Genomic DNA, 230,686 nt, shown 5'->3' with positions numbered 1-230,686 from the left:
GGGGCAGATTGCCAAAACCCTGTCGCTGAAAGTGAAAGATCGCGTGGTGCTGATTGTGACGCGTGGCGATGCGCGGCTGGATAACCGCAAGCTGAAGCAGGCGCTGGGAGCGAAAGCCCGCATGTTAAACGGTGAAGAAGTGGTGAGCTGGACCGGCCACCCTGTCGGCGGCGTCTGCCCGTTTGGCCTGGAACATCCACTCAGCGTTTACTGCGACGTTTCACTCCGCGACTACCAGGAAGTGCTGCCCGCGGCAGGCGCAATCCACAGCGCGGTGCGCATCGCGCCTGAATATATGGCCAGCCTGACCGACGCCGAATGGGTTGACGTCTGCCAGCAGCCTGAGTGATAAACCGACGACGGCCCCGAGCCGTCGTCCCTGTTAGCGGCTTTCCGCAGCGGGCCCTGCCGTATCTTCACTGCCAGAAATTTTGACGCCCTGTGTTTCCCGACCGAAGGCGACAATCAGGCAGATCAGTATCGCCACCGTCCCGGCTACGATTGCCATCGCCAACCCGTAATTATTACCGTGCGCTTCCGCAATTTTCGACTGCAGCGTCGCGTTCACCGACGCAATCAGATTCCCCAACTGATAGACAAATCCCGGCAGCACCGCACGGGCATTGGCCGGCACCAGTTCGGTCAGATAAGTCGGCACCACGCCCCACGCGCCCTGCACCATAAACTGCATCAGAAACGCGCCGCAGCCAATCATCCACGAGCCGCTGGAAAATGCCCACAGCGGCAGTACCGGCAGCGCAAGGAAAGCGGCAATCATCATCGCCTTCTTACGGCCAATTTTCTCCGACAGTGAACCGAAGAAGATGCCGCCCAGCATCGCCGCAATATTGTAAGAGATGGCAATGATGCTGACGGTTTGCGGATTGAAGCCGTGCTGCACCTTCAGGAAAGTGGGATAGAGATCCTGAGTCCCGTGGCTGAAGAAGTTAAAGCAGGCCATCAGCAGCACCAGATAGATACACAGCTTCCAGTGGCTGCGCAGCACCGGCATCAGCGCCGCGCTCTCCTTACGTTCGCGGGCCGCCAGCCACACCGGCGACTCCGGCACTTTAAAATAGATAAACGGCAGCAGCAGGATCGGCACTACGCCAATCAGGAACATCCCGCGCCAGCCCACCAGGCTGTAACACAGACCGAAGATAATAGACGCCAGCAGGTAGCCACAGGGATAGCCCGCCTGAAACACCCCGGACATCAGCCCGCGTGAACGATCGGGGATAGTTTCCATCGCCAGCGAGGAGGCCACGCCCCACACGCCACCCATCGCAATGCCGTAAATCACGCGGAAGATCAGGAACCACTCCAGCGTCGGTGACCAGGCGGAAAGCAGCTCAAACAGCGAAAAGATAATGATATTGGTCATCAGGATCGGGCGTCGTCCGTACTTTTCCGCCAGGCGGCCAAACAGCAGTGCACCGATCGGCCGGACCGCCAGCGTCAGCATAATCGCCAGCGAGACATCGGAAATTTCGGTGTGGAAATTGGCGGCGATATCGCTCAGCACAAAGACCAGAATAAAGAAGTCGAACGCATCCAGCGTCCAGCTGGCAAAGCTGGCGAACGCCACATTGCGCTGGGTTGAAGTCCAGTTAAGCATGGGGATGTCCTGTCCTGTAGGGGGAGGCTAATTGTTATTTATTTGTTTATAGCATGTGAAATCACACCCCGACCGGACGCTTTTGTCAGGCTTATCATCAGGGTGTAAGCAGAGGTTTCAGTTTGTTGCGTGCGTAATTATTAGGCAGGTAATTTTCGGGTGAGATCCAAAAGCAGGCGAGATCGGGTGGTGATCGGCCTGCCAGCCTCGTTATTAAGTAAGATTTGTGGGGGCAGCCGCCAGATACTGCTCCAGCATCGCCAGCAGCAGATCGTTATCCACGGACTGCAGCACGTGGATCAGTCCACCTTCCGGCTGGCCAATTCCGACATCCAGCCGCAGCGGCGGGCGATAACGCCAGGATTTGCCGCGCGTCATGCCCGGGCGCAGTTCAACGTCAACGTAGTAATCCGCCGCGCGGGCAACGTCCTGATTGATCAGCCACGCCACGACCAGCGCATCGTGGATCCAGCAGCCCGGCAGGCGGCGGGTCTGCATGGAGTAATCAATCCAGGGCCGTAGCGTTTCGCTGACGAATTCCGCCAGCGGCCCCGGCAGCTGCGCAATGCGGTCCAGATCGGCGTGGGTCATCATCGTTTTGCTGGTGACGTCCATCGGCACCAGCGTGATATTCGCCCCGCTGGTCAGTACCTGATGCGCCGCCTCCGGATCGATTCCGAAATTGGTGTCCTTAATAAAATCATCCAGCGCGAACACCCCGCCCATAATGGCAATCTCCTGCACCGCCTGTGCCATCTGCGGGTAGCGCTGTAGCGCGAGCGCAACGTTGGTCAGTGGGCCGATCGCCACCAGGGTAATCTCACCCGGGTTGTCGCAGATCAGCTGGCCGATTGCATCCCCCGCCGCCTGCTGCGTCGGTTCGAAGCTGGCGGGCTGGCGAACCCCCTGCCACAGATGCCCGAGCTGATTAGCGTTTACCCGCCGGTCCAGCAGCTCACGCCACGGCGCGGCCGGTTCATTCAGCGCCCTGTCGGCGCCCTTTACCACCGGCACCGACCTGCCGGTGCGCTGCATCAAATCCTTCGCCACGCTGTATCCCACCTCGCTGGGGGTATTTCCCGCGACGGTGGTGATCAGCTCCAGCGAGAGCGAGGGGGCCGCCAGCGCCAGCGCGATTGCCAGCCCGTCGTCTACGTTAGCTCCGGCAATCCCGTTGCCGGGATCGCAGTCAATAATTAATCTTTTCATAACTCGCTATCGGAATGACGGGCTGCCTTGCAGCCACAGGATTCACCAATCTCCAGCCGGTGGGAAAACTCGCGCAGCATCGCTTCACCGTTCCATTCGGCCAGCATGACGATCGCCGCTTTCGCGATCTCGGCCACCGGCTGACGCACGGTGGTCAGTGCAGGCACGTGATAGGCCGACTGTTCCGTGCCGTTGAAACAGACCAGCGCCACGTCCTCCGGTACCTTCAGCTCCTGCTCGCTCAGCGCGCGGATACAGCCAATCGCCTGCGCTTCATTGGTGGCAAACAGCGCACGCGGCACCGTTGCCCCCTGTAACATCTGTTTTGCCGCCAGATAGCCGCCTTCACGGGTGTAGGGCGTGCTGAAAATCCACTGCGGGTTTTCCTGCACGCCGTACTCCGCCAGCGCTTCCCGCCAGCCGAGCAGACGTTCCTGAGTGTTCAGCCTCTCCAGCGGACCACAGATAATGCCCGCCTCGCCGTAGCCGTGGCTTAACAAATGCGCGGTCACCTGCCGTGAGGCCTCGCGTTCATCCACTCGCAGCACGCTGACCTGCAACGCCGGATCGACGCGGTCCAGCATCACAAACGGCGTGCCGCTGGCCTGCAGTAAATCGGTATAGGGATGACGATCCACGCTGATATAAAACAGCCCGCTGACCTGCTGGCTGAGCATATTGTTAATCAGCTGCAGCTCACGCCTGCGGCTATCGCCCGAATCGCCCAACAGCATCACCATATCGTTTGCCAACGCCTCCTGCTGGAGCGCATGGGCCAGCGAAGCGATAAAGGCGTTATCGATATTCGGCACGATCAGCCCGTAAGTTTTGGTGGTGCCGGAGGCCAGCGCCCGCGCCACATTATTAGGCCGATAGCCGGTTTTCTTTATCGCCTTCAGCACGCGTTCGCGCGTAGTAGCCGCCACCGGACGCGGGCCGTTATTCACCACGTAGCTGACCACCGCCACCGAGGTTCCGGCTTCGCGGGCGACATCGGCACGCGTGGCGCGATGCGGGTTTGGCTTTGCGGCCGCCGACTTCGTCAGATTATTCACTGCCATTCAGCCACTATCCTTATGTATTCATTAAATTGCGTCGTCGGGATCGTTAAGATCGCGCCCGCGCGTTTCCGGTGCAATAAACGTAGTTGCCAGCCCAATCGCCGCCATCGCCACGAAGTAGGTGGCAATCGGCCACCAGTGTCCGGTCCAGGAAAGCAGCGCCGCGGCCACCAGCGGCGCAGTACCGCCGGAGAGTATCGATCCCAGCTCTTTCGCCGTGGCCATTTTCGTGTAGCGATGCGTCACGCCGAACAGCTCCACGCCCCACGCCGCCTGCACGCCAAAAATTCCCAGCGACGCCAGCCCCATACCGGTGACGATGGTCGCAATGACCACGGCCGGCTCGCGGGAGTCCAGCAGCATAAAGGCCGGGAAGGCATAGATAATCAGCAGCAGGCAGAAACAGCGATAGGTTATCCGGCGGCCAAAGCGGTCGGACAGCCAGCCCGCCAGTGGAATAATCAGGAAGCCCAGCAGCGAGGCAATAAACACCGCCGTGGTCGCCACGGATTTATCCACCGCCAGCACTTTCACCACGTAGCCGATGATAAACCCCTGAGCCAGATACGAGGGACCGTTTTCGCCAATCCGCAGGCCAACCATCACCCTGAAGGCACGGCTGCGCTGCCAGAACCCACGGCGATCGGTCGCTGCCGGCGCGCGTTGTGCCTGAGTGCGCTGCTGCTGTAGCGCCGCTTTCTGCCGTTCAAACACCGGGGTTTCGCGCAGATGGCGACGGATCCACAGCGCCACCAGCGCGATCAGCGAACTGCACAGGAACGGAATGCGCCAGCCCCACTCCTGCAGCGACTGCTGATCCATCTGCACCACGGCCAGCCACACCAGCGACGCCACCAGCGTGCCGCTGTTGGAACCCAGCGCAATGACCGAGGAAACCAGCCCGCGTCGCTGCGCCGGGGCATATTCACCGAGCATCACCGTGCCGCCGGAGAGTTCCGCCCCGGCGCCAAAACCCTGGGTAAAGCGCAGAATCACCAGGCAGGCGGGCGCCCACAGTCCGATGGAAGCATAAGAGGGGATCAGGCCGATCAGGGTGGTGGAAACGCCCATCAGAATAATGGTGGAGACCATGACGATTTTTCGGCCGCGGCGATCGCCCAGCCAGCCGAAGAACAGCGCGCCAATCGGGCGGGCAATAAAACCGACCGACCAGGTTGCGAAGCTGGAGAGCAGCGCCATTGAGGGGCTGGCTTCGGGGAAAAAGACATCGCCGAAAATAATCCCGGCGGCCAGCCCGTATAACGCGAAGTCAGCGTACTCCATCGCGGTACCCAGCCAGCATGACAGGGTCGCACGCCAGAAATCCCTGCGCCCTTCTTGAGTAGTTAACCGTTCATCGGCCGCCGCAGTGGACGGCTCGGAATGGGGTTCGGCAACGCTATGAGGTTGAGACATAGACAAATCCTGTTTTGAAAATCCATTTAAGGCCCCTGCCGTGTGCTTCCTGCATGGGGAAAAAACACGGTCGGGGGAGAGGAACAAAAAGCCCTGTAGTCAAGATCGGTAACGGGTTCCCTGGTGTTGGAACATGTTTTTCGCCTCGCGATCGCTGATTCAAAAGTGACCAGTCATATAAGTAACGCGATACAAAATTGATCTTCACGTGGCCGCCGGATTTCCCACGCCGTGAATTTTCTCTCAACACGCATTCTATCTACGCGTGTAGATAAATCAAGGCAGCAGGAGCTAACTCATTAGTTAATCTTGATATTTATCACTAAAAACCAATGGAATAACAAACAAAATCAAGGGGATAAAACGGGTTAAAAATTAAACTTTTTTCTGTCGCGATTAAACCCGACCGATGCTCAGCTTCCTTCGCCTGGCCGAATCACGCAGCCCGATTTTTAACGGGAAAATATTGCAGAAAAATGAACGTTGGGAAGATTAGTGGAAGCGCATTGCGGAAGTGATGCTGAGCAGATTATCCTGACACTCTTCTCAACTGTCTGTAATTTAACCCGTTACGGGACTTCGTAGTTTGCCTGGAAAATAGACATACAAATGGTAAACGCTGGATCGCCGCGCGCAGTTACATTATAATCTCGCGCCTCAGGCCCCATAGCTCAGTTGGTTAGAGCACGCGACTCATAATCGCTTGGTCGCTGGTTCAAGTCCAGCTGGGGCCACCAAATTTTAGCTTTAGAATCATATGATTAAGCCACCTTTTGACAGGTGGCTTTTTTGTTGTCTGAAGTTAAGTGGCGACAAAATGGCGACAGAGAATTTGCACTTTTTCTCAGCGGCTTCAACGTTGTAATCCATGAACCCTCCCGCCTAGCTTACTGCCTTACTGCCTTACTGCCTTACTGCCTTACCGCCTTATCGCCTTATCGCCTTATCGCCTTACCGCCTTATCGAATTTACCCCATGCCTTCACCCGCAACCTGATACCATCCCCACACCCAATTTTTTTCCGACCAAAAAACGCCCACACTCCCCTTCCAGATGAGGGATCGGTTAAAATTTGACTGATATGCTAGTCATTTATTTATCTATTCATAAAGCGATTCAATATTATGCCTGCTCGCACTGACACATTACGCCAGTTGCTCAACCAGGGGCCAATGACATCTCGGCAACTTATTGAAATAATGGAAATCATCCAGCCAACAATGTCCCGTGCATTAAGGGATATGAGGGATATGGGGATGACATTGTGCGGATTGGGGCAGGCCCATCTATTCAATATGCACTCCGCGATGGCTGGCGCGGATTCAGATCTGCGCCCATTTACCGCATCACGGATGAAGGGCGGGTCATGCCTCCTGGCCTGTTCTGGTGAATAGCCTTGTTACGCAGGGGCATGTCGATCCAGAATCGGCAGTCAGCACCGCACGGCTTTGGGCATTCGGCATGCTGATTGGCAATACCGACATGCACCACGGTAATCTGTCGTTCATCAGCGATCGTGGCCGTCCCTATCATCTCGCTCCGGCCTACGACATTCTGCCGATGGGGCTGGCACCCCGAACCGGCGGCGCAATCGTGAACGAGCTGCGAGCGGCGTCCTTGCCGGATGTGATTAGTCGGGATATCTGGCAGGAAGCGCTGGAGCTGGCTGAAAGCTTCTTTGCTGCAGTCAGCAGCTGCAATCGTTTCTCCGCCCATTTCGCCCCGTGCCTGGAGGCATTACGCCGTCATCTTGACGAGGCCAGCTTGCGTATCGCCCGCCAGGGATAAAAGGCGAGTTCAGCTCTACGGCTTAATGCTATGATTCGGTTAATGAGGGAACTGAAAAATCCGTAACGGGGACAATGAAAAACTATTCCTATCTTTACCTGTTCACTATTAGCATTGCGGTTCTGCTGGTGATATTCGGCTTTATCGTCTGGAACAGCGGGATTTATGCCGAAACCTTTCTTAATGATGCCACCAGGAAAAACTTTATCCTGATAACGCTGGGGTTATCGTTCTGCCTCTCTCTTTATGCTGTGCATCGCGGCCTGATTAAGAGCGAAAAACGCATTGATTACCTTAAGTTTTTCCTGGGATCGTTTATTATTCTCACGGTGATTGCCATTATTCCATTAATGACGGTCGCTTATTATCTTCCCGGTAAAACCTCAGCCTACGCCGCCAGCTACACCTATTCTCCACGCGGCCATAAATCCTGTGCAGGGGCCAATGTTGACGACCCCGATCTGGGGCGGAATATTAAAATATGCCACCCGGAAGGTAACTATCAGTTTGATAAAGACATTTTCGTTTCCAAAAAAACCAATGCGCTGGGTGCCGTTATTCTCTTTGCGCTAACAACGCCATGATCAACGTTATTAAACTGCGAGCCTGATATGCCACCGATTCACGCCATCGACAGATTAAACGAGCTGCTGTGCCTGATTGAATTGAGGAAAACCGCGCGTCATCTCGCCAATGGAAATTATGCGAGAGCTATCGTGGAGTGGGCCGAGGAAGCCGTTATTGCCGGCAATAATTCTGAACCGCTGCTGATCCTCGCTTCATTAGGGCTGGATGCCACGCCGAATGAGGATGAAATCCGCGACTACCTCGGCCGGTTTATGGCGGAAGCAGGCCTGGTCTATCCGGGGCCTAACGTTAGCGCGCTGGTATGGTTACGGACGGAACTCACGCAGCTGCTAAAACACAAAACCGTTGAGCACACGGAAGCACACCTGGCCTTTTTCTCAATAAACTCGATGGATTACGGCCCGCCATTTTTCACCAAAATCTGCCGCCATCTGAACTGGCTGTATTACTACCTTTTTGACGATTACGGTGGCGGTTATCCCTCAACGGTTTCTACGCTGATAGAGGCAGAGCTACTGACTATCGTACAAAAGGAAGTCACCCCCTATGCGCTGGTACTATCGAAAGATCAGTGGCTCAGCTGGCTTGCCGACGAGCCGCTGCCAAATCGGTAACGGTAGCAAAAGTCACAAAGCAGGCTGGCTGATGCCCCGAGCGGGCCATCCGCAGCGCTGAACGCAGAGAGAAAGCCAGGATTCATCCGCATGGACGCGGATGAAAAGTTCAGTCGGGCCACGGAGGGCCCGTCTGAACTGGTCCGACAGGCTGACGAACGGAGTGAGGGTACCGCGAAGCGGCGCGAGGACCGGCCCAACCGGGGCATCAGCCAGCCAGCGCAGACACCGTTATTCCAGAGGGCAAAACTACATTTTCAAACCAAGAAAGGTAAACGGCTTCGCCTCTTTATAGCTGTCGTTAGCCATGCCTGAATAGATATTGGTCTGATTTGGCCCCAGATCGAGCTTCATCACCCTGCCGGTTTTTTCCGAGAAATCGATCTTTTTCAGATCGGTCCAGAACACGTTCGGCGTCAGCGCCGATTCGAAGAAGTAAAGCCCGCGCTTCTGATCGGAAACGGTCCGCCAGCGCGTGGAGGAGATATTCGGCTGGCCGGGGGTTGAGATACCGTAAGGCACGGACACATTGCGGATCACGCTAAAGGTACTGGCGATAGCTTCAACCGCGTTTTCAGATTTAGGAATCGCATTGACGTAGAAACTGGCGCGGGCAAAGCGGTCCGGCGCGCTGTTGGTGCCCGGCAGCATCACCGTGCCCCCAATCTGCTTCCAGTACTCTTCCATTGCCAGCTGCTTCTCAAAAATCGGTGAGTTGGTCATCACCTGATAGCTGCGGCTGTGGTGAATCACCTGCTTACCATCGATATATTCGATAATCGCGCTGTCGCCGGTCGCGTCAGACAGCGAGAGATGCAGCGTGGCCAGCCGATTTTCTCCCGGCACTTTATCGGTGACGATGCTGAACGGTTCTTTGCTCAGCACATCAACCGCTTCCTGAACGGTGGCGAAATTATCCAGAGCGTACTGCGCCCAGGCGGCGATCGTCAGGCCAGGTTTTTTACTGTCGTATTTCGGGTAGGAAGACTCCACCAGCCACAGCACATTCGCTACCAGTCCCGCTTCGTTCATACCGTCGGTGGTGGAGATATCGTAGCCGGAGGCGATCACGCTGCCGTACTTTGAGCTCCACTTAACGGAGTTTGGACCGGCTTCGCCGGTGCGCTGCATACCGCGCGGGAAAATCCACAGATTGGTGCCGACATCCACCTTCCAGTCCATCGAACGCGCGGTAATCACCTGATCGTTAGCGCCAAGATAGACAAGCCGCGTGCATGCTTCCACCGTCGGCATCAGCATGCCCATCGTCAGAAGCGCGGCGCTACACTTCGCAAAAAATGAGTTCTTTTTCAAAATCATCGCTCTGTTTCCCTGTGTATTTTCTGTGTGAAGTTCCCAAAAACGGTATGTTAATGTAACAGTAACTGGCATTATTTTACCCAATACCGTTAATAAATTTTATAAAAGGGACGATGCTTTGAAACGATTTGCCGTCTTAGCTATTCTGCCTCTCTGCGGATTACAGGCTGCCTCTGCAGCACCTGATGCCCTCGCCACTACCGATAAGGCACTCATCAAAGCCACCGAAAAACCGGACTGGGCCTTTCAGGTCACGCCGTTTCTGTGGGCGGCAAGCATGAGCGGCAGCATCTCGCCGTTTCAGCGCGGCTCGACGGTGGACGTTGATAAGCCTTTTTCCGACGTGATGGACGATCTGAATTTCGGGGGATTTCTGGATATCTGGGCGCGCTACAATCGTTTCGTATTCTCCGGTAATCTGATGTATGTCGATACCACCGACAGCCATGCCAGCGGCCCGCTCTCCGCGTTCCAGATCCCGGGATTCGGCGTGACTATCCCACCCGGATCTAACGTTGACGCAAAAGTGGATTCTCGCCAGTTTATGGCCACCCTGCTGGGCGGCTATCGCGTGATGGATACACCGGACTTTACTCTCGATCTGCTCGGCGGCATGCGCGTATGGCACGTGTCGAATGATATTACCGTGTCGGCCAGCCATGCGTTGATTGGCAGCCGAACCGGCTCGTACGGTGAAAGTTTCAGCTGGATCGATCCGCTGGTCGGTGCACGCCTGTTCCTGCCGCTGACGGATGAATTTTCATTCCAGACTGAGGCCGATGTGGGCGGATTTGGTGTGGGGGCCGACGTCACCTGGTCGGTGCTCGCCAGCATCAACTACACCTTTACGGATAATATCTCGGCATCGGTGGGCTATAAGGCGATGAAGGTGGATTACGACCATAACGGCCACGTCTATGACACCCTGCTGCGCGGCCCGGCTATTGGGGTGACGTGGCGTTTCTAGTTAACGGTGCTCAAATCAGCACCGTTCAGTCAGCGGGCTGGCTTTCTTTTACCTGATTTAAACAGCGGCTACAGCGCCTGATGCTCTGTAGCTGCGTTATTTTAAGTGCCGCACCTTCCATCTCGCCAAAAGACTACACCCTTCACGTTTAAAAAGATGTACCCCATTAACTTCGGTTGTGGAGGAATAGAAAACACATGCTCTTGCGAGCACACCTCAATCGAACTAGAATCATGCGTAACTCAAAAGGCGCTCTCATGACAAAAAAAACATCAAATACACAGATAACGAAAGCACAGATCTACCGTGCCGTTGCCAGTTCTACGGCGATTGAAACCGGTGCTTCCGTAGAAAAAATTGAGCAGCAGCTAAAACGTTCTCAAAAACGAGCAAAAGCTGTCGGCCTTGCTCGCTAATCCGGGAATATATCACTCACCAGCCTTTTCATAGGCGCATAGTTGCCCGATATCCCCGCCTGAATCGCCCTGAAGTAAAACATTTTATTACGATCCCACAAACTATAATCCAGCATACAAGCCCCTGCCTGTACGGCCTGCATATCAAAAAGCAAACGAGCCAGACGTCCGTTCCCTTCCCTAAATGGATGGATAAGTATAAATTCTACATGGCATTCAGCCAGATACTTAATAAGCTCCACTCGGGATAACGTTTTTAACTCACCGTAACGATGGAGAAATTGTCTTTCAAACTCAGTAATCAGCAGCGGTATCCTGTCGGCAGCAGCAAAATGGAAGCCATCTTTAGTCAAATTTGCCTGGCGGAATTTACCTGCCCACTGATACACATTCCCCAACCACTGATAGTGCCAGTAACAAATATGCTCGAAAGTCAGCTTGCCTAGTGGTTTTAGACCGATAAACAGTTTCTCGTACAACATCAACAACAGACCGGACTCAAGCACATCCATCTCATGTGCATCGACGATACCCAAGTTATTGGCAAGTACCGTATCGTTCGAACCAGGTTGATATCTTTCTTCCGCTGAATTGAGATCGTATTTTGACACATCCATGTCTCCTGACGCGCTGGCTCACAATAATGTGATCAGCAGTTACTGATGATAATTAATCCCACTTTCTCAACACTCAATCACTATTGAGTAGTCCTCGCCAGATAATCATCACGTTTCAAACGATTTACATGATGGAACGAGATAAGCGGCCGGGAACGTGGCGCTTATCATGCTGGCTTTCCATCCATGCTCCCCCATTAAGTTAAAAAAAATGCCCAACCTGTTCAGGCCGGGCATTTCCGCAGTCGTGCAGCATTTTGCTGCCAGAGGCATCAGAAGTCGTAAGACATCGACACTTTCAGCTGGCGCGGCGTGCCCTGGTAAATATAGGTGCCGCCGCTTTCCACGCCGGACCAGTAGCGTTTATTGGTGACGTTATCCACGCCCACGCGCCAGACCAGATCGTTGTCCTGCACCTTCATGCGGTAACGCGCGCCGAGATCCAGCGTGGTGTACGCATCCAGCTTTTTGGTGTTGGCCGCATTGGCGTACTGCGAGCCGGAGTGGGTCAGGCGTGCCGTGGCGGTCAGGCCATCGATCGGCTTGATGTCATACTCCGCGCCCAGCACGCTGTAAAACTCGGCCACGCCCACCGCGTTCTTACCGTCGTTGGTGCCGTTCTGGGTTTTGGTCATCTTCGGATCCAGCCAGGTCGCGCTGCCGTTCAGGCGCAGGCCAAACACCGGCTCGCCGAAGACGTTCAGCTCCACGCCGCGGTTGCGCTGCTCACCGTCCAGCGAGAAGTATTTAGTTTCAGGGTTGGTCAGCCCTTTTGGCTTTTTGATTTCGAACAGCGCCAGCGAGCCGCCGACCCGGCCGGAATCAAACTTCACGCCCACTTCATTCTGCTTCGCCAGCGAGATCCCGGAAACGGTACCCGGGTTCGCCGTCGCCGTTGAAGGTGCCGTCTCACCCGGAGACAGCGACTCGATGTGGTTAGCATAGAGGGAAACCGACTCCCACGGTTTGAACACGATGCCGTAGGCTGGCGTCCAGCGATTTTTGGTGAAACGCTCTTTGTCTTTTTCCGCCGCCGTGCCGTAGCTGTAGTTGCGTACCACCACCTTCTGATGACGGGCTCCCAGGGTCAGCAGCAGTTTGTCGTCAAACATTCCCAGCGTATCAGACAGCAGGAAGCCCTGGCTGCGTACGCGGCTGGTTGGCCGTGGAGAATCGAGATCGCCACCGAATGAGGTCATCTCCGGCGGGTTAACGGCGGAAGGCTCGTAGATATTGGTCGGGACGGCGTCGGCCGCTTTCGCCATGCCGTAGGCGGTCTTCTCGCGGCGGGTCATCGCCGAATAGCCGAGGTTAACGCTGTGGTTCACCACGCCGGTGGCGAACTGGCCGCGAATACCGGCCTGGCCGCTGAAGGCATCGACAAATTTATTGGTATCCATACGGCTAATCACCGCATTGCCGTTCGCATCGCTGATTTTCGGCGTGCCGTAGGCACCGTACTCGTGGGAATGCTGCCCGCCGAGCGCGCCGTACAGCGTCCAGTTCTGGGCGACGTCATACTCCGCGCGCGCCATGCCGAACTCGCTTTCCAGATTGCTGTACACCCAGTCCTGGCTGTAGTTGCTGGTCGCTTTTGGCACTTCAGGAATAAAATCAACGCCGCTGACGTTCACGCCCAGTCGACCGCCGTGGAAGGCCTGCTTCTGATAGCCCATATCGAGGGAGGTGCGCAGACGATCGCCGCGATAGTCCAGCCCGATGGAGGCCAGCGTGGTGCGGCGTTTTTCATTATCCACTGCGGTATCGCCTTCGCGATCCAGCAGGTTCACGCGCGCGCCCCACTGATTATTGTCACCGAAGCGGCGACCGGCATCGAGGCTGGCACCCAGCTGGTTTTTGCCGGTGTAGTCCACGCCCACGCGGGTCAGAGGTACATCGTCCGCGTGTTTCGGTTCGAGGTTGATCATCCCGCCCACGCCGCTCGATGCGCTGCCGTTCATCAGCGCATTGGCGCCCTTAAACACCTCCACGCGCTCCACCATCTGGGTGGAGACCACCTGGCGCGGCATCACGCCGGACAGGCCGCCGAAGGTCATGTCATCGCCGTTGAGATCGAAGCCGCGAATGCGGTAGGTCTCCGCGAAGTTACCGTAGCCCTGCACGTTCTGGATCGACGCATCGTTGGCGACCACATCTTTGATGGTTTTGGCCTGCTGATCCTGAATCAGTTTTGAGGTGTAGCTGACGACGTTAAACGGCACATTACGCGCGTCCTGTTCGCCCAGCATGCCCATCCGCCCACCGTTCGCCACCTGGCCGTCAAGGTAGGCCGGAACCAGCTTATCGCCGCCGGGGGTGAACTGAGGATCAGCGGTAGCGGTGACCGTCAGGGTCTGCTCGTTGCTGTTCGCGGAAGTTGCGTTACTACTGGTTTCGGTGGCCGCTATGGCCGGCAGCGTTGCAGCGCCGACGGCCAACGCCAGCAGTTTCAGGCGAAATTGGCCAGAGGGGGATTGGGAAGCGAACATCTCTCATCCTGTCGGTATATGAAATGATAATACTTATTATTGAGCTTGCGATTATCCGACTCATTCTTGTCAGATCAAGCTAAAAATTCGCGGCGCGAAGCAGGATTGCCCTCTCCGGTTAAGGAGAGGGGATGCAACAGGCAGGATTTATCGCTGGCGTAACAACCAGATAAAGCAGGGCGCACCGATAAAGGTTGCTAGCAAACCCGCCGGAATTTGATAGGGAAAAATCACCACCCTGCCAAGAAGATCCGCCAGCAGCATCATCCCGCTGCCGATGGTAACCGCCGCGGCCAGCTGCGGTAGCGGCCGGTGCCAGCCCAGCAAGCGCGCCAGATGCGGAGCCATTAAGCCAACAAAGCTCAGCGGGCCAATCATCAGCGTGGCGGCGGCGATCAGTCCGGCCGACAGCAGCAGGATCAGCAACCGGGACTTCAGCATCGGCACGCCCACGCTGGTTGCCGTGACGCCGCCCAGCGGCAGAACCGTCAGCCAGCGGCGCAGCAGCGGGATCAGCGCCAGCAGCAGCACGGCCAGCAGCGATACGCCCAGCGCCTGCTCGCCGGTGACCCGATAGGTCGAGCCCGCCAGCCAGCTCAGCACCACGCCGCTGCGCGGATCGCCGCTGGCGAGGAACAGGGTCAGCAGCGTGCCGTAAACGGTGCTCAGCGCGATGCCCACCAGCAGCAGTCGGGTGGCGGAGAATCCTTCCCGGCGGGAAAGCAGCACCATCACCCCCAGCGTCAGCATCGCCCCCGCCGTGCCGGCCGGCAGCAGCCAGCTATCCACATCACCGGGTACAAGGAACATCAGCAGCACGATGGCACAGGCCGCACCGGAACTGACCCCCAGCACTTCCGGGCTGGCCATCGGGTTGCCGGTCATCCGCTGTATCAGCATGCCGGACGCCGCCAGCATCGCCCCTGCCGCCGCAGCGGCCAGCACGCGCGGCCAGCGCCACTGGAGTAATGAGAGATCGGAGATCAGCCACTGCCCGCCGTCACCGCTAAACAACGCAGCGGCGATCAGCAGCAGCAGTCCGCCCGCCACCAGCAGCGGGAGATAGCGTGAGGATCCTCGCTCACGTGCGGTGGCCGGGGCAACGGACTGCGCCACCTTGGTATGGCGCAGGCGCGGCAGCATCCACAGCATCAGCGGCGCACCGATCAGCGCGGTCACCGCGCCCGTTGGCAGTTCACGCCAGTAGTGGGCCAGCAGCATCACGGCCTGGTCGCTGATTAACAGCAGACCCGCTCCCAGCGCCGCGGAGCAGAACAGCCGGGGGCCGAGCCGCCGCACGCCCAGCAGACGCGTCAGCACCGGTGCGAACAGGCCGATAAAGCCAATCACCCCCACGCTGGCGACGGTCAGCGCACTCAGCGCCACGGCCAGCAGCAGCCCACTGATGCGCACCAGCGCCAGCCGCATCCCCAGATTGCGCACCACGCTGTCGTCCAGCCCCAGCAGCGTCAGCGGGCGGATCATCAGCACAATTAACACCACGGCCGCCAGCATCCGCGGCCAGAGAAACTGTACCGCGCTCCAGTCGTACTGGTTCAGCATGCCGCTGCTCCAGATAAACAGGTTTTGCAGCCGTTCGTGGTTGAACAGCGCCAGCAGGCTTTTGACCGCCCCGCTGTAGAGGCCAAACACCAGTCCGGCAAGGATCAGCGTAACCGGGGAGAGCTGCCGCCCCCAGGCGATGGCCAGCACCACCGCTCCGGCGGTTAGCCCTCCGGCCAGCGCTGCGAGCTGCTGGCCCGTCTCTCCCCAGCCGGGGGCAAACAGGATCGCCAGCGTCAGGCCAAGCTGGGCACCGGCGGCCACACCGAGCGTGGACGGTTCGGCCAGCGGGTTACGCAGGATCTGCTGAAACAGGATCCCCGCCACGCCCAGCCCGGCACCCACCAGCAGCGCCAGCACCGTGCGGGGCAGCAGGCTGAAGTGAAACAGCATCTGGCTGACGTCGCTTTCATCGGGTGCAACGATGGCGTGCAGCCACAGCCGGAAGTCCAGCTGATGCAGGAAGTTGCCCGCCAGCAGCGCCAGCATCAGCACCGGTAAAACCAGCCATAGCGTGCGGCTCATACCCTTGCCTCCAGCGCCTGCTCCAGCAGCTGACAGAAACGCAGCGCGGAATAGTTGGCGCCAAAGAACCACACCGCAGGCAGCAGATGCAGCTTCTCTTCGCGCACAAACGGAATGCTGCGCCACAGCCGGGCGTGGGCGATCTCCCGCATCGGGTCGTCATCGCCGTGCAGGAAGCAGAGCGCCCTCACGCCCTCCATCTTCGCCAGGCGTTCAATTCCGACGATGGTGCTGCCCCACTGGTTGGTTTCCCCCTGCCAGGCGCTGTGCAGCCCCAGCCGGTTGAGAATATCGCCGAACAGGCTGCCTTTGCCGAATACCATCACCCGGCGGCTGTCGAGGAAGCTGAACATCAGCAGCTTTTCCTGCCGATAGCTCTGAAGCCGTTCTGCGCTGGCATTCATCTGCCGATCCATCGCGGCCAGATAGCGATCGGCCTCGGCGTCTCTGCCCAGCAGGTTGCCCAGCGTGCGAATATCGGCGACGGTGCTGGCCAGCGGCCCGCGATCTGCGGTGCTGAACTGGCTGGTCCACTGTGGGGAAAGCGTGCTGATGCGTTTGGCGTTCGGGCCAAAGCCGCGCGATAACAGCATCAGCGACGGCTTAAGGCGCTGAAGCAGTTCCAGATTGGGCTCGTTGCGCAGGCCAACGTCAATGACATCCGGCCCGAGTTCAGGCTCCACCACCCAGCGGCGGTAGTTCGGCAGATCGGCGACCGCCAGCGGCATAATCCCCAGCGCCAGCAGCAGCTCCACCGGCCGCCATTCCAGCGCGATAACGCGGTGGGGATCGGCAGGCGCGGCCAGGAGTCCCGGCGTGGCAAAAAGCGGCGAACACGCCAACAGCATCAGCAGGCGACGGCGGGTGTGCTGTTCAGAGGTTAAGGTCATCACATTCAGGCATTAGTTTACGAATGAGTCGCATTATGCCTGAGCCGCCGTTCAGCGCCAAAAAAGTACGTCCGGCGGCGGGCGATCCTGACCCGGCATGAGTCGTGCTGAACGGCATTCGGGCCGCAGAGGTGAAACAGGAAAACACGGGCTGCCCGCGCACAGCAGCCGACGTAAATTGCCCCCTTCCGGCTACCTGCGCTAACCCAGATGGGCATGTTCCGATTACCCGCCACTGCACATCAACAGCACATAAAAATGCCCGCCCTGCACTTTTAATGTGCAGCGGTGCCTCCGGCTGTACTACCTACGCTTGCGGAATTTAATTTTTCGCCTCTACGCCATGATGAAAAATTCCCGTTTAAAAATAGTGTCTTATTACTTTATTCATCACCATCTCGCCCCTCATCTCCCCCGAATGGCACGCTTCATGCTTATGTCATTACATTCAAGTTACTTGAATACACTTCACACCACTTTCACCGGGGCGGTCATCATGAAACTTAAAACAACACGTTCTCTCTGCTGGGCCATGCTGTGTTCGGGGCTCTTTTCTGCGGCGGCGCACAGCGCCGATCTGCTGGATCGTATTAAAGCCGACAAGGCGATTACCATCGCCACCGAGGCGCGCTACGCCCCGTTTGAGTCGGTCGAGAATGGCAAGATCGTCGGCTACGACGTGGATCTGATGAACCACATCCTGCAGAAAAGCCTGCCGGGCGTGGCGGTTAAACAGCTGGATCTGCCTTTCCAGGGCATTCTCCCCGGCCTTGATGCCAAGAAATTCGACTTCGTGATCACCGCCGTTACCGTCAACAAGCAGCGGATGGATCACTTCGCTTTCACCGTGCCGATTGCCGAATCCACCGTTGCGCTGCTTAAGCGTGACAACGACGGATCGATTGCCTCGCTGGACGATCTCAGCGGCAAAGTCGTCGGATCGCAGGCCGGATCGGGCCAGCTACAGGTGCTGCAGGAGTTCAATGAAAAGCTGAAGGCCAGCGGCAAACCGGGGATCAAAGAGATCAAACAGTACGTGTCGTTTGATGAAGCCTATGCCGATCTGGCGAACAAGCGTCTGGACGGTGTTGCCCAGTCGCTGGCGAACCTCGGCCCGCTGATCAAAGCCCGTCCGGGGATCTTTACCACGCTGAAACCGATGCTGGGCCCGACCACCTACTTCGGCTGGGTGGGCCGCAAAGATTCCGACAGCGCCAGCATGGTGAAACTGTTCAGCGACGGCATCAGTGAAGCCAACCGCGACGGCACTATGAAGGCACTGCAGCAGAAGTGGTTTGGTTTCGTGATGGATATTCCGGCGGACAAAATGCCGGCACCGGCGCTGTAAGAGGAGTGATGATGGGCGAATTTCTTCCGTTGCTGACCTCATGGCTGCCGATGCTGTTTAACGGCGCGGTGACCACGGCCTCGCTGTGTATCGTGGCGATCGTGGCCGGTTTTGCCGTCGGCGTAATGATTTATCTGATGGAAAACGGCCGTTCACCTGTCGGCAGAACTTTCGCCCGTCTCTATATCAGTCTGTTTCGCGGCACGCCGGTGCTGGCGCAGGTTTTACTCTGCTTCTACCTGCCCGGCGAGCTGGGGCTGTCGCTGCCGGGCTATATGGCGGCGGTGCTGGCGCTGACGTTCAATACCGCCGCTTACCAGTCGCAGATTTTGCGCAGCGGCTTTGATGCCATCCCGCCGGGGCAGCTGGAAGCCGCGGCGATCTGCGGACTTAGCCCGCGCCAGACGCTGTGGCATATCCAGATCCCGCAGGTGCTGCGGCTGACTCTGCCGTCGCTGATATCCGAGCTGATCGACGTGATTAAGGCGTCGGCGGTGGTGTCGGTGATTGCGATTACCGACCTGATGCGGGTGGGGCAGCAGCTGGCCTCCGCTACCTATCGTCCGTTAGAAGTGTATATCGCTATCGCCCTCTCCTACCTGGTGCTGACCAGCCTGCTGGCGCTGCTGGGGAGCTATGTTGAACGGCGCTGGAACAGGGAGAACCGATGAACGATTTCATCCTTTATCTGCCGGACTTCGCCCGTGCGCTGGGCGTGACGCTGGCGATAAGCCTGAGTGCCGCACTGCTCGGGGCCTGCGCCGGGTTTATCCTGCAGGCCGTGGGCAGCCTCAGCCGCTGGCTGTTCTGGCCGTGGCGCGCGTACGTCTGGCTGATCCGCGGTACGCCGTATCTGGCGCAGCTGGCGGTGTTCTACTTTGGCCTGCCCGCCGTGGGCATCACGCTGAGCGCCGTGGAGGCCACGGTGATTTCACTGGCGATCTACAGCTCGGCCTACTTCGGTGAGATCTTCCGCACCGCCTGGCAGAGCATTGGCCATGGCCAGCTTGAGGCCGCGCAGGTTCACGACATTTCCGCCTGGCAGAGCTTCTGGCATATCCAGGCCCCGCAGGCGCTGCGGTTCAGCCTGCCGCTGCTGGGCAATCAGTTCATTCTGACCATTAAAGAGAGCGCGGTGGCCTCGATTATTACCGTACCGGAGCTGACCATGACCACCGGGCAGATCGTCGCCAACACCTATACCTACATCGTGCCTTACACCCTGCTGATCCTCAGCTACTGGCTGCTGGCGCAGGGTGTCAGCGTGGGCGTGCGGCTGATCGGCCGCCAGGCAACAGAGGGATAAGATGATGAGTAACGGACCGATTTTAGAATTACGCCACGTCGGCAAGTCGTTCGGCAGCAACCGGGTACTGGCGGGCATCAACCTGACGGTCAACGCCGGGGAGATCGTCACGCTGATTGGCCCTTCCGGCTCGGGCAAGACCACCGCGCTGCGCTGCATGAACTTCCTGGAAGCCTACGATGAAGGCGAGATCCTGATTAAAGGCCAGCTGCTGGGCTACAGCGGCACCGGCCGGGAGCTGAAACATCGCGACGGCGCCGGGCTGATTGCCGAAGTGCGCCGCCCGCTGGCGATGGTGTTTCAGCAGTTCAATCTGTGGCCGCACCTGACGGTGCTGGAGAACGTCTGTGCGCCGCTGGTGCTGGGCAAGAAGATGTCGCGCGATGAGGCCCGCAAAAAGGCAACGGTGGCGCTGGCGCAGGTCGGCATGCTGGAGAAAGCGCAGGCGCGCCCGGCACGCCTTTCCGGCGGCCAGCAGCAGCGGGTGGGCATTGCCCGCGCGCTGGCGCTGGAGCCGGAGCTGCTGCTGCTCGATGAACCGACCTCGGCGCTGGATCCGGAGCGCGTGGAGGAGGTGCTGGATGTGATTAAGGTGCTGGCGAACAACGGCATGACGATGGTGATGGTGACGCACGAGATGTCGTTCGCCGCCAAAATTTCCTCCCGCGTGGTGTTTATGGCCGACGGCTCGGTGATTGAAAGCGGCGCGCCTGCCACGCTGTTCCGCCAGCCGCAGACCGAACGCCTGAAATCGTTCCTGGCGCCGTGGTTTAAGCGCCCGCTGCAGCTGGATGATGCGGAGGCCACCCATGCCTGATGCCATCGCACTGCGCGCCGCTGATGCCATCAGCCAGCAGCGGCTGATGGACCGCCTGGCGCAGCTGGCCCGCTTCGGCGCGCTGGAGAACGGCGGCGTCGATCGCCAGGCGCTGTCGGACGCTGAGCTGGATGCCAGAGCCTGGCTGATTGACTGGGCCTGCACCCTCGGCTGCGAGGTATTTACCGATGCCTGCGCCAACCTGTTTATCCGCCGCGCGGGCCGTGAAGACCTGCCGCCGGTGGTCACCGGCAGTCATATTGATACTCAACCCGGCGGCGGCAACCTCGACGGCTGTTACGGCGTGATGGCCGGGATGGAGTGCCTGAGCGCGCTGGCGGCAGCCGGGATTGAGACACTGCGCCCGATTGAGGTCGCGGTGTGGATGAATGAAGAAGGCAGCCGCTTTGCGCCGGGCGCGATGGGATCCAGCGCCTTCGTCCAGCCGGAACGGCTGACGGATTACCTCAGCCATCAGGATGCGCAGGGCATCACGCTGGCCGACGCACTGACCCGCTGCCATCAGCGCTTCCCCGCCCTGCCGCGCCGCAGCGCCGTGCCGATGGCGGCGTTTATCGAGCTGCATATCGAGCAGGGACCGGTGCTGGAGCAGGCCGGGCTGCCGCTGGCCGTGGTGCAGGGCATTCAGGGCGTGCGCTGGTATCAGGTGACCTGCCTCGGGCAGGCGGCCCACGCCGGCACCACGCCGATGGCCGACCGCCAGGACGCGATGACCCTCGCCCGCCGCATCGTCAGCCAGCTGGAGCAGCGCGCAGAAACGCTGCCGAAAGACGAGCTGCGCCTGACGTTCGCCCGCTGGGAAGTAGAGCCTAACGCGATCAATACCATCGCCGGGCGGGTGACCTTTACCCTCGATTTCCGCCATGCCGATCCACGGGTACTGGCCGAGTTTGACCGCTGGATGCAGCAGATCGCCGCCGATAACGTGCGGGTTGAATGCGTCTTCAACAATCCGCCAGTGGCGTTTCATTCACAGCTGCTGGCGCAGCAGTTCGCCTGTAGCGACGCGCTAAATATTAAAACGGCCACGCTGACCTCCGGGGCATTTCACGATGCGATGCACCTGGCCAGCCACTGCCCGACCAGCATGTTTTTCGTTCCCAGCCATAAAGGCATCAGCCATAACCCGGCTGAATACACCGATCCTCAGTATCTGTACCTTGGCGCAAAAGCACTCGCCTGCTGCCTGACAGAACTGGCCAATCAACCGACAGGAGTTACTCCATGAGCACCCATACCTATCCTTCCTGCTGCGACAAAGATAACGGCAGCGCGCTGGGCACCAACGCCACCATTGGCGAACCGATTTCCGCCGACGGCACGCCGGCGATCGGCGAGCTGTACACCGTTCCTGCCCGCTGTGGCCGCGCGGTACGTCTGAGCAAGGGGCAGGTTATCCGCATCATCAACACCCCGGGCAGCCAGGTGTGCGATACCTGGCTGTTTAACAGCGCGGATTTAAGCGAGTTCTCCTCGATGGAGCACACCCGCGCCTTTATCAATAAAATCATCCCGCAGCCGGGCGACGTGCTGGTGACTAACCAGCGCCGCGCCATCGGCACCCTGCTGACCGATACCTCGCCGGGCGTGCACGACACGATGATCGCCGCCTGCGATCTGTATCGTTACAGCAATATGGGCATCACCGAGTATCATGACAGCTGCGCGGATAACATGCGCCTGGCGCTGAACGCCATCGGACTGCGCGCGCGCGAAGTGCCGCAGCCGTTGAACCTGTGGATGAACACGCCGGTTAACCCGGACTACACCATCTCGTGGCTGCCAACGGTCAGCAAATCCGGCGATTACGTAGAGATCCGCGCCGAAATGGACTGCATCGTGGTGATGTCGGCCTGCCCGCAGGATATCGTGCCGATCAACGGCCTGAACCCGCAGGAAGTCCATTTCAGCGTGACCGAATAACCGGCCTGTTTGGCCAGTGCAACAGTGCCCGGCCGCAGGCTGCCGGGCGTTTACGGATTGAAGGGTTGCAGACAGACACTTATGAAAAAAAACGGCGATAGCGGTGGCTTTGTTTTACCTGATTTGGGCATGCGCCTGCGCCATGCGCGTTTAGCGCAGGAGATCACGCTTAAGCAGCTGGCGCTGAAGGTCGGCTGTTCGGAGAGTTTGCTCTCCAAGCTGGAAAATGACGTGGCCTCGCCTTCGCTGGCGATGCTGCACCGGCTGGCCAGCGCGCTGGAAACCAATATTTCTGACCTGATGGCCGAAAGCTGGGTGGCGGACTCCCCGGTGTTAAAGCCCGCTCAGCGCCAGCGTAAACGCTTTGTGGCCCGCAACAAAAAGGGCGGGATTGAGCTGGAGAACCTGACTCATCACCACAAAGGTAGCCTGCTGCAGGGCAATATCCATATTATCGAACCGGGCGTGGCCAGCGACGGGCAGATTGAGCACCACGGTGAAGAGATGGGCTACGTGCTGGAAGGCGAGATTGAGCTGGCTTTAGGCGAGCAGACGTACACCCTCACCGCCGGAGATTCGTTTTATTTCCCCAGCAACGTGCCGCATGGCTACCGCAACAGCGGAAAATCGGTGGCGAAAGTGCTATGGGTGAATACGCCGGTGACGTTCTGATTGTTGCCGGAACAGAATGTTAGGCGACTCACTGAGTCGCTAAACATTGTCAGTGTGGCACAGAATCCGGCAAACATGCCCCTATGAGAAGATATCGTGGGATTTAATCAAGGATCCACCGATTCACAGCTGATTACGATTTTACCTGCCCCGTCAACCAGAACTTTTTATAGCGGGCGGGCGGAATGCCCACCAGGTTATGAAAAATTCGATGGAAGTTATTTACATTGTCGTAGCCAACGGCATTCGCCACCTCCGTCACGCCTAAGCTGGTACTGAGCAACAGCGTCTGCGCCTCGCCTATTCTGCGCCGGGTTTGATACTGCTTGGGGGAATAGCCTGAATAGGCTTTGAAAACGTGCGCTAAATAAAACTGGTTCATATTCAGCGCGGCGGTAATCGATTTAAGCGCAATATCACTTTTATAGCGGCTATCAATGTAGTCTTTTATTCTCTGCCCCAGCAGGGATTCCGAGGTGTCTTTTTCCTGTTTATTTGCCACCCAGATACTGCGACACAGCAGTAACAGTGCGCTGAGCAACGCCTGGCTGATTTCCTCACCGTAAACGCTTCTGCTGCTGACGTGCTGCCACATCTGGCCGAACATGCCGCAAATCTCGGCGTAAGCCTCTCCGCTGGGCATCACGGCAACCTGCGAACGGGCGGTAAGGAAATTGAGCGGCAGCCCGTCAAATTTCAACTGTTCAACCCCGCAGCTGAAAATCAGCAGATCGTCAGACGCATGGGGGTTTTCATCATGCAGGATGCCGTGGTTAAACAGCAGCACGTCGCCGCGCTTCACGTGATAGCCCCGGCCATCAATGTTGTAGATGCCGCTGCCCTCGGCGATAAACATCAGCTCAAAACGGTCATCGTGCTGGTGCATCACGCGTGGAATAGCGGCCTCCATACCTTCAGCCTTGCAGACAAAGACCAGTTTTGGCCGTGCGCCGTGCTCAAAGGATCGGGAAGAGGGCTGTGGGTTAAGGCAGTAAATCTGCATGATGTCTCCGGTGAGTGTGCCGCTATTCTTACATCAACGATGGCGGCAGTAGTCATCATTTTTGCTTTTTGTGATTATTTAACTTATTGATTTTAAAAGATTTGAAAATATCTGCCAGCGACAGAAATGGTTAAATTTGCTATCACTGCTTTTGCGAAAATGGAAACATGATCGGCGTCACATTTTAAATCTGTTCATAAATCACCCCGGACTGAGTCAGTTTAATACAGACACACAAGTTGAGAAAAAAATAGCTGACAGACTGCCGTTCAAAATCCCCTCACTTTATCCCGCGGGAGGGTGGGAAAATTAAAAATCATCAAAATGGTATATGCCTCGAAGCTTATTTCTAACCTTGATATTTTATTGTGCTGAACCTGAGCATTTTTTTTGCACCGGCCTCCGCTACCGCAGGCTGATACGTCAGACAATGGCCGATCCGCAACCTTCTTACACGCGCATCATCCACGGTAAAACATTACTTTCAACACATCTTGATTCTTGCTTTGTCAATCAATGCACTGGTTAATGTGATTAACATCACTTAATAAACGCATTGTCATGCGTAATTTATGATCTTCGGCACATTCCGAAATCATATCTCTTCGCCGTCATGGTTTTTTATTTTCACTTTGATGTAACGTAGCCTCAACGACAGCACTTTCACTACGTAACATCCTGGTGAAAAATGAAGGATAGTTTTCCTGCACATTCAGACTCGGTGGCTCAATATATAGCACCGGCCTGGGATATCTATAACTAATCATAACCTGATCGATAATATCGGCTTACCCCTGTTTTACCTTATAACCAGATGGAACAGTTATGTCTAATATTACAAACCTGCAAAGTAATAAACGGATGCGGATGATTACTATCGTCTCGACGATAGGCGGTCTGTGTTTCGGCTATGACACCGGCGTTATTTCCGGCGCCTTAATCTTTATGAAATATGATTTAAATCTGACGCCCGCTCAGGAAGGATTTATTACCTCATTCCTGCTCTTTGGCGCGGCATTAGGTTCCTTATTTGGTGGGTATTTCTCCGATAAGCAGGGACGCCGTAAAAATCTGCTGTGGGTCGCCGCGATCTTCATGTTTGGTGCATTAGGTACGGCGTTTGCCTGGGATGTGCCCTCAATGATCGTGGCACGCTTTATTCTGGGGCTGGCAGTCGGCTGTGCCTCGGTGACGGTGCCGATTTACATTTCCGAGCTGGCGCGGGCCGACCAGCGCGAGCGTCTGGTAACGGTCAACGAACTGATGATTGTGACCGGGCAGTTCCTTGCCTACAGCGTTAACGCCACCATCGTTAACCTTTATCCGGACATGGGCCACAACTGGCGCATCATGCTGGCCATCCCGGCACTCCCGGGCGCGCTGCTGTGGATCGGTATGCTGATGATGCCGGAGTCGCCGCGCTTCTTTATGCGCCGTGGCGAAACCGAGAAAGCGATTGCCGTATTAAAAACCATTCGCGAGCCGGAAGAAGTTGAGCGTGAAATCAGGGAGATCCAGCAGGTTATTAAGGCCGACGCGGTGAAGTTTAATCTTTTCGAGGAGCTGAAAAAGCGCTGGGTCGTTCAGCTGCTGCTCATCGGCCTGATGATCGTCCTCGCCACCCGCGTCACCGGCATTAACACCATTATGTATTATGCCCCAACGGTGCTGAAGTCGACCGGGCTTGGCGATGCGGCGGCGGTCACCGGCGCGGTCGCCAACGGGGTTGTATCGGTGCTGGCCACGCTGCTCGGCATGGTGCTCATTGGCAAACACTCGCGGCGCAAAATGTTCTTTACCGGGCAGGCGGGCGTCACCATCAGCCTGATATTAATCGGCCTGTCGTTTAACGTTTTCTTCCACACCGAAACCCTCAACGGCGTTGACACGCTGCACGCGAATTTCGACGGCGCCAGCTACATCATTCTCGGCTTAATGCTGGTGTTTTTAGTCTTTATGCAGGGGTGGATTGCCCCGGTGTTCTGGCTGATGCTGGCGGAAATCTATCCGCTGCGGATGCGCGGCGTGGGAATGGGCTTTGCGGTATTCGGCCTGTGGATCTTCGACTTTATTATCCAGCTTATTTTCCCGGTACTGCTCAGCCAGTACGGCGGCGGCATGACCTTCGGCTTCTTCGCTGCGACCAATATCGTCATGCTGGTGCTGCTGGTGAAATATCTGCCGGAAACGCGCGGGCTGACGCTGGAACAAATCGAGAAAAAGTTTCGTTTTTAACTTAAAGATGTAAGGGAAATAAAATGACGGTAAAAATCGGTTTAATTGGCCTCGGTATGATTGGCCGCGACCACCTTCAACGTTTTAACAATGTCATTACCGGCGCGCAGGTGACTGCGGTCTGTGATATTAACCGCGCAGCGGCCGATGCCGTTGCCGCCGAATATCACGCCACGGCGTTTTATGATGCCGACGAGCTAATTAACTCAGACCAGGTTGATGCAGTATTTATCTGCTCTATTGGCCCGGTGCATAAAGCGCAGATCCTCTCTGCGTTTAAAGCCGGCAAGCCGGTATTTTGCGAGAAGCCGCTAACGCCAACCGCCGATGAATCGCAGGAAATTATCGCCGCCGAAGTCGCGGCCGGTAAGCGCCTGCTGCAGCTGGGCTTTATGCGCCGCTTCGATCCGGGCTATCAGGCCCTGAAGCAAACCATTGCCAGCGGTGAGCTGGGTGAAATCATGCTGATCCACTGCGCGCACCGCAACCCGTCGGTCCCGGAAAGTTATACGCTGGAAATGGCGGTCAACGATTCGGCCACTCACGAAATCGACATCATTCGCTACCTGCTGAACGAAAATATCGTCTCGGTGCGCGTGGATAAACCGCGTAAGAAAACCAGCCGGGCGTATCCGCATCTGCAGGACCCGCTGATTGTGATTTTCGAAACGGAATCCGGCGTGCGCATTGATGACGAGCTGTTCGTTAACTGCAACTACGGCTACGACATCCGCTGTGAAGTGATCGGTGAGAACGCCATCAGCGGCCTGACCGAGCAGGCGCTGACCTACACTCGCTCACCCAACGGCGTCAGCCACCATATTTCACAGTCCTGCATGGAGCGCTTCGCCACCGCTTACGATCGTGAAGTGCAAAACTTTGTCGATAACATTTCCCGCGGCAGCGCCATGACCGGCCCGTCGTCCTGGGATGGCTACGTTGTTGCGCTGGTTTGCGATGCCGGTCTGGCATCGCTGAAAGATGGCCAGAAACACGACGTCACTATTCCAGAGTGCCCTGCCCTTTATTTGGCATAACACCGTCAGTGTCAGGAGAACGCCATGTTGAAATTGTCTGAAGAGGTTATTTATCTGGATTGCCAGGCCGCGAATAAAACCGAGGCAATTAAAATCGCAGCGGATGAGCTGGAAAAGGCAGGTTACGTGAAGCCCGGTTTTTTTGAGGCGATGCTGAAGCGGGAAAAAGACGTCTCGACCTGGATCGGCGCGGGCATCTCCTTTCCACACTGTGCCAAAGAACATATCGATCTGGTTAAAAAAACCGGCTTCCTTATTTTCCAGTTTCCAGACGGCGTGAGCTGGGGAGCGGGACAGGTGGTCTTTATTATGGTCGCCGTGGCGGCCACGAAAAATGAACACGTTCAGGTTCTGGCGGATATTGCCGATATGCTGGGAGATGATGCCAATACGTTAATTCTCGCCTGCGCTAAGACCAAACGTGAATTTATTCAGCAGTTTGAACAGCATTAATTCTATTGATTAAGGATGTAGCATGAAACTCGCATTATGTACCGACGTTCTGGCCGATCTTTCCTTCCCGGATATGCTGGATAAAGTGAAAGGCTACGGCATTTCCGGCGTGGAAATGACCGCCGGCGGCTGGTCCCCGTGCCCGCATGTGAAAACCGAAGAGCTGCTCGGCTCGCCGGAAAAACTGCGCCAGTTCCAGGCCGAGCTGGCCATGCGCGATATCGAAATCGTGGCGCTGAACTGCTCCGGCAACCCGCTGGCACCCGGTGAGCTGGGCGAGAAGCACACTCAAAGCAGCTACCGCGCCATTGAGCTGGCGGGCAAGCTGGGCGTGAAAAAGATCGTGATGATGAGCGGCCTGCCTGGCGGCGGGCCGGAAGATCGCGTGCCGAACTGGATCACCTCCACCATCTCCTGGCCTGACTATATGCCTGGCGTGATCGACTATCAGTGGAACGAAGTAGCCATTCCATGGTGGAAAAAATTCGTCCAGCACGCGAAGCAGCACGGGATCGAGAAGATCGCCATTGAAGAGTTCCCGTGCCAGCTGGTGTACAACCCGTCCACGCTGCTGCGCCTGCGTAACGAAGTGGATGAGATGATCGGGATGAACCTCGATCCTTCGCATCTGATTGCCATGGGCGCGGATCCGATCGCCGCGGCGCGTAAGCTGGAAGGCGCGATCTTCCACGTTCACGGTAAGGACGCCCGCATCGAGCGCGGCCTGGCGGACGTTGACGGCCTGATGGAGTATCAGCCGGTGACTAACACCAAAACCCGCACCTGGAACTATGTGGCGGTGGGCTGCGGCAAGGATCTGCTGTGGTGGAAAGAGTTCTTCTCGGTGCTGCGCATGACCGGTTACGACGGCTACGTGTCGCTGGAGATGGAAGATCTGACCATGAGCGTGGAAGCGGGATTACAAACGTCGATTGATGCGCTGAACGCGACGCTGAGCCGCTAAATCGGCTTCGAAGCATAATTATTTGCGTAACGGCATCACTTTAGCAATGCCGTTACGCTTAACCTGCCGGAAATTCAGCGCGATCTGCACGCCTTTTCACGCGACCTGCCAGCCTTCACACCGATCCCCTGTCATCCGCTATCAGCCCTGATCCTTCAGGCTTCAGGCTTCAGGCTTCAGGCTTCAGGCATTATCAGATACCTGATACACCAACGGGATAATCTGCTTCACGGTCAGCGGTGCCAGAACAACGCTGTCGAACTCTGCCGCAGACACCCATCGGACCTCTTCGATCTCCGCCGCAGGCTGTAGCTCACCGCTTACATTCCGGATGCGAAAAATATCGGCCACCAGCAGATGATCCGGCTCATTGGCGGCCACGTCGGTAAACTGCCCCAGCGGGGTCAGATCGCCCGGCGTAATCACCAGATCAAGCTCTTCCCGGAGTTCGCGGATCAGCGCAGATTGCGGCGACTCTCCGGCATCCAGCTTCCCACCCGGCTGCATAAAGTAGGAGGTATTACGTTTGCGCACCAGCAGCAGGCGCCCGGCATCATCGACGATCACCGCAGCGGCGATATGGATCTGCTTCTTATCAACCATGCTGGCTCCCGTCTGGCGAAGCCCACTTGGTTGCCGGCGGCGTGTAGTCGTTAAAATAGTCGATGATCTCCGCCAGGCTGTCGGAAAACAGCAGCATATCGATGTAGCTCTGCCTGATAAATCCTTCGGCGGCCATGCGCTCGATCATCGCCTTCAGCGGCTGGTAGAAGCCGTTTACATCCAGAAATGCGCAGGGTTTCTGGTGCATACCGAGCTGCGCCCACGTCCACTGTTCGAAGATCTCTTCCATCGTGCCCGCCCCGCCCGGTAACGCGATAAACCCGGAGGACAGCTCCGCCATGCGGTGCTTGCGCTGGTGCATATTCTCCACCACCACCAGTTCGGTTAGGCCGGTATGGCCGATCTCCCGTTCAAACAGCGCATGGGGGATCACGCCGGTCACGCGCCCGCCGTGCAGCAGAGCGGAATCCGCCACCGCGCCCATCAGCCCCACCCGTCCACCGCCGTAAACCACGGCGATATCTTTCTGCGCCAGCAGCTGGCCCGTGGCGCGCGCTGCATTCATATATTCAGGGGAACATCCTTCAGCTGAACCGCAAAAAATGCCGATTGAATTCATTTTTTTACCTTCGGAATCGTTCTGATCAATTAAGACGGCTGTCATTCGCTCACAGGATACGCCGGAGCGGCGATCGCTGCCAGAGATGGTCACGGCACGTGGCTTTTCCCAGCATCCTGCGGACATTATCCAGGCTACACGACGTGTGTTACCGCCATTCGTGAAGGGTGGGCAGAGGCTGCCAATCGCGTTTTATCACCGGTTTTCTATTGCCAGCCTTCCGCACTATGGCGCATGCTGTGACGTGATACAGAGACTGCTTCAACGTTGAGTAAGCCCGTTTTATGCCTGCAATCGATCAACTTTTCCAGCGGCTTTCCCGCTCGCCGTTCCGCCAGCGCTTTCATTTAGGCAGCGCAGAATATCGCTATTGCCATGAAAAAGGCCGGGCGCTGGTCGAGCAGCATACCGCAGAGTTTGTGCGCACCCGGCTGGCCCCGGCGGAACCGGCCAACGACGGAAAACAGACGCCGATGCGCGGCCATCCGGTGTTTATCGCCCAGCACGCTACCGCCACCTGCTGCCGCGGCTGCCTGAGTAAATGGCATGACATCCCACCGCATCAACCGATGAGTGAACGGCAGCAGCTGTGGGTGTGTGAGGTGATCCTGCACTGGATTAACCATGAGATGCAGCGGCCTGCTCCGCCGGCGAAAACAAAGAAAGCGGAGAAAGCCGTTAAAAAACAGCAGGAAGACGGGGGACAGATGGATTTGCTGTGAGCGCGTCAGATTTTATATGCTCTGGGCTAGTCTTTCGCACTGCTGTCGCATGCCGACATGAATGCCGTTCATCCAGATAGCTAAACGTTGCTGAGTACGCCGCAAATTTTCACCATTTCTCCTGTCTGGCAGGCGAATTAAACGATTACCTGCCGAACTAAATGTGATCCATTACGCCTTTCTACACAAAAGTGCCCGCCGCCGCCGACTGCAAATATGCCCACCAAAAAATAACAGAATCAACCAATTAGCGATCACTGCACAAACGTGCCGCCATACGCCATTTCATTAGACAAATGTGCAATACAATCCACCACAAAACCGACCTGAAACACGCGAATATTACTTTTAAGTCGTTCATCGATCGGGTTATATCAGATCAGGACAGCGAAAACGTGATTTGCACAAATGTGCAGAAACTCGAGGATGACGATGGAAACCAGCGACGATATCCGCCTGATTGTGAAAATCGCCCAGCTCTATTACGAGCAGGATATGACGCAGGCACAGATTGCCCGCGAACTGGGGATCTACCGCACCACAATCAGCCGCCTGCTGAAGCGCGGCCGCGAGCAGGGCATCGTGACGATTGCCATCAACTACGACTGCAACGAAAACCTGTGGCTGGAGCAGCAGCTCAAACAGAAATTCGGCCTGAAAGAAGTAGTAGTCGCCTCCTGTGAATCCCTGCTGGAAGACGATCAGCTGAATATTATGGGCCAGCACGGCGCGCAGCTGATTGACCGACTGCTGGAACCGGGCGATATCGTCGGATTTTCCTGGGGCCGGGCTTTACGTGCGCTGGTCGACAACCTGCCGCAGGCCAACCAGTCGCGGCATACGATTTGCGTACCGATTATCGGCGGCCCGTCCGGCAAGCTGGAAAGTCGCTATCACGTGAATATGCTGACCTACGATGCCGCCGCGAAGTTAAAGGCAGAATCGCACCTGGCAGATTTCCCCGCGCTGCTGGACAACACGCTGATTCGCAACGGCATCATGCAGTCAGAACATTTCAAAACCATCTCCTCCTACTGGGACAATCTGGACGTGGCCTTAGTGGGAATTGGCTCCCCGGCAATCCGCGACGGCGCAAACTGGCACGCGTTTTACGGCAGTGAGGAGAGTGACGATCTCAACGCCCGCAGCGTGGTCGGCGATATCTGTTCGCGCTTTTACGATATCGACGGGGAACTGGTGGAAACCAATATGAATGAAAAAACGCTGTCGATAAAAATGGAAAAACTAAAACAGGCGCGCTACTCCATTGGCATCGCCATGGGGGAAGCAAAATACTCCGGCATCCTGGGTGCGCTGCACGGTAAATATATTAATGGTCTGATAACCAATAAAGAAACCGCCGAGTCGTTACTGAAGTAAAAATCACAATGTGATTTCACGCGGCCATCGCTGCGGGGGATCCCTTTATCTGAAAACTGAGGGGCATATGATGAATACATGGTTAAACCTGGAAGGGAAAATAATTATTGTTACCGGTGGCGCATCGGGAATTGGCCTGTCAATTGTTGATGAATTACTGGCGCAGGGTGCTAACGTGCAGATGACCGATATCCACGGCGGTGATAAGTATCATAACGGCGAGAATTATCATTTCTGGCCCACCGATATTTCCAGCGCGGCTGACGTTAATCAAAGCGTGGAAAATATCATTCAACAGTTTGGCCGAATCGACGGCCTGGTCAATAACGCCGGCGTGAATTTCCCTCGCCTGCTGGTCGATGAAAAAGCACCGGCGGGCCGTTATGAACTGAATGAAGCCGCCTTCGAGAAGATGGTCAATATCAATCAAAAAGGCGTGTTTTTAATGTCGCAGGCGGTCGCGCGACAGATGGTTAAACAGCGTGAAGGAGTGATTGTTAACGTCTCGTCGGAAAGCGGACTGGAAGGGTCGGAAGGCCAGAGCTGCTATGCGGCAACCAAGGCGGCGCTGAACAGCTTTACCCGTTCGTGGGCTAAAGAGCTGGGTAAACACGGTATTCGCGTGGTGGGCGTTGCCCCGGGCATTCTGGAAAAAACCGGACTGCGCACCCCGGAATATGAAGAGGCGCTGGCCTGGACGCGCAATATCAGCGTAGAGCAGCTGCGCGACGGCTACAGCAAGAATGCCATCCCGATCGGCCGCTCTGGCCGCCTGAGCGAAGTCGCGGACTTCACCTGCTATCTGCTTTCAGAGCGCGCAAGCTATATCACCGGAGTGACCACTAACATTGCCGGCGGTAAAACGCGCGGTTAAGGAGAAAAAATGGTCAACGTTATTTTCTGTGCCCACGGCCAGTTTGCCTGCGCCGTACTGGATTCAGTCAGGATGGTGTATGGCGAGGTCAACGCCACGGCGGTGGAATTCGTGCCGGGTGAAAACGCCGGAGATATCACCGCCAAACTGGAAAAGTTAGTTAGTGCTCACAATGAACAGGAGTGGCTGATCGCCGTGGATTTACAGTGCGGAAGCCCGTGGAATGCGGCGGCGGCGCTGGCCATGCACAATCCCCGACTGCGGGTCATCAGCGGCCTGTCATTACCGCTGGCGTTGGAAGTGGTGGATAACCAGGACGCAATGAACATTGATGCCCTGTGTGAACACCTGACGGCCATAGCCAGTCAGTGCTGCGTCGTCTGGCAGCAGCCGGAAACCGTTGAGGAGGATTTGTAATGAACATTACGCTCGCCCGTATTGATGACCGCCTGATCCACGGCCAGGTCACCACCGTCTGGTCGAAAGTGGCTAACGCCCAGCGCATTATTATCTGCAATGATGACGTGTTTAACGATGAAGTCCGCCGCACGCTGCTGCGCCAGGCCGCACCGCCGGGTATGAAAGTTAACGTGGTGAATATTGAGAAAGCCGTCGCGGTTTATCACAACCCACAATATCAGAATGAAACCGTATTCTATTTATTTACCAATCCGCAGGATGCGCTGGCGATGGTTAAACAGGGCGTAAAAATTGCCACGCTGAATATTGGCGGAATGGCATGGCGACCGGGAAAAAAACAGTTAACCAAAGCCGTTTCTCTGGATGAGCAGGATATTCAGGCCTTCACCGAACTGGATAAGCTGGGTGTAAAACTGGATTTACGCGTGGTGGCGTCCGATCCATCGGTAAATATCCTCGACAAGATTAAAGAACACGCTGCCACAGAATAAAAAACAACAGCGCCTGTATTGATGCCGTGACAGGCAGGTACCGTCATATTTCAATGGTGAAAACGATGGAAATAAGTACCCTACAAATAATCGCTATCTTTATTTTTTCCTGTATTGCCGGAATGGGCAGCGTACTGGATGAATTCCAGACCCACCGGCCGTTAATTGCCTGTACCGTTATTGGCTTAATCCTCGGGGATTTAAAAACCGGGATTATGCTCGGCGGCACGCTGGAGCTTATCGCCCTCGGCTGGATGAACGTTGGCGCAGCGCAGTCGCCTGACTCCGCGCTGGCCAGCATCATCTCCGCTATTCTGGTGATTGTCGGCCACCAAAGCATCGCCACCGGTATTGCCATTGCGCTGCCGGTCGCGGCGGCGGGCCAGGTGCTGACGGTGCTCGCCCGCACTATCACCGTGGTGTTCCAGCACGCGGCGGATAAAGCCGCAGAAGAAGCGAAGTTCGGCACCATCGATCTGCTGCACGTTTCTGCGCTGGGGGTTCAGGCGCTGCGCGTAGCGGTTCCGGCCCTGGTCGTCTCGATGTTTGTCAGCGCCGATATGGTCAGCAACATGCTTAACGCCATCCCGGAATTCGTCACCCGGGGCCTGCAGGTCGCCGGCGGCTTTATCGTGGTGGTCGGCTACGCCATGGTGCTGCGCATGATGGGCGTTAAATACCTGATGCCCTTCTTCTTCCTCGGCTTCCTTGCGGGTGGCTACCTCAATTTCAGCCTGCTGGCCTTCGGCGGCGTCGGTGTGATTATCGCGCTGATCTATATCCAGCTTAATCCGCAGTGGCGCAAGGCCGAACCGCAGGCTTCCACCGCCTCTTCCTCCTCCCTCGACCAGCTTGATGACTGATGGTGACCCCCATGGAACAGAGAAAAATCACCCAGGGCGACCTGATTAAGATGTTTCTGCGCTCTAACCTGCAGCAGGCGTCATTCAACTTCGAACGTATTCACGGGCTGGGCTTCTGTTACGACATGATCCCCGCCATCAAACGCCTGTACCCGCTGAAGGAGGATCAGGTGGCCGCGCTGAAGCGCCATCTGGTGTTCTTCAACACCACGCCAGCGGTGTGTGGCCCGGTGATTGGCGTGACGGTGGCGATGGAAGAAGCGCGCGCCAACGGCGCCGATATTGATGACGGCGCAATTAACGGCATCAAAGTGGGCCTGATGGGGCCGCTGGCGGGCGTCGGCGACCCGCTCGTGTGGGGCACGCTGCGGCCAATTACCGCCGCGCTGGGTGCGTCGCTGGCGCTGTCCGGCAATATCCTCGGCCCGCTGTTGTTCTTCTTTATTTTCAATGCGGTACGCCTGGCGCTGAAGTGGTACGGCCTGACCTGGGGCTTCCGCAAAGGGGTCAACATCGTCAGCGATATGGGCGGTAACCTGCTGCAAAAACTGACCGAAGGCGCCTCGATCCTCGGCCTGTTTGTGATGGGGGTGCTGGTGACCAAATGGACCAGCATCAGCGTGCCGGTCATCGTGTCGCAAACGCCCGGCCCGGACGGCGGCACCGTGACGACCACCGTGCAGAACATCCTCGATCAGCTCTGCCCCGGCCTGCTGGCGCTGGGCCTGACGCTGCTGATGGTGCGCCTGCTCAACAAAAAAATTAACCCGGTGTGGCTGATCTTCGCGCTGTTTGGCTTAGGGATTATCGGTAACGCGCTGGGCTTCCTGTCCTGATCTTCCGCCCCGCACTGCTGGCGGGGCACACTAAACAATGAGGTGGTTTATGAAAACAACGGCTTTACGCCTGTACGGCAAACGCGATCTGCGCCTGGAAACCTTCGAGCTTCCTGAGATGCAGGGCGATGAAATTCTGGCCCGCGTGGTGACCGACAGCCTGTGCCTCTCTTCCTGGAAAGAGGCCAATCTGGGCGCGGACCACAAAAAGGTGCCGGACGATGTGGCTACCAACCCGATCATTATCGGCCACGAGTTCTGCGGCGAGATCCTTGCGGTCGGCAAGAAGTGGCAGCACAAATTCCACGCCGGGCAGCGCTACGTGATTCAGGCCAACCTGCAGCTGCCGGATCGCCCCGACTGCCCCGGCTACTCGTTCCCGTGGATCGGCGGTGGCGCTACCCACGTGGTGATCCCCAACGAGGTGATGGAGCAGGACTGCCTGCTGTCCTGGGAGGGCGATACCTGGTTTGAAGGATCGATGGTTGAACCGCTTTCCTGCGTGATCGGCGCGTTTAACGCCAACTATCATCTGCAGGAAGGCACCTACAATCACGTCATGGGCATTCGCCCGCAGGGCCGCACGCTGATCCTCGGCGGCACCGGCCCGATGGGGCTGCTGGCTATCGACTATGCGCTGCACGGCCCGATCAACCCGTCACTGTTGGTCGTCACCGACACCAACAAGCCGAAGATGAGCTACGCGCGACAGCACTATCATTCAGAGCCACAGACCGAACTGCATTATATCGACGGTAATGAAGCCGACTACGATACGCTGATGGCGCTGACCGACGGCAAGGGCTTCGACGATATTTTTGTCTTCGTGCCCAAGGAGCATCTGCTGACCCTTTCCTCTTCGCTGCTGGCCCCGGACGGCTGCGTTAACTTCTTTGCCGGCCCGCAGGATAAAGCGTTCAGCGCGCCGGTAAACTTCTACGACGTGCACTATGCCTTTACCCATTACGTTGGGACTTCCGGCGGCAATACCGACGATATGCGCGCCGCCGTTGAGCTGATGCAGGCGAAGAAAGTGAATGCGGCAAAAATCGTGACTCATATTCTGGGGCTGAATGCGGCCGGGGAAACGACGCTGGATCTGCCTGCGGTGGGCGGTGGGAAAAAGCTGGTCTACACCGGTAAATCACTGCCGCTGACGCCGCTGGGTAAGATTGCCGATCCGCAGCTGGCGGCGATTCTGGAGCGCCACCACGGGATTTGGTCCGGGGAGGCGGAGGAGTATTTACTGGCGCACGCTGAGGATATTAATGTGGAGTGATGTTTGCGGCTTCGGGCCAGCCAAGTGATGACGCTGGCGGGTTGTGCCCCCGGTCGGGCGGTCCTCGCGCCGCTTTGCGGTGCCTTCACTTCGCTCGTCAGCCGGCCGGACCGTCCCAGACGCGCGTCCTGCGCGGCTGGGCCTTTCGCCTGCGTCCTTGCAGGCGAATCCTGGCTTCCTCTCTCCGTTCAGCGCTGTGGATTGCCCGCTCGGGGGCACAACCCGCCTGCTATCTGACTTTCGTGTTGCCTGCTAAAGGTCGATAACGCTGTCATCAAAGTAACCGTTTTACACTTTGAGCAAGAGGTGATGAGGATACTTTCTACTCATAACTGGATACCTTCGCCAGCCAGATAGAACCTCAGTAAGCTTCCCCGTCACCAAAAGCACCTTCCAGCAGGCAGATTTTCGCCGCAAACTGTGCCCCGGCACGCAGCGCTGCCGCGATATCTCCATGCTGGCGGAAACTCAGCAGAAAGGCGGTGATAAACGCATCTCCCGCGCCCAGCGTATCGACCGGCGTGACCGCTTCCGGTGCCTGCTGATACCAGTTTTTCCCGTCAAACAGCAGCGCACCCTCAGCACCGCGTGTGGCGATCGCATAGCGGCTGCCTGCCTCAACCGCCAGAAACAGCAGTTCGCGGGTTTCCGTCAGAGAACGATCGGCGCAGGAGAAAAATGCCGCGTCCAGCCAGCGGCAGAGCGGCAGCGCCTGTTCGGTCAGGAAATCGTCCGAAAAATCATAGGTCAGCCAGCCGGGTAGATGCGCGAGTTCGGGTAGCTGTTCATCGATATAGCTGTAGCTGCTGGTGTGGATTAGCCCAAATTCCTGCAGCCAGTCGCGATGCTGCAGAATAAACGCCATCGATTCCGTCTGCCGCACGCCACCAAGATTGGAATCAACGAACACCCGCTCGCCCTGTTCGATAGTCAGGCGCGCATAGCCATTTTCACCCGCTACCTGGCGACAATAGCGCGTATCGATGCCGCGCCCGGCCAGCGCGCGATTCACGTGATCCGCCGCATCATCGTCGCCAAAGATCCCCAGATACGCGGCATCCGCTCCCAGCATCGCGGCATACACACTGAAGTTCAGCGCATTGCCGCCGGGGTAACGCACGCGGCGGTGTTCATATTTATCGACAACGTTGTCGCCCACGCCAATCACTTTCATCTTACGTTGCCCTTAATAGTCCACTACGCCCATATAGCGACGGGTTGAAAGCGGATGCTGGCGGATATCGGCCAGCGCCGCGCGGTAGTCGCACATAATGCTGTAAAACAGTACCGGGTTAAAGTAGTCCACCACCGACGCGGGCAGCGTGTTCAGACCCAGCTCGCGGGCATCCACCACCACGGTTTTGTCGTTGTAGCGGTTCAGGAACGACAGCGCGCGCTGGTCGAGTTCACGCGTGCGGCCTTCGTTCATCAGCAGGATAAACGGCACGTGATTGTCGGTGACTTCAAACGGACCGTGGAAAAACTCACCGCTGTGGATGGAGGCGGCGTCAACACGCTGCATCTCCATCAGCGAGCAGATGGCAAAACCATAGGCATGCCCGTAAGACGCCCCGCTGGACAGCACGTAAAACAGGGAATCATGCTGATAGCGTTCCGCGAAATCCGTACAGCGATCGGCCACCTTCGTCCGCCCCTGACGGATCACCGCATCAATCTGCGTGAAGCCCTGCTGAAAATCCTGCCACCCGGCGTAGTCTTCCACCTGACGCAGCACATCGACACAGAGGCTGAGGATCAGCGCCATCGGATTATCGGTCACCGGCGTATCATCCCCCCACTGATACAGCAGGTTATGGTCGGCCCACTGCAACAGCTGCGCTTCCGCATTGTGGGTCAGCGTCACCGTTGCCGCACCGCGCGCTTTCGCCAGCTTCGCCGCCGCCACCGATTCCGGCGTGTTACCGCCGTGCGAGCAGACGATAACCAGTGATGATGCCCCCAGTGCTTTCGGCGTGGCATAAACGAACTCATTGGCAGTCATCATCCACGAGCGCAGGATGTCGCTCTGTTCGCTAAGGAAATAGTGGGAGGGATACATATCCACCAGCGAACCGCCGCAGGCCACCAGGAAAATCTGACGCAGCGGGGTCGTCTGGAAATGGCTGCGCATCAGGGATGCGATAATAGTTTGGGTCTGCATGGCATTACTCACCGTAGATGTTGAAATTGAAGTATTTTTTCGCTAAACGGTCGTATGTGCCGTTGGCGCGAAGGGTATCGATAGCCTGATTGAACCGGGCCAGCAGATCCTTATCCTGCAGGCGCAGACCGATACCGGTTCCAGGACCGAAGATCGCATCGTCTTTAACCTGCGGCTGGATAAGCGTGAAGCTTTTACCCTGAGGCTTGCTGAGCAGCGCTTCGGTAATCACCACCGCATCATCCAGCGTGCCGTCAAGGCGGCCGTTAATCAGATCGGCGTACACCGATTCCGCATCCGGATAGGTAATGACTTCCACGCCTGCACTTCGCCAGTATTGATTGGCGTAGGTTTCAAAAACCGATCCCTGCTGCACGCCTATACGCTTGCCCTTGAGCGATTCCGCCGTGGGATGCAGCGAGCTGTTCTTCGCAGCGATCAGGAATGCGGGCGTATTGAAAAGCTTGTGGCTGAAGGCGATGGATTTTTTACGCTCTTCGGTGATCGATAACGATGAGAGAATGGCATCGAACTTCCTGGCCTGTAGTGCCGGGATCAGCCCGTCAAAGCCGTTCTGCACCCAGGAACACTGCACGTTCATCTCTGCACAAATAGCATTGCCGAGATCGATATCGAAGCCCACCAGCTGACCGCTGGCGTTTTTCGATTCAAACGGTGGGAAGGTGGGATCGATGCCGAAACGGAGCTGATCCGCTGCCGTTGCTGCGTTAATACCTGCAGACAGAGCGAAAGTGGCTGCCAGTACTGCGATGGTTTTTTTTATTTTCATAGCTGTTCCCCTGGTGTTGCATTTATACCAAAAAACATACCATGAGTATTGATATACGCTTTTAGTGCTTTATATAGCAACAATTATTGCTGGTTAAATACCAAAAAAACCGGCGTGGTATGTTATTATTTTCCCAATCCATCGCCTCGTTAAACTGCATTTAACTCATTAAAACAATATATTGATATTTAACCTGTTTCATTTTTAACATCAGAGATAAACAGACCATGACATCATCTGAAAAGCAGACCAGGAAGCCCAGAAAAAGCTATCTAGACGCGCGTAAGCGGCTACTGGAGATCCTCCATTCCCCTGATTTCAACAGCGGCGATCAGATCCCCGCTGAACGAGAGCTCTGCGAACTGCTGACCCTCAGCCGGATGACCGTGCGCAAACTACTGGCAGAGCTGGTGGAGGAAGGAGTGCTGGAGCGACGGGGTAATCAAGGTACCTGGCTACTGGATACGCCCATAGAGCGACCGTTACAGCCCGCGCTGGGGATCGGGAAGATCCTCGAGCTGAACGGCGCGGTTCCCAGCAGCCAGTTGATCTATTTTCATATTTCCACCGCCAGCGCCCGTATTGCGCGCCTGCTGCATATTGCAGAAGGTAACGAAGTGGTGATGATCAAGCGCCTGCGGCTGGCCGACGGTCAGCCATTCTGCCTTGAAACCAGCTATTTACCCCGGGCGCGGGTCGCGGATCTCAGCGCCGAAATGCTGGAAGAGGCCGGGTCGCTGTATCGCCTGCTGGCCGAACGCTACCAGATCCAGGATGTGTACGATGAAGGAACGCTTCGCGCTGCGGCGATGAACGAAGAGGAACATCAACTGCTGCAGGCGAAGCCGGAAAGCCCGGCGCTGGTATATCGCGGGGTGATTTACGACAGGCAGCGTCAGCCAATTGAGTATCTGGTTTCGGTCAATCATCCGCAGCGGGTGGCTTTTCGTATTAACGGGGGATTGAATGAGGTGGATGCTCCGGCGGTGTGAAGTGCATGGATTAACGGCGCTGGCGGATGTTAGCTAAGTCAGGAGCTTATGCTGGCGGGTTGTGCCCCCGCCTGCTTTCTGACTTCCGCGTTGCCTGAAAATGACCGGATTTCCATATCTGCGTTTAGCCTCGCTCGTCAGTCGTATGCAATACTTAGGATACGGATGTTTCGCAGACGTACATCCGACGATGGGATGGCTGAATGTGACGAGATCTTTTGCACGACATCCTGAGATGTTAAAAAAACCGAAGCCTATGCTTGGGTCGGTATATTTATGCCGTTGATCGCTCATTCCATGCATCGCTATACTGGATGTTGCCGTCGTTATATTTCCAGGTGATCCTTTCGTAACGAAGTTCTACACGTTCCATATGGTTACATTTTTCTACGGTTTTTGTATTGTACATAATCGGCGTCACGGCCACTACTTTCACACCTTCAAGGAACATATTAAAATATTCAACTTCCTGGCCAGCATCATTAATTCTGTACCATTTTATTTCAGCACTTCGTAGTGACTGTCCGGTAGCAACCGCTTTATAGAGATAGGGTGTTGAACTGTCGAACTCTTTCTCAATGACCATTGGAGCATGAATCCGGGTTCCGGTTACTTTCCCTGTATTATTATCCGTAGGGATATGTAATCCGTGGCCGAAACCAATAATTTCTATGCTACCTTCCCGTTTGTTAACATCGGATGAACCCTTAATCAACGTATCGCCGTCATCACGTAGCCACAGATGAGCAGGTATAGCCATAATCAAATTCCTTTTAATCATAAAGCCAGCGACCAGCTTTTGCTGATTCCACCAGCATATTTAACGTAAGTGGTTTTGGTTCAACCCACTGCCATTTATTTTCTTTTGACCGTAAAAAATTGATGGGAATGAATGTTTCTTCATTAGGCCAGTACCTGTGAAATGTGAAGTTCTGTCTTTTGACGGAAAAACGCATGAAGTAATCATCAAGTATGTCTATTGCATCATCATCAGCCCAGGGATATTTCCCCGTTGACAGACTGGTTTCTAAAGTCAGGGTCGGGCGTTTTAAAAAAGGGAAAACGCGGCTGTTCCAATTTTCATCATACCAGGCCATTACTTGCCGTTGCGTAACGCAGGAAGCACCCATTAAGCTCTTACCATATGCGATCGGAAGGATGTGCGAGGGTATTATATTTATTTACTGCTTTGAATGAAATTGTAGAAACATCAACTGCCAGTATTATCCAACCCAACACGGGAATGGTTCTGCCAACGAACGTTCCTAATTTTAGAGTCATTATTCTTTTGGTATTAGGAGGAAAACCCACCCAGGTTGGAAGTCTTACTGGCATCATACGCCCCCTGAATAATCGTCTTGAATAGACAGACGCAACAGAAGTTCCCGGTGTCGCACCTGCGAGTTTTCCTGCTACCGTTACGTTATTAGAACCCATATATATTGCAGTAACCGCACTAATGTCTGATATACCAAAATGGTCTAAGGTTTCATCAATCATAATCCAGAAGAATAACTCACCGGCACTTAGATTTGACGTGCCATCATAGAAGTAGGTTCCATTTAATTCTTCAACCGTATCCATAAATCAACCTTTCACATTCCATGTAATGGATTAAAGAGTACATATAAATCAAATGCAATTCACGGATTGGTTTATTAAATGTGTAACAATAAGCGAACAGTCAATATTAAACTGAAGAATCGATTCTTTGCGTAATAGTTAAACCATTAATACTAGCTATCGCCAGTGGTATTTAATCTGACTTGTACTGGAAAAAATGAGCAATGCCATATATTCCCTATCATGTTTAAAGATAATAATTTTCTCTGGCACGCAGCGCTGCCACGAGCTGGTTGTGCCCACGATCGGGCGTCCTCGCGCCGCGTTGCGGTTCCCTCACTTCGCTCGTCAGCCGGACGGACCGTCTCAGGCGGATGTTAGCAAAGTCTGGACCTAGCGATGGCGGGTTGTGCCCCCGGTCGGGCGGTCCTCGCGCCGCTGCGCGGTTCCCTCACTTTGCTCGTCAGCCGGACGGACCGTCCCAGACGCGCGTCCTGCGCGGCTGGGCCTTTCGCCCACTTCCCTGTGGGCGAATCCTGGCTTCCTCTCTCCGTTCAGCGCTGCGGATTGCCCGCTCGGGGGCACAACCCGCCTGCTTTCTGACTTCCGCGTTGCCTGAAAACCAATCAGGTCTTACTTCTTTCCGTTCTGTGCCGTGGATTTCCCGTCCGGGACACAACCAGCCTGCTGAAGGCCAGAAATATCACCATTCCTGCGATCGTTTTGCTTAAGTGCAGTTCATGACAAACCCATTTTGTGAACTGCCGTCGCTAGCTGAAGGTCCAGGATAACAACCTGAGAGCAGTCTTGAGCAATACAGCCGGTTTTGAGCACTCAACGCTGAACTACGTTCTTAAAACAGCGAGCAGTTAGCCAAAAGGGGTACGTCCTCTGCGGCCACCGGGCAATCCGCAGCGCTGAGGTGCAGGCTGCGGGGCCGGAGAGACCAGCATGGATGCTGGGCTCAGGCGCAGCGCGGGCAGGACGCCCGCTCTGCGCCGGTCCGAAAGACCCGTAGTCGAAACCGAAGGCATCGCGCAGCGACGTGAGGACCGCCCGGTGGCCGCAGAGGACGTGCCCCGATCGCCAATCCCACCGCCAGCCAGGCCGAAAGACCCACAGTCGAAACCGAAGGTACCGCAAAGTGGCGTGAGGACCGCCCGGTGGCCGCAGAGGACGTGCCACGATCGCCAATCCCGCAGTAACTCACGACGTCTACACAGCAGCCAATCCCGCCGCCAATCCGCTGAATTCATCCCCCAGCCCGGCAGCTCTTCCCCCGATTGCTATACTCATCAATCACCCAAATCGCACACCCTCTTCCCCTGGACAACAAGGAATACAAATGCTCGTGCTGTGGAACACCCTGATTGTCCTGGCGACCGTCGCCGCGATGGAAATGATTGCCGCGCTGACGCACAAATACATCATGCACGGCTGGGGATGGGGCTGGCACCTTTCACACCATGAACCACACAGCGGCAGATTCGAAGTGAATGACCTGTATGCCGTGGTCTTTGCCGCGCTGGCCATCGCGCTGATCGCCTTCGGCGCGTCCGGCGTCTGGCCACTACAGTGGATTGGCGCGGGCATGACGCTGTACGGCCTGCTCTACTTTATCGTCCACGACGGCCTGGTCCACCAGCGCTGGCCGTTTCGCTATATTCCACGTAAGGGGTATTTAAAACGCCTGTATCTGGCCCATCGGCTGCATCATGCGGTGCGGGGTAAAGAAGACTGCGTGTCGTTCGGCTTCCTTTATGCGCCGCCTGTAGCAAAGCTGCAGGCGACACTGCGCAGCCGCAACCAGCAGACACACGCCGATAGCGCCAACAACGATAAAGAAAAACAGGCTAGCGGGGACGCTGCCACAGATGGATCGCGCGAGGCGTCGGCTTCACGAGGCGAGAACTAAGCGCCTGCGTCGCGCCCTTTGCCAGTAGACCGACCTTTTCCATGCGACTTGTCCCCTGACGGCTATCCCAGGCGCGGGGGCCGGCCGCGCTCACCTTCACGCCAATTTCACGATAAACGCCGTGCGCCGAGGCAATCGCCCATGCGCTGCGCAGCGGCAAACCCGGTAGCCCCGCGCGGGCGGAGGCGTAATACGGTTCCGCGGCCGCCACCAGCCGCTTCGCCAGTCGCGCCAGCTTTTCGCGCCAGGCCGGATCGGCTATCCGCTCTGCGGGAATACCTTCCTCAGCCAGCCACTGCGCGGGCAGATAGCAGCGCCCCGCCTGTGCATCTTCAACGATATCGCGGGCGATGTTGGTCAGCTGGAAGGCTAAACCCAGGTCGCAGGCGCGATCCAGCACCGATTCGTCACGCACGCCCATCACCCGCGCCATCATCAGCCCCACCACGCCCGCCACGTGATAGCAGTAGCGCAGCGTATCCTCAAAAGTCTCATAGTGGGTTTCCCGCACGTCCATTGCAAAGCCTTCAAGATGCTCGAAAGCCAGACGCGGGGGAATGCTGTGGCTTAGGGCAACCTCCTGAAGTGCGGCGAAGGCCGGATCGTCCATTTTTACACCGTCGAAAGCGCGCTGCGTCTGCATCTTCAGGCGGTCGAGCCGCTGCTCCGCGCTGTCGCCGTCTGCTGCGGCCTGGTAAAAGCCGAGCACCTGCCCGTCGATCACGTCATCGCAGTGGCGGCACCAGGCGTAGAGCATCAGCGCGCTGCGGCGGGTGGGTGCATCGAACAGCTTTGATGCGGTGGCAAAACTCTTTGAACCGACCGCCATCGTTTCGGTAGCGTGATCCATCAGCGTGCCGTTGGTCATAGCAAATCCCCCAGCATCAGGCCCGCGGTGGCTTTCGCCGAACCGATAACGCCGGGGATCCCCGCTCCGGGATGCGTGCCCGCCCCGACCAGATAGAGGTTGCTTATCCTGCTGTCGCGATTATGCGGCCGGAACCAGGCGCTCTGCCGCAGGATCGGTTCGACGGAAAACGCCGATCCCTGCCAGGCTCCCAGCCGGTCGCGGAAATCAAACGGCGTAAACATGCGGTGCGTCACCAGCTGTTCGCGCAGGCCGGGCATGTAGTGCTGCTCCAGATAGGCGAAAATACGGTCGCGCAGGCGCGGGCCTTCCACCGTCCAGTCGAGATCCGCCGTGCCGAGATGCGGCACCGGCGCTAACACGTAATAGCTGCCGCAGCCCGGCGGCGCGAGCGAGGGATCGGTCACGCAGGGCGCATGCAGATAAAGGGAAAAATCTTCCGACAGCGTCGGCGAATGAAAAATCTCATCGATCAGCGCCCGATAGCGCGGCCCGAAGCAGACGGTGTGATGCGCCAGCTGGCTGTGATGCTTGTTCAGCCCGAAGTAGAGGACAAACAGCGAGTTACTCATGCGCTTGCGCTTGAGCGATGCGCCGCGCGCGGCCCCGACGGGGTGGTGCCCCAGCAGTTTTGCATAGGTTTGCACCACATCGGCGTTAGATGCCACCGAAGCCGCTGCAATCCGCCGCCCGTCCTTCAGCTGCACCGCGCTGATACGTTCGCCTGCCGTCTCCAGCTTCGTCACTTCCGCATTCAGCTCCAGCGAGCCGCCGAGATCCTCAAACAGCTTCACCAGCCCCTGCACCAGCGCCCCGGTGCCACCGCGCGCAAACCACACGCCCCATTCCCGCTCCAGCGCGTGGATCAGCGTGTAAATGGATGACGTGGCGAAGGGGTTGCCGCCGACCAGCAGCGAATGGAAAGAAAACGCCTGGCGCAGCTGCTCGTTTTCAATAAATTTCGACACCATGCCGTACACGCTGCGCCACGCCTGGAGCCGTGCCAGCTGCGGCCCGGCGCGTAGCATATCGCGGAAGGATAAAAACGGTATGCTGCCCAGTTTGAGGTAGCCCTCTTTAAACACCGCTTTCGAATAGGCCAGAAACTGCCGGTAGCCTTCCACATCGCGCGGATTGAGACGGTGGATCTGCGCTTCCAGCCGCGCCTGATCGTTGTCGTAATCAAAGACTTCGCCGTCCTCCCAGCAGAGCCGGTAAAACGGTGTGACCGGCAAAAGATCGACGTAATCCTCGATGCGCTTACCGGCCAGGCTGAACAGCTCTTCGATCGCCGTCGGGTCAGTGATCACCGTCGGCCCGGCGTCGAAGGTAAATCCTTCGTCCTGATAGACATAGGCGCGGCCGCCGGGTTTGTCGCGCTGCTCCAGCAGCAGCGTCGGGATGCCTGCCGCCTGCAGGCGGATCGCCAGGGCAAGGCCACCAAAGCCAGAGCCGATAACTACAGTTTTACTCATCGTGAAAAGCTCGCAGCCGGGGGGAAAATTTCAGTGCGGCGCGCAGGGCCTCGCCCACCGGAACCGGTGGCTTACCTGCCAGAATCCGCACCCTGTCTTGCAGCGTTAGCTGACCCGCGTAAAAGCGGGCAATCAGTCCATGGTTCAGTTGATAAAAGCGCTGCATCACCTGCCAGCGCCCCTGCGGCGGCCCGGCGAGAAACAGCATGCGGTTGAGCAGGCGAAAGAAGCGCTGGTGCCGCCACTGCGCCAGGGCGTAATCCTGAATCAGCCTGAACAGCGCAGCGGCATTCAGGTCTGGTGCGGCCGCGATCAAATCCGCCAGCGCCACCGCCTGCGGCAGTGAGTAACCGGTGGTCGCATGAAACAGCCCAACGCGTAAACCGCTGCCAGGCTGCCCCGCCTGCGCCCGCCAGAACGCACGGGCATCGCCCGACAGCGCGATCGGCAGATTGCCCTGCTCTTCCCGCTCCAGGCGATCGAGGAGCCAGCCATGACGATCCGCGTACTGGCGGATCTGCTGCCGGGCGAGATCGACATCCAGCGTGGCGCGGTCAATATAGTGCGTATCTTCAATCAGCAGCTGGCGGTCCGAAAGCGGCAGGGTGTAAACAAAACGGTAGCCCGCAGACTGGTCGACGGTGGCGTCCATCAGTATCGGCCGCGTCAGACCGTGCGGCTGACTCAGGCTCCACTGCTGGCCCAGAAAAGCCTGACAGCCGGTAATCAGATGGGGGCTGGGTCGGTAGCCGCGCCCGTCAATCACCGCCGCCGCGTTCAGCGTTTGTCCATCTTCCAGCGTCACCGTTTCCGGCGTCAGGCTGGCGACTCGCGTGCCGCTCCACAGGCTGTCACCCAGCGCCTGGCTGAGCACGGAAGCAAAGCGTTCGGAGGTCACGCTAATGTACTCCCCCGCCAGGGTACGGTTCAGCGCCGGGAAGCGCACGTCGTATCCCGCCCAGCGATGCGCCACCAGCGGCGCTATCCAGCGATGCTGCCCGGGCAGCAGATCGCGCTGATGGAAAGACCAGGTATGATTGCCGCCCGGCTCGGCATCTGATTCAAGCAGCAGCACACACAGCCCTGGCTGCTGCTGTCGTAACCGCCAGGCAATCAGACCATTCGCCAGCCCGCCACCCACCAGTATCAGATCCCAGCGAGGTGCACTCATTCAGCAGGTACCAGTTTCGCCTGGCGAAGATCGCGCAGGCTGCCGCTGCCGGTGCAGAAGCAGGCCACGCGCAGCTGTTCAATGATGACCTGAAAATGGTCGATCGTCGCCTCGCTGGAGACCGTCGCGCAGCCCAGCACACCCGCTGCCTGACCGGCGATATCCGCCCCTAACCGCAGCGCTTTCGCCACGTCGATGCCATCAACAATGCCGCCGGAAGCGATCAGCGGCACCTGCGGCAGCGCCTGATGCAGCTGTGTCAGCGCCTGCGCGGTGGGGATCCCCCAGTCGGAGAACGCCATCGCCACCGCGCGGGCCTGCGGCGATGCGGCGCGTTCACCCTCCACCGCCGCCCAGCTGGTACCGCCTGCACCGGCGATGTCCAGCATACCCACGCCCACCTCAACCAGCTGACGCGCCACCGGCACGGACAGACCCGCGCCAACCTCTTTGACAATCACCGGTACCGGCAGCGCTTCAACCGTATGAGCAATCGCGGCCAGCACGCCGCGCCAGTCGCGGTCACCACCGTGCTGCAGAGCTTCCTGCAGCGGATTGATATGGATAATTAGCGCGTCCGCTTCAATCATCCCGACCGCACGCCGGGCATATTCGGTGCCGTTTTTCCCAGCGATCTGCGCCGCGCCAAGATTGGCCAGCAGCGGAATATCCGGTGCGAGCTGACGCAGTTCACGCGTCAGTCCCCAGTCCTGTTCGCTTTCCAACGCCACGCGCTGGGAACCGACGCCCATCGCCAGCCCGAGTGCCTGAGCGGCTTCCGCCAGATGGCGATTGATGCTTTTCGCCCGCCGGGTTCCGCCGGTCATTGAGCTGATTAGCAGCGGCGCTTTGAGCGTTTTGCCGAATAGCGTGGTACGAAGATCGATGCGATCGAGGCTCAGTTCCGGCAGCGCACAGTGTTCAAAACGCCAGCGTTCAAAGCCGGTTGTACAGGTTTTCACCCTGCGCGATGCGTTCAGGACGATATCGAGATGATCGCTTTTTCGTTGGATAAGATCGCTCATCTGCACCCCGGCAGCGGCTGTGTGCCATTTTTGCCAAACAGCGCCATCTGTTTATCAAACCACGCATGCATAAAATGTCGGGTAGAGAGCCCGCGATGGCAGGCGCTGGCGATATGCTCATCCGCGCTGCGCAGATGTTCACGCAGCTTCTGATGAACCGCTTCGGCGCCCAGCAACGCCACCAGCGTCGATTTACCGCTGTCCTGGTTAGCGTCTTTACCGGTGTTGCTTAGCCCGTCGGAGAGATCGTCCATCAGCTGGAAGGCCTGCCCCAGATCCTGGGCGAAGCAGCGCAGTCGCTGGCGCGTTTGCAGCGGGGCCCCGGCAACGATGGCCGCCATCTGCAATGAGGCATCAAATAAACGGCTGGTTTTAAGCTCGTTGGTCAGCAGGATCGCCTCGCTGCTTCTCGCCCGGCTGCCTTCGCTGAGATCGAGATACTGCCCCTGTACCAGCCCCTGCGATCCCACCGCCAGCGACAGTTCCGCCACGGCCTGAGTTTTGCAGGCGGCAGACAACGACGGCGCCTCCACGACCACGCCAAAAGCGCGGCTCAGCAGCGCAACGGCGGCGAGAATGGCCACGCTTTCACCGTACTGAGCGTGGGTCGTCGGACGGCCGCGCCGCAGTAACGCATTGTCCATACAGGGGATATCATCCAGCATCAGCGAGGCGGCATGCACCATTTCAACCGCACAGGCGAGGTCGAGCAGGCCGGGCTGATCCACCGTACAGCCCAGATCGCGGGCGGCCAGGATCAGCAGCAGGGGGCGGACGCGTTTGCCCGCTGACAGCGTGCCTTCACGCATGGCGGTAAACACTAAATCCTGCTGTTCTCCGGCGGGCAAAAGCTGGTCCAGGCGGTTTTGCAGAGCTTCACGTAGCCTTTGCAGTTCGTCTTCATGATTGTTCATCGTTGCAGGCTACCCCTGACATTCACATGGCTTTATTTGCAAAGCCTAGTGCAATATTCAGAAATTTCTCTGAGTATCGGGAGTTGCGACAATCTTTTACAAAAAATAGATCGTTTGTACAGCTTTCTGGTGGTTTCAACCTGGGATTTAAGCCCGCAGCTGCTGAACTAAGGCGATCAGCTGCCGCACCTGTTCATCGGTCAACGCCCCGTCTTTGGCAAATCTGACCCGGCCCTGTTTATCCAGCACCACCACCGCCGCTCCTCCTTCAGCCAGCTGCCACGCGCGCCTGACTGCGCCCTTTTCATCAACGATAAACTGTGCGTCAGGCGTTTCCCTTTTGCTGCTTTCCAGGCTTTGCCGCACGAACATGGCGCTGCCGGGAATGGCATCGTCGGTGTTGACGATGGTGGTAATCCGCACCGTGGCGGTGGGGAAGCGGGCGTTTTCGATCGCCTGGATCAACGCGGCACTGCTCTCTTTCGCTGCCAGCCGCCCTGCCATATGCAGCACGATGCTCACCCTGCCGGTGAGCCGATCGCTGCTCCAGTTTTGATAGTGTGTTTCATCCTGCTGCACGGTCAACTCGCCACGATCGACCACGCCGATCGGCGGCAGGGGCTGGCCGGGGATCAGGTTGTGGGCGGAGGTGAAAAAGGGCAGGCCGCTGAGGGTCAGCAGCAGGGTAAGGCGCAACAGCATAGTGGGGTCCGGAGTTGGGGCTGGGTCACTGACTATAGGTGATGGTTTTGCGTTTTGCTCAGGGGTGATGGCTGCCGGACAGGCACAGACAGGCATTGTCGGGTCGTTTGCAAAGTCTGGGTTGGCGCTGGCGGGTTGTGCCCCCGGTCGGGCGGTCCTCGCGCCGCTTTGCGGTACCCTCACTTCGCTCGTCAGCCGGACGGACCGGCACAGACGGTTATTTGCAAAGTCTGGGTTATCGCTGGCGGGTTGTGCCCCCGATCGGGCGTCCTCGCGCCGCTGCGCGGTTCCTTCACTTCGTTTGTCAGCCGGACGGAGCGGCACATACGCGCGTCCTGCGCGGCTGTGCCTTTCGCCCACTTCCCTGTGGGCGAATCCTGGCTTCCTCTCTGCGTTCAGCGCTGCGGATTGCCCGCCCGGGGGCACAACCAGCCTGCTTTCTGACTTTCACGTTGCCTGAAAAACCCATCAGCTCTTCCTTCTTTCACAATACTGGCGAGATTCCCACATTCGGTGCTAATTAGCGTTCTTCAAACAGCGAACACTAAACCAAAAGGGGCACGTCCTCTGCGGCGGCCGGGCAATCCGCAGCGCTGAGGTGTAGGCTGTGGGGCCGGAGAGACCAGCAGGGATGCTGGGCTCAGGCGCAGCGCGGGCAGGACGCCCGCTCTGCGCCGATCCGCAAGGCCCATAGCCGAAACCGAAGGCATCGCAAAGCAACGCGAGGACCGCCCGACCGCCGCAGAGGACGTGCCCCGATCGCCAATCTCAACGCACAGCCAATTTATCGCTCAAAACAGTAACGCCAATCATTATCATTCTCGTCACCGTTAAGAATCCGTTTAGAAAGTGTTTATTAATGTAACGCCGCGTCTTGCAAAATTTCCTAATGGTTCTGAAATGAAAATCAATAAAATCACGGCTGCAATCCTTTTTGCGGCATCAGTACCCGTTTTTGCCCAGGAAGGCACTCTGGTTGTCACCGCCAGCGGCTATGAACAAAAACTCACCAATGCTCCTGCCTCAATTTCCGTTGTCAGCCAGGATGAACTGACCAAAAAAAACTACAGTGATTTGGGTGAAGCACTTAGCGGTATGGAAGGTGTAGACGTACGCGGCGGAACCGGGAAAACCGGCGGGCTGGATATCTCTATACGCGGCATGCCCAGCAGCTATACGCTGATCCTCATCGACGGTATCCGACAGAATGCCAGCTCCGATACCACCCCCAACGGTTTCGGTACCCTGAATACCGCTATGATGCCGCCGCTTTCCGCTATCGATCATATCGAAGTGATCCGTGGCCCGATGTCAACGCTCTACGGCTCTGATGCCATGGGTGGCGTGATCAACATTATTACTAAGAAAAACACCGACGAATGGCACGGCGGGCTGAACCTCTCTCATTCGGTACAGGAACACAGCAAATGGGGCGACAGCTCGACCGTGGGCCTGTACACCAGCGGCGCGCTGATCCCCAATACGCTGGATCTGACCCTGCGCGGCAACTTCGAACACCGCCAGGGTTCCAGCGTTACCAGCCTCAGCGATAGCGGCAGCGACACACGCGTTCCTTACCCTACCAAAAGCAATAACTACACCGTAGGCGGGCGGCTGAACTACAAAACCAGCGATAAAAATACTCTGTGGATCGATGGCGAAACCGCCGAGCAGGAGTATGACAACAGCCACAGTCAGCTTGGCCCGATCGGCACCAGCGGTGGCGGCTATCGCGACAAACTGCACTATCAGCGCAATAAAGTGGTTATAGGCCACGACACCGACCTGTCTCTGGGCCGCTGGAGCTCCAGTCTTTCCTATGCGGTCACAGAGAACAAAGGGCGCGTGCTGACCCCGCGCACGCTTTCTGCGGAGAACAGCGGTCTGAGTGGACAGGATCGCGAACTGAAGAACACCAATGCCATTTTCAATACCAGTCTCGTTGCGCCGATTGGTGACGACCACCTGCTGACCGTGGGCGGTGAATACTGGGATTCCCGCCTGAAGGACGGCATCGTGCTGGCGAACAGCGGCGAGACCTTCAAACAGAAAACCTGGTCCCTGTTTACCGAAGACGACTGGCAGATTATCGATCCGCTTTCCCTGACCTGGGGCGCGCGCTACGAGAAACACGACAGCTTCGGCGGCCACGTCAGCCCGCGCGCCTACCTGGTGTGGAACGCGCTGGACGACTGGACGGTGAAGGGCGGTGTCAGCACCGGTTATAAAGCCCCTTCCCTCGCCCAGCTACATAACGGCGTTAGCGGCGTGGCGGGCAATGGTCTGATTAGCACCCTCGGTAATCCGGACCTGAAGCCGGAATCCAGCGTTAACTACGAAACCGGGATTTACTATGAAAATGCCGACAATGTAAAAGCCAACGTCACCGGCTTTATCAGCAACTTCCGTAACGCGATTTCCAGTGAAACCATCGACGATTCGACAAACTCGTATCGTAACGTCGGTAAGGCGATTAACCAGGGGATTGAGTTCGCCTCCTCCTTCCCGGTGGTTATCCCGGAACTGACGCTGAATCTGAATTACACCTACACCGACAGCAAACAGCGCGGTGGCGATAATCCGGGCGCACCACTGACCAATACCGCACGCCATATGGCTAACGCGAAAATGTCGTGGCAGATGAGCGACGATCTGACCTCATGGATCGCGGCGGAATATCACGGCAAAACCCCGCGTTACACCACCGGCTACGGCAACCTGAGCGCGATTGAGAAAACGGTCTACGACGACCGCGGTGCCTATCTGAAGGCCTGGACGGTGGTGAACATGGGCGCAGCCTATAAAATCACCCCGGCGCTGACGGTGAACGGCTCGATCAACAACGTGCTGGATAAGGACTTCTCGAAAGTCAGTCTGTATCAGGCTGGTCGCAGCAGCACCTACGCGGGCGATTACTTCCAGACGCTGGCCTCCACCACCGGCTATGTAACGCCTGGCCGCAACTACTGGGTATCGCTGAACTACACGTTCTGAGCCAAAGAGTGAAAGACAGGCTTACCGCCCGGTAAGCCTGAACTCAAACTCTCAAGTTCTAAAACAGCGAGCAATTAGCCAAAAGGGGCACGTCCTCTGCGGCGGCCGGGCAATCCGCAGCACTGAGGTGCAGGCTGTGGGGCCGGAGATACCAGCAGGGATGCTGGGCTCAGGTGCAGCGCGGGCAGGACGCCCGCTCTGCGCCGATCCGCAAGACCCGCAGCCGTAACCGAAGGCATCGCGCAGCGACGTGAGGACCGCCCGACCGCCGCAGAGGACGTGCCCCACTCGCCAATCTCAACGCAACCCGGCAGCAAGACTCGCAGCAATCCCATCCCACCCCGCATCTGTAACCCCCATCTCTTTCTCCACCCGCCGATTAGTGTATGTTCTCAATCGTCATTTATTTTTAAGCGGTAATGAGATGAAACGGATTGAAATCATACTTGGAGAGCTGGAACGGTTAACGCAGGGACTCAGCCTGACCGACCTGGCAGAAGAAAAAGCCTGCACCGCAGAAGCGATGGGATTTAACCTCGGGCTGGCGCGCAACTCGGTGAGCAAAGACCTCAATCAGCTGTGGAATGATGGCCTGGCGATCAAAAGCCGCGGCCGTCCGGTGTTCTTCCTGCACCGCCGGGCGGCGGAGGCGCTGCTGGGCCGGTCGCTGGATGAGTCCGAACGCGAAGTGCGCTCGATTGCCGACCTACTGCCGCGCCAGGACAATCCCACCACCGACGATCCCTTTGTTGTGCTGACCGGCTTCGATCGCAGCCTGCGCGATGCGGTGGAAAAAGGCCGCGCCGCCGTGCTCTATCCGCACGGACTGCACGTGCTGCTGACCGGTCCTTCCGGCGTGGGCAAAACCTTTTTCGCCGAGCTGATGCACCGCTTTGCCTGCAAGCACACGGCGGGATCGCCGCCGCCGCTGATCTACTTTAACTGCGCGGAATACGCCCACAACCCGGAGCTGCTCTCCTCCCATCTGTTCGGGCATCGCCAGGGCGCGTTTACCGGCGCCAGTGAAAATAAAATCGGGCTGGTGGAACAGGCAGACGGCGGCTACCTGCTGCTGGATGAGGTGCATCGCCTGCCGTATGAAGGCCAGGAAAAACTGTTCTCGATCCTGGATAAGGGCGAGTATCGGCCGCTGGGGGCCAGCAGCACGCCGCGCCCGATTGCGATCCGGCTGATTTGTGCCACCACCGAACCAGTCAGCTCCGCCCTGCTGCGCACCTTCCAGCGGCGTATTCAGGTCTGCATCGATCTGCCGGGGATCCGTCAGCGATCGGTTGAGGAACAGATCGAGCTGATCGTCGGCTTCCTGCAGCGGGAAAGCCGCAAGATCGAACGCACCGTCAGCATTGATAAAACGCTGCTGCTCTGGCTGCTGAACAAGCCGCTGGAGGGTAATATCGGCCAGCTGAAAAGCGACATTCAGTTCCTGTGCGCGCAGGCCTGGGCGGCGGGGATGACGGAACATAACGAGACGCTCCAGCTGGATAAGCAGCTGGTGGAGAACCCGTTTAACGCCACGCCAGAGCAGCGCCAGCTGGTGGATAGCCTGTTTGCCGGTAAAGAGCGGCTGAACGTGGATGCGCGCACCCTGCCCGCGTTAAAAACCTCGCTGGCCAGCGGGATGGAGGCGGAAGAGAGCGATCTGTTCTACAGCTTCCTGACCCGCGAATACGTCAACCTGCGCAACAGCAACGTGCCGCCCGCAGAAACCCTGGCGATCCTGAAAAATAAGCTGAGTTCGATTTTTGAATACGGACTCTACAGCCGCGACAGCAGCACGCATCCACCGCGCTACGGCGATCGCATTGAAGAGCGGGTCACGCTGCTGATCGGCTGTGTGGAGCAGGTGCTGGGCTTTGCCCTGCCGGAGAACCTGCTGAACCCGCTGCGCAAACACTTTCTCGCGCTGATTGGCTACGTGCAGCGCGGGCTGATCCCGCAGCTTTATTCGTCGAATCTGATCCTCGACCGCTGTAAGGATGAGTACGAAAATGCCACCCTACTGTGCCGCAAAATCAACGAGCTGCTGCATATTCAGTGCCCGGCAACGGAGGTGGTCTGGCTGTGCCTGTTCCTCAAGGAGTGCCGCCACTACCGCCAGCGCATCGATGCCAGCCCGGACTGCGGAGTGATCCTGATTGCCCACGGCGCGACTACCGCCACCAGCATGGCGCAGTACGTGAACCGGGTGCTGGAGCGCGAGCTGTTCAGCGCCATTGATATGCCGTTTGAACAGTCGGTGCACGATACGCTGGAAACGCTGACGCAGATGATTCAGGCCCGCCAGTACCGGCGGCTGATCCTGATGGTGGATATCGGTTCGCTGGTCCATTTTGGCAGCACCATCAGCAAACTGTTCCAGATCGATGTGCTGCTGATGCCGAATATCACCCTGACCAGCCTGCTGGAAGTGGGGCTGGATCTCAGCTATGAAACCAGCGATCTGCCGCAGCTGGCCCAGCTGATGCAGGATAAAGGCATTGTCAGCCAGTTCTGCACGCCGCAGCAGGATCACGGCGGCAAGGTGCTGGCGATCTCCTGCATTACCGGCATGGGCACCGCGGAGAAAATCAAAAAGGTGCTGGAGGAAAGTTTCGGCGAACTGATGTCGCAGGATACCCGGCTGGCGATCCTCGATTACAACGAGGTGCGCAGCCTGGAGCGCGTGCAGCAGGCGCTGAAGCCCGGTGAACGACTGGCGGGCATCGTCGGTACTTTCCAGCCGGGGCTGCCGGATATTCCCTTTATCTCGCTGGAGGAGTTGTTCTCCGAGCAGGGGCCGGAGCTGGTGCTCAGCCTGCTGACGCCAGACCTCTCCAGCGCCGAGCGCCGCCTGGAAATGGAACGCAGCGCCATGCGCTTTATCAGCGCGCTGACCATGGAAAGCATCATCAACCATATTTCGGTGCTCAATCCCCGGCGCATTCTGAAAGAGATGGAGAGCGTATTTGACCATCTGACCACCGCCCTGTCGCTCAAACCGAGCCGCCAGGTGACACTGCGCTTCCTGATCCACTGCTGCTGCATGGTCGAGCGTATCGTGATTAACCGAAAACCGTTACAGATGGCGCTGGAAAACCGGCCCGATCTCGACGTCCGCGCGCTTAGTGTCATCAAAACCGCGTTTCTGCCGATCGAAGAGGCTTACGCGCTCCGCCTGTCCGACGCGGAATATTTTTATATCTACGAACTGCTCTACGGTTAATCCCTTATTCGACGGGGCCCCGCGCCCCGCCCTGCTTGCCACCTCCCCTGCGTGACACAAACTCTGGCACAGCCCTTGCTCTATGTACGTCTGTAAACGTAATTGAGCCAGGAGGCCACTTTGACTACCGCTGTCCCTACTGAACCCTTGCCCCAGATCCTGCTGCTGACTCACGGCGGCTGGGGAGAACAGCTTTGCAACAGCCTGCGCATGGTGACCGGCGAAATCCAGGGCGTAACCGAGATCGCCCTGATGCCGGTGGATACACTCGGCGAGTTTTATCAGCGGGTGGAAGCCGTGGTGAAGGCGATGCCGCGCGGCTCGCTGATCCTCACCGATTTTATCGGCGGCACCACCTCGAACGTGGCGGCGCGGCTCAGCGCGGACTATCCGGTGGCGGTGATTTGCGGGCTGAATGCCTCCCTGTTGCTGGAAGCGCTGGACCGCCGCGATGCGGGCCCGCTGACCGACTGCGTAACCGATCTGGTCGACGCCGGGCGCAGCAGCTGCCTGGACGTGGTCGCCCACGTTCGTCAATTACAACAACCACAATAAAAAGGAACACAGCATGGCAACGATCGTTTTATGCCGCATTGACAGCCGCCTGATCCACGGCCAGGTGGTCACCAAATGGGTTGGACAGTCCCAGGCCAACCGCATCGCCGTGGTCAGCGACGAGCTGGACGCCGATCCGTTTATGAAAAACATCTACCTGATGGCCGCGCCGCCGAATATCAAAGTGGACTGCTACAGCAATCAAAGCTTTGCGGCATCGTGGAAAGAGAATCAGCTGGGCGATGGCAAAGTGCTGGTGCTGTTCCCGTCGCTGGCGGCGATCCAGGATGCGGTCCAGCAGGGATTTGATGTGACCAACGTGCAGGTCGGCGGGCTGGGCGGCGGGCCTAACCGCAAAGCGGTCTTCCAGAACATCACCCTTGATGAGAAAGACGTCGGCATTCTGAAAGATCTGCGGGATCGCGGCGTGCAGGTGTTCTTCCAGACCATCCCGGAAGATAAGCCGCAGTCGCTGGACGATATCCTGAAAAAATTCTAACTCACTCACTGCACCCCTCTTTCAGGCGCAGCTCGCCTGAAGGATAAGGTGTAAAGGATAACACTATGGATACCTTACTTTTTGCAAGCCTGATGGGCCTGTACTACTGGTTTGCCCGTTTACGCCTGGGATATACCCTTTCCGCGATGCTGCTACAGCCGGTGGTGATCGCGGTGTTTGTCGGCCTGCTGCTGGGCAATATGCATACGGCGATGATTATCGGCGCGGGCATGCAGCTGGTTTACCTCGGCGTGACCTCCACGCCCGGCGGGAATGTGCCGTCGGACCCGGCGCTGGCCGCCTGTATCGCCATTCCTATCGCCGTGAAGGCCGGGATGGACCCGAGCCTGGCGATTGCTTTGGCGATTCCGTTTGGCGTGATTGGCGTGTTCCTCGATCAGCTGCGCCGCACGCTGAACGCCGCCTGGGTGCATATGGCGGATAAGCACGCCGAAACCGCCAATATGTCCGGCATTATGCGCTGTGCCTTTCTCTATCCCGCCCTGCTCGGGCTGGTGCTGCGCTTCCCGGTGGTATTTGCCGCCAACTACTTCGGCCAGAACGTGGTGGAAAGCTTCCTCAAGCTGATGCCGCACTGGCTGACCCACTCTTTTGAAATCATGGGCGGGATCCTCCCGGCGCTGGGCTTCGCCATCACCATTATGGTGATTGGTAAAAAGAGCCTGCTGCCGTGGTTTATCGGCGGATTCTTTGCGGTGCTGTACCTCAAGCTGGACATCATGGCGATGGCGGTCTTCGGTACCTGTGTGGCCTTCCTGATTAAGGGCCTGGCGAAAAATGAAGGAGCAGCATGATGAGCAGCGACGCAATGCAGCATGAACTGGTAGAGCGCGCGCGGGAGAGCCGGGCGCTGACCAAAGGCGATATCACCAAGGCCTGGTTTATTTACTGGCTGGGGGCGGAGGTTTCCAGCTCCTACGAGCGTTTGCAGAGCCTGATTTTCTGCGCCTCGATGACGCCGATTATCAAAAAGCTGTATCCGCAGAAGGAGGAACAGGTGGAGGCGCTGAAACGCCATCTGAACTTCTTTAACTCGGAGCAGACCTTCGGCGCGGTGATCCAGGGGATCGCCATCGCCATGGAAGAGCAAAAAACGCGGGGCGAACCGATCAGCGATGCCTCGATCACCGGGATCAAAACCGGCCTGATGGGGCCGCTGGCCGGGATGGGGGATTCGATCATCTGGGCGGCGGTGATGCCGTTGCTGATCGCTATCTTTATCCCCTTCGCCGCCGGCGGCAGCGCAATGGGCGGGATTATTCCGCTGATCCTCTATCCGGCGATTACCCTCGCGGTCAGCTACGGCATGATCCACAAAGGCTACACCCTGGGGCGCGATTCGATTATCGGCCTGCTGCAGGGCGGGCGGATCAAAGAGCTGATCTACGGCGCCAACGTGCTGGGCCTGATCATGATGGGCGCGCTTTCCGCTAGCTACGTGAAGATCACCACTCCGCTGAAGATCAGCGCCCTGGAAGGATCGGAAGTGGTGGTGCAGCAGATCCTGGATTCGATCGCCCCCGGCCTGCTGCCGCTGGCGGCGGTGTTCTCGGTCTACTTCTATCTGGTGAAAAAAGGGCCGCGCTACACCACCATTCTGCTGTCGATTGTGGCGCTGAGCGTGGTCTGTTCGCTGCTGGGGGTTCTGTAAATCATGATGCAAAATATCTATCAACGGCTGGGCCTGAAGCAGGTGATTAACGCCTGCGGCAAGATGACCATTCTGGGCGTATCCAGCGTGGCGCCGGAAGTGATGCAGGCCACGGCGCAGGCGGCGGCGGCCTTTGTGGAGATTGACCGGCTGGTGGATCGCAGCGGCGAGCTGGTTTCCCGCTATACCGGCGCGGAGGCCAGCTACATCACCTCCTGCGCCTCGGCGGGGATTGCCATCGCCGTTGCCGCCGCCATTACCCGCGGCGAGCCGGCCCGCGTGGCGATGATGCCGGACAGCACGGGCATGGCGAACGAAGTGCTGATGCTGCGCGGCCACAACGTGGATTACGGCGCGCCGATTACCAGCGCCATCCGCCTCGGCGGCGGACGCGTGGTGGAGGTCGGATCCAGCAATCTGTCGGCCCGCTGGCAGCTGGAAAGCGCGGTCACCCCGCGCACCGCCGCGCTGCTGTATGTGAAATCGCACCACTGCGTGCAGAAAGGCATGCTGGGCATTGCGGACTTTGTGGCGGTCGCCCGTCAGCATAGCCTGCCGCTGATTGTCGATGCCGCCGCCGAGGAGGATCTGCACGCCTGGGTCGCCAGCGGTGCCGATATGGTGATTTACAGCGGCGCGAAGGCGTTTAACGCGCCGACCTCCGGCTTTATTACCGGTGCGAAGCGCTGGATTGACGCCTGCAAAGCCCAGCACGACGGCATTGCCAGAGCGATGAAGATCGGCAAGGAGAATATGGTCGGGCTGGTGTACGCGCTGGAGAACTACCACCAGGGTCAGACCGTGGTGACCGCCGCACAGCTCCAGCCTACCGCCGAGGCGATTTCCGCTATTCGCGGACTGGCGGCCGATATCGAACAGGATGAGGCGGGCCGCGCCATCTGGCGTATCCGCATCCGGGTAGAGGCCAGCGTGCTGGGGCTGGATGCCCGCGAGGTGGAGGCGCAGCTGCGCGGCGGCGAGATCGCGATTTATGCCCGCCGCTACAATCTGCACCAGGGGGTGTTCAGCCTCGATCCCCGTACGGTGGCAGAAGGAGAAATGGCGCTGATCGTGGCGCGACTGAAGGAGATTGCCGAACATGCAGCAGATTAATTTTTATCGCCAGCGCGTGGCGCTTAACGTGCTGGCGAAAGATATCGCCAACGCCAGGGAAATCTATGACGCCGCCGAAGGCCATGCGGTTATCGGCGTGCTTTCCGCGCAGTTTGCCTCCGTTGAGGAGGGCGTGAGCGAAGTGAAACGCTGGACGGCCGCCGTACCTTCCATTTCCGTCGGGCTGGGCGCGGGCGATCCGTCGCAGTTTTATAAGGCGGCGATGATCGCCTCTGCCGTGCATCCGGCGCACGTTAACCAGACCTTTACCGGCAGCGGTTTTGCCGCCGGTGCGCTGGCGGCAACCGGCGGCGAAAGCACGCATATCAACGCGCTGGTCAGCCCCACCGGCACGCCGGGCGACGTGCTGATTTCCACCGGGGTCATCAGCAGCCAGGGAACTCCCGCCCGCGTCTCCTGTGATGCGGCGGTACGGATGATGCAGGATATGGGCGCACACGCGGCGAAGTTTTTCCCGATGGGAGGTGAGAAGTCCCTGCCCGAACTGCACGCGCTGGCCACCGCCGCCGCGCGCAACGGCATGACGCTGATTGAACCCACCGGCGGCATCGATCTGGATAACTTCGGCATCATCCTGCAAACCTGCCTGCAGGCGGGCGTACCGCGCGTGATGCCGCATATTTACAGCTCGATTATCGATCCGGCAACGGGCCGCACGCGGCCTGAAGACGTGGTGAAGCTGATGGATGTGGTGAAGGGGCTGGTGTGATGAAGGAAGCGGCGTGATGCGCTATTGCGGACAGCGGTAGTATTAGCGAATAGCAAAAGCATTAGCGGGTGCCCTGCGCGAGGAGGCCAATATTGGGCTTTTTCGCCGGGCACCCGATTGAGGTCAAAACCAATCCGTTGTTAAAGTAAAATCCCTTTAAACTTAAAAGGATTTTCACTATGGCTACAGCCATAAACACAGGAAGTGATATTCGTCATCAGGTGAAACGCCTTGCGATACTTTTGCTTTTCCCAGCGCTGTCATTTGCAGCAGCGACGATCACCACTATCCATGAAGACATTCAGCGCTACGGTGCAGCGGGATTTTCAGCTCATCTCTCACCCAATGACTGGCAGCTTACGCTGGATAATATCTCCAGCGGCAAAAGTGAATGGATAGCTCTTGCTGTGGATTTGGCCCCGTTGGTGAATCAACAGCAGGCCGATCAATTGACCACCGCTCTATATTATTCACTTGCGCCCAATGCGACAGCCACGCTGAAAACGCTGGCGGCGTTGGATAAGCAGCATAATCGCTATCAGCAGGGAACGGCTTTATCCTGTTTATTTCCGCTCGACAAATCCATGAAGGAGACAGTACGTGTTTATCATGATACGCGATTGTCTTTGCTTGATGCCGGACCGCAGGCAGCAGAATGCCTGTGGCTGTTAGAGGGTTGGATGGAGCAGGTCAAAGCAGAGAATTTGCTGAAAAACCAGAGCGTGCCTGATAACCATCACGGCGGTTGAACCGCACCGGTGCGACCAACCGCTGTGAAAGAAACCAGCCTGCCGATACAGGCTGAAAAGTTTACTCCAGCGCCGCCAGAATGCGGTAAGCCGCCTCTACCCTGAGCGGGTTCGGATAGCTTTTGTTCGCCAGCATCACGATGCCGATATCCTTCTGCGGGATAAACGCCGCGTAGCTACCAAATCCGCCGGTGGACCCGGTTTTATGTACCCAGGATGCCTGCTGACGCGGCGCGGGAGGTGCGATTTCCGTGGCTTTCATCGGGGCCAGCGCGACCTTATTATCGCTGCCGTCCACCACTGTTTTTTCCTGTAGCGGCCAGTTCAGCATCTCCCAGCCCAGCCCCTGATACATCTCGCCAACCTGCCAGTAACGCGACTGCGCCAGCGCGAGGCCTTTTTGCAGCGACGCATCGGTTACCTTCTCCGGCTGCATATTGGCCTGTACCCAGCGGGCCATATCCTCAATCGAGGTTTTTACGCCGTAGGCTTCCGCATCCAGCATGCCCGGAGAAACGTGCACCGCTTTTCCGTTGCGGTAGCCCCAGGCGTAGTTTTTAGCCTCGCTTTCCGGCACCTGATACCAGGTATGCTTCAGCGCCAGTGGTTGCAGTACGCGGCGGTTCATTGCCTGCTCAAAGCTCATTCCCGACGGCTTCACCGCCAGCGCGCCGAACAGGCCGATGCTGGCATTCGCATAATGGCGCTTTTCACCCGGTGCCCACTCCGGCTGCCAGGACTGGTAATACTCCTGCAGCGCGGCTGCGTCGGTTACGCTATCCGGCACCTGTAGCGGCAGGCCGCCGGCGGTATAGGTCGCCAGATGCAGCAGCTTTATCCCCTGCCACTGCTTACCGGAAAGCGCAGGCCAGTATTTGCTGGCCGGATCGCTAAGGCTGATTTCCCCACGGGCAATCGCATCGCCGCCCAGCACGCCGGTAAAGGTTTTACTGAGCGAGCCCAGCTCAAACAAGGTTTCCTGCGTGACCGGCTTCTTACCCGCCACGTCCGCCAGACCCCAGGTAAAGAAGTGGGGTTTGCCCTGATAAATCACCGCCACCGCCATCCCCGGGATCGCCTGCTCTTTGATTAACGGCGCGATGGTGCGGTTAACCACCTCGGCCAGCTGCGCGTCCGTGGTCGATGCGGCAAAGGCGGGAGTGGATGCAGCGAGGACCAGCGCGCTGACGAGGAGGGGTTTAAGCATGGGTATCTTCCTTAATGAGGGATTGGGTGCTTGTCACAGAGGTGACTGAACACGGCTGCCGATAGCGCCGTAAAGCATGTATTTTACCTCCCAGTATATGTCGATAAAACCGCTTTTCTTAAACATATGGCCCGAACATGTTTATGGCATCGACACGTTCGGCCGCCTTATCTGGAGCTGATTAAAACACCCTGCCTACGATTACATACTCATTAATGCTCTGATTTGCCAGCCATTGGGATCGGCAAGATCGGTGAGAATTGAAAAGTGTGTTGCCTGCGGTACATGAATTAGTCCTACATTCTCACCCACTTTTTCACAGGCCACAGCATAGTCTGTCGAATGACGTACCAGCTCGCTTAACTCGCTGGCACCCACAGAAATCAGGGTAGGCGAACCTTTCTGGATATGTAATAACGGGCTGTATTTATTAATTTCTTCAGCGGTCAGTTTTAAATTGTCCTGAAGCCAGCTTAAACTGATTGGTTTGAGATCCACCAGAGCACTGATCGTATGGACTTTAGTTATTCCTGGGTGTGAACGATATAATGCAGATAAATGCCCACCTGCGGAATGCCCTGCCAGGTATAAAGGGGAATTCGAGAGGCCCAGTTTATGTTTATCAGCGATGACATTCTCAATTAACATCTTAATTTCATTGACGATGTCAGTCATCGTCGCTTCCGGAGCGAGCGTATACTCAGCGAGAATGACATTCATGCCGTGAGCCACAGGTCCTTCAGCGATAAAGGCAAAATCTTCCTTATTACAATTGCTCCAGTAGCCGCCGTGGATAAAAATATAGGTTGGTGCATTAGCAACACCTCTGGAGAGAAAATCGAAACGCTGGCGAGGTTTGTTGCCGTACGTCAGGTCGCGGACCCAGCTATGTTTATTATACGTTTTTAAGCTACGAGCCTGAAAATCACGAAGTACCTCAGGGAAATTGTCGATGGCTTTTGTATTATTATACGCCGCATCAAGTTCTTCTTTATTCATGTTTTTATATAGAATGGAATTCATAAACACCTCTCAACTCACAGACGTTATTGTTAGAAGAAGATACCATCTACTGAAAATCAATTTTTAACGATTTCTGCTGGTTGTTTTTTGAGCTATGGGGTTTGGGCAGGTGGGTTTTGATGATATTTATCTTATTTTTCACTTTCCTTGAAACTATTAATTTCAAAACAAAAACTGGATAAGTATAGGAGCGAAGATGGTTTTAATTATAAAATATGACATCAAAATAAAACATGCAATAAAATTTAGCTCGAAACAAAAAAACGCTAACCATCTTCTCTAAGATGTAACCATTAACTATTACGGATATTCCAGCAGTCGCTATGAGTAATATTCCCATCCAGATATTTCCATGTGATTTTCTCGTAACGAAACTCAACGATCTCCATATGATTAAATTTTTCTTTCGAGCCATCTTTGATATCGTGCATTAATGGGAATAAGTTGACAACACGAGAATTCTCCATCAGAGTGTTAAAATACTCAACTTCCTGGCCAGCATCATTAATACGAAAAAACTTGAGTTCTACTCTTTTTAGATTCTCCCCACTGGATATTGCACGATAAAGATAGCCAGAAGAACGATCTATCTCTTTTTCAATAAGATAAGCCATATGTTGGCGTGTGCCAGTCAACTTGCCACTATTTCCATCTATTGGGATATGCACACCATGATGAATCCCTAACACTTCAATACTTTGCTCCCTTCCACATACATCAGAATCACCTTTAATGAGATTTCCGCAATCGTCATAGATAAACATATAAACTGGCATTGCCATTTAATCTACCTCCTTAAAAGGCCCCGACATGCCAACTACAGAAATAAGCTGCGAGAGGCATTTTTTTGCTTTTACAGTATTGTTTTTATAAAGTGCCTGTACCGTTTTTACGAAGTAGTCATTTCTTTCAGGCACAGTTTCATTATAAAGCGGCATTGAACAAATTATTTTTGTACTTACTGGGATTACACTGTCATTTAGCACTGACATTACTCCGCTGACATTATAAGGCATTGCCTGCGCCAGAGCGGTTCCCAGATCCTCGGCAAACCCTGCATCCGTTGCCGGTGCAAGTACAGAAGCTAGTTTCAACCATTTATCATCACCGCTGGCAATACCTTTCACAACATGTTCCCATTCACTTTCACTTTCAGCCGTAGCGTTTTCACTAGCCATATTATCGACAACCCGCTTCACTCCCTGGTGTTGAATGCGATCCAAAACCTGGCCAGGTGTAATCGTGTTTGGAACTGCCAACGTTGGAAAAGCAAGTAACATAAGAACTGAGATCACAATGCTTTTCACCTTACCACCAGTATATCGTCGCTTGAATTAAAAATTCCCTGTCGCAGTTGAGCGCCATTGATAATTATACATCCCTCAGAGCTTGCACCGATTGTGTTGGGGTTATCACCATGAATTCTGAAAGCTGTGCGGCCAAATGTATTGGTTCCCATGACAGGTTCAAGCTCAATGATCATATTCCCACGCCATAAATAAATTCCTTTGTATTTTTATGATTAATAATAATCTTCCATATTAGGTTCTAAAACATTGACTCACATCATTTTAATTGTTATGTATTTGAAAATGGATGAATCTCCATTATCCCCAGCACTTCGCCATTAACGCTTTAACTAATCTAAGCAATACGAAATCGACATCAAATTGCATTTAAATCCTGATTGATTGATTGAAAAATAACTAACCACATAAAATCATCTTGATTTAATATATTGCCCTCAAGAAAAATCCGTAATCAAATAACCCATGAAGCAAACCGCACCTGGCCTAAATAAATTTAAGCCAGCTGCAATATGATAAGTAACTTTATAAATAACCGATAACTGTCAGTTCAGATCTGTATTGATACCTCTAATCATCCCCCCCCTGGCTTTATAACAGCCGCTGCTCCAGGCTGGATGAAATCGTTTCGATTTCGCCTTTTAAGCTATTGCCACGGTACACCATCGACGTGTCGTATCGCTGATACTGCTCCTCCCGCGTGGCGCTGAACCAGTTAAACGATCCGATGCACAGCAGCCCGTCATCGCCCATCACAATTTTGCTGTGCACGCGATTCACCAGCTTCGTCGTAATGCCCATCTCGTTTAGCTTGCTCATTGCAGCCTGAAGGCGTTCCCGCTTCTCTTTGCGCTGCGTGGGATCGGTGTGAGCGGTATTAAAGCTTCTGTCCGTGACAACGGTAATATCGACACCCCGTGAACGTGCCTGAACCATTGATGCCAGGAAGCCCGTCTGTTCCAGTTTCTGCCAGGTCAGCCAGGGTGAAACGATGGTGATGTTCTTGCCGATATCATCAAAGGTCTGATTTAAAAACGCATCGTGCTGCTCTACCCCGTGAAGCGTAGAAATTTGGGTTTGTGCCTGGCTGAGGTCTTTGCGGGCCCTGAACTCAAAATGCAGGATATTGCTTTCCGACGCGAACAGGTATTTCGCCAGCAATCCTCGGGGCGTTGAGCCCGGCTGGATCTCAAACAGATCCATATCACCGAACACCAGGAAGCTGTCTTTGGCGCGAGAGACGGCGACATTCAGCATGCTGGCTTTCCTGTCGATAAATCCGCCATCTTCATGCTTGGAGTACACCGAAGAGAAAATCACGATTGCCCTTTCAGCTCCCTGAAGCGAATGCACCGTACCGACCGTCAGCGAGTCTTCGCCGCCGCCGCAGTTAACGTCGAGCGGCTCTAATGCATTCTTGATGGCCTCAACCTGTGCTGAAAACGGAGTGACCACGCCCACCACCTGATGCAGTGGTTTCCCGTAATGACGCTCGATGTCCTCTTTATGCGCTACCAGCCAGGCCGCTATCGTTTCGGCCTCAAAGCGATTATACCGGCTGCCGCTGTAGGCCTTCATCCCTTTGCCGTCGATATGCAGATACCCCATCGCCGGGAAGATCGCGCCCTTTTCAGCGCCGCGTTTCGGCTGCAGCTTTCCGTGGTAGCAGAGTGCGTTACAGTAGCCAATGATGTTATCGAAGCAGCGGCGATGCTCGTAAAGATACATACCGCGCGCCATTTCAGCGTCGTACTGATAGTGCGAACTAAACTGGGCAATCTTCATTACGCTGCCCGATGCCGCACTTTTGCCGGAGTCACACACCCGCACATAGGCTTCGGCCAGCTCTTCCTGACTGCCAACGGGGAGAATATTTTCCTCAAACATATTCCCCATATCAATGCTGGATACACTGCTCCAGATCGGTTCTATCTGCTCGGTATCACCGATCACTAACGCCTTCTTCGCCAGCGCGAAGGAAGCCGCCGCAACCTCCGGCAGCACCTGGCCCGCCTCATCGACGATCAGCAGATCGACCAGATTATAGAAATAGCTGTCCTCGAAGCTTTTCGATTCGCCGTTATGCTCGCTGATTTTCATATGCCGGGGCAGCATGTAGCAGGTCATCACCACGCAGGGCGTAAGCTTCATCCAGCGCTGCCAGCGCGCCTGAAGGGCTTTCGCTCCGTTGCGGCGTTTTTCCTGCTGCAGGTTGGGGATCTCAGCCATATCCATCAGCCAGCGCCCCTCCCAGTAGTGGGTGGCCAGCAGGAACGCGGGGAATCGGATATGGGTATCGGCCAGATCGTCGGCATCGGCCAGGCTCAATTCGTCTTCACCGGAATGCCCCAGTGAACGGGCCAGATCCTGCCAGTCGCCCAGCGCTTCACTCTCCCGCTGGCGAATATCCTCAGCCAGATCGATTTGCTGCTGGTACTCGCCCTGCTCCTTCTCCGCCTGCGCAATCAGGCCAGCGATAAAGCCTTCGATCCCCTCCGGGATCGCGCCCTGAAACCCGGCCATTCGGCTGCCAAACGTCTCATCCAGGAAGAGATTCATCTGGTAGAGGCGTTTGGTTCGAACAGGCGAAAGCCAGGAGAAGAACGCATAGACCATGGATTCACCGGCGCGGTACTGCTGCCACTGTTTTTTGCCCTGGTTCAACAGCGCGATTTCATCCGAGCAGCTCTGCACTAACGCGCTTTTTTGCTGGAGATACTGCTCAATATCGTCCCCGATGGCTTTACGCTGCTGGCGGATGCCGTTCAGCTTTTCCCAGGCCGGCTCGATTTTTTTCAGCTGCATGGCGGAGCGGATTAAACGTTGATGCAGGAGATCGACCACGCGTTCCGTCGTACTGCATTCTGCCGACGGGAATGCCGCCTGAGCTTTTGCCAGATAACAGGCCTGCGCGTCTTCCACGTAGTCGAGAGACTCAACGCGGGTGAAAAAATCTTCCGTTTGATACTTCTTCGCCGCTTCCGCCTGACGGGTTTGAGACGGGAAGTAAGCGCCATAGCTATGCAGATCGGGCAGCCAGCGCCCGGCCATGGCGCCGGAGCCTGCGGAGAAGTCCTTGCCGAAGGCTTCAATAATGTTGGTGACCGCCTGGTTATTGGTTGAGGTCGCCACCACGACCGGCGGTTCGGCTTTGTTGAGTGCCGCTTTCACCCATTCCGTCGCAATGATGGAGAGCAACAGCGTGGTTTTTCCGGTGCCCGGCGGGCCGTTAACGGCCAGAATATCGCCCGGCTGCTGGGTAAGATAATGGCTGAGGGCATCACGCTGCGCGGCGGCCAGCGGAAATGCATCCCCGGAATGTCCCAGTCGCTGGGTGAACTTTGCATTGGCGGCTAAAAGCGGTTTTAACGGCGGGGTGTCCGTTGCGGCAAAGCGCGACAGCAGCGGAACCTCTCTTTTAGACATCACCAGATGGTCGTACAGGGGAAGAATATGGAAGCTGGCCCCGTTGGCCTGACCCGCTTTAATCACGTAGCCATAGCCCGCGGGTTCGTACTGTTCGTGAGTGTCGCTCCACTGCCCGGCGACATGTTTTAAGAGAGCATCGATATCTTCCCGATATTTTTGCCACTGGTGATAGTGCTTAGCATGTCGATCCTCCCGCTGCTTTTCCGTCTCTTCACTTCGATCTTCTTCTTCATCCTCTCCGAAGGTGTATGAGTCATGCGTGGTTTTGTATCTGTCGTAATGCTGCATCTCGCCAATCGAAAAAGTGCCGGTGGGAAGAGGCTCAAGGAGATCGCGGGGGATGGTGGTTTGCGCGACGGGGAATAATAGCCCTTCACGGTTCAGGAGGGCGGAAGTGACCAGCGGCGTGACCACTCCCGGTGCGCCTGCCGTCCGCTCTTTGCCGTGCTTCAGCAGGCGGAGCCAGGCGTTAGGCCGCAGCAGCACCTCAACGGTTTTAACCGAGTCCTGCTCCCCCATAAAAAACGCCTGGACGACCTCGTCATTCAACCGCCCCGAGGAGATATCGCTCCACTGGGTAAATTTGTCCGCATCTTTGCGCTCGAATGCCCCTTTACCCGACTCTGCATCCGCCAGGGCATTACGCCAGTAAGAGGTGAACGCCTGCGTGTTCCGGTCCATATTCCATCCCTTGATTTAAAATCATTGATTTCGTTGATATAGATTCAGTGCATGGCAAAGTATTGTCCACGATGTGAGAGGGATCGCAATAATTTGTTTACCATTATTTATTACGACTAATCTGAATATGGGGTACGCAAGATGTTAATTGTGGGGATATTTTCAGGTAGGGAGGATCGGATGGGTTTCTGATGATTTATGACTACGTGTGGCAATTAAGTTAGTTTCGGGAATTAATTAGATGAGATTTTGGGGAAGATTATTTTAATGCTATAAATAAGAAAGCAAAATATGCACCACCATCGCCTTTAAGCCACACATAGGCAGGAATTAGAATTATTATTTACCCCTTATTTTATTTATAAACTTCACTGTTATGAGATAGACTGTAATAGCAATAGATAACATGATACTCCAGTCAATAAATGAATATGCATCATAGAGTGAATCAGCATTCACATCACCATACATAAAACGACAAAACTTTGATGCAAAACTATAGCTAATATAATATTCAGGACCAGGTAACGCATGGCCTAAACAAAATATGATAAGAATAAAAAAGGCGAACTTAATGACTTTACGGGCAACGGTTTGAGCCATCAGCGACCACCTCCACCCAACCGCGAGCCATCAAAGAACGCATACAGGGAACTTGCATAAGCGTAGTATTCATTAGCGCATTACGAATTATTGCAAAATCTGAATCGTGAGCCAGGGTGATACAGCCCTGTGATACCGTTCCCGGATGCAGGCGGAATAATCCACGATGAACGCCATCAACCCATGTTCCATCATCAATTCCCCAATCATCTCGATACAGTGCGAACCAATCTGACCGACCAAATTGGTGACGGCCTACAAATTTATTAGCCATATCGTGAATTTCTAATTTTTTTTGGGGGAAGCAATTCCCTTCTTTTCGATCAATAACCCAGTATTTTCCGGGTGGAATGGGCCCATTATCAGGAATAGCTCTGCAACCTCCGTGGTTGCGATACACTCCATTTCCAGTAAATGCCATAAAAAGGCCAACTCCGTAAAAATCAAATGGCGAATAATCTGCGTTGTTTAAAAGCAACCGTCCTTGCAAAGCCATAGTTTATCCTATCCCTGTTGTTACCGATGCTGCAAACTTCACTTCTGTGATACGAAACTTATCTTATACAGCCATTTTATATAAAGATCCAGATACCTATATGTGTACTGGAGATTGTGTTGGTTTGTTAATTATATGAACCAGTAATGTATAGCTCATATCACGAGGCAGCTTACTAAGTCGGATAATACTGAAATTGAAAGGGTTCTTTTTAGATATGAAAATCTGATTTAGCTATTCAGGTGTGTGTGATCTCCTCCCTGAAAACAGTGCCTGGAACTAAAAGCTGGGATACTTACACACTCAAGGGGGAGCAGATCAAACAGGCCTTACAGAGGCTGGATTTTAAGCACAAAAAAAGCCACCTTATGTTAGCTTGAATTTTCATACTCAATCTCTGGTGCGAAGGCCGGACTCGAATTTCACACCTAATAGACTGATATCAATGTTATTTAGAAACAGGAATAAATAGCTATACCCGCACTTGTACCCACAAGTTAAAATCCCTACAAAAAATAGACATTGCAAGTGGGTATAAAGCCACACCAGTAGAACACCGATATGGCTATCAAAGCAAGATTCAGGCAGATAGGAACGGTTTCATTAGGGACATCGTTCGCATCAACTCAGAACAAAGTCAGACGTGGTCGCAAAATGCACGATAACATTAAAATGAATCTTGCTATGCTAGTTCCCATGGCAAATCTCTGCGTCTATTTACTGGTTTCAGAGTACCCTCGTTTCTCAATTGTTGAGCGGCCCAACGAATGTCATATTGCCATGTATACAACATATCGCCCGAATCTCTAAGCTCAGCCTCGTAGCTGTCCCATACGTACTTTGAAACTTCGCGTGGCCAAGCACTACCATTACGTTCCCGAAGACACTCAATGATCCATTGTTTCATGCTTTCCCTAGTTACCATCATATATCCTGATCTTTACTCGTTGATTTATACCTCGCAATACTAGGCATTGACAGCTTCTGGTACAAGGTGGGTAGAAATTAAGCGCTTGTTGTCAGCTATGAGCTGAGAAGCGGACGAGCCGAAAATTCTTCATGTTCTCTACCATAGAGAAGTGGACTGAGAATTCTATTATTTATATAAGCAGTTCCTGATGATGAATACTTCAAGTTAAGAAAATACACCTTAAATAAAATCAAACTGATGATTTAATTAACTTATGATAATTGATTAGGATTTTTTTATATTACTCTTCACTTCTGTTATTTAAATTATCAACCATATTTTCATAATCAAATTTTAAATCTGAATTTCCTGCAAGTACTTCGGTTTCAGATGAGATGATATCAATCGAACTAGCTAGTTGAACTCGCCCTAAAGGGTTTGACGCATTCCATATATATTTTGGAGAGTGCTTAAGCATGGCTATAAGTTTTACAATCTCATTCATGACTAATTTTTTATTTAAGTTTTCATTAGCCGACTTGATAACATCAGGATATCGATACCATTTAAACTCATCTATTGTGGAAAAATCAATTAGACTCTTTCTTGGAACAAATGCTGTATATGGGATTTTTTTTAACTCTGATACTAACTCTTGTTTGACAAATACTCTTGCACCTTTACCTGTTCCTTCAAGTCTTACCGCGTCGGTTACTGCACCGCCACAAATAAACATACCTAATTTAGTGTTTATTTTATCGGGCTCAACGATCTGTCCATTTGCCAGCCCTCCCCTACAAAGAAGTCCACCTAGTACACTTTTCCACATTATATCCCTCGCGACATTAACTACTATATCTGGATCATCAGACCAGATGAATGCACAATCAGATAGTTGAGCCACTTTAATGTTTTTTATATGTGTTGTGGAAGATATTAACACCCTCCTAAACTTCAATAGTAATTTTGCGCAAAACTGATGCTCTGAAAACTTACTGTCATATCTAAAATTATGTGCTGAAAAATCCTTTTCACTAATTTCTATTTTACCTTGAGTTAAAGCTCCAACGCCAAGGATATCTACAAAAAAAACTGCTCCAGCATATTCTTTCAAAGTATATCCTATATATTATCTATAATAATCAAAAAACCAATGCAGGCTCTGAAACGAGCACTACCCATCATCATACCAGTGACATTACATTCTAATTTAAATTCAGTCGCATTTAGAATCAATAGCATTAGTAAAATAAGCAAAGCCCGCTTCTGGCTGTGAGTTCAACCGATGGATGCAACACATTGGTTAAAACACTCTGCGGGTGATTCATATTCTAGCGTTTTTCTTGGCCTCTCGTTGAGCTGATCTTACCCTCGTAATGTTGACACGCGCCTAAGCGAGGATCTGGTTTTCGAACTGTTCCGGGCTGATACCGCCGCAGGCACTGTGCCGACGCCAGCGATTGTAATCACACTCGATATAATTAAAAACGGTGATGCGCATTATTTCCCGGCTCGCAAAGCATTCCCCATGGATACATTCCACCTTCCGCGAGTGGAAGAAGCTCTCCGCGCACGCATTATCATAGCATTTTCCTCTCGCGCTCATACTGACGCGCAGGTTGTCTCGCTTCAGCAGCAACTGATAGTCCGCTGAGCAGTACTGCCCGCATCGATCGCTATGAACGATGACACTCTACGGTTGTTTACGCCACCAGAGGGCCATCTGCAGCGCATCGCAGGCAAGCTGTGCTGTCATCCGTGACGACATTGACCAGCCAATAACGGCCTGTGATCACAGGTCAATGACCACGGCAAGATACAACCAGCCTTCATCGGTGCGCAGGTACGTGATGTCACAGCACCACTTCTGGTTCGGACCGCTGGCGCTGAAGTCATGCTTCAGCAGCTTCTCTGACACCGGCAGGCCATGCTCACGGTAGCTGACCGGACTGAACCGGCGTGCGGCTTTCGCCGCAGCCCCTGACGACGCAGGCTGGCGCCGATGGTTTTCACATTGTACGTCAGGCCCTGAGCACGTAACTCTTCTGCCAGACGGGGCGCGCCGTAGCGCTGTCTGAACTGCTCCCGTGCGTTAATGACAGTGCACCGATTACGCCAGACATACCAGCCGCTGCGGGCCACACACAGCACCCGACACATGGCTTTAATACTGAATTCAGCCTGATGGTTTTCGATGAAGACATACTTCATTTCAGGCGCTTCGCGAAGTATGCCGCGGCCTTTTGGAGAATGGCCATTCCCATCGTCCATTTCAACCAGCTGGCATTTAAGGCGGGAAATTTCCGCCCCCTGCTCGCTTTCGCGCTCAGAGGATGTTTGTTTGCTGCGCCAGTTGTAGAGCTAGGATTCATACAGACTGAGTTCGCGGGCTGCGGCAGCAACACCGATACGCTCAGCAAGTTTCAGTGCTTCATTGTGGAATTCGGGCGTGTGCTGTTTACGCGTCTTATTTGTGGTTGATGCTGGCTTTCTCATGTGAGTCACCTCTGGTTAAGAGTGTACTCACTTAGTCGCGTGTCCACTATTGATGGGTAAGACCAGTAAAGGCTGTGCGCAGAAACGCCAAGACGGTCGGATACATCGGCAACGGAATAGCCTCGCTCCATTATCTGACGGACAGCTTCTGCCTTAAGTTCAGTTGTAAATCATGGTGTGGCCTTACGCTCCTCCTATGCTCAAACTATAGGGCAGGATCCTATACAGAAACGGGTCAGTCCAGTTTTTGACTTTGTTGGCCCTGCTAGCATGTCAATCAATGGCGGCACAGGCTGGCCGCATTACGATACAGTTAACCGAACAGGAGGAGACCGAAAGCGGTAAAACGCTGTGCCGGTATGAAAATTCCATTTACTCATTCAGGGATGTGACTCGGAACAAGCATTTCCCAAGCGTGTAAGCCTTCAATACGGATGATTCAGACTAATGAAGAAAGTAGCTCAACTTGCCAATTGGTGAATCGTTTTTTATACGCAAGCCTACTTCCCTGAGCCATTTGTAGTAATATTGTCCTCTTGTGAGGCGTTTTGATTCTCAGGATTAGCTGTGATGAAATGGACAAAACGCAGTTTTGAATTTTTTAGCAAATAAGTGGAAAAACGATGCGTCTTTTGGAATTGGCTGAACAGAATAGAAAAGAAGCGAACAAACTACTCAACCCCAAGACCAAATCAGCACTTGGGCAGTTTATGACTCCAGCCCCGATTTGCCTGTTCATGGCAAGTCTGTTCGACAACATCAAAAGCGACGTTAAGTTACTTGACCCTGGATGTGGGGTGGGCTCACTTTCCGCTGCATTCGTAGATCGAGCCCTATCCTTGGGGGTTGAAAGATTAGAACTTGAGGTCTATGACATCGAAGAGGTGATGCTGCCATTCCTGGATAACACACTAAAATCATGTGTAAATGAGTTTGGGAGAAAATTCTTACATAAAATTAACAAAAAAGACTTCATAATCGAGACAAGCCTGCGCATAGAAAACCTTTTCGCACAGGAAGAGATTGAAAAGTACAGCCATGTCATTATGAACCCACCATACAAAAAAATTCTATCCTCCAGCGCTCACCGAATCTCAATGAGCAATGCAGGTATAGAAACTGTCAATTTATATTCAGGGTTTGTTGCTTTAGCGTTAAAACAGTTAAAATCAGGTGGGGAGTTAGTGGCAATCATTCCTCGATCTTTCTGTAATGGCCCGTACTATCAACCTTTCCGGGAACAGTTGCTTTCAGAAACATCCATCAAGCACATACACATTTTTGACACACGGAATACTGCTTTTGCAGAAGATGAAGTTCTGCAAGAAAATATCATCATTCACTGCGTCAAAGGTGTATCTCAAGATGAAGTTACGATCACTTCAAGTCCAACATCTGATTTTCATCTTGATGAAGAAACCGGGCAAATAACAGCCACCGACATGACACAGCGTAAGGTTTCTATCGATAAAATAGTAAACCCTACAGATAAACAGAAGTTTATACATATCGCAGCAAGCCCGCGTGAGCAGGGCATAATTGAAAGATTGTCACCATTCACATCAACATTAGACGATCTAAAAATTCAGGTCAGTACAGGGCCTGTCGTTAACTTTCGACTTCGAGACGATCTGCGCGAAACTTTAGATGCAGAATCTGCCCCGCTTCTTTTTCCCCAGCATTTAAACGGGAAAGTTCATTGGCCCCTCGACGGAAAAAAACCAAATGCTATAAGGGTGTCAGATTTATCACGCCCATGGCTTTGGAAAAATGAGGGCTACTTTCTGATAATTAAAAGATTTAGCAGTAAAGAAGAAAAGCGTCGAATTGTAGCAACTTTGTATGACTCATCCCTTCCAGGTGAGTTGATCGGTTTTGAAAATAAAACTAATGTCTTTCATATTAAAAAAGTTGGTATGGACGCAGATCTTGCCCGTGGACTTTATGTTTATTTGAACTGTACTTTGTTGGACAAATACTATCGCCAGTTTGGTGGGCATACTCAAATCAATGCCTCAGACCTAAGATCGATCCACTATCCTCCACTGGAAATTTTGCGGAAAATGGGCCGTGAATTAGACAGTGAAGTACTTAGTCAAAGCCAAATAGATGAAATAATTAATAGGGAATTAGATTTGATGACAGATGGAAAAACGACTGATCCACTAAAAGCTCAAGAAAAAATCGAACAATCTCTTGAGATATTACGTTTGCTGGGGATGCCACGTGCCCAGATAAATGAACGTTCAGCACTGACCTTACTCGCGCTCCTTGACCTTCATCCTGATGGTGATTGGTCAAAAATACTACGACCTATGATAGGTGTCACCCCGATCATGGATTGGTGTAGAGATGTATATGGTAAAGAATATGCCGCTAACACACGTGAGGCTTTCCGTCGACAAACACTGCATCAATTTTGTGATGGTGGAATTGCCTTATACAATCCTGATGAACCCAACCGCGCAGTAAACTCTCCCAAAGCCTGTTATCAAATAGCATCTGAATTGCATACCGTGCTGCTAACGTATGGTACTCCTGAATGGGATGAATCACTCAATAAGCATATGGGAAGCATATCCACCTTGGTTGAACAGTATGCAATGGCAAGAAAAATGGAAATGATCCCTTTGAAACTAAACGATGGAACGGATCTCACCTTAAGTCCTGGTGCCCACAGTCAGTTAATCAAGGATATAATTGTTGAGTTTGGCCCTCGCTTCGCCCCAGAAGCCGAAGTGATATACATCGGCGATACTGGAGCTAAAGAAGATCATTTTCGCAAGGAGCGACTTGCAGAGCTGGGAGTAACGGTTAACCGCAAAGGAAAACTGCCTGATGTTGTTCTCTATTGGGAAGAACGTAATTGGTTACTGTTAATCGAGTCTGTCACCACCCATGGCCCGGTTGATGGAAAACGCCACGGTGAATTAGCGAAATTATTTTCGAATGCAAAACCAGGATTAGTTTATGTTACGGCGTTTCCTGACCGTAAAACAATGGCTAAATACCTTATGGATCTATCGTGGGAAACAGAGGTTTGGGTGGCAGATGCACCTACTCATATGATCCATTTAAATGGGGATCGATTCCTAGGCCCACATACTTAAAGTAAAAAGAACGAGCATTGAGGAGCCTGACATTGGCTCCTTTTCTTAAACCTTGCAAATGGCATCGCGTCCAATCGCAGCAGGAAAAAAATAGTCTGGCAGGCGAAGGATCATCATATCTCCTATGTAGTTAGCGCAACTCAGATAAATTTCCTGGCCTTCGCGACCATTTTCAACTCAGCCTCTTCTGCCTTCTTCCGTTCAAGCCAGGCCCGATCTTCCGGCGTCGCCAGAAACTTACGAGCATGGATCTTACTGTTGTTGCGTTTGGTTACTGCTGCATTCTCCACCATGATTGCCTCCAAATTAGCCCGTTGGTGGACCACAAAAGCAGGCTACAAAAAATCGCAGTCAGAAATCCAGTTGCCTAAATACCCTCCCAAATGCTGCCGAAGGCAATAAGTGACCTTTACGTGCCGTGTTGGGAATATAAAGGAGAGGCACCCGCAGCAGTAAGTATGTCCCTACGCAGGGAAGATAATGCCTTGTCGTGGTTTCTTAACAGGTAGCCGTTGTAATCCGGTGGCTGAAACCGTGGCAGAGCAGGACTCTTTTCCGATCCGGTTAGTCTTCCCAACATTACGCCTGTTTGTTCCCTGCAATGTAGTCTCGTCGTGTAGCATCATAGATGCGCCCCACGAAGCGCGAGCCAAATTGACAAGGGGTATGGGAAAAGTATTAGAGACGCTGGCGGCGTCTTTCGGCTTCAAAGGAAAATCGCAACGAAAAGACCAGCGACATAAAATTGAGCCGTCAGTGCTGACTGTTCACTTTTTTACAGGGTTGAGCCGGGAAACTATCTGCCACTGAGTGATAATATCCCAAAATCCACTACCAAACACAGAGCAATCATTGGTGATGTTATATAAGCAAAAACACAGGCTAGAAAGGCGGAATATTTTCGTTAACTCTCTATTTTTAAGAATTTATTCTTGACTGGTTAGAAGGGCGGGCTCGAAAATTAAACCAAGATAATGTTTTTACAATGCTTTTGATTAAGAGGTGCATCATATATCCTCATTTACGCCCCCATAAATATCTACAACTTTAATAAAACAGAGTGTTATAAACTTTAAAAAAATCCAAATATCACTTAAACAATTATTTTCTCGATTCGGCTCCGTGCTCAGCCCCTTACAGGAACTATTGACTCTAAAATGTAGCAATAATGATAAAAAGATTCTACGGAATAGTTTTCATACAGTTAAAATTCAGTTTTCACTTGTTAATATCAGTGCATCAGGCGTTAATCACTTCATTGAATATTCTTTGCGCTAGGCGAACACTATTCACGTTCAAACATTTAGAAAAGTGGCTAAGCAGATGTGGAGAGCCGGGGGTTTAGACATTCCATCAAAACAGCAGGTCAGCCTCACAGGCTTCACTCAACTCCAGACTGCTCCGCTTGACATTGTTCGTCATGTGGAAGCGCATCGATGCTGGTGCTGAGGCGACCTCAGTCAATTTTATGCGACAATAACGGAATGGTAATATTTCTTGATAAACCACATAATATCGCTAGTTACTTAAAATTCGTAATTTTCATTTTTGAGATTTAGTACCTGTTGAGTATGCAGAAGGAATAAAAATTATATTTCTAACCTACGTTTCAAAGCCGACAAGGTATTTAAAAAAACTTAACAAATTCTGGCCACTCAATTTAACAACCTAAATTTTTCATTTCATTATGCTATATGATTTCCGAACTTCATCATCATGACCAATTATAAAAAAATCAGCTCCTGATGCCTTAATCGCCGACTCCGCACTGACAAGTAGTACATCCAGCTGTTTTCTCACATTAGATTGCACATTTTTAGCATGATAACTTTTCATTGTATGAGGCTGTACGACTATCACTCTAAATTTTATCTGGCTGTTTTTTTCAAATGACTCTATTGTGCTTAAAAATGAAGCGTGATCACTTTTTTTATTATCATTCCAGCAATATTTCATATTTGAACTTCCAGCGCGTTCTTTTAAATCTTGAACAAGTTTTTTCCTATTTATATACCTTAAGTTTTTAATTGCTTGATTTAATACTATATCATGAGCACCAACTGAAACCCTCCGATCCGAGCTATTAGAATTTGCTGCTTTAATATGTATTAATGAAATATATATTTTCCCGTTGTATTCGACAACATGTATAAAATCAGCTTTCTCTCCAGCACCATCGTCACATAACAGCCACCACGACGGTTTATCGGTAGTAAGAAAATTTTCATGAGTATCCCAGAGGCCACTCCAGTTGTGCTTTATCCAGCAAAAAAGTGATTTCTGAGTACCTATTTTACTTAGAGCTACAATACCTTCATGCTCAGGCTTTTCTTTCAAAATATCAAAACCTTCAAAATCTGCCCAGATGAAATTATTGTAAGAAACATCCCGATATTCTGTTTTAAAGGCACGAGCATTAACAATAGCATGCCCTGATTCATACCAGCACTTTATTAACTCTGGGTAATTAAATATTTTAGAAAAGTAATCGAGCTCTTTCCTTTTTCCTTTCTTTTCATGTAATTCAATGTGTTTAAATTCTATTTCATAATCTTTAACAATAGGAGTGACTTTGATATTCCCGATGCTTATACCTTCTTTGAATACTTCTAAATTGACCGAGGATGAATTTATAGTATCCAATACCTTGTGAGTATAGTTATCACGAATTTTTTGCAATCTATCTTTTTTGGGTTCACTCAACCCGTTACTATGAAATTCAGGCTCAAGAAATGTTAAGTCATAAAGTCCTTTTAGATCTTTTATCTCTGATACGGGAATCGCCAAAATGCTTATAGGATTCTCAACTTTTTCTTTATTTTTATCTATTCTATCTATGATTTCGACAACTCTATTCTCAAATGTATCCCAATCTTTACAAGGCCCCCGCCATAGTGAAGACTTATAAGGATTTAAACCTATAGTGGTTTCTGTTCCATCTAGTGAGGTTCGAACAGCCGACATAGCAAAAGACTGGTCTTCAAGTGGATTCAAAGTTTCGGCAACACTCTCCCCTCCCAATATTTTTGAATCGGCCTTGAAACTCTCCCTTCCATGTATCCCTAGTAGCCATAGCATTTTAATCTTATCTTCATTAATAAAAAGATAATTAAGGTGTTCTATATTTATAACTTGAAGATCAGGAAGCAAGGTCGTGAAAAAATGAGTCCTAATTTCATCCTTCATACCTTTCTCTGAAGTATAAAACGCAAATGTTTTATTTAGACATATAGTAATAAATACATGATTCTCTTCATCCGTAAGAAAATTACCTTTGAACCAACTTGGAGTTTTCAAAACTTGGTAATGTGTATAAAATATTTTAGCTTCGCCTGATGAATCCTCGTGTGTCTCATTCAATACAACACTTTGCTCCTTCCTACCTTCCGTCTCAATAATTTTGACGATAACAGAATGGATTTCAGTAGCACTACTTTTTCCTTCACAAGTTCCTAAAAGGATGGAAAGGAAAGGTTTGATCTGCAACTTATCAACGTGATTCATTTAGTCACCATTGTCGTATCAGTTCTGTAATCTAATTTATAAATTGTCGATAAATTGAACTGTGATCAAGATCACTTAATTAACCATCACAACTTTTTAACATGATAAATTTCTTCATAAAAATCTTAACGAATATAACTTCAGACGAGAAAAAACCGGCCTGAATCAGTGCAGTGTTAATGATTTCCTTATGCATCGCAGCGGGGAAGCCAGTCCGCTTCACAGTCCTCGTGCAGCGTGAGATAGGTCTGCATACCGCTATTAGTCTTACGCTTCAGCAGCTCAATCTCAAACTCCTTCAATGTCTGTGACACAGCAAGCACGAAACCAGTCAGGCTCATCGGATGCGATGCCCTCTGGCCTCCATAGACGACAGGTAGGCGTGATAGAGTTAGCGACGTGGATTAATCGGCCTGATGTTAGCATTACCAATAAACATCCCGTTTGGCGTACTCAGCTGTGACAGATAACCGCAGAAATCAACCAGCGGGTCAGCGCTGCGCTTAATGATCTTACCCAGCAATAGTGGACACGCGGCTAAGTGAGTAAACTCTTCACCAGAGGTGACTCATATGACAAAACCAACAGCGACCAAAAAGCCCCGTAAACAACACACGCCAGAGTTCGGCCAGGAAGCCATCGAGCTTGATGAACATATCGGCGTGGCCGCTGCAGCTCGCGAGCTCAGCCTGTACGAATCACAGCTCTACAACTGGCGCAGCAAACAGCAAAATAAGGCAACGTCCCCTGAGCGCGAGAGCGAACAGGCCGCTGAGATTGCTCGCCTCAAACGCCAGCTGGCTGAAAAGGACGAGGAGCTGGCCATTCTCCAAAAGGCCGCGACATACTTCGCGAAACGCCTGAAATGAAGTATGTCTTCATCGAAAACCATCAGGCTGAGTTCAATTTAAGCTATGTGCCGGGTGCTGCGCGTGGCCCGCAGCGGCTGGTATGCATGGCGGAGCCGTGGCACGGTTATCAGTGCACGCCAGCGCTTCCGACAGAGACTGCGACAGCTTGGCCAGTAAAGCCTTCAGCCTGAGTAAACAGCGCTACGGAGCCCCTCGCCTGGCAGAAGGGCTGCGTGCGCAGGGTCTGACAAACGATAGCCTCCAGCCTGCGGCGTCAGAGTCTGCGGGAAAAAGCTTCTCGTCGGTTCAGTCCTGTCAGCTACCGTGAGCACGGTCTGCCGGTATCAGAAAACCTGCTGAAGCAGGATTTTAACGCCAGCGGCCCGAACCAGAAGTGGTCGGGAGACATCACGTACTTACGTACGGATGAAGGCTGGCTGTACTGGCCGTGATTATTGACCTCTGATCGCGGGCCGTTATCGGCTGGTCGATGTCATCACGGGTGACGGCAAGCCTAGCCTGCGATGCGCTTCAGATGGCGTTATGGCGGCGCAAGCGGCCAAAATACGTTATCGTTCATACGGATCGGGGCGGGCAATACTGCTTAGCGGACTATCAGGCGCTGCTGAAGCGGCATAATCTGCACGGGAGCATGAGCGCCAGGGGGAACTGCTATGATAACGCCTGCGCGGAGAGCTTCTTCCACTCGCTGAAGGTGGAATGCATCCATGGAGAACGTTTTACCAGCCGTGAAATAATGCGGGCAACGGTGTTTAATTATATCGAGTGTGATTACAATCGCTGGCGCCGTCACAGTGCCTGCGGCGGCCTCAGCCCGGAACAGTTCGAAAACCAGACCCTCGCTTAGGGACGTGTCCACTTCACGTGGGTAAGATCAGTATGCCTCTGCTGATTCGGCTTGAGCTTCTTTATTTTCTGCTTTGGTGTCTATCACCTGCCCTAACTGCTTTTTAGCTTCTTCACGCTTAACGCGAGCCTCAGCAAGCGTGACTGTCGGCCAGACACCAAACGCCAGACGGTCTTCTTTTTTGTCAGCAGGACGCCGGTACTTCATGCGCCAGTATTTAGATCCTTTGGCAAACACCTCAAGATACAAACCGCCACCGTCGGCCATTTAATAGTTTTTCTCTTTAGGATTTACGGTTTCGACTTGGCGGGCATTAAGCTTTACTTGGGGGCACATTTTCTATCGAAGTGAGGATGCCCCCAGCTATGCCCGGATTGCAACGGATATGCCCGGACGAATTTGGAGCAAAAAAAAAGCCTCTCGGCTTTTTTTCAGTAACTGTATATCAGTTACTGACGTTCTCAAACAATCTATGGTGCCGAAGGCCGGAATCGAACCGGCACGCCTCGCGGCGGTTGATTTTGAATCAACTGCGTCTACCGATTTCGCCACTTCGGCACTGAAGGGTATGCGGAAAACGTTGGCGATTATACCGTTACCCCCTGTTTACGCAACTCAAATCCTCACCCATCGTTACCAAGTGCTGAAAAATCCAGCGAAGCCCGATGCGAATTCCCGTCCCGCCCCAGATTACTCTCAATCCTTAGCCATTAACTGCGGCTGCTGTTGCGTTCACGGAACTCGGCTGTATTTTGGCAGTCGGAACAGTCGATTGTCGCGTTCGTGTTTGCATGCGGCCGGTATGATGACAGAACGTTAACAGGGCATAATCATGATGAAAGTTACCCACCTGGTCATGGCGCTTTCCCTTTCGGGCGCCCTTTTCTCCGCAGCAGCTAATGCCACCAGCTGGCAGGATCAGTTAAGCTCCGCCGCCAATGCGCTGGGGCAAAGTTCAGAGAGCGGCAGCGGCACCGCCAAAGATACTACCGCGCAGAGCGGCACCTCGCTGGGGGCGCTGGCCGGGCTGCTGAACGGCGGCAGTCAGTCGCTGAGCGCCGGGACCATGACTAACGCCGCCGGTGTGTTGCAGTACTGCATGAAGAACAATCTGGTGGATAACAACGTTTCCTCCATGAAAGAACAGCTGCTTGGCAAGCTGGGCCTGCAGGATACGCAGAAGCAGCAGCAGTCCACCGACTATCAGCAGGGGCTGCTGGGGCTGCTGAACACCGGCAACAATCAGCAGGTGAACCTCAAATCGCTGGGCGAAACGCAGCTCGGCAAGCAGGTAAAAACCAAAGCCTGTGATTTAGTGTTGAAGCAGGGGTGGAAGTTTATCTCTTAATGAACCACGCTTGTTAAGCGGAGAGGCTGTCCCCTCCCCGTTCTTTTCAGGGCTGCGCTAAGCGGCCCTTTTTTATTGCTGCCGATCGCATCCGGCATCAATAGTCAAAGACAGCCGCATCTTCAGCCGTCAGGATGATTACCCTGGCTGAAAATAATAAGGACAACGTCATGTCTGATTACCACTTAACTCACCTTTCTGGTCATCTGGGCGATATCGCGCTGCATCACTGGCCGGTGACGCAGCCGCGTTTTCTGGTGCTGCTGGTTCACGGCTACGGCGAGCATCTGGGCCGCTATCATCACGTTGCCGCAAAGCTGAATCAGCTGGGCGGCTACGTGTTTGGCCCGGATCATCTCGGCCACGGTCTGTCGCAGGGAGAGCGGGTGCTGATTGAGGATTACGACGCGGTGGTGGACGATGTGCACCTGGCGGTGGCCACGGTGCGTCAGCAGTTCCCCGACCTGCCGTTGGTAATTGTCGGCCACTCGATGGGCGGGATGATCGCCACCCGTTACGCACAGCGCTTCGCCGACGAGGTGCGCGCGCTGGTGCTCTCCGGTCCGCTGCTGGGTGAACATACGCAGATTAGCGATATGTATGGGCTGGAAGACATCCCCGATACGCCGCTGGATATCCGCACCCTGTCGCGCGATCCCGAGGTCGGCGCGAAATATCAGGCCGATCCGCTGGTGTGGCACGGGCCGTTTAAGCGTGCCACGCTGGGGGCGATGTGCGACATGCTGAGCACCATCCATCACGGTCCGGGCTTCGGCAGTCTGCCAACGCTGTGGCTGCACGGTGAGGGGGATAAGCTGGTGCTGCTGAATGAGAGCCAGCAGACGCTGAATAAGCTGCGCGGCAGTGATTTTGACCGTGAGCTGTACAGCGGTGCGCAGCATGAAATTTTTAATGAGACCAATCAGGATGAAGTGCTGCGCCGCGTCAGCGGATTTATCGTGCGCGCGCTTGGCTGAATCACAGCGGGGAGGATCGCTCCCCGCCTTCGATCGCTTCACCGTCAGCCCATTCCGGGCAGAGGCACCGCTTCACGATCGCACCGATTCCCGGCAATACCGTCAAAATACAATAAAACGAATGCCCGGCAGTGCCATCACTTCACAGAAGCGCCATCACTTCACAATCAGCCGGATACCGAGCAGCGCCATCACCCCACCGCCCAGGCGATCGAGCGGGGCTTTAAAGCGCAGATAGGTATTACGCGGGCCGCGAGAAGACAGCGCGAAGGCCACGAACAGATACCACAGTCCGTCAACCATCATCGCCACCAGCGGGATCGCCAGATACATGCTGAGGGAAACCTGCTGCGGCAGCAGTGCAGCAAATACGCCGCTGAATACCACGGCGGTTTTGGGATTGCTCAGCTGGGTGGTCAGCGCGGTCAGGAAGGCCCGGCGGGCGGTTTTACCGTTGCTGCCCGGCAGATCCAACGCTAAGGGCTGGCGCGCGCCGCGGAACATTTTATACGCCATCCACAGCAGGTAGAGGCCACCGGCGGTTTTCAGCACCAGCCACAGGGTCGGCACGGCGCTCAGCAGCGTGTGCAGCCCGGCAAGGGCGATAATGGCGAACAGGAAGCTTCCCGCTCCCATTCCTAATGCGGCACCAATGCCCGCGCGGCGCGATGACGCCACTGCGGTCCGCGCCACCAGAATAAAGCTCGGGCCGGGGCTCATCGCGCCCAGCCCCAGCGCTGCACCAATTGAGACTACCGATAATACCGCTGCATCCATCATTCACCTCCCTCATTGTTAGCCTTCTAACTTACTGAGTCTGTGGCCCGTCTGGCAATCGTGAGCATACAAAATTTTCTTCCACGCATGTACTGCGTTGGCACTGGTCGCGGCGCTCCGTGCAGGTGAAACCAACTCGCCTGGCGCGTTATCCCAATCCGGGCATGGCGCATGCTCTGTTACAGCACAGATGTCGGCCGCACCGCATCCTCCGTCTGGCGTCATCAGCGGCAATCGGGTATTTACAGCCCGGTGGCAGCGCGTCATTATTCGTCAGAGAACGGTAAATTTATCTAACCAATTGAGGTGACATGGAAAAGGATTTAACCACCCTGCTGGCGGAACGGGACGTGCTGAAGCACAAGGCCGAACTGGAGCAACTGCGCGAGGAGAATCGCCGGCTGCTGCAGCAGGTACAGGATAAAATCGACAATGCTCAGCTGGAAATCACCGACAAAGCCATCAGCCGCTCGATGGAGGTGCTGGAGAAAACCCGCCTCTGGCTGCAGTGGGGCGTTGCCGCGTTCGCGGTGCTGGTCACCGTCGCTGGCCTGATTGGCTACAACGGCCTCGATAAGCGGCTGACCGCCTACTACACCGATACGGTGCACAACTGGCTGCGCTTTGAGGATGACAACAGCGGCGGCCGTAAGGCGCTGGAAGATCTGCGCACCAGTGCCCTGCTGGACTCGTTAACCCTGCGCTACGCCCGCGAACGCAGCGGCTCCGGCTATGCCCGGGTCACACTCAACGCCGCGGAGGAGCAGCGGCTGATGGCGCTGATCGTCAATCCTGCCACCGATGAGTCGCAGTACCGCGACGCGCTGAATCTGATTATCAAAAGCCGCGGCATGTTCGGCCGGGTTTATGACGACGATACCGGTAAGCAGCTCGCCGCCATCGCCCGTGACGAGAAGTACAGCAACGCCAAGCGCGCGGCAATTTTCGCCACCATGCAACACGAGCGCGCTCTTCTGCCGCTATCGCGCGGGCTGCTCAATGATACCAGCGGGCGTAACGATGAAGGCATTCTGATGTATGCCTTCGACAACGTGCGCAAGTTCGACGACCGTCAGGCGCAGGCGTTCGCCAGGCAGCATCTGGAGAGCTTTAAAAACGACAGCTATCGTATCAGGCTGGCCAAATACCTGATCGATAGCGGCGCCGACGGCGAAAACATCGACCGCCTGCTCGACCAGCTGAAGCACCAGAAGCAGGAGATGTGGATGAGCGGCTATCAGGAGATCGTCTTCGCGCGCATTATGCATGCGTTGTCGGCGATACCGGTGGACGTGCCCGCCGCCGCACAGCTTCTCTCGCAGCAGATTGACGCGGGCCTGCAGCTGAAGCTGGACGATTTTGCCACTCAGCGCCCGTATATACAGCTGTCGCTGGAGCGATATTCGCAGTCGCTGGAGCAACCGCAGCAGGTGGTGGGCAATCCGGCACTGGTTGATGCGGTAGTGAAGGCGCAGCCACTAACTCTGGCGCGGCTGGCGCGGATGAGTGAGTTCTTCCAACTGAGCGACCGCAACTTCTGGCTCACCACGCTGATGATGCAGCCCGGCGCGGAAACCCGCCTGCAGCTGGCAGACGGACGCAAGGTGGCGGGCAGCGAGGTGCTGGCGGCGGTATGGCTGCGGGTCGAGCCGCGCGCCGGGCAGCCAGCGTTAATCGCCAGCTGGCGGGATAAAAGTGGCGCAGCACAGGAAGGTATCGTCAGCGGCATCGCAGGCGGGGAGAGCGCCCGCTTCCACGTTGATTACCATCAGGATCAGCTAACCAGCTATACGTGGCACCGCGACTACAGCGATCCGGACCTGCTGTAGCACAAACAAAGCAGCGCCGGGGAGGCGCTGCCGAAAGGCGAACCGCGCCCGCGGATTAACGGAATACCAGACCGCCGTCGATCAGCGGTGCCTGGCCGGTCATATAGTCAGAATCCGGGCCTGCCAGGTAAGAGACAAACGCGGCCACGTCGTCCGGGGTTTCGGCGCGGCCAAGGGCGATGCCGGAAACGTATTTATCGTAGGTGGCCCCCAGTGGCGCGCCGGTCTCTTCGGACATGCGTTTATCGATCTCCACCCACATATCGGTGCCGACCACGCCCGGGCAGTAGGCGTTAACGGTGATGCCGAACGCCGCCAGCTCTTTCGCCGCAGCCTGGGTCAGCGCGCGCACGCTGAATTTGGTGGCGGAGTAGATGCCGAGCAGCGCAAAGCCTTCATGGCCGGCAATGGAAGAGGCGTTGATGATTTTGCCCTTCTGCTTGCGCTCTTTAAACTTGCTGGCCGCCGCCTGAATGCCCCACAGCGTGCCCTGCACGTTGATCTGGAAGATCTTTTCTACTTCCTGCTGGTGACGGAAAGCAGGTTTTTGGTCTGGCTGATCCCGGCGTTATTGACGATCACGTCAAAGCCACCGAGCTGTTTCTCCGCCTCATTCACCGCCGCGAACACTTCTTCGCGCACGCTGATATCGGCTTTGATGGTGATCGCACGGCGACCCAGGGCTTTCACCTCTTCGGCCACCAGCTTAATTTTGTCGTCGTTCAGGTCTACCAGTGCAATATCTGCCCCGTCGCGTGCCAGTCGTAATGCAATTCCACGACCAATCCCCTGACCCGCGCCGGTTACCAGGACCACTTTTCCATTAATTGACATAGCGTTACCCTTATCAGATGAATAAACCAGCCCAGATAATTAGTCCGCTTATCATTTTATGCCTATGGTAATTTGTGCTATTGGATGTATTACGATTGATAATCTTGATTTACATAAGTCTACGCGTATTGCGGCAGTGAAAACGTCTGCACGGACTTGCCGTACAACTGCCGGGCCCTGCCTGCTATGCTTGAAGGATAATCACCCGCCTTTCAACCAGATGGATACCTGACTATGACCGAGCCGCTGCTGATTGCCCGAACCCCTGAACACCTGCTGCATCTGCTGCCCGCCTTTGCCAACCGCCACGGGCTGATCACCGGCGCAACCGGCACCGGGAAAACCGTCACGCTGCAAAAAATTGCCGAAAGCTTCTCCGCCATCGGCGTGCCGGTGTTTTTAGCGGATGTGAAGGGCGATTTGACCGGGATAGCGAAAGACGGCGTCAGCTCTGAAAAGCTCAGCGCGCGGCTGGCCAAAATCGGCGTCACCGACTGGGAGCCGCAGAGCAATCCGGCGGTGCTGTGGGATATCTTCGGCGAGCGCGGCCATCCGGTGCGGGCCACGGTCAGCGATCTCGGCCCGCTGCTGCTGGCGCGCCTGCTGAACCTTAATGAAGTGCAGAGCGGCGTGCTGCAAATCATCTTCCGCGTGGCCGATGACCAGGGGCTGCTGCTGCTTGATTTTAAAGATCTGCGGGCGATGACCCAGTACATCGGCGAGAACGCCAAAGCTTTTCAGAGCCAGTACGGCAATATCAACAGCGCCTCGGTCGGGGCTATCCAGCGCGGTCTGCTGGCGCTGGAGCAGCAGGGCGCGGAATACTTCTTCGGCGAGCCGATGCTGGATATCCGCGACTGGATGCGCACCGACGATGCCGGGCGCGGCATCATCAATATTTTAGCCGCCGAAAAGCTCTATCAGATGCCCAAGCTGTACGCCACCACCCTGCTGTGGCTGCTGTCTGAGCTTTACGAGCAGCTGCCGGAAGCGGGCGATCTCGACAAGCCGAAGCTGGTGTTCTTCTTCGATGAGGCGCACCTGCTGTTCAGCGACGCGCCCCAGGTGCTGTTGGATAAAATTGAGCAGGTGATCCGCCTGATTCGCTCGAAGGGCGTCGGCGTCTGGTTTGTGTCGCAGAACCCGGCGGACATCCCCGATATGGTGCTTGGCCAGCTCGGTAACCGCGTGCAGCACGCCCTGCGCGCCTTTACGCCGAAGGATCAGAAAGCGGTTAAGGCCGCGGCGGACACCATGCGCGCCAATCCCGCCTTCGATACCGTTACCGCCATTCAGGAGCTGGGCACCGGCGAAGCGCTGATCTCGTTTCTCGATGAAAAAGGCAGCCCGTCGGTGGTGCAGCGTGCGATGGTGATCGCCCCCGGATCGCGGATGGGTCCGGTCACCGACGACGAACGCAACGGTCTGATCAATCACTCGCCGCTCTCGGGCAAGTATGATGAAGTGCTGGACCGAGAATCCGCGTGGGAAAAACTGCAGCAGGGCGCGCAGGAGGCCAGCGATCGGGCCAGCGCACCGCCGGCCAAAGGCAACAGCGTGGCGGTGGATGACGGCATTCTCGGCGGGCTGAAGGATATTCTGTTCGGCAGCACCGGGCCGCGCGGCGGCAAGCGCGACGGGGTGATGCAGAGCGTGGCGAAAAGCGCCGCACGGCAGATCACCAATCAGATTATTCGCGGCGTGCTGGGCAGTATTATGGGTGGCAGGAAGAAGTAAGGAGCTTATGGATAAAGAACATGAACTGAGGCAGGCAAAGCGCCTGCCGCTGCTGTTACTGGGGGGCGCGGCGCTGCTGTTTATCGCCACGCTGATCTGGCCGCTGTACTACCCGCCGAGCCTGTGGGTGAGCGGGCTGAAGGCGGTGGCCGAGGCGTCGATGGTGGGCGCGCTGGCGGACTGGTTCGCGGTCAGCGCGCTGTTCCGCCGGGTGCCAATCCCGCTGGTCGGCCGCCACACGGCGATCATTCCGCGTAACAAGGATCGCATCGCCGACAACCTTGCGCTGTTCGTGCAGGATAAATTCCTCAACACCGGATCGCTGCTGGAGCTGATCCGCCGCCACGATCCGGCGCGGATCGTCGCCGAATGGCTGAGTAAAGCGGAGAACGCCGCGCGGCTCAGCGGCTATCTGCTGAAGCTGGTGCGCGGCTTTCTCGACCTGGCCGACGACCGGCGCATCCAGCAGTTTATGCGCCAGGCGATCCACAAGGCGATCGACAAGGTGGATCTCAGCCAGTCGTCGGCGCTGATCCTGGAAAGCCTGACCAAAAATAACCGCCACCAGCAGCTGCTGGATGACGCCCTCGCCCAGGTGCTGCAGCTGATTAACCGCCCCGGCACCCACGAATTTATCGCCCTGCAGGTGGTGCGCTGGCTTAAGCGTGAGCACCCGCTGAAGGAAAAAATGCTGCCCAGCGAATGGCTGGGGGAAAAGAGTGCCGATCTGGCGGCCAGCGCAGTGCAGTCGATTCTCAGCGAGATCGAAAACGATCCCACCCACGCGCTGCGCCAGGGCTTTAATCGTGCGGTGCAGCGGCTGATCGTACGGCTGAAAACCGATCCGGAGATGGCGCAGAAGGCCGAAGAGGTGAAGCGCTACCTGAAAGAGGACGAGGCGCTGAACGGCTATATCGCCCAGCTGTGGGGCGATCTGCGCGGCTGGCTGAAGGAGGATCTCAGCCGCGAGGACTCCCGCCTGCATGCGAAGGTCAGCGCCGCCGGGCAGTGGTTCGGCGACACGCTGATGCAGGATGCCACCCTGCGCAGCTCGCTGAACCAGCATCTGGAAGAGGCGGCGGCGGGCGTGGCGCCGGAGTTCTCCGACTTCCTCAGCCGCCATATCAGCGACACGGTCAAAAGCTGGGACGCGGCCGATATGTCGCACCAGGTGGAGCTGAATATCGGCCGCGATTTACAGCGCATCCGCATTAACGGCACGCTGGTCGGCGGCGCGATCGGCCTGTTGCTCTATCTGCTGTCGCTGATCCCGATGCTGATTTAGCTCAGCTGTGCCGGGCGATCTGCTGCTGGCTGTACTCGGCGCTGTAGAGGAACGGGGTGTGCAGCCCGCCGTCCAGGTGAGTAAACGGCACCAGCGCCCCGTTATCGTCAAACAGATGGATCTGCGCGGGGTCGATGGACAGTTCCACAAAATCCCCCGGCTGGCTGACGCGCCCCGGCGTCAGGCGCGCGGTCAGCTCCTGCTCCTCCACGCGGCACAGCGCCAGCGTATCGGAACCCAGCGGCTCAATCACATCGGCCAGCGCCGGCAGCGGAATGCGCTCGCTGCGTACGCCAAAGCGCGGCGGTTCCAGATGTTCCGGGCGAATGCCCATCAGCAGCCGGGTGCCGTGCTCCGCCTCAACCGAGCGTAGTGGGATCTCGCAGCGGCCAAACTTCAGCACCGGCCCGCCGGTCAGCTGCTGCACTTCCACTTCCAGCATGTTCATCTGCGGCGATCCGATAAACTCGGCGACAAACTTGTTCACCGGATGGTTATACACCTCCATCGGCGTGCCCACCTGTTCGATGCGCCCCTCGCGCAGGATCACCACCCGGTCCGCCAGCGTCATCGCCTCCACCTGATCGTGGGTCACGTAGATGGTGGTGGTTTTCAGCAGCGCGTGCAGCCGCTTGATTTGAATACGCATATCCACGCGCAGCTTGGCGTCCAGGTTGGAAAGCGGCTCATCGAACAGGAAGGCGCGCGGGCGGCGGATAATCGCCCTGCCCATCGCCACGCGCTGCCGCTGGCCGCCGGAGAGCTGCCCGGGTTTACGCGCCAGAAGATGGCTCAGCTGTAGCATTTTGGCGATCTCTTCCACCCGCTGGCGGGTATCTTCACGATCGTTATTTTTCATTTTCAGGCCGAAAGCGATGTTCTCCGCGATGGTCATATGCGGATAGAGCGCGTAATCCTGGAACACCATCGCAATCTCCCTTTCGCTCGGTTCCAGGTGGTTCACCACCTCATCACCGATGCGCAGCAGGCCGCCGGAGATCTCTTCCAGCCCGGCGATCATCCGCAGCAGGGTGCTTTTTCCGCAGCCGGACGGGCCGACAAAAGCCACGAATTCACCGTCTTCGATATGCAGATCGATACCGTGAATGGCCTGAATATGCTCGTAACGCTTGGTAATTTTTTCCAGTGAAATCACTGCCATGGTTGTTGCCTCATCGTTCCAGGTCATGGCCGGGATACCGCAGACTTCCAGACGACCATGCAGAGTGAAGGTAAGTCATCTCCCGATTTTTATTTTTCCGGGTCGATCACATTTTCAGAACCGTACATTGCATGTTTTTTGTTCGTAAGTATAAATATCGTTATCGATAACGTTAAACAAGTGTTAATAAAAAATGGCGATTGAAACTTTTAACCTGAGCACACTTCCTGGAAAAATCAGCGATATCGGCCGCCGCAGCAGCGCGCTGTTCGAGCTGTTACAGCAGCAGATCGTACTCGGCATCCTGCCGCCGATGTCGGTGGTGCTGGAGCTGGATCTGGCGCAGCGCTTTGGCTACAGCCAGAGCACGGTGCGCGAGGCGCTGCTGGCGCTCCAGCAGGAAGGTCTGGTTCATCGTCAGCCGCACCGGGGAACCCAAATCTCGCCCTGCACCGAACAGGAGGCGATAGAAATGATCCACATCCGCCACGATATTGAGTGCCGCGCCGTATCGCGCGTGCTGGAACTGACGGCGGATGCCCGCGCTCAGCTGCGCACCCTGCTACTGAAGGATATCGAGGCGATGATCGCCGCCGCCCGCGCCGGGGATGAGTATCTGCTCTCCTGCTACGACCGCGCATTCCACCTGCGGCTTTACAGCTGCGCGCAGCTGCCCAACGTCGAGCCGATCCTCAAGCGCTGCCTGGTGCACAACCACCGGTATAAAATTCTGCACTGCGGCGGCGGCGATACCTCGCGGCTGCTGGACAGCGCCGAGCGCCACCACCTGCTGATCGACGCCATCGACGGCGGAGACAGCGCGGCGCTGGTCGCCTGCCTGTCGCACCATATCCGTACCGCCGTAGATTTCGGGCCGGACCTGACCCAGCCGGACGCGGGGAAACTGCTGTGAGCCTGAACGGAGTGCCTTCGGCGGAAATGGCCGCGCTGCTGCGTGAACTCCAGCAGGAAGACGCCGGGCTGCCGGACCCGACCACGCTCTCCCCCGCTGAGGGACGGGCGCAGGCGGAGCGCGGCAACCGGCGCTGGAATCAGCAGTTGCCGCCGATGGCGCAGGTAACGCCGTTTACGCTGCAGGAAGCCGGGCAGCCGACGATTACCGGTACGCTGTACACCCCGGAGAACGCCGGGCCGGGGGCGATCGTCTACGTTCACGGCGGCGGCTGGGCGTTTTGCAGCGCCGCCAGCCACCAGCGCAGCGCGCGGGTGCTGGCCGCCGAAAGCGGCGTGCCGGTCATTCTGTTTGATTACCGCCTGGCCCCGGAACACCCTTATCCCGCCGGGCTGGAGGACACGCAGCGCCTGTGGCAGCAGCTCAGCAGCGGCAAGCTGTTCCCGCATCTGGACCGCCGGCGCCTGGGGCTGGCCGGTGACAGCGCCGGGGCCAATCTGGCCGTGGCGCTGATGCTCTCCCTGCCGGAAGACGCCGTTCGCCCCTGCTGCGGCCTGCTGTTTTACGGCGTGTACGGCGCGGATTTTACTACCGCCTCCTATCAACAGTTCGCCGGCGGCCCGGGGCTGACCCGCGAAAAAATGCAGCGCTACTGGCACTGGTATCAGCCGGATGCACAGGCGCGCCGGCAGCCGCTGACGGCCCCCCTGCACGCCAGCGATGCGGCGCTGAAGGCGCTGCCACCGCTGTGGCTGAATGCGGCAGAAATCGATCCGCTGTGCAGCGACAGCGAGCTGTTCGCCGCCCGCCTGCACGCGCTGGGGCGCGACGATCGCCTGAGCATCGTCCCCGGCGTGGTCCACGGTTTTATGCAGATGACCCTGCGCCTGCCCGCGGCAGTGACGGCACACAAGGAGGCGGCCCATGCCTGGCATCACCTGACGCGCTGAATCGCGACTGAACCCTACAGCTATCCTGCAAACTTATAAAATAATCAGGAGCACAAGAAATGAAACGAGTAATGTCATCGCTGACGTTAGCGGCCTCCCTTTGCCTGTCGGTTTCCGCCAGCCAGGCCGCCACTGTCCACTACTGGTATCACCTGGATAATGCCGACAACACCATGTCGGATTTAATTACTAAATTCGAAAAGGCCAACCCGGGAATTAAGATCGACGCGGAGAATATTCCGTGGAACAGCTATTACGATAATCTTTATACCTCGCTGGTGGGCGGCAACGCGCCGGATGCGGCAATGGTGAAAAGCTTCGCCCTGCCGCGCCTGCACGAGATGGAAGCCCTTGAGCCGCTGGATGCTTACATCAGTAAGTGGTCCGGCAAAGACGACCTGCTGGAAAATACGGTGGATATCGCGCGCGGCGGTATGGATAAGCAGTATTACCTGCCGGTGCAATATATCGTTTCCTATCTTTATTACCGCACCGACTATTTCGAGAAGGCCGGACTGACGCCGCCAAAAACCTGCGATGAGTTTTATGCCGATATTAAGAAACTCACTCAGGATACCAACGGCGACGGCAAAACCGATATTTACGGTTTTGGATTCCGCGGCGGCGTCGGCGGCCAGGATATGTGGGCACCATTGGTGATGCCGGCCGGCGGTGAATTCAGCAAGGGCGGGCTGACCAAACCGGCCGTGCTGCAGGCAAGCCAGCGCATTGTCGACGCCTACAAAGCCGGTGAGTTCCCCCCTTCCGCTACCACCGACGGCTTCAAGGACGTGATCGGCGCATTTAAAGCGGGCAAAACCGCGATGACCATCCACCATATCGGCTCGGCCAACGATCTGGTGGCGGTGCTGGGCGATAAAGTTTCCGCCGTGCCGCTACCGGCGTGCAATGAAAAGCGCTGGGCGCCGATCGCCGTGGAATCTAACGCCATCTTCACCACCGCCGCCGATAAAGAGGCAACGTGGAAGTGGATCGCCTTCCTCTCCAGCCATGAAAACAACGCGCAGTTTAACCGCGCCACCGGGCAGCTGCCGGTGACCAAAAGCGACACCAAAACGTGGAAAACCCATCCGCAGCGCTTTATCGACGCCACCGTCAACTCACTGCCGGACGCCCACGACTACCCCAATACGCCGCAGCTCTCTGACTTCATCAACACCGTCTGGCCGGTCAACATGCAGCAGGCGCTGCTGGGGCAGATCACCGTTGAGCAGATGAACAGCAAAATCGAATCCCTGTTTAGCCAGCAATAGCGCCGGCCGAACCGCCACTTTGAGGTGTGATTATGGTGATGGAAAATTCTCTCGCCCCGCCCCGGCTGCGCCGTACCGGGCTGGCGCGACGCGTGCTGCCCTATGCGCTGCTCTCTCCGGCGGTGCTGGTGACGCTGGCGATTGTCTTCCTGCCGATGGTGCAGGCCACGTGGATGAGCTTTCATGACTACGTGCTGTGGAAGCCGAAGGCCTTTACCTTCAGCGGCCTGAATAACTGGTACAAGATGTTTGCCGACGAGGTGTTCTGGACCTCGCTGAAACACACGGCGATCTGGATCGGCGTGACCATTCCCGCTCAGCTGCTGCTGGGGCTGGTTACCGCGCTGCTGCTTAACCAGCAGTTTTTCTGGCGGCCGCTGGCCCGTGCGCTGATCATCATACCGTGGGCGCTGCCCAGCGTGGTGATCGCGCTGATGTGGGCGTGGATCTACGATCCGAACTACGGCGTGCTGAACGACTTCCTGCTGCGCATGAAGCTGATCACCACCTCGATCGGCTGGCTGTCAAACCCGGATACCGCGCTCTATGCGGTGATCCTGACGCTGACCTGGCAGGGCTTCCCGTTCTTTACGGTGATGATCCTCGCCGCGCTGCAGTCGATCCCGCAAAGCTATTATGAAGCCGCCTCGCTGGACGGGGCCGGGCGCTGGAAGCAGTTCTGGCATATCACCCTGCCGGGGATCTCCGGCGTGCTGCTGACCGCCGTACTGCTGCGCATTATCTGGGTGGCCAACTCGATCGATGTGATCTTCGTGATGACCGGCGGCGGCCCCGGCTATGCCACCTATACCCTGCCGCTCTACTCGTTTATCAAAGCGCGCACCAACCTGGACTTCGGCTACGGCTCCGCGCTGGCGGTCAGCTTCACCCTGATGCTGCTGGTTCTGGTGGTGATCTACCTGCGCCGCACCATGCGGAGGGTTGCATAATGGTCATTAACAAATCCCTGCCGAAGCGCCTGCTGACGATACATCTGCCGATGCTGGCGATCCTCGCGTTCACGCTTGGCCCCTATATCTGGATGTTTTTCACCGCCATCACGCCGAAAGAGCGGCTGTTTACCACCGGACCCGGCATCAGCCATCCGACGTTCGAGAACTTTACCAACCTGTTTGCCCGCGTCGGTTTTCTGGAAAACATGATGCACAGCGCCATCGTGGCGGGCGGCACCGTGGTGCTCGGCCTGCTGCTGAGTATCCCGGCGGCGTATGCTTTCTCGCGCTTTAACTTTCGCGGCAAGCGGGTGCTGCTGATGCAGTTCCTGGTGATCAATATGTTCCCGGTGGTGCTGCTAATCCTGCCGCTGTTTGTGCTGATGAAACAGATCGGCCTGCTGGACTCGCATCTGGGGCTGATTATCGCTAACTCTACCGTCGCCATTCCGTTCTCCATCTGGATGATGACCAGCTACATCAACGGCATTCCCAAATCGGTGGATGAAGCGGCGATGACCGACGGCTGCAGCCGCCTGCAGGCGATGTGGAAAGTGGTGCTGCCGCTCTGCACGCCGGGCGTGATCGCCACCGGCATTTACATCTTTATCACCGCCTGGAACGAGTATCTCTACGCGCTGACCCTCGGCGGGCGCAACGTCAAAACCATTACCGTCGCCATTCAGAAGCTGATCGGCGAATACCAGATCGAATGGGGACTGCTCAGCGCGGGCGGCATTATCGGCGCCCTGCCCGCGACCGTCCTGTTCCTTATCGTACAAAAACGTTTAATCAGTGGCATGACACAAGGCGCCGTCAAAGGCTGACGGCGCAGGAGGATGTAATGAATAACCCGGTTGGCATTATCTCAATGCAGTTTGTTCGTCCGTTTTTAAGCAAGGATCTGTCGCTGTTCAGCCATATCCGCGAGCTGGGCTTCGATTTTATCGAGCTGCTGGTTCCCGAGCCGGAAGACCAGCTCAATCTGCACGAGGTGCGTCAGGCGCTGGCCGACAGCGGGCTGGGCGTGGTGCTGGCGGCCAGGGTCAATATGCAGCGCAGCATCGCCAGTGAAAACGCCGCCGCGCGCCAGGGCGGTATCGACTACCTGCGCTACTGTATCGACAGCGCCGCGCAGCTGGGAGCCACTATCGTTGGCGGCCCGCTGTACGGTGAACCGCTGGTGTTTGCCGGGCGTGCGCCCACGCCGGCGGATGATGCGCAGATTGCCCGTCGCCTTGAGGCCACCGTCAGCGCCCTGCGCCAGGTCGCTCCGCAGGCAGCCGACGGCGACATAGCGCTGGCGCTGGAGCCGCTGAACCGTTTTGAAACCGATATCGTCTGCTCCGTGGCGCAGGGAATTGAGGTGGTGGATGCCGTTGACCATCCGGCGCTGGGGCTGCTGCTGGATACCTTCCATATGAATATGGAAGAGAGCAGCCTGCCGGGCGCGATCCGCGCCGCCGGTTCACGCATCGTTCACTTCCAGGCCAATGAAAACCATCGCGGCTTCCCCGGCACCGGCCATGTGAACTGGGCCGAGGTGATGCGCGCCCTGCACGACGTCGACTATCGCGGCCCGGTGTCGCTGGAGCCGTTCCGCCGCGACGACTGGCGGGTGGGTCTGCCGATCGCCCACTGGCGCGCGCCGCATGAAGATGAATCAGAAAAATTACGCGCCGGACTGGCGCTGGTGAAATCCTCTTTAACCTTTGCAGGAGTGGCCGGATGAGTTTAACCATTGGCTGGGTCGGTTGTGGCCGACACGCAACGCAGATGCTGCTGCCGCAGCTGGCACCGAATAACGTCACCCTGGGCGCGGTCTGCGACCTGAATCCGCAGGCCGCACAGGACGTGGCCCGGCACTACGGCGTCTCGGCGGTGTACAGCGATTTTCAACAGCTGCTGGCGCACCCGGGGCTGGATGCCATCGGCATGGCGGTAGGGCCGCAGCAGCACGAGGAGTTTGCCATTGCGGCGCTGAAGCGCGGGCTGCCGGTGTTTATTGAGAAGCCGCCGGGCGGCAGCACCGAGGGGGCACAGGCGATTGCCGCCGCCTCCCGCAGAACCGGCGTGGCCGCTTATGTCGGCTTTATGAAGCGCTATTCTACCGGCAACAAGATCGCCGGAAACGTGCTGCGCAGCGGCGACTTCGGCGATGTGCTCGGCTTCCAGGGCAACTATATGACCGCGCCGGGCTACTTCAGCGGGGCAGTGGACTACACCAGCTTCTACCTGCATCACTGCGTGCATTATATGGATCTGATGCCGTGGCTGGTCGGCGCGGAAATCGTCGATTTGCAGGCCAGAGCGCTCGAGCATCGCCCCGGCCACCTGCTGGCGCATCTGAATATGGCGTTTGCCAACGGCGCGATCGGTACGCTGGTGATGGGCACCGTGCAGTCGCGCGGCACGCCGATGGAGAACATCACCGTGATGGGCAACCACCAGCGGATTGAGGTGGACAACGTAATTAACGTCGCCTGGCATCGCGACCCGCCGTTCAAGGCCGAGGATGAGCTGGCGCGGCTGGATAACGCCAGCGATACCCTGTGCTGGACGCCGAACTTTACCGCCGCCGCCAATGAGGATCATAAGGGTTACCACGCGCTGCTGCGCGATGTGTTCCGCGGGATGAAGGGCGAAAGCAGCCAGGCGCCGACCATTGAAGATGGCGTGCGGGCAATGCAAAACCTGGAGCGGATGATTGCGGCAATTAATCAGCAGATTCGGCAGAAATAACAGGGCTGAGACTGGAACAGGAACAGGAGCCAGGGCTGGGGCTGGAACAGGGGCCGAGACCGGAAGCTGCAACTGGAACTGGGACTGGAACCGGAACTGGAACTGGAACTGGAACTGGAACTGGAACTGGCGCAGTCAGTAAACAAGAAGGGCCGGACAAACCGGCCCTTCCTGGTAACAACGATGGCAGGATCTTGATTACAGCTACCCCCGCCCGCTGTGCGTTCCGGTATGGCTTTCGCCACAGACCATCGCTCAGGCTAAGACATCGCGCTTACCTTCTTCATCACGCGACATCCTGTTATGCCAGCACTACCTTCGTTTGAGCAGCAGGAACACGCTGAGGGCGAAGAACGCGGCACTCGGCAGCAGCGCACCCAGCAGCGGAGGAATATGGTAAACCAGGCTCAGCGGGCCAAAAATCTGGTCCAGCACGTAGAACAGGAAGCCGAAGCTGATCCCCACCACCACGCGGAAGCCCATCGACACGCTGCGCAGCGGGCCGAAGATAAACGACAGCGCCATCAGCATCATCACCGCCACCGACAGCGGCTGGAAGATTTTGCTCCACATATTCAGCTGATAGCGGCCGGGCGTCTGCCCGCTCTGCTCAAGGTATTTGGTGTAGTTATATAGCCCGCGAATCGACAGCGCTTCCGGGTCCAGCGCTACCACGCCCAGCTTGTCCGGCGTCAGCGAGGTTTTCCACTCGCCGCTCAGCGTCTGGCTGCCCTTGACCTGTTCAGGATCGGTCAGGTCCGACTGGTCAACCTGCGCCAGCTCCCACACCTTTTTCTCGGCGTTGTATTTGGCCGAAGCCGCATAACGCACCGACTGTAGCCGACGGTCATGGTTAAAGCTGTAAATACTGATCCCGGCCAGCTGGTTGTCATCGCGAATGCGCTCGATAAAAATAAAGTTATCGCCGTCTTTCGCCCACAGCCCGCCCTGCGTGGAGAGCAGCGAGCCGCCCACCAGCTGCTGAGCGCGGTAGTTACGCGCCATCTGCTCGCCCTGCGGCGCAACAAATTCACCGATGGCCATAGTCAGCAACACCAGCGGGATCGCCGTTTTCATCACCGAGGCGGCAATCTGCAGGCGGGTAAAGCCGGAGGCCTGCATCACCACCAGTTCGCTGCGCTGTGCCAGCGTACCGAGGCCGAGCAGCGCGCCGAGCAGCGCCGCCATCGGGAAGAAGATCTCGATATCTTTTGGCACGCTCAGCACGGTATACAGCCAGGCCCCGGCGGCGGTGTATTCGCCCTGCCCGGTTTTGCGCAGCTGATCGACAAATTTGATGATGCCGGAGAGCGACACCAGCATAAACAGCGTCGCCATGATGGTGTTAAATATCGTTTTACCGATATAGCGGTCAAGAACGCCAAACATCAGACTGTGCCTCTCTTGTTGAACCGCGCGCGCAGACGACGCATCGGCACCGTATCCCACATATTCAGCAGCACCGCCAGGCCCAGATAGCCCAGGTTAACCGCCCACATCCAGACGGCCGGGTCAATGCGGCCCTTGCCGCCGCTGGAGCGCAGGGAGCTTTGCAGCAGGAAGAACACCAGATACAGCAGCATCGCAGGCAGCATCGACAGCACGCGTCCCTGACGCGGGTTGACCACGCTGAGCGGCACCACCATCAGCGCCATCACCAGCACCGAGAAGATCAGCGTCAGACGCCAGTGCAGTTCGCTGCGGAAATCAGGTTTATCCGACTGCCACAGGGCTAACAGCGACGCCTGTTCAGAATCGTTCGGGTCCAGCGTGACGGTCTGATGCCCGACGATAGCCTGATAGTTTTTAAAATCGGTAATGCGGAAATCACGCAGCAGCGCGGTGCCCTCAAAGCGGGTACCGTTATCCAGCGTCACCACCTGAGAACCGTCGGCGCGCTGATTCATATGGCCGTGATCGGCCACCACCACGGACGGGCGGGCATTGCCTTTCGGCCGCAGCTGTGCGAGGAAAACGCTGTCAAAGGTGTTGCCCTTCACGTTTTCAATAAACAGCACCGACTGGCCGTCAGAGGACTGCTGGAACTGGCCCGCCGCCAGCGCTGCCGCGCCGGGGTTGGCCTTGGCGTTCTGCATCACTTCGCTCTGATGGCGCGATGACCAGGGGCCAAGCCAGCCGACGTTTACCGCCGCCAGTAGCGCAGTAAACAGCATCAGCACCATCGCCGCTTTGACCAGCACGTTTTTGCCCAAACCACAGGCGTGCATCACGGTGATTTCACTCTCGGTGTATAACCGGCCAAGCGTCATCAAAATGGCTAAAAACAGGCTCAACGGCAGGATAAGCTGCGCCATCTCCGGCACGCCAAGGCCCAATAATGTCAGTACTAAATTTGTTGGAATTTCGCCATCAACCGCGGCTCCTAAAATCCTGACTAACTTCTGGCAAAAGAAGATCAGCAGCAGGATGAACAGGATAGCCAGCTGGCTTTTGAGCATTTCCCGAACCAGATATCTAATGATGATCACGCTGAATACGCCTGTGAAAACTTGTCTTTTTGCAGGAAAATCGCTAGTTTCATCGCTTATACGCCATTTTTTCTCATCAATGGCCCTGTCATAGCTAAAATAGTATGGCAATAAATCGCGTTCTGGTGATGAAAAAACAAAAAATTATCACCGAAACTCAATCTGACGTTCGTGACTAAACGACGTTTACGCAACGACACTTTCCGTTACGGAAGCGACATATACTAGCCGCAGCAAGCGCCGTTGTCTTTAAGATTCAGGAGAGTGCATGGAGTTCAGTGTAAAAAGCGGTAGCCCGGAAAAACAGCGCAGTGCCTGTATTGTAGTGGGCGTATTTGAACCGCGCCGGCTGTCACCGATTGCTGAACAGCTGGATAAAATCAGCGATGGCTACATCAGCGCCCTGCTGCGCCGTGGTGAACTGGAAGGGAAAGTGGGGCAGACATTGCTGCTGCACCATGTGCCAAACATTCTCTCTGAGCGTATTTTGCTGATTGGCTGTGGCAAAGAGCGAGAGCTGGACGAGCGCCAGTACAAGCAGGTCATTCAGAAAACTATCAACACCCTGAACGACACCGGTTCAATGGAGGCCGTCTGCTTCCTTACCGAGCTGCACGTTAAAGGCCGGAATACCTACTGGAAAGTGCGCCAGGCGGTTGAAACCTCAAAAGAGACGCTCTACAGCTTCGATCAGCTGAAAAGCAACAAGGTTGAGCCACGTCGCCCGCTGCGCAAGCTGGTATTCAATGTGCCAACCCGCCGCGAGCTGACCAGCGGCGAGCGCGCGATCCAGCACGGACTGGCGGTTGCCGCCGGCGTGAAGGCGGCGAAAGACCTCGGCAATATGCCACCGAATATCTGTAACGCCGCCTACCTGGCTTCACAGGCGCGTCAGCTGGCCGACGCCTACAGCAAAAACATCACCACCCGCGTCATCGGCGAACAGCAGATGAAAGAGCTGGGGATGAATGCCTATCTCGCCGTCGGTGCCGGTTCGCAGAATGAATCGCTGATGTCGGTGATTGAGTACAAAGGCAACCCGGATGCGGAAGCGCGCCCGATTGTGCTGGTCGGTAAAGGCGTGACCTTCGATACCGGCGGCATCTCGCTGAAGCCGGGCGAAGCAATGGACGAAATGAAGTACGATATGTGCGGCGCGGCGTCGGTGTACGGCGTGATGCGCATGGTCGCCGAGCTGAACCTGCCGCTGAACGTGGTGGGCGTGCTGGCGGGCTGTGAAAACATGCCCGGTGGTCGTGCCTATCGTCCGGGCGACGTGCTGACCACCATGTCCGGCCAGACGGTTGAAGTGCTGAATACCGATGCCGAAGGCCGTCTGGTGCTGTGCGACGCGTTGACCTACGTGGAGCGCTTCGAGCCGGAAGTGGTGATCGACGTGGCCACGCTGACCGGGGCCTGCGTGATTGCGCTGGGCCACCATATCAGCGGCCTGCTGTCGAACCACAATCCGCTGGCGCACGAGCTGATCGGTGCGTCTGAACAGGCCGGTGACCGCGCGTGGCGCCTGCCGATGGCCGACGAGTATCAGGAGCAGCTGGACTCCAACTTTGCCGATATGGCAAACATTGGGGGCCGTCCCGGCGGTGCGATTACCGCCGCCTGCTTCCTGGCGCGCTTTGCCCGTAAGTACAACTGGGCGCACCTCGACGTTGCCGGTACCGCCTGGCGCTCCGGCAAGGCGAAAGGCGCGACCGGTCGCCCCGTTGCGCTGCTGTCTCAGTTCCTGCTTAACCGCGCCGGTCTGAACGGCGACGATTAACAGCATCGTGCGGGAGGCCTGAACGCTTCCCGCCCGGGCGGATGCACCTTTCGCCCGCTGCTGATAAGATAACCCTGCAATGGCGGACTCCGATCCGCCGTTGCTGTTTTTTCTCCAACCAGGCCAGAGGCATGAAAAACGCAACGTTCTATCTGCTGGAAACCGATACGCCGGTCGGCGGGCTGAGCGCGCAGGAAGCGCTGGTCTGCGATCTGGCGGAGGCCCGCTGGCGTGACGGCAAACGCGTGCTGATAGCCTGTGAAGACGAAGCGCAGGCTATCCGGCTGGATGAAGCGCTGTGGCAGCGCCCGGCCAGCGCCTTTGTGCCGCATAATCTGGCCGGTGAAGGCCCGAAATACGGCGCGCCGGTCGAACTGGCCTGGCCTCAGCGCCGAGGCAATGCGCCGCGCGATCTGCTGATCAGCCTGCTGCCGCAGTTTGCAGATTTTGCCACCGCTTTCTATGAAGTGATAGACTTCGTACCCTATGAAGCATCTTTGAAACAGCTGGCGCGCGATCGCTACAAAGTGTATCGCAGCGTTGGATTCCACTTGAATACGGCAACGCCGCCCTTGCCACCAACGACATAGCAGAACATGGAAAAGACATATAACCCGCAAGATATCGAGCAGCCGCTTTACGAGCACTGGGAAAAGCAGGGCTACTTTAAACCGAATGGCGATACCAGCCAGGAAAGCTTCTGCATCATGATCCCGCCGCCGAACGTCACCGGTAGCTTGCATATGGGTCACGCCTTCCAGCAGACCATTATGGACACCATGATCCGCTACCAGCGTATGCAGGGGAAAAACACCCTGTGGCAGGCGGGGACCGACCATGCCGGTATCGCCACCCAGATGGTGGTTGAGCGCAAAATCGCGGCCGAAGAAGGCAAAACCCGCCAGGATTACGGCCGCGACGCGTTTATCGAAAAAATTTGGCAGTGGAAAGAAGAATCCGGCGGCACCATTACCCGCCAGATGCGCCGCCTCGGCAACTCGGTTGACTGGGAGCGCGAGCGCTTCACCATGGATGAAGGCCTGTCCAACGCGGTGAAAGAAGTCTTCGTTCGCCTGCACAAAGAGAACCTGATCTACCGCGGCAAGCGCTTGGTTAACTGGGATCCTAAACTGCGCACCGCCATTTCCGATCTGGAAGTGGAGAACCGCGAATCCAAAGGATCAATGTGGCACCTGCGCTACCCGCTGGCCGACGGCGTGAAAACCGCCGACGGTAAAGATTATCTGGTCGTCGCGACGACCCGTCCCGAAACCGTGCTCGGTGATACCGGCGTGGCCGTTAACCCGGAAGATCCGCGTTATAAAGATCTGATCGGCAAGTTCCTTGTGCTGCCGCTGGTTAACCGCCGCATTCCAATCGTTGGTGACGAACACGCCGATATGGAAAAAGGCACCGGCTGCGTGAAAATCACCCCGGCGCACGACTTCAACGACTACGAAGTGGGCCGCCGCCACAAGTTGCCGATGATCAACATTCTGACCTTCGACGGTGATATCCGCGAATCCGCTCAGGTGTTTGATACCAACGGCGAAGAGTGCGACGACCACGGTACCGAGATCCCGCTGGCGTTCCAGAAGCTGGAGCGCTTTGCCGCGCGTAAAGCCATTGTGGCTGCGATTGACGCACTGGGCCTGCTGGACGAAATCAAGCCTCACGATCTGACCGTACCTTACGGCGATCGCGGCGGCGTGGTCATCGAACCGATGCTGACCGACCAGTGGTACGTGCGTACTGCACCGCTGGCGAAAGTCGCGGTAGAAGCGGTAGAAAACGGCGATATCCAGTTCGTACCTAAGCAGTATGAAAACATGTACTTCTCGTGGATGCGTGATATCCAGGACTGGTGCATCTCCCGTCAGCTGTGGTGGGGCCACCGTATTCCGGCCTGGTACGATGCGGAAGGTAATGTCTACGTGGCACGTACCGAAGCCGAAGTGCGTGCGGAAAACAACATCGCCGACGATGTGGTGCTGACCCAGGACGAAGACGTGCTGGATACCTGGTTCTCATCCGGCCTGTGGACCTTCTCCACCCTCGGCTGGCCGGAGAATACCGAAGCGCTGCGCACCTTCCACCCGACCAGCGTGCTGGTCAGCGGCTTCGACATTATCTTCTTCTGGATTGCGCGCATGATCATGCTGACCATGCACTTCATCAAAGACGAAGACGGCAAACCGCAGGTTCCGTTCAAGACCGTGTATATGACCGGCCTGATCCGCGACGACGAAGGGCAGAAGATGTCCAAGTCGAAGGGTAACGTTATCGATCCGCTGGATATGGTTGACGGTATTTCGCTGGAAGATCTGCTGGAAAAACGCACCGGCAACATGATGCAGCCGCAGCTGGCGGAAAAAATCCGCAAGCGCACCGAGAAACAGTTCCCGAACGGCATTGAACCGCACGGCACCGACGCCCTGCGCTTTACCCTGGCGGCACTGGCCTCGACCGGTCGCGACATCAACTGGGATATGAAGCGCCTGGAAGGCTACCGCAACTTCTGTAACAAGCTGTGGAACGCCAGCCGCTTTGTACTGATGAACACCGAAGAGCACGACTGCGGCTTTAACGGTGGCGAGCTGGAACTGTCGCTGGCAGATCGCTGGATCCTGGCTGAATTCAACCAGACGGTGAAGGCTTACCGCGACGCGCTGGACAGCTATCGCTTTGATATCGCTGCCGGTATTCTGTATGAGTTCACCTGGAACCAGTTCTGCGACTGGTATCTGGAGCTGGCCAAGCCGGTGATGAACGGCGGTACCGAAGCCCAGCTGCGCGGCACGCGTAATACGCTGGTCACGGTGCTGGAATCGCTGCTGCGCCTGGCGCATCCGATTATTCCATTTATCACCGAAACCATCTGGCAGCGCGTGAAGGTGCTGAAGAACATCAGCGACGACACTATCATGCTGCAGCCGATGCCGGCGTTCGACGCGGCACACGTGGATGCCGTGGCAATGGCGGATACCGAGTGGCTGAAGCAGGCGATTGTCGCGGTGCGTAATATTCGCAACGAGATGAACATCTCCCCGGCCAAGCCGCTGGATGTGCTGCTGCGCGGAGCCAGCGATGAGGCGGCCCGCCGCGTGACTGAAAACCACAACTTCCTGAAGACGCTGGCGCGTCTGGATAAGCTGGAGCTGCTGCCTGCCGGAGATAAAGGCCCGGTGTCGGTAACCAAGCTGGTTGAGGGTGCAGAGCTGCTGATCCCGATGGCCGAGCTGGTGGATAAAACCGCCGAGCTGGAACGTCTGGCGAAGGAAGTGGGCAAGATTGACGTGGAGATGGAGAAGATTACCGCCAAGCTGGGGAACGAAGGTTTCGTTGCCCGTGCGCCGGAAGCGGTTGTCGCCAAGGAGCGTGAGCGCCTGGCGGACTTCGAGCAGGCTAAGATCAAGCTGATCGAGCAGCAGGGCGTGATTGCCGCGCTGTAAGTTTTCTCCGCAAGTCTGATGATTGAAACCGCCGTCTGTTGATGGCGGTTTTTTTTTGCGTTTTACAGCCAGGATGATCGTTCTCGGGCTGAAGGTGGCTTTAGCTATGGATAATGGCTGTAAGTTCAGGCAGTGGCTGCAAATTTAAGAAGTGGCTGTAGGTTTGGGGAGCGTGGGCCCGTCCCGGCGGCCTGCGGTCGGTCCTCGCGCCGAGCTTCGCACGGTGCCTTCGGTTACGGCATCCGGCCTTTCGGACCGGCCAGGAGCGGGCGTCCTGCCCGCGCCTGGCCTGGCGCCCGCATCCATGCTGTCGCCTCCGGTCCCGCTGCCTGCACCTCAGCGCTGCGGATTGCCCGCTGGCCGCCGGGACGGGCCCACTTCATCCATCCTGCTGGCTTTTAAAAACACCGCTTAATCGCAAAAGGGGTCTTACTTTCTTTAAGGCTACATCTGAACGACAAAGCGGGCGGGCTGTGCTCTCGATCGGGCAATCCACAGCGCTGAGTGCCGAGAGGAAGCCAGGATTCGCCTGCAAGGACGCAGGCGAAAGGCACAGCCGCGCAGGACGCGCGTCTGTGCCGGTCCGTCCGGCTGACGAGCGAAGTGAGGGCACCGCGAAGCGGCGCGAGGACCGGCCCGAACGGGAGCACAGCCCGCCAGCCAGACACAGGAATCCCAGACGGCATCAAACGCATACTCAGCCAGACGTCGAACCTGACCCTACTCCGCCGCTCGAATCACCTTAATCCGCTCCGGCATATCCGGATGGGTACTCATCCATTCCGGTAAACTCAGCCCGTGACTCTCCTTCTCGCCCGACTGCTGAAGCTGGCTATAAATCTCCGCCATCGCCGCCAGCGAACGCCCCTGCACCTTCATCTGCGCAATCGCGTACGCATCAGCTTCCCGCTCCATGCCGCGCGAAAACTGCATCTGATGCACAAACGCCGCCGACTGCAGCAGCGTATCGCCAATCCCGCTGACGTCCCCGGTCAGCCACATGTAGCTCAGCGAGATCAGCGACGAACGCACCAGCATCCGCATGGGGTGGCGATAACGATGATGGCCAATTTCATGCAGCATCACCGCCGCCAGCGCATCATCGCTTTTCGCCATGCGCACCAGATCGTCACTGACCACCAGCGTGCCGTCCGCCAGCATAAAGGCGTTCGCGCCGCCGTCGAAATGCATGATCTTCAGCCGCAGCGGCACCGCGTCCTGCTTCATCTCTCCGGGAATAATACCGCTAAACAGGCGTTCCATTCGCTGCTGCTGCTCCGGCATCAGCTTACCATCGCTAAAGCCGCTGCTCTGCAACAGGGTCAGCGTTTGCTGCCCCACCTGCCGCTCGACGTAAGCCGGCATATTAGACGCCAGCGCGGTGCTGGCGGCAGGCAGGATCACCCAGACATAGAGCGCGATAGCGGCCAGCGTGGCCAGCAGGGTCAGACCGACGCCGCGACGGTGCCGCTCCAGACGATGCACCAGCCCCGGACGGTGGCGCTGCTGCCACCACTGACGAAAGGCGGCGTCGTCCTCCGGCACAAAGCGCCCACCGTCGGCAAAGGTCAGCGTCAGCGGAATCGAGCCCAGCGCGTCGGATACCGATATCGCGTTGAGCAGGACGATTTGCTGCTGCCCGTTGCAGTCCAGCACCAGATGCCGCTCATGTAATGTGAGACGGGCAGCCTCGCGAGCTGCCCGTCCGGGAGACTGATAATAGCCGTTAAGCTGCACAATCAGATTCCCGCGTTGAGATCGAAGGCGGAAACCACCTCTTCCGCCACTGCCGTACGGGCCGAGTCGTGATGAGCCATCACTTCATCCAGCGAGATATCGCCCTCCAGCTCGGTGCTGTTAGCCAGATAACGCGCCAGTCGAATTTCGGCAATCGGGGCACCCAGACCGAGGGTGAAGATCACGATCAGCGTATTGGTCAGCGTCAGTGCCAGGAAGGCGCCCGTCGACAGCGTAGATTTCAGGCGCAGCTTATCGCCCAGTTGGGTCTGGCCGAAAACATAATTACGTTGTGCTACCACTAAATAAGCGGAAGAGACTAAGCCACCGAACAGAATGACCAGGAAAGTCAGGAAAATATTCAGCACGTTTCCGGCCATCATATTACCCAGCATCTCCGGATCGCTCGCACCCATTGCCGAGGCATAGATAATAGAAGCGAAAAGCGAACCCACCAGCAGGCCACCGACAATCAGGAACGGCAGCATAATCAGGAAGCTGATCAAGACCATTTTAATAAATGTCTTTTTGCTCAGTTCGGCTTTAAACGACAGCTGGCCAAACGCCATATTATTGATATACAGATCGTGATTCAGTGCGGCAACGGTCCCCTGTATTGCCGCCAGCCCCACCAGATACAGCACGAAGCAGATCACGCCGACGGTCAATGTGGTGCTGATATTCCCGCTGGTCACACCTGCTGCGCCGATCATGCCAACCACCAACAACAGCGCCAGAATCATCAGTACTGGTGCCAGATACATCGTCCAGTATGCGCGGCCCAGGCGGCAGTGGTAGTTAAAGCGCACGCCGCGGAAGCTGCTCATCAGCGCGTTATAGCGCCAGCTGCGGATCACAATCCACGGTATCAGCGCAAAGAAGGCCAGCATAGAAATCAGGGTAAGGGTCGGGGAAATCGAAGAGATAATAAAGAACAGCACCAGACCAATAAAGACAATAATGCGGCCAATAAGGAGATTGATCGGACGCGCATGATAATCAAAACGATCGCCGGCAATTTCAGTATTACCATAGAAATAGCGACGGCGGCGTACGGTAGCCCAGGCGGAATATATCCCCAGCGTTACCATGGTCAGTAATGCATTGACTAACCAGATTGAAAAATATTCGCCCGCGCGGCCGTGGAACACCACCGGATGGCGCTGAGAATACGAAGTATTGTTTTCCATTAGATTTTCTTCCTGAAAATAAGAGGGTTCAATAATAAGTCAGAATATTTAAACGGTACAACTGTCCGCTATTTAAGCATGGCACTGATGGCTGAACAATGAAATAGTTATCATTAAGATTAACCCTGGTTATGCCGGGGAAACACTCATCCGCACATTGCATCATCGTCTCAGCAATGTTATTACACTTACCTGCTGCCGAACTGCTACGAGCCTGATTTATGACAACCGCGATTCAATCTACCCTGACTGTGCAAGTACGCCCGATTACGCTGGCTGATAATCCCCATATTGCTGCGGTGATCCGCACGGTTTCTGCTGAGTTTGGCTTAACGGCGGATAAGGGCTATACGGTGTCTGACCCGAATCTGGATCGTTTGTATGAGCTGTACAGCGAAAACAACAGCGCCTACTGGGTCGTGGAAGTTGCAGGCAAGGTAGTTGGCGGTGGCGGTTTAGCGCCATTGCAGGGCGGCGATCCTGATGTGTGCGAATTGCAGAAGATGTATTTCCTGGCGGAGGCGCGCGGTCTTGGTGTGGCGCGTAGCCTGGCGCTTCAGGCGCTGGAGTATGGCCGCGAGCGCGGGTTCAAGCGTTGCTATCTGGAAACCACCGCGTCACTGACGCGCGCAATTCGCCTGTATGAACATCTGGGTTTCCAGCATATTGATGGCCCGATGGGCTATACCGGACATGTAGATTGCGAAGTGACGATGCTGAAAGCGTTATAAGGCTTTTGCATTTTGCCTGAGTCGCCTGAACGCTGGCGCGCCCGCTCACTGGCGGTGATTTAGATTTGATGCTCTTTGCCTGAGTTGCCTGAACGCCGGCGCCCCCGCTGACTGGCGGTGGCTTCGGTCGGGCGGGTCCTCGCGCCGCGCCGCGGTTCCTTCTCTTCGCTCGTCAGCCTGTCGGACCGCCACAGACTGGGCTTCCTGCCCAGGCCGTGCCTTTCGCCCACGTCCGTGTGGGCGAATCCTGGCTTCCTCTCTCCGTTCAGCGCTGCGGATGCTCCGACCGAAGCCACCGCCAGTCCGCTGATAAACTTCTGCGTTGCCCGGAAAAACGGACACACCCACCAACAGCCCGTCGGCAAATAAAGCCTGTGTAACCTGGATAAGCGGACACACCGACAAACAACCCGTCAGCAAATAAAGTCTGTGTTACCCGGAAAAACGGACACATCTACCAACAGCCCGTAGGCAAATAAAACCTGTGTTACCTGGATAAGCGGGCACCTGAGGCGAAGGGAGAGCGGCCTCTGCGGCTGACGGACAATCCGCAGCGCTGAGGAGCAGGCAGTGGGACCGGAGAGACCAGCAGGGATGCTGGGCTCAGGCGCAGCGCGGGCAGGACGCCCGCTCTGTGCCGATCCGACAGGCCCGCAGCCGAAGCCGAAGGCACCGCGAAGCGGCGCGAGGACCGTCCGGCAGCCGCAGAGGCCGCTCTCCGGTCCCGGTCCCCTGCATGCAATCAAAAATCCGGCATCCCGCTATGAAAACGCAGCTCGCTATCCGGATCGCTGATTAAACGGGCTTCGGTTTCACCAATCTTCCGTACACGCGCACTGATATCCTGCCCTGAGATCAACTCAGCCAAGGCAAGATAATCCTGATAGTGCCGCGCTTCCGAACGCAGCAGTGAGACATAGAAAGCCGACAGCTCATCGTCAAGATACGGGGCCAGGCTGGCAAAACGCTCGCAGGAACGCGCTTCGATGTAGGCGCTACAGATCAGCTTATCCACCAGCGTCTGCGGCTCGTGGGTAGCGACTTCTCGCAGCAGCCCTTTGGCGTAGCGGCTGGCGGTAATTTTCGCATAGGGGATCCCCCGCGCCTGCATGATCTCCAGCACCTGATAAAAATGATGCAGCTCTTCTTTAATCAGCAGCACCATCTTATCCACCAGCTCATCGCCGTACGGTGTTTCTTCTCGGGTAATAATGGTTTTAGACAGCGCCCGGTGCTGTTCAAGAAACGTCAGATCGCTTTGCGAATTGTGGACGAAGTTTTCCCACGGCTTCAGCCACGCCAGCAGCGCATCGCCGCTGGCTTTATCAGCCACGTACTTACGGATCAGCCACATGGCGGTTTGTGCCGCTTTCAGCTCACAGACCAGGTGATCGGTAAGCAGCAGGGCCAGATTTTGCGGTTTACGCGCTTCGTCGATCCACGCCTGCGGGGTGCGGCAAAGCAGAAAGCCGTGAATGGGGGCAAGGAGGTGTTCGGTATTCATCATTCGGACCAGACAGGAAAGAATCATCACGCCGCAGAGTACCTGCGGCGTGCACTATGCAGGATTAGTGACGTACGCCGTTGTCTTCCTCGTCGTCAGCCTCATCTTCACCGTCTTCATCTTCGTCCTGGGCATCAGGATCTTCGAAGTAGGTGCCCCAGCCGTCGTAGTCAACGTTGAATTTCGCCACCAGATCCACCAGCTGTTCAACCTGCTGGTCGATCAGTTCGGCATTCAGTGCGCCTTCGCTCAGGATATCGCAGCACATTACGGTAGTGCCGTCTTCCAGCTCCAGCTCTTCCGGCTCGGTCACTTCATAGCCCAGCTTGAATGCTTCCACCGCCGCCTTTTCCAGCGCGTCGAAGCTGTCACAGGAAAAATGATGCTCAATGGTATACAGCGCATCAGGATCGCTACCGTCATCCAGCAGCTCTTCAATAATCAGCCGCGTCTCTTCACGCTGCTCTGCCAAAAATGCTTCATTAGCCATGATCCGTTCCTTAATTTATGGGTCTTGTTTGATTATTTTCCCACAGCGCCCTCTGCGCCACTACCTTTATACAAAAGTTTCTGCACGCCGGGGTTGAAAATGAATATTCATACGGTTAGATTGAATTTAAATTCATTAAAGATTACCTGGAGTGCTTTATGAGTCATCTGTATCAACGTCATTTCCTCAGGCTGCTGGATTTTACCCCCGCCGAAATCAACGGTTTACTCGCTCTGGCCTCAACGCTTAAGACCGATAAGAAAAACGGTGAAGAAATTCAGCATCTGAAAGGCAAGAATATTGCGCTCATCTTCGAAAAAGACTCGACCCGTACCCGATGCTCTTTCGAAGTTGCCGCTTACGATCAGGGCGCTAACGTCACCTATCTGGGCCCAAGCGGTAGCCAGATCGGCCATAAAGAGTCGATGAAGGACACGGCCCGCGTGCTGGGTCGGATGTATGACGGCATCCAGTATCGCGGCCACGGCCAGACGCTGGTGGAATCACTGGCTGAACATGCGGGGGTGCCGGTATGGAACGGCCTGACTAATGAGTTCCATCCGACCCAGCTGCTGGCCGATCTGCTGACCATGCAGGAACATCTGCCGGAGAAAGCCTTCAGCGAAATGACCTTCGCCTACGTTGGCGACGCGCGCAACAATATGGGCAATAGCATGCTGGAAGCGGCCGCGCTGGTGGGCCTGGATCTGCGCCTGGTAGCACCGAAAGGCTGCTGGCCGGATGAAAAACTGGTTGAAGAGTGTCGCGCAGCGGCGGAGAAAACCGGCGGAAAAATTACCCTGACCGAAGATATCGCGGCGGGCGTAAAAGGGGCTGACTTTATCTATACCGACGTCTGGGTTTCCATGGGCGAGCCAAAAGAAGTCTGGGCAGAGCGCATTGCCCTGCTGCGCAGCTATCAGGTGAATGCGGAGATGCTGGCGCTGACCGGTAATCCGCAGGTGAAATTCCTGCACTGCCTGCCCGCTTTCCACGACGATCAAACCACGCTGGGCCAGCAGATGGCCGAGCAGTACGATCTGCACGGCGGCATGGAAGTGACCGATGAGGTGTTTGAATCCGCGCACAGCGTGGTGTTCGATCAGGCGGAAAACCGTCTGCACACCATCAAAGCGGTAATGGTCGCGACGCTGGCGAAACTGTAGTAGCCCTGCGGGAGGCAAACGATTACCCGGCGCGCGTTTTTCACTTGCCGTGCCGTTTCGAATGCGTATAATGCCCCCCGTTTGCCGGGAGGAACCATGCCACAGAACGCTATTAACATCACCGTTCACCCACGTCTGTATACAGGCGGGCAGTGCCGTTTTTCCTTCCGTTGCACTACCGATCATCAGAAAAAAGCCCCTCATTGAGGGGCTTTTTTTTGTCCTTTTTTCAGTACCGGCGCGCGTAGAGGAGAGTGAACATGGCGACTATTGCCAATCCGCTATATCACAAACATATTATTTCGATTAACGATCTCAACCGTGAAGAGCTGGAACTGGTGCTGCGCACCGCCGCCAGCCTGAAGGCGAATCCTCAGCCGGAACTGCTGAAACATAAAGTCATTGCCAGCTGCTTCTTTGAAGCCTCTACTCGTACCCGCCTGTCGTTTGAAACGGCGATCCACCGCCTCGGCGCTTCCGTGGTCGGCTTTGCCGACGGCAGCAACACCTCGCTGGGCAAAAAGGGCGAAACGCTGGCGGATACTATTTCGGTGATTGGCACCTACGTCGATGCGATTGTGATGCGCCATCCGCAGGAGGGTGCCGCGCGCCTGGCGACCGAGTTTTCCGGCGGCGTTCCTATTCTGAACGCTGGTGACGGTGCGAACCAGCATCCGACGCAGACCCTCTTGGATCTGTTCACCCTGCAGGAAACGCAGGGCCGACTGAATAATCTGAACGTGGCGATGGTCGGCGATCTGAAGTATGGCCGTACCGTTCACTCGCTGACCCAGGCGCTGGCCAAGTTCGAAGGCAACCGCTTCTACTTTATCGCGCCGGATGCGCTGGCTATGCCGGCCTACATCACCGATATGCTGGATGAGAAAGGCATTGTCTGGACACGCCACGATAATATCGAAGAGGTGGTGCCGCAGGTGGACATTCTGTATATGACCCGCGTGCAGAAAGAGCGCCTGGATCCGTCCGAGTACGCCAACGTCAAGGCCCAGTTTATTCTGCGCGCCAGCGACCTGGCTCACGCCCGCGACAATATGAAAGTGCTGCACCCGCTGCCGCGCATCGATGAGATCGATACCGACGTCGACAGCACGCCTTATGCCTGGTACTTCCAGCAGGCAGGCAACGGTATCTACGCACGCCAGGCGCTGCTGGCGCTGGTACTGAACAGCGAACTGGCTAATCAGGAGAAACACGATGACGCACGATAATAAATTACAGGTTGAAGCGATTAAATGCGGCACGGTGATTGACCATATCCCGGCGCAGGTCGGCTTTAAGCTGCTTTCCCTGTTCCGCCTGACCGAAACCGACCAGCGCATTACCATTGGCCTGAATCTGCCGTCCGGCGAGATGGGCCGCAAGGATATCATCAAGATCGAGAATACGTTCCTCACCGACGATCAAATCAACCAGCTGGCGCTTTACGCGCCGCACGCCACGGTTAACCGCATTGATGACTATAACGTGGTGGCGAAAAGCTCTCCGACGCTGCCGGAGCGCATCGAGCGCGTGCTGACCTGCCCGAACAGCAACTGCATCAGCCGCAACGAGCCGGTGTATTCCAGCTTCGCGGTGAAAGCGCGTAATGCCAATCTCTACCTCAAGTGCAAATACTGCGAGAAAGAGTTTGCGCACCATGTGGTTATGGCGAACGACTGATTACTGTTTGCAGGTTTAAGCCGATGTGGTAAATATCGCTGGGGCGCACCGTGTCGCCCCGCAAACCTCAGACACATTCAGGAGAAACTATGTCTCGCGAAATCAGTACTGAAAACGCCCCGGCAGCGATTGGTCCCTATGTTCAGGGCGTCGATCTCGGCAGCATGATTATCACTTCAGGCCAGATCCCGGTAGATCCGAAAACCGGTAACGTGCCCGATGATATTACCGCGCAGGCGCGTCAGTCGCTGGAAAACGTCAAGGCCATCGTGGAAGCGGCCGGTCTGAAAGTCGGTGATATTGTGAAAACCACCGTTTTTGTGAAAGATCTAAACGACTTCACCACGGTGAATGCCGCGTACGAAGCCTTCTTCACCGAGCATCAGGCCAGCTTCCCGGCGCGTTCCTGCGTGGAAGTGGCTCGTCTGCCGAAAGATGTGAAGATTGAGATCGAAGCGATCGCCGTTCGTCGCTAAAAGTGCGGGCGGATTGTCATCCGCCCTGCTTTAGCCCAACCGGGGAAATCAGGTCAGCAGCTGCGATAAATCTTCCTGACTGAAGCTGGCCGGTTCGCTCAGTTCATCCGCCAGAATTTCCCCCGCCAGTTCTGCTTTATTCTGCTGTAACGCCACCACCTTCTCTTCAATGGTATCCGCCGCAATCAGCTTGTAGACAAAGACCGGCTTATCCTGGCCGAGGCGATAGGCTCGGTCGGTGGCCTGATTTTCCGCCGCCGGGTTCCACCAGGGATCGTAGTGGATCACCGTATCCGCCGCCGTCAGGTTCAGACCGACGCCGCCCGCTTTCAGGCTGATCAGAAACACCGGCACTTCACCCTGCTGGAAGCGCCGCACCGGCTCATTGCGATCGCGGGTGCTGCCGGTCAGGGTGACAAAATCAATGCGCGCGCGCTGCAGCTCTTCCGCAATAAGGGTCAGCATCGAGGTGAACTGCGAGAAGATCAGAATACGGCGATCTTCCGCCAGCAGATCGTTGAGCATCTCGCGCAGCAGCTTCAGTTTGGCGGAGTGCTTCACTTTTTCCGCCCGCGCGTCCTCCACCAGCCGCGGATCGCAGCAGATCTGCCGCAGTTTCAGCAGCGCATCCAGCACCAGCAGATGACTGCGCCCCGCGCCCTGCTGCTGTACCGCCAGCTGCACGCGATCCTGCATCGCCGCACGCACCTGGTCATACAGTTCACGCTGCGCGCCCTCCAGCGGCACGCTGCGCACGATGGTGTTTTTCGGCGGCAGTTCTTTCGCCACTTCCTGCTTGCGGCGGCGCAGCATAAACGGCCGCACGCGCTTCGCCAGCAGATCGCGACGGGCCTTATCCCCGTTGCGTTCAACCGGGATCCGCCATTCCTGCATAAAGTCGCGCTCGCTGCCGAGGAATCCCGGCAGCAGGAAGTCAAACTGCGACCACAGCTCGCCGAGGTGGTTTTCCAGCGGCGTACCGGTCAGGCACAGGCGATGACGAGTCTTCAGCCCGCGGATCACCGAGGCCGCACGCGAGGCGCTGTTTTTCACGTACTGCGCCTCGTCGAGGATCAGCATATGGTAGGCGTGCGCCACCAGCTGCGGCTGATCGCGCCACAGCAGGGAATAGGTGGTGATCACCACGTCGTACTGCTCAACCTGTTCGAAGAAGTCCTTGCGCTGCGGGCCGGTCAGCGCCAGCACGCGCAGGTCGGGCGCAAAGCGCGCCGCCTCGCAGCACCAGTTATGCACCAGCGTGGTCGGGACGACGATCAGCGCCGGGCGGTCAAGGCGTCCGGCCTCTTTTTCCAGCAGCAGGTGCGCGAGGGTCTGAATGGTTTTGCCCAGCCCCATATCATCCGCCAGCACGCCCGCCAGCTGATGCTGACGCAGGAACTGCATCCAGCTGACGCCCTGTAGCTGGTAATCGCGCAGCGTGGCTTTCAATCCCGCGGGCGGCACGACAGGCTGCACGCCGTCGTTGCCGCTGAGCTTCTGCGCCAACTGGTGCACCGCACTGTCGCTGTCAAAGGTCCAGCGGCTGTGAGGATCGCTTTGCCCCAGGCGGCCGACGTCCCATGCGGCCAGCCTGAGCGGCTGCGGATCCTGTCGGTCAAACAGGTCGATCAGGTTACCGACCAGTGGTTTGAGCTGAGCAGCGCGAAACAGCAAACGCCGGTCGCGTTCATCGCGCAGTTCAATTTGTTCGTCATCGGGAATGAGATTCAGGCTGCCGCCCATCCAGCGCCTGTCGCGGGCAAACAGCCCCGCCAGCAGCGGCTCCAGCCGCACGCGCTGACGCCCCAATTTCAGCGCCAGCTCCAGATCGAACCAGCCATCCAGCGCCTGCACCGCGCGCCCTTCAATGGCGTCCACCTCGGTGACGTTCCAGGTAAAGTCGCTGTCCATGCGGATTTTCCAGCCGCGCCTGCGCAGGGCCGGCAGGCCGGTTTTGATAAAGTCGCGCCATTCGGCGGGCGTTTCCGGGGCGAAGATCTCCGGTGGCAGCGGCGCGGGCGTATAGATATGGCCCGCCGGGATGGTTTGCAGCCCGGCGTTCTGGATCTGCACCAGCCAGTTCTGCTCTTCTTCAACATGCCGCGCAACGTGATAGTGCTGCCCTTTGCGATCGCTGAAGCTTTGCGCGCGGCTGCCGGCATCGACCCGCACGCCGGCATAGTCAAAGCTGACCGAGGCGAAGTCGAGCCGCTTTTGCCGGTGGCCGTAGTGGCCGTAACCGCTGATAAACTTCGCCCGGGATTCCAGCTGCAGGGTGGGAACCGGATCGGCGTCGATAGTATTCAGCACCTGGTCATTCACGGCCTGACGCGGGCGCAGATTTGCCAGCATCACCGCGGCAACGTGGCGACAGTTGTTTTTGACCGCGCAGCTGCATTCGCCGCTGGCCTGCAGCCTACCCTGGGGACGGCTGAAGTGGACCATTACGCTGTAAGGTTCTGCCGCTCGCCCGGCCACGTCACCGGTTAGCAGTCTGTTCTGCCACTGAATATTCTGCACGCTGGCGACCAGATCGCGCGCACGGGCAACGGTTCGTACCCCCAGCCAGCGGACGACCTGATTTTCGTTGTAGGTGACAGACGACATCGTGCAGTTATTCCTGGTTTAATCGGGCAAAGAGACTTTCGCCCCACGGCAACCGGCAATAATATTAATTCCAGGGGTAGGAATGCAACTGCGACAGCACGAGAGCACGGTAAAAGCAGATTGTTGCGGTCAACATCCGTAGCAATTCATCCACTCGACTGACTATGCGCCTCCACATCGTAATCTTTGTTTCAGGTCAACAAACCTTCGGTTAAAGTCGATCAAAGCACTATATATAGCGTTTAATATACCCATCGCAAACTACATATAGATTTCACAGGAGAGTGGCGGTGGTAACTGAGGTCATCAAACGGGACGGCTGCATCGTGGCTTTTGATCCCGCACGCATTGAGGCGGCGATTCGCGCGGCCGCTCAGGCAGCGAGAGTAGAGGATAACGATTACTGCGCCACCGTCGCCAGCCTGATCGGTGCGGCACTGGCCGATCGTCAGCGGGTGGATATTGCCGAGGTCCAGAAGGCGGTGGAGGATCGGCTGATGGCCGGGTCATATCCGCAGCTGGCGCGCTGCTATATCGAGTATCGCCACGATCGCGATGTCGCCCGGGAACTGCGCGGGCGGCTGAATCATGAAATTCGCGGGCTGGTTGAGCAGAGCAACGCCGCGCTGCTGAATGAAAACGCCAATAAGGACAGCAAGGTGATCCCAACCCAGCGCGATCTGCTGGCGGGGATTGTGGCAAAACATTATGCCCGCCAGCATCTGCTGCCGCGCGATGTGGTCACCGCCCACGAGCGCGGTGAGATCCACTATCACGATCTCGACTACTCGCCGTTTTTCCCAATGTTTAACTGCATGCTGATCGATCTGCGCGGCATGCTGACCCACGGTTTCAAAATGGGTAATGCCGAGATAGAGCCGCCGAAATCGATCTCTACCGCCACCGCCGTGACCGCACAGATTATTGCGCAGGTCGCCAGCCATATTTACGGCGGCACCACCATCAACCGTATTGATGAGGTGCTGGCTCCCTACGTTGAGGCCAGCCTGGCAAAGCATCGTCTGGTGGCGCAGAGCTGGCAGATTGCGGACGGCGAAGCCTACGCGCGCAGCCGCACGGAAAAAGAGTGCTACGACGCCTTTCAGTCGCTGGAATATGAGGTCAACACGCTGCATACCGCCAACGGCCAGACGCCGTTTGTCACCTTCGGCTTTGGCCTGGGGGAAAGCTGGTCTGCACGGCTGATCCAGCAGTCGATCCTGCGAAACCGTATTGCCGGGCTGGGGAAAAATCACAAAACAGCTGTGTTTCCGAAGCTGGTATTCGCCATCCGGGCGGGGCTGAACCGCCTGCCCGGCGAGGCCAACTATGATATCAAGCAGCTGGCGCTGGAGTGTGCCAGCAAGCGCATGTACCCCGATATTCTCAATTACGACCGGGTGGTTGAGGTCACCGGCTCCTTTAAAACGCCGATGGGCTGCCGCAGTTTCCTCGGTGTGTATGAAGAAAACGGCGAGCAGATCCACGACGGCCGCAACAATATCGGCGTCATCAGCCTGAATCTGCCGCGCATCGCGCTGGAAGCACAGGGCGACGAAAAACGCTTCTGGGCGCTGCTGGATAATCGGCTGCTGCTGGCTAAAAAGGCATTGATGACGCGCATCGCCAGGCTGGAAAACGTCAAGGCGCGTGTCGCACCGATTCTGTATATGGAAGGGGCCTGCGGCGTGCGGCTGCAGGCGGATGAACCGGTTGCCGGTATCTTTAAAAACGGCCGCGCGTCGATTTCCCTCGGCTATATCGGCATTCATGAAACGCTGAATGCCCTGAGCGGCGGCGCGGTTCATCCTTACGATGACGCCCGCCTGCGTGAAACCGGGCTGGCGATTGTCAGCCATCTGCGCCAGGCGGTGGAGCGCTGGAAAGACGAAACCGGCTACGGCTTCAGCCTGTACAGTACGCCAAGTGAAAACCTCTGCGATCGCTTTTGCCGTCTTGATGCCGCCGAGTTTGGCGTAGTCACCGGCGTGACCGACAAAGGCTACTACACCAACAGCTTCCATCTGGACGTTGAGAAAAAGGTTAACCCTTACGACAAGATCGATTTTGAGGCCGCCTACCCACCTTTAGCCAACGGCGGGTTTATCTGCTACGGCGAGTACCCGAATATTCAGCACAACCTGAAAGCGTTGGAGGACGTCTGGGACTACAGCTACCAACACGTGCCCTACTACGGCACCAATACGCCGATTGATGAGTGCTACGAGTGCGGGTTTACCGGGGAGTTCGACTGCACCAGCAAAGGTTTTACCTGCCCGAAATGCGGCAACCACGACAGCAGCCGGGTTTCGGTCACGCGGCGGGTGTGCGGCTATCTCGGCAGCCCGGATGCCCGCCCGTTTAACGCCGGCAAGCAGGAAGAGGTTAAGCGACGCGTTAAGCATCTTGCCTCCGGGCAGCTGGGGTGAATATTCATCAGTATTACCCGGTGGATATCGTTAACGGACCGGGCACGCGCTGCACGCTGTTTGTCTCCGGCTGTGAGCACCAGTGTCCCGGCTGCTATAATCAGAGCACCTGGCGGGTGAATTCCGGTGCGCCTTTTACCATTGAGATGGAGGAGCGGCTGATCGCCGATCTCAACGACAGCCGCATTCCGCGCCAGGGACTGTCGCTTTCGGGCGGCGATCCGCTACATCCGGCCAATCTGGTCGATGTCCGGCGGCTGCTGTGGCGCGTGCGGCGCGACTGCTCAGGGAAAGATATCTGGATGTGGACCGGCTACAGGCTGGCGGAACTGAGCGAACGCCAGCAGGAGGTCGTCGCGATGGTGGATGTGCTGATCGACGGGAAATATGTTCGGGAGCTGCGCGATCCGGCGCTGCTGTGGCGCGGCAGCAGTAATCAGGTGATACACCGGCTTCGCTGAAGAGCCGCAGTCATTAGAAAACAGATCGTAATGCGGTGCACAGGCGAGGCTGGAAAAAGCTCGTCGTTCTCCGCTGCGCCAGGAATCGAATGGCGAATGCGGCATCCGGCTATGGCAAATCACGCACCCTGCGCGCACATTTTTACGCTAAAGTAGCGGTGACTGCCGTTTCCGAGAATACTCATGAGCACAACCGCCGCCAGCTGGCGACTCTACATCCTGCGCACCGCTAAGGGCTTGCTGTATACCGGGATCACCAACGATGTTGACCGACGTTTTAACCAGCACCAGAACGGGAAAGGTGCGAAGGCGCTGCGTGGTAAAGGACCGCTGGAGCTGCTGTTCCATTGTGAAGCAGGCGATCGCTCGCAGGCATCAAAGCTGGAGTATCAGGTGAAACAGCTGAAGAAGCAGGAAAAAATCAGGCTGATTACCCACCAGCCTGAATCTTTAACCCTCTGGCTTGAACGGCTCAGAAACGGTTAAACGGCTCCGAATAGCCAATTTCACCGGTCGCGCCGTCGAAAGCATCGTCCGCCAGCTTGTAGACCTGGAATGCCGTTTGCGTATCGGGCCAGCGGCAGTGCAGCTGGTGCTGCGCCGCGCTGACAAAGCCAAATTTTGCGTAGAATTCAACGTCGCCCAGCACCACAACGGCCGCATAGCCGAACTCATTTAAGGTATCCAGCCCTTCATAAACCAGCTGTTTACCCAAGCCCTGTCCACGCACGCTTTCGTCAACCGCCAGCGGAGCAAGCCCCACCCACTGCCGATCTTCTTCATTCAGCGTGACCGGGCTGAAGGCCGCATAGCCCAGCACCTGGCCTTCATCATCGGTGGCAACTACGCCCAGCGTCAGCAACCCATCCTCGCGCAGCTGCTGCACCAGTTCGGCTTCAGCAGGCGTCGGGAAGCTGCGGCGCAGCAGGCCGTCGATGCTGGCGGCATCAACACCAATTTCGGTACGAATTAACATGACACACCTGCGCGATCCGGCGGGGAAGTCGCGTCCTCGTTCAGTCCGGCCTCGACAAAATCGGCCAGTTGCATAAGGCCGATGCGCATTGGCTTCGGCATGGATTCAATATCGATTGCGTCCATCAAATTCTTCACTTCCAGCCCCAGCTCGGTATCACCTTCAATATGCAGTCGACGCTGGAAGAACAGCGTATCGGGATCCTGTCTGCGCGCGGTAATGAGCAGCAGATCGTTGGCATTGCCGCGAAACCAGACGTCACAATCACTGCGTTCGGCAACCAAAAGCTGCCCTTTTTCAACCGTAACTGACCAGCGTAGCTCAAGATCGCTCACTTCAATACCCAGCCAGCGATTTTCAAGAAAATCCAGTTCGCCTTCTGCCAGAGCCTGCTGAAACTGCCAGCGCAGCAGCCCCTGCAGCAGCGGCTTTTTCAGTACAAACGGGGTGAATCGCAGCGGGAAACTCAGCAGCTGCGGCCCTTTACGGACGCAGTGGGTACGTAGCGGGTTCAACACCATTATTACTCCTTACGAAAAATTTCGCCTATTTTGCCACAATGGCGGAGCGCTTCAGGCGGCTGGATCAATAAAATGGGCGAACTATACGATTTTTAGCAGGGAATCCGTCCCTCATCAATACGCCATTCGATGCCTTAAATCAAAATTTGTCGCCGCTTTCCTCTCTAAAATCATCGATTCTTCTGTTTAATGGAATTGCTCCTTATGGAACTGCTGTGCCCGGCCGGAAATCTTCCGGCACTGAAGGCCGCCATTGAAAACGGCGCTGACGCGGTCTACATCGGTCTGAAAGATGAAACCAACGCCCGTCATTTTGCGGGCCTGAACTTCACGGATAAACGCCTGCAGGAGGCCGCTCGCTTCGTTCATCAGCACAGGCGCAAGCTGCACGTGGCGATTAACACGTTTGCGCATCCGGATGGTTACACCCGCTGGCAGCGGGCGGTGGATATGGCCGCCGGTGCCGGGGCCGATGCCCTGATCCTCGCCGACATCGCCATGCTGGCCTACGCCGCCGAGCGCTATCCTCACATAGAACGCCATCTTTCCGTGCAGGCTTCCGCCACCAATGCCGCAGCCGTGCGCTTTTACCAGCGTAACTTCGATGTGGCTCGGGTGGTACTGCCGCGCGTGCTGTCTATTCATCAGGTACGCCAGCTCGCACGGGATACTAACGTGCCGCTGGAGGTGTTCGCTTTCGGCAGCCTGTGCATTATGGCCGAGGGTCGCTGCTACCTCTCTTCTTATCTGACCGGCGAGTCGCCCAATACCGTTGGCGCCTGCTCCCCTGCCCGCTTTGTCCGCTGGCAGCAAACCGCTGACGGACTAGAGTCGCGGCTGAACGAAGTGCTGATCGATCGCTACGATGACGGAGAAAATGCCGGCTATCCCACCCTGTGCAAAGGCCGCTACAGGCTGGACGGACAGCGCTATCACGCGCTGGAAGAACCCACCAGCCTGAATACGCTGGAACTGCTGCCGGAGCTGATGGCAACCAACATCGCGTCGGTAAAAATTGAAGGCCGCCAGCGCAGTCCCGCCTATGTGGCGCAGGTGACACGCATCTGGCGACAGGCTATCGATCGCTGTAAAGCGGCCCCGGATAACTTTGTCGCCCAGCCGCAGTGGATGGCGGCACTGTCCGAGCTGAGTGAAGGTACGCAGACCACGCTGGGTGCCTGGCACCGGCAGTGGCAATAGGAGGAAGAGGATGAAGTATTCACTGGGGCCGGTGCTGTGGTACTGGCCGCATGAGGCGCTGCAGGATTTTTATCGTGCGGCGGCAGACAGCGAGGCGCAGATTATCTACCTTGGCGAATCGGTATGCAGCAAGCGGCGGGCAACCAAATTCAACGACTGGCTGACGATGGCCCGGGAGCTGGCTGCGGCGGGGAAACAGGTGGTGCTGAGCACGCTGGCGCTGCTGCAGTCTCCCTCCGAACTGACCGAGCTCAAGCGCTACGTGGATAACCGCGAATTTATCATTGAGGCCAGCGACTTTGGCGCGGTCACGCTGGCTAACGAAGCCGGGCTGCCGTTTGTGGCCGGGCCTGCGTTGAATGTTTACAACGCCGTGACGCTGGAACTGCTACTGAAGATGGGAATGACCCGCTGGTGCATGCCGGTCGAGCTGTCTCGGGACTGGCTGGTTAACCTGCTGACGCAGTGCGACGAACTGGGCATCCGCGATAAATTCGAAGTCGAGGTGATGAGCTACGGCTATCTGCCGCTTGCTTACTCGGCCCGCTGCTTTACCGCCCGATCGGAAAACCGCAGCAAGGATGAGTGCCAGACCTGCTGTATTCACTATCCACAGGGTCGCAGCCTGCATACTCAGGAAGATCAGCAGGTGTTTGTGCTCAACGGCATTCAGACCATGAGTGGATACTGCTACAACCTCGGTAACGAGCTGACCTCAATGCAGGGACTGGTCGACGTGGTGCGGCTCTCCCCGTCGGGCATTGATACGCTGGAGGTGATTAGCCAGTTTCGTGCCAATGAGGCAGGCCACAGCCCTGTGGCGCTGGCAGCAGGCGGTGACTGCAACGGCTACTGGCGGCGCGTAGCCGGGCTGGAGCTGGTCAGATAGCCATTCCTGTTAATCGGTTGAACGGCACCGCCAGCCGTTTTCGCGCAGTTTTGCCACCAGAAATCCTGTGGTGGCATACACTGCGCCCATTACCAGCAGAACCATCACATACTGCCTGACTTCGGATACCGGCAGCCCCATCTGATTAACTCCCGCGATCATTCTGGTCCCCCAGGTAGAGGGAAACATCATGGAAATGGTACGGACCCAGTCAGGCATCGACTGCACCGGCCAGATCGTGCCCGAAAGATAGTAGACCGGGGTGGTGATAAACGACAGCGACAGATAGATGCGCTCCACCTCACGAATACATTCGGTGAGCAGCTTCGCCAGCCCCAGCACCGCCAGTTGGAACGGCAGCGTCAGCAGCACTAACTCTGCCAGCGGAGCCGTTTGCCGGTAGCCCAGCACCCACGGCCATAGTCCAAACAATACTACCGATAAAAACAGCCAGATCGGTATCAGCGCCGATAGCGCACCCAGCGTGACCGACAGCGGCGGCCTGCCCTTGCTGCGCAGTGTTAAGTTGACCCGCACTCCGGCAATCAGCAGCGAATGCTGTAACAGCATCACCAGCAGCCCGGGGAATACGATAGCGGCAAAACCGATCCCTGGGTTAAACACGTCCACCGTTTGCCCAATCACGGGCGTGAGAATCACCTCCGCCTGGCGGGCGCTGAAGCCCTGTTTCATCATCAGCTGGATGCTGTACTGGCTCAGTACCTGCTGATAGGCGGCGATTACGTCCAGCTCTATTTGACCGTTCGCCAGTCGGTTGGTGGCATCACCGTAAACCGGAATATTCACCGGTTTCCCTGCCAGCATTTTCTGCTCCAGGTCCTGCGGCATTAATACCACCGCAAACAGCTTGCGCAGCCCGAGGTCGTGCAGGGCATCGGGCAGATTGTCGTAGATCTGCGTGTTCACCTTAGGCGTCGCATTCAGCTGGCGGGTGATCAGTCGGCTGGCCGTACTGTGGTCCATATCAATCACCGCCACCGGCAGGTCCCACACGCTGCGGTTCATATAAACGGTGCTCATCACGCACAGCGAAAGCAGCATCATCAGCCACATTGGTTTTTGCAGCATGCGCATCAGCGTGGAACAGAAGGTTTGCCACCACAGTTTCACTGTGCCACCTCCGGTTTCACCAGCCGCTGATAGAGGCGCTTGCGCACCAGCAGCGCTGAGATCAGAGGATAAACCATCAACAAGGCGCAGACGCTGAGCACCGGTTTTCCCGGCACGTCACGCAGGAAGAGATCAAACATGGCGTAGAGGGCATGGGTCAGCGGTTCGATATTAGATATCAACTGAGCAGGCCACGGCATCGACAGTTCGGGCATCGCGATTCCCGAAAAAGTCAGCGCAAGGCTAACGAAAATCCCCATCATGCTGTAGGCGGTAATCGCGCTGCCGGTAAAGGTAAACAGCATCACACCGAGACTCTGCGCTGCCATGACGTAAAAAAACGCCACGGCCAGCATGTAAAACGGGTTGCCGACTACCCTTGCGCCGAAGATCCCCACCAGCAGAGCGACCTCCGTCATCAGCAGCGCGGTATAGCAGAGGGTGAAAGGAAACAGCTTACCGAGCAGCGCCATGCCAAAATGCCGTTGAAAAATCAGCGGACGAGAACGCGCCAGCAGCCAGATGGTCAGCGTGACGGTAAACAGCTGCACCAGATGAATGCATGCCGCGAACTGCTGGTAGTAGATATAGCTGCCGCTGGCGTTGAACAGGCTGTCGTAATCCAGGGTGACGTTTGGCAGCACCGGCATCGTACGCCCGCTGGCAGCCACCAGCCAGGGTTGGTACTGGCTGTTCAGCTCGGCGATCGTGCCGCTAAAATCCTGGGTAGAGTAAAATCCGGCACCGTAAAACAGCGCATTATAATAGAGGGAGATACGTGGCTGCCTGCCGGCCAGCAGGTCGGCTTCGAAATAAGGCGGAATCATCAGCACTGAATAGTCTTCGGCACGACGAAGGCGTTCCAGCGCATCCGGTAAGCCGCCGTCAGCAACGGTGACCCGCGCATGAGATCCGGCATTCAGATGGCGGATCAGCTGGCGCGATGCTTCACTGTGATCGCGATCGACGGCGACAACCGGCAGATCGAGCAGCGTTCCGGCCGAGAAGTCACTGGCGATTAGCGCGAACAGCAGCAGCGGGAAACACCAGCCAAGCCAGTGGACCACCGGCTTACGCCAGGCAACCAGAATTTCATGGCGAAAGGCACGCTGAAAAGCCCACAGCCTGCGATTTACTCCTGCCATTGCCATAGCGCGCTCATTCCCTGACGGAGATCTTTTACCGGTGATAACGGATACAGGCGAACTTCAAACGTTTTCAGGTCGAAGTCGCCGGTTGCGCGAGTGGCGCGTTTGGTCGCGTAATCGCCCAGCGGAGCGATATAGCGCACTTCGGCCTCAATCTGCTGATTATTCAGCGCCGGTACGCGCAGCGAGACTTTATCGCCCTTGCGCACGTGGGCCAGAATATCCTCACGTAAATCAAAGACAAACCAGGCGGTGGGTAGTTCCAGAAGCGTAATCAGCGGGCTACCGGCATTGAGCAGCTCTCCACGCTCGGCGGGGATTGGGCCAACCTCACCGGCAACCGGCGATCTGACCAGCAGCTCATCGGTTTGCGCCTTGACCTCCAGCAGATCCTGCTCGGCCTGATGCAGCTGAGCGGCATAAGCAGCGCGCTGTTCAACACGGTCGCCATGCAGTCCCTCATCGAGATTCGCCTGTGCAGCCAGCACCTGTTGCCAGGCACTGTCACGGCTTCTACGGGCATTATCCAGGTCCTGGGCGGAAATATAGCCCTGCCTCGCCACGGAGAAATCACGTTGCCAGGTCGCCTGAGCATTGAGATAGTCAGTACGGGATTGTTCTAACAGTGCGCGTAAATTACGAATCGTCTCTTCGCGCGTACCGTTAAGAGAAAGATTCAGCGTCTGCTGTGCCCGATCGCGGGCCGCTTCGGCCGATTTCAGCTGGGCGATAAGTTCCGGAGCTTCAAGCTGGATGAGGGGCTGCCCGACAATGACATCATCACCGCGACGCACCAGTTTTTCGAGCACCCGGCCGTGGGCTTTAGAAGAAACAATGACTTCCGTGGCGTCAACTTCACCCTGCAGCAGTAAATAATGACTGTGTGCCCGGATGAGAATGGTCAGAGCGACGGCCAGAACGATCAGGAGAAGGGTAAAAAATGCCGTTTTTTTCATTGAAATCCCCCCGTTTTCGTTAATAAACGGGGAATCGACCAGCCAGCCATTGCATTTCCTTTGCATAAAAATGGTCAACGTTGAATGAATGTACGATCGCTGATTTAAGGTTTCTTACCGTAAAACCACTTTTAGCGGTATAACGCATTCAAAGGGGCCTGAATGAAGCTCATCTGCGGCCAAATCTTTTACAAAGTGCTGCAAACGGACAATCGTTTGGCATACATATGTCGTAGCCTTGAACGATGTATGATTGAGAATCTGAGAATAAGTGAGCGTCTATGTCTGAGAAAAAAACGGTACCGCTTTCGGTACTCGATCTTGCCCCTATTCCTCTTGGTGCTTCAGCGCGTGAGGCGTTCCACAATTCGCTTTCTCTGGCCAGACAGTCAGAGAAGCTGGGCTATCACCGCTACTGGCTGGCCGAACATCACAACATGACCGGTATTGCCAGCGCGGCGACCTCGGTGCTGATTGGCTATCTGGCGGCCAATACGCAAACGCTGCGGCTCGGCTCCGGCGGCGTGATGCTACCGAATCACTCCCCGCTGGTGATTGCCGAACAGTTCGGTACGCTGGAGTCACTCTATCCGGGCCGCATTGATCTGGGTCTTGGCCGCGCGCCGGGTTCCGATCAGCGCACCATGATGGCGCTTCGCCGTCATATGGGCGGACACGTGGATAATTTCCCGGCCGATGTGGCCGAGATGATTAGCTGGTTCGACGCGGCCGATAACGATGCGCCTGCTGTTCAGCCGGTGCCGGGTCTGGGTTTGAACATTCCGGTCTGGCTGTTGGGTTCCAGCCTTTACAGCGCGCAGCTCGCGGCGCAGCTGGGGCTGCCGTTTGCGTTTGCCTCGCATTTTGCACCGGATATGCTGATGCAGGCGCTGCATCTATACCGTGAAAACTTCAAGCCGTCGGCACGCCTGTCGCAACCTTATGCCATGGTGTGTATCAATATCGTTGCCGCCGACAGCGAGCGTGATGCGCGGTTCCTGTTTACCTCAATGCAGCAGCAGTTCATTAACCTGCGCCGGGGTAAACCGGGCCCGCTACCGCCGCCGGTGGAAAATATCGATAGCCTGTGGTCGCCGTCCGAACAGTACGGCGTGCAGCAGGCGCTGAGCATGTCGATCGTGGGAGATAAAGAGAAGGTGCGCCAGGGGCTGGCGAGCCTGATGCGTGAGACTCAGGCAGATGAAATTATGGTTAACGGCCAGATTTTCGATCCTGACGCTCGCCTTTACTCCTTTGAGCTGGCTATGCAGGTACGAAATTCGCTGTAGTTTTTCTTTTTCACGAATGGCAGACATAAAAAAACCAGCCCGAAGGCTGGTTTTTTATTGGGCATCAGTGATTATGCATCACGACGACGGGCTGGCGCGCTGCCGCCTTCTTCGCGACGCGGGCCACGGTTGCCACCGTCACGGCTGAAGCCGCCCGGGCGACGCTCACCGCTACGCTCGTTGCTGAAGCGACGACCGCCTTCACCACCACGACCACCTTCTGCACCACGACCGCCTTCACGACGCTCGCCGCTGCCGAAACCACCACGTGCCGGGCCGCCTGGACGACGCTCACCACCGCGATCGGTGCGTGGCTGTGCATCGCCAATCAGCTGCATATTCATTGGTTTGTTCAGAATACGCGTACGGGTAAAGTGCTGAAGCACTTCGCCCGGCATGCCTTTTGGCAGCTCGATAGTCGAGTGAGTACCGAACAGTTTGATGTTACCGATGTAACGGCTGCTGATATCGCCTTCGTTAGCGATGGCGCCAACGATATGACGAACTTCAACACCATCATCACGGCCAACTTCAATACGGTACACTTCCATATCGCCAACTTCACGACGCTCACGACGTGGACGATCGCCATCACGCTCACCGCGCGCTTCACGAGGCTCACGTGGGCCACGCTCTGGACGATCACCGCGACGCTCATCACGCTCACGGAATTCACGACGCGGGCGCTGTGGAGCATCAGCAGGAACAATCAGAGGACGTTCGCCCTGTGCCATCTTCAGCAGTGCTGCGGCCAGAGTTTCGATGTCCAGCTCTTCTTCAGGCTGCATTTTAGCCAGCAGTGCACGGTACTGTTCCAGATCGCTGCTTTCCAGCTGCTGCTGTACTTTTGCTGCGAACTTAGCCAGACGGCGTTCACCCAGCAGTTCTGCGTTAGGCAGCTCCACTTCAGGAATGGTCAGTTTCATGGTGCGTTCGATATTACGCAGCAGACGACGCTCGCGGTTCTCAACGAACAGCAGTGCGCGGCCAGCACGGCCAGCACGGCCGGTACGACCGATACGGTGAACGTAAGACTCGGCATCCATAGGGATGTCGTAGTTAACCACCAGGCTGATACGCTCAACGTCCAGGCCACGGGCCGCAACGTCAGTGGCGATCAGAATGTCCAGACGGCCATCTTTCAGACGCTCCAGTGTCTGCTCACGCAGGGACTGGTTCATATCACCGTTCAGCGCGGCGCTGTTATAACCGCTACGCTCCAGCGCTTCAGCCACTTCCAGCGTTGCGTTTTTAGTACGCACGAAGATGATGGCAGCGTCAAAGTCTTCCGCTTCCAGGAAGCGAGTCAGCGCATCAGTTTTACGGCCATAGGCAGTCCAGTAGCTCTGGCTGATGTCAGGACGCGTAGTCAGGCTTGACTGAATGCGCACTTCCTGTGGATCTTTCATGAAGCGCTTAGTGATACGGCGAATCGCTTCCGGCATGGTTGCTGAGAACAGCGCGGTCTGATGACCGTCTGGGATCTGCGCCATGATAGTTTCAACGTCTTCGATGAAGCCCATACGCAGCATTTCATCAGCTTCGTCCAGTACCAGACCACGCAGGTTAGACAGGTCCAGGGTGCCACGCTTCAGGTGGTCCAGCAGACGACCTGGGGTACCAACAACAACCTGTGGTCCCTGACGCAGAGCGCGCAGCTGCACGTCATAACGCTGGCCGCCGTACAGGGCCACAACGTTAATGCCACGCATGTGTTTAGAGAATTCGGTTACGGCTTCAGCTACCTGAACCGCCAGTTCGCGGGTCGGTGCCAGCACCAGAATCTGTGGTGCTTTAACAGTTGCATCAATGTTATTTAGCAGCGGCAGGGAGAATGCCGCAGTTTTACCACTCCCGGTCTGCGCCATACCCAGAACGTCACGGCCCGCCAGCAGGTGAGGAATACACTCAGCCTGGATTGGGGAAGGCTTTACATAGCCCATACCGTTCAGTGATTCAAGGATGTCAGCGTTCAGGCCAAGGTCGGAAAAAGTGGTTTGAATATCAGTCATGTAGTACACGTGCCTCGTAGATTTCGGCGGCCAGTCTACATAACTCGTCGTGAAAATTTTCAGTCATTTTCATCAAAAAGTGTGAACCGGCTCAAATTAGTGGTTTCGACGAACAAAAATGCCCTCATCCGCGAAGATGATGACTTTTCAAAGTTCAGGCAATAAAAGTTCGTCAGCTATTGCTGGTCAGATTCTGATAAATCGTCTTGTGTCTGGCCGAGTAGCGCCAGCTCCAACAATGCATATCGGTGCTCAACGAAGTTATGAACGTTGTTAGCGACCGTCAGCTTGAACAACGCATCTGCGTTGTCCTTCTCCCCCAGACTTAGGTAGTACTTACCTAAATAGAAGTTGGTTTCACTGAGATGTTCAGCGAGCGAAGTGTTATCCGTTGCGTCTGCCTGGAGGCGTTCGGTCAGCGTTTTTTCGCTGATGTCGCCCAGGTAGAACTCGACAATATTCCATCCCCATTGGTCCTTTACCGCTTTGTCGTAACGCTGCTTCAGCGAGACTTTGGCCTGTTCTGTGTCGATCTCACGTTCAGTGAGATACAGCCACAGGCTGCGGAAGGGATCGTTAGGATCGTCTTGATAAAACGCCTGCAGATCATCTTGCGCTAATTTAAATCTTCCGCCGTAGTAAAGGGCGATACCGCGATTTAAGTGCGCATAATTGTAAGTTGGATCAAGCTCAAGTACAGAATCGAACGCTTCATAGGCAGCATCAAAGTTGCCTGCCTGCGTTAAATATATGCCTAAGTAATTGAATACTTCCGGCATATCCGGTCTGATAGATAGCGCTTGTGAAAAGTCATTCCGCGCCAGTGCTCTCAAACCTAAACTATCATACAACACTCCGCGCTCATATAACAGCTGTGCGCGTTCATCATCGGTCAATGACCGACTGGCAAGAATTTGTTCCATGCGAGCAAGAATGACTTCCTGTTGCAGCGTAGGCTGCAGCGGAACTGCCAAAATTTCGTTCTCACGCCAATTGGTGTTGCTGCATCCTGCCAGCGTTAAAGCTGTCGCAACAAAACACCAGCGCAAAAATGGCTTCATTTCCCACTCCCACAAACAAACATTGGGATGAACATCCTGTCATCCGCCTGCCGCACACAGGGATCCAACCCTGCGATGAAACAGCTCTCCGCCATCGGACGGAGAGCTCAATGGTCGTGCTTTATTCTGCTTCTGGTGCCGCAGGAGCTGCTGCTTCAGGCTGAGCCTGTTCGCTGGCTTCTTTGATGCTCAGACGCACGCGACCCTGACGGTCAACTTCCAGTACCTTAACCGGTACTTCCTGACCCATCTGCAGGTAGTCGGTCACTTTCTCAACGCGCTTGTCAGCGATCTGAGAAATGTGTACCAGACCTTCTTTGCCGCCGCCGATTGCAACGAAGGCACCGAAGTCCACGATACGCGTGACTTTACCGTTGTAGATGCGACCCACTTCGATTTCTGCAGTGATTTCTTCAATACGACGAATCGCGAATTTCGCTTTCTCGCCGTCGGTTGCAGCAATCTTCACCGTACCGTCATCTTCGATTTCGATGGTGGTGCCGGTTTCTTCGGTCAGCGCACGGATAACCGAGCCACCTTTACCGATCACGTCTTTAATCTTATCAACGCTGATCTTGATGGTGTGGATACGTGGAGCAAACTGAGAGATATCGCCGCGCGGCGTGCTGATAGCCTGTTCCATCACGCTCAGGATATGCAGACGCGCACCCTTAGCCTGATTCAGTGCTTCATGCATGATTTCGCGGGTGATGCCTTCAATTTTGATGTCCATCTGCAGCGCGGTGATACCTTCGCGGCTACCGGCAACTTTGAAGTCCATGTCGCCCAGGTGGTCTTCGTCACCCAGAATGTCAGACAGAACCACGAAGTTGTTTTCGTCTTTCACCAGACCCATTGCGATACCCGCAACGGCGGCTTTGATTGGCACACCTGCATCCATCAGCGCCAGAGAAGCACCACAAACGGAAGCCATTGAAGACGAGCCGTTTGATTCAGTGATTTCAGACACAACGCGCACGGTGTACGGGAACGCATCGCCTTTAGGCATTACGGCCAGCACGCCACGTTTCGCCAGGCGACCGTGACCGATCTCACGACGCTTCGGTGAACCGACCATACCGGTTTCACCAACGGAGTACGGAGGGAAGTTGTAGTGGAACAGGAAGCTGTCGGTACGTTCGCCCATCAGCTCGTCCAGGTTCTGCGCATCACGTGCAGTACCCAGCGTTGCCGTTACCAGCGCCTGAGTTTCACCACGGGTGAACAGTGCGGAACCGTGAGTACGTGGCAGAACGCCGGTACGCACATCCAGACCACGGATCATGTCTTTTTCACGGCCATCGATACGTGGTTCACCGCGCAGAATGCGGCTACGAACAACGTCTTTTTCCAGCGCGTGCAGGATGTCGCTGATCTCGCCAGCGTCCAGGCTCTCATCTTCAGCCAGCAGTGCTGCGGTCGCTTCAGATTTGATCACGTCAACCTGAGCATAACGCTCCTGTTTTTCAGTGATGCGATAGGCATCGCTCAGACGTGATTCTGCCAGGGCTGCAATACGTGCATGTAACGCTTCGTTTACAGGCTCTGGCTGCCAGTCCCAACGTGGTTTACCGGCAACGGCAACCAGTTCGTTGATGGTGTCGATAACGATCTGCTGCTGCTCGTGGCCAAATACCACTGCACCCAGCATCTGGTCTTCACTCAGCAGTTCGGCTTCAGATTCAACCATCAGTACCGCAGCTTTCGTACCCGCAACCACCAGGTCCAGCTTACTCTCTTTCAGCTCATCGCTGGTTGGGTTCAGCACGTACTGGTCGTTCAGGTAACCGACGCGCGCAGCACCGATAGGACCATTGAACGGCAGGCCAGACAGCGCCAGCGCCGCAGAAGCACCGATCAGTGCCACGATATCCGGGTTAACCTGTGGGTTAACGGAAACCACGGTGGCGATAACCTGCACTTCGTTCACGAAGCCTTCCGGGAACAGTGGGCGCAGCGGGCGGTCAATCAGACGAGAAGTCAGCGTTTCGCCTTCGCTTGGGCGGCCTTCACGACGGAAGAAGCTGCCCGGGATGCGGCCAGCAGCGTAGGTACGCTCCTGGTAGTTTACGGTCAGCGGGAAGAAATCCTGGCCTGGTTTTGCATTTTTACGGCCGACAACGGTCACGAACACCGCGGTGTCGTCCATGCTTACCATTACGGCAGCCGTTGCCTGGCGCGCCATCATACCGGTCTCAATGGTGACGGTATGCTGACCATACTGGAATTTTTTTACGATCGGGTTCAGCAAAATTAGTTCCTTAAACATCTGGGCAGGGGTTGATGCCCGCCGTGGATTACTAATCTTCACCTTGCATCCTCGCGACTAATGACAACCCTGATCCCACATGGGATAAAGCCTCTCATTAGCCGCGCGAACCTCTGCAACTGAAGATCACACTCAGCAACAATACAATAGTTTGGCCGTAATTGCTGCCGATTGCTTGAAAAAAGGGGCCCATAAAGGCCCCTTTCCAGCGAAACTCATTCCAGGCTGTACGTTTGCTATTTTGTTATCAGATCGCTCTGAAAACGTAGCAGTACAGCCTTAAGACTTAGCGACGCAGACCCAGACGCTCGATCAGGCTGGTGTAACGAGAAACGTCTTTACGCTTCAGGTAGTCCAGCAGTTTACGACGCTGAGAAACCATACGCAGCAGACCGCGACGGCTGTGGTGGTCTTTCTTGTGTTCAGAGAAGTGACCCTGCAGATGGTTAATCTGCGCAGTCAGCAGAGCAACCTGCACTTCAGTAGAACCGCTGTCGTTAGTACCACGACCGAAATCAGCAACGATCTGCGCTTTAGTTTCAACACTTAGAGACATGAGACAACTCCAAATTATAAGGTAAATGTACAGGCGCCGATCTCTAATTCAGCAACCCAGTGTAAAGCCGCGCCATTCTACTCTGCGCAATGCGCAAGCGCAAATTTACCCGTCATCTTTCAGTCTGCAAAAGCACGCTCTGCCGCTGAAAGAGACTGAGTAAACTAGTCGAAATATTCGACAACCAGACGACGTGGCGCCACGCGCCCGTCATCGGCAATTTCGGCCATGCCGATAAACTTATGCTCGTCACCTTCGGTCACGCGTACCAGACCTTTGGTCGGTGCACCGGTCACCCGAACCGGCATGCCCTGTTTAAACCAGGCGGCCACTTCGCTGAGCAGATGCACTATCGGATATTCCGCTGCCGGGCTGTCCATCGGCATCAGCAAAGCGTCGAGCAGAACCGCAGGCGGCTGTTCGCTGCGGTGCGCTTCTTCCGCCAGCTCATTCAGCTGTTCCAGGGTGACCATCTTCGCAATCGGATAGGTGGCCACCTGCAAACGGCGCAGATAGGTGACATGCGCGCCACAGCCCAGCTTCTCGCCGAGATCGTCAATGATGGTACGAATATAGGTGCCTTTGGAAACGTGAATTTCCAGCTCCAGCTCGTTACCTTCATGGCGAATAAACAGCAGCTCGTAGACGTTGATGCTGCGCGACTCGCGCGGAACTTCAATCCCTTCCCGAGCATATTCATACAGCTTACGGCCCTGATACTTCAGCGCAGAGTACATCGACGGAATTTGCTGCGTTTCACCACGGAAGCCTTCAAGCGCTTCCATCAGTTCTTCCGCAGTAAAGGTCAGTGGACGTTCGCTGACGACGACGCCATCCGCATCGGAGGTATCGGTCCGCTGCCCCAGCCGGGCAATAACGCGATAACGCTTGTCTGAATCGAGCAGGTACTGAGAAAACTTGGTGGCTTCCCCCAGACAGATCGGCAGCATGCCGGTCGCCAAAGGATCCAGCGCGCCAGTGTGGCCCGCACGATTTGCGTTGTAGAGGCGTTTCACTTTTTGCAGGGCATCGTTAGAGGATAAGCCCTGCGGCTTATCCAGCAACAGCACCCCGTGGATATCGCGACCGCGACGGCGAGGACGGCTCATTAATCTTCTTTACCTTCTTCCTGCTCATCTTCTGTCGGACCACGGCGCTCAACGTCGTTTTTCACTACGTTGGTCACCAGGTTAGACATGCGCATCCCTTCAACAAGGGAGTTGTCATAGAAGAAGGTTAGTTCTGGCACAATGCGCAGACGCATCGCTTTGCCCAGCAGCGTACGGATGTAACCTGATGCATCACCCAGCGCACGCAGACCGGCTTTAATTGCCGCTTCGTCTTTGTCGTTGAGGAACGTGACGAACACTTTCGCGTAGGCCAGATCGCGGGACACATCAACGCCGGAAACGGTGACCATCATTCCCAGACGTGGATCTTTAATCTCACGTTGCAGAATGATAGCGATTTCTTTTTGCAGCTCCTGAGAAACGCGCTGCGGGCGACCAAATTCTTTCGCCATAATTTATCTCTCCAAATAATTTGGGAGGCCAGAAGCCTCCCAAATAATATCCTGCACTCTTCACATCGCCGCTGCGTTAACTGCTCTGCGGCAACGCGAAATCTACCGGATATCTGCCAGACGATTAGTCGATGGTACGCTGAATTTCGATAATTTCGAAGACTTCGATCATATCGCCAACGCGCACATCGTTGTAGTTCTTCACGCCGATACCACATTCCATACCGTTACGAACTTCGTTAACGTCATCTTTGAAGCGGCGCAGGGATTCCAGCTCGCCTTCGTAGATAACCACGTTGTCACGCAGTACGCGGATTGGGTTATGGCGCTTGATGTTACCTTCGGTGACCATACAGCCCGCGATAGCACCAAATTTCGGTGATTTGAACACGTCACGTACCGCTGCCAGACCGATGATCTGCTGCTTGTACTCTGGTGCCAGCATGCCGCTCATCGCCGCTTTCACTTCGTCGATCAGATTATAGATCACGGAGTAGTAACGCAGATCCAGGCTTTCAGAATCGATCACGCGGCGAGCAGAAGCATCGGCACGGACGTTGAAGCCAACCAGGATAGCGTTAGAAGCTGCGGCCAGAGTGGCGTCGGTTTCAGTGATACCGCCCACGCCGGAACCAATGATTCTCACTTTCACTTCATCAGTAGAAAGTTTCATCAGTGAATCAGCAATGGCTTCCACAGAACCCTGTACGTCGGCTTTCATCACGATGTTCAGTTCAGAGACTTCGCCTTCGGTCATGTTCGCAAACATGTTTTCCAGCTTAGATTTCTGCTGACGTGCCAGTTTGACTTCACGGAATTTGCCCTGACGGTACAGCGCAACTTCACGCGCTTTCTTCTCGTCACGAACAACGGTCGCTTCATCACCCGCGGCAGGAACACCGGACAGGCCGAGGATCTCAACAGGGATCGATGGGCCAGCGGTCAGAACTTCACGACCCAGCTCATCACGCATCGCACGAACACGGCCATATTCGAAGCCGCAAAGCACGATATCGCCTTTGTTCAGCGTACCTTCACGTACCAGCACGGTAGCAACCGGACCACGACCTTTATCAAGGAAGGATTCGATAACCACACCGCTCGCCATGCCCTGACGAACCGCGCTCAGCTCAAGCACTTCTGCCTGCAGCAGGATGGCGTTCAGCAGGTCGTCGATACCGGTACCCGCTTTCGCAGAAACGTTGACGAACATGTTTTCGCCGCCCCACTCTTCCGGGATGATCCCGTACTGAGTCAGCTCGTTTTTAACACGGTCCGGATCGGCTTCTGGCTTATCGCATTTGTTCACAGCCACAACAACCGGCACTTTCGCCGCTTTGGCGTGCTGGATTGCTTCGATAGTCTGTGGCATCACGCCATCATCGGCAGCAACAACCAGGATAACGATATCGGTAGCCTGAGCACCGCGAGCACGCATTGAGGTAAACGCGGCGTGGCCAGGGGTATCCAGGAAGGTCACCATACCGTTGTCAGTTTCAACGTGGTATGCACCAATGTGCTGAGTAATGCCGCCCGCTTCGCCAGAGGCGACTTTCGTGGAGCGAATGTAGTCCAGCAGCGAGGTTTTACCGTGGTCAACGTGACCCATGATAGTAACAACCGGCGCACGAGATTCGTGCACGGCATCGGTGTCACGATCGCTCATTACCGCTTCTTCCAGCTCGTTCTCGCGGCGCAGCGTCACTTTGTGACCCATTTCTTCCGCGACTAACTGGGCAGTTTCCTGGTCGATAACCTGGTTGATGGTGGCCATGGCACCCATTTTCATCATCGCTTTGATGACCTGGGAACCTTTAACCGCCATTTTGTTAGCCAGTTCCGCTACGGTGATGGTTTCACCAATCACAACGTCACGGTTAACGGCCTGAGCTGGCTTGTTAAAGCCCTGCTGCAGTGCGCTTGGCTTACGTTTGCCGCCTTTACCGCCGCGAACCTGCGCACGCGCTTCTTCACGATCGGTTTTGGCTTCAGCGTGTTTGTTGCCCTTTTTACGAACCGGGGCTTTGGCTGGACGAGCGGCGGTACGAGTACGGCGGTCACCTTCAACCTGCGCATCGTTTTCATCTTCCGCAGCACGCGCGTGAGTAGAAGTCGTGACGTGATAGTCAGAGGTGTCTTCTTCCTCTTTAACTGCCGTCCATTCTTCGCCTTTTTCTTCCGCCATTTTGCGTGCTTCTTCAGCTACGCGCTTCGCATCTTCTTCAATTTTGCGACGCGCTTCTTCTTCGGCTTTACGCTTCAGTTCAGCTGATTCAGCTTCACGGCGGGCTTTGTCGGACTGGGACGCCCGGGTCATGTCATCGGTATGTTGATTGCTCACTTTATCTCTTTCCGCTGCTTCACGTTTGGCTTTATCAGCTGCCTCACGCTTGGCCTGCTCCTCGGCTTCACGCTTCGCTTTCTCTTGAGCTTCGCGCTGGGCCTTTTCTTCAGCCTCGCGACGAGCCAGTTCTTCCGCTTCACGCTGTGCCTGCGCTTCTGCTTCAGCCTGTTCAGCTTCAGCCGGATCGCCTTTTACATAGGTGCGTTTTTTGCGGACTTCAATTTGCACCGATTTACTTTTACCCCCGGTGCCTGGGATATTCAAGGTGCTGCGTGTTTTACGCTGCAAAGTTAGCTTACCAGATCCACCGCCATGTTCGCGATGCAGATGGGTAAGTAAAGTTTCTTTTTCCTGCTGGGTAACAGAATCTGTTTCAGACTTTTGGATCCCTGCATCAGCAAACTGCTGTACCAGGCGTTCTACCGGTGTCTGAATCTCTGCCGCCAGCGATTTTACGGTTACATCTGTCGTCATACTGTTCCTTCCCGCTACAGTTTATTACGCGTCGTCGCCGAACCAGCAAATATTACGTGCAGCCATAATCAGCTCACCGGCCCGCTCATCGCTCAGGCCCTCAATATCTGACAGATCGTCAACACCCTGCTCGGCAAGATCTTCCAGCGTGCGAACGCCTTTCGCTGCCAGCTTAAAGGCCAGCTCACGTTCCAGACCTTCGAGGCCCAGTAAATCTTCCGCAGGTTGAACATCGCCAAGGCTTTCTTCTTTTGCCAGGGCCAGGGTGGTTAACGCGTTTTTAGCTCGGTCGCGCAACGCTTCTACTGTCTCTTCATCCAGGCCGTCGATCTCTAACAGCTCGTTGATCGGCACATAAGCCAGCTCTTCCAGAGAAGAGAAGCCTTCTTCTACCAGTACGGTAGCGAAGTCTTCATCGATATCGAGGTGTTTAGTAAAGACGTCAATGGCAGCGTGTGCTTCAGCCTGATGCTTAGCTTGCAGGTCGTCGACCGTCATCACGTTCAGCTCCCAGCCACTCAGCTGTGAAGCCAGACGCACGTTCTGGCCATTACGGCCAATTGCCTGAGCCAGGTTTCCGGCTTCTACGGCAATATCCATGGTGTGATTATCTTCATCAACCACGATAGAGGCGACATCCGCTGGAGCCATCGCGTTGATCACGAACTGCGCTGGATTATCATCCCACAGTACGATATCAATGCGCTCGCCACCCAGCTCGCTGGACACCGCCTGAACACGCGCACCACGCATACCAACGCAGGCACCGACCGGGTCGATACGCTTATCGTTAGTTTTCACAGCGATTTTGGCACGAGAGCCTGGATCGCGCGCGGCGGCTTTAATTTCAAGCACTTCTTCAGCAATTTCCGGCACTTCAATACGGAACAGTTCGATCAGCATTTCCGGCTTGGAACGGCTGACGAACAGCTGCGCACCGCGTGCTTCTGGACGTACGGCGTACAGTACGCCACGAATACGGTCGCCCGGGCGGAAATTCTCGCGCGGCAGCATATCTTCACGAATGATAACGGCTTCGGCATTGGTGTTAGAACCATCCGTAGGCCGAACTTCAAGAGAGATGTTGTCGCGGTTAACTTTCTTAACCACACCGGTAATGATCTCGCCTTCCTGCTCGCGGAACTGATCCACGACCATTGCACGTTCGGCTTCACGAACCTTCTGAACGATAACCTGCTTGGCGGTCTGAGTGGTGATACGGTCGAAGGTCACGGATTCGATCTGATCTTCAACGAAATCACCAGGATTCAGCGTTTCATCTTCGTAACGTGCGGCTTCCAGCGTGATCTCACGGGTCGGCAACGTGACTTCGTTTACAATCAGCCAACGGCGGAAGGTATCGAAATCGCCGCTTTTGCGATCGATGGTGACGCGAACGTCAATTTCCTGCTCGTATTTTTTCTTGGTGGCTGTAGCCAGCGCGCTCTCCAGCGCTTCGAAAATCTTCTCGCGCGGGAGGGATTTCTCATTAGAGACCGCTTCTACAACAGCTAAGATTTCTTTGTTCATCCTGGTATGCCTCAATCCGGACTTTTAAAAGTGGGGAACCAGGTTCGCCTTCTGGATGTTGCTCAGTGCGAACACTTCGTCGTTACCCTCAACGGCAACGGTAATCATTTCACCTTCGACAGATTTAATGATGCCCTGCCATTTGCGGCGGTTCTGTACCGCCATACGCAGAACCAGGCTAACTTCTTCACCAGTAAAACGTACGTAATGATCTGCGGTAAACATTGGACGTTCAAGACCAGGTGAAGAGACTTCAAGGTTGTATGGCACGGTAATCGGATCTTCAACGTCCATTACCGCGCTAACCTGGTGACTCACATCAGCGCAATCATCAACATTGATGCCATCTTCACTATCAATATAGATGCGCAGGGTGGATGTGCGACCGCGTACAAACTCAATACCGACCAGTTCGTAGCCAAGCGCTTCTACCGGTGCTGAAATCAGCTCTGTTAATTTTTGCTCTAATGTGGACAATCCCACCCCCAAGACATAAAAAAAGGGCCTATAGCCCAGTGTTACTGTTTCCTGATAACAAAAAACCCCGAAAATTCGGGGCTTTATGCGACTGGACCCTGTATACCGCAATAGCTGCGGCTCGGCACAATCCAAAAGAATTTTTTTCAAAATTCGCTGTAAACGCGCCGTTCTGTGCATACAGTATATTTGAAAAAGAACTCTAAGGGAAAGTGGTTGCGGGGGCCGGATTTGAACCGACGACCTTCGGGTTATGAGCCCGACGAGCTACCAGGCTGCTCCACCCCGCGTCCGAATACTACGCAAAACTTGCACAAAATGCAAGCAAAACTGAGATTTGGTACCGAGGACGGGACTTGAACCCGTAAGCCCATGCGGGCACTACCACCTCAAGGTAGCGTGTCTACCAATTCCACCACCACGGCACTAAAGTTGCGATTTTTTTATTTCTATCGCGTCGAAATGTTACTCAGGTCTTACTGCGGGATATCACTGCCCGGCGCTGCCGGTTTCGCTGGCGCAGTCTGTTGAGACTGTGCTGGCTGAGTCAGATTTTCCCACTCGCTTCCTTTCTGGGTTTTGTTGCTATTAAGGTTGCCCAGGATCAAGCTGATAATGAAGAACAGGGTTGCCAGCACTGCAGTCATACGGGTCATGAAGTTACCTGAACCGTTAGAACCAAACAGCGTACCAGAAGCGCCTGCACCAAATGATGCTCCCATATCAGCGCCTTTACCTTGCTGCAGCATGATCAGACCAACAAGGCCGATTGCCACAATAAGGAAAACTACTAAAAGAGCTTCGTACATAATCAACCTTCTTCCTTGCACGTTAAACGCGCATTAAAAGCTTCAAACCAGTTAAATCGATAGTGAATCACTACCCATCAGAAGCGGGTGTGAATACTAACCAAAGGCGCTCTCCCGCGCAAGGGCAATTTCACAACGCCACTCTGATTGCAGAAAAAAACGGCAAATGGTGAGTTTATGGAGAAAAAACGCGCGATTTATCCCTGATTTTTCGAAAGAAACCGGTGAACAAATAGCAAAACATGTATCGCATCGCCCAGCGTTGCTGATAGTGAAAAAGGGGCCGGATACGACCAGACCCCTTCGCCGAATCAGACGGCCTTCACCGCATCGGCAATCCGGTGAGCAAGCGCAGTAACCTGTGCTTCGTCTTCACCTTCGACCATCACGCGGATCAGCGGCTCGGTGCCGGATTTACGCAGCAGCACGCGACCGCGCCCTTTCAGCTCGGCTTCCACTTCGCTGGTCACCGCTTTAACCTGCGCATCTTCCAACGGGTCGTTTTCGCCACTGAAGCGCACATTAACCAGAATCTGCGGCAGCAGCTTCATTCCGCTGCACAGGTCGTGCAGCGTCATATGGTTGCGCACCATCGCAGTTAGCACTTGCAAACCGGCAACCACACCGTCGCCGGTGGTCGTTTTATCAAGCAGGATCACATGACCGGAGTTCTCAGCGCCAAGACGCCAGCCCTTTTCCTTGAGTTTTTCCAGTACGTATCGGTCACCGACCTTCGCACGTGCAAACGGGATACCCAGCTGTTTAAGCGCCAGCTCAAGGCCCATATTGCTCATCAGCGTACCCACAACGCCACCGCGCAGTTGCCCCTGACGTAAACCTTCACGGGCGATAATGTAGAGGATCTGATCGCCATCGACCTTCTGGCCGAGATGATCAACCATCATGATGCGATCGCCGTCACCGTCGTAGGCCAGGCCCAGATCGGCTTTCTCGGCCAGCACGCGTTCCTGTAACAGGCGCAGGTCGGTAGCGCCGCACTCTTTATTGATGTTCATCCCGTTGGGCTGAACGCCAATCGAGATCACATCCGCGCCCAGTTCACGCAGGACATTCGGTGCAATGTGGTAGGTGGCGCCATTCGCACAGTCCACCACGATTTTTAATCCGTTAAGGCTCAGCTCGCTCGGGAACGTCCCTTTGCAGAACTCGATGTAGCGCCCGGCAGCATCAACAATACGGCTGGCACGCCCCAGCTCGGCAGACTCTACGCAGGTGATCGGCTTTTCCATCTCGGCTTCAATCGCCTCTTCCACTTCATCCGGCAGCTTGGTGCCCTCAGTGGAGAAAAACTTGATGCCGTTATCGTCAAACGGATTATGCGAAGCGGAGATCACAATACCTGCTTCGGCACGGAATGTACGGGTAAGGTAGGCGACCGCAGGTGTCGGCATTGGCCCGGTAAAAGCGGCAGACAGTCCGGCCGCGGCCAGGCCCGCTTCCAGCGCGGATTCCAGCATATACCCGGAGATACGCGTATCCTTTCCGATGATAATTTTCTTCGAGCCGTGGCGTGCCAGCACCTTTCCAGCGGCCCAGCCCAGCTTCAGAACAAAATCCGGGGTGATCGGATATTCACCGACTTTGCCGCGAATGCCATCGGTACCAAAATACTTGCGGTTGCTCATAACGTTATTCTTCCTTCGCTGACTGTGTCGCTTCGACGACGCGCATCGCCTCTACGGTTTCTTTTACATCATGTACGCGCAAAATATGAGCGCCCTGCATGGCAGCAATCACCGCACAGGCAATGCTGCCGGTTAAACGCTGGCCGGGCCCCACGTTCAGCAGCTGACCAATCATACTTTTACGTGACATGCCGACTAATAGCGGCAGGCCAAAGTGATGATAATCGGCCAGATGCGCCAGAAGTTGATAATTATGGGAAAGATTCTTACCGAAACCAAAACCCGGGTCGAGCAGCAGCTGCGATTTTTTAATTCCTGCCGCTTCGCATCGAGCAATATGCTGAACGAAAAAGTCATCCACATCGCGCAGAATGTTCTGATAGTTCGGTGACTGCTGCATAGTTTTCGGTTCGCCCTGCATATGCATCAGACATACCGGCAGGCCGGTTTCCGCTGCGGCTTCAAGCGCGCCCGGTTCCTGTAGCGAACGAATGTCATTGATAATATGCGCGCCCACTCGGGCTGATTCGCGGATCACCTCAGGCTTGGAGGTATCTACCGATATCCACACCTCAAAGCGCTGGGCAATCGCCTCTATCACCGGAATAACGCGCTCCAGCTCCTGTTCCACGCTGACGTCCTTTGCGCCGGGACGGGTCGACTCTCCGCCAACATCAATAATCGTGGCACCGGCGTTAATCATCTCATTCGCGTGGGTCAGAGCATGGATCAGTTCGTTGTGCTTGCCGCCATCTGAAAACGAATCGGGAGTGACGTTCAGGATCCCCATCACATGGGGATGTGAGAGGTCGAGTACGGTATCTCTGGCGTACAGCTTCATAACGAACGGTCTCCGGTAAAATAAGATATAAAAAAACCCCGACCATAGCCGGGGTTTAGCATTATAACATCAGCAGGCCAACTTACTTGTCGCCAAACTGCTCTGACATCGTATTGCCTGGGTTTGGCGTACGTGGTTCATCGACCGGGCGCGGCGCCTTTGGCGTGCCGTTGTTGTCTGAGCTATTGCTGTTGCTCGGACCTTCCCAGCCGGCTGGCGGACGCACTTCACGGCGGGCCATCAGGTCATCGATCTGCGGAGCATCAATGGTTTCATACTTCATCAGCGCATCTTTCATCGCATGAAGAATGTCCATGTTCTCACCGAGGATCACGCGAGCACGCTTGTAGTTCGTTTCGACCAGTGCTTTCACTTCCTGATCGATGATACGCGCGGTCTCATCTGACATGTGCTTAGCTTTTGCCACGGAACGGCCCAGGAAGACTTCGCCCTCTTCTTCTGCATACAGCAGCGGACCGAGTTTGTCAGAGAAGCCCCATTGGGTAACCATGTTACGAGCGATAGAGGTAGCAACCTTGATATCGTTCGACGCACCGGTAGAAACATGCTCCACGCCGTAGATGATTTCTTCTGCCAGACGACCACCGTAAAGTGTCGAAATCTGGCTTTCCAGTTTCTGACGGCTGGCGCTAATCGCGTCACCCTCAGGCAGGAAGAAGGTCACACCCAATGCGCGGCCACGTGGAATAATCGTGACCTTGTGTACCGGATCGTGCTCTGGCACCAGGCGACCAATAATCGCATGCCCGGCTTCGTGGTAAGCGGTTGACTCTTTCTGCGCTTCGGTCATCACCATGGAGCGGCGCTCTGCACCCATCATGATTTTGTCTTTCGCTTTCTCGAACTCAACCATCGATACCACGCGCTTGTTACCGCGAGCAGCAAACAGCGCCGCTTCGTTAACCAGGTTCGCCAGGTCTGCACCGGAGAAGCCAGGGGTACCGCGAGCAATGATTGCCGCATCAATATCCGGAGCCAGCGGCACACGACGCATGTGCACTTTCAGGATCTGTTCACGGCCACGAACATCCGGCAGACCGACCACGACCTGACGGTCGAAACGGCCCGGACGCAGCAGTGCAGGGTCCAGTACGTCAGGACGGTTAGTTGCGGCGATAACAATGATACCCTCGTTACCTTCAAAACCATCCATCTCAACCAGCATCTGGTTCAGGGTCTGCTCACGTTCATCGTGACCACCGCCCAGACCAGCACCACGCTGACGCCCTACCGCATCGATTTCATCGATGAAGATAATGCACGGCGCGGCTTTTTTGGCTTGTTCAAACATATCGCGTACGCGGGATGCACCCACACCAACGAACATTTCAACAAAGTCAGAACCGGAAATGGTGAAGAAAGGCACTTTGGCTTCGCCTGCAATCGCTTTCGCCAGCAGGGTTTTACCGGTACCCGGAGGCCCGACCATCAGTACGCCTTTAGGAATCTTACCGCCCAGCTTCTGGAAACGGCTCGGTTCGCGCAGGTATTCAACCAGCTCGCCCACTTCCTCTTTCGCTTCGTCGCAGCCTGCAACGTCAGCAAAGGTGGTTTTAATCTGATCTTCTGTCAGCATACGGGCTTTGCTTTTGCCGAAGGACATCGCGCCCTTACCGCCGCCGCCCTGCATCTGACGCATAAAGAAGATCCAGACACCAATCAGTAACAGCATTGGGAACCAGGAGATGAAGATCGACGCCAGCAGGCTCGGTTCTTCCGGTGGTTCACCGACTACTTTCACATTTTTAGTCAACAGGTTATCGAGTAACTTGGGATCGTTGACGGGAATGTAGGTCGTGTAGCGATTACTATCTTTTTTGGTTACGTTAATTTCACGCCCGTTAATACGTGCCTCGCGGACCTGATCCTGGTTCACTTCCGACAGGAAGGTTGAGTAATCAACCCTACGGCCATTCGACTCGCTGGGCCCAAAGCTCTGGAATACAGACATCAGCACAACTGCGATGACTAACCAGAGAATTAGGTTTTTCGCCATGTCACTCAAGGGATTAACCTCTTATTACAACTGTGTTAACAGACAGCGTAGGGTACTACATATCCTTCACATCTGGAATCGCTGCGAAACTGCAGCGGCGGATCCGGCTATGAGGGTTACGGTTTGCGCCCTGTCGCTACAATATACACTTCACGCGAACGAGAACGTGAAGCGTCCGGCTTACGAATTTTTACTTTCGTAAACAGGGAGCGAATTTCCCGCAGGTATTCTTCAAAACCATCTCCCTGAAACACCTTCACTAAAAAGCTGCCGTTGGGTGCCAGTACGTCACGGCACATTTCCAGGGCAAGCTCACATAAATACATCGACCGGGGAATATCAACTGCGGGTGTACCTGTCATGTTGGGTGCCATATCCGACATCACAACCTGAACTTTAGTCTCACCAACACGTTCCAGCAGCGTTTTCAGGACTTCTTCATCGCGAAAATCGCCCTGAAGGAAGTCGACACCAACAATGGGATCCATCGGCAGGATATCACAGGCAATAACGCGACCTTTTGCCCCAATCTGCGTTACCACGTACTGTGACCAACCGCCCGGAGCCGCACCAAGATCAACCACGGTCATACCGGGTTTGAAAAGTTTGTCGCCCTGCTGTATTTCATCCAGTTTAAACCAGGCGCGCGAACGCAACCCTTTTTTCTGCGCCTGAAGCACATATTTATCGCTAAAGTGTTCCTGTAGCCAGCGGCTGGAACTGGCCGAACGCTTTTTACCAGTCATACAATTTCCAACTATGATTCAACGTAAGCGATAAATAACCGCACAAATCAGCGAAGCCGATTTGGTGATACACTCGAGATGGCGGTAGAATGACCCGTTTTCAATCCCAATGTAAGTAAAAAATACGATGAATCTGAGTACCAAACAAAAACAGCACCTGAAAGGTCTGGCCCATCCGCTGAAGCCAGTTGTTATGCTGGGCAACAATGGCTTGACCGAGGGAGTGCTGGCCGAGATCGAACATGCACTGGAGCACCATGAACTCATCAAGGTGAAAATCGCCACGGAAGACCGTGAGACGAAAGCCCTGGTGGTTGAAGCTATCGTGCGCGAAACCCGTGCAGTCAACGTGCAGGTTATCGGCAAGACGCTGGTGCTGTACCGTCCAACGAAGGAACGCAAGATCTCCATTCCGCGCTGAGGGGTCGGCTGGTCTGCTGACCGGCCTTTCCATATAAACTCAGGTCAGGAGAAAGTGCCACGCTCCTCATTCCGATAAAAGGCCGCAGTGCGGCCTTTTTCTTATCTTTACAAAACCCTCATCCATAATGAGGATAGCAAAAATCAGAGGTACTGAACGTTTAACACTTCATATTCCACATCGCCGCCGGGGGTTTTGATGATAGCCACATCATCAACAACTTTACCCACCAGGCCACGTGCCATCGGAGAATTGATGGAGATCAGATTTTGCTTAAAGTTAGCTTCATCATCACCCACAATGCGATAGGTTGACTCTTCATCAGTATCGACATTCAACACGGTAACGGTGGCACCAAAAATCACCCGACCGTTAGCGTTACTGGCCATTTTTGTGACATCAATCACCTGAGCATTAGAAAGCTTTGCTTCAATTTCCTGGATACGGCCCTCGCAGAATCCCTGCTCTTCGCGAGCAGCGTGATATTCCGCATTTTCCTTCAGGTCACCGTGCTCCCGCGCTTCAGCAATTGAGGCAATAATCCTGGGGCGTTTTACAGTTTTGAGCTCTTCCAGCTCTTCGCGCAATTTGTCTGCGCCTTTTAACGTCATCGGAATCTGATTCATCTCAATACCTCTTAAAATCTTTCCTGTTCAAAGTGTCGTCGTCCTGACGGATGGCATGCAGAAAAGGCGTTCTGCGGCGCTTTCTACTGATTTAAAACAAAAGAAGCCTGACCCGGAGGAAACTCCAGGTCAGGATCTATTTTTCAATTTGATACGTATTTTACCCCAGAGTTCCCTGGGGGTCATCGTTTACTTTCCACCGCAATGCACCGTAGTATGACAGCATCACCTGTCAGTTACCGCGAGATTATGCGATTTTCACGAATTGTTACCGGCCTTAGCTGCGCATTTATGCTGCAGGCACAGGCAGCCCCGGTCGAAGACTATACCCAGTACCTTCCCGACGGCGCAAACCTGGCGCTCGTAGTACAAAAAATTGGGGCGACAACGCCCTCTATTGATTATCACAGCCAGCAGATGGCGCTACCCGCCAGCACAATGAAGGTGATTACGGCGCTGGCCGCCATGCTACAGCTTGGCCCTGATTACCGCTTTAACACCCAGCTTGAAAGCAAGGGCAGCATCAGCGGCAATACGCTGCGCGGCGATCTGGTTGCCCGGTTCGGTGGCGATCCGACGTTAACACGTCAGGATGTGCGCAACATGGTTACCAACCTGAAAAAACAGGGTGTAGAACATATCGCCGGTAATCTGGTGATTGATACCTCGGTTTTTGCCAGCCACGATAAAGCGCCAGGCTGGCCGTGGAACGACATGACGCAGTGCTTCAGCGCGCCGCCGGGTGCTGCCATTGTGGATCGTAACTGCTTCTCGGTTTCACTCTATAGCGCACCGACGCCGGGGGACAAAGCCTTTATCCGCGTAGCCTCCTGGTATCCGGTGAATATGTTTAGCGAAGTCAGAACGCTGGCCAGGGGCTCTGCAGACGCGCAGTACTGCGAACTGGATGTGGTACCGGGTGAACTGAATCGCTTCACGCTAACCGGTTGCCTCACCCAGCGCGCGGAGCCGTTGCCGCTGGCTTTCGCTATTCAGGATGGCGCCAGCTACGCCGGAGCGATCCTGAAATCTGAACTGCAAAATGCCGGTATTGATTACAGCGGACATCTGATACGCCAGACTCTGGTCACCCAGCCCGGCACCGTGCTGGCACAAACCCAGTCGGCCCCGCTGCGGGACCTACTGAAAATCATGCTGAAAAAATCGGATAACATGATTGCGGATACCGTCTTCCGCACGATTGGCCATGAGCGCTTTAACGTACCAGGTACCTGGCGGGCAGGTTCAGATGCAGTACGCCAAATCCTGCGCCAGAAGGCCAATATCGACCTGGGTAACAGCATTCAGGTCGACGGTTCCGGGCTGTCACGCCACGATCTGATTTCTCCTGCTACCATGATGCAGGTACTGCAATATATCGCGCAGAACGATCAGCAGCTCAATATCATCTCGATGCTGCCGCTGGCCGGTTATGATGGCACCCTGCGCTATCGCGGCGGCCTGCACGAGGCGGGCGTTGACGGCAAAGTTTCGGCTAAAACCGGCTCATTACAGGGCGTGTATAACCTGGCGGGCTTTATGACCACCGCCAGCGGGCAGCGGGTGGCCTTCGTTCAATTCCTGTCCGGTTATGCCGTACCGCCGGAAGATCAGCGCCAGCGCCGCATCCCGCTGGTTCGCTTTGAAAGTCGTCTGTATAAGGACGTTTACCGGAATAATTAATCATTGAAAATATTAATTGTTGAGGACGATGAACTGCTGCAGAAGGGCCTGACTCTGGCGATGACCGGAGAAGGTTACGCCGTGGACTGCGCGGCGAATGCGACCCAGGCGGTCGCATTCCTGCGCAGCGGCCAGTACAGCCTGATCGTGCTGGATCTCGGGCTGCCCGATCGCGACGGTACCGAACTGCTGCGCCAGTGGCGCAAAGAACAGAACGATTTACCAGTGCTGATTCTGACGGCGCGCGATGCGCTGGAAGACCGGGTTGAAGGGCTGGATGCCGGCGCCGACGACTATCTGGTGAAGCCGTTTGCGCTGGCTGAGCTGAAAGCCCGCGCTCGGGCGCTGATCCGTCGCTATCAGGGACACAGCGATAACCTGCTGGAGCGCGGCGATATGACGCTGAATCTCTCTTCCCAGCAGGTTGCCGTCGAAAATCTTCCTGTCGAAGTCACGCCAAAGGAGTTCGCCCTGCTGACGCGCCTGCTGATGCGTCTGGGTCAGACGGTGCATCGCGAAACGCTGCAGCAGGACCTTTACAGCTGGCAGGATGATACCAGTTCGAACACATTAGAGGTCCATATCCATAATCTTCGCCGCAAACTTGGCAAAGATCGCATCAAGACCGTGCGCGGCGTCGGCTACCGTCTGGAAGAGCGTGAATGAACAGCATGCGTCGGCGTTTACTGATTATGCTGGCGCTAATCCTGCTGAGCTGCCAGCTGATGAGCGCGTTTTGGCTGTGGCATGAAAGCCGGGAGCAAATCAGCTTTCTGGTGAATGAAACGCTGACTAACCATGCACGTAATGAGCAAGTGGAAAACGAGATCCGCGAAGCGATTGCCTCACTGTTGCTGCCGTCACTTGTGATGGTGTGCTTTACCCTGCTGCTGTCATTCTGGGCCATTAGCTGGATCATTCGCCCCTTACGCTCACTGCAAAGCAGCCTGGCCTCACGCTCGGCGGATAACCTGACCCCTCTGCCGCTGCATTCGGATATGGATGAAATCGTCGCGGTTACCGGCGCACTGAATCAGCTACTGGCGCGTCTGGACCATACGCTACAGCAGGAGCGGCTGTTTACGGCAGATGCGGCCCATGAATTACGCACGCCGCTAGCCGGCCTGAGACTGCATCTGGAACTGCTTGAGCAGGAAGGCAATCCACTGGGTACGATGCTGGTCGCCCGGGTCGATCAGCTGATGCATGTCATCGAACAGCTTCTGATGCTGTCGCGTGCCGGGCAAATGATGGTAAGTGGTCACTACCAGACTCTGAGCTGGCAAGAAGTAGTACAGCCACTGCGTCAGGAGATGGAAGAGATGCTCGCGCTTAACCAGCAGCGGCTGATTGTTGAGGATACCAGCCACGGCAGCCGCGTGCAGGGTGACGCCGTACTGCTGCGTCTGATGCTGCGTAATCTGCTGGAGAATGCCTCGCGCTACAGCCCGCAGGGCGGCTGTATCACGTTGATACTGACGGCCACCGATAACGGTAGCCAGGTGACCGTGCGCGATGAAGGCCCGGGCATTGATGCCAGCGAGGTTCAGGAAGTGGTGAAAGCGTTCCGCCGTATGGACCAACGGTTTGGTGGCAGCGGCCTGGGACTGAATATCGTGCAGCGCATCGTACAAATCCATCATGGTCAGCTGAGCCTGACCAATCGCAGCGATCGCAGCGGGCTGAATGCAGGATGTCGGTTCCCACAGCAGCTCAACTGAACCAGCGATTATTACAGAACATTCTGGAATTTTAATTAGCAACGCTAACCCGTCGCACATCTATTACCTGTAATTACCCTGTCAGATCAACGAAAAACCGCTAATAATAGGGTAAAACGCTACTATTCCCTCACGAGTACGAGCCTAATAAATCAATTTACCTTTATTGACACTTAGCAGCATTCAACGTAGCTTACTGGCCCTGAAAGCAAATGATAATGATTCTTACTAAGTTTATCATTTAAATAAGGACGTAGAATGGAATTGTTAACCTCAGAAAGCACGCTGCAGTTTGCCGCAGATGCTGCCGCCAGTGGCTTTTTCTTTATGTCTCCGTGGCGGAGCCTCGCAGCGAAAGGTTGCTTTACCACGATCAATACTCCGGCGCTGGAAGGTGACATGCTGACGGGTCGTTTTCAACGCGATATCCGCCAGCATCTGTCAGAAGCGAAACGACAGGGGATCCTCAATCCGGTCGTCGTGGGTGCCATCCCTTTTGATGTCCGTCAGCCCTCTGCGCTGTTTATTCCTGAAACAAGCCACTTTTTTGACCGCAGCAGCTTCCAGCAACAGGTGCAGCCCCGAGGCTCAGTGCATAACGATATTCTGCGGCGTACCGCCGTGCCGGAGCAGCCTGAATTTATGCGGATGGTCAGTCAGGCCATCGCGGCTACGACTTCCCCCCGTCTGGATAAGGTGGTGCTGTCACGTCTGATGGACATCGTGACGGAAAAACCGGTCGACATTGATGGCCTGATGAAACAACTCATCACCCAGAACCCCGGCAGCTACAACTTTCACGTACCGCTTGCACAGGGTGGTTCCCTGCTGGGTGCCAGTCCGGAACTGCTGCTGCGCATGCACAACCGTCGTTTCTACACGCATCCACTGGCAGGCTCGGCAAAGCGGGACAGCGATCGCGAACAGGATCGCGCGGCCGGTCAGCAGCTCATGAACTCGCGCAAAGACCGCTATGAGCACCAACTGGTGATCGATGCGCTGCGCGATGTGCTGCAATCACGCAGCCAGCGCCTGGCAGTCCCTGCCGAGCCGGAACTGCTGACCACTGGCACGCTGTGGCATCTCGGCACCCTGATAGAAGGCGAAGTCAGTCATCCGGCGGAAAATGCCCTTTCACTGGCCTGCCTGTTGCATCCGACTCCGGCGCTGAGCGGCTACCCTCATGCCAGTGCCATGCGGCTGATTGCCGAGCTGGAACCCTTCGACCGCGATTTATTCGGCGGCATTGTTGGCTGGTGCGATGAGCATGGCAACGGTGAGTGGGTCGTCACTATTCGCTGTGGGAAAGTTGCCGGAAATCGGGTTCGCCTGTTTGCCGGTGCGGGAATTGTTCCCGATTCAACCCCTGAATCCGAATGGCGTGAAACCGGCGTCAAACTGGATACCATGCTGCGCGCATTTGGCCTCAATTAAAGGTAAATCATGACTATTCCCTATACTCGCTGGCCGGATGAGCTGGCTGCACGCTATCGCGCGAAGGGTCACTGGCTCGATCTGCCGATGACGGAGATTTTGCAACGTCAGGCTCAAAATACCGCGATCGCCGTCATCGAAGGCGACAGGCACTACAGCTACCAGCAGCTGGCACAGCAGTCGGATCGGCTGGCGGCCGCGCTTCAGCGGCGCGGGTTGAAAAGCGGCGATACCGCGCTGGTTCAGTTGGGCAACGTCGCGGATTTCTATATCGTGTTTTTCGCTCTGCTTAAAATCGGGGTGGCACCGGTGAACGCGCTATTCAGTCATCAGCGGAACGAGCTGGATGCCTACGCGGCGCAGCTACAGCCCGCGTTGCTGATTGCCGATCGCCAGCATCCGCTTTTCAGCAATGACGATTATCTGCAGCAGCTCAAGCGGGCGGTTCCGACACTGAGCGTTATCGCCTTACGTAATGAACATGGTGTGGCGATGTCGCTGGCGGGGATGGCCGATGAAACGGCTGATAACTTCATGGCAACCCCCTCTGCGGCGGATGAAGTGGCCTTTTTCCAGCTTTCCGGCGGCAGCACCGGCACGCCAAAGCTTATCCCGCGAACCCACAATGATTACGACTACAGCATTCGTGGCAGCGTTGAGATTTGCCAGTTCAGCAGCAGCACCCGCTATCTCTGCGCCCTGCCCGCCGCACATAACTATGCGATGAGCTCACCGGGGGCGCTGGGCGTCTTTCATGCCGGTGGCTGCGTAGTGCTGGCCAGCGATCCCAGCGCGAACCTCTGCTTCCCGCTGATCGAAAAACATCAGGTCAACGTGGCCGCGCTGGTGCCGCCGGCCGTCAGCCTGTGGCTGCAGGCTGTGCAGGAGTGGGGCAGCAATCGCGCACTGGCTTCCCTGACCCTGCTGCAGGTCGGCGGAGCCAGGCTGAGTGAGTCACTTGCCACCCGTATCCTTACGGAAATCGGCTGCCAGCTACAGCAGGTATTCGGCATGGCCGAAGGACTGGTCAACTACACCCGTCTGGATGATGACAGTCAGCACATTCTGACCACCCAGGGGCGGCCAATCTCTGAAGATGACGAGGTCTGGGTGGCTGATGAATTCGGCAATCCGCTTCCTGTCGGCGAGACCGGCCTCCTGATGACCCGAGGCCCTTACACCTTCCGGGGCTACTACAACAGCCCTGAACATAATGCCGCCAGCTTCGATCGGCAGGGCTTTTACTGCTCCGGCGATCTGATCTCTATCGCTCCCGATGGCTACATCACCGTGCAGGGCCGCGAAAAGGATCAGATCAACCGCGGTGGTGAAAAGATCGCGGCTGAAGAGATCGAAAACCTGCTGCTGCGTCACGGTCAGGTGATCCACGCCGCGCTGGTTTCCATGGAAGACAGTCTGATGGGCGAAAAAAGCTGCGCCTTTATTGTGGCACAGGGCGTGCTGAAGCCGGTGGCGCTGCGTCGCCATCTGCGAGAGCTGGGCGTGGCGGAGTTCAAACTCCCCGATCGCATCGAATGCGTGGCTTCGCTCCCCCTCACGCCGGTCGGCAAAGTGGATAAAAAACGCCTGCGCCAGCAGCTTGCCAATACTCAGAGCCTCTAATTTTCAGGAGAGACCATGGCCATTCCAAAACTCCGGTCCTATGCGCTGCCAGCGCAGGCAGAACTGCCGGTTAATAAAGTGAAGTGGGATTTTGAACCCGCACGCGCAGCGCTGCTGATCCATGATATGCAGGAATATTTCCTGAATTTTTGGGAAGAAGGCAGCCCGCTGGTCGCCCAGGTGGTGGAGAATATTGCCCGCCTGCGTCAGTTCTGTAAATCACAGGGGATCCCGGTGTTTTATACCGCTCAGCCCAATCAGCAGAGTGACCAGGATCGCGCGCTGCTGAATGATATGTGGGGGCCGGGTCTGAATCAGCATCCGGACCGGCAGCGGGTGGTCAGCGCACTGGCCCCGGATGAACAGGATCAGGTACTGGTGAAATGGCGTTACAGTGCCTTCCACCGTTCGCCGCTGGAATCGATTCTGAAAGAAACCGGGCGCGACCAGCTGATCATCTGTGGTGTATACGCCCACATTGGCTGTCTGACCACCGCCACCGATGCGTTTATGCGCGATATCAAACCGTTTATGGTTGCCGACGCGTTGGCGGACTTCAGTCGTGAAGAGCATCTGATGGCGCTGAACTACACGGCAGGACGCAGCGGTAAGGTCGTGATGACCGCCGAGCTGCTGCCGGCGGCAACGCCTGCCAGTAAAGCCCAGCTGCGCACGCTGGTTCTGTCGCTGCTGGATGATGATGCTGAAGATCTGGATGATGCCGACAATCTGGTGGATTACGGTCTTGATTCCGTACGGATGATGGCGCTGGCCGCCCGCTGGCGCCAGATCCACAGCGATATCGATTTTATCTCTCTGGCTAAAAATCCCAGTATTGATGGCTGGTGGAAGCTACTGTCACGGGAGCCAGCATAATGTCCGCCAGTTTCGATTTTAGCGGTAAGCAGGTATGGGTGACCGGCGCAGGCCAGGGTATCGGCTATCACACCGCACTGGCCTTTGTTGCCGCTGGCGCGTCCGTCGTTGGCTTTGACAAACAGTTCTCGCAGAGTGATTACCCCTTCCAGCGGGAAATCGTCGATATCGCCGATGCCTGGCAGGTAAAACGCGTCTGCGAAAAAGTGCTGTCCGATACCCGGCACCTGGACGTGCTGGTCAATGCGGCCGGGATTTTACGTACCGGCTCCACCGAGGAACTGGCGTTTGAAGACTGGCAGGCCTGCCTGGCGGTTAACGCCGGTGGCGCATTTAACCTGTTCCAGCAGACTCTGCCGGTATTCCGCCAGCAGCGTGCCGGAGCGATAGTCACCGTGGCGTCTAATGCTGCCCACGCGCCTCGCATTGGCATGTCGGCTTACGGGGCATCAAAAGCGGCGCTGCGCAGTCTGTGTATGACCGTCGCTCTCGAAATGGCACCTTACGGCGTGCGCTGTAATATCGTTTCGCCCGGCTCAACGGATACCGCCATGCAGCGCAGCCTTTGGCAAAGCCCGGAAGATGAGCAGCAGATGATTGCGGGCTACCCCGGACAGTACAAGCTGGGCATTCCACTGGGGAAAATCGCCCGGCCGGATGAAATCGCCAGCGCGGTGCTGTTCCTGGCTTCTGACAGCGCAGGTCACATTACGATGCAGGATATCGTGGTTGACGGTGGGGCAACGCTCGGTGCGTAAGTCGCAATCGCTGTGGAAGCGCCAGAGCAGCACGGAGGCGCTGAACCAGATGGCCGAAGGCAATATGATCGCCGGGCTGGGGATCTGCTTTACGCATCTGACAGACGACCGTCTGGAAGCGAGCATGCCGGTTGATTCCCGTACCCATCAGCCCTTCGGCCTGCTGCACGGCGGGGCTTCGGTGGCGTTAGCGGAATCGCTGGGGTCGATGGCGGGCTGGCTTTGCTCGCAGCCGGGACAAAACGTGGTGGGGACAGAAATCAGCGCCAGCCACCTGCGGGGCGTTTTCAGCGGCACGGTGCGTGGTGTGTGTCGTTCTTTAAACGCCGGGGCGACCAGCCAGGTTTGGCAGATTGAGATCTTTGATGATGGCGATCGGCTGTGCTGTATCTCACGCCTGACTACCACCATTATCGGCTAGCGGAAAATAAGCAGGGACGCCATGGCGTCCCTGTTGTCATCGAAGATTAGCGCTGATAAATGATTTCAACGCCTTCGTCGTCTTCATCATCCCAGTCATCATCCCAGTCGTCGTCTTCTTCAACGACAGGCTGCGTTTCTTCCAACTGCTGACGATGGTAGTCATCCCACATAAATTCCACCTTCTCTGGCTGCTTAGCTTCCAGTTCGGCTTCTTTCGGGTTGGCATTAATAAAGGACATAATGTCCCAGCATAATGGCGTGACGCCCGCGCGGTTAGCGGCAGAGATCAGGTAGTACTTATCGGTCCAGCCCAGTGCGTCCGCAATCGCTTTGGCGCGCGCTTCGGCTTCTTCGTTGTCCAGCAGGTCAACCTTATTGAATACCAGCCAGCGCGGCTTCTGGAACAGCTTCTCGCTGTATTTTTCCAGCTCGCCGAGGATCACGCGGGCGTTTTCCACCGGATCGCTTTCATCGATCGGTGCCAGGTCAATGGTGTGCAGCAGCACGCGGCAGCGTTCAAGGTGCTTCAGGAAGCGGATACCCAGACCCGCGCCATCGGAAGCGCCTTCAATCAGGCCCGGAATATCGGCAACCACAAAGCTCTGCTCGTTATCCATACGCACAACGCCCAGGCTTGGTACCAGGGTGGTGAAGGGATAATCGGCAACTTTTGGTTTTGCTGCGGATACGGCGCGAATAAAGGTCGATTTACCGGCGTTAGGCAGGCCAAGCATACCGACGTCAGCCAGCAGCATCAGCTCCAGCTGCAGATCGCGTTTTTCACCCGGCGTACCCATGGTTTTCTGGCGCGGACTACGGTTTACGGATGACTTAAAGCGGGTGTTACCCAGCCCGTGCCAGCCGCCTTTGGCTACCATCAGCTGCTGCTGGTGATGGGTCATATCGCCGATGGTTTCACCGGTGCCCTGATCGATAACACGCGTACCGACAGGCACTTTGATAACGATATCTTTCCCGCGCTTACCCGTACAGTCACGGCTCTGGCCGTTTTGACCACGCTCAGCGCGGAAGGATTTTTCAAAACGGTAGTCAATCAGGGTATTCAGGTTTTCGTCGGCCTGCATGTAAACATCACCGCCGTCACCGCCGTCGCCGCCGTCCGGTCCGCCACGAGGAATATACTTCTCACGACGGAAGCTGACGCAGCCATTGCCGCCGTCGCCTGCCACTGCCAGGATCGTCGCTTCATCAACAAACTTCATTTTACTTCTCCGTCACTCATTCGCCCGTGGCCCGATGCCTGTGCATCGGAACGGGATTGCTCCGCCGTGGCCATAAGCGATGACCCATTGCGGAAAATATGGCACCTGGCCCCCTGCTCGTTGCTCCGATGAAGCCCTGAGGCTTCAATGTCGCAACGGCAAAACGATCGGGCCGCCAGGCGATAATAATTCTGAAAACATCAGCGTAAAAAAAGACGTCGGCGCCACTATTACGCTGACCGATGCTGCCCGCCCGATGCGAGGAACACTCATCACCGACAGCAACACCACTGAACATAAAGTGTACAGCAAAAACAGGATCTGTTGCGAGGCCAGTCGACGCAGTAAAATTCCCAGCAGGTAGAATGTAAAAAGCCCCGCACTTAAAATGCGGGGCTTTTCATTTCGCAGCATTAAGTGGCCTGAAAGCCACTTGCGGCTCGAAAACCTTACTCAGCAACGATGCTGATGTATTTACGGTTGTTCGGGCCTTTAACTTCGAATTTGACCTTGCCATCTGCAGTTGCAAACAGGGTGTGGTCACGACCGCAGCCAACGTTAGTGCCTGCGTGGAACTTAGTACCACGCTGACGAACGATGATGCTACCAGCCAGAACTGATTCGCCGCCGAAACGTTTTACGCCCAGACGTTTTGCATTGGAGTCACGACCGTTACGGGTCGAGCCACCAGCTTTCTTGTGTGCCATTTGTCAGATCTCCTCTTAGGCGCTGATGCCAGTGATCTTCACATCAGTGAACCACTGACGGTGACCCTGCTGCTTACGGTAATGCTTACGACGACGGAACTTAACAATCTTGATCTTGTCGCCACGACCGTGAGCAACGATTTCCGCTTTGATCAGGCCACCTGAAACTAAAGGTGCACCGATTTTAACGTCTTCGCCGTTGGCAATCATCAGAACCTGGTCGAACTCAATGGTTTCGCCGGTTGCGATGTCCAGCTTTTCCAGGCGAACGGTCTGACCTTCGCTTACTCGGTGTTGTTTACCACCACTTTGGAAAACCGCGTACATATAAAACTCCGCTCTCGCGCTTGCCTTTTTTTGATTATCAGGCTGCGCTATAAATATTCACAATAGGGCGCGAATTCTACGCAACTTCGCCGCCAATGACAAGTGCCAGTTACGCTGTATTGCAGAAAAAAAACGCAACGTGAATGGGGACCTTTCGCCGTCGTGTTTTTCAAGTACAATCTGTCATACATTTCATGCCACAGGCACGCGTAAAGGCGCTTATCATACCAGCAAACTGAGCGAGCGATAGCTGAACAGACTGATGAACTTAGAACAGATAAATGAACTTACCGCGCAGGATATGGCGGATGTCAACGCGACAATACTCGACCAGCTGAACTCGGATGTATCCCTTATCAATCAGCTGGGCCATTACATTATTAGCGGCGGTGGTAAACGCATCCGCCCAATGATCGCCGTTCTTGCTGCACGCGCTGTCAACAATTACGACGGCAAGCAGCACATCGCTGTAGCGGCGCTGATTGAATTTATTCATACCGCTACGCTGCTGCATGACGATGTGGTTGACGAGTCGGACATGCGCCGCGGCAAAGCCACGGCTAACGCGGCGTTTGGCAATGCGGCCAGCGTGCTGGTTGGCGATTTTATTTATACCCGCGCCTTCCAGATGATGACCAGTCTCGGCTCGCTGCGGGTGCTGGCGCTGATGTCTGAAGCGGTAAACGTGATCGCCGAAGGGGAAGTTTTACAGTTGATGAACTGTAACGATCCGGACATCACCGAAGAGAGCTACATGCGGGTGATTTACAGCAAAACGGCCCGTTTGTTTGAAGCCGCCGCGCAGTCATCCGGGATTCTGGCCGGTGCCACCGCCGAGCAGGAACAGGCTCTGCAGGATTATGGGCGTTATATCGGCACCGCTTTCCAACTGATTGACGATCTGCTGGACTACAGCGCGGATGGCGAAACCCTCGGCAAAAACGTCGGTGACGATCTCAGTGAAGGTAAACCGACGCTGCCGCTGCTGCACGCTATGCGCAACGGCAATCCTGAACAGGCCAGTATGATCCGTAAGGCTATCGAAGAAGGTAACGGACGTCATTTACTGGAATCCGTTCTGGAAACTATGCGCCAGTGTGGTTCACTGGAGTGGACACGTCATGCCGCCGAGCAGGAAGCTGACAAAGCCATTACCGCTCTGAAGGTCCTGCCCGAATCGCCATGGCGCAGTGCGCTTGAAGCCCTGGCTCACATGTCAGTGCAACGCGATTTCTGATTGAAAATGCGCGGGAAACCGCGCGTTTGACCTCTCACCCCTGTCATTATCCCTGCCCTTGCTTCGCCTCTTTTCCAGCATAACTGCACAATGTAACGTTACATCTTTTTCCGACACTTTTGCGTGGGGCTACGCAAAACTGGCGGCCGGCATAAAAATTACTGGAAATTAAAGGAAACAAGTTGATATAAACCAACTTATAAGTTCCGTTACGATCGTCAGGATTTTTCGCGGTGAATACCAATACACCGGCAATCATCCCCTGAACAGATTGTTTCCTGTTGTTTCCACAAGTGCACAAGGAGAAAGAGCACGTGGCCTATGATTCTCATGACTGGCATTCTGCCGACATCATTGCAGCCCTGCGTAAAAGAGGCACCACGCTCGCCGAGCAGTCACGCCTCGCAGGCTTAAGCTCATCAACGCTGGCGAATACGCTATGCCGACCGTGGCCGAAAGGGGAATGGTTGATTGCCAACGCCCTGGAAATTCATCCGGCGGAAATCTGGCCCAGCCGCTATTACGATGCGAAAACCAGACAGCTAATCGATCGAAAGAAACTGATCAGGAAATAAAAAAGGGCCGGTGCTGATGACCGGCCCTTGAGCAGAGATGAGCTAGAGTACTTACTCGTCGCCGCTGATCCGCTGGATGTTTGCACCCAGAGCCATCAGTTTGTCTTCGATATGCTCATAGCCGCGATCGATATGATAAATGCGATCGACGATCGTTGTCCCTTCAGCAATACAGCCAGCCAGAACCAGGCTGGCTGATGCACGCAGATCGGTTGCCATCACCTGAGCACCTGACAGTTTTTCAACGCCGTGACAAATCAGCGTATTGCTCTCAATCTCTCCGTGCGCGCCCATGCGTACCAGTTCCGGCACGTGCATAAAGCGGTTTTCGAAAATGGTCTCGGTGATCACGCCGGTTCCTTCTGCCACCAGATTCAGCAGGCTGAACTGCGCCTGCATATCCGTCGGGAACCCCGGATGTGGCGCGGTGCGCAGGTTTACCGCTTTAGGGCGCTTGCCGTGCATATCAAGGCTGATCCAGTCCTCGCCCACCTCGATGTCGGCACCGGCCTCGCGTAGTTTGGCCAACACCGCATCCAGCGTGTCGGGCTGAGCCGCACGGCAGACGACGGCACCACCGGAAATAGCGGCAGCCACCAGGAACGTTCCTGTTTCGATACGATCGGGAAGCACGCGGTACACGCCGCCGCCCAGGCGCTCAACGCCCTCGATGGTGATGCGATCGCTACCCGCGCCGGTGATTTTTGCACCCAGCGTATTCAGGAAGTTGGCGGTATCAACGATTTCCGGCTCGCGCGCGGCGTTTTCGATAATCGTCGTCCCGGTCGCCAGCGTCGCGGCGCTCATGATGGTGACTGTGGCACCCACGCTGACCTTATCCATGACGATATGCGCGCCCTTAAGACGACCATCAACCGAAGCCTTAACGTAGCCCTCTTCCAGCTTGATCTCTGCACCCAGCTGTTCCAGGCCAGTAATATGCAAATCGACCGGACGCGCACCAATAGCGCAGCCGCCGGGCAGCGATACCTGCCCCTGACCAAAACGCGCCACCAGCGGGCCCAGCGCCCAGATAGAAGCACGCATGGTTTTCACCAGATCGTAGGGCGCACAGTAAACATCCACCTGACTGGCATCCATATGCACCGAGCCGTTACGCTCAGCTTTTACACCCAGCTGGCTAAGCAGCTTCATGGTGGTATCGATGTCCTTCAGTTTCGGGACATTCTGAATCTCTACCGGTTCTTCAGCCAGCAAAGCAGCGAACAGGATCGGCAGGGCAGCATTTTTAGCCCCGGAAATTGTGACTTCACCACTCAGCCGGGTTGGACCCTGCACACGAAATTTATCCATTGCAACTGCTCTCTGTTGTCAGACCAAAAATCTGCGGCTCAGCCCGCCAGCACATCATGGCGTGGTGGACAGCTGCCGCTTAGAAACCGTTTAACTTACGGTCACGCGCCCACTCTTCAGGAGTGTAAGTCTTGATTGAAACGGCGTGAATACGGTTGTCCGCAATGTAGGCCATCAGGGGTGCATAGACCGTCTGCTGCTTCTTCACGCGGCTCAGTTCACCGAATAATTCACCCACGGCGATCACCTGAAAATGGCTGCCGTCGCCGGTAACGTGGACTTCCTGCAGCGGTAACGCGCTCATAAGCACGGACTGAATTTCACTATTTTCCATGATGCTTTCAAATTCACCTGATAATAAACAGGCACACATATTAGTGGAATCTGCCTTACTCTTAAACAAGCAAAAAATGCCAGGGTCATCAGAAAAAGGCTAAATGAGAATGAATAACGCTATAAGCAGCGTAAGTCTGTTGGATTGGGGAAGCAGACAGGAAGACAAAGATCAACGAACTCAATATGTTCCGATTGACACGGCGGCAAGCGCCGCCGTATCCGCAATCAGCGATTATCCGCAATAATTTCCTGAAGATTATACAGGGTAATCAGCGAACGTAGCTTATCAGTGATGCCGGTGAAACGAGGCGTTTTGCCTCTTTGCAACACGATCTGCCGCAGATGGACCAGCAGCGCCAGCCCTGCAGAATCAACGCGTCCAAGGCTGGACACATCAATGGCATCCGCCTGCTGCATTAATTCATCCCGCTGCTGCCAGAGCGGCAGCAGGGTTTCACGCTCAAGCTCACCGCTAAGACGCAGCAGGCCCGATTCCACCGTCCAGTTAAGCAAACCTGGCGTCATGCTGCTCACTGCTGTTTGTCCAGCGTGATTGGCTGTTTCGCGTAAGATTTCAGCCGCTCGGTTAAACCGTCGATGCCTTTCTGGCGCAGAATGTCACTCCACTCGTTTTGTTTGGTGGTGATCATGCTGACGCCTTCGGCGATCATGTCATAGGCCTGCCATTCGCCCGTACGGCTGTTCTTACGCCACTGGAAATCCAGACGCACCGGCGGACGGCCGTTTTTGTCGATGATGGTGACGCGGATAGCGATGATATCGGCATTGCCCAGCGGCTGCTCGGGAGCAATCTGGTATGTCTGACCGTTGTAAAGCGCCAGCGCCTGACCATAGGCCTGCGCCAGATAGTCGCCGAAAGCACTGAAGTAGGCTTCTCGCTGCGCCGGAGTAGCCTCTTTGTAATAGCGACCCAGCACCAGAGCACCGGCATATTTCACCTGCACGTACGGCAGCAGTTCATCTTTGACAACCTGGCGCAGATAGTTGGGATCCTGCTTGATCTTAGGCTGTTCGTTCTTCAACCGGTCGAAGGTTTTTGCTGCCGCTTCGTTCATCACCGAATAGGGATTGGTTTTATCAGCCGCCGCGTTAGCCGCAATCGGGGCAACGATCAGCATTGCCACCATCAGTAAACGTTTAAACATTACTTATCCTCTTGTGGAGTGTTAGCTGCAGCCGGTGGCTCAGAGGCACCGTTATCATCTGCCTTATCTGCGCTCTTATCATCGCCATTTCCACTCTTATAGAGGAACTGACCGATGAGATCTTCCAGCACCATTGCCGACTTGGTGTCCTGCAGCGTGCTGCCGTCTTTCAGCGTTGCGGTCCCCATTTCCGGGTCATCGAAGCCGATATTCATCGCCAGATACTGTTCGCCCAGCAGGCCAGACGTGCGCACAGCCAGCGAACTGGTATCGGGGATATTGTTATATTTCTCGTCAATATCCATGGTGACCCGCGGTGAATAATTTTTCGGATCCAGCGTGATATCCGATACGCGGCCAATCACCACGCCACCGACTTTCACCGGCGATCCTGATTTCAGGCCGCCAATATTGTCAAAGGTAGCATAGAGTTTCCAGGTCGGTTCATTGCCGAGGGACTTCAGGTCGGCAACGCGCAGACAGAGGAAAACGATCGCGCAAAGCGCTAACAGCAAGAAGGCACCTACCCAAATTTCGCTTTTTTTCGTTTGCATCGAATTAATTCCCAAACATCAGTGCCGTAAGCACAAAATCCAGACCGAGCACTGCCAGAGAGGCATGTACCACAGTACGCGTTGTTGCCCGACTAATCCCTTCAGACGTCGGAATGGCGTCGTAGCCGTTAAACAGCGCAATCCAGGTCACGGTAATCGCAAACACGAGGCTTTTAATCACGCAGTTAATAATATCAGTACGCACATCGACCGCATTCTGCATCGCTGACCAGAAGAAGCCGCTGTCGATCCCCTTCCAGCTCACGCCGACTAACGCACCGCCAAGGATCCCTACGGCGACAAAAATCAGCGTCAGCAGAGGCATACTGATCGCCCCCGCCCAGAAGCGCGGTGAAACAATACGCCGCAGCGGGTCAACCGCCATCATTTCCATACTGGAAAGCTGTTCCGTGGCTTTCATCAGGCCGATCTCAGCGGTCAGCGCTGAACCGGCTCGCCCGGCAAAAAGCAGTGCGGTCACCACCGGCCCCAGCTCGCGCAGAAGCGACAGGGCCACCAGCATCCCCAGGCTGCTTTCCGCACCATAGGTATTCAGCACCAGGTAGCCCTGAAGGCCCAGCACCATACCAATGAATAAGCCGGAAACCACGATGATCAACAGCGATAATACGCCAACGCTGTACAGCTGCTTTACCAACAGCGGCGCATGCTTGCGAAAGCTGGGGACGCCGACCAGCGCATGGAACAGCATCAACCCGGCACGGCCAAAGGCGGCGCAGGTATTAATTCCCTGACGTCCTAATGACGCCAGCGCTCGTAGAAACATCAGTCTGTTAACTCCCTGAGCCGACTAAATCGTGAAGATAATCTCCCGCCGGAAAACGAAACGGTACCGGCCCATCGGCAATGCCATCAATAAACTGACGCACGCGCGCATCCTTATTATCATGCAGCTGAGCCGCCGTACCCTGAGCAACCACTTTTTGGTCGGCGATGATATACGCGTAATCCGCGATGCTCAAAACTTCAGGCACATCGTGGGAAACCACAATGCAAGTGACACCCAGTGAATGATTTAGTTCGTCAATAAGCTTCACCAACACCCCCATAGTAATGGGATCCTGGCCGACGAAAGGTTCATCAAACATAATCAGATCGGGCTCAAGCGCGATGGCGCGGGCCAGCGCAGCACGACGTGCCATCCCGCCGGATAGCTCAGAAGGTTTAAGCGTGGCGGCACCGCGCAGCCCCACCGCCTCCAGCTTCATCATCACCGTACTGTGCAGTAGCGGCGTGGGCAGTTGAGTATGCTCGCGCAGCGGCCAGGCAACGTTATCAAACACGTTAAGGTCGGTAAACAAGGCACCGGACTGAAAAAGCATGCTCATTTTTTTGCGGGCGGCATACAGGCGAGAACGCGAAAGCGTGGGGATATTTTCACCGTTGAACCAGATTTCGCCGCTGTCGGGCGCTATCTGGCCCCCGATCAAACGCAGTAGCGTGGTTTTACCAATGCCAGAGGGTCCCATGATAGCGGTGATTTTCCCTTTGGGCACCGTAAGCGAGATGTTATCGAAAATAGGCCTGTTGCCACGGGAAAAACACACATCCCGGACATCTACCAAATTCGTTTCCGTCTGGCTCATAGTTACCTCAATCCTCATTTCAGGCGTTAAATATACTTCCGATGGTAACGCATTAACCGCCGGGCTGGACACTTTTACAGAAACTTACCGCAATCACTTAGCGAAAGCTGGCATACGTTTTACTTTTTCGCTTTAGACCGTCAAAATCACCGGCATTAAAAAAACGTAACCAGAAACGCATCGTCACCAGCAGCAACCGACGATTATATCCGATAAAAGGACATTTCATGCTCGTAGCTATAGCACTATTGATTATCGGTTTAGCCTTACTGGTTTATGGGGCCGATCGTCTTGTGTTTAGCGCAGCCATTTTGTGTCGTTCACTGGGGATCCCGCCGCTTATTATTGGGATGACCGTTGTAGGCATCGGCACTTCCCTCCCCGAGCTGATTGTTTCGTTTTCCGCAGCCACGCACGGTCAAATGGATATCGCCGTCGGTACGGCCATCGGTTCTAATATTACCAATATCCTGCTGATCCTCGGTGGTGCGGCACTGCTGCATCCGCTAACCGTACATTCAAATCTGATACGTCGCGAGCTGCCGCTGATGCTGCTGGTGGCGCTGCTGAGCGGCATCATGCTTTTCGACAATTATCTGAGCCGGAATGACGGACTGGGGCTGATCTTTATCGCCGCCTGTTGGCTGGTGTGTACCATCAAAATCGCCCGCCGCGCCGAGCGTGAGAATAATGACACACTGACCCGCGAGCAGTTGGCCGAGCTGCCGCGTGATGACGTCGGCAATACCGTCGCGTTCCTCTGGCTGGCCGTTGCGCTGATTTTACTGCCGGTCTCAACCCGCATGGTGATTGATAACGCCACGGTGATTGCCGACTATTTCGGCATCAGTGAACTGGTGATTGCGCTGACCATTATTTCAGTGGGCACCAGCCTGCCAGAACTGGCGACGGTGATCGCCGGGGCGTTGAAAGGCGAAGATGATATTGCCATCGGCAACCTGATTGGGTCTAACATTTATAATATGGTGATTGTTCTTGGCATCCCGGCGCTGATTCATCCCGGCAGCTTTGACGCCAGTGCATTTGCCCGCGATTACTGGGTCATGCTGGCCGTCAGCGCCCTGTTTACGCTGATCTGTTTGCAACGCAACCGCCGGATTGGTCGGGTTGCTGGAGCGTTGCTGCTGTGCGGATTTATCCTCTGGGTGGTCATGCTGTATGGTTTCCCCTCAGTGACTTTCTGGTAAAAGGACTGAAGAGTTATGGCGCATATCATTACCGATACTGATTTTGACTTTATAAAAGCCGGAAAAGAGGTATTGCAGACCGAACGCGAAGGACTGGAACAGCTGGATCAATACATTAATGACGACTTCAGCCAGGTCTGTGCGCTGATTTCCCGCTGCCGCGGTAAAGTGGTGGTGATGGGGATGGGCAAGTCCGGGCATATCGGCAAAAAAATTGCCGCTACCTTTGCCAGCACCGGGACTCCCGCGTTTTTCGTCCATCCCGGCGAAGCCAGCCATGGCGATCTGGGCATGGTCAGCCCGAATGATGTGGTCATCGCCATCTCAAATTCGGGGGAATCTTCCGAAATTTTAGCCCTGATACCGGTGCTGAAACGCCTGCAAGTTTCCCTGATTTGCATGACCGGCCGCCCCGACAGCGCGATGGGGCGTGCTGCTGATATTCATCTGTGTGTTAAAGTGCCGCAGGAAGCCTGCCCGCTGGGCCTTGCGCCAACCACCAGCACCACGGCTACACTGGTTATGGGGGACGCGCTGGCGGTCGCCCTGCTCAAAGCGCGCGGCTTTACCGCCGAAGACTTCGCGCTGTCGCATCCGGGCGGCGCGCTGGGGCGTAAGCTGCTGCTGCGGGTTGATGATATTATGCATACCGGGAGCGAGATGCCGCATATCAGCAGCGATGCGTCGCTGCGCGATGCGCTGCTGGAAATTACCCGTAAAAATATGGGGATGACGGTCATCTGCAACGACCTGATGAAAATTGAAGGCATTTTTACCGACGGTGACCTGCGCCGCGTATTTGATATGGGCATTGACATCCAGCACGCCAGCATCGCGAGCGTGATGACCCGTGGAGGCATCCGCGTCAGGCCCAATACGCTGGCGGTAGACGCCCTGAATTTAATGCAGAACAAAAACATTACCTGCGTGATGGTGGCCGACGGCGATCGTTTGCTTGGAGTGGTACACATGCACGATATGCTGCGTGCCGGCGTTGTTTGATAAGGAATATAGCGATAATGAGTAATCCAGCCGCCGCCGTTGAGACCTGTTATGGCCCGGTCAGTGAGCAGGTCATGGCACGGGCTCAACAGATTAAACTGCTGATTTGCGATGTCGATGGGGTGATGTCTGATGGCGTGATCTATCAGGGTAACAACGGTGAAGAGCTGAAAGCATTCAATGTCCGTGACGGGTACGGTATTCGCTGCCTGCTGACCTCGGACGTCGAGGTGGCGATTATTACCGGCCGCAAGGCAAAGCTGCTGGAAGATCGCTGTGCGACGCTGGGAATTACCCATCTTTACCAGGGCCAGTCTGATAAGACTTTGGCCTTCCGCGAACTTCTGGATAAACTAGCGCTGAATGCCAGTCAGGTCGCCTACATCGGCGATGACCTGATTGACTGGCCGGTTATGGCCCAGGTTGGCCTGAGCGTAGCCGTTGCCGATGCACATCCGGTTCTGCTCCCTAAAGCCGACTACGTGACCCGAATTGCCGGTGGTCGTGGTGCCGTTCGGGAACTTTGCGACCTGATCTTAATTGCTCAGGGTACGTTTGATAAGGCCATAGGGCAGTCTGTATGAGTAAAACAAGACGCTGGATTACACTGTTACTGACGCTGATCGCCATCATTTTGATTGGCTGGAATCTGGCTGACTCGGATAACGGGGATGCGACGGTCAGTAACAACGATAGTGAACCCACCTATCTGAGCGATAATTCGCATACTGTCGTCTACAACCCCGAGGGTGGACTCAGCTACCGGCTGGTATCCGACAAGGTCACTTACTTTTCCGCTGACGCCATTAGCTGGTTCGACAACCCGAAGATGACGACTTACGATGAAAACAAAGTGGCGACCTGGTCGGTGCGCGCCGATAAAGCCAAGCTCACTAACGATCGCATGCTGTATCTGTACGGCAATGTCGAAGTAAACAGCCTGACGAAGGATGCGCAGCTGGAAAAAATTAAAACCGATAACGCGCTGGTGAATCTGACCACTCAGGATGTCACCTCAAACGATCGGGTTACGCTTTATGGCCGCAGCTTTAACTCTACGGGAATGAAGATGCGCGGAAATTTACGGAAGAAAACTGCCGAGTTGATTGAAAAGGTCAAAACATCTTATGAAATTCAAAATGAACAACAGCCTTAAGTTACTGACGGCATCTCTGCTTCTGGCTGCCAGCTTACCCGCTCTGGCGCTGACCGGAGATTCCGATAAGCCGGTCAACGTCGACTCGGAAAATCAGGCGCTGGATATGCAGGGCAATGTGGCCACCTTCACCGGTAAAGTGATCGTCACCCAGGGATCGATCAAGATCACCGCCGATAAAGTGGTGGTCACCCGTCCTGGCGGCGACAGCAAGAAAACCATCGTCGATGCTTATGGCAATCCCGCCACGTTCTATCAGATGCAGGACAACGGCAAACCGGTTCAGGGCCACGCGCAGAAAATGCACTATGAGCTGGAAAAAGATCTGGTTGAGCTGACCGGAAATGCCTATCTGGAGCAGCTGGACAGCAATGTGAAAGGCGATCGCATTACCTATCTGGTGAAAGAGCAGAAAATGCAGGCCTACGGCAGCAGCGGCAAACGTGTCACAACCGTGCTTGTGCCGTCACAGCTGCAGGATAAAAGCACACCGTCTAACGGTCAGAAAAAGAGTAACTAACCAACATGGCAACGTTAATTGCGGAAAACCTGGCGAAGGCCTACAAAGGCCGCCGTGTGGTTGAAGACGTCAGTCTGGAAGTGAAATCCGGCGAGATTGTCGGACTGCTGGGCCCCAACGGAGCCGGCAAAACGACCACCTTTTATATGGTGGTCGGCATAGTACCGCGTGACGCAGGCCGTATCGTGATTGATGATGAAGATATCAGTATCCTGCCGCTGCACGCACGCGCACGCAGGGGTATTGGCTATCTCCCTCAGGAAGCCTCCATCTTCCGCCGTCTGAGCGTTTACGATAATCTGATGGCGGTCCTGCAAATCCGTGACGATCTGACCAGCGAACAGCGGGAAGATCGCGCCAACGAGCTAATGGCCGAATTCCACATCGAGCATCTGCGCGACAGCCTCGGCCAGGCGCTTTCCGGCGGTGAACGCCGCAGGGTAGAAATTGCCCGTGCGCTGGCTGCAAATCCTAAATTTATCCTGCTGGATGAACCTTTTGCCGGGGTTGACCCCATTTCCGTTATTGATATTAAAAAGATTATCGAGCATCTTCGTGATAGCGGACTTGGCGTACTAATAACCGACCACAACGTCCGCGAAACGCTGGCGGTATGTGAGCGCGCTTATATCGTCAGCCAGGGACACCTCATCGCACACGGAACGCCTGAAGAAATCCTTGCCGACGAACAGGTGAAACGCGTCTACCTGGGCGAAGAGTTCAGACTCTGATAAGGTGTCCATTAGGTTTGTTTTTTAGGGAATTACTATCCTGAATATGAAGCAAGGTTTACAACTCAGGCTGAGCCAACAGCTTGCCATGACGCCACAGTTGCAGCAGGCCATTCGTCTGCTGCAACTCTCTACGCTTGAACTACAGCAGGAAATTCAGCTGGCGCTGGAAAGCAACCCGTTGCTCGAGCAGAGTGATGTTCATGAGGAGATCGACTCCCGCGAATATCAGGAAACCGAAGCGCTGGATACGCGGGAAGCGCTAGAGCAAAAGGATATGCCTGAAGAACTGCCGCTTGATGCCACCTGGGATGAAATTTACACCGCGGGCACGCCTTCCGGTACCGGTACCGACTATCACGACGACGAACTGCCGGTGTATCAGGGGGAAACCACCCAGTCGCTGCAGGATTATCTGATGTGGCAGGTGGAACTCACGCCGTTTACCGATACCGATCGCGCTATCGCCACCTCGATCGTCGATGCCGTGGATGAAACCGGCTATCTGACCATCCCGCTGGACGATATCCTCGACAGCATGGGCAATGAAGAACTCAGCATGGATGAAGTTGAAGCCGTGCTGAAACGCGTACAGCGATTCGATCCGGTAGGCGTGTGCGCCCGCGATCTGCGCGACTGCCTGCTGGTCCAGCTTTCTCAGTTCCCTGACGATCTGCCGCTGCTAAAAGAAGCGCGTCTGATCGTGAGCGATCATCTCGATCTGCTGGCTAACCATGATTTCCGCAGCCTGATGCGTTTAACCCGGCTAAAAGAAGAGGTACTGAAAGGCGCAGTACAGCTGATCCAGTCACTCGATCCGCGTCCGGGCCAGTCGATTAATACTCAGGAACCTGAATACGTTATCCCTGATGTGCTGGTACGCAAAGTCGGCATTCGCTGGACCGTTGAGCTTAATGCTGACAGCGTGCCGCGTCTGAAGATCAACCAGCACTATGCTGCGCTGGGTGGCTCCACCCGTAACGACAGCGATTCACAGTTTATCCGGAGTAATTTGCAGGAAGCAAAATGGCTGATCAAAAGCCTTGAGAGCCGCAACGACACGCTGTTAAAAGTGACCCGCTGTATCGTCGATCAGCAGCAGGCATTTTTCGAGCAGGGTGAAGAGCATATGCGGCCGATGGTACTGGCAGACATAGCCAGCGCAGTCGATATGCATGAATCAACAATATCGCGCGTCACAACGCAGAAGTACCTGCACAGCCCGCGCGGTATATTTGAGCTGAAGTATTTTTTCTCCAGCCACGTGAGCACTGAAGGTGGCGGCGAAGCCTCTTCAACCGCTATCCGGGCGCTGGTGAGGAAATTAATTTCGGCGGAAAATCCCGCCAAGCCGCTGAGCGACAGCAAGCTAACCTCTTTGCTTTCCGAGCAGGGAATTATGGTCGCGCGACGTACTGTGGCAAAATATCGAGAGTCTTTATCCATCCCGCCATCAAACCAGCGTAAACAGCTGGTCTGAAAGAACTGAGAAGGAAGACATCATGCAACTCAATATCACTGGACTAAACGTTGAAATTACCGAGGCACTGCGCGAATTTGTGACGGCGAAATTCGGTAAATTAGAACACTACTTTGACCGGATTAATCAGGTCTATATTGTTCTGAAGGTGGAAAAAGTGACTCAAATTGCAGATGCGACGCTGCATGTGAATGGCGGGGAGTTGCATGCAACCGCAGAAGAAAAAGATATGTACGCGGCGATTGACGGCCTGGTTGATAAGCTGGCTCGCCAGTTAAATAAACACAAAGATAAGCTTAAACAACACTAAATTTCACCCTGCGCTGATTGTTTCTGCAGCTTCCCACATCGGGTTAAGCTAAAGTCAGCGGCGGCTCGTCTCTTGATAAGGTACGAGCCGCTAATCAATCTGGGGTAAACAATGGCCAGTAAAACGGCTGAAGTTAACCGCCATGCGGATGTGAACACGTAAGTGAAACTATGATGAACAACGATCTGAAACTGGAACTGGGCTCGGTCCTGAACCTGTCCTGCACCCGAAACGGTGTACACTGCCAGAGTAAAAAACGGGCACTGGAAATTATCAGTGAACTGGCGGCCAAACAGCTTAACCTTCCGCATCAGACCATTTTTGAAGCGATTCTGACGCGCGAAAGAATGGGCAGTACGGGTATTGGTAACGGGATTGCGATCCCGCACGGAAAATTACTCGAAGATACGCTGCGTGCGGTTGGCGTATTTATCCACCTGGATCAGCCGATTGCCTTTGACGCGATTGATAATCAGCCAGTGGATTTGTTGTTCGCCCTGCTGGTTCCGGCAGACCAGTGTAAGACTCACCTGCATACGCTTTCGCTGGTGGCAAAACGTCTGGCCGATAAAACGGTTTGCCGACGCCTGCGCGCGGCTCAGAGCGATGAAGAGCTGTACGAGATCATCACGGAAGATCACGATTAAGCCAGCTGTAGTACATTCACCACGCTATCCGTGGTAACAGGTTAAATTGGGGGAAGAGTTAATGGTGCTGATGATCGTCAGCGGTCGTTCCGGTTCAGGTAAATCCGTGGCGTTACGCGCACTGGAGGATATGGGCTTCTACTGCGTGGACAACCTTCCCGTGGTCTTGCTGCCCGATCTCGCCAATTCGCTCTCTGAACGCAATATGTCTGCTGCGGTCAGTATTGACGTGCGTAATATGCCGGAATCCCCCGAAGTTTTTGAAACGGCGCTGAATAATCTTCCCGACTGCTTTTCGCCGCAGCTTTTGTTCCTGGATGCCGATCGCAACACGCTGATCCGTCGCTACAGTGATACCCGCCGCCTGCATCCCCTTTCCAGCAAAAATCTGTCACTGGAAAGCGCAATTGATGAAGAGAGCGATCTGCTTGAACCGCTGCGTTCCCGCGCCGACCTGATCATCGACACCTCGGAAATGTCCGTTCATGAACTGGCCGAAATGCTGAGAACCCGCCTGCTGGGCAAGCGTGAGCGCGAACTGACGATGGTGTTTGAGTCATTTGGCTTTAAGCACGGTATTCCGATTGATGCCGATTATGTCTTTGATGTTCGCTTTCTGCCGAACCCGCACTGGGATCCAAAGCTGCGTCCGATGACCGGCCTCGATCGTCCGGTGGCAGCGTTTCTCGATCGCCATACCGAAGTGCATAATTTTATCTATCAGACGCGCAGCTATCTGGAACTGTGGCTGCCGATGCTGGAAACCAACAATCGCAGCTATCTGACCGTGGCGATTGGCTGTACCGGCGGTAAACACCGTTCGGTATACATCGCAGAGCAGTTAGCCGACTACTTCCGTTCCCGTGGTAAAAACGTGCAGTCCCGTCACCGTACGCTGGAAAAACGTAAATCATGACCGTTAAGCAAACCGTTGAAATCAGGAATAAGTTGGGCATGCACGCCCGCCCGGCGATGAAGCTTTTTGAGCTGGTACAGAGTTTTGATGCTGAAGTGCTGCTGAGAAACGAAAGCGGTACGGAGGCCGAAGCCAGCAGCGTCATTGCGCTGCTGATGCTCGATTCCGCCAAAGGTGGACATATCGAAATTGAGGTAAGCGGCCCACAGGAAGCCGAAGCGCTGGCAGCCGTTATTGAACTGTTTAACGCCGGATTCGACGAAGAGTAATGCCCCTGTTGCAGAAGCCGCCTGTTAATCCAGGTGATTTCTGGAAAGAAACGCTTCACCACCCAGCTGGCGCATCTGACGCATGATCCACTGCTGGCGCTGGCGGACATAACCTGAAGGCGCTGCCGCCTTAAAGCGTATTGGGTTCGGCAGCACGGCCGCCAGCAGCGCAGCTTCGGACATCGTCAAACGGCTGGCCGGCTTATTGAAATAACGCTGCGCCGCCTCTTCCACGCCAAAGACACCGTCACCGAACTCAGCAATATTCAGATAAACGGTCAGAATACGTCGTTTAGTCCACACCGTTTCAATCCCGACGGTCAGCCCGGCTTCCAGCCCCTTTCGCACCCAGCTACGTCCGTCCCAGAGGAACAAATTCTTTGCCGTTTGCTGCGACAGCGTTGAAGCACCGCGCATACGTGCGTTTTCGCCGTTGTTGTCCAGCACCGACTGAATTGCATCTACGTCAAAACCCCAGTGCGTAGGAAACTTTTGATCTTCAGAGGCCATCACCGCCAGCGCCATCCACGGAGATATTTCATCGCGGCCGACCCAGTCAGAATGAGCAACATAATCAAAATTACCCTGTAGCCAGGAGCCAAGCTGTCTTTCAACCATCACCGCAGAGAACGGCACAGGGATAAAAGCGAAGATCACAATCCCCGCAAGCCAAAAACCAATAACGCCCAGCAGCAGACGCAACGCGACTTTCTTTATCCACATCCAGCGAGGACGTCGGTTACGGCTCATTCGTTGACTCCATCATCATACTCTCGTCAATACGGATTGTTTTCGTCTGGGGCTTGCGGAATCGGCACTTATCCAGGAATCGGTTCCATCGTGCACCATAGTTTAATACATTTAAGGCGGGCGCTCTCCGGCGGAGAAAATCATTTTTTAATTGATTTACATTGCTTATAAATTTCACTGAGTACATTTCGAAAGCACAAAATTTGAAATAGAAAACCAGCGATAAACGAAACAAAAGCGCGTCTTTTTTATGCTGATTATTAATAAACAGCCTCGTTTCGCTTGCTGAACTGTGTCAGCATTTATCTGCTGCATGATTGGCCGATGGCGATTTGTGCTAGCAGAAACCAAAACGTTTCGGTAAAACTCAGCAAAAACAACAAAAAATACAGCACTTACAATATATTAAACCCACAAAAACTGCTGAAATAGCGTTTCAGCCATTGGACTTCAGCAATTCGATTCCGTCACGTTACTCGTCAAGATGTCCGATGAGGAAAATACAACAATCGTACAATAATCCATCATAAAAAGAGCAAAATGAATTACCTGCTTGACTGAGAAAGTAATTTGATGTCTTCTATTTACAAACACTGCTCAACATCACACATTTTAATGAATCTGGTAACATGTGATGTTAGATTTGCTAAGGTAGTGGCTGAGAGTTTTACCCAATACCCGGCCTGCGCTCCAGACGATTATTATCAGAATAGCGTGGGTTTCCATTTTCCCTGGTGTTGGCGCAGTATTCGCGCACCCCGGCCTCGGTCGGGGTCATTTTTTTTCAGCGTCCAAAACCCATTCACGCAGAACATTCACGTCATTGCGCCATTCCTGTTTAAGCTCATCAATCCACTCCTGAACGTTGTCCCACCAGGCAGGTAGCTCAGGGCTTTGAATTTGTTTGGCAATCTGCTGCAGATGCACCAGCCCAACGGAACCCGCGGCACCTTTGATCTTATGTCCTTCTTCCGCAATGCCTTTCTGGTCGCGGGCCATCATGTTGGAATCCAATACGTCCAGGTAACCCGGCATCATTTTCTCAAACATCTCCAGGCTCTGATGAATCAGTTTCGGCCCAACCAGTTCGATGTACTGCTCCAGCATCACGACATCCAGCAGCGCCAGTTTTTTCTCATCCAAATTGATCTCCTGCGCAGGTATCACCCGCTCCTCGCTTTGATAGTCCCAGTATTTCTTAATCATCGCCGTCAGTGCAGGCACCGCCAGAGGTTTACTCAGCACATCGTCCATGCCCGCATCCAGGTACTCCCGCTTGTCCTTCAGTACGTTGGCGGTTAACGCCACCAGCGGCGGCAGTTGTTTACCAGCATGACGCTGATGAATAGCTCGCGCCACATCCAGGCCGGTCATATCCGGCAGCTGAATATCCAGCAGCACCAGATCGAATTCATCCGGATCGAACATATCCAGCGCTTCCTGCCCGGTCATCGCCACGTCGACGCTGTTGCCGAGTTTCTCCAGCACCGATCTTGCCACCACCACGTTAAGCTCAATGTCTTCCACCAATAGCACATGCAGCGCAGGCAATGGAAGATCGTCTTCAGGCTGCTCGTCCTCAACCTCTTCCGCAACCCGCGGTGCATTCAGCGTCAGCGTAAAGCATGAACCCTGCCCCTGTGCGCTACGAACGCTGATATCACCCCCCATGGCCTGCGCCAGACGGCGGGACACCGCCAGGCCAATGCCGGTGCCGGTTGCCGGTTTACCGCCGCGCTGATCTTTCACCTGATAGTACATGGCAAAGATCTTATCCTGTTCATCCTGCGGAATACCCATCCCGGAATCTTCCACCTCAAAGCACAGGCAGTCTTCATCGCGATAGCCCACCCGCACGACGATTTCGCCGCGCTGGGTGAACTTCACCGCATTGCCGATCAGATTCCACAGGATCTGCCGCAGGCGCGTGCCGTCCGCCACAATTTTGTGCGGCAGCGGAAGTTCCGGCTGCAGGATAAACTTCAGCCCCTTAGGCTCGGCCAGCAGGCCGGAGAGATTTTCCAGATCGGCCAGCAGGCCGGTGAAATCAAGCGGCTGATTATCCAACTGCACCTTCCGACGCTCGATTTTGTCCATCTCGATGACATCGTTGAAGATGTTTCCAAGGGTTATCGCAGAGACGTGAATGGTTTTCAGATACTTAAGCTGTTCCGGGTTTAAATGAGTATCCAGCAGAATCCGGCTCAGCCCGACAATGCCGTTAAGCGGCGTACGAAGCTCGTGGCTGATTGTTGAGATAAAAGTGGTCTTCTCCCTGCTGGCATTCTCTAACGCGTCCTGGTAACGCTTACGTTCCGTTATATCGCGTCCGAAGCCCATCAGACCGCTGCGTTTACCCACGCGGTCGTAATAAGGCACTTTGCGGATCTCAAAGCAGGCTTTGCGGCCGTCGGGATACTGCAGCCACTGCTCGTAGGTCAGAGAAACGTTGTGGCGGAAAACCTTTTCGTCCGTTTCCAACACTTTTAACGCGGCATCGTCGTCGTAGACGTCATTCGGGGTTAACCCAATGAGCTGCTTCTCACTTTTCCCCGTCAGCAGTTCCATCGCCCGATTACAGCCGGAAAACTGCTGATCGGCGTTACGGTAGAACACCAGATCCGGCGAAGCGTCCAGAAACGAGCGCAGGAAGGTTGACTGCTGCTCCAGTTCGATCTGCGCCTGTTCACGCCGTGCCATTTCCTCTTTCAGGCGGGTCATTACCTGCAGACGCGCTTCTTCCGCCTTAATACGATCGGCAATTTCCTGATTGAGCTGGGTAATGTTTTCCTTCATTTGCTGATTCAGCTCGAGATCGCGGTTGCGCATCTCCTCAAGCTTATCGACCAGCCGCGCCAGTCGCTGGCGTGACTCTTCCAGCTGCTCCACAACGACCGAAAGGAAATATACCGCCCAGGGCGTAATCAGCAGGCCAAAAAACACCGATCGCACCACGTCGATGCTTTCCACATGCCCGCGAAGCACCATGGTCACGGCCATCTGGACAATCATTGCCAGTACCACCAGGGCGGAAGCCAGCAGCAAAGAGAAGCGAACCAGCCCCAGCTTGACCATCAAATCAACGTAGTACTGCGCCAGTAATCGAATTTGTTTCATTTAGGATCCCTTCCGGTCTGTATCCCTCAATCATACCGGAATCGAACCAAAGTCCCACACGCTAACGCGCGCAAAGTTTTGCACAAAATAAGTGCAGCGCACCTTTCCTGACTCATCAAATGCACACTTATAGTTCACGAAAATATTATTCACCGATTCATTGCACGGTTATGGAACATTGAATTCGATTTAATAAATCCACTGCACAATAGTGGTGCAGAACACTCTCTAGCTTAATCGCTATTATCACGGAATTTTCGTCGCCGAAGAGCAGCGGTATTCCTGCGCGGAAATTACCTCTTCGGCCTGTGCTGGCGCGGCTCCTGCATGATTTATCAATTATTTTGGCATCAGAGCAAAAAGTTGTTGCCAGATATATTGACTAAATTTTATAACTGCATAATCTATAAAGCCGCTCAAAACCCAGTGTGCAGAGCTTCAATATTACTTTTCATAGCGATGATGCAGATCACTCGCCTTTCCTTTGCTACATCCAAACGAATAATCATTCATAAATTACGAAGAATTACTCACTCCTGACGTGATTAATTTTACTAATAACCCCCCCCGTTTAATTCAAATATCCCCACTGATTAAAAACAGTGTGTTGATGTGGGTATTACCCTCCAATCAGCACATTATGCTGCGACGAGGCGCAATGCCAGCATGGTGCAGCAATTTGCTCGCTGCACTATAGTGAGACAGCTCACACTTCTTTACATGCCACCTTACCTCCAACAGAGGTGAAATCAGGTTATATCTTCATATTTATCATGAAGTTAAACAACAAAACTCATTAAAAGGCATAAGAAAGATCGGTATTTGACCTCTGTACGCTTTCCCGATAAGTTGGGAATCCGCTGGAAGCTTTGCTTACGGGCCAGTGTCTCGGCATACATATGCAGTTAGACGACTCCCTCGTGATACCGGATATCTCCATTTAATGAGACCAGGAATCTAGAGAGTTTTTCATTCACGGACGATGTGCTTATGTCTCAGGATGGAATGCTCGGAGTCATGGTGTCCGCATTTTAGCGGCAAAGAAAAATGATACAGACCCTGAGGTGACCGCTCAGCTGCGTTCTGTGCCTGAACAATATAGGTAATGTACAAAAGAAGTTAAGGAGGCCCTCGATGTCTGACTCAAAACCGTATCCCTATGGCTTGTATGATCCAACAAAAGAGAGTGATAGCTGTGGCGTGGGTTTCATTACACGTAAGGACGGCGAGCAAACTCATGAGGTCCTCCAGATGGCACACAGTGCCCTGTGTACCGTTCCTCATCGCGGCGGCATGTCTGCTGAAGGCGTGGGCGATGGCGCGGGCGTCAACGTGGATATCTCACTGCATTTTTTCCGCAAAATTACCGGCCAGCAGCTTGAGCCGGGCCGTTTTGGCGTAGGCAATTTCTTTGTGCCGAAGGACAGCGCGCTGCGTGCCAATGCCGAGCGGCTGGTAGAAGAAACCCTCGCGGCCTACGGCCTGTCGGTGATTTTAAAACGCGATATGCCGCTGGACACCGACGTACTGCGCCCGGCTGCCATTGTGTCGCAGCTGCCTATCGCACAGTGGATCTTCGCAGTTCCCCAGGACATTGATAATCAAAACGATTTCGAAAAACGCATCTATCGTGCCCTGCTGGATATCGAAGCCCGTGCCTTTACCGAAAGTGAATTTGGCGGCCTCTACCCGCTGTCGCTCTCCTCGCGCACCCAGGTGTTTAAGGCACGCCTGAACTCCAATGAAGTGATCCCTTACTTCAAAGATCTGACCGATCCCGATCATCGCGTTCGCGGTCTGTTCTTCCATACCCGTTTTTCAACCAACACCGATCCGCACACCACGATGGCACAGCCGTTCCGTCTGATGGCGCACAACGGTGAGCTGAATACCGACCGTAAAAACCGCATCGCGGAATCCGCGCTTGCTTCGGCTCGCGGCAAGAAAATCGTTCGTCCAAAAGGTCAGTCTGACAGTTCGCGTCTGGACCAGAGCATCCACAGCCGCCTGATGGAAGATAATCTCGACCTGATTAACGCCGTAGTTTCCATGATGCCACCGGCCTGGGAAAACGATGACTCTCTTTCCGAGAACGTTCGCGCCATGCTCGAATACTTCTCTCTTTATGAAGAGAAGAACGACGGCCCGGCAGCGCTGATCTTTGGTAACGGTGAAATCATCGGTGCCCGCCTTGACCGCCTGGGCCTGCGTCCGCTGCGTTCGGTGGAAACTGCCGAATACATCGGCGCCATGTCCGAAGCCGGCCAGATCGCCTTCCCACCGGAAAGCGTGCTGCGCCGCGGCCGTATCGAAGCGGGCGGGATGCTGTACTACGATCACAGCGAAAAACGCAGCTACACCACCGTAGAAGCGCTGGAAAAGCTGGCTGCGGAGAAAGACTACCCGGCGCTGGTTGCTGAGGCACGTATCACGCTGCAAGAGCTGCCGGTGATCCCGGCGGAAAAACAGGGCTCACCGCTGCGCTATAGCGGCGATCTGAAAACCTATCAGCGCTTTGTGGCTTACTATTATAACCAGGAAAGCTTCAAATTCATGATGGATCCGATGCTGAACACCGGCGCTGAAAAAATTTCAGCCATGGGTTACGGCAACGCGATCAACGCCTTATCCGATCATGAAGGCGGCATGGCGCACTACTTCTCCCAGCGCTTTGCGCAGGTGACGAACCCACCGTTAGACTCCATTCGTGAAGTTGACGGTATGACGCTGCGCGTGGCGCTGGGTGCCAAGCCGCATCTGGGCCGCAGTAAAGGCCGCCAGATCATCGTGCCGACACCGATCCTGACGCATCTGGATATGCTGCAGCTGCGCGAGCAGGATGTGGCACCGTACGCCCGTTTTGAAATGCTCTACGCGCCGGTGCTCGGCAGCGATGTAGCGAGCCGCCAAAAGAATGCCGATGCGCTGGAACAGGCGATTGACGACCTTGCTCAGCAGGTGGTTGATTTTGCCCGTGAACAGGGTGGCATCGCGGTACTGACCGACCGCCACATTTCCTCAACGCAGGCGGCGATGCCGATGCTGTTGGTGGTGTCCGCCATCAACCAGCGTCTGGTGCAGGAAGGTCTGCGTCTTGACGTTTCTTTGGTGGTTGAAAGCGGCCAGAGTATTTCTTCGCACCACATTGCCGCTGCGCTGGGCTTTGGTGCTTCAGCCATCTATCCGCTCGGCGTGCAGATGCGTGCCGAAGAGAAATATGGCGAAGGCGAAGAAGGTAATAAAGCCTTCAAACGCTATGCCAAGGCTGCAGAAAAAGCCTTGATGAAAACCATGGGTAAAGTGGGCCTGTGTACGGTTGAAAGCTACAGCTGCGGTGAATTCTTCGAGCCAAACTTCCTGGATACCGAAGATCGCGTGCTGAAGAAATACTTCCCGAACATTAAAACGCCGGTGGGCGGTGCGGGCTTTGCGTCTATCGCGCAGATGGCCGTGGACTGGCACCAGAGCGCCCTGAAAATTCAGGGCGAAGCGGAAGTTCCGCTGCTGGGCCTGTTTAAAGAACGTGCAGAAGGTGCCGGTCACTCTTACGGTACTATTGCCGTACGTACCTTTATCGACATGACCGAGCAGCCTATCCGCTTCTCGGACAAGCAGCATGACGAAGATCAGTTTATCCGCCTGCTGACGCTGGCCAAGCTGGATAATGCCTTCAATATCAAAGCGAAGTCCTTTGCTGACAGCAGCTTTGAGCGTATCCCTGATGAGGTGATTAACGCCTTTACCATTACGCCGGATTACCGTCAGTTCTCCAGCCTGATGCACGAAGAACGTAAACGCCGTCCGGCCGCGCTGCGCGATATCCTGGCCTTCCCGTGCGATCTGACCCACGTTGACAGCCTGGCTGAATTCAGCCGCAAGCTGGGCCGCTACTCGCTGGTGAACAACAGCTTCGCCGTACGCGGGCTGACCTGTGAAGCCGGAAGCGCTGGCCAGTTCACCCTGCGTCTGACCGATGCGATTGAAGGCCTGAAGCCGGAGCACGAACGTCTGCTGGTGCTGGCTACCGCGCTGAAAAACCGCTTCCAGGATGAAATTGAGCACAGTGAAATCACCGCTGACGGTCTGCAGATCACGGCACAGGGCAAAGCGGCTGACTATTTGTCACGCATCTTCGCTACTCAGCCTTCCCTGCCGCTGAGCGAAGTCCAGCCGGCCTGCGAGATCACCCGCACGTTCGCTTCCGGCGCGATGAGCCACGGTGCGCTGGTTGCTCCGGCTCACGAAGCGGTTGCCCACGGTACCAACATGGTTGGCGGCATGAGCAACTGCGGTGAAGGCGGCGAGCACTATTCTCGCCACGGCACCATCCGCGCATCACGAATCAAACAGCTGGCATCCGGTCGTTTTGGCGTCTGGGCGGCCTATCTGGCCGATCCGATGCTATCCGAGCTGGAAATCAAAATCGGTCAGGGTGCAAAACCGGGTGAAGGCGGTCAGCTGCCTGCGCCGAAAGTGACGGTTGAGATCGCCGCTGCCCGTGGCGGTACGCCGGGCGTGGAGCTGGTATCCCCTCCTCCGCACCACGATACCTACTCCATCGAGGATCTGGCACAGCTGATCCACGACTGTAAGGCGGCGCGCGTTCGCGTCATCGTTAAGCTGGTGTCTTCTGAAGGGATCGGCACAATCGCGGTCGGCGTGGCGAAAGCCGGTGCCGATGTGATCAACGTGGCGGGTAACACCGGCGGTACCGGTGCAGCATCGGTGACCAGTCTGAAATACACCGGTCGCGTTGCCGAAATCGGCATTGCTGAAGTGCATCAGGCGCTCTGCGCCAACGGCCTGCGCGAAAAAGTGCTGCTGCGCTGCTCCGGCGCCCAGCAGACCGGTAGCGACGTGGTGAAATCTGCCCTGCTTGGCGGCGACAGCTTCGAGTTCGGTACGACCGCGCTGATGATGCTGAAATGCGTAATGGCGAAAAACTGTAACGTGAAATGCCCGGCCGGTCTGACCACCAATGCCGAAGCCTTTGATGGCGATCCTCGCCAGCTGGCACAATATTTCATCAACGTTGCGCATGAAGTGCGTGAGATGCTGTCGCGCCTGGGATTACGCTCCCTGCGTGAAGCGCGCGGGCGTTCTGACCTGCTGCACCTGATGGATCACCCGCTGGAAGTCGGCAAACTCGATCTGCGTGCCATGCTGACCGTGGTACCGGAAGTGAAGATCGCCAAACCGGTCTATCTGGAAAAAGATTTCGCCCTTGATAACGACTGGGTGGAGCTGCTGAACGACTCGCTGGTTGTTCAGGGAAGCACCGATATCCGTCTGGGCAATGGCATTACGCTGAACAACCGTAACAAGAGCGTCGGTGGCCAGCTGGCTATTGATATCGAGCGTATGCTGAACCACACGCTGAACGCGGAACAGCTGGCAAATATTCCTGCCGCGCTGCTCGACGATCGCGGCCGCCGCTACCTGGCGCCGGGCACGGTGAACATCTTCACCTCCGGTTCTGCCGGTCAGTCTTATGGCGTGTTCTGTAACGACGGGATGCAGATGACGCATTCCGGTACCTGTAACGACGGCGTCGGTAAAGGCCAGTGTGGCGGCGAGCTGATCGTTGTTTCACCTGGCGGCGGCTCTGAAGATGCTGAAGGCAACGTGCTGATCGGTAACTTCGCGCTGTTCGGTGCTACCGGTGGACGTCTGTTCGTACAGGGCCAGGCCGGTGACCGCTTCGCGGTGCGTAACTCCGGTGCTACCGCTGTGGTGGAAGGCGTCGGCGATTTCTGCTGCGAATATATGACCAACGGCGCCGTTCTGAACCTCGGTACGTTTGGTAAAGGCTTCGGTAACGGCATGAGCGGCGGCTTCGCCTACCAGTACGACCCGTACGGATCGCTGGCCAGCCATGCAGCCGGTGATTCCGTGCTGTTCGGCTCCATCGCCGAAGACAATGAAATGGCCCGCGTGCACAAACAGGCGGTGTTCACCATGCTGACCTGGCATCTGGAGGCGACGAAATCACCTCGCGCCGCCTGGCTGCTGGATCACTGGGAAACCGAGTGCCAGAACTTTGTCTACGTCATGCCGCGCTCCCTGCTGCTGTATCAGGATAGCGCAGAGATCCTCAAGGCGAAGAGCCGCAAGGATCTGCTGGAGGAGCTGTCTACCGCTCTGGCCGGCCATCAGGTAGCGAAATTCAAGGCCGCCTGGCGTGAAGGCAAGCCGATCGCTAACGGCGCAGTACCGGCCTACGGTGCGACCGACACGCCAGAAATGCTGGTGCTGTTAAATAACTACACCGTGCTCAGCTCCGCTCAGCAGCTGGCCCTTTCCCGCCTGCCGAAAGGCACCGCGGTGGATGATGCCGCCGTTGAAAAAGCGGTACGTAACCTGCTGATGACGGAAGACTTTGCCCTGATCTCTAAGCTGCAGCGTCACGCTCGCGCAGCGATTGAGAATTATAACGACGAAGAGCTGTCCTGCCTGATTGCTGCCAAACGTATGGCAGACTATAAGGCGGCGCTGACTCAGCGTAACATCCGCTCAATGGATAGTCTGGCGACCTACGGCTGGATCATCTACCAGGATGCCAGCAACCGTCAGGTGCTGGGTGGATTGCCTGACTTTGAGGAACTGTTTGCACGCGCCGCGCTGCCGGAGTTAGCCGCTGCGGTAGGCAAACTGGCCTGATAACAGCCTGAATCAACCCGCGTGAACTGGCGCTGTATCCTGCGGGGTGCAGCGCCAGAATGCGGGTTACTGAACATGACGAAACGGGATTGAGTATAAATAACCCATGAAAATTCCTTATATTCCTGAAGATGCACCATTTAATGGTGAACAGAAATTCTGGCTGGCAGGCTTCCTCGCCGGGTTACATTCACGTCTGCTGGTGCTGGAAGACAAACCGCAGGCGGGAGCAAGCGCAGGCGCGGCAACCACAACCCAGCTGCATATCCTGTTCGGTTCGCAGACCGGTAACGCTGAAGCGTTAGCGCAGAGCGCCGCGAAAGCCGCACGTGCCAAAGGTCTGGTGCCGGTGGTTCAGGGTCTGGGTGAAGTCGATATCGACGTTTTCGCCACCATGCGTCACGTACTGATTATTACCTCCACCTACGGTGAAGGTGAGATGCCGGATAACGCCGAACTGTTCTGGCAGGCGCTTTCTGCCAGCACCGCACCGCGTATGGAACAGATGCACTTTGCTATTCTGGCCATCGGCGATACCGGCTATGACGGTTTCTGCCAGGCCGGCAAATTCTTCGATATGCGTCTTGAACAGCTGGGCGCGAAGCGCGTATTCGATCGCATCGACTGCGATATCGACTACGAAGATCCCGCCGGTGAGTGGATCGCTAACTCCATGCCGCAGTTCGCCGCCAGTGCAGGCAGCACCGGCGCAGCGCTGGAGAACCTGCCGGAAGCACCGGTGATCCCGGGCAGCAACAAAAACAACCCGTATGCCGCCGCCCTGGTCACCAATAAGCGCCTGTCCGGCGAGGCGTCCGGTAAAGACATTCGCCACTTTGAATTCGATCTGACCGACAGCGGCCTGAAGTATGAAGCCGGTGATGCGCTCGGGGTGATCCCGGTCAACGATCCGGTACTGGTCGATCTGCTGCTGACGCAGCTCAAGTCCGATTATCAGAGCCCGGTTCCTGGCTTTGACCGCAGCCTGGGCGACCTGCTGACCTATCAGTTCGAAATCTCCGAGCCTTCGCGCAAGCTGATCGAATGGGTTGGCCAGAACACCACGAATCAGGAGCTGCGCCACGTTCTGCAGCACGATGATAAAGATGCGTTGGGCGTATGGCTCTGGGGTAAAGATACCCTGGATCTGCTGCAGCTGGATCTGACCCGCACGCTGACGACCGCTGAGTTTGTCACGCTGCTGCGCCCGCTTCAGCACCGCGCCTACTCAATTTCGTCCAGCTCGAAGGCGCACCCTAATCAGGTACACCTGACCATCGCTTCCGTGCGCTATCACAGCGCGGGACGTGCGCGTAACGGCGTGTGCTCAACCTATCTGGCAGAGCGCGTTGGCCGCGGCGGCAAGCCGGCGATCTTTATTTCGCCCAACAAAGCCTTCCGCGTACCGTCAAACGGCAACGCGCCGCTGATCATGATCGGCCCGGGTACCGGTATTGCGCCATTCCGCGCCTTCCTGCAGGAACGCCAGGCAACCGGCGCCAGCGGTAAAAACTGGCTGTTCTTCGGCGATCAGCATCAGGAGCACGACTACATCTATCAGGATGAGCTGAATGGCTGGCAGGAAAGCGGTCTGTTGACGCGTCTGGATCTGGCCTTCTCACGCGATCAGTCGAAAAAGATTTACGTGCAGAGCAGGATGCTGGAACAGGGCGCTGAACTGTTTGCGTGGCTGCAGGAAGGGGCTTACTTCTACGTGTGCGGCGATGCATCACGCATGGCGAAAGACGTTGATAAAGCGCTGTATGAAATCGTTGCTCAGTTTGGCGGTATGTCTGCCGAGCGCGCGGCTGACTACATCGATCAGCTGAAGAAAGAGAAGCGTTACCTGCGCGACGTGTATTAATCCTCTGGGATGCGGGCCAGCCCGCATCCACGATGGAGATTCAGTCAAAAAAAAACGGGCCAACTGGCCCGTTTTTCTATGCTGCTTTTCTGTGACTTACTTCACGACGCGTAGCGCCGGACGGCCACCGCGCGGAGGCGGTTCGTCATCAGGCGTATGATCGTCGCTCTCGTCATCAGGACGATCGCCATCGATCACCGACATCAGGGTTTCCGGCGCTTCATCCTGTCCAGCGGAAGCATCAAATTCCCCGGCACCTTCGTAGGCAGGTTCCGGTTCGAACATCGTTCCGGCCCCATTCTCACGGGCATAGATCGCCAGTACCGCTGCCAGCGGCACATTGACCTGCCGCGGTACGCCACCAAAGCGAGCGTTAAAACTCACTTCATCGTTACCCAGTTCCAGGTTCCCTACGGCGCGCGGCGCGATATTCAGCACAATCTGGCCATCACGCGCATATTCCAGAGGAACCATCACTCCCGGCAAATTAATGTCGACCACAAGGTGCGGGGTGAGCTGGTTCTCAAGCAACCACTCATAGAAAGCGCGCAACAGATAAGGGCGACGTGCGGTAAGTTGCGACATTTCCATTGTAATCAGCCCCGCGTTTGCAGGCGCATTTCACGCTCGGCTTCGGTCAGGGAAGCGAGGAACGAATCACGCTCAAAGACGCGAGTCATATAGCCCTTCAGCTCTTTCGAACCGGCACCGTTAAGCTCAATACCCATCTGCGGCAAACGCCACAGCAGCGGAGCCAGATAACAGTCCACCAGGCTGAACTCTTCGCTCATAAAGAACGGCGTGCGGGAGAACAGTGGCGCAATAGCCAGCAGCTCTTCACGCAGCTGCTTACGCGCCGCGTCGGCTTCCTGCGCCGTACCGTTCTCAACTTTACGCATCAGGCTGTACCAGTCCTGCTCAACGCGATGCATCATCAGACGGCTTTCACCACGTGCGACCGGGTATACCGGCATCAGTGGAGGATGCGGGAAACGCTCATCCAGATACTCCATGATGATACGAGATTCATACAGCGTCAGCTCACGATCAACGAGTGTTGGCACGGTACGGTACGGGTTGAGGTCGATCAAATCCTGGGGCAGATTATCCGTTTCAACCTGCTCGATCTCGACGCTAACACCTTTCTCAGCCAGTACGATACGAACCTGATGGCTAAAAATGTCAGTCGGACCAGAAAACAGCGTCATTACCGAACGTTTGTTGGCAGCGACAGCCATGTAAACCTCCAAGTTTATCCAGAAAATTACTGCGAATAGCCATCCACGCGGCGACTCGTTATTGCCATTAGCCCGATGATTGACCGCTCCAGCCACAGGCGAGAGCTGCACGTCATTGTTGCATGGCCAATGGGCACAAAGTGACACACAGTTTACCAGATTTTAGCCAGCTTGTGCGGGGACGAATACCGATTTACGAGGGAAAAGTGATAAAGCAAGATTGCTTTCGCGCTTTTTGCACCAGTAGAAAATAAAAAACCCGGCGCCAGGCACCGGGTTTTTCGATAATTGACTCTGCCGAAGCAGAATAAATTAACGTTTGGAGAACTGTGGACGACGACGTGCTTTACGCAGACCGACTTTCTTACGTTCAACCTGACGAGCATCACGAGTAACGAAGCCTGCTTTACGCAGTTCGCCACGCAGAGACTCATCGAACTCCATCAGAGCGCGGGTGATACCGTGACGGATCGCACCAGCCTGACCAGAGATACCACCACCTTTAACGGTGATGTACAGATCGAATTTACCAACCATGTCCAGCAGTTCCAGCGGCTGACGAACTACCATGCGGGCAGTTTCACGACCGAAGTACTGTTCCAGAGAACGCTGGTTGATTACGATGTTACCACTGCCCGGCTTAATAAATACGCGAGCGGTAGAGCTTTTGCGGCGACCAGTGCCGTAGTTTTGATTCTCAGCCATTGCCTGTAATCCCGATTAAATGTCAAGAACTTGCGGTTGCTGTGCCGCATGGTTGTGCTCGTTGCCCGCGTAAACTTTCAGTTTACGGTACATAGCACGGCCCAGCGGACCCTTTGGCAGCATGCCTTTAACCGCGATTTCAATCACGCGTTCAGGACGGCGAGCAATCATCTCTTCGAAGGTCGCTTGCTTGATACCACCGATGTGACCGGTGTGATGGTAATACACTTTATCGGTACGCTTGTTACCGGTTACGGCAACTTTTTCTGCGTTCAGAACGATAATGTAATCACCAGTATCAACGTGCGGAGTGTATTCCGCTTTGTGCTTACCGCGCAGGCGACGAGCCAATTCAGTCGCTAAACGACCTAATGTTTTGCCTGTTGCGTCAACAACATACCAGTCACGTTGGACCGATTCTGGCTTAGCTGTAAAAGTTTTCATCTAAAAGCTTACCCAAATTAAGTTACACGTTGGTGAAATCCCAAACGCTTGAATAAACGGTTGGAGCTCACACGACCATCTTGACCAGTAAGCCCACCCCTTCGGATAGAGTTACTGGAACACAAAGAGTTTTGGGAAAAAAACCTTTGTTGTAACGTGGGGTCGCAAGATTATAGAGAAGTCGTCCATAAAAATCGAACACTTTCTACGATAAAATTGCCGTTCCGCCAGGTCCTTTTTTAATCAGGGCAGATGTGGCAGCCGCAGGTATTCTTCACTCTGCATTTCCTGCAGGCGGGAAACGCAGCGCTGATACTCAAACTTCAGCCGCGTGCCCTGATAAATTTCATAAAGTGATGTTTCCGCTGAAACCACGAGCTTCACGTGACGCTCGTAAAACTCATCCACCAGCGCCAGAAAACGCCGGGCCTGATCTTCGGTTTTGTAAATCATCACCGGCACATCATACAGCAATACGCTGTGAAAACGGCGTGATAGCTCAATATAGTCGTGCTGGCTTCGCCCTTCTCCACACAGGGTGAGGAAACTCATCGCCAGCACGCCCTCCGCCATGCCGAGAGTCGGCAGCTGGCGATGGTTAATTTCCAGCGGTGCATGCGCTTCCCGCGCCTTACCGGCCAGCGCAACAAACATCCGCTCCATCTCCTTTGAGGTGGAGTCATCCAGCGGCGTCATCCACAGATGAGCAGAAGTCAGCGTGCGCAGGCGGTAATCAATGCCGGCATCGACGTTCATAATATCGCAGTGCTGCTTGATCATTTCGATGGCCGGAAGAAAACGCGCACGTTGCAAGCCGTTACGATAGAGATCGTCCGGCGGAATGTTTGAGGTCGCCACCAGAGTGATGCCGCGGCTGAACAACGCTTCCATCAGCGTGCCCAGTAGCATCGCATCCGTAATATCGGAGACAAAAAATTCATCGAAGCACAGCAAATCCGTTTCTGCCTTGAAGCGGTCGGCGACGGTTTGCAGCGGATCGCTTTTCCCCTGCAGTTCTGTCAGCTCTTCATGCACGCGCAGCATAAAGCGGTGAAAATGCAGACGCTGCTTGCGTTCTCCAGGAATTGCCTGAAAAAACATGTCCATCAGCCAGGTCTTTCCGCGCCCAACGCCACCCCACATATACAGGCCGCGCGCCGGAGGCTGGGAGTCAGTTTTCCCTTTGCCCAACAGCTTATTTAATTTGCCAAACAGCCCACCGCTGCTCTGAACCGGAGCGGCACGGGAACCGCTAAGCGCCTGCCATATGCCGTCAAGCTGGGTGATTGCTGCGTGCTGTACTGCATCAGGCTGATACTCGCCGTTTTCCAGCGCCTGCTCATAGAGCGCCAGAGGGGACATCTTTTGCATAATTTAGTCACATTCCCTGAAAAAATGGCCGTGCCGGAGGGTTGATCGTCGAAAAAAAAGTCGTTCTACACTAAGCGAAGCGGCCACAGGATTCCACTTCCATAACATTAGCGGTTATAGTGGCTAATAGTGAATGGAAAGACCCTACGGAACAACGAAGACAAAACGGGAGTTATTATGACCTGGGAATACGCGCTTATTGGGTTAGTTGTTGGGATTATTATCGGCGCGGTTGCAATGCGTTTTGGTAACAAGAAACTGCGTGAGCAGCGCTCGCTGCAGTATGAACTGGAAAAAAGCAAAGCAGAGCTGGCGGAATACCGCGAAGAGTTGACCAACCATTTTGCCCACAGCGCCGAGCTGCTGGACAATATGGCCCGCGATTATCGCCAGCTGTACCAACATATGGCAAAAGGGTCTAACGACCTGTTACCGAACCTGCCGGGAGAGAAAAATCCCTTTGCTTATCAGCTGACTGAGTCAGAAGCTGATAACGATCAGGCACCGGTTCAGATGCCACGTGACTACCCGGACAGCGCTTCCGGCCTGCTGCGCGGTGAACGCCCGGCAGGAAAGTAAGCCATTCTTATGGGGTGCCTGGCACCCCATTTCGTTGCAAATATCGCTGTCAGTCACACCTCAGAGCCTGCATGTGCAGGATTTTCAAATCACTTCTCCGGTAGCGAGAGCGTCGTAGCGATGAAAAAAAAATCATTTCTGTTAAGCGCATTAGCATTAAGTCTCGGCCTTAATCTGGCTCTGGTTGCCCCTTCCGCCCAGGCATCACTGCCTGCGCAAGTTGAAGGACAACCGCTACCCAGCCTGGCCCCTATGCTGGAAAAAGTGCTACCTGCCGTGGTCAGCGTCTACGTTGAAGGAACGCAGAAGCAGGACCAGCAGATCCCTGAGCAGTTGAAACGCTTTCTGGGTCAGGACGGTGAGCAGGATGACGGTCCAAAGCAGCCTTTTGAAGGTCTGGCGTCCGGTGTCATTATTGATGCGGCGAAGGGCTATGTCCTGACCAATAACCATGTAGTGAACGGCGCAGACAAGATTAAAGTACAGCTCAGCGACGGCCGTGAATTTGACGCCAAGCTGATTGGTGACGATGAACAAACCGACGTGGCGCTTATCCAGCTGAATGGAGCCACGAAGCTGACTCAGGTCACTATCGCTGACTCGGACCAGCTGAAAGTCGGCGATTTTACCGTCGCCATCGGTAATCCGTTTGGCTTAGGCCAGACGGCAACCTCCGGCATTGTCTCAGCGCTGGGGCGCAGCGGCCTGAATCTGGAAGGGCTGGAGAACTTCATCCAGACCGATGCCGCCATTAACCGCGGTAACTCCGGTGGTGCGCTGGTGAACCTGAACGGTGAGCTGATCGGCCTGAATACGGCCATTCTCTCCTCAGCGGGCGGCAATATCGGTATCGGCTTCGCGATCCCAAGCAACATGGCGATGGATCTGGCTCAGCAAATTATTAAGTTTGGTGAAGTCAAACGCGGTCAGCTCGGTATTAAAGGCACAGAAATGACCGCCGATATGGCCAAAGCCTTCAACGTTGACGTGCAGCGTGGAGCCTTCGTTAACGAAGTGCTGGCCGGTTCGGCAGCGGCGAAGGCGGGTATCAAAGCCGGTGACATTATCATCAGCGTGGACGGCAAGCCGATTAATAACTTTGCCGAACTGCGGGTGAAAATTGGCACCACCGCACCAGGGCAGGAAGTGAAGGTTGGCCTGCTGCATGAAGGTAAACCGGCTACCGTCAGCGTTAAGCTGGATAACAGTAGCCAGGCTACCGTCAGTGCAGAACAGCTGGCCCCGGCTCTTCAGGGCTCAACGCTCAGCGACGGAGCGGCAGCGGATGGCACTAAAGGTGTCAAGGTGGACAACGTTGAGAAAGGCACCCCTGCGGCCATCGCTGGCCTGCAGAAGGATGATGTGATTGTCGGCCTGAACCGCAACCCGGTTCAGAATCTGGCAGAGCTACGCAAGCAGTTGGAAGGCAAGCCCCCGCTGCTGGCGCTGAATATCATTCGCGGCAGCGACAGTATCTATTTACTGCTTCAGTAGTCCACCGCGCGGGCACAGGCTACTGTGCCCGCGCAACTCATGTTATCCTGCCAGTAGTTCATTCATTCACCGCTTAAAACCATGTTTCCTAAACTTTTACGTTCCGTGATATTCGGCCTGATCATAGCGGGTATTCTTCTGGTAGCCGTACCGGACCTTAAGTTCGGTGGCGATCTGCTGTCCCAGCCAGGCGACAGCGCCGACCAGGAACCGGTCAGCTACAATGATGCCGTGCGGCGCGCCGCACCAGCGGTGGTTTACGTTTATAACCGCAGCGCCAGCAACACCTCTGATGTCCTGGGTTCCGGAGTCATCATGGATCCCCGCGGCTATATTCTGACCAACAAACACGTGATCAACGATGCTAATCAGATCATCGTTCGTCTGCAGGACGGCCGTTATTTTGAGGCGATGCTGGTAGGTTCAGACTCGCTGACCGATCTCGCCGTACTGAAAATCACCGCCTCTAATCTGCCGGTTATCCCCATCAATCCGAAACGCGTCGCGCATATCGGCGATCTGGTGATGGCGATTGGCAACCCGTACAACATCGGTCAAACAGTCACTCAGGGAATTATTGGCGCGACCGGCCGCGTGGGGTTAAGTCCATCACGCCATCAGGACTTCCTGCAAACGGATGCATCGATTAACCGAGGTAACTCCGGCGGCGCCCTGATTAACTCGCTGGGTGAACTGATGGGGATCAACACGCTTTCATTCGATAAGAGCAGCGATGGCGAGACGCCGGAAGGGCTCGGCTTTGCCATTCCGACACGGCTGGCGACAAAGATCATGGATAAGCTGATCCGCGACGGACGAGTGATCCGCGGCTATATCGGTATTACCGGTGAGGAGATCCCACGCTTTACCGGCCAGAACACGACGCTGGAGCATCCGCAGGGTATTGTAATAACCGGCATGAATCCAACCGGCCCGGCGCAGACGGCCGGTTTACAAATCCACGATGTGATTACGCGGGTGAATAATGCCCCTGCCGTTTCAGCGATGGAAACCATGGATCAGGTTGCAGAGATCCGCCCCGGAACGGTGATCGAAGTGGAAATCCTGCGCAACGATAAGAAGATGACACTGCCGGTCACGGTGCTGGAATACCCGGAAGAGAATAAGAGCCAGTAGCGGGGAACGCTTCGGCTGTATCGCCCCGTCAGTCGACGGGGCGAAATACGGACTTACTTAATAAAATCTTCGCCGAGGGCGATATCTTTTTTCAGCGTATCCAGCATGTGATCCAGCGACTGCTGTTCGAACGCGCTCAGTTTGCCGATCGGCCGACGTTCAACAATACCATTTTTGCCCAGCAGCAGCGGCTGTGAGAAGAAGCGGGCATATTCGCCGCTGCCTTCGACATAGGCGCATTCCACCACATCGCTTTCTCCTTTCAGGGCGCGCACCAGCGACAATCCGAAGCGTGCGGCGGCCTGTCCCATAGAGAGCGTTGCTGAACCGCCACCGGCTTTCGCTTCAACCACCTCGGTACCGGCATTCTGAATGCGTTTAGTCAGATCCGCCGCTTCCTGCTCGGTAAAGCTCACGCCTTCAATCTGCGACAACAGAGGCAGGATGGTGACGCCAGAGTGGCCGCCCACGACCGGAACGTTCAGATCCTGTGGCTGCTTGCCCTTCAGCGCAGCCACAAAGGTGTTGGCGCGGATAATATCCAGCGTGGTGACGCCGAACAGTTTGTTTTTGTCATACACACCGGCCTTTTTCAGCACTTCAGCCGCAATGGCTACCGTGGTATTAACCGGGTTTGTAATAATGCCAATCAGCGCTTTTGGTGCGGTTGTAGCGACCTGTTCAATCAGATTGCGCACAATACCCGCATTGACGTTAAACAGGTCGGAACGGTCCATACCCGGTTTACGCGCCACGCCGGCGGAAATCAGCACCACATCAGCGCCCTGCAAAGCCGGGGTCGCATCTTCACCGCTGAAGCCTTCAATTTTGACTGCTGTAGGGATATGGCTAAGGTCTACCGCAACACCCGGGGTAACGGGGGCGATGTCATAGAGAGAGAGTTCTGAACCAGCCGGAAGCTGGGTTTTCAGTAGGAGGGCCAGAGCCTGGCCGATACCACCCGCTGCACCGAGAACTGCAACTTTCATCCTAAACTCCTTATTATTTTGAGCATGTTATGCCGGGAAATCCATCTGCTTAAGACCTTAGACGACCTGTGGGATAATGACGATAGCGGGTTTGCCATTTTGCGTACTTACGCACTAAAAAGCAGCAAATGCTGAAGATATGCCCGCATTACATCCTGTTATCGCTGGTCGCCAGTCATTGCAACATGCAGACATCGTGATCCGGCGTACCTTACACCTATAGCACTTATCCGAACAACATCAATTTTATAACAAATTGTTCACTTATTGTGCAGAATGGTACACGTGGAGTCCATTTCTTTTCAGTACCAAAGTTTGTTAGAATCCGCCCCCGGTAAAGCTGTCACCTCGCCGAATAATTCCCGTTTGCATAAAAATTCATTTAATTGCATAATAATGTACTATCCCGCTTGGGGTTCCCCCTTTCACTCCCTTTTATCGGTAACCTATGCGTAACCCATCAAAGCAAGAAGAACTGATTAAGGCGTTTAAAGCCTTACTAAAAGAAGAAAAATTCAGCTCGCAGGGCGAAATCGTTAATGCGCTGCAGGAAGAAGGCTTCGAGAACATCAATCAGTCAAAAGTCTCGCGGATGCTGACCAAGTTTGGCGCGGTACGCACCCGTAACGCGAAAATGGAGATGGTGTACTGCCTGCCCGCCGAGCTTGGCGTTCCTACCACCACCAGCCCGCTGAAAAACCTGGTACTGGACGTCGACTTCAACGATGCGCTGGTCGTGATCCACACCAGCCCGGGAGCCGCCCAGCTCATTGCCCGCCTGCTCGACTCACTGGGTAAAGCCGAAGGCATCCTTGGCACCATTGCCGGAGACGACACCATCTTTATTACTCCTGCACGCGCCTTTACCGTCAAACAGCTACATGATGCAATACTGGCGCTGTTTGAACAGGAGCTTTAAAAGGCAGGGTTATAAGCATAACCAGCCCGTTCCCAACGGTTAACTCCATGCTAACACCTGTTGCATGACGGTTTGTCAGGCCTATCGTCCAACAACGCCTAAGCAAATGCGGGCTGAACCGCACCACAACAGCAGATATGACTGGCCTTTAGATCAAAAGCAGGGGCCAGACATCGCGAAATTTATTTCACCCATGTGATCCGCCACAAATAACCGCACAAATAGTTAAAGTCGCGCAGGTTAATGTTTTTACGCGAATTTAACAGTCTCAGAGCAAAATATAAGCATTTGTTATAACGACTGGTTATAAAAACCGCACACAGTTGCAATAAATCCCAAAAAAATATTATTAGCCTGCTATTAATATTTCTCGTTATCAGATCTATACTTATTTCCGTGATGAGAATCACAGTAAATAAAAAGATAAAAACAGTTGACGAGGAATAAAATCATGAACATTAAAACTACTATTGCCGCTTTAAGCGTACTATCTGCCCTGTCATTCGGCACTTTTGCCGCCGAATCTGTCAATACCACTCAGGCACAAAATTTGCAGTCAATCGGTGTCGTTAGCGTAAGCGGCATTGCCGGTTCGCCAATGGATATCCGTCAGGCGCTGGACAGCAAAGCGACCGAGAAAGGTGCCAGTGCATACCGCGTTATCGAGAGCTATCAGAACGGTAACTGGCATGCCACCGCTGAGATTTATAAATAATACCGATTTAAAAACGTTATTCGGTTTCAACACAATTAGTACGGTAACCCCAAGAATAATAAATGCTTTTTAGCCCTTTCGGTTACCGAAAAAACATTATCTGGAGTCAATCATGAAAACCACATTTACTATCGCTGCTTTAGGTCTTGCTTCTGTTCTTTCATTCAGTGCCAGCGCTGCTCAACTGGTGAATACCGATCAGGTTGCTCAGCAGAATCTGCAGTCCGTCGGAACCATCAGCGTCAGCGGCATTGATGGCGCGCCAAGCGATATTCGTCAGCAGCTGTCTGATAAAGCGGACCAGCAGGGTGCGACCTCTTATCGCGTGATCGAAGCGCATAACGATGGTAATTACCACGCCACAGCTGAACTGTATAAATAAGTATTCGTACCGGATGCGTGGCGTCCGGCGATAATATTAAGAGCAGGTTTAATGCTGCAGCCCGTTACGTGAGAGCAGCTGTCATAAAATGCGGATATGTAGGGCAAGCGCCTGGTAGATGGTTGAAACCGCAGTCAGGATAGCGGGCACGTAACCGCTCAGATTTCTAAGCTATTCCTCGTCGATGGCTATCCGTTGATAGCCCAATATGACGAACCTTTTGGCCCCGCTCGCCGGGGCCCTTTTTGATGGCAGCTATCTGACATTGAAGTAGAGCTGGCCTTCCAGCTCCTCTTCCGCTTCATCAAACAGCAGAATCAGCGCACCATAGCGGCGCTTCTGACCACTTCCCAGATTGATAAACTCAATTTCCAGCGGTAAAGGCATCGCCACCGCAGTCAGCACATCCCACAAGCTGTCGAGATCGCTAATGTCGTGCGGCTCAAGAGCGAAGCGCTCGCTGAACTGGCGATAAAAATGCGCCCTATCGACAATCACGTTAAAGTCAAAAATCTCTTTTCTCATTAAGGCTGCTCCGCTGAAAAAACTGCCGGACGACATGCCGCCCGCCGGGTTACAGTCCAACAATATGCAGGTCAGGAATCGACCTTTTACTTCACATATACAACGCTTCAGGCCCACGGAAAGTGCCAGATGGCATTCCCAACACGCAGGTTTACATCAATTTTCCGCAGCAAGGTGTCCCGTCTGTACAAGCCCCTTTTCCTTAAAGATGAGATCGTTTATGGCTTGTCCCGGTTCGATTGCGGTTATATCAACAAGTATAGATGGCAAAACCATGCGGTTTTGTGACGGAATGACATCATCAGGCGGAAAAGTGCGGGGAGATGCCGGTAGCCTGCACTACCGGCGGCAGGATCAAATCTGAATCAGGGTATTCTGGTATTTTTTCAACATCTGCGCCAGCCGTGCCACCGGCTCGGTGACGCTAACCGGTGCCTCATACAGCGCCAGCTTTTGCTGGTAAATATCAAATTCGGACAGCAGACGGGTGAAATAGTGGCGCCGCTTCGCATCGCTACCCGCTGAAATCACTCGATCGGCGGTATGGCGCAGCTGCTTGTGGAAAGCCGACAGATCGTCGTTAATCGGGATCTCCGCATCGCGCAGCCTCTGGTGACCAATAATTAGCGTCAGCGCCAGGCGGAATTTATCAATATCGCCCGGGAAGATATTCAGCAGCATAAACAGCTGCTGATAAAGCGCGGGAAGATGGTTTTCCCGCCGCCTTGCCGTGTTGGTCGTCATCGCTGAAACCGCCGCATACATAAAGCGATTGAGCAACGTCCGGCCCACGCGCGCCTTGGAGCTGTCGCGAATAAGCAGGATCACCAGCAGCGCGACAAAACAGCCGATAGCCTGCCCCAACGCACCATCAAGGAAGGTGCTGACGTCGAAAGTCATTGGATTATCCAGCGTCAGAATATTAATCGTCCCCACCAGCGCGCCCAGCGTACCGATCTGACGCCGCTGAATAAAGATACCGGCCACAAACGCCATCACGCCGAGAGCGATGCACAGCAGCAGCATACTCTGCTGGGTAGCCGGCATGATCACCATGTAATAGAGTGCGCCCAGCGGCAGAGCGAACAGCATTCCGTAAAGGAAATCCTTGGCCATCATCAGCGGGTTAGGCATGCGCATTGCCAGGGCGGTGATCACCGCCAGCATAATCATCGCCCCACTGCCCGAGGCCCAGCCGGTCCACAGCCAGAATACGGAGCCCACGGCCGTCGCGACGAAGGTACGAACACCGTTGATAATTGCATGCCGGGATTCTGCCGACCGCATCCTGACCTCCGGCTCGGCATTCAGCACCTCTTCTTCGATCCGACTGATGCTGCTGTTGGTGTGTATCCCTTTTAGCAGCAGCAAATAGCGACTGGCTGCCCCCACCCAGCTGCGGATGGTCGCCGGCGTATTTTTGCTACCGCTGACGGTAATAATTCGCCGCATGATTTTCATCCGCTTGTGGATATCCGCCGTACTTTCAACCGGCTTTTCAAACAGCATCACAAACTGAGGCGGCACATAGCTCTGGCGGGAATTTTGGATCAGGAACGTTTCGCAAGCCTGGGTGATCAGCGTCAACGAAAGCGTGTTCATGACCGCCATACGGCGCTCGACCTTCGGCCATCCACCCGACTCCATCATCAGCAGCGAACGCATGCCCTTCAGCGCCGTAGTGCGACGCACCAGACCGGCCCAGGTTTTATCCACTTCATCCTTGTCGGCATGGGCGACGCACAGCTGCATCAGTCGGTAATGCTCCATCAACAGCGCATCGGCCTCGCGGTCAATATCCTGCTTGATGGATCGCGGTGAAAACAGCATATCGGCCAGAATGGCGCAGACGATCCCGATGATGATTTCACTACAGCGCTCTACGGCAAACTGCGGTGCCAACAGCAGCGAACCGCTTGAATCCACGCTGACGACGATAATCAATGCGGTATAGCCCGCCAGGCCTAGTGCGTAGGAGTTTTCCAGCTTGATGAGCGAAGAGAGCCACACGCACACGCCGGCCCACAGGCAGCACAGCAGCAGCATCAACAGCGGTGCACGGATAGTGGCGATCATGATGGTCAATGCCGCTATACAGCCGATAAACGTACCGACAATACGCAGCATGCCGCGATAGCGTAGCGCCCCGGAGAAGGGATCGCCCCCGGCGGCAAAGGCCGTACCGCCAGCGACAATCGCAGCGGTCATCACCGACCAGCGCGGGGTTTCAAGGTTGAATTCAAAGCCAACAAACAGCGCCAGAATGATGGCAAAGGTCAGCTTGATAGGGAATCGCAGACGATACCACTGCATCATTTACGCCACCTTAGCCAAACTCGCGCAGGCGATGCAGCAGTTTCATCAGCGGTGAAACGTCTTTTGCCTGGCGATCCTGCTCACCGGTCACCACCACCGTCGCCGTGGTACCTGACGGGAAGAGATTCCCCGGCTGCTTATCCAGACGAATACGGACCGGCACGCGCTGCGCCAGACGCACCCACTCCAGATTCGAATCGACGGTTGCCATACCTTTACTGTCGACGGTGCTGCTGCTGTTGGTCACCCCTGCGGCCACGCTGTCAACGGATCCCAGAATGACCTGGTTGCTGCCGAGCGGCGTGATTTCAACGCGATAGCCAGGGCGGATGCCGTCGAGTTTGGTTTCTTCCAGATAGGCGAGCACATAAAACGAATTCTGTTTAACCAGCGCCACCGACGTCGAACCACGGGTAATAAACTCACCGCCGTAAACGTTCAGGTTGGTGATCCATCCGGCTGACGGTGCCTTCACTACGGTACGCTCAAGATCCAGCTGCGCCAGATCGCGCGTAGCGATCGATTTCGCCAGTTGGTGTTCGGTGGTCTGGAAATCATTGTTGGCCTGATCGATCGCTTCCCGCGACATTGCGGAAACCCCTAACTGATTGCGGCGCGACGCTTCGCGGCGCTTTTCGCCGAGAATGGCCTGATAGTAGGCAACGTCGGCATTCGCCTCTTCCAGCGCTTTCTGGTAACGCGGCTGGTCGATGACAAACAGCACCTGGCCCTTCACGACCAGCTGGTTATCACGCACGCGCACATCGGTGATCAACCCACTCACATCGGGCGCAATGGCGACCACATCGGCGGTAAACTTAGCATCGCGGGTCCACGGGGATTCGGTATAAAACACCCAAACGCGGAAAATCAGAACAACCGCGATCGCCACCAAAATCAGGGTAATGGCGAAACGGGAAATTTTTTTTATTAGTGCTTTCACGATGACCTCAGACGAACAAGCGGGATACAAGGTAGAACAGACAGCAGTACAGAGCTGTATTAAACAGCGCCGGGTGCCAGACACTGTCATACAGTCCGGTCGGCATCAGCAGGCGGCGAACCAGCCAGAACAACATCAGTGACACGACAATTTCAAAAAAAATGGGCGGAAAGGAAAGCCCGAAAACCACGATAACAGGTAGCACACTCATCTCTTATCCTTGTAAAAACCATACCGGAATCTGAAGACGCATAACGTTCTCCCACCTGTTTCAGGGCAGTTTAAAGTTCAGGCTGATGATGGCCACGGAGCTGGGCCCGGATCACAACCGATACTCACAAAATAGTAGCTTATAAAGTGAGCTTTAAAATAGGAGTAGGACTTCAGAACGTTAGTCCGGCGCTGCTATAGTAACGCGCATGACTATAAGTTATCTACCAAATGTGATCTAAATCACTTTTAAGCTAGGGTTAATAATGGAAAGACTGAAAGGCATGTCCGTTTTCGCCAAAGTGGTTGAACTCGGCTCGTTCACCGCCGCGGCACAGCAACTCCAGCTCAGCGTCTCGGCAGTTAGCCAGATAGTGGCCCGGCTGGAAGATGAGCTGCAGGTCAAATTGCTCAACCGGAGTACGCGCAGCATCGGGCTGACCGAGGCGGGAAAGATCTATTTTCAGGGCTGTCGGAGAATGCTGTCTGAAGTTCAGCAGGTACATGAACAGCTGTGGGCATTTAACAATACGCCGATTGGCACCCTGCGCATCGGCAGTTCTTCCACCATGTCGCAAAACCTGCTGGCCCCGATGACGGTCGAGATGCTCAAGGAATATCCCGGTCTGACGATTAATCTGGTCACCGGCATTCCGGCCCCCGATCTGATTGCCGATGGCCTGGATCTGGTTCTGCGCGTGGGGACGCTGCAGGATTCCGGGCTGTTCTCCAGACGTCTGGGATCGATGCCGATGGTGGTCTGCGCGGCAAAAAGCTATCTGGCGCAGCACGGCACGCCGGAAAATCCCGCCGATATCAGCAACTTTTCATGGCTTGAGTACAGCGTGCGCACGGACAACGACTTTGAGCTGACCTCACCGGAAGGCAAGTCTGTACGCTTATCGCCGCAGGGGCGTTTTGCCACCAATGATGCCCAGACGTTAATCCGCTGGCTGAAGGCCGGAACCGGTATCGCCTATGTGCCGCTGATGTGGGTGATTGAAGAGATCAACGCGGGTGAGGTGGAGATCCTGTTTACCCAGTACCACTCCATGCCACGCCCGGTCTATGCGTTGTATACGCAAAAAGACAAGCTGCCGCTTAAGGTTCAGGTGTGCATTAACTACCTTATCAGCTACTTCGATAAGGTGGATGAGATCTACCGGGAATTTCGCAAGGTTTAGCGTGGAGATAAAACATCGGGCGGCCGCCTGTGCGATCGCCCGAGATAAAACAGATACTGCGAAGGAATACCCGGCCGCGCGTTACGCCGTGCCGCCTACCGTCAGTTTATCCAGCTTCAGCGTTGGCTGACCGACGCCAACAGGCAGGCTCTGCCCTTCTTTACCGCATACGCCGACGCCTTTATCCAGCGCCAGATCGTTGCCGACCATCGAAATCTGCTGCATCGCCTCGATACCTGAGCCGATCAAAGTTGCCCCCTTCACCGGCTTAGTCACTTTGCCGTTCTCGATCAGATAGGCTTCCGAAGTTGAGAAGACGAACTTACCGGAGGTGATATCAACCTGACCGCCGCCGAAGTTCGGCGCGTACAGACCATATTCCACGCTGGCAATAATGTCTGACGGGGTAGATTTACCAGCCAGCATATAGGTGTTGGTCATGCGCGGCATCGGCAGGTGCGCATAGGACTCGCGGCGACCGTTGCCGGTTGGCTTAACGCCCATCAGGCGCGCGTTAAGCTTATCCTGCATGTAACCTTTAAGAATACCGTTTTCAATCAGCACGTTGTACTGGCCAGGCACGCCTTCATCATCCACGGCCAGTGAACCACGCAGCCCTTCAATGGTACCGTCATCGACCACGGTACAGAGTTCAGAAGCCACCAGTTCGCCCATTTGGCCGCTGAATACCGAGGTGCCACGACGGTTGAAGTCACCTTCCAGACCGTGGCCGACCGCCTCATGCAGCAGCACACCTGGCCAGCCCGCGCCCAGAACCACCGGCACCGAACCCGCCGGAGCCGCCACGGCGTTCAGGTTAACCAGTGCCATACGCACCGCTTCACGCGCCCAGGCATCGGCACGCACTTCGCCATCTTCATTGGCCAGGAAGAACTCATAGCCGTAACGACCGCCGCCGCCGCTGGAGCCGCGCTCGCGCTTGCCGTTATCCTCAACCTGTACGCTTACGGACAGACGAACCAGCGGACGCACATCTGCCGCCAGCGTACCGTCGGTGGCCGCCACCAGCACCAGCTCATAGATGCCGGTCAGGCTGGCAGAAACCTCCTGCACGCGCTTATCGGCGGCACGGGCAGCGCTGTCTACGCGGTGCAGCAGGGCAATTTTTTCTTCACGGGTCAGGCTTTGCAGCGGATCGAGCGCCGGATACAGCGGACGATGCAGCACCGCGCCCAGAGTGTGCGACTGTCCGTTGCCCTGCTCGCGTACGATGCTCCTGGCCGCTGTAGCGCTCTGATGCAGCGCATTGAGGGTGATCTGATCGGCGTAGGCAAAGCCGGTTTTCTCACCGCTGACCGCGCGCACGCCCACGCCCTGATCGATATTGTAGGAACCATCTTTGATGATGCGGTCTTCCAGCACCCAGGATTCATGATAGCTGGACTGGAAATAGAGGTCGGCATAATCCAGCTTACGCTCGGAGAGCTGGCCGAGAATGGCAAACAGATCGTTATGACTAATGTTATTGGCAGCCAGTAGCTGCTCACTCACCAGATTCAGACTCATGAATTCTCACTCAGTATGGATGAGCCAGCTGCGGCTGGCCCTCAATATTCATTTAGGTTCGCTATACTTACAGCGTGAGGCAATTACCTGGCCACGTCAAATTCACTTATCGTCGTTTTCTCGCGGCTTGCGCAGGACCTCATTGATTTCAGGCTTATCAATCGGCCCACTAATGTGATAACGCAGTACGGAAATTTTATTCCACAGTGGCCCCAGCACCTTGCTGGCGGCAAATACGGCCGCACCGACCACCGGGTTCACCACAAACGCGACGCCCACGCCGACCGTTGTCGATATTTCCGGCGCCACCACCGCTTCCATATCAATCTGGCGTTTTACCAGATCCATTTTGCCCTTCATGGCGATGTCCGCTTCCAGGCCATCCACCAGCAGGTTATCCGTGTGCATCACGCCATTTTCTATCCACGCGGTGCCGTTGATCGAATCAAACCAGAAGCCCTGGCCAAAGGTGTCGCTGAAATCGAAGCGCAGCTTGCGGATCAGCGCATCGAAGCTGACCAGGCGCAGCAGCTGACCGGCACGCCCGGTGGAGACGTCGGTGATCTGCCCCGCGCCGAGGTGCGACTTCAGCACGCCGCTCAGCGTTTCTTCCGAAGGCTGCCACGGTGCAGAACGCCAGTGCAGATCGTAGTCGAAGTTGAACGGCGCATCGCGCAGCGGGCTGCTGATGCCAAACCAGTTGGTCGCCTCGTTGATTTTTTTGCCGCTCAGTACGCCTTTCAATGAGGTGCGCTGGGTGTCCGGGCGGTTTACCCATTCACCGTTAACCGTCAGGCGCGCATTACCGCTGTCGATCAGCCCATTATCCAGCTTCAGCGTATCGCCTGCCGGAGTCAGCGATGCCTGCATGCGGCCAAATTTTTGCCCGCGCAACCAGCACTCGGCGCAGTTAAGATTCAGCGCAGGCCAGCGGCTGAAGTCGATGCTCGATGCATCGCCAGGCAGCGGTGCTCCGCCGCCCGAGGTCTGCCACTGCGGGTTGTAATAGAGATACTTGAGCTGCGCGATCCAGGGACCGGAGCGCTTCATCATCAACGAGCCATCCACCTCTTTACCTTTCGCGGCGACCGTTGTATCGCCAGAAACATCCTGGCTCACCGTGAGGTTGAGATCCTGCCATCGCTGACCCGCCAGCGTCAGGGCGGGCGTATGAAGGCGGATATCTCCCGGCAAGGTGCTGCTTCCTGCTTTCCCGCTCTCCGAGCCGGCACCGGCCAGAAGCCCCATCCACGCGCTACCGTCCAGCGGCGGCAGATTCAGCACCATGCCCTGAGCATCAGGCAGCGGCGGCGTGCGTTTGGCCTCGTTCTCCCAGATGCCGCGATCGATGCGCAGCTGTTTGCCCAGCAGCCAGCGGCTGTTAAAACGATGGCTGCTGCCGACCGAACCGCTGAGATCGAAGCTGTTAAGATTACCTTTAGCCGTCAGTTTAACCGGCGTATTAGCGGGCTTACTGAGATCCAGCGGTGCAGGTAAGTGACTGCTTACATTTTTCAGGTCGCTGTCGATATCAACCTGATAGTTGGCACCACCGCCGTGCGGTAGTTCGATGTGAACTTTACCCTGCCACGGCAGATTTCCCGCCAGCTGCGATCGTGCCGCTGATGGAATCACGGTTAACTCACCAGGCTGCCAGTCGGCCTGCAGATCCACGCCAATCTGATAGTCTTTCTCGCCTTCCTGAGTAGTAAAACTGACCGCCAGCGGCTGACCGAACCAGCGGGCGTGCATCAGGTCGCTTTTCAAATTGCCGTTATCATAGGTGAGCCGTCCGGAGAGCTGCTCGAAGGTGGTTTCCAGCGGTTTAATATGCAGAGAATTGTTTTTAAAGTTAACGTCACCCGTAGCGTGGACCTGCTTGCCATCCAGCGGGATATCAATATGTAAGTTACCACTCACATTTCCGCCGACCTGTAGTTCATCCAGCGCCGCCCCCAGCGATGACTTCAGTGGCGAATCGTTGAAATAGTCGCGAACCTGCTCGCCACCGCCGCTGATTTCACCGTCGATTAGCAGCTTCTCTTCCAGATAATCAGGGATCACCGCCGAGATGTTGCGCCCCTGCACCTCACCCAACTTAGTCTCTTCGGCCTTCATCCACAGACCGTTGTTCACGAAGTCGAGATCGATCGCCAGGTTTTCCAGCAGCGGCCAGCCGGGTTCGAATTCGTAGGTAGCTTTCCGCAGCGGCACCGCCACTTCAAACATGCCCTCGTTGTGCTTGAACGGGAATTTGTGTGGGTCGCCGGCAAAGATCAGCGTCGCGTTATCCACCTGTCCCCCTTTCAGCGCACCGCTGAGATAGTGAGTCAGTGACGTGCCCATTAGCGGCTCGGGGAAGTAGCGCCAGGCATCAGCGGCATCCGTCAGCTTAATGCCGGCCAGGATGTCCAGCCGTGGGGCCTGTCCTTTCTGCTGCTGATAATGGAAATCACCGCGGGACCACAGCGATCGGGCCTGCACGTCAAGCTGCTCGCCGGACAACGTCAGCCCGTCGGCATTATGCTGCCAGTTCAGCGCACCGGAAGCCCGGCCGATCTCCAGCGGAGCGCGGAACATATCGCCGTAGGGCACGGTCGCCTGCTGAATAGCAAACGCCAGTTGCCCGTCCGCCGCACTGCCGGAAAGCGAGCCGTTAAGATGCTCGATACCCGGCAGCAGCTTCCACTGCTGCCAGCTGAGGTTTTGCCAGCGGGCCTGAAAACGTGTCAGCTCGGGCTGGTTTAGCGGGACATCGGCGGCCAGCGACTGTATCTCGCCGCGCGGCTGCAGCGCACGCCAGTTTTCCAGCAGTTCCGGCGACAGTTTGGCAAACAGCGGAACCAGCGGGTCGAGCGAACCCAGGTCCAGATGCGTGGCGCGCACGCGCATTTCCGCCTGCTTATCCGGCCCCGGCAGCTCGCTGCTTTGCGGCAGCCAGAGCATGGACAGCTGGCCCTTCGGCCACGGATTATCGTCGGTGATAAAGCGCGTTTGCGGGATGTTAAGCAGCCAGCCCCGGTTGAAGCGGCTGATATGCGCGGTCAGATTATCCACGCTCAGGTGATGCGGCCTATCATAACCTTCCCACTTCGCACCGCCGCGCTTCAGCCAGACATCGCCGCCCCAGATTTCACCGTTTTTCACTTCCATCCATGCGGCAAGGCTGAATTTCGCACTTTCAAGGCTGGTATTGTCGCGCATCCACTGCCCCAGCCACGGCTTCACATCCACATCGTCGGCCTGCATCCACACGCGGCCGGTATCCAGATAACCGTTGCTGTCGCTCAGATCGAGGCGAACCTGCACGACGCCGTGCTGGCCGGTAAAGCTGGAGAGGCTGACCAGCCCCTCGGCCCGGTGGCGGTTGCTTTCGTTAAGCCAGGTGAGCTGGGGGATCGCCAGTTTGGCGCGCTGGCCTGAAGGGGTAACGAAACTGATTTCACTGTCGCGCAGATCGAAGTGATCGAACTGCCGCAGAAACAGATTGTTGAGATTATCAGCCTGCAGATTGGTTTGACCGCCGCCGCCGGTGAGCGGCGTGTTGGTCACCAGATTAAGCTGCCAGAAGGTCAGATCGCGAAACTGCCAGCGCAGATGCAGCAGAGACTGCCAGACATCCAGCGCCAGCGTGACGCGCTGAATGCTAACGCTGCCACCGTCAGACAGCGCCGCCTGAATGTCTTTGACTTCCAGGCGCGGGCCGAAAGACTCCCAGTTGCCAGCCAGCGAGCTGGCCGTCACTTTCCCGCCCGCTGCGGCCGAGACACGCTCCAGAATCGGCTCGCGCCAGGTGTTCATATGCGGCATCACCAGGCGTAAGCCACTGACCAGCAGCGCAATCACCACAACTAACGTTGCGCCAGTCAGTAACAAAATCCTCGGCAGTTGCCTCACATGCCTCTCCTTGTCTCGTTCCGGGGGTAACAGTTTTTACTCTACATCATCACTACGTCAAACTGTTCCTGCGTATAGAGCGGCTCAATCTGGACTTTAACCTGCTTGCCGACAAAGATTTCAACTTCTGCCAGCGCGTGGGATTCATCGCTCTTCAGCGCCTCACCGACCGCCGGAGAAGCGTAGACGAGGAAGCGGTCGGAGTCGTAAGCATGATGTACGCGAACGATTTCACGCATAATTTCGTAACACACGGTTTCCACCGTTTTCAGCGTGCCGCGCCCTTTACATACCGGACAGTCCTGGCACAGTACGTGCTCAATGCTTTCACGAGTGCGCTTACGCGTCATTTCCACCAGGCCCAGCTGTGAGAAACCGTTAATCCCGGTCTTCACCCGATCTTTGCTCAGCGCCTGCTCCAGAGAGTGCAGCACCCGGCGGCGGTGATCTTCATTACTCATATCGATGAAGTCGATAATAATAATGCCGCCGAGATTACGAAGCCGCAGCTGCCGTGCAATGGCCTGTGTGGCCTCAATATTCGTATTGAAGATAGTCTCTTCAAGATTACGATGGCCGACAAACGCACCGGTATTAATGTCGATGGTGGTCATCGCTTCGGTCTGATCGATGATCAGATAACCGCCGGATTTCAATTCAACCTTACGGTCTAAAGAGCGCTGGATTTCGTTTTCGACATCAAACAGGTCAAAAATCGGCTGCTTGCCGGTGTACAGCTCCAGCTTAGCGGTCATTTCCGGGATGTATTCGCCGGTGAACTCCACCAGGTGTTCGAAGGTCTGGCGCGAGTCGATACGAATGCGATCCAGCGCCGCGCCGGCAAAATCACGCAGAATGCGTTGCGAAAGCGCGACCTCACCGTACAGACGGTAGCGGGTTTGGTTGCGCTTCTTACGCTCAATGACCTTGGTCCACAGGCGCTTCAGGAACGCGGCATCGGACGCCAGTTCTTCTTCACCCACGCCTTCCGCAGCGGTGCGAATAATGTAACCGCCCAGCTCATCGCAATAGCCGGAAACCACCGCTTTCAGGCGGTCGCGCTCGGCTTCACTGTCAATACGCTGTGAAACGCCCACGTGGGAAGCACCCGGCATAAACACCAAATAGCGCGAGGGCAAAGTGATATCGGTGGTCAGACGCGCGCCTTTGGTGCCCAGCGGATCTTTCACCACCTGTACCATCAGATCCTGCCCCTGACGAACCAGCTCGGAAATATCCCGCACCGAGAAGTTTTTCTGCTCATCGCCCGCCACGCATTCGGTGTGCGGCATGATGTCGGAAGCGTGCAGAAAGGCGGCTTTCTCCAGGCCGATATCAACAAACGCCGCCTGCATCCCAGGCAGTACCCGGCTGACGCGACCTTTATAAATATTCCCGACGATGCCGCGGCGTGCCTCGCGCTCGATATGAATTTCCTGCAAAATGCCGCCGTCGATATAGGCAACGCGGGTTTCCGACGGCGTAATATTAACCAGCAGTTCAGCTGTCATCTTGTCCTCTCACTTCACGCAGCGCCAGAAAGCTGCTGAACAGCTCGGCTGTTTCAACCAGCGGCAATCCCACTACAGCGTAATAGCTTCCGTTAATTTTTCTGACAAAGTTTCCACCCAGTCCCTGAATCCCATACGCACCGGCTTTATCCATTGGTTCGCCGCTGGCGATATAGTTCCTGATATCATCTGGTGTCAGTGAGCGAAACGTCACATCGGTGACAACGAGGCAATCAAGCGACCGCTGCCTGTCGGCAAACGCTACGGCGGTCATCACCTGATGGGTCTGACCGGAGAGCTTCGCCAGCATCGCGGCTGCGGCATCTGCATCGGCTGGTTTTTCCAGCACTTCATTATGTAAGACGACAATGGTATCGGCCCCAAGCACGGGCAGATCCTGGCGGGCAACGGCCACGCCGGCCTGCGCTTTTTCCAGCGCCAGCCGACGGACGTAGTGTTCGGCCTGTTCGCCGTCGCGACGCTGTTCTTCTACCTCGGTAGAGATGCGTTCAAATGACAAACCAAGCTGAGTCAGTAGCTCACGACGACGGGGAGAACCAGAAGCCAGATACAGGGATACCATAATTGTCCTTTATTGTACGGCAAACTGGCGGCGAATTTTTCTCATCAGTAAGAACAACCAGGGCCAGAGGATGCCGTCGATGACGCTGCTCCAGAAAATTTCTGGCCTGAACGAAACGTTGATCACCAGGAATTCGGCCCAGAAGACGATCACATCCATCGCCAGCGACAGCACCATCACCATCAGTGCCTGCTGCCACAGCGCCAGATTGCGGAACAGCTGGAATTTAAACGCCACCAGATACGCGATAATGCTCAATGCCAGCGCACGTACGCCCAGCGTTGAGCCAGAGATGAGGTCCATTATAGATCCCATCACGAATCCCGTACCGACATTTACCCGATGCGGCAGCGCCAGCACCCAGTAAATTAAGATCAGCAGCAGCCAGGATGGCCGGAACATAAAAATCTGTTCCGGCCAGGGCATGATTTGCAGCACCAGCGCGACGAGAAATGAGAGCCAGATAACCCAGCGGCCATGACTGCGATAGCTACTCAAGGCTGACCTCCACGCACCGGTGACTGGCGGCGAACCGGCGTCGCCTGAGCTGGCGCGGGTTCCGTCACGGCAGCCGTGCCGGGCGCGGCGCTACCGCTTTCACTCGCGGCAGGCGGTGCAGGTGGCCCCATCTCGCTTACCGGCGGCAGCACCTGAGGCATCATTTGCATTAGGCGTTCGTTGGCCACGCGGTGAACTTCATCCGGCGCCATTGGCATGCTGCCGTTTCGATCGGCACCCCAAAGTAGCAGGAGATAGCGCAGGCGCTGCAGTCCGGCGGTCGGGCGAGCCTGAATAACCGTGTAGGCACGCTGCGTATCGACTTTCACCGACGACACTACGCCGACGGGATAGCCTTCAGGGAAGCGCCCACCGAGACCCGACGTCACCAGCACGTCGCCGACACGGATATCGATATTGCCCGGCAGATGCTCCAGCTGCAAATCTTCCGTGCAGCCGTTGCCCGCCGCGATCACCCGGATGTCGTTACGTAGTACCTGAATTGGCAGTGCGTGTGAGGCATCACAGATCAGCAGCACGCGGCTGGTGATTTTACCGACGGCAACAACCTGTCCTACCACGCCCTTATCGCTGATAACCGGCTGCCCTTCGTAAACCCCGTTTACGCTGCCTTTATCAATGACGACCTGGTCGGTGTACGGATCGCTGCCGGTGGAGATCACCTGGGTGACCATTTTGTGTTCGTCCTGACGCAGCGGAGAACCCAGCAGCTCGCGCAGACGGGCATTTTCCTGTTTGAACTGGCCCAGCATCAGCAGTTCGCTGTTCTTCAGGATCAGTTCACGACGTAAGGCTTTATTTTCCAGCTCGACCTGCTGGCGAGAGGCCAATGTTTCAGAAACATCGTCCAGAATTTGACGCGGCCCATTGGCCAGAAAGTAGAATGGACTAACGGCGGTATCCATATAGGTGCGTATTTGGGTGAAAGCCCCCATACGACTATCGGCAACAATAACGCCTATTGCCACTATAACCGCTAAAAATAAGCGTAACTGCAGGGAAGGCCCCCTGCTGAACATCGGCTTCATAAAATCGGCGTTTTCCTCGACAACATGAAAAAGGAGTGCGGGCAGCGTCCCGTCACTCCCTTCAGGCAAATTATTCTTCGCTGAACAAATCGCCGCCGTGCATGTCAATCATTTCCAACGCTTTACCACCGCCGCGCGCTACGCAGGTCAGCGGATCTTCTGCAACGACGACCGGGATCCCGGTCTCTTCCATAAGCAGGCGGTCCAGGTTACGCAGCAGCGCACCACCACCGGTCAGTACCATGCCACGTTCGGAGATGTCAGATGCCAGCTCAGGCGGGCACTGTTCCAGTGCGACCATTACGGCGCTCACGATACCGGTCAACGGTTCCTGCAGCGCTTCCAGGATCTCGTTTGAGTTCAGCGTGAAACCACGTGGAACTCCTTCAGCCAGGTTACGACCGCGCACTTCCATTTCGTGCACTTCATCACCCGGGTACGCCGAGCCGATGCCATGCTTGATGCGTTCTGCGGTCGCTTCACCGATCAGCGAGCCGTAGTTACGACGCACATAATTAATAATGGCTTCATCGAAGCGGTCACCACCAATACGTACGGAAGAGGAGTAAACCACGCCGTTGAGGGAAATAACGGCCACTTCTGTTGTACCGCCACCGATATCCACAACCATCGAACCGGTCGCTTCAGAGACCGGCAGACCAGCACCGATTGCCGCCGCCATTGGTTCCTCAATCAGGAACACTTCGCGCGCACCTGCCCCCTGGGCAGATTCACGGATAGCGCGGCGCTCAACCTGCGTTGCACCAACCGGCACACACACCAGCACGCGCGGGCTTGGGCGCATGAAGCTGTTGCTATGTACCTGTTTGATAAAGTGTTGCAGCATCTTTTCGGTCACGAAGAAGTCAGCGATAACGCCGTCTTTCATTGGACGAATAGCCGCGATATTGCCGGGCGTACGACCCAGCATTTGTTTTGCGTCATGACCTACTGCCGCCACGCTCTTAGGAGAACCGGCACGATCCTGACGAATAGCAACGACGGAAGGCTCATTAAGAACAATGCCCTGTCCTTTCACGTAGATCAGGGTATTGGCGGTACCCAGGTCGATGGACAAGTCGTTAGAAAACATGCCACGGAATTTTTTAAACATACTAAAGGATAATCCTGCAAGCTGGGGGCGGAAAATAAAATCCGCTTACTTTACCAACCACACGAAGCAGCGACAAGGCGCAAAAACAGTCTACTTCGGTGAAAAATCATGCTATCTCGCGCCGGTGTCACAACCTTCAGCAGCATTCTCTGCAAAAAATGCTGATAACGCGGCATCCTGCCATGGGGTATAGACGAATAAAGCGGACATAACATACATAATATTTAACATTTTAGTTTCGCTTCGGCTGGCAAGGAAGCCGCTTCGAACCACACCGCGCGGCTATTCTACGTGAAAACCCGGCTAACGGCAGGCTAAACTCGATATCTTTGCGAATATTTTTTCACGTTGCTGTTGACCGGCTGAGAGGACGCAAAAAAGTCCCCCTGACCACCGGTAACGCCCAGCTCAACCAGGGTTTGCCACTCCTCTTTGAAACGTACTCCGGCGGCAAAAACCCGGGTTGATGTGTGCTTGCAGCTCTCAATCAGGCTCTGCACAAACAGCTGATTTTCCGTACGCCGCTCAATATTGCGCACCAGCCCCGGATGTAGCTTGATCAGCTCCACCTGAAACTGCCGTATATAAGCGGTGCTAACCACGGTTAACCCAGCCTGGTTGATGGCCACGCGGCAGCCAAAACCATAGATCAAACGAAACACCGGATCCAACCGGTTGAAGTGTTGACACACATCCGCTTCTGCAAGTTCAAATAAAATACGTTTTCTTTGTGATTTAGTGCATTGCAGCAAACTATCGCGCAGCCAGTTGAGGAAACTTCGCTGCAGCAGAGAGTCCAGCGTCAGGGGAATGGCCAGCGTCTCTTCTGGCCACAGTTCGACCAGCGTGAGGATCCGCGTCACCATCTGGCGGTCATAGCGCTCAGCCAGCCCAAGCTGCAGCGCCAGTGGCAAATATTCCGCGGCCAGCAGCTCTTTTTCGCCATCAAAGATGCGCGGCATCATCTCCCGATGATGAACCTGACCTTCGCTGGTGACCGCCGGTTTCTGATACAGACGAGGCCCACCGCGGTTCACGGTATTCTCCAGCAACGTACGCCATTTCACGCTGCCACGCCCCAGGTCCTGGAGCGCGCCTTCACCAACCGACCAGCTGTTCCCGCCCTGCAACGTCGCCTGCCGCGTGGCCAGCTCCGCATTTTCCATAACCTGCTGTGTGGTCTGCCCGCTGCGCCAGCCGCTGATTCCGATATGGATCATGTCTTCGCGATCCAGCATGCGCGTCGGAGGAAGCGTATCGACGGCCTTGATCAGCTGCGAAGCAATGCCATCGGCATCTTTAATGCTGCGGTGCGGCAGCAGCACGGCAAAATCACTGCGGAAATAACGCGCCAGCAGCGCGCCCGGATAGCGTAAAACAAAGGTCGACAGCAGGTTAACCAGTGCGAACAGATAGTCCTGAACGTCAGTATGTCCCCAGCGCTCACGCAGCGTGTCAAAATCCGGCAGGCGGACCATCATCACCATGCCGTGGGTGCCGACGGCCTCGGGATCTTCCAGTAACGTGGTCAATTGATTGTCAAAGAACAGACGATTATTCAGTCCGGTTCTCGGATCCTGCGCGGCAAAGGTGCGGATCAGCGTATCGACCCGGTAATGCTGCTCCCCCGCCTCTTTCAAATCCGCCAGCAGCAGGTCGATTGCGCTGCTCGCTTTCGGCGGCCATTCATGCACCGATCCCGGCCTGACGCTGGCACGCTCCCCTTTGATGATCGCTTCGGCGCGTATTTCCAGCTTTTCCAGGCCCCTCAGTTGCCGATAGAGCCAGCGGTGGGACTGCGCCAGTAAAAATGTCATGATCGCGACAACGGCCAGGATAGCCAGCAGCGTGGAAGCACCGATCATCGAGCTGAACCAGGTTTTGGTTGGATCGAGCCACATAATGCGCAGGGTTAAATCAGGATGCTGGCGGAGATGAATATCGGTCTGGCGAAAGCGGTTTGGCTCATCATCCAGCAGCGACTGCTGATGCCGGGTGACCTCCAGCAGTGTGTTGCTGCCGTCGTTCAGTTCGATGCGCTCAATCTGTAAGGGGTTCATGACCTGATGGAGCCAGGGGGAGATCTGCTGCGGAGACTGGCTTAGTAAGGCAATATCGACATCTTCAGCCATACGCTCAACCCGGAATTCTGCTCGCTGGTTGCTCATATAGAAGAAGCTGAGTACGCAGCCCACCAGCATTAGCAACATCCCTAATGCGCAGAGTAGCGTGACGATCGCAGAAAATTTGGTGGTTAATCGCATCCTTGTGCCCATTCAACTGCGGTGACAGATACGCCATTAACGGTAGTACACGTTCATAAATTAATGGCAGGTGGATAGCAGGCACCCTCGCCTGGGTAACACAGGATGGAAAAATAGCATAACCCGGATGACCTTTGCTTGTCTGGTATCAGATAATCAGAGGTTTCTGCGAGTATAGTCGTCCCAGGTATTTTTTTCATTGAACAACCGATTCAGGAGATTCACATGCAGGCACTGGTTCTCGAACAGGCAGACGGTAAGACTTTGGCCTCAATTCAGCAGGTCGACAGCAGCCGCCTTCCTCCCGGTGAAGTTACCGTTGATATTGACTGGTCAGGTATCAACTATAAGGATGCGCTGGCTATCACCGGTAAGGGCAAGATTATCCGCCAGTTCCCGATGGTGCCCGGTATTGATTTTGCCGGGAAAGTACACACCAGCAGCGATCCGCGCTTTCACTGCGGCCAGTCTGTGGTGCTCACCGGCTGGGGCGTTGGCGAAAATCACTGGGGCGGGCTGGCGGAACAGGCGCGGGTCAAAGCGGACTGGCTGGTTGCGTTACCTGAAGGCATCGATGCACGCCAGGCGATGATTATTGGCACCGCAGGACTGACCGCCATGCTGTGCGTGATGGCGCTGGAAGACGGTGGCGTGACTCCGGAAAGCGGCGACGTACTGGTTACCGCAGCCAGCGGCGGCGTGGGCAGTACGGCCATTGCGCTACTGCACGCACTGGGTTATCGGGTGACTGCCGTAAGCGGACGCGATTCTACACATGACTATTTACGCCAGCTGGGAGCGGAACACATTCTGCCGCGCAGCGAATTCAGCGAAGCTTCTCGCCCGTTGGAGAAACAGCGCTGGGCCGGAGCGATCGATGCCGCCGGTGGCCAGGTGCTGGCCAGCGTGCTGGCGCAAACCACGTGGGGCGGTGTCGTTGCCGCCTGTGGCCTGGCCGGTGGCTTCGATCTGCCAACCAGCGTAATGCCGTTTATTCTGCGCAACGTTCGCCTGCAGGGGGTTGATTCCGTCATGGCACCGACCGCACGCCGCATTGCCGCCTGGAAACGCCTGGTCAAGGCGCTCCCAGCTTCGTTCTATCAGCAGGCCACCCGTGAAATCGCGCTGGCGCAGGCACCGGAAGCCGCGGAAAAACTGTTAAATAATCAGATTACCGGCCGGACGCTGGTGCGGGTTCGCTGATCCCCTCGCCCCGGTTTACTCGCCGGGGCTGTTTTATCCGCAAATGCTTCATTTTCCCTAAACCCTCGCTGAAACTTCTTCCCCAGGCCATGCTCTAATCTAATATCCACAGTCTTTGTCGAGAAATCCTATGAAACACGTGAATAACCTGTCTGAAAACGACGTCACGCCGGAAAGCGTGTTTAATACCCGCCGCCGCACGCTGTTAAAAACCCTCGGGATCGGCGCGGCTGCGTTTACCCTGCCCGGCGCGGCGCGGGCTGATGTGCTTTCATGGTTTAAAGGCAACGATCGCCCTAAAGCGATGTCGGGTAAAGCGCTGGAATTCACTCAACCCGCGCAGTATCAGGCCGATCTGCCGCTAACGCCGGAAGATAAGGTCACCGGGTACAATAACTTCTATGAGTTCGGGCTGGATAAGGCCGATCCCGCCGCAAATGCCGGCACGCTGAAAACCACGGACTGGAAAATCACCATCGACGGTGAAGTGGCGAAACCACTGACATTAGATATGGACGATCTCTTCAAGCGCTTCCCGCTGGAGCAGCGCATCTATCGCATGCGCTGCGTTGAGGCCTGGTCCATGGTGGTCCCGTGGGTCGGCTTTGAGCTGGGTAAATTGCTGCAGGCCGCCGAGCCCACCAGCAATGCTCGCTATGTCGCCTTCCAGACGGTCTATGCCCCGGACCAGATGCCAGGTCAGCAGGATCGCTTTATCGGCGGCGGGCTGGATTATCCCTATGTCGAAGGACTGCGGCTTGATGAAGCCATGCATCCGCTGACCCTGCTCACCACCGGCGTTTATGGCAAAGCGCTGCCGCCGCAAAACGGTGCACCGATTCGCCTGACCGTGCCGTGGAAGTACGGTTTTAAAGGGATTAAATCGATAGTCAAAATCAGCCTGGTGAAAGATATGCCGCCGACGACCTGGAATCAGCTGGCGCCGAATGAATACGGTTTCTTTGCCAACGTGAATCCACATGTCGATCATCCGCGCTGGTCACAGGCCAGTGAGCGCGTCATTGGCTCCGGCGGGATCCTTGACGTGAAACGCCAGCCGACGCTGCTGTATAACGGCTACGCCGAACAGGTAGCCTCGCTCTATCGTGGTCTTGATTTACGGGAAAACTTTTAATTGATGCGCCTGAATGCCAAACACATTACCGCCCTGAAGGTTCTGCTGCATCTTGCCGGTTTCCTGCCGTTCCTCTGGCTGCTGCTCTCTATCGATCAGGGCTGGTTCAGCGCCGATCCGGCGAAGGATATCCAGCATTTCACCGGTAGAATGGCGCTGAAGTTTCTGCTGGCCAGTCTGGCCGTCACGCCGCTCGCCCGCTACGGTAAACAACCTTTGCTGATCCGCGTACGACGTCTGCTGGGTCTGTGGTGTTTTGCCTGGGCTACCCTTCACCTGGTCAGCTATTCGCTGCTCGAACTCGGCATCGACAATATTAGTCTGCTGGGTTCGGAGCTGATTTACCGTCCGTACCTGACGTTCGGATTGATCAGCTGGGTTATCCTGCTGCTGCTGGCCGCCACCTCTTTCCAGAAAGCCCAGCGCCGGTTGGGAAAACGCTGGCAAACGCTGCATTACACCGTCTATCTGGTGGCAATTCTGGCACCCATTCACTATCTTTGGTCGGTGAAAGTGCTTTCACCACAGCCGTGGATATATGCGCTACTTGCCGCGATCCTGCTGGCATTTCGCTTTAAAACCTTCCGCAAGTGGTGGCCATGGTGACGGGTGCAGCCCCCGCAGAGAGTGAGCTCTCTGTCACAATGGGATAAATCTTCGGCGTCTTTTTCACAGGTGCGGTGGATCATCTTCGCTGATAAGACCAGTATTTAGCTGCTAATTGCGTTGATATCGTTATAATGCCCGACTTCGTTCGCCAGCCAGCATCAAATTTCATCTGAATGAGGTGACAAACCGGCTTTGGCGATGTATTTTGTGCGATGCCTCAATTATCGCAGGAGATAGCAGCAAGATGACGGATAAGTTTCATGTACTCCTTTTGAACGGTCCCAACCTGAATCTGCTGGGTACGCGTGAGCCGGAAAAGTATGGCCACACGACGCTGGGCGAGATTGTCAGCGATCTGACGGCACAGGCCGCAGCGCTGAATGTTACCCTGAGCCATCTCCAGTCCAATGCGGAACATGCGTTGATTGATCGCATACATGAGGCAAAAGGCAATGTCGATTATATCGTCATCAATCCGGCGGCATTCACTCATACCAGCGTAGCGCTGCGTGACGCGCTGTTGGCAGTCAGCATCCCGTTTATCGAAGTTCATCTGTCAAATGTGCATGCCCGCGAGCCTTTTCGCCATCATTCATATCTATCTGATATTTCTGCCGGCGTGATCTGTGGACTTGGCGTCGACGGTTATTCCTGGGCTTTACAGACAGCGGTAAAACGCCTGTCACCATCTAATTAAACAGAGTACGGAACCACACTTATGGATATTCGTAAGATTAAAAAACTGATCGAACTGGTTGAAGAATCAGGTATCGCTGAACTGGAAATCTCTGAAGGCGAAGAGTCAGTTCGTATCAGCCGTTCCCCGGCTAACGTTGGCTATCCAATGATGCAGCAGGCCTACGCTGCCCCAATGATGCAGCCACAGCCCGCTCTGGCCGCAGCCGTGGCTCCAGCCACTGCACCGGCTATGGAAGCACCAGCGGCAGCTGAAATCAGCGGCCACATCGTACGCTCTCCAATGGTAGGTACCTTCTATCGTACCCCTAGCCCGGATGCCAAAGCCTTCATTGAAATTGGCCAGAAAGTTAACGCCGGCGACACTCTGTGCATCGTTGAAGCGATGAAAATGATGAACCAGATCGAAGCCGATAAGTCCGGCGTAGTGAAAGCGATCCTGGTCGAAAGCGGTCAGCCAGTTGAATTTGACGAGCCGCTGGTAGTCATCGAATAACGAGGCGAACCATGCTTGATAAAATTGTAATTGCTAACCGTGGTGAGATTGCGCTGCGTATTCTGCGTGCCTGTAAAGAGCTGGGCATCAAAACCGTTGCCGTACACTCCACTGCGGATCGCGACCTGAAGCACGTGCTGCTGGCGGACGAAACCGTCTGCATCGGTCCGGCTCAGTCGGTAAAAAGCTATCTGAATATTCCGGCGCTGATTTCTGCGGCGGAAATCACCGGTGCGGTGGCTATCCACCCTGGCTACGGATTCCTGTCCGAGAACGCTGATTTTGCTGAGCAGGTTGAGCGTTCCGGCTTTATCTTTATCGGACCAAAAGCGGATACCATCCGCCTGATGGGCGATAAAGTGTCCGCCATCACCGCGATGAAAAAAGCCGGTGTGCCTACCGTTCCCGGTTCTGACGGTCCACTGACCGAGGACATGGATAAAAACCGCGCCTTTGCAAAACGCATTGGTTACCCGGTGATTATCAAAGCCTCCGGCGGCGGGGGCGGTCGCGGTATGCGCGTTGTGCGCAGCGACAAAGACCTGGAACAATCCATTACCATGACGAAAGCGGAAGCCAAAGCGGCTTTCAACAACGACATGGTGTACATGGAGAAGTACCTGGAAAATCCACGCCATATCGAAATTCAGGTGATGGCCGATGGTCAGGGCAACGCTATCTATCTGGCCGAGCGAGACTGTTCCATGCAGCGTCGCCACCAGAAAGTGGTGGAAGAAGCGCCAGCACCGGGCATCACTGAAGAGCTGCGTCGCTTTATCGGCGAGCGCTGTTCTAAAGCCTGTGTGGATATCGGCTACCGCGGTGCGGGGACTTTCGAGTTCCTGTTTGAAAACGGTGAGTTCTACTTCATTGAAATGAACACCCGTATTCAGGTTGAGCATCCGGTGACTGAAATGATCACCGGCGTGGATCTGATCAAAGAGCAGCTGCGTATCGCTGCCGGTCAGCCGCTGTCAATCAAACAGGAAGAAGTGATCGTTCGCGGCCATGCGGTGGAATGCCGTATCAATGCCGAAGATTCGAACACCTTCCTGCCGAGCCCGGGCAAGATCACCCGCTTCCATGCGCCAGGTGGTTTTGGCGTGCGTTGGGAATCGCATATCTACGCCGGTTACAGCGTGCCGCCGTACTATGATTCGATGATTGGCAAGCTCATCACCTACGGTGAAACCCGCGATGTGGCTATCTCACGCATGAAAAATGCGCTGGCTGAGCTGATTATCGACGGTATCAAAACCAATATCGAACTGCAGATGAAAATCATGTCGGACGAGAACTTCCAGCAGGGTGGAACCAACATCCACTATCTGGAGAAGAAACTCGGCCTGCAAGAGAAGTAATCCTGCCTGCTCGTGGGCCTGCATCGTCAGGCCCATTCTCCTTCCCCGTAAGTCACTTCTAAGGTATTGCCGGGTCATGGGCCTACGTTGCTATCCCTGCATAAAAAAACCTTTGCCGTCACTCTGAGGAGATACGGATGGATACGCGTTTTCTACAGGCGAATAAAGAAGCGCGCTGGTCGTTCTGGCTGGCGGTGGCTTATCTTGCCTGCTGGGTGCTGACTGCCTGGCTATGGGACGACAGGCCGGGTATCACGGGTTTACCACACTGGTTTGAACTCTCCTGCCTGCTGGTGCCGGCCCTGTTTATATTTCTCTGCTGGCTGATGGTTCGCGTGGTTTTCCGCGATATTCCCCTGGAGGATGATAGTGAAGCTTGAGATCGTTTTACCGCTGATTGGCTATTTGCTGCTGGTCGCCGGTCTGTCGGTGTTTGCTATGCGCAAGCGCCGAGAAGGAAGCTTCCTCACCGAGTATTTCCTCGGTAGCCGTTCAATGGGCGGCTTTGTGCTGGCGATGACGCTGACCACGACTTACATCAGCGCCAGTTCGTTTATCGGTGGCCCCGGTGCCGCCTATAAGTACGGCCTCGGCTGGGTGCTGCTGTCGCTGGTACAGGTTCCCGCCGTCTGGCTGGCGCTGGGCGTACTGGGGAAAAAATTCGCTATTCTTGCCCGTCGTTACAACGCCGTTACGCTCAACGATATGCTGTATGCCCGCTACCGCAGCCCGCTGCTGGTGTGGCTGGCGAGCCTCAGCCTGCTGGTGGCTTTTATTGGCGCGATGACGGTGCAGTTTATCGGCGGCGCGCGCCTGCTGGAGACGGCAGCGGGTATCCCTTACGATACCGGGCTGCTGATTTTCGGCGGCAGCATTGCGCTGTATACCGCCTTTGGCGGCTTCCGTGCCAGCGTGCTTAACGATGCGATGCAGGGCCTGGTGATGCTGCTGGGAACGTTTCTGCTGCTGTACGCGGTAATCCACGCAGCAGGCGGAATGCACAGCGCCGTGGCCAAACTGGAAGCGATCGATCCCCGGCTGATTACGCCTTCCGGCGTGGATAACATTCTGACGCCGACGTTCCTCGCCTCGTTCTCGGTGCTGGTCTGCTTCGGCGTTATCGGCCTGCCGCATACCGCCGTGCGCTGCATCTCTTATAAAGACAGCAAAGCGGTGCATATGGCGATCGTCCTCGGTACTATCGTGGTCGCCGTGCTGATGCTGGGTATGCATCTGGCCGGTGCGCTGGGCCGCGCCGTGCTGCCGGATCTGGCGATCCCCGACCAGGTGATCCCGACGCTGATGATCAAGGTACTGCCGCCGCTGGCTGCGGGGATCTTCCTGGCCGCCCCGATGGCCGCGATCATGTCAACGATCAATGCCCAGCTGCTACAATCATCGGCAACGATCGTGAAAGATCTTTACCTGCGCGTACGGCCTGAGCAAATGGCGAACGAACGCCTGCTTAAACGCTTTTCCAGCCTGGTGACGCTGGTGCTGGGTCTGCTGCTGCTGCTGGCGGCGTGGAATCCACCAGATATGATTATCTGGCTGAATCTGCTGGCGTTCGGTGGCCTTGAAGCCGTGTTCCTCTGGCCGCTGGTGCTGGGGCTGTACTGGGAAAAGGCGAATGCCGCCGGCGCACTGAGCAGCATGATTACCGGCGCTGTCTGTTACACACTGCTGGCCAGCCTGCACATTGAGCCGATGGGTTTCCACCCGATTGTGCCCGCGCTGCTGCTCAGTCTGCTGGCATTTATTGCCGGTAACCGTTTTGGCCACGCTGCCGTTGAACCGCAGAAGCCCTCCACCCTGTTTGAATAAGAGAATTGCTATGCCCTGGATACAGATGAAGATTAATACGACCGGCGCTCAGGCTGAAGAGCTGGGTGACGCCCTGATTGAAAACGGTGCGGTATCGGTGACCTTCCAGGATACGCACGATAATCCGGTTTTCGAACCGCTGCCGGGCGAAACTCGCCTGTGGGGCGACACCGACGTGATCGGCCTGTTTGATGCCGAAACCGAGATGCCGGACGTGATCGCCGGACTGGAACAGCATCCGCTGCTGGGATCGGGCTTCCACCATAAGATCGAGCAGATCGAAGATAAGGACTGGGAACGCGAGTGGATGGATAACTTCCACCCAATGCGTTTTGGTCAGCGTCTGTGGATCTGCCCAAGCTGGCGTGATGTGCCGGACCCTGAAGCGGTTAACGTGATGCTCGATCCGGGCCTTGCCTTTGGTACCGGCACCCACCCGACCACCGCGCTGTGCCTTGCATGGCTCGACGGTCTGGATCTGGTAGGTAAAACGGTGATCGATTTTGGCTGCGGCTCCGGCATTCTGGCCATTGCGGCGCTGAAACTCGGTGCAGCACAGGCGATTGGCATTGATATCGATCCGCAGGCCATTCAGGCAAGCCGTGATAACGCTGAGCGTAACGGCGTTTCTGACCGCCTGTCGCTCTATCTTCCCCACCAGCAGCCGGACAACCTGATCGCCGATGTGGTGGTCGCCAATATCCTGGCGGGCCCGCTGCGTGAACTGGCACCGCTGATTAGCGTGTTGCCAAAAGACGGCGGTCATTTGGGTCTTTCAGGCGTGTTGGCGAGCCAGGCCGAAAGCGTCTGTGAAGCCTACGCGGAGACCTTCGCACTCGACCCGGTTGCCGAGAAAGAAGAGTGGTGCCGCATCACCGGTGTCCGCCACTAAAATTTCGCTGGCGCAGGTCATTAGAACTGCGTCAGCGCTTTCCTTACGTCACATGTGCCAAATAACAGTCAATCTGACGTGAAAAATGTTGTTATATTGGTCACAAAAAAAGAAAAATCTTTGTATACAATTTCAGCATATTTTTTTAATTTATTGTTTTATATGAACTAAAAGAAAATAGACAGGCACAACAATGCCCTTAACGGGCCATCAGTGGTGGATTGTTCAAAGTTTGGCCTTTCATCTTCCTGAAAAAATGCGTAATATACGCCGCCTTGCGGACACACTATGGTCAATTTTTTTTCATGCGCATAGGAAATCACCAGCTTCGTAATCGATTGATTGCAGCCCCGATGGCCGGGATCACAGACAGGCCGTTCAGGACCCTTTGCTATTCAATGGGCGCTGGAATGACCGTATCCGAGATGATGTCGTCTAACCCTGAAGTCTGGGCCAGCGATAAATCACGGTTGCGTATGGTACACAGTGATGAGCCAGGTATTCGTACCGTGCAAATTGCAGGTTGTGACCCGGAAGAGATGGCACAGGCCGCGCGCATCAATGCTGCATCAGGTGCGCAGGTGATTGACATCAACATGGGATGTCCAGCCAAAAAAGTGAATCGGAAAATGGCAGGTTCGGCACTGCTGCAGCACCCTGAGTTGGTGAAGTCTATCCTCTCGGCGGTGGTTAATGCAGTTGACGTACCGGTAACGTTAAAGATTCGCACCGGCTGGGACGGCGACAACCGCAACTGCGTAGAGATTGCCCAATTGGCTGAACGCTGTGGTATTCAGGCCCTGACAATTCATGGACGCACACGCGCTTGTTTGTTCAACGGCGAAGCTGAGTACGACAGCATTCGGACAGTTAAGCAGAACGTATCCATTCCGATTATCGCGAATGGAGACATTACTGACCCGCATAAAGCCAGAGCTGTGCTTGACTATACGGGGGCTGATGCCCTGATGATAGGACGCGCGGCTCAGGGAAGACCGTGGATCTTCCGGGAAATCCAGCATTATCTGGACACTGGGGAGCTGCTGGCGCCGATGCCACTAGCTGAAGTAAAGCGCTTGCTTATCGAGCACTTACGGGAACTGCACGACTTTTATGGTCACCGCAAAGGATACCGTATTGCCCGGAAGCACGTCTCCTGGTATCTCCAGGAGCATGCCCCAAACGACCAGTTTCGGCGCACATTCAACGCCATTGAGGATGCCAGCGAACAGCTGGAGGCGTTGGAGGCATACTTCGAAAATCTTGCGTAATTAGAAATAAAGAGCTGACAGAACTATGTTCGAACAACGCGTAAATTCTGACGTACTGACCGTATCTACCGTGAACTCACAGGATCAGGTGACCCAAAAGCCACTGCGTGATTCGGTCAAGCAGGCACTGAAGAACTATTTTGCTCAACTGAATGGTCAGGATGTGAGTGACCTGTATGAGCTGGTACTGGCTGAAGTAGAACAGCCTCTGTTGGACATGGTGATGCAATACACCCGTGGCAACCAGACCCGTGCAGCCCTGATGATGGGTATCAACCGCGGAACACTGCGTAAGAAACTGAAAAAATACGGCATGAACTGATACTAATCAGTTATGTGTTTGATAAAAGGCGCTCCTCGGCATGGGAAGCGCCTTTTTTAATGCAACCACCCCACGTCCTTCCTGATGTAGAGAGTTAAAACTCAACCTGCAGACCCTGTTAGCGGCCAAAGTGGTTTAAGGCGCAGGAAGAATTGAGCGGCCAGGCTTTATCGGAAATTCAATGATTCGGTTTTCATCATTTTGAATTTCAAAATTCTTCTCAGATTATTCGGCTTACCCTCTTCCTGTATGGCCTGTAACCTGTGTACACTCAGCGCCAATGGAAATGCCTTCGCAGGCCCGCCGCCCTCACCTTTCTGACTGCAGTGCGTAATGCCCCACGAATGTAAAGTTTTTGCCGGTAGCGGAACCCGGTTAAACCATCGTCCTGATTGGGTGTCTGAGTTACTGTACCGCAGCTATCCGTTTCTTTAATGCAATACAGATTCACCATCCCTTAACGCTATACGAGTAATTATGAAGCATTCACCTAAGTTCCAGAGGGGCTATCTGCGCCCGCGTTACTGGCTTACCTGGTTCGGCGTCAGCGTACTGTTTTTGCTGGTACAGCTGCCCTATCCGTTATTACACCGACTCGGCATTTGGATGGGCCGCACCTCAATGCGCTTTATGAAGCGCCGCGTTTCGATTGCCCGCCGCAATCTGGAACTCTGTTTCCCGGATATGGATCGGGAGCAGCTGGAACGTCGTATCGTCGGAAACTTTGAATCCCTTGGGATGGGGCTGATAGAAACTGGAATGGCTTGGTTCTGGTCTGACCGTCGCGTTAAGCGCTGGTTCAGGGTCAATGGCCTGCATAATCTTCAGGCAGCGCAGAGCGATGGCCGCGGTGCCTTAGTGATCGGCGTTCACTTTATGTCGCTTGAGCTGGGCGGCCGCGCAATGGGTCTTTGCCAGCCGATGATGGCGATGTATCGTCCGCACAATAACAAGCTGATGGAATGGGTACAGACCAAGGGGCGCATGCGCTCTAACAAAGCGATGATTAACCGCCGGGATTTACGTGGCATGGTTCAGGCGCTTAAACAGGGTGAAGCCGTGTGGTTTGCTCCAGACCAGGATTACGGCCCGAAAGGCAGCGTGTTCGCTCCGCTGTTCGCCGTCCCCCAGGCAGCCACCACCAGCGGCACATGGATGCTGGCCCGTATGGCAAAACCGGCGATGGTGACCGTCGTGCTTATCCGCAAAGAAGATGGCAGCGGCTATGAACTGGTGATCCAGCCGGAGCTGAAAGATTATCCGATCGATGATGAACAGCAGGCCGCAGCCTATATGAACCGGGTGATTGAGCACGAAATCATGCGCGCGCCAGACCAGTATATGTGGCTGCATCGACGCTTTAAAACGCGCCCGGCAGGGGCCGCCTCGCTCTACTGATATTGCCTCTGAAATTTGAAAGCCAGCGTATCCACGCTGGCTTTTATCATTCTGCTTACCAAAACCTTACAGAATTGATACCTCCTTCACACTACTTCCATATAGTGAAACTATTTGCACCAACTGTGACCACGCCATCTATTTTTGCCCCGCTCGGGTGCGCGATATTAATTAAACTTTCAAATCACTTCTAATTATTAGTAAAGCTTTCCAAGGAATTCAGAGCAATGCAAACCTGGCATTACCTTTGCAAAGCTGTGAATAGCCAGACAGGCAAGCGCACCACAGCGTGCGTTAAAACATAACAATATGATCCCGCCACACAGGATGCTTTATGAAAAAAATGATGCTCTCCACTTTGATTGCGGCTGCAACACTGTTTGCCGTTGCCAATCAGGCCCACGCGGGCACCACCCTGGATGCCATTAAAAAGAAAGGCTTCATTCAATGTGGTATCAGTGATGGCCTGCCGGGCTTCTCCTATGCGGATGCCAGCGGCAAGTTCACCGGTATTGATGTGGATGTTTGTCGTGCTGCGGCCGCTGCGGTATTTGGTGATGCAGGCAAGGTGAAGTACACCCCGCTGACCGCCAAAGAACGTTTTACCGCACTTCAGTCGGGCGAGGTGGATATTCTGTCCCGTAATACCACCTGGACCTCCGCGCGTGACGGTGGCATGGGCTTTATTTTCGCCGGGGTCAACTATTACGACGGTATCGGCTTCCTGACCCACCAGAAAGCGGGCCTGAAGAGTGCAAAAGAACTGGATGGCGCGACGGTTTGTATTCAGGCCGGTACCGATACCGAGCTGAACGTGGCGGATTATTTCAAAGCGAACAAAATGCAGTACACCCCGGTCACCTTCGACCGCTCTGACGAATCCGCAAAGGCGCTGGATACCGGCCGCTGCGATACGCTGGCCTCTGACCAGTCTCAGCTGTATGCCCTGCGCATCAAACTGGGCAAACCTGATGAATTTATCGTTCTTCCAGAAGTGATCTCCAAAGAGCCTCTGGGCCCGGTGGTCCGTCGCGGTGATGATGACTGGTTCACGATTGTGAAGTGGTCGCTGTTTGCCATGCTGAATGCTGAAGAGATGGGTGTCACCTCTAAAAACGTCGATCAGATGGCCGCGAAGCCAACCACGCCAGATATGGCCCACCTCCTGGGTGCAGAAGGTGATTTCGGTAAAGATCTGAAGCTCGATAACAAGTGGGCTTACAATATTGTTAAGCAGGTTGGTAACTATCAGGAAGTCTTTGACCGCAACGTCGGTAAAGACAGCCAGCTGAAAATTGCCCGTGGTCAGAATGCGCTGTGGAACAATGGCGGCATTCAGTACGCACCGCCAGTACGTTAATTCCTCCGAATACCGGGCACCGCTCCAGCGGTGCCCACATCAGAATTTCCGTTACTGAGGTTTCAACATGTCTCAACGCCCAACCGTAAAAAGGGATTTTTCATTCAGCAATCCTGCGGTTCGCGCATGGCTTTATCAGATCGCTGCGATCGCCGCGGTACTTTTCGTTGCTGGCTATCTGATCCACAACACCATCATTAACCTGGCAAATCGCGGTATTACCTCCGGTTTCGGCTTCCTGGAACGCAGCGCGGGCTTCGGTATCGTCCAGCATCTGATTGATTACAGTGAAGGCGATACCTACGCCCGTGTGTTTCTGGTCGGCCTGACCAATACGCTGCTGGTTTCCGCTCTGTGTATTGTCTTCGCCTCATTTCTCGGCTTCTTTATTGGGCTGGCACGACTGTCTGATAACTGGTTGCTGCGTAAAATCTCGAATATTTATATTGAGACGTTCCGCAACATCCCGCCGCTGTTACAGATTTTCTTCTGGTACTTTGCCGTATTGCGCAATTTACCCGGCCCCCGCCAGGCACTCAGCGCCTTCGACCTCGCGTTTGTCAGCAATCGCGGCTTATACATTCCCTGGCCTGAATATGCGCCGGGAACCTGGCCGTTCCTGATCGCGATTTTGCTGGCGGCGGCGGTGACTATAGCTCTTTTCCGCTACAACAAAATGCATCAGTTGAAGACCGGACAGCTGCGCCGAACCTGGCCCGCTGCCGTCGCCATGCTGATCCTGTTCCCGCTTGCAGCATCGCTGTTTGCGGGCCGCCCAATGCACTGGGATGTCCCTGAGCTGCGCGGCTTCAACTTCCGCGGTGGCTTCGTACTGATACCGGAACTGGCTGCGTTAACGCTGGCGCTGTCGATTTACACCTCTTCATTTATCGCAGAAGTGATTCGTTCGGGAATTCAGTCGGTACCGTACGGCCAGCATGAAGCGGCCCGTTCGCTGGGTTTGCCCAATCCGGTGACGCTGCGTCAGGTCATTATTCCGCAGGCAATGCGGGTTATTGTTCCGCCGTTGACCAGTCAGTACCTCAATATCGTGAAGAACTCTTCTCTGGCCGCGGCGATTGGCTACCCGGATATGGTGTCGCTGTTTGCCGGAACGGTGCTGAATCAGACAGGCCAGGCTATAGAAACAATCGCCATTACGATGGGGGTTTACCTCATTATCAGCCTGTCGATATCGCTGCTCATGAATATTTATAACCGCAAGATTGCCCTCATTGAGCGCTAAGAGAACGGACAATTATGACTGTAGCCACTCATGAAACTTCACCCGCTGCCCCCAACACGTTTGCGCGTGCCGTGACCTGGGCCAGAAAAAATCTGTTTTCAAGCTGGGGCAATACCCTGCTGACTCTGTTTTGCCTGTGGGTGATGTGGTCGGTTATCCCACCGGCGCTTAACTGGCTGGTCTTTCAGGCTAACTGGTTCGGCAACACCCGTGCAGACTGTACGAAGGAAGGGGCGTGTTGGATATTCATCCACGCCCGTTTTGGCCAGTTTATGTATGGCCTGTATCCGCATGAACTACGCTGGCGCATCAATCTGGCTCTGATTATCGGACTGGTTTCGATCGTCCCCATGTTCATCAGTCGTTTTCCACGCAGAGGCCGCTATATCGCCGTCTGGGCAATCGTCTACCCGATAGTCGTCTGGCTGCTGATGTACGGGGGTTATTTCGGCATGGAGCGAGTGGAAACTCGCCAGTGGGGAGGATTGACGCTAACGCTGATCATCGCATCGGTGGGGATCGCCGGAGCACTTCCGCTCGGGATCCTATTGGCATTGGGCCGCCGCTCGACCATGCCGGTGGTGCGTACGCTGTGCATCCTGTTTATCGAGTTTTGGCGGGGTGTGCCGCTCATAACCGTGCTGTTTATGTCCTCGGTGATGCTGCCGCTATTTATGGCTGAAGGCAGCACCATTGATAAGCTTATCCGCGCTCTGGTTGGGGTGATCCTGTTTCAGTCGGCCTATGTCGCGGAAGTGGTTCGCGGCGGACTGCAGGCGCTGCCAAAGGGCCAGTACGAAGCCGCGGAATCGCTGGGGCTGGGATACTGGAAAACGCAGGGGCTGGTTATCCTGCCTCAGGCTTTGAAACTGGTGATCCCGGGTCTGGTGAATACCATTATTGCCCTGTTCAAAGATACCAGCCTGGTGATCATTATCGGGTTATTCGATCTGTTTAGCAGCGTACAGCAGGCCACCGTCGATCCCACCTGGCTGGGTATGTCGACCGAGGGATACGTTTTTGCTGCACTGGTCTACTGGATTTTCTGTTTTAGCATGTCGCGCTATAGCCAGCATCTGGAAAAGCGCTTTCACACCGGGCGTACGCCGCACTGAGGTTAATTAAATGACTCAAATTATTACCCCTTCTGACGATGCGATGATGATTACGCTCGAAAACGTTAATAAATGGTACGGGCAGTTTCACGTGCTAAAAAATATTAATCTGGCGGTTAAACCGCGCGAGCGAATCGTCCTGTGCGGACCTTCGGGTTCCGGTAAATCCACCACGATCCGCTGCATCAACCATCTGGAAGAACATCAGCAGGGTCGTATTGTGGTTGACGGAACTCTGCTTAACGACGATCTGCGTAATATCGAGCGCGTACGCACTGAAGTTGGCATGGTTTTCCAGCATTTCAATCTCTTTCCCCACCTGAGCGTGCTGCAGAACTGTACCCTTGCTCCGATCTGGGTTCGGAAAACGCCGAAGAAAGAGGCGGAAGAACTGGCCATGCATTATCTGGAACGCGTCCGTATTGCTGAACATGCGCATAAGTTTCCCGGCCAGCTGTCGGGTGGCCAGCAGCAGCGCGTAGCGATCGCCCGTTCGCTGTGCATGAAACCGAAGATCATGTTGTTTGATGAGCCGACGTCTGCCCTGGATCCGGAAATGGTGAAAGAGGTGCTGGATACGATGATTGGCCTGGCCGAAGATGGGATGACGATGCTGTGTGTTACCCATGAGATGGGCTTTGCGCGTACCGTCGCGGATCGGGTGATCTTTATGGATCGCGGGGAAATTGTCGAGCAGGCACCGCCGCAGGAGTTTTTCTCTAATCCTAAGTCGGAGCGAACACGTGCATTCCTGTCTCAGGTTATCCATTGATTTTTAGATATTTTTAGTCCATATAGCGGGCCGTTTTCACTCGGCTCGTATAACATCACGATGACTTAAGGGTGGCTTCAATGCTTTCTGCCGGAAGATCAATTGCAGATGGCTTAATTTTAGACAAAAGAAAAAGCCCTCTGCTTTCGCAGAGGGCTTCATCTCTATTTGATGCCTGGCAGTTCCCTACTCTCGCATGGGGAGACCCCACACTACCATCGGCGCTACGGCGTTTCACTTCTGAGTTCGGCATGGGGTCA

At 55.4% G+C, this 230,686-nt stretch carries 206 protein-coding genes, 4 tRNA genes, 1 rRNA gene and 6 pseudogenes (1 of these 217 cut by a window edge); 113 read left to right on the top strand and 104 right to left on the bottom strand.

Annotation, left to right across the window (positions count from 1 at the left end; all coding sequences use genetic code 11):
• On the top strand, positions 1–349 hold the 3' portion of the coding sequence (locus EC836_RS20000; RefSeq protein ID WP_123336341.1) for a YbaK/EbsC family protein. Its footprint begins 119 nt before the window's first position; only the last 349 of its 468 coding nucleotides appear in the window; its start codon lies off the left edge, out of view; the stop codon is at positions 347–349.
• Between the two features lie 33 nt (positions 350–382).
• Here EC836_RS20000 and EC836_RS19995 read toward each other — a convergent pair whose 3' ends face one another.
• From EC836_RS19995 to EC836_RS19980, 4 genes are all read right to left on the bottom strand, one after another.
• The gene (locus EC836_RS19995; RefSeq protein ID WP_123336339.1) at positions 383–1,618 is read right to left on the bottom strand and encodes an MFS transporter; all 1,236 of its coding nucleotides are present in this window, start codon (positions 1,616–1,618) and stop codon (positions 383–385) included.
• A 213-nt stretch (positions 1,619–1,831) separates the two neighbouring features.
• Positions 1,832–2,827 (bottom strand): nucleoside hydrolase, encoded by a 996-nt coding sequence (locus tag EC836_RS19990; RefSeq protein ID WP_123336337.1) that lies wholly within the window; start codon positions 2,825–2,827, stop codon positions 1,832–1,834.
• Positions 2,824–3,888: a LacI family DNA-binding transcriptional regulator gene (locus tag EC836_RS19985; RefSeq protein WP_123336334.1), complete on the bottom strand. Its 1,065-nt coding sequence runs from the start codon at positions 3,886–3,888 to the stop codon at positions 2,824–2,826. The genes EC836_RS19990 and EC836_RS19985 overlap by 4 nt, the downstream gene beginning before the upstream one ends.
• A 24-nt stretch (positions 3,889–3,912) precedes the next feature.
• A complete protein-coding gene (locus EC836_RS19980) occupies positions 3,913–5,304 on the bottom strand; it encodes an MFS transporter (protein ID WP_123336332.1) in 1,392 nt (463 codons plus the stop codon).
• Between the two features lie 660 nt (positions 5,305–5,964).
• Between EC836_RS19980 and EC836_RS19975 the strand changes: the two genes are divergently transcribed.
• The 5 genes from EC836_RS19975 (at position 5,965) to EC836_RS19960 (ending at position 8,294) form a co-directional block, all read left to right on the top strand.
• Positions 5,965–6,041, top strand: a tRNA-Ile gene (locus EC836_RS19975).
• Positions 6,042–6,428: 387 nt separating this feature from the next.
• Positions 6,429–6,698, top strand: coding sequence for an ArsR family transcriptional regulator (locus tag EC836_RS25030; protein WP_370348232.1), 270 nt, complete (start codon positions 6,429–6,431; stop codon positions 6,696–6,698).
• Positions 6,691–7,092 carry a HipA domain-containing protein gene (locus EC836_RS25025; protein ID WP_233599373.1) on the top strand — a complete coding sequence of 134 codons (402 nt, stop codon included), beginning with the start codon at positions 6,691–6,693 and terminating at the stop codon, positions 7,090–7,092. Before EC836_RS25030 ends, EC836_RS25025 begins: the two co-directional genes overlap by 8 nt.
• 74 nt (positions 7,093–7,166) lie before the next feature.
• On the top strand, positions 7,167–7,676 hold the full coding sequence (locus EC836_RS19965) for a hypothetical protein (protein ID WP_233599372.1): 510 nt from the start codon (positions 7,167–7,169) through the stop codon (positions 7,674–7,676).
• 27 nt (positions 7,677–7,703) lie between these two features.
• Positions 7,704–8,294 (top strand): hypothetical protein, encoded by a 591-nt coding sequence (locus EC836_RS19960; protein ID WP_123336330.1) that lies wholly within the window; start codon positions 7,704–7,706, stop codon positions 8,292–8,294.
• A gap of 249 nt (positions 8,295–8,543) precedes the next feature.
• Here the strand turns inward: EC836_RS19960 and EC836_RS19955 are convergent, their stop codons facing one another.
• A complete protein-coding gene (locus tag EC836_RS19955) occupies positions 8,544–9,560 on the bottom strand; it encodes a linear amide C-N hydrolase (RefSeq protein WP_233599378.1) in 1,017 nt (338 codons plus the stop codon).
• A gap of 172 nt (positions 9,561–9,732) precedes the next feature.
• Here EC836_RS19955 and EC836_RS19950 point away from each other — a divergent pair, with 172 nt between their 5' ends.
• Together EC836_RS19950 and EC836_RS19945 are read left to right on the top strand one after the other, a co-directional pair.
• Entirely contained in the window at positions 9,733–10,581 is an 849-nt protein-coding gene (locus tag EC836_RS19950) for a hypothetical protein (protein ID WP_199735249.1), read from the top strand.
• Between the two features lie 257 nt (positions 10,582–10,838).
• Positions 10,839–10,997 (top strand): hypothetical protein, encoded by a 159-nt coding sequence (locus EC836_RS19945; protein WP_123336326.1) that lies wholly within the window; start codon positions 10,839–10,841, stop codon positions 10,995–10,997.
• On the opposite strand, the gene EC836_RS19940 is transcribed toward EC836_RS19945, so the two are convergent.
• The 4 genes from EC836_RS19940 to fhuD form a co-directional block, all read right to left on the bottom strand.
• Positions 10,994–11,608 (bottom strand): Fic family protein, encoded by a 615-nt coding sequence (locus EC836_RS19940; RefSeq protein WP_123336504.1) that lies wholly within the window; start codon positions 11,606–11,608, stop codon positions 10,994–10,996. The genes EC836_RS19945 and EC836_RS19940 overlap by 4 nt on opposite strands.
• Positions 11,609–11,886: 278 nt before the next feature.
• Positions 11,887–14,103, bottom strand: a complete 2,217-nt coding sequence (locus tag EC836_RS19935) for a TonB-dependent siderophore receptor (RefSeq protein WP_123336324.1) — start codon at positions 14,101–14,103, stop codon at positions 11,887–11,889.
• Positions 14,104–14,250: 147 nt separating this feature from the next.
• On the bottom strand, positions 14,251–16,191 hold the full coding sequence (gene fhuB, locus EC836_RS19930) for a Fe(3+)-hydroxamate ABC transporter permease FhuB (protein ID WP_123336322.1): 1,941 nt from the start codon (positions 16,189–16,191) through the stop codon (positions 14,251–14,253).
• Complete coding sequence (fhuD, locus tag EC836_RS19925) at positions 16,188–17,081, bottom strand: Fe(3+)-hydroxamate ABC transporter substrate-binding protein FhuD (protein WP_123336320.1); 894 nt, start codon at positions 17,079–17,081, stop codon at positions 16,188–16,190. Before fhuD ends, fhuB begins: the two co-directional genes overlap by 4 nt.
• A 532-nt stretch (positions 17,082–17,613) precedes the next feature.
• Between fhuD and EC836_RS19920 the strand changes: the two genes are divergently transcribed.
• The 7 genes from EC836_RS19920 (at position 17,614) to EC836_RS19890 (ending at position 23,168) form a co-directional block, all read left to right on the top strand.
• Positions 17,614–18,429: a transporter substrate-binding domain-containing protein gene (locus tag EC836_RS19920; protein WP_199735253.1), complete on the top strand. Its 816-nt coding sequence runs from the start codon at positions 17,614–17,616 to the stop codon at positions 18,427–18,429.
• 8 nt (positions 18,430–18,437) lie between these two features.
• On the top strand, positions 18,438–19,100 hold the full coding sequence (locus tag EC836_RS19915; RefSeq protein WP_199735248.1) for an amino acid ABC transporter permease: 663 nt from the start codon (positions 18,438–18,440) through the stop codon (positions 19,098–19,100).
• Positions 19,097–19,735 (top strand): amino acid ABC transporter permease, encoded by a 639-nt coding sequence (locus EC836_RS19910; RefSeq protein WP_123336314.1) that lies wholly within the window; start codon positions 19,097–19,099, stop codon positions 19,733–19,735. The genes EC836_RS19915 and EC836_RS19910 overlap by 4 nt, the downstream gene beginning before the upstream one ends.
• Before the next feature lies 1 nt (position 19,736).
• Positions 19,737–20,552, top strand: a complete 816-nt coding sequence (locus EC836_RS19905; RefSeq protein WP_123336312.1) for an amino acid ABC transporter ATP-binding protein — start codon at positions 19,737–19,739, stop codon at positions 20,550–20,552.
• Entirely contained in the window at positions 20,545–21,801 is a 1,257-nt protein-coding gene (locus EC836_RS19900) for a M20 family metallo-hydrolase (RefSeq protein WP_233599371.1), read from the top strand. Before EC836_RS19905 ends, EC836_RS19900 begins: the two co-directional genes overlap by 8 nt.
• Positions 21,798–22,496 (top strand): DUF1989 domain-containing protein, encoded by a 699-nt coding sequence (locus tag EC836_RS19895; RefSeq protein WP_199735247.1) that lies wholly within the window; start codon positions 21,798–21,800, stop codon positions 22,494–22,496. Before EC836_RS19900 ends, EC836_RS19895 begins: the two co-directional genes overlap by 4 nt.
• Positions 22,497–22,577: 81 nt before the next feature.
• Entirely contained in the window at positions 22,578–23,168 is a 591-nt protein-coding gene (locus EC836_RS19890) for a cupin domain-containing protein (RefSeq protein ID WP_123336310.1), read from the top strand.
• Between the two features lie 133 nt (positions 23,169–23,301).
• On the opposite strand, the gene EC836_RS19885 is transcribed toward EC836_RS19890, so the two are convergent.
• Entirely contained in the window at positions 23,302–24,171 is an 870-nt protein-coding gene (locus tag EC836_RS19885; protein ID WP_123336308.1) for an AraC family transcriptional regulator, read from the bottom strand.
• Between the two features lie 825 nt (positions 24,172–24,996).
• On the opposite strand from EC836_RS19885, the gene EC836_RS19880 reads away from it, so the two are divergent.
• The 4 genes from EC836_RS19880 to EC836_RS19865 are packed head-to-tail and all read left to right on the top strand — an operon-like array spanning position 24,997 to position 28,860.
• Entirely contained in the window at positions 24,997–26,406 is a 1,410-nt protein-coding gene (locus tag EC836_RS19880; RefSeq protein ID WP_123336306.1) for a sugar porter family MFS transporter, read from the top strand.
• 23 nt (positions 26,407–26,429) lie between these two features.
• Positions 26,430–27,443 (top strand): Gfo/Idh/MocA family protein, encoded by a 1,014-nt coding sequence (locus tag EC836_RS19875; protein WP_123336304.1) that lies wholly within the window; start codon positions 26,430–26,432, stop codon positions 27,441–27,443.
• Between the two features lie 24 nt (positions 27,444–27,467).
• Positions 27,468–27,896 carry a PTS sugar transporter subunit IIA gene (locus EC836_RS19870; protein ID WP_123336302.1) on the top strand — a complete coding sequence of 143 codons (429 nt, stop codon included), beginning with the start codon at positions 27,468–27,470 and terminating at the stop codon, positions 27,894–27,896.
• A gap of 22 nt (positions 27,897–27,918) precedes the next feature.
• Positions 27,919–28,860, top strand: coding sequence for a sugar phosphate isomerase/epimerase (locus tag EC836_RS19865; protein ID WP_123336300.1), 942 nt, complete (start codon positions 27,919–27,921; stop codon positions 28,858–28,860).
• Positions 28,861–29,043: 183 nt separating this feature from the next.
• Here EC836_RS19865 and EC836_RS19860 read toward each other — a convergent pair whose 3' ends face one another.
• Both EC836_RS19860 and EC836_RS19855 read right to left on the bottom strand, forming a co-directional pair.
• Positions 29,044–29,463, bottom strand: coding sequence for an NUDIX domain-containing protein (locus EC836_RS19860; protein ID WP_123336298.1), 420 nt, complete (start codon positions 29,461–29,463; stop codon positions 29,044–29,046).
• Complete coding sequence (locus EC836_RS19855; RefSeq protein ID WP_123336497.1) at positions 29,456–30,043, bottom strand: TIGR00730 family Rossman fold protein; 588 nt, start codon at positions 30,041–30,043, stop codon at positions 29,456–29,458. The genes EC836_RS19860 and EC836_RS19855 overlap by 8 nt, the downstream gene beginning before the upstream one ends.
• Before the next feature lie 284 nt (positions 30,044–30,327).
• On the opposite strand from EC836_RS19855, the gene EC836_RS19850 reads away from it, so the two are divergent.
• The 8 genes from EC836_RS19850 (at position 30,328) to sorE (ending at position 36,908) form a co-directional block, all read left to right on the top strand.
• Positions 30,328–30,765 carry a DUF4186 domain-containing protein gene (locus EC836_RS19850; protein WP_123336295.1) on the top strand — a complete coding sequence of 146 codons (438 nt, stop codon included), beginning with the start codon at positions 30,328–30,330 and terminating at the stop codon, positions 30,763–30,765.
• A 432-nt stretch (positions 30,766–31,197) separates the two neighbouring features.
• Positions 31,198–32,145, top strand: a complete 948-nt coding sequence (locus EC836_RS19845; protein ID WP_123336495.1) for a sugar-binding transcriptional regulator — start codon at positions 31,198–31,200, stop codon at positions 32,143–32,145.
• Positions 32,146–32,215: 70 nt separating this feature from the next.
• The gene (locus EC836_RS19840; protein WP_123336293.1) at positions 32,216–33,019 is read left to right on the top strand and encodes an SDR family oxidoreductase; all 804 of its coding nucleotides are present in this window, start codon (positions 32,216–32,218) and stop codon (positions 33,017–33,019) included.
• Between the two features lie 9 nt (positions 33,020–33,028).
• Entirely contained in the window at positions 33,029–33,436 is a 408-nt protein-coding gene (locus EC836_RS19835; RefSeq protein WP_123336291.1) for a mannose/fructose/sorbose PTS transporter subunit IIA, read from the top strand.
• Positions 33,436–33,930, top strand: coding sequence for a mannose/fructose/sorbose PTS transporter subunit IIB (locus EC836_RS19830; RefSeq protein WP_105593031.1), 495 nt, complete (start codon positions 33,436–33,438; stop codon positions 33,928–33,930). The genes EC836_RS19835 and EC836_RS19830 overlap by 1 nt, the downstream gene beginning before the upstream one ends.
• Positions 33,931–33,995: 65 nt before the next feature.
• The gene (locus EC836_RS19825) at positions 33,996–34,793 is read left to right on the top strand and encodes a PTS mannose/fructose/sorbose transporter subunit IIC (protein WP_123336494.1); all 798 of its coding nucleotides are present in this window, start codon (positions 33,996–33,998) and stop codon (positions 34,791–34,793) included.
• Between the two features lie 11 nt (positions 34,794–34,804).
• Positions 34,805–35,629 (top strand): PTS system mannose/fructose/sorbose family transporter subunit IID, encoded by an 825-nt coding sequence (locus EC836_RS19820; RefSeq protein ID WP_123336289.1) that lies wholly within the window; start codon positions 34,805–34,807, stop codon positions 35,627–35,629.
• A 49-nt stretch (positions 35,630–35,678) separates the two neighbouring features.
• Entirely contained in the window at positions 35,679–36,908 is a 1,230-nt protein-coding gene (gene sorE, locus EC836_RS19815) for an L-sorbose 1-phosphate reductase (RefSeq protein ID WP_123336287.1), read from the top strand.
• 361 nt (positions 36,909–37,269) lie between these two features.
• On the opposite strand, the gene EC836_RS19810 is transcribed toward sorE, so the two are convergent.
• Genes EC836_RS19810 through EC836_RS19800 form a run of 3 tightly spaced genes read right to left on the bottom strand, consistent with a single transcriptional unit; the run spans position 37,270 to position 39,859 of the window.
• Positions 37,270–38,082: a PfkB family carbohydrate kinase gene (locus EC836_RS19810; RefSeq protein WP_123336285.1), complete on the bottom strand. Its 813-nt coding sequence runs from the start codon at positions 38,080–38,082 to the stop codon at positions 37,270–37,272.
• 12 nt (positions 38,083–38,094) lie between these two features.
• Complete coding sequence (locus EC836_RS19805) at positions 38,095–39,069, bottom strand: SIS domain-containing protein (protein ID WP_123336283.1); 975 nt, start codon at positions 39,067–39,069, stop codon at positions 38,095–38,097.
• Positions 39,070–39,073: 4 nt separating this feature from the next.
• Positions 39,074–39,859 (bottom strand): ABC transporter substrate-binding protein, encoded by a 786-nt coding sequence (locus tag EC836_RS19800; protein WP_123336281.1) that lies wholly within the window; start codon positions 39,857–39,859, stop codon positions 39,074–39,076.
• A 227-nt stretch (positions 39,860–40,086) separates the two neighbouring features.
• On the opposite strand from EC836_RS19800, the gene EC836_RS19795 reads away from it, so the two are divergent.
• Entirely contained in the window at positions 40,087–40,851 is a 765-nt protein-coding gene (locus tag EC836_RS19795; protein ID WP_123336279.1) for a GntR family transcriptional regulator, read from the top strand.
• A gap of 274 nt (positions 40,852–41,125) precedes the next feature.
• Here EC836_RS19795 and EC836_RS19790 read toward each other — a convergent pair whose 3' ends face one another.
• From EC836_RS19790 to EC836_RS19780, 3 genes are read right to left on the bottom strand one after another with little or no spacing between them, the layout of a single operon-like run.
• Positions 41,126–41,611 carry an Hcp family type VI secretion system effector gene (locus EC836_RS19790; RefSeq protein ID WP_123336277.1) on the bottom strand — a complete coding sequence of 162 codons (486 nt, stop codon included), beginning with the start codon at positions 41,609–41,611 and terminating at the stop codon, positions 41,126–41,128.
• A gap of 13 nt (positions 41,612–41,624) precedes the next feature.
• The gene (locus EC836_RS19785) at positions 41,625–41,948 is read right to left on the bottom strand and encodes a DUF1493 family protein (protein WP_233599370.1); all 324 of its coding nucleotides are present in this window, start codon (positions 41,946–41,948) and stop codon (positions 41,625–41,627) included.
• Between the two features lie 40 nt (positions 41,949–41,988).
• Positions 41,989–42,435 carry an STM2901 family protein gene (locus EC836_RS19780; protein ID WP_123336274.1) on the bottom strand — a complete coding sequence of 149 codons (447 nt, stop codon included), beginning with the start codon at positions 42,433–42,435 and terminating at the stop codon, positions 41,989–41,991.
• Between the two features lie 1,324 nt (positions 42,436–43,759).
• On the opposite strand from EC836_RS19780, the gene EC836_RS19775 reads away from it, so the two are divergent.
• Positions 43,760–44,329, top strand: coding sequence for a sterol desaturase family protein (locus tag EC836_RS19775; protein WP_123336272.1), 570 nt, complete (start codon positions 43,760–43,762; stop codon positions 44,327–44,329).
• Here the strand turns inward: EC836_RS19775 and crtB are convergent.
• The 6 genes from crtB to EC836_RS19745 all read right to left on the bottom strand — a co-directional run bounded on the left by crtB (position 44,268) and on the right by EC836_RS19745 (position 50,484).
• Positions 44,268–45,197 (bottom strand): 15-cis-phytoene synthase CrtB, encoded by a 930-nt coding sequence (gene crtB, locus EC836_RS19770; protein WP_123336270.1) that lies wholly within the window; start codon positions 45,195–45,197, stop codon positions 44,268–44,270. The two genes, EC836_RS19775 and crtB, sit on opposite strands and share 62 nt — an antisense overlap.
• Positions 45,194–46,672, bottom strand: a complete 1,479-nt coding sequence (locus tag EC836_RS19765; RefSeq protein WP_123336268.1) for a phytoene desaturase — start codon at positions 46,670–46,672, stop codon at positions 45,194–45,196. Before EC836_RS19765 ends, crtB begins: the two co-directional genes overlap by 4 nt.
• Positions 46,665–47,843, bottom strand: coding sequence for a lycopene beta-cyclase CrtY (gene crtY, locus EC836_RS19760; protein ID WP_123336266.1), 1,179 nt, complete (start codon positions 47,841–47,843; stop codon positions 46,665–46,667). The genes EC836_RS19765 and crtY overlap by 8 nt, the downstream gene beginning before the upstream one ends.
• Positions 47,840–48,868: a type 2 isopentenyl-diphosphate Delta-isomerase gene (gene fni, locus EC836_RS19755; protein WP_233599369.1), complete on the bottom strand. Its 1,029-nt coding sequence runs from the start codon at positions 48,866–48,868 to the stop codon at positions 47,840–47,842. The genes crtY and fni overlap by 4 nt, the downstream gene beginning before the upstream one ends.
• Complete coding sequence (locus tag EC836_RS19750) at positions 48,865–49,782, bottom strand: polyprenyl synthetase family protein (protein WP_123336262.1); 918 nt, start codon at positions 49,780–49,782, stop codon at positions 48,865–48,867. Before EC836_RS19750 ends, fni begins: the two co-directional genes overlap by 4 nt.
• A 147-nt stretch (positions 49,783–49,929) precedes the next feature.
• Positions 49,930–50,484, bottom strand: a complete 555-nt coding sequence (locus EC836_RS19745; RefSeq protein WP_123336260.1) for a YtfJ family protein — start codon at positions 50,482–50,484, stop codon at positions 49,930–49,932.
• 900 nt (positions 50,485–51,384) lie between these two features.
• Here EC836_RS19745 and EC836_RS19740 point away from each other — a divergent pair.
• From EC836_RS19740 to EC836_RS19700, 9 genes are all read left to right on the top strand, one after another.
• A complete protein-coding gene (locus EC836_RS19740) occupies positions 51,385–53,478 on the top strand; it encodes a TonB-dependent receptor (RefSeq protein WP_123336258.1) in 2,094 nt (697 codons plus the stop codon).
• 424 nt (positions 53,479–53,902) lie between these two features.
• The gene (gene dagR / locus EC836_RS19735; RefSeq protein WP_123336256.1) at positions 53,903–56,701 is read left to right on the top strand and encodes a transcriptional regulator DagR; all 2,799 of its coding nucleotides are present in this window, start codon (positions 53,903–53,905) and stop codon (positions 56,699–56,701) included.
• Between the two features lie 120 nt (positions 56,702–56,821).
• Entirely contained in the window at positions 56,822–57,256 is a 435-nt protein-coding gene (locus tag EC836_RS19730) for a PTS sugar transporter subunit IIA (protein WP_123336254.1), read from the top strand.
• Positions 57,257–57,269: 13 nt separating this feature from the next.
• Complete coding sequence (locus EC836_RS19725) at positions 57,270–57,755, top strand: PTS system mannose/fructose/N-acetylgalactosamine-transporter subunit IIB (protein WP_105593016.1); 486 nt, start codon at positions 57,270–57,272, stop codon at positions 57,753–57,755.
• Between the two features lie 65 nt (positions 57,756–57,820).
• Positions 57,821–58,570, top strand: coding sequence for a PTS sugar transporter subunit IIC (locus EC836_RS19720; RefSeq protein ID WP_123336252.1), 750 nt, complete (start codon positions 57,821–57,823; stop codon positions 58,568–58,570).
• Positions 58,567–59,427 (top strand): PTS system mannose/fructose/sorbose family transporter subunit IID, encoded by an 861-nt coding sequence (locus EC836_RS19715; protein WP_123336250.1) that lies wholly within the window; start codon positions 58,567–58,569, stop codon positions 59,425–59,427. Before EC836_RS19720 ends, EC836_RS19715 begins: the two co-directional genes overlap by 4 nt.
• Before the next feature lie 3 nt (positions 59,428–59,430).
• The gene (gene dgaE / locus EC836_RS19710; RefSeq protein WP_123336248.1) at positions 59,431–60,540 is read left to right on the top strand and encodes a D-glucosaminate-6-phosphate ammonia lyase; all 1,110 of its coding nucleotides are present in this window, start codon (positions 59,431–59,433) and stop codon (positions 60,538–60,540) included.
• Positions 60,527–61,270 carry a 2-dehydro-3-deoxy-phosphogluconate aldolase gene (locus EC836_RS19705; RefSeq protein WP_123336246.1) on the top strand — a complete coding sequence of 248 codons (744 nt, stop codon included), beginning with the start codon at positions 60,527–60,529 and terminating at the stop codon, positions 61,268–61,270. The genes dgaE and EC836_RS19705 overlap by 14 nt, the downstream gene beginning before the upstream one ends.
• A gap of 179 nt (positions 61,271–61,449) precedes the next feature.
• Positions 61,450–62,019 carry a hypothetical protein gene (locus tag EC836_RS19700; protein ID WP_233599368.1) on the top strand — a complete coding sequence of 190 codons (570 nt, stop codon included), beginning with the start codon at positions 61,450–61,452 and terminating at the stop codon, positions 62,017–62,019.
• Positions 62,020–62,080: 61 nt separating this feature from the next.
• Here the strand turns inward: EC836_RS19700 and ampC are convergent, their stop codons facing one another.
• The 10 genes and pseudogenes from ampC to EC836_RS25155 all read right to left on the bottom strand — a co-directional run.
• Positions 62,081–63,226: a CMY2/MIR/ACT/EC family class C beta-lactamase gene (ampC, locus tag EC836_RS19695; protein ID WP_123336244.1), complete on the bottom strand. Its 1,146-nt coding sequence runs from the start codon at positions 63,224–63,226 to the stop codon at positions 62,081–62,083.
• 201 nt (positions 63,227–63,427) lie between these two features.
• Positions 63,428–64,249 carry an alpha/beta hydrolase gene (locus EC836_RS19690; RefSeq protein WP_199735246.1) on the bottom strand — a complete coding sequence of 274 codons (822 nt, stop codon included), beginning with the start codon at positions 64,247–64,249 and terminating at the stop codon, positions 63,428–63,430.
• 293 nt (positions 64,250–64,542) lie between these two features.
• Positions 64,543–65,031, bottom strand: a complete 489-nt coding sequence (locus tag EC836_RS19685) for a type VI secretion system tube protein TssD (protein WP_123336242.1) — start codon at positions 65,029–65,031, stop codon at positions 64,543–64,545.
• On the bottom strand, positions 65,032–65,556 hold the full coding sequence (locus tag EC836_RS19680; RefSeq protein WP_123336240.1) for a hypothetical protein: 525 nt from the start codon (positions 65,554–65,556) through the stop codon (positions 65,032–65,034).
• A gap of 591 nt (positions 65,557–66,147) precedes the next feature.
• Positions 66,148–69,666, bottom strand: coding sequence for an AAA domain-containing protein (locus EC836_RS19670; RefSeq protein ID WP_123336236.1), 3,519 nt, complete (start codon positions 69,664–69,666; stop codon positions 66,148–66,150).
• 339 nt (positions 69,667–70,005) lie between these two features.
• Entirely contained in the window at positions 70,006–70,269 is a 264-nt protein-coding gene (locus tag EC836_RS24665) for a hypothetical protein (protein WP_148050392.1), read from the bottom strand.
• Positions 70,247–70,765 (bottom strand): DUF2778 domain-containing protein, encoded by a 519-nt coding sequence (locus EC836_RS19665; protein WP_123336234.1) that lies wholly within the window; start codon positions 70,763–70,765, stop codon positions 70,247–70,249. The genes EC836_RS24665 and EC836_RS19665 overlap by 23 nt, the downstream gene beginning before the upstream one ends.
• Before the next feature lie 1,211 nt (positions 70,766–71,976).
• Entirely contained in the window at positions 71,977–72,789 is an 813-nt protein-coding gene (locus EC836_RS24660) for a hypothetical protein (protein WP_148050391.1), read from the bottom strand.
• A gap of 276 nt (positions 72,790–73,065) precedes the next feature.
• A pseudogene (locus EC836_RS19655) lies at positions 73,066–74,171 on the bottom strand (IS3 family transposase).
• A gap of 61 nt (positions 74,172–74,232) precedes the next feature.
• Positions 74,233–74,305, bottom strand: a pseudogene (locus tag EC836_RS25155) (hypothetical protein); the annotation flags it as partial.
• Between the two features lie 489 nt (positions 74,306–74,794).
• Between EC836_RS25155 and EC836_RS19645 the strand changes: the two are divergent.
• Positions 74,795–77,281: a BsuBI/PstI family type II restriction endonuclease gene (locus EC836_RS19645; protein WP_123336230.1), complete on the top strand. Its 2,487-nt coding sequence runs from the start codon at positions 74,795–74,797 to the stop codon at positions 77,279–77,281.
• Between the two features lie 140 nt (positions 77,282–77,421).
• Here EC836_RS19645 and EC836_RS24875 read toward each other — a convergent pair whose 3' ends face one another.
• The 3 genes and pseudogenes from EC836_RS24875 to EC836_RS19630 form a co-directional block, all read right to left on the bottom strand.
• Positions 77,422–77,574 (bottom strand): hypothetical protein, encoded by a 153-nt coding sequence (locus EC836_RS24875; protein WP_199735245.1) that lies wholly within the window; start codon positions 77,572–77,574, stop codon positions 77,422–77,424.
• 1,384 nt (positions 77,575–78,958) lie between these two features.
• Positions 78,959–80,785 carry a hypothetical protein gene (locus tag EC836_RS19635; RefSeq protein WP_123336226.1) on the bottom strand — a complete coding sequence of 609 codons (1,827 nt, stop codon included), beginning with the start codon at positions 80,783–80,785 and terminating at the stop codon, positions 78,959–78,961.
• Between the two features lie 188 nt (positions 80,786–80,973).
• Positions 80,974–81,293, bottom strand: a pseudogene (locus tag EC836_RS19630) (winged helix-turn-helix domain-containing protein); the annotation flags it as partial.
• A 64-nt stretch (positions 81,294–81,357) separates the two neighbouring features.
• Here EC836_RS19630 and EC836_RS19625 point away from each other — a divergent pair.
• A pseudogene (locus EC836_RS19625) lies at positions 81,358–82,504 on the top strand (IS3 family transposase).
• 30 nt (positions 82,505–82,534) lie between these two features.
• On the opposite strand, the pseudogene EC836_RS19620 reads toward EC836_RS19625, so the two are convergent.
• Positions 82,535–82,771: pseudogene (locus tag EC836_RS19620) on the bottom strand (Arm DNA-binding domain-containing protein); the annotation flags it as partial.
• 206 nt (positions 82,772–82,977) lie between these two features.
• Positions 82,978–83,062 (bottom strand) — tRNA-Leu (locus EC836_RS19615).
• Between the two features lie 274 nt (positions 83,063–83,336).
• Between EC836_RS19615 and EC836_RS19610 the strand changes: the two genes are divergently transcribed.
• Together EC836_RS19610 and EC836_RS19605 are read left to right on the top strand one after the other, a co-directional pair.
• A complete protein-coding gene (locus tag EC836_RS19610) occupies positions 83,337–83,852 on the top strand; it encodes a DUF2501 domain-containing protein (protein ID WP_123336224.1) in 516 nt (171 codons plus the stop codon).
• A 170-nt stretch (positions 83,853–84,022) separates the two neighbouring features.
• Positions 84,023–84,829, top strand: a complete 807-nt coding sequence (locus EC836_RS19605) for an alpha/beta hydrolase (RefSeq protein ID WP_123336488.1) — start codon at positions 84,023–84,025, stop codon at positions 84,827–84,829.
• A 156-nt stretch (positions 84,830–84,985) separates the two neighbouring features.
• Here EC836_RS19605 and EC836_RS19600 read toward each other — a convergent pair whose 3' ends face one another.
• Positions 84,986–85,606 (bottom strand): LysE family translocator, encoded by a 621-nt coding sequence (locus EC836_RS19600; protein ID WP_105593114.1) that lies wholly within the window; start codon positions 85,604–85,606, stop codon positions 84,986–84,988.
• 311 nt (positions 85,607–85,917) lie between these two features.
• On the opposite strand from EC836_RS19600, the gene EC836_RS19595 reads away from it, so the two are divergent.
• Positions 85,918–87,435, top strand: a complete 1,518-nt coding sequence (locus tag EC836_RS19595; RefSeq protein WP_123336221.1) for a hypothetical protein — start codon at positions 85,918–85,920, stop codon at positions 87,433–87,435.
• Positions 87,436–87,490: 55 nt separating this feature from the next.
• Here the strand turns inward: EC836_RS19595 and EC836_RS19590 are convergent.
• A pseudogene (locus EC836_RS19590) lies at positions 87,491–88,269 on the bottom strand (acetoin reductase).
• 234 nt (positions 88,270–88,503) lie between these two features.
• Here EC836_RS19590 and EC836_RS19585 point away from each other — a divergent pair.
• Positions 88,504–90,006: a helicase HerA-like C-terminal domain-containing protein gene (locus EC836_RS19585; protein ID WP_123336219.1), complete on the top strand. Its 1,503-nt coding sequence runs from the start codon at positions 88,504–88,506 to the stop codon at positions 90,004–90,006.
• Between the two features lie 7 nt (positions 90,007–90,013).
• A complete protein-coding gene (locus EC836_RS19580; RefSeq protein ID WP_123336217.1) occupies positions 90,014–91,291 on the top strand; it encodes a DUF445 domain-containing protein in 1,278 nt (425 codons plus the stop codon).
• Between the two features lies 1 nt (position 91,292).
• Here EC836_RS19580 and EC836_RS19575 read toward each other — a convergent pair whose 3' ends face one another.
• A complete protein-coding gene (locus tag EC836_RS19575; RefSeq protein WP_105593113.1) occupies positions 91,293–92,453 on the bottom strand; it encodes an ABC transporter ATP-binding protein in 1,161 nt (386 codons plus the stop codon).
• A gap of 193 nt (positions 92,454–92,646) precedes the next feature.
• On the opposite strand from EC836_RS19575, the gene EC836_RS19570 reads away from it, so the two are divergent.
• From EC836_RS19570 to EC836_RS19540, 7 genes are read left to right on the top strand one after another with little or no spacing between them, the layout of a single operon-like run.
• Entirely contained in the window at positions 92,647–93,366 is a 720-nt protein-coding gene (locus tag EC836_RS19570) for a GntR family transcriptional regulator (protein WP_123336215.1), read from the top strand.
• The gene (locus tag EC836_RS19565; RefSeq protein ID WP_199735244.1) at positions 93,363–94,316 is read left to right on the top strand and encodes an alpha/beta hydrolase; all 954 of its coding nucleotides are present in this window, start codon (positions 93,363–93,365) and stop codon (positions 94,314–94,316) included. Before EC836_RS19570 ends, EC836_RS19565 begins: the two co-directional genes overlap by 4 nt.
• Positions 94,317–94,375: 59 nt before the next feature.
• A complete protein-coding gene (locus tag EC836_RS19560; protein ID WP_123336212.1) occupies positions 94,376–95,590 on the top strand; it encodes an ABC transporter substrate-binding protein in 1,215 nt (404 codons plus the stop codon).
• 32 nt (positions 95,591–95,622) lie between these two features.
• Positions 95,623–96,540: a carbohydrate ABC transporter permease gene (locus EC836_RS19555; RefSeq protein ID WP_199735243.1), complete on the top strand. Its 918-nt coding sequence runs from the start codon at positions 95,623–95,625 to the stop codon at positions 96,538–96,540.
• Positions 96,540–97,370, top strand: a complete 831-nt coding sequence (locus EC836_RS19550) for a carbohydrate ABC transporter permease (protein WP_199735242.1) — start codon at positions 96,540–96,542, stop codon at positions 97,368–97,370. The genes EC836_RS19555 and EC836_RS19550 overlap by 1 nt, the downstream gene beginning before the upstream one ends.
• Before the next feature lie 17 nt (positions 97,371–97,387).
• The gene (locus EC836_RS19545) at positions 97,388–98,275 is read left to right on the top strand and encodes a sugar phosphate isomerase/epimerase (RefSeq protein WP_123336208.1); all 888 of its coding nucleotides are present in this window, start codon (positions 97,388–97,390) and stop codon (positions 98,273–98,275) included.
• Positions 98,272–99,285 (top strand): Gfo/Idh/MocA family protein, encoded by a 1,014-nt coding sequence (locus EC836_RS19540; RefSeq protein ID WP_123336206.1) that lies wholly within the window; start codon positions 98,272–98,274, stop codon positions 99,283–99,285. Before EC836_RS19545 ends, EC836_RS19540 begins: the two co-directional genes overlap by 4 nt.
• Positions 99,286–99,597: 312 nt before the next feature.
• Here the strand turns inward: EC836_RS19540 and lptG are convergent, their stop codons facing one another.
• Positions 99,598–100,674 carry an LPS export ABC transporter permease LptG gene (lptG, locus tag EC836_RS19530; protein WP_123336202.1) on the bottom strand — a complete coding sequence of 359 codons (1,077 nt, stop codon included), beginning with the start codon at positions 100,672–100,674 and terminating at the stop codon, positions 99,598–99,600.
• Positions 100,674–101,774, bottom strand: a complete 1,101-nt coding sequence (gene lptF / locus EC836_RS19525) for an LPS export ABC transporter permease LptF (protein WP_123336200.1) — start codon at positions 101,772–101,774, stop codon at positions 100,674–100,676. The genes lptG and lptF overlap by 1 nt, the downstream gene beginning before the upstream one ends.
• A gap of 268 nt (positions 101,775–102,042) precedes the next feature.
• Between lptF and pepA the strand changes: the two genes are divergently transcribed.
• The 3 genes from pepA to EC836_RS19510 all read left to right on the top strand — a co-directional run bounded on the left by pepA (position 102,043) and on the right by EC836_RS19510 (position 107,006).
• Positions 102,043–103,554 (top strand): leucyl aminopeptidase, encoded by a 1,512-nt coding sequence (pepA, locus tag EC836_RS19520; RefSeq protein WP_123336198.1) that lies wholly within the window; start codon positions 102,043–102,045, stop codon positions 103,552–103,554.
• 131 nt (positions 103,555–103,685) lie between these two features.
• Complete coding sequence (locus tag EC836_RS19515) at positions 103,686–104,144, top strand: DNA polymerase III subunit chi (RefSeq protein WP_123336196.1); 459 nt, start codon at positions 103,686–103,688, stop codon at positions 104,142–104,144.
• A 6-nt stretch (positions 104,145–104,150) separates the two neighbouring features.
• On the top strand, positions 104,151–107,006 hold the full coding sequence (locus tag EC836_RS19510; RefSeq protein ID WP_123336194.1) for a valine--tRNA ligase: 2,856 nt from the start codon (positions 104,151–104,153) through the stop codon (positions 107,004–107,006).
• Positions 107,007–107,726: 720 nt separating this feature from the next.
• Here the strand turns inward: EC836_RS19510 and EC836_RS19505 are convergent.
• The gene (locus tag EC836_RS19505; protein WP_123336191.1) at positions 107,727–108,743 is read right to left on the bottom strand and encodes a M48 family metallopeptidase; all 1,017 of its coding nucleotides are present in this window, start codon (positions 108,741–108,743) and stop codon (positions 107,727–107,729) included.
• Positions 108,744–108,745: 2 nt separating this feature from the next.
• Positions 108,746–109,933, bottom strand: coding sequence for a YjgN family protein (locus tag EC836_RS19500; protein ID WP_123336189.1), 1,188 nt, complete (start codon positions 109,931–109,933; stop codon positions 108,746–108,748).
• 221 nt (positions 109,934–110,154) lie between these two features.
• On the opposite strand from EC836_RS19500, the gene EC836_RS19495 reads away from it, so the two are divergent.
• Complete coding sequence (locus EC836_RS19495; RefSeq protein WP_123336187.1) at positions 110,155–110,664, top strand: GNAT family N-acetyltransferase; 510 nt, start codon at positions 110,155–110,157, stop codon at positions 110,662–110,664.
• 742 nt (positions 110,665–111,406) lie between these two features.
• Here the strand turns inward: EC836_RS19495 and miaE are convergent.
• Together miaE and rraB are read right to left on the bottom strand one after the other, a co-directional pair.
• Positions 111,407–112,168 carry a tRNA isopentenyl-2-thiomethyl-A-37 hydroxylase MiaE gene (gene miaE, locus EC836_RS19490; protein ID WP_123336482.1) on the bottom strand — a complete coding sequence of 254 codons (762 nt, stop codon included), beginning with the start codon at positions 112,166–112,168 and terminating at the stop codon, positions 111,407–111,409.
• A 64-nt stretch (positions 112,169–112,232) separates the two neighbouring features.
• On the bottom strand, positions 112,233–112,658 hold the full coding sequence (rraB, locus tag EC836_RS19485; protein ID WP_123336184.1) for a ribonuclease E inhibitor RraB: 426 nt from the start codon (positions 112,656–112,658) through the stop codon (positions 112,233–112,235).
• Between the two features lie 158 nt (positions 112,659–112,816).
• On the opposite strand from rraB, the gene argF reads away from it, so the two are divergent.
• From argF to ridA, 4 genes are all read left to right on the top strand, one after another.
• Entirely contained in the window at positions 112,817–113,824 is a 1,008-nt protein-coding gene (gene argF / locus EC836_RS19480; RefSeq protein ID WP_123336182.1) for an ornithine carbamoyltransferase, read from the top strand.
• Between the two features lie 269 nt (positions 113,825–114,093).
• On the top strand, positions 114,094–115,053 hold the full coding sequence (gene pyrB, locus EC836_RS19470) for an aspartate carbamoyltransferase (RefSeq protein WP_123336480.1): 960 nt from the start codon (positions 114,094–114,096) through the stop codon (positions 115,051–115,053).
• Complete coding sequence (gene pyrI / locus EC836_RS19465; protein ID WP_123336178.1) at positions 115,040–115,504, top strand: aspartate carbamoyltransferase regulatory subunit; 465 nt, start codon at positions 115,040–115,042, stop codon at positions 115,502–115,504. The genes pyrB and pyrI overlap by 14 nt, the downstream gene beginning before the upstream one ends.
• An 89-nt stretch (positions 115,505–115,593) precedes the next feature.
• Positions 115,594–115,980, top strand: a complete 387-nt coding sequence (ridA, locus tag EC836_RS19460) for a 2-iminobutanoate/2-iminopropanoate deaminase (RefSeq protein WP_123336176.1) — start codon at positions 115,594–115,596, stop codon at positions 115,978–115,980.
• Between the two features lie 48 nt (positions 115,981–116,028).
• On the opposite strand, the gene EC836_RS19455 is transcribed toward ridA, so the two are convergent.
• The gene (locus tag EC836_RS19455) at positions 116,029–118,587 is read right to left on the bottom strand and encodes a DEAD/DEAH box helicase (RefSeq protein WP_123336174.1); all 2,559 of its coding nucleotides are present in this window, start codon (positions 118,585–118,587) and stop codon (positions 116,029–116,031) included.
• A gap of 290 nt (positions 118,588–118,877) precedes the next feature.
• Between EC836_RS19455 and nrdD the strand changes: the two genes are divergently transcribed.
• From nrdD to EC836_RS19440, 3 genes are all read left to right on the top strand, one after another.
• The gene (gene nrdD, locus EC836_RS19450) at positions 118,878–121,016 is read left to right on the top strand and encodes an anaerobic ribonucleoside-triphosphate reductase (RefSeq protein WP_123336172.1); all 2,139 of its coding nucleotides are present in this window, start codon (positions 118,878–118,880) and stop codon (positions 121,014–121,016) included.
• Complete coding sequence (nrdG, locus tag EC836_RS19445) at positions 121,013–121,477, top strand: anaerobic ribonucleoside-triphosphate reductase-activating protein (protein ID WP_123336170.1); 465 nt, start codon at positions 121,013–121,015, stop codon at positions 121,475–121,477. Before nrdD ends, nrdG begins: the two co-directional genes overlap by 4 nt.
• A 183-nt stretch (positions 121,478–121,660) precedes the next feature.
• Positions 121,661–121,963: a GIY-YIG nuclease family protein gene (locus EC836_RS19440; RefSeq protein WP_123336168.1), complete on the top strand. Its 303-nt coding sequence runs from the start codon at positions 121,661–121,663 to the stop codon at positions 121,961–121,963.
• Here EC836_RS19440 and EC836_RS19435 read toward each other — a convergent pair.
• Together EC836_RS19435 and EC836_RS19430 are read right to left on the bottom strand one after the other, a co-directional pair.
• Positions 121,950–122,453: a GNAT family N-acetyltransferase gene (locus EC836_RS19435; RefSeq protein WP_123336166.1), complete on the bottom strand. Its 504-nt coding sequence runs from the start codon at positions 122,451–122,453 to the stop codon at positions 121,950–121,952. The two genes, EC836_RS19440 and EC836_RS19435, sit on opposite strands and share 14 nt — an antisense overlap.
• Positions 122,447–122,974 carry an SCP2 domain-containing protein gene (locus EC836_RS19430; protein WP_123336165.1) on the bottom strand — a complete coding sequence of 176 codons (528 nt, stop codon included), beginning with the start codon at positions 122,972–122,974 and terminating at the stop codon, positions 122,447–122,449. The genes EC836_RS19435 and EC836_RS19430 overlap by 7 nt, the downstream gene beginning before the upstream one ends.
• A 204-nt stretch (positions 122,975–123,178) precedes the next feature.
• On the opposite strand from EC836_RS19430, the gene EC836_RS19425 reads away from it, so the two are divergent.
• Positions 123,179–124,174, top strand: coding sequence for a peptidase U32 family protein (locus tag EC836_RS19425; protein WP_123336163.1), 996 nt, complete (start codon positions 123,179–123,181; stop codon positions 124,172–124,174).
• Positions 124,175–124,184: 10 nt separating this feature from the next.
• Positions 124,185–125,063, top strand: coding sequence for a U32 family peptidase (locus EC836_RS19420; protein WP_123336161.1), 879 nt, complete (start codon positions 124,185–124,187; stop codon positions 125,061–125,063).
• Between the two features lie 9 nt (positions 125,064–125,072).
• Here the strand turns inward: EC836_RS19420 and EC836_RS19415 are convergent, their stop codons facing one another.
• Genes EC836_RS19415 through EC836_RS19405 form a run of 3 tightly spaced genes read right to left on the bottom strand, consistent with a single transcriptional unit; the run spans position 125,073 to position 128,298 of the window.
• Positions 125,073–126,194, bottom strand: coding sequence for an ABC transporter permease (locus EC836_RS19415; RefSeq protein ID WP_123336159.1), 1,122 nt, complete (start codon positions 126,192–126,194; stop codon positions 125,073–125,075).
• Positions 126,191–127,345, bottom strand: coding sequence for an ABC transporter permease (locus EC836_RS19410; protein WP_123336157.1), 1,155 nt, complete (start codon positions 127,343–127,345; stop codon positions 126,191–126,193). Before EC836_RS19410 ends, EC836_RS19415 begins: the two co-directional genes overlap by 4 nt.
• Positions 127,327–128,298: an HlyD family secretion protein gene (locus tag EC836_RS19405; RefSeq protein WP_123336479.1), complete on the bottom strand. Its 972-nt coding sequence runs from the start codon at positions 128,296–128,298 to the stop codon at positions 127,327–127,329. The genes EC836_RS19410 and EC836_RS19405 overlap by 19 nt, the downstream gene beginning before the upstream one ends.
• A gap of 281 nt (positions 128,299–128,579) precedes the next feature.
• Here EC836_RS19405 and EC836_RS19400 point away from each other — a divergent pair, with 281 nt between their 5' ends.
• Positions 128,580–129,587 carry a luciferase-like monooxygenase gene (locus tag EC836_RS19400; protein WP_123336155.1) on the top strand — a complete coding sequence of 336 codons (1,008 nt, stop codon included), beginning with the start codon at positions 128,580–128,582 and terminating at the stop codon, positions 129,585–129,587.
• Between the two features lie 71 nt (positions 129,588–129,658).
• On the opposite strand, the gene EC836_RS19395 is transcribed toward EC836_RS19400, so the two are convergent.
• The 17 genes from EC836_RS19395 to rlmE all read right to left on the bottom strand — a co-directional run bounded on the left by EC836_RS19395 (position 129,659) and on the right by rlmE (position 147,891).
• Positions 129,659–131,599, bottom strand: coding sequence for a DEAD/DEAH family ATP-dependent RNA helicase (locus tag EC836_RS19395; protein WP_123336153.1), 1,941 nt, complete (start codon positions 131,597–131,599; stop codon positions 129,659–129,661).
• Positions 131,592–131,666 (bottom strand): protein YrbN, encoded by a 75-nt coding sequence (gene yrbN / locus EC836_RS25150; protein ID WP_370348261.1) that lies wholly within the window; start codon positions 131,664–131,666, stop codon positions 131,592–131,594. The genes EC836_RS19395 and yrbN overlap by 8 nt, the downstream gene beginning before the upstream one ends.
• Positions 131,667–131,775: 109 nt before the next feature.
• Positions 131,776–132,660 carry a lipoprotein NlpI gene (gene nlpI, locus EC836_RS19385; protein WP_123336149.1) on the bottom strand — a complete coding sequence of 295 codons (885 nt, stop codon included), beginning with the start codon at positions 132,658–132,660 and terminating at the stop codon, positions 131,776–131,778.
• Positions 132,661–132,781: 121 nt separating this feature from the next.
• Positions 132,782–134,911: a polyribonucleotide nucleotidyltransferase gene (pnp, locus tag EC836_RS19380; RefSeq protein WP_123336147.1), complete on the bottom strand. Its 2,130-nt coding sequence runs from the start codon at positions 134,909–134,911 to the stop codon at positions 132,782–132,784.
• A 304-nt stretch (positions 134,912–135,215) separates the two neighbouring features.
• Entirely contained in the window at positions 135,216–135,485 is a 270-nt protein-coding gene (rpsO, locus tag EC836_RS19375; protein ID WP_105592954.1) for a 30S ribosomal protein S15, read from the bottom strand.
• A gap of 164 nt (positions 135,486–135,649) precedes the next feature.
• The gene (truB, locus tag EC836_RS19370; RefSeq protein ID WP_123336145.1) at positions 135,650–136,594 is read right to left on the bottom strand and encodes a tRNA pseudouridine(55) synthase TruB; all 945 of its coding nucleotides are present in this window, start codon (positions 136,592–136,594) and stop codon (positions 135,650–135,652) included.
• Positions 136,594–137,007, bottom strand: coding sequence for a 30S ribosome-binding factor RbfA (gene rbfA, locus EC836_RS19365; RefSeq protein ID WP_123336143.1), 414 nt, complete (start codon positions 137,005–137,007; stop codon positions 136,594–136,596). The genes truB and rbfA overlap by 1 nt, the downstream gene beginning before the upstream one ends.
• A 124-nt stretch (positions 137,008–137,131) precedes the next feature.
• Complete coding sequence (gene infB / locus EC836_RS19360) at positions 137,132–139,825, bottom strand: translation initiation factor IF-2 (RefSeq protein WP_123336141.1); 2,694 nt, start codon at positions 139,823–139,825, stop codon at positions 137,132–137,134.
• 24 nt (positions 139,826–139,849) lie between these two features.
• Positions 139,850–141,355 (bottom strand): transcription termination factor NusA, encoded by a 1,506-nt coding sequence (gene nusA, locus EC836_RS19355; protein ID WP_123336139.1) that lies wholly within the window; start codon positions 141,353–141,355, stop codon positions 139,850–139,852.
• A gap of 24 nt (positions 141,356–141,379) precedes the next feature.
• Complete coding sequence (rimP, locus tag EC836_RS19350) at positions 141,380–141,832, bottom strand: ribosome maturation factor RimP (RefSeq protein ID WP_148050390.1); 453 nt, start codon at positions 141,830–141,832, stop codon at positions 141,380–141,382.
• Positions 141,833–142,045: 213 nt separating this feature from the next.
• A tRNA-Met gene (locus tag EC836_RS19345) sits at positions 142,046–142,122 on the bottom strand.
• 48 nt (positions 142,123–142,170) lie between these two features.
• Positions 142,171–142,257: transfer RNA gene (locus tag EC836_RS19340), tRNA-Leu, on the bottom strand.
• A 51-nt stretch (positions 142,258–142,308) separates the two neighbouring features.
• Positions 142,309–142,641 (bottom strand): preprotein translocase subunit SecG, encoded by a 333-nt coding sequence (gene secG, locus EC836_RS19335; protein ID WP_105592949.1) that lies wholly within the window; start codon positions 142,639–142,641, stop codon positions 142,309–142,311.
• Positions 142,642–142,952: 311 nt separating this feature from the next.
• On the bottom strand, positions 142,953–144,287 hold the full coding sequence (gene glmM / locus EC836_RS19330) for a phosphoglucosamine mutase (protein ID WP_123336138.1): 1,335 nt from the start codon (positions 144,285–144,287) through the stop codon (positions 142,953–142,955).
• Between the two features lie 4 nt (positions 144,288–144,291).
• The gene (folP, locus tag EC836_RS19325) at positions 144,292–145,128 is read right to left on the bottom strand and encodes a dihydropteroate synthase (protein ID WP_123336137.1); all 837 of its coding nucleotides are present in this window, start codon (positions 145,126–145,128) and stop codon (positions 144,292–144,294) included.
• 82 nt (positions 145,129–145,210) lie between these two features.
• Positions 145,211–147,145 (bottom strand): ATP-dependent zinc metalloprotease FtsH, encoded by a 1,935-nt coding sequence (gene ftsH / locus EC836_RS19320; RefSeq protein ID WP_123336135.1) that lies wholly within the window; start codon positions 147,143–147,145, stop codon positions 145,211–145,213.
• Between the two features lie 116 nt (positions 147,146–147,261).
• A complete protein-coding gene (rlmE, locus tag EC836_RS19315; protein ID WP_123336133.1) occupies positions 147,262–147,891 on the bottom strand; it encodes a 23S rRNA (uridine(2552)-2'-O)-methyltransferase RlmE in 630 nt (209 codons plus the stop codon).
• Between the two features lie 127 nt (positions 147,892–148,018).
• On the opposite strand from rlmE, the gene yhbY reads away from it, so the two are divergent.
• Positions 148,019–148,312: a ribosome assembly RNA-binding protein YhbY gene (yhbY, locus tag EC836_RS19310; protein WP_123336132.1), complete on the top strand. Its 294-nt coding sequence runs from the start codon at positions 148,019–148,021 to the stop codon at positions 148,310–148,312.
• A gap of 143 nt (positions 148,313–148,455) precedes the next feature.
• On the opposite strand, the gene greA is transcribed toward yhbY, so the two are convergent.
• Positions 148,456–148,938, bottom strand: a complete 483-nt coding sequence (greA, locus tag EC836_RS19305) for a transcription elongation factor GreA (RefSeq protein WP_123336130.1) — start codon at positions 148,936–148,938, stop codon at positions 148,456–148,458.
• Between the two features lie 249 nt (positions 148,939–149,187).
• On the opposite strand from greA, the gene dacB reads away from it, so the two are divergent.
• The 8 genes from dacB to EC836_RS19265 all read left to right on the top strand — a co-directional run bounded on the left by dacB (position 149,188) and on the right by EC836_RS19265 (position 157,454).
• Complete coding sequence (gene dacB / locus EC836_RS19300; RefSeq protein WP_123336128.1) at positions 149,188–150,621, top strand: serine-type D-Ala-D-Ala carboxypeptidase; 1,434 nt, start codon at positions 149,188–149,190, stop codon at positions 150,619–150,621.
• Positions 150,622–150,624: 3 nt separating this feature from the next.
• Positions 150,625–151,287, top strand: coding sequence for a two-component system response regulator PmrA (gene pmrA / locus EC836_RS19295; RefSeq protein ID WP_123336126.1), 663 nt, complete (start codon positions 150,625–150,627; stop codon positions 151,285–151,287).
• Positions 151,284–152,342, top strand: coding sequence for a two-component system sensor histidine kinase PmrB (gene pmrB, locus EC836_RS19290; RefSeq protein ID WP_123336124.1), 1,059 nt, complete (start codon positions 151,284–151,286; stop codon positions 152,340–152,342). The genes pmrA and pmrB overlap by 4 nt, the downstream gene beginning before the upstream one ends.
• A gap of 258 nt (positions 152,343–152,600) precedes the next feature.
• Positions 152,601–153,776: an isochorismate synthase gene (locus EC836_RS19285; protein WP_123336122.1), complete on the top strand. Its 1,176-nt coding sequence runs from the start codon at positions 152,601–152,603 to the stop codon at positions 153,774–153,776.
• A 9-nt stretch (positions 153,777–153,785) separates the two neighbouring features.
• Complete coding sequence (locus tag EC836_RS19280) at positions 153,786–155,399, top strand: (2,3-dihydroxybenzoyl)adenylate synthase (protein WP_123336120.1); 1,614 nt, start codon at positions 153,786–153,788, stop codon at positions 155,397–155,399.
• 15 nt (positions 155,400–155,414) lie between these two features.
• Positions 155,415–156,275, top strand: a complete 861-nt coding sequence (locus EC836_RS19275; RefSeq protein WP_123336118.1) for an isochorismatase family protein — start codon at positions 155,415–155,417, stop codon at positions 156,273–156,275.
• Positions 156,275–157,033 (top strand): 2,3-dihydro-2,3-dihydroxybenzoate dehydrogenase, encoded by a 759-nt coding sequence (dhbA, locus tag EC836_RS19270; protein WP_123336116.1) that lies wholly within the window; start codon positions 156,275–156,277, stop codon positions 157,031–157,033. Before EC836_RS19275 ends, dhbA begins: the two co-directional genes overlap by 1 nt.
• A gap of 49 nt (positions 157,034–157,082) precedes the next feature.
• Complete coding sequence (locus tag EC836_RS19265) at positions 157,083–157,454, top strand: hotdog fold thioesterase (RefSeq protein ID WP_233599376.1); 372 nt, start codon at positions 157,083–157,085, stop codon at positions 157,452–157,454.
• Between the two features lie 46 nt (positions 157,455–157,500).
• Here the strand turns inward: EC836_RS19265 and cgtA are convergent, their stop codons facing one another.
• The 4 genes from cgtA to rplU form a co-directional block, all read right to left on the bottom strand.
• Entirely contained in the window at positions 157,501–158,679 is a 1,179-nt protein-coding gene (cgtA, locus tag EC836_RS19260; protein WP_123336112.1) for an Obg family GTPase CgtA, read from the bottom strand.
• Positions 158,680–158,823: 144 nt separating this feature from the next.
• Entirely contained in the window at positions 158,824–159,093 is a 270-nt protein-coding gene (locus EC836_RS24655; RefSeq protein ID WP_148050389.1) for a hypothetical protein, read from the bottom strand.
• Positions 159,094–159,128: 35 nt separating this feature from the next.
• A complete protein-coding gene (gene rpmA / locus EC836_RS19255) occupies positions 159,129–159,386 on the bottom strand; it encodes a 50S ribosomal protein L27 (RefSeq protein WP_017349604.1) in 258 nt (85 codons plus the stop codon).
• A 15-nt stretch (positions 159,387–159,401) separates the two neighbouring features.
• A complete protein-coding gene (gene rplU, locus EC836_RS19250; protein ID WP_123336110.1) occupies positions 159,402–159,713 on the bottom strand; it encodes a 50S ribosomal protein L21 in 312 nt (103 codons plus the stop codon).
• A 262-nt stretch (positions 159,714–159,975) separates the two neighbouring features.
• On the opposite strand from rplU, the gene ispB reads away from it, so the two are divergent.
• Together ispB and EC836_RS19240 are read left to right on the top strand one after the other, a co-directional pair.
• A complete protein-coding gene (ispB, locus tag EC836_RS19245; RefSeq protein WP_123336108.1) occupies positions 159,976–160,950 on the top strand; it encodes an octaprenyl diphosphate synthase in 975 nt (324 codons plus the stop codon).
• 314 nt (positions 160,951–161,264) lie between these two features.
• A complete protein-coding gene (locus tag EC836_RS19240; RefSeq protein WP_123336106.1) occupies positions 161,265–161,525 on the top strand; it encodes a helix-turn-helix transcriptional regulator in 261 nt (86 codons plus the stop codon).
• A 51-nt stretch (positions 161,526–161,576) separates the two neighbouring features.
• Here EC836_RS19240 and murA read toward each other — a convergent pair whose 3' ends face one another.
• From murA to mlaF, 7 genes are all read right to left on the bottom strand, one after another.
• Positions 161,577–162,839, bottom strand: coding sequence for a UDP-N-acetylglucosamine 1-carboxyvinyltransferase (gene murA, locus EC836_RS19235; protein ID WP_123336104.1), 1,263 nt, complete (start codon positions 162,837–162,839; stop codon positions 161,577–161,579).
• A gap of 79 nt (positions 162,840–162,918) precedes the next feature.
• Positions 162,919–163,173 (bottom strand): BolA family iron metabolism protein IbaG, encoded by a 255-nt coding sequence (gene ibaG / locus EC836_RS19230; protein ID WP_105593107.1) that lies wholly within the window; start codon positions 163,171–163,173, stop codon positions 162,919–162,921.
• A gap of 227 nt (positions 163,174–163,400) precedes the next feature.
• A complete protein-coding gene (gene mlaB / locus EC836_RS19225; RefSeq protein ID WP_123336102.1) occupies positions 163,401–163,700 on the bottom strand; it encodes a lipid asymmetry maintenance protein MlaB in 300 nt (99 codons plus the stop codon).
• Between the two features lie 5 nt (positions 163,701–163,705).
• Positions 163,706–164,341, bottom strand: a complete 636-nt coding sequence (mlaC, locus tag EC836_RS19220; protein ID WP_123336100.1) for a phospholipid-binding protein MlaC — start codon at positions 164,339–164,341, stop codon at positions 163,706–163,708.
• Positions 164,341–164,895, bottom strand: coding sequence for an outer membrane lipid asymmetry maintenance protein MlaD (gene mlaD / locus EC836_RS19215; protein ID WP_123336098.1), 555 nt, complete (start codon positions 164,893–164,895; stop codon positions 164,341–164,343). The genes mlaC and mlaD overlap by 1 nt, the downstream gene beginning before the upstream one ends.
• A 4-nt stretch (positions 164,896–164,899) precedes the next feature.
• Complete coding sequence (gene mlaE, locus EC836_RS19210) at positions 164,900–165,682, bottom strand: lipid asymmetry maintenance ABC transporter permease subunit MlaE (protein WP_123336096.1); 783 nt, start codon at positions 165,680–165,682, stop codon at positions 164,900–164,902.
• Positions 165,683–165,689: 7 nt separating this feature from the next.
• Positions 165,690–166,502, bottom strand: a complete 813-nt coding sequence (mlaF, locus tag EC836_RS19205) for a phospholipid ABC transporter ATP-binding protein MlaF (protein ID WP_123336094.1) — start codon at positions 166,500–166,502, stop codon at positions 165,690–165,692.
• Between the two features lie 227 nt (positions 166,503–166,729).
• On the opposite strand from mlaF, the gene EC836_RS19200 reads away from it, so the two are divergent.
• The 11 genes from EC836_RS19200 (at position 166,730) to npr (ending at position 174,741) form a co-directional block, all read left to right on the top strand.
• On the top strand, positions 166,730–167,710 hold the full coding sequence (locus EC836_RS19200; protein WP_123336093.1) for a calcium/sodium antiporter: 981 nt from the start codon (positions 166,730–166,732) through the stop codon (positions 167,708–167,710).
• 15 nt (positions 167,711–167,725) lie between these two features.
• On the top strand, positions 167,726–168,712 hold the full coding sequence (kdsD, locus tag EC836_RS19195; protein WP_123336091.1) for an arabinose-5-phosphate isomerase KdsD: 987 nt from the start codon (positions 167,726–167,728) through the stop codon (positions 168,710–168,712).
• Between the two features lie 17 nt (positions 168,713–168,729).
• Positions 168,730–169,296 carry a 3-deoxy-manno-octulosonate-8-phosphatase KdsC gene (gene kdsC, locus EC836_RS19190; RefSeq protein ID WP_123336089.1) on the top strand — a complete coding sequence of 189 codons (567 nt, stop codon included), beginning with the start codon at positions 168,730–168,732 and terminating at the stop codon, positions 169,294–169,296.
• Positions 169,293–169,868, top strand: a complete 576-nt coding sequence (gene lptC, locus EC836_RS19185) for an LPS export ABC transporter periplasmic protein LptC (protein WP_123336087.1) — start codon at positions 169,293–169,295, stop codon at positions 169,866–169,868. The genes kdsC and lptC overlap by 4 nt, the downstream gene beginning before the upstream one ends.
• Positions 169,840–170,388, top strand: a complete 549-nt coding sequence (gene lptA, locus EC836_RS19180; RefSeq protein ID WP_123336085.1) for a lipopolysaccharide ABC transporter substrate-binding protein LptA — start codon at positions 169,840–169,842, stop codon at positions 170,386–170,388. Before lptC ends, lptA begins: the two co-directional genes overlap by 29 nt.
• 5 nt (positions 170,389–170,393) lie before the next feature.
• Complete coding sequence (gene lptB / locus EC836_RS19175) at positions 170,394–171,119, top strand: LPS export ABC transporter ATP-binding protein (protein ID WP_123336083.1); 726 nt, start codon at positions 170,394–170,396, stop codon at positions 171,117–171,119.
• A 46-nt stretch (positions 171,120–171,165) separates the two neighbouring features.
• On the top strand, positions 171,166–172,599 hold the full coding sequence (gene rpoN / locus EC836_RS19170) for an RNA polymerase factor sigma-54 (RefSeq protein ID WP_123336081.1): 1,434 nt from the start codon (positions 171,166–171,168) through the stop codon (positions 172,597–172,599).
• 22 nt (positions 172,600–172,621) lie between these two features.
• Complete coding sequence (hpf, locus tag EC836_RS19165) at positions 172,622–172,909, top strand: ribosome hibernation promoting factor (protein ID WP_123336079.1); 288 nt, start codon at positions 172,622–172,624, stop codon at positions 172,907–172,909.
• Positions 172,910–173,079: 170 nt separating this feature from the next.
• Positions 173,080–173,556 carry a PTS IIA-like nitrogen regulatory protein PtsN gene (gene ptsN, locus EC836_RS19160; protein WP_105592917.1) on the top strand — a complete coding sequence of 159 codons (477 nt, stop codon included), beginning with the start codon at positions 173,080–173,082 and terminating at the stop codon, positions 173,554–173,556.
• Between the two features lie 61 nt (positions 173,557–173,617).
• Positions 173,618–174,472: an RNase adapter RapZ gene (gene rapZ / locus EC836_RS19155; RefSeq protein ID WP_105592916.1), complete on the top strand. Its 855-nt coding sequence runs from the start codon at positions 173,618–173,620 to the stop codon at positions 174,470–174,472.
• On the top strand, positions 174,469–174,741 hold the full coding sequence (gene npr, locus EC836_RS19150) for a PTS phosphocarrier protein NPr (RefSeq protein ID WP_123336077.1): 273 nt from the start codon (positions 174,469–174,471) through the stop codon (positions 174,739–174,741). Before rapZ ends, npr begins: the two co-directional genes overlap by 4 nt.
• 24 nt (positions 174,742–174,765) lie before the next feature.
• On the opposite strand, the gene mtgA is transcribed toward npr, so the two are convergent.
• On the bottom strand, positions 174,766–175,464 hold the full coding sequence (gene mtgA / locus EC836_RS19145; protein WP_370348258.1) for a monofunctional biosynthetic peptidoglycan transglycosylase: 699 nt from the start codon (positions 175,462–175,464) through the stop codon (positions 174,766–174,768).
• An 801-nt stretch (positions 175,465–176,265) separates the two neighbouring features.
• The gene (arcB, locus tag EC836_RS19140) at positions 176,266–178,608 is read right to left on the bottom strand and encodes an aerobic respiration two-component sensor histidine kinase ArcB (protein ID WP_123336073.1); all 2,343 of its coding nucleotides are present in this window, start codon (positions 178,606–178,608) and stop codon (positions 176,266–176,268) included.
• 1,134 nt (positions 178,609–179,742) lie between these two features.
• On the opposite strand from arcB, the gene EC836_RS19135 reads away from it, so the two are divergent.
• Positions 179,743–185,268: a glutamate synthase-related protein gene (locus tag EC836_RS19135; RefSeq protein ID WP_123336070.1), complete on the top strand. Its 5,526-nt coding sequence runs from the start codon at positions 179,743–179,745 to the stop codon at positions 185,266–185,268.
• 106 nt (positions 185,269–185,374) lie between these two features.
• A complete protein-coding gene (locus EC836_RS19130; protein ID WP_123336068.1) occupies positions 185,375–187,132 on the top strand; it encodes a sulfite reductase subunit alpha in 1,758 nt (585 codons plus the stop codon).
• A gap of 96 nt (positions 187,133–187,228) precedes the next feature.
• On the opposite strand, the gene sspB is transcribed toward EC836_RS19130, so the two are convergent.
• The 5 genes from sspB to zapE all read right to left on the bottom strand — a co-directional run bounded on the left by sspB (position 187,229) and on the right by zapE (position 190,890).
• Positions 187,229–187,723 carry a ClpXP protease specificity-enhancing factor gene (gene sspB / locus EC836_RS19125; protein ID WP_123336066.1) on the bottom strand — a complete coding sequence of 165 codons (495 nt, stop codon included), beginning with the start codon at positions 187,721–187,723 and terminating at the stop codon, positions 187,229–187,231.
• A 5-nt stretch (positions 187,724–187,728) separates the two neighbouring features.
• Positions 187,729–188,370, bottom strand: coding sequence for a stringent starvation protein SspA (gene sspA / locus EC836_RS19120; protein WP_123336064.1), 642 nt, complete (start codon positions 188,368–188,370; stop codon positions 187,729–187,731).
• A gap of 312 nt (positions 188,371–188,682) precedes the next feature.
• The gene (gene rpsI, locus EC836_RS19115) at positions 188,683–189,075 is read right to left on the bottom strand and encodes a 30S ribosomal protein S9 (protein WP_056231096.1); all 393 of its coding nucleotides are present in this window, start codon (positions 189,073–189,075) and stop codon (positions 188,683–188,685) included.
• A 15-nt stretch (positions 189,076–189,090) separates the two neighbouring features.
• Positions 189,091–189,519, bottom strand: coding sequence for a 50S ribosomal protein L13 (rplM, locus tag EC836_RS19110; RefSeq protein WP_123336062.1), 429 nt, complete (start codon positions 189,517–189,519; stop codon positions 189,091–189,093).
• A 243-nt stretch (positions 189,520–189,762) separates the two neighbouring features.
• Positions 189,763–190,890: a cell division protein ZapE gene (gene zapE / locus EC836_RS19105; RefSeq protein ID WP_123336060.1), complete on the bottom strand. Its 1,128-nt coding sequence runs from the start codon at positions 190,888–190,890 to the stop codon at positions 189,763–189,765.
• A 177-nt stretch (positions 190,891–191,067) separates the two neighbouring features.
• Between zapE and zapG the strand changes: the two genes are divergently transcribed.
• The 3 genes from zapG (at position 191,068) to degS (ending at position 194,100) form a co-directional block, all read left to right on the top strand.
• The gene (zapG, locus tag EC836_RS19100; RefSeq protein ID WP_105592906.1) at positions 191,068–191,469 is read left to right on the top strand and encodes a Z-ring associated protein ZapG; all 402 of its coding nucleotides are present in this window, start codon (positions 191,068–191,070) and stop codon (positions 191,467–191,469) included.
• 120 nt (positions 191,470–191,589) lie between these two features.
• Positions 191,590–192,963: a serine endoprotease DegQ gene (degQ, locus tag EC836_RS19095; RefSeq protein WP_123336058.1), complete on the top strand. Its 1,374-nt coding sequence runs from the start codon at positions 191,590–191,592 to the stop codon at positions 192,961–192,963.
• Positions 192,964–193,044: 81 nt separating this feature from the next.
• Positions 193,045–194,100: an outer membrane-stress sensor serine endopeptidase DegS gene (gene degS, locus EC836_RS19090; protein WP_123336056.1), complete on the top strand. Its 1,056-nt coding sequence runs from the start codon at positions 193,045–193,047 to the stop codon at positions 194,098–194,100.
• A gap of 53 nt (positions 194,101–194,153) precedes the next feature.
• Here degS and mdh read toward each other — a convergent pair whose 3' ends face one another.
• On the bottom strand, positions 194,154–195,089 hold the full coding sequence (gene mdh / locus EC836_RS19085; protein WP_123336054.1) for a malate dehydrogenase: 936 nt from the start codon (positions 195,087–195,089) through the stop codon (positions 194,154–194,156).
• Positions 195,090–195,537: 448 nt separating this feature from the next.
• Between mdh and argR the strand changes: the two genes are divergently transcribed.
• The 3 genes from argR (at position 195,538) to yhcN (EC836_RS19070) (ending at position 197,105) form a co-directional block, all read left to right on the top strand.
• Positions 195,538–196,008 (top strand): transcriptional regulator ArgR, encoded by a 471-nt coding sequence (gene argR / locus EC836_RS19080; protein ID WP_123336052.1) that lies wholly within the window; start codon positions 195,538–195,540, stop codon positions 196,006–196,008.
• A 451-nt stretch (positions 196,009–196,459) separates the two neighbouring features.
• Positions 196,460–196,723 carry a peroxide/acid stress response protein YhcN gene (gene yhcN, locus EC836_RS19075; RefSeq protein WP_123336050.1) on the top strand — a complete coding sequence of 88 codons (264 nt, stop codon included), beginning with the start codon at positions 196,460–196,462 and terminating at the stop codon, positions 196,721–196,723.
• A 112-nt stretch (positions 196,724–196,835) separates the two neighbouring features.
• On the top strand, positions 196,836–197,105 hold the full coding sequence (gene yhcN, locus EC836_RS19070) for a peroxide/acid stress response protein YhcN (RefSeq protein ID WP_123336048.1): 270 nt from the start codon (positions 196,836–196,838) through the stop codon (positions 197,103–197,105).
• Between the two features lie 255 nt (positions 197,106–197,360).
• Here the strand turns inward: yhcN (EC836_RS19070) and EC836_RS19065 are convergent, their stop codons facing one another.
• The 4 genes from EC836_RS19065 to aaeX all read right to left on the bottom strand — a co-directional run bounded on the left by EC836_RS19065 (position 197,361) and on the right by aaeX (position 201,100).
• The gene (locus tag EC836_RS19065; RefSeq protein WP_123336475.1) at positions 197,361–197,630 is read right to left on the bottom strand and encodes a barstar family protein; all 270 of its coding nucleotides are present in this window, start codon (positions 197,628–197,630) and stop codon (positions 197,361–197,363) included.
• Between the two features lie 354 nt (positions 197,631–197,984).
• Positions 197,985–199,943: a p-hydroxybenzoic acid efflux pump subunit AaeB gene (gene aaeB / locus EC836_RS19060; protein ID WP_370348256.1), complete on the bottom strand. Its 1,959-nt coding sequence runs from the start codon at positions 199,941–199,943 to the stop codon at positions 197,985–197,987.
• Positions 199,944–199,956: 13 nt separating this feature from the next.
• Positions 199,957–200,889: a p-hydroxybenzoic acid efflux pump subunit AaeA gene (gene aaeA / locus EC836_RS19055; RefSeq protein WP_123336044.1), complete on the bottom strand. Its 933-nt coding sequence runs from the start codon at positions 200,887–200,889 to the stop codon at positions 199,957–199,959.
• A gap of 7 nt (positions 200,890–200,896) precedes the next feature.
• Positions 200,897–201,100, bottom strand: coding sequence for a p-hydroxybenzoic acid efflux pump operon protein AaeX (gene aaeX, locus EC836_RS19050; RefSeq protein ID WP_123336042.1), 204 nt, complete (start codon positions 201,098–201,100; stop codon positions 200,897–200,899).
• Between the two features lie 265 nt (positions 201,101–201,365).
• Between aaeX and aaeR the strand changes: the two genes are divergently transcribed.
• A complete protein-coding gene (gene aaeR, locus EC836_RS19045) occupies positions 201,366–202,283 on the top strand; it encodes an HTH-type transcriptional activator AaeR (RefSeq protein WP_123336040.1) in 918 nt (305 codons plus the stop codon).
• Positions 202,284–202,364: 81 nt separating this feature from the next.
• Here the strand turns inward: aaeR and tldD are convergent, their stop codons facing one another.
• The 8 genes from tldD to csrD form a co-directional block, all read right to left on the bottom strand.
• Positions 202,365–203,810, bottom strand: coding sequence for a metalloprotease TldD (gene tldD, locus EC836_RS19040; protein ID WP_123336038.1), 1,446 nt, complete (start codon positions 203,808–203,810; stop codon positions 202,365–202,367).
• Positions 203,811–203,912: 102 nt separating this feature from the next.
• Positions 203,913–207,707, bottom strand: a complete 3,795-nt coding sequence (gene yhdP / locus EC836_RS19035) for an AsmA2 domain-containing protein YhdP (protein WP_123336036.1) — start codon at positions 207,705–207,707, stop codon at positions 203,913–203,915.
• A gap of 41 nt (positions 207,708–207,748) precedes the next feature.
• Positions 207,749–209,218 carry a ribonuclease G gene (gene rng, locus EC836_RS19030; RefSeq protein WP_123336034.1) on the bottom strand — a complete coding sequence of 490 codons (1,470 nt, stop codon included), beginning with the start codon at positions 209,216–209,218 and terminating at the stop codon, positions 207,749–207,751.
• Entirely contained in the window at positions 209,208–209,801 is a 594-nt protein-coding gene (locus EC836_RS19025; RefSeq protein ID WP_123336032.1) for a nucleoside triphosphate pyrophosphatase, read from the bottom strand. The genes rng and EC836_RS19025 overlap by 11 nt, the downstream gene beginning before the upstream one ends.
• Before the next feature lie 9 nt (positions 209,802–209,810).
• Complete coding sequence (mreD, locus tag EC836_RS19020; protein WP_123336030.1) at positions 209,811–210,299, bottom strand: rod shape-determining protein MreD; 489 nt, start codon at positions 210,297–210,299, stop codon at positions 209,811–209,813.
• Positions 210,296–211,348, bottom strand: coding sequence for a rod shape-determining protein MreC (gene mreC / locus EC836_RS19015; RefSeq protein ID WP_123336029.1), 1,053 nt, complete (start codon positions 211,346–211,348; stop codon positions 210,296–210,298). Before mreC ends, mreD begins: the two co-directional genes overlap by 4 nt.
• Before the next feature lie 70 nt (positions 211,349–211,418).
• A complete protein-coding gene (gene mreB / locus EC836_RS19010) occupies positions 211,419–212,462 on the bottom strand; it encodes a rod shape-determining protein MreB (RefSeq protein WP_105592886.1) in 1,044 nt (347 codons plus the stop codon).
• A 314-nt stretch (positions 212,463–212,776) separates the two neighbouring features.
• Entirely contained in the window at positions 212,777–214,726 is a 1,950-nt protein-coding gene (gene csrD / locus EC836_RS19005) for an RNase E specificity factor CsrD (RefSeq protein WP_123336027.1), read from the bottom strand.
• Positions 214,727–214,951: 225 nt separating this feature from the next.
• On the opposite strand from csrD, the gene EC836_RS19000 reads away from it, so the two are divergent.
• From EC836_RS19000 to EC836_RS18925, 16 genes are all read left to right on the top strand, one after another.
• Positions 214,952–215,929, top strand: coding sequence for an MDR family oxidoreductase (locus tag EC836_RS19000; protein ID WP_123336025.1), 978 nt, complete (start codon positions 214,952–214,954; stop codon positions 215,927–215,929).
• 130 nt (positions 215,930–216,059) lie between these two features.
• Complete coding sequence (gene msrP, locus EC836_RS18995; RefSeq protein WP_123336023.1) at positions 216,060–217,064, top strand: protein-methionine-sulfoxide reductase catalytic subunit MsrP; 1,005 nt, start codon at positions 216,060–216,062, stop codon at positions 217,062–217,064.
• Between the two features lie 3 nt (positions 217,065–217,067).
• Entirely contained in the window at positions 217,068–217,670 is a 603-nt protein-coding gene (gene msrQ / locus EC836_RS18990; protein ID WP_123336021.1) for a protein-methionine-sulfoxide reductase heme-binding subunit MsrQ, read from the top strand.
• Positions 217,671–217,917: 247 nt separating this feature from the next.
• Positions 217,918–218,370, top strand: coding sequence for a type II 3-dehydroquinate dehydratase (gene aroQ, locus EC836_RS18985; protein WP_105592881.1), 453 nt, complete (start codon positions 217,918–217,920; stop codon positions 218,368–218,370).
• 21 nt (positions 218,371–218,391) lie between these two features.
• The gene (gene accB / locus EC836_RS18980; RefSeq protein WP_123336018.1) at positions 218,392–218,865 is read left to right on the top strand and encodes an acetyl-CoA carboxylase biotin carboxyl carrier protein; all 474 of its coding nucleotides are present in this window, start codon (positions 218,392–218,394) and stop codon (positions 218,863–218,865) included.
• Positions 218,866–218,876: 11 nt separating this feature from the next.
• Positions 218,877–220,226, top strand: a complete 1,350-nt coding sequence (gene accC, locus EC836_RS18975) for an acetyl-CoA carboxylase biotin carboxylase subunit (protein ID WP_123336016.1) — start codon at positions 218,877–218,879, stop codon at positions 220,224–220,226.
• A 137-nt stretch (positions 220,227–220,363) separates the two neighbouring features.
• Positions 220,364–220,606, top strand: coding sequence for a YhdT family protein (locus tag EC836_RS18970; RefSeq protein ID WP_123336014.1), 243 nt, complete (start codon positions 220,364–220,366; stop codon positions 220,604–220,606).
• Positions 220,596–222,050, top strand: a complete 1,455-nt coding sequence (panF, locus tag EC836_RS18965; protein ID WP_123336012.1) for a sodium/pantothenate symporter — start codon at positions 220,596–220,598, stop codon at positions 222,048–222,050. The genes EC836_RS18970 and panF overlap by 11 nt, the downstream gene beginning before the upstream one ends.
• A gap of 10 nt (positions 222,051–222,060) precedes the next feature.
• Positions 222,061–222,942 carry a 50S ribosomal protein L11 methyltransferase gene (gene prmA / locus EC836_RS18960; RefSeq protein WP_123336010.1) on the top strand — a complete coding sequence of 294 codons (882 nt, stop codon included), beginning with the start codon at positions 222,061–222,063 and terminating at the stop codon, positions 222,940–222,942.
• A 305-nt stretch (positions 222,943–223,247) separates the two neighbouring features.
• A complete protein-coding gene (gene dusB, locus EC836_RS18955) occupies positions 223,248–224,213 on the top strand; it encodes a tRNA dihydrouridine synthase DusB (RefSeq protein ID WP_123336008.1) in 966 nt (321 codons plus the stop codon).
• A gap of 25 nt (positions 224,214–224,238) precedes the next feature.
• The gene (fis, locus tag EC836_RS18950) at positions 224,239–224,535 is read left to right on the top strand and encodes a DNA-binding transcriptional regulator Fis (protein WP_003855228.1); all 297 of its coding nucleotides are present in this window, start codon (positions 224,239–224,241) and stop codon (positions 224,533–224,535) included.
• Positions 224,536–225,012: 477 nt separating this feature from the next.
• Complete coding sequence (gene lpxP / locus EC836_RS18945) at positions 225,013–225,933, top strand: kdo(2)-lipid IV(A) palmitoleoyltransferase (RefSeq protein ID WP_123336006.1); 921 nt, start codon at positions 225,013–225,015, stop codon at positions 225,931–225,933.
• Positions 225,934–226,267: 334 nt separating this feature from the next.
• A complete protein-coding gene (locus tag EC836_RS18940; RefSeq protein ID WP_123336004.1) occupies positions 226,268–227,293 on the top strand; it encodes an amino acid ABC transporter substrate-binding protein in 1,026 nt (341 codons plus the stop codon).
• Positions 227,294–227,360: 67 nt separating this feature from the next.
• Positions 227,361–228,539 (top strand): amino acid ABC transporter permease, encoded by a 1,179-nt coding sequence (locus EC836_RS18935; protein WP_123336002.1) that lies wholly within the window; start codon positions 227,361–227,363, stop codon positions 228,537–228,539.
• Between the two features lie 14 nt (positions 228,540–228,553).
• Positions 228,554–229,654 carry an amino acid ABC transporter permease gene (locus EC836_RS18930; protein ID WP_123336001.1) on the top strand — a complete coding sequence of 367 codons (1,101 nt, stop codon included), beginning with the start codon at positions 228,554–228,556 and terminating at the stop codon, positions 229,652–229,654.
• Between the two features lie 10 nt (positions 229,655–229,664).
• Positions 229,665–230,426, top strand: coding sequence for an amino acid ABC transporter ATP-binding protein (locus EC836_RS18925; protein WP_105592870.1), 762 nt, complete (start codon positions 229,665–229,667; stop codon positions 230,424–230,426).
• A 173-nt stretch (positions 230,427–230,599) separates the two neighbouring features.
• On the opposite strand, the gene rrf is transcribed toward EC836_RS18925, so the two are convergent.
• Positions 230,600–230,686 (bottom strand): 5S ribosomal RNA (gene rrf / locus EC836_RS18920); the annotation flags it as partial.

Source organism: Erwinia sp. JUb26, from assembly GCF_003751505.1.
GTDB lineage: Bacteria > Pseudomonadota > Gammaproteobacteria > Enterobacterales > Enterobacteriaceae > Erwinia.
The sequence above is the reverse complement of the archived record's forward strand: the minus strand, read 5'-3'. Positions and strand labels throughout refer to the sequence as shown.

Excerpts from the sequence above, each read along its gene's own strand:
- sspB (WP_123336066.1), bottom strand. The coding sequence starts at position 187,723 with ATGGAAATGTCGCAACTTACCGCACGTCGCCCTTATCTGTTGCGCGCT.
- EC836_RS19560 (WP_123336212.1), top strand. The coding sequence starts at position 94,376 with ATGAAACGAGTAATGTCATCGCTGACGTTAGCGGCCTCCCTTTGCCTG.
- EC836_RS19915 (WP_199735248.1), top strand. The coding sequence starts at position 18,438 with ATGATGGGCGAATTTCTTCCGTTGCTGACCTCATGGCTGCCGATGCTG.
- EC836_RS19420 (WP_123336161.1), top strand. The coding sequence starts at position 124,185 with ATGAAGTATTCACTGGGGCCGGTGCTGTGGTACTGGCCGCATGAGGCG.
- EC836_RS19835 (WP_123336291.1), top strand. The coding sequence starts at position 33,029 with ATGGTCAACGTTATTTTCTGTGCCCACGGCCAGTTTGCCTGCGCCGTA.
- rplM (WP_123336062.1), bottom strand. The coding sequence starts at position 189,519 with ATGAAAACTTTTACAGCTAAGCCAGAATCGGTCCAACGTGACTGGTAT.
- dusB (WP_123336008.1), top strand. The coding sequence starts at position 223,248 with ATGCGCATAGGAAATCACCAGCTTCGTAATCGATTGATTGCAGCCCCG.
- EC836_RS19410 (WP_123336157.1), bottom strand. The coding sequence starts at position 127,345 with ATGGCAATGGCAGGAGTAAATCGCAGGCTGTGGGCTTTTCAGCGTGCC.
- EC836_RS19870 (WP_123336302.1), top strand. The coding sequence starts at position 27,468 with ATGTTGAAATTGTCTGAAGAGGTTATTTATCTGGATTGCCAGGCCGCG.
- EC836_RS19595 (WP_123336221.1), top strand. The coding sequence starts at position 85,918 with ATGGAAAAGGATTTAACCACCCTGCTGGCGGAACGGGACGTGCTGAAG.
- argR (WP_123336052.1), top strand. The coding sequence starts at position 195,538 with ATGCGTAACCCATCAAAGCAAGAAGAACTGATTAAGGCGTTTAAAGCC.
- EC836_RS19895 (WP_199735247.1), top strand. The coding sequence starts at position 21,798 with ATGAGCACCCATACCTATCCTTCCTGCTGCGACAAAGATAACGGCAGC.
- EC836_RS19745 (WP_123336260.1), bottom strand. The coding sequence starts at position 50,484 with ATGCTGTTGCGCCTTACCCTGCTGCTGACCCTCAGCGGCCTGCCCTTT.
- rpmA (WP_017349604.1), bottom strand. The coding sequence starts at position 159,386 with ATGGCACACAAGAAAGCTGGTGGCTCGACCCGTAACGGTCGTGACTCC.
- mlaB (WP_123336102.1), bottom strand. The coding sequence starts at position 163,700 with ATGACGCCAGGTTTGCTTAACTGGACGGTGGAATCGGGCCTGCTGCGT.
- rraB (WP_123336184.1), bottom strand. The coding sequence starts at position 112,658 with ATGGCTAATGAAGCATTTTTGGCAGAGCAGCGTGAAGAGACGCGGCTG.
- pyrI (WP_123336178.1), top strand. The coding sequence starts at position 115,040 with ATGACGCACGATAATAAATTACAGGTTGAAGCGATTAAATGCGGCACG.
- EC836_RS19740 (WP_123336258.1), top strand. The coding sequence starts at position 51,385 with ATGAAAATCAATAAAATCACGGCTGCAATCCTTTTTGCGGCATCAGTA.
- sspA (WP_123336064.1), bottom strand. The coding sequence starts at position 188,370 with ATGGCTGTCGCTGCCAACAAACGTTCGGTAATGACGCTGTTTTCTGGT.
- fni (WP_233599369.1), bottom strand. The coding sequence starts at position 48,868 with ATGAGCGATCTTATCCAACGAAAAAGCGATCATCTCGATATCGTCCTG.
- EC836_RS19780 (WP_123336274.1), bottom strand. The coding sequence starts at position 42,435 with ATGGATACGGTTGAAGAATTAAATGGAACCTACTTCTATGATGGCACG.
- fhuB (WP_123336322.1), bottom strand. The coding sequence starts at position 16,191 with ATGAGCCGCACGCTATGGCTGGTTTTACCGGTGCTGATGCTGGCGCTG.
- EC836_RS19275 (WP_123336118.1), top strand. The coding sequence starts at position 155,415 with ATGGCCATTCCAAAACTCCGGTCCTATGCGCTGCCAGCGCAGGCAGAA.
- miaE (WP_123336482.1), bottom strand. The coding sequence starts at position 112,168 with ATGAATACCGAACACCTCCTTGCCCCCATTCACGGCTTTCTGCTTTGC.
- ispB (WP_123336108.1), top strand. The coding sequence starts at position 159,976 with ATGAACTTAGAACAGATAAATGAACTTACCGCGCAGGATATGGCGGAT.
- EC836_RS19955 (WP_233599378.1), bottom strand. The coding sequence starts at position 9,560 with ATGGGCATGCTGATGCCGACGGTGGAAGCATGCACGCGGCTTGTCTAT.
- fis (WP_003855228.1), top strand. The coding sequence starts at position 224,239 with ATGTTCGAACAACGCGTAAATTCTGACGTACTGACCGTATCTACCGTG.
- EC836_RS19880 (WP_123336306.1), top strand. The coding sequence starts at position 24,997 with ATGTCTAATATTACAAACCTGCAAAGTAATAAACGGATGCGGATGATT.
- aaeR (WP_123336040.1), top strand. The coding sequence starts at position 201,366 with ATGGAAAGACTGAAAGGCATGTCCGTTTTCGCCAAAGTGGTTGAACTC.
- aaeX (WP_123336042.1), bottom strand. The coding sequence starts at position 201,100 with ATGAGTGTGCTACCTGTTATCGTGGTTTTCGGGCTTTCCTTTCCGCCC.
- EC836_RS19280 (WP_123336120.1), top strand. The coding sequence starts at position 153,786 with ATGACTATTCCCTATACTCGCTGGCCGGATGAGCTGGCTGCACGCTAT.
- secG (WP_105592949.1), bottom strand. The coding sequence starts at position 142,641 with ATGTACGAAGCTCTTTTAGTAGTTTTCCTTATTGTGGCAATCGGCCTT.
- EC836_RS19990 (WP_123336337.1), bottom strand. The coding sequence starts at position 2,827 with ATGAAAAGATTAATTATTGACTGCGATCCCGGCAACGGGATTGCCGGA.
- EC836_RS19635 (WP_123336226.1), bottom strand. The coding sequence starts at position 80,785 with ATGAATCACGTTGATAAGTTGCAGATCAAACCTTTCCTTTCCATCCTT.
- EC836_RS18940 (WP_123336004.1), top strand. The coding sequence starts at position 226,268 with ATGAAAAAAATGATGCTCTCCACTTTGATTGCGGCTGCAACACTGTTT.
- msrQ (WP_123336021.1), top strand. The coding sequence starts at position 217,068 with ATGCGCCTGAATGCCAAACACATTACCGCCCTGAAGGTTCTGCTGCAT.
- EC836_RS19850 (WP_123336295.1), top strand. The coding sequence starts at position 30,328 with ATGCCTGCAATCGATCAACTTTTCCAGCGGCTTTCCCGCTCGCCGTTC.
- ftsH (WP_123336135.1), bottom strand. The coding sequence starts at position 147,145 with ATGGCGAAAAACCTAATTCTCTGGTTAGTCATCGCAGTTGTGCTGATG.
- EC836_RS19750 (WP_123336262.1), bottom strand. The coding sequence starts at position 49,782 with ATGAACAATCATGAAGACGAACTGCAAAGGCTACGTGAAGCTCTGCAA.
- EC836_RS19980 (WP_123336332.1), bottom strand. The coding sequence starts at position 5,304 with ATGTCTCAACCTCATAGCGTTGCCGAACCCCATTCCGAGCCGTCCACT.
- mreC (WP_123336029.1), bottom strand. The coding sequence starts at position 211,348 with ATGAAGCCGATGTTCAGCAGGGGGCCTTCCCTGCAGTTACGCTTATTT.
- EC836_RS19585 (WP_123336219.1), top strand. The coding sequence starts at position 88,504 with ATGACCGAGCCGCTGCTGATTGCCCGAACCCCTGAACACCTGCTGCAT.
- EC836_RS19995 (WP_123336339.1), bottom strand. The coding sequence starts at position 1,618 with ATGCTTAACTGGACTTCAACCCAGCGCAATGTGGCGTTCGCCAGCTTT.
- EC836_RS19540 (WP_123336206.1), top strand. The coding sequence starts at position 98,272 with ATGAGTTTAACCATTGGCTGGGTCGGTTGTGGCCGACACGCAACGCAG.
- prmA (WP_123336010.1), top strand. The coding sequence starts at position 222,061 with ATGCCCTGGATACAGATGAAGATTAATACGACCGGCGCTCAGGCTGAA.
- EC836_RS18930 (WP_123336001.1), top strand. The coding sequence starts at position 228,554 with ATGACTGTAGCCACTCATGAAACTTCACCCGCTGCCCCCAACACGTTT.
- rplU (WP_123336110.1), bottom strand. The coding sequence starts at position 159,713 with ATGTACGCGGTTTTCCAAAGTGGTGGTAAACAACACCGAGTAAGCGAA.
- EC836_RS19810 (WP_123336285.1), bottom strand. The coding sequence starts at position 38,082 with ATGAAAGTGATTGGCGTGGGCGACAACGTTGTCGATAAATATGAACAC.
- EC836_RS19960 (WP_123336330.1), top strand. The coding sequence starts at position 7,704 with ATGCCACCGATTCACGCCATCGACAGATTAAACGAGCTGCTGTGCCTG.
- EC836_RS19605 (WP_123336488.1), top strand. The coding sequence starts at position 84,023 with ATGTCTGATTACCACTTAACTCACCTTTCTGGTCATCTGGGCGATATC.
- csrD (WP_123336027.1), bottom strand. The coding sequence starts at position 214,726 with ATGCGATTAACCACCAAATTTTCTGCGATCGTCACGCTACTCTGCGCA.
- EC836_RS24665 (WP_148050392.1), bottom strand. The coding sequence starts at position 70,269 with ATGGCTCAAACCGTTGCCCGTAAAGTCATTAAGTTCGCCTTTTTTATT.
- nusA (WP_123336139.1), bottom strand. The coding sequence starts at position 141,355 with ATGAACAAAGAAATCTTAGCTGTTGTAGAAGCGGTCTCTAATGAGAAA.
- yhcN (WP_123336048.1), top strand. The coding sequence starts at position 196,836 with ATGAAAACCACATTTACTATCGCTGCTTTAGGTCTTGCTTCTGTTCTT.
- zapE (WP_123336060.1), bottom strand. The coding sequence starts at position 190,890 with ATGCAAAAGATGTCCCCTCTGGCGCTCTATGAGCAGGCGCTGGAAAAC.
- EC836_RS19830 (WP_105593031.1), top strand. The coding sequence starts at position 33,436 with ATGAACATTACGCTCGCCCGTATTGATGACCGCCTGATCCACGGCCAG.
- EC836_RS19515 (WP_123336196.1), top strand. The coding sequence starts at position 103,686 with ATGAAAAACGCAACGTTCTATCTGCTGGAAACCGATACGCCGGTCGGC.
- mdh (WP_123336054.1), bottom strand. The coding sequence starts at position 195,089 with ATGAAAGTTGCAGTTCTCGGTGCAGCGGGTGGTATCGGCCAGGCTCTG.
- EC836_RS24655 (WP_148050389.1), bottom strand. The coding sequence starts at position 159,093 with ATGCTGCGAAATGAAAAGCCCCGCATTTTAAGTGCGGGGCTTTTTACA.
- rapZ (WP_105592916.1), top strand. The coding sequence starts at position 173,618 with ATGGTGCTGATGATCGTCAGCGGTCGTTCCGGTTCAGGTAAATCCGTG.
- EC836_RS19965 (WP_233599372.1), top strand. The coding sequence starts at position 7,167 with ATGAAAAACTATTCCTATCTTTACCTGTTCACTATTAGCATTGCGGTT.
- sorE (WP_123336287.1), top strand. The coding sequence starts at position 35,679 with ATGAAAACAACGGCTTTACGCCTGTACGGCAAACGCGATCTGCGCCTG.
- dagR (WP_123336256.1), top strand. The coding sequence starts at position 53,903 with ATGAAACGGATTGAAATCATACTTGGAGAGCTGGAACGGTTAACGCAG.
- EC836_RS19580 (WP_123336217.1), top strand. The coding sequence starts at position 90,014 with ATGGATAAAGAACATGAACTGAGGCAGGCAAAGCGCCTGCCGCTGCTG.
- dhbA (WP_123336116.1), top strand. The coding sequence starts at position 156,275 with ATGTCCGCCAGTTTCGATTTTAGCGGTAAGCAGGTATGGGTGACCGGC.
- accC (WP_123336016.1), top strand. The coding sequence starts at position 218,877 with ATGCTTGATAAAATTGTAATTGCTAACCGTGGTGAGATTGCGCTGCGT.
- EC836_RS19200 (WP_123336093.1), top strand. The coding sequence starts at position 166,730 with ATGCTCGTAGCTATAGCACTATTGATTATCGGTTTAGCCTTACTGGTT.
- msrP (WP_123336023.1), top strand. The coding sequence starts at position 216,060 with ATGAAACACGTGAATAACCTGTCTGAAAACGACGTCACGCCGGAAAGC.
- yhcN (WP_123336050.1), top strand. The coding sequence starts at position 196,460 with ATGAACATTAAAACTACTATTGCCGCTTTAAGCGTACTATCTGCCCTG.
- pmrB (WP_123336124.1), top strand. The coding sequence starts at position 151,284 with ATGAACAGCATGCGTCGGCGTTTACTGATTATGCTGGCGCTAATCCTG.
- fhuD (WP_123336320.1), bottom strand. The coding sequence starts at position 17,081 with ATGACCTTAACCTCTGAACAGCACACCCGCCGTCGCCTGCTGATGCTG.
- EC836_RS19775 (WP_123336272.1), top strand. The coding sequence starts at position 43,760 with ATGCTCGTGCTGTGGAACACCCTGATTGTCCTGGCGACCGTCGCCGCG.
- argF (WP_123336182.1), top strand. The coding sequence starts at position 112,817 with ATGAGTCATCTGTATCAACGTCATTTCCTCAGGCTGCTGGATTTTACC.
- EC836_RS18970 (WP_123336014.1), top strand. The coding sequence starts at position 220,364 with ATGGATACGCGTTTTCTACAGGCGAATAAAGAAGCGCGCTGGTCGTTC.
- rng (WP_123336034.1), bottom strand. The coding sequence starts at position 209,218 with ATGACAGCTGAACTGCTGGTTAATATTACGCCGTCGGAAACCCGCGTT.
- greA (WP_123336130.1), bottom strand. The coding sequence starts at position 148,938 with ATGAATCAGATTCCGATGACGTTAAAAGGCGCAGACAAATTGCGCGAA.
- EC836_RS19440 (WP_123336168.1), top strand. The coding sequence starts at position 121,661 with ATGAGCACAACCGCCGCCAGCTGGCGACTCTACATCCTGCGCACCGCT.
- dacB (WP_123336128.1), top strand. The coding sequence starts at position 149,188 with ATGCGATTTTCACGAATTGTTACCGGCCTTAGCTGCGCATTTATGCTG.
- EC836_RS19920 (WP_199735253.1), top strand. The coding sequence starts at position 17,614 with ATGCTGTGTTCGGGGCTCTTTTCTGCGGCGGCGCACAGCGCCGATCTG.
- EC836_RS19395 (WP_123336153.1), bottom strand. The coding sequence starts at position 131,599 with ATGACTGATATTCAAACCACTTTTTCCGACCTTGGCCTGAACGCTGAC.
- EC836_RS19900 (WP_233599371.1), top strand. The coding sequence starts at position 20,545 with ATGCCTGATGCCATCGCACTGCGCGCCGCTGATGCCATCAGCCAGCAG.
- hpf (WP_123336079.1), top strand. The coding sequence starts at position 172,622 with ATGCAACTCAATATCACTGGACTAAACGTTGAAATTACCGAGGCACTG.
- mlaD (WP_123336098.1), bottom strand. The coding sequence starts at position 164,895 with ATGCAAACGAAAAAAAGCGAAATTTGGGTAGGTGCCTTCTTGCTGTTA.
- crtY (WP_123336266.1), bottom strand. The coding sequence starts at position 47,843 with ATGAGTGCACCTCGCTGGGATCTGATACTGGTGGGTGGCGGGCTGGCG.
- EC836_RS19550 (WP_199735242.1), top strand. The coding sequence starts at position 96,540 with ATGGTCATTAACAAATCCCTGCCGAAGCGCCTGCTGACGATACATCTG.
- rbfA (WP_123336143.1), bottom strand. The coding sequence starts at position 137,007 with ATGGCGAAAGAATTTGGTCGCCCGCAGCGCGTTTCTCAGGAGCTGCAA.
- lptC (WP_123336087.1), top strand. The coding sequence starts at position 169,293 with ATGAGTAAAACAAGACGCTGGATTACACTGTTACTGACGCTGATCGCC.
- EC836_RS19945 (WP_123336326.1), top strand. The coding sequence starts at position 10,839 with ATGACAAAAAAAACATCAAATACACAGATAACGAAAGCACAGATCTAC.
- EC836_RS19855 (WP_123336497.1), bottom strand. The coding sequence starts at position 30,043 with ATGAATTCAATCGGCATTTTTTGCGGTTCAGCTGAAGGATGTTCCCCT.
- EC836_RS19455 (WP_123336174.1), bottom strand. The coding sequence starts at position 118,587 with ATGTCGTCTGTCACCTACAACGAAAATCAGGTCGTCCGCTGGCTGGGG.
- lpxP (WP_123336006.1), top strand. The coding sequence starts at position 225,013 with ATGAAGCATTCACCTAAGTTCCAGAGGGGCTATCTGCGCCCGCGTTAC.
- mlaF (WP_123336094.1), bottom strand. The coding sequence starts at position 166,502 with ATGAGCCAGACGGAAACGAATTTGGTAGATGTCCGGGATGTGTGTTTT.
- EC836_RS19845 (WP_123336495.1), top strand. The coding sequence starts at position 31,198 with ATGGAAACCAGCGACGATATCCGCCTGATTGTGAAAATCGCCCAGCTC.
- kdsD (WP_123336091.1), top strand. The coding sequence starts at position 167,726 with ATGGCGCATATCATTACCGATACTGATTTTGACTTTATAAAAGCCGGA.
- EC836_RS19610 (WP_123336224.1), top strand. The coding sequence starts at position 83,337 with ATGATGAAAGTTACCCACCTGGTCATGGCGCTTTCCCTTTCGGGCGCC.
- mtgA (WP_370348258.1), bottom strand. The coding sequence starts at position 175,464 with ATGTGGATAAAGAAAGTCGCGTTGCGTCTGCTGCTGGGCGTTATTGGT.
- EC836_RS19705 (WP_123336246.1), top strand. The coding sequence starts at position 60,527 with ATGCAGCAGATTAATTTTTATCGCCAGCGCGTGGCGCTTAACGTGCTG.
- EC836_RS19840 (WP_123336293.1), top strand. The coding sequence starts at position 32,216 with ATGAATACATGGTTAAACCTGGAAGGGAAAATAATTATTGTTACCGGT.
- EC836_RS19905 (WP_123336312.1), top strand. The coding sequence starts at position 19,737 with ATGATGAGTAACGGACCGATTTTAGAATTACGCCACGTCGGCAAGTCG.
- truB (WP_123336145.1), bottom strand. The coding sequence starts at position 136,594 with ATGAGCCGTCCTCGCCGTCGCGGTCGCGATATCCACGGGGTGCTGTTG.
- folP (WP_123336137.1), bottom strand. The coding sequence starts at position 145,128 with ATGAAGCTGTACGCCAGAGATACCGTACTCGACCTCTCACATCCCCAT.
- lptA (WP_123336085.1), top strand. The coding sequence starts at position 169,840 with ATGAAATTCAAAATGAACAACAGCCTTAAGTTACTGACGGCATCTCTG.
- EC836_RS19645 (WP_123336230.1), top strand. The coding sequence starts at position 74,795 with ATGCGTCTTTTGGAATTGGCTGAACAGAATAGAAAAGAAGCGAACAAA.
- EC836_RS19700 (WP_233599368.1), top strand. The coding sequence starts at position 61,450 with ATGGCTACAGCCATAAACACAGGAAGTGATATTCGTCATCAGGTGAAA.
- EC836_RS19435 (WP_123336166.1), bottom strand. The coding sequence starts at position 122,453 with ATGTTAATTCGTACCGAAATTGGTGTTGATGCCGCCAGCATCGACGGC.
- pepA (WP_123336198.1), top strand. The coding sequence starts at position 102,043 with ATGGAGTTCAGTGTAAAAAGCGGTAGCCCGGAAAAACAGCGCAGTGCC.
- ridA (WP_123336176.1), top strand. The coding sequence starts at position 115,594 with ATGTCTCGCGAAATCAGTACTGAAAACGCCCCGGCAGCGATTGGTCCC.
- EC836_RS19875 (WP_123336304.1), top strand. The coding sequence starts at position 26,430 with ATGACGGTAAAAATCGGTTTAATTGGCCTCGGTATGATTGGCCGCGAC.
- ampC (WP_123336244.1), bottom strand. The coding sequence starts at position 63,226 with ATGCTTAAACCCCTCCTCGTCAGCGCGCTGGTCCTCGCTGCATCCACT.
- degQ (WP_123336058.1), top strand. The coding sequence starts at position 191,590 with ATGAAAAAAAAATCATTTCTGTTAAGCGCATTAGCATTAAGTCTCGGC.
- EC836_RS19910 (WP_123336314.1), top strand. The coding sequence starts at position 19,097 with ATGAACGATTTCATCCTTTATCTGCCGGACTTCGCCCGTGCGCTGGGC.
- EC836_RS25030 (WP_370348232.1), top strand. The coding sequence starts at position 6,429 with ATGCCTGCTCGCACTGACACATTACGCCAGTTGCTCAACCAGGGGCCA.
- EC836_RS19725 (WP_105593016.1), top strand. The coding sequence starts at position 57,270 with ATGGCAACGATCGTTTTATGCCGCATTGACAGCCGCCTGATCCACGGC.
- EC836_RS19600 (WP_105593114.1), bottom strand. The coding sequence starts at position 85,606 with ATGGATGCAGCGGTATTATCGGTAGTCTCAATTGGTGCAGCGCTGGGG.
- EC836_RS19805 (WP_123336283.1), bottom strand. The coding sequence starts at position 39,069 with ATGCAGACCCAAACTATTATCGCATCCCTGATGCGCAGCCATTTCCAG.
- EC836_RS19025 (WP_123336032.1), bottom strand. The coding sequence starts at position 209,801 with ATGGTATCCCTGTATCTGGCTTCTGGTTCTCCCCGTCGTCGTGAGCTA.
- rlmE (WP_123336133.1), bottom strand. The coding sequence starts at position 147,891 with ATGACTGGTAAAAAGCGTTCGGCCAGTTCCAGCCGCTGGCTACAGGAA.
- EC836_RS19430 (WP_123336165.1), bottom strand. The coding sequence starts at position 122,974 with ATGGTGTTGAACCCGCTACGTACCCACTGCGTCCGTAAAGGGCCGCAG.
- crtB (WP_123336270.1), bottom strand. The coding sequence starts at position 45,197 with ATGACCAACGGCACGCTGATGGATCACGCTACCGAAACGATGGCGGTC.
- EC836_RS24875 (WP_199735245.1), bottom strand. The coding sequence starts at position 77,574 with ATGGTGGAGAATGCAGCAGTAACCAAACGCAACAACAGTAAGATCCAT.
- rpsO (WP_105592954.1), bottom strand. The coding sequence starts at position 135,485 with ATGTCTCTAAGTGTTGAAACTAAAGCGCAGATCGTTGCTGATTTCGGT.
- ibaG (WP_105593107.1), bottom strand. The coding sequence starts at position 163,173 with ATGGAAAATAGTGAAATTCAGTCCGTGCTTATGAGCGCGTTACCGCTG.
- EC836_RS19800 (WP_123336281.1), bottom strand. The coding sequence starts at position 39,859 with ATGAAAATAAAAAAAACCATCGCAGTACTGGCAGCCACTTTCGCTCTG.
- EC836_RS19715 (WP_123336250.1), top strand. The coding sequence starts at position 58,567 with ATGATGAGCAGCGACGCAATGCAGCATGAACTGGTAGAGCGCGCGCGG.
- arcB (WP_123336073.1), bottom strand. The coding sequence starts at position 178,608 with ATGAAACAAATTCGATTACTGGCGCAGTACTACGTTGATTTGATGGTC.
- EC836_RS19690 (WP_199735246.1), bottom strand. The coding sequence starts at position 64,249 with ATGAATTCCATTCTATATAAAAACATGAATAAAGAAGAACTTGATGCG.
- EC836_RS19665 (WP_123336234.1), bottom strand. The coding sequence starts at position 70,765 with ATGGCTTTGCAAGGACGGTTGCTTTTAAACAACGCAGATTATTCGCCA.
- EC836_RS19575 (WP_105593113.1), bottom strand. The coding sequence starts at position 92,453 with ATGGCAGTGATTTCACTGGAAAAAATTACCAAGCGTTACGAGCATATT.
- murA (WP_123336104.1), bottom strand. The coding sequence starts at position 162,839 with ATGGATAAATTTCGTGTGCAGGGTCCAACCCGGCTGAGTGGTGAAGTC.
- EC836_RS19890 (WP_123336310.1), top strand. The coding sequence starts at position 22,578 with ATGAAAAAAAACGGCGATAGCGGTGGCTTTGTTTTACCTGATTTGGGC.
- EC836_RS19670 (WP_123336236.1), bottom strand. The coding sequence starts at position 69,666 with ATGGACCGGAACACGCAGGCGTTCACCTCTTACTGGCGTAATGCCCTG.
- EC836_RS19065 (WP_123336475.1), bottom strand. The coding sequence starts at position 197,630 with ATGAGAAAAGAGATTTTTGACTTTAACGTGATTGTCGATAGGGCGCAT.
- EC836_RS19985 (WP_123336334.1), bottom strand. The coding sequence starts at position 3,888 with ATGGCAGTGAATAATCTGACGAAGTCGGCGGCCGCAAAGCCAAACCCG.
- EC836_RS19285 (WP_123336122.1), top strand. The coding sequence starts at position 152,601 with ATGGAATTGTTAACCTCAGAAAGCACGCTGCAGTTTGCCGCAGATGCT.
- EC836_RS19935 (WP_123336324.1), bottom strand. The coding sequence starts at position 14,103 with ATGTTCGCTTCCCAATCCCCCTCTGGCCAATTTCGCCTGAAACTGCTG.
- cgtA (WP_123336112.1), bottom strand. The coding sequence starts at position 158,679 with ATGAAGTTTGTTGATGAAGCGACGATCCTGGCAGTGGCAGGCGACGGC.
- glmM (WP_123336138.1), bottom strand. The coding sequence starts at position 144,287 with ATGAGCAACCGCAAGTATTTTGGTACCGATGGCATTCGCGGCAAAGTC.
- ptsN (WP_105592917.1), top strand. The coding sequence starts at position 173,080 with ATGATGAACAACGATCTGAAACTGGAACTGGGCTCGGTCCTGAACCTG.
- EC836_RS19860 (WP_123336298.1), bottom strand. The coding sequence starts at position 29,463 with ATGGTTGATAAGAAGCAGATCCATATCGCCGCTGCGGTGATCGTCGAT.
- EC836_RS19785 (WP_233599370.1), bottom strand. The coding sequence starts at position 41,948 with ATGGCCTGGTATGATGAAAATTGGAACAGCCGCGTTTTCCCTTTTTTA.
- zapG (WP_105592906.1), top strand. The coding sequence starts at position 191,068 with ATGACCTGGGAATACGCGCTTATTGGGTTAGTTGTTGGGATTATTATC.
- EC836_RS19510 (WP_123336194.1), top strand. The coding sequence starts at position 104,151 with ATGGAAAAGACATATAACCCGCAAGATATCGAGCAGCCGCTTTACGAG.
- EC836_RS19685 (WP_123336242.1), bottom strand. The coding sequence starts at position 65,031 with ATGGCAATGCCAGTTTATATGTTTATCTATGACGATTGCGGAAATCTC.
- EC836_RS19495 (WP_123336187.1), top strand. The coding sequence starts at position 110,155 with ATGACAACCGCGATTCAATCTACCCTGACTGTGCAAGTACGCCCGATT.
- mlaE (WP_123336096.1), bottom strand. The coding sequence starts at position 165,682 with ATGTTTCTACGAGCGCTGGCGTCATTAGGACGTCAGGGAATTAATACC.
- EC836_RS19135 (WP_123336070.1), top strand. The coding sequence starts at position 179,743 with ATGTCTGACTCAAAACCGTATCCCTATGGCTTGTATGATCCAACAAAA.
- rpsI (WP_056231096.1), bottom strand. The coding sequence starts at position 189,075 with ATGGCTGAGAATCAAAACTACGGCACTGGTCGCCGCAAAAGCTCTACC.
- EC836_RS19885 (WP_123336308.1), bottom strand. The coding sequence starts at position 24,171 with ATGCAGATTTACTGCCTTAACCCACAGCCCTCTTCCCGATCCTTTGAG.
- tldD (WP_123336038.1), bottom strand. The coding sequence starts at position 203,810 with ATGAGTCTGAATCTGGTGAGTGAGCAGCTACTGGCTGCCAATAACATT.
- EC836_RS19000 (WP_123336025.1), top strand. The coding sequence starts at position 214,952 with ATGCAGGCACTGGTTCTCGAACAGGCAGACGGTAAGACTTTGGCCTCA.
- EC836_RS19130 (WP_123336068.1), top strand. The coding sequence starts at position 185,375 with ATGAAAATTCCTTATATTCCTGAAGATGCACCATTTAATGGTGAACAG.
- accB (WP_123336018.1), top strand. The coding sequence starts at position 218,392 with ATGGATATTCGTAAGATTAAAAAACTGATCGAACTGGTTGAAGAATCA.
- EC836_RS19795 (WP_123336279.1), top strand. The coding sequence starts at position 40,087 with ATGACATCATCTGAAAAGCAGACCAGGAAGCCCAGAAAAAGCTATCTA.
- EC836_RS19265 (WP_233599376.1), top strand. The coding sequence starts at position 157,083 with ATGGCCGAAGGCAATATGATCGCCGGGCTGGGGATCTGCTTTACGCAT.
- yhbY (WP_123336132.1), top strand. The coding sequence starts at position 148,019 with ATGAATCTGAGTACCAAACAAAAACAGCACCTGAAAGGTCTGGCCCAT.
- EC836_RS19820 (WP_123336289.1), top strand. The coding sequence starts at position 34,805 with ATGGAACAGAGAAAAATCACCCAGGGCGACCTGATTAAGATGTTTCTG.
- EC836_RS19405 (WP_123336479.1), bottom strand. The coding sequence starts at position 128,298 with ATGAAAAAAACGGCATTTTTTACCCTTCTCCTGATCGTTCTGGCCGTC.
- EC836_RS19555 (WP_199735243.1), top strand. The coding sequence starts at position 95,623 with ATGGTGATGGAAAATTCTCTCGCCCCGCCCCGGCTGCGCCGTACCGGG.
- lptG (WP_123336202.1), bottom strand. The coding sequence starts at position 100,674 with ATGTTTGGCGTTCTTGACCGCTATATCGGTAAAACGATATTTAACACC.
- nlpI (WP_123336149.1), bottom strand. The coding sequence starts at position 132,660 with ATGAAGCCATTTTTGCGCTGGTGTTTTGTTGCGACAGCTTTAACGCTG.
- EC836_RS19500 (WP_123336189.1), bottom strand. The coding sequence starts at position 109,933 with ATGGAAAACAATACTTCGTATTCTCAGCGCCATCCGGTGGTGTTCCAC.
- EC836_RS18925 (WP_105592870.1), top strand. The coding sequence starts at position 229,665 with ATGACTCAAATTATTACCCCTTCTGACGATGCGATGATGATTACGCTC.
- EC836_RS18935 (WP_123336002.1), top strand. The coding sequence starts at position 227,361 with ATGTCTCAACGCCCAACCGTAAAAAGGGATTTTTCATTCAGCAATCCT.
- kdsC (WP_123336089.1), top strand. The coding sequence starts at position 168,730 with ATGAGTAATCCAGCCGCCGCCGTTGAGACCTGTTATGGCCCGGTCAGT.
- mlaC (WP_123336100.1), bottom strand. The coding sequence starts at position 164,341 with ATGTTTAAACGTTTACTGATGGTGGCAATGCTGATCGTTGCCCCGATT.
- mreB (WP_105592886.1), bottom strand. The coding sequence starts at position 212,462 with ATGTTTAAAAAATTCCGTGGCATGTTTTCTAACGACTTGTCCATCGAC.
- EC836_RS19790 (WP_123336277.1), bottom strand. The coding sequence starts at position 41,611 with ATGGCTATACCTGCTCATCTGTGGCTACGTGATGACGGCGATACGTTG.
- EC836_RS19825 (WP_123336494.1), top strand. The coding sequence starts at position 33,996 with ATGGAAATAAGTACCCTACAAATAATCGCTATCTTTATTTTTTCCTGT.
- aaeB (WP_370348256.1), bottom strand. The coding sequence starts at position 199,943 with ATGCAGTGGTATCGTCTGCGATTCCCTATCAAGCTGACCTTTGCCATC.
- npr (WP_123336077.1), top strand. The coding sequence starts at position 174,469 with ATGACCGTTAAGCAAACCGTTGAAATCAGGAATAAGTTGGGCATGCAC.
- aroQ (WP_105592881.1), top strand. The coding sequence starts at position 217,918 with ATGACGGATAAGTTTCATGTACTCCTTTTGAACGGTCCCAACCTGAAT.
- EC836_RS19400 (WP_123336155.1), top strand. The coding sequence starts at position 128,580 with ATGTCTGAGAAAAAAACGGTACCGCTTTCGGTACTCGATCTTGCCCCT.
- EC836_RS19765 (WP_123336268.1), bottom strand. The coding sequence starts at position 46,672 with ATGAGTAAAACTGTAGTTATCGGCTCTGGCTTTGGTGGCCTTGCCCTG.
- EC836_RS19545 (WP_123336208.1), top strand. The coding sequence starts at position 97,388 with ATGAATAACCCGGTTGGCATTATCTCAATGCAGTTTGTTCGTCCGTTT.
- EC836_RS19570 (WP_123336215.1), top strand. The coding sequence starts at position 92,647 with ATGGCGATTGAAACTTTTAACCTGAGCACACTTCCTGGAAAAATCAGC.
- lptB (WP_123336083.1), top strand. The coding sequence starts at position 170,394 with ATGGCAACGTTAATTGCGGAAAACCTGGCGAAGGCCTACAAAGGCCGC.
- infB (WP_123336141.1), bottom strand. The coding sequence starts at position 139,825 with ATGACGACAGATGTAACCGTAAAATCGCTGGCGGCAGAGATTCAGACA.
- EC836_RS19865 (WP_123336300.1), top strand. The coding sequence starts at position 27,919 with ATGAAACTCGCATTATGTACCGACGTTCTGGCCGATCTTTCCTTCCCG.
- dgaE (WP_123336248.1), top strand. The coding sequence starts at position 59,431 with ATGATGCAAAATATCTATCAACGGCTGGGCCTGAAGCAGGTGATTAAC.
- degS (WP_123336056.1), top strand. The coding sequence starts at position 193,045 with ATGTTTCCTAAACTTTTACGTTCCGTGATATTCGGCCTGATCATAGCG.
- EC836_RS19720 (WP_123336252.1), top strand. The coding sequence starts at position 57,821 with ATGGATACCTTACTTTTTGCAAGCCTGATGGGCCTGTACTACTGGTTT.
- EC836_RS19425 (WP_123336163.1), top strand. The coding sequence starts at position 123,179 with ATGGAACTGCTGTGCCCGGCCGGAAATCTTCCGGCACTGAAGGCCGCC.
- rpoN (WP_123336081.1), top strand. The coding sequence starts at position 171,166 with ATGAAGCAAGGTTTACAACTCAGGCTGAGCCAACAGCTTGCCATGACG.